Origin of the sequence: Kitasatospora sp. NPDC056531 (genome assembly GCF_042794375.1) — a bacterium.
Classification (GTDB): Bacteria; Actinomycetota; Actinomycetes; order Streptomycetales; family Streptomycetaceae; genus Kitasatospora.
In genome coordinates this window covers 111,344-294,889 of sequence record NZ_JBHTTU010000001.1, presented here as the reverse complement: position 1 = coordinate 294,889, position 183,546 = coordinate 111,344, and the positions used below count along the sequence as shown (strand labels likewise).

The window sequence follows — 183,546 nt, the reverse complement described above, 5'->3', positions numbered from 1 at the left end:
GGGGGAAGGGTGGAGGGGGAGGAGGGGGGGGGGGGGCTGGGAGGGGGGGGGGCGGTGAGCCGTTTTGTGTGTGCACACCTCGCGCTGCTCCCCCCCACGCAGCATTAGGCGTCAGGCGCCGTCAGGATCCGGGCGGGGCTTGTAAAGCGGGGGTCGTCGGTTCGAACCCGACAGGGGGCTCAGCGCGCGTGAAGGGCCGGCTCGATTCCGATCGAGCCGGCCCTTCGGCGTGGGCGGCCGTGAGGGCAGGTTGGTGATGTCTTTAAATTCCCATGGGTTTGTCGTGGTGGTCTGGCAGGATCCAGAGCCGCAGTCAGATCACTTGGGAGGGAACCGTGCGTAGTGCACGCGTTGTAGCTGGTGCTGTTCTTGTCATGTCGGTGGCCGGCGGGTTGCCGCTGGCCTCCTCGGCTTACGCCGAATCCACGATCACGCCGAACCTCGAGGTCACCGTGCCCCAGCCGGGGTACGCCGAAGCGGACCGGCCGCTGCGGGTGAACGCCAGCACCGCCGGTGCTGGCGAGACGACGTTCCCCGTCACCAGGAACACCGTCGACTTCGGCGACGGCACGGTGGTCGACGTGACCGCGAACTCGGCTCGCAACCTGCACGAGTACGCCGCGCCCGGCACGTACACGGTGACCCACACGATCACCGACGAGCAGGGGCGTACCGGCGCGACCTCGCGGTCCATCACCGTCGGCAGCAGCTACGTGACGCTGTACTACCCGACCCGTTTCCTGGACACCCGCAGCGGTGTGGGGGTGCCGGCCAAGCCGGTCGGCCCCGGCGAGGTGGTCACGTTGCAGGTCACCGGGGTCTCCGGGGTGCCGACCGACCGCAAGGTCACCGGCGTCCTGCTCAACCTGACCGCCACCAACGCCACCAGGGCCACCCACATCACCGCGTTCCCCGGCGGGGAGCCGCCGAAGGCGTCGAACGTCAACGTGACGCCCGGTCACGATGTCGCCAACGCCGTTCTCGTGCCGGTCGCGGAGGACGGCACGGTCTCGTTCCGCAACAACGCCGGAAACGTCGACCTGGTCGTCGACATCGCCGGGTACTACACGCCCCAGGCCCGGAGCTGGTCGGTTCGGATGGGTGCGGCGGACAGCAACGCCCGGGTCCTAGACACCCGGAACGGCACCGGCGGCATCAACCACGCGGTGGGGCCGGACCAGATCATCACCGTCCCGGTCCGTGGTCCCGGGATGCTCCCCGACAGGGCCGAGATCGCGGTAGTCAACCTCACCGCGACCGAGGGCACCGAGGACAGCTTCGTCACGGCCACCCCAAGCACGGTGCCCCCGCACACCTCCAGCCTCAACTTCGAGGCCGGCCAGACCGTCGCCAACCAGGTCACCGCCCCGATCAACGCGGACGGCACCATCACGCTCTACAACCACGTCGGGTCCGTCCACCTCGTGGTCGACATCCAGGGCTACTACGCCTCGCCGTACTTCCTCGGCGGCACCAAGGGTGTCCTGACCTCGGCGCCGACCCGGCTCGCGGACACTCGTGAGTCGCACCAGACCCTGGGGGCCGACGGCAGGCTGACGGTCAAGGTCCGGGGCACGGCCGGAGTGCCGGACGGCGTCTCGGCGGTCCTGGTGAACCTGACCGCGACCAACGCGACGCAGAACAGTTGGCTGCGGGTCTACACGCCCGGCGCCGCGTGGACGGACGCCTCGACCGTCAACGTCACCCCGGGGGCGACGGTGCCGAACCTCGCCTTGGTGCCGGTCGACGCCAACGGCGACATCGCGGTCTACAACCACGCCGGTTCGGCCGACGTGATCGTCGACCTCCAGGGCTACATGGCCTGACGCCCTGACGCCCCGACGCCCCGACGCCCCGACCTCCGGCGTCCGCTTTCCCGGCGCCGTCGATCCGCTGCGCGAGCGGCCGGGTCGGCGGCGCCGGGCGTTTCGGTCCGGTCAGTCCGGCGGCAGGACGAGGGTGGCGAGGGCGCCGCCGGCGGGGTGGTTGGTGAAGGTGAGGGTGGCGCCGATGACGCGGGCGTGGCCGGTGGCGATGGTGAGGCCGAGGCCGTGGCCGCGGCCGCGTTCCGGGGCGTTGGTGCGGAAGCGCTGGGGCCCGTGGTGGAGGAGGTCGTCGGGGTAGCCGGGGCCGTGGTCGCGGACGGTGATGCGGCGGCCGTCGACGTGGAGTTCGACCGGGCCGGCGCCGTGGCGGTGGGCGTTGAGGATCAGGTTGCCGAGGATGCGGTCCAGGCGGCGCAGGTCGGTGCGGACCTCACGGTCGGCGGTGATCCCGACGGAGACGTCGAGGCCGGTGAGGTTGACGGTGCGGCGCACCGCGCGTTCCAGCGGGACGGCGGAGAGGTCGGGGGACTCGGCGTCGGCGTCCAGGCGGGAGACCTCCAGGAGGTCCTCGACCAGGCCGCGCAGGGCCTGGACCCGGTTCTGCACCAGCTGGGTGGGGCGGCCGGGCGGCAGCAGTTCGGCGGCGGTGACCAGGCCGGTGAGCGGGGTGCGCAGTTCATGGGCGACGTCGGCGGTGAAGCGCTGCTCGTCCTCCAACCGGCGGTGCAGCGTGCGGGACATCAGGTCCACGGCGGTGGCGAGGTCGGCCACCTCGTCCCGGCCGTCGACGAGTTCGCCGATCCGGGTGTCCGTGCCGCCTGCCGCGATGCCCCGGGCGGCGGTGGCCGCGGTGCGCAGCCGGCGGCTGATCCGGTCCGCGACCAGCACGCCGGCCAGCACAGTGGTGAAGACCGCGGCGACGACGGTGATCAGGATGATCCGGTCGAGGTCGGCGATCGCCTGGCGGTCCCGGGTGAAGTCGACCCGGGCGGAGAGCACCCCGCCCTGGACCGGGGCGGCCGCCCACATCGACTCGCCCTGGCCGCCGGTGGCGAGCAGCGAGCCCTGCCGGCCGCCGGCGGCGAGGTCGCGGAGCCGGGTGGGCAGGGCCGGGTCGTCCAGGGTGACGCCGGGGCCGGCCACCTCGCCGCTGCGGCCGTAGCCGGCCAGGGCCGAGTCGAGCGAGGTGAGCGCGGAGGAGCGGGCCTGGTCGACGTGCTGACGGATCATCGCCTGGTGGACCAGCAGGCCGACGGCCACCGCGACCAGGACGGAGATGGCGGCGACGGCGGTGGCGATCTGGCGACGCAGGGTCATGCCGGGCGCCGCAGCTTGTAGCCGAACCCGCGGACGGTCTCGATCCGGCCGGAGCCGATCTTGGCGCGCAGCCGCTGCACGTGGACGTCCACCACCCGGGTGTCGGCGCCCCACTCGTAGTCCCAGACGCGTTCGAGCAGGGTGGAGCGCTCCAGGACGATGCCGGGCGCGGCGGTGAACTCCAGCAGCAGTCGCAGCTCGGTGGGGGTGAGCGGGACCAGCCGTCCGTCCACCCGCACTTCCATGCTGTCGGTGTCCACCTGCAGGCCGTCGAAGCTGCGGAGCGCGGTGGGGGTGACGGGGACCTCGACGGCGGGGGAGCCGACGGCGGGGCCGTCGACCGGGACGGGGGAGCCGACCGGAGCGGGGGCGTCCTCAGCGGCGGCGGCCGTCGGCGCCACCCGGATCCGGCGCAGCACCGTACGGATCCGGGCGACCAGGACGGCGCTCTCGAAGGGCTTGACCACGTAGTCGTCCGCGCCCGCTTCCAGCCCGGACACCACGTCCACCGGGTCGGTGCGCGCCGACATCATCAGGATCGGCAGCTGGCTCTCCTCGCGGATCCGGCGGCAGAGGCCGACGCCGTCGAGCAGCGGGAGCATGACGTCCAGCAGCAGCAGGTCGGGTCGGACGGCGTGGAAGGCCTCCAGCCCCTCCAGGCCGTCGGCGGCGGTGGTGACCGGGAAGCCGTAGCGCTCCAGGGCCATCCGGGTGGCCTCCCGGATCACCTCGTCGTCCTCGACGAGCAGGATGTGCGGCTGGGCGGGGGTGGCTGCGGGGGTCATCGCTTCGCTTCCGGGAGCACGGCGGGGACGGAGGGCTGGGGGGTCGGTCGGACGGGGCGTGCGGACGGGGCGACCGCGCCCGCGCCGGGGACCGGTTGCGGCCCGGTGGAGGGGTGCTTCGGAACGGGCACGCGTTCGGTGCTGCCGTCGGCCCCGGTGGCGGGTGGCGGGTCGGTGCCCGGGTCGGTGGGCTGGAGCAGGCCGATGCCGTCCACCCGCTTCTCGACCAGGGCGAGCCTGACCCCGTCCCACTGGTAGTGGCTGGTGGTCCGGGTGGTGACGGTGGTCGGCTCGTACAGCCACAGGTCGGAGCCGACCGTCGCGGCGCTGAACTCCTGCTGGACCTGCACCCGCAGGATCGGCAGGACGCGGCCGCCGGCGAGGGTGTAGACGTGCAGCACGACCGGTCCGGGTGTGGTGACGGCGGCGATCAGCTCGGGCAGCCCGTCGCCGGTGAGGTCGCGGAACTCGGGGGCCCGCACCGCGCATTCGGCGCAGGAGTCGAGCGCGTGCCGCTCCTCCCCGCCCACCGCCGGGTCCTTGGCCAGGAGGGTGCGGACGTCGACCGCGGTGAGGTCGTGCCCGGGGACGGTCAGGTCGGGTACGGGCTGGGGCGGTGCCTGGGTGGCGGACCCGCTCGCGGTTGTGGCCGGCGGCGGTGCGGTGGCCAGTCCGGGCCAGAGCGGCCTGGCCGACGCCGACGGGGTGACGGCTGGGTGCGGGCCCTCGTCCCGGAGGCCGCCGGGGTCGGGTCGGCCGAAGGCCAGGGCGGCGAGGGCGGTCAGGACGGCCAGGGCGACGAGGGCGACCGCGGGGGCGGCGCCGGGACGGCGGCGGAGCGGAGTCGGTGGTGCCACGGTCGGTGCTCGTCCTCCTGGTTCGCGGTGTGGTGCCGGGTCGTCGCCCCTCTGGCCGTCCTGCCCCCGTTGCGGTTCTGATTCCGGTTTCCGGTTCCGGTGGTAGGTCGCGCGGACGGTGATCGTCGGTTCCGCCCCGGTACGGCGGACCGGGCTGGGCCGGGACGGCGGGTCGGGTCAGGCCGGGTCCGCCAGGACGATGATGTTGTCCGTCCAGTGACCGTCCGAGCCGATCCGCCCGCCGCAGGTGATCAGCCGGAGCGTGGGCGCGGGGGTGTCGCCGTAGACGTTTTCGGTGGGGAAGTGGTCCTTGGCGGCCTGGAGCAGGGTGCGGACCTTGAAGTCCACGGTGCCGCCGTCAGCGCGCCGGATGCGGATCAGTTCGCCCGGGCGCAGTTCCGGCAGCCGTTGGAAGACCGCCGGGCCGTGCTTGGTGTCCAGGTGCCCGATCAGGACGGCGGGGCCGGTCTCGCCGGGGGTGGGGCCGTTGCGGTACCAGCCGACCTCGTCGGCCCGGTCGGCCGACGGCACCTGGACCGTGCCGTCGGCGTTCAGGCCGAGGTCGGTCACCGGGGCGTCCACGCTGAGGGAGGGGATCAGCAGGCGGGTCGGCGGTGAGGCGGCGAGGGGCTGATCACCGGCGGTCGGCGCGCCGACAGGTGCGGTGGGTGCAGTGGGAGTGGTGGGCGCGGTGGCCGCCGGGTCGTGGCCGGAGGCCTCGATCCGCACCACCGGAGTGTCCCGGCCGGACAGCGCGATCGAGGTGCCGAGCGCCAGGCAGAGCAGGCCGGCCGTGCCGAAGACGGTCCGGCTCAGGAGGCCCGGGCCGGGCCGGGCGGCGCGACGCCGCCCGCGGCCGTCCGTCCTGCTGGTCCCCGCCGCCGGGGGCGCCCCGGCGCCGCTTCCCCGCCCGGCAGGGTGCGGAGGAAGGGCGTCGGGGTGCCCGGCGGACTCGGGACCGGTGTCAGCCGCGCGCACCGGAGCGGCGGCGCAGGAGGGCGAAGCCCAGGGCACCGGCGCCGACGGCGGCCACGCCGCCGCCACCCGCCAGCATCAGGCCGTTGCCGTCGGTCGCGGCGGAGCCGTCCCCGGCCTGAGCGGCGCCCTTCGGCACCTCGCGGACCTGCGGCTGGGCGGGCTTGGCGGGGACGGCGCCGACCGGGGCGGCGCCGGGGGAGCGCTGCGGGGCGGGCGCGGAGGTGACCTCGGCGCTCGGGGCCTTCGGGGTCGGCTTGGCGGGGCCGCCGGCCGGTGCGGCGCCCTGCGGGACCGGCTGGGCGGGCTTGGCCGGGACGGCGCCGACCGGGGCCCCGCCCGCCGCCGCGCCCGCCGGTGCCCCGTTGGCGGGGGCATGGGCGGTGGGGGTCGGCTGCGGGGTCCCGTCGGCCCAGGCCTGCCCGCCGGTGACGGCGGCCATCAGCGCGGCCCCGGTGAGGGCGCAGACCGCCAGCATGCGGCGGGCGGGCGAGCGGTCGATGCGGGTCCTGCTCATACGGTGGTTCTCCTTCGTCTCTCTCGCGGGCGCGGTGTCGCGCGGACGCCCCCGGCCGGTGCGGCCGGTGCGTCGCCAGTGACGGTAGGAGTGCCGTGTCGCGGTCCCCGCCCGGCCGCGTCACGGCCGCCCATCGGCTGGGTAACGGTCTCCGTAACACTCGGAACACGGGCTGATACACGCGCTGACACCCGCCCTGGAGCACGGGGTGAAACACGAGGTGAAGCACCTGGGAAGCACCTCGGAACAGACGTACCCGACTCGCCCTGAGCACCCCCGCCCGCCCGTCCGTATCTCCCGGTGGGGGAGCGACCGAGAGAAAGGTGGCGGCGATGAGCATCCTCGCCAACCTCCTGCCGGCGATGCGGGGTTCGCGCGATGAGCGCGGGAACGACCGCGGGCACGACAGGGAGGACAGGGACTTCCACAACAGGACCGGCCACGGCCGTCGTCGGCGCCGCCGCAACACCAGGCACGGGCGGTACTGACGGCTGACGGACCGGTCATGACCCCGGGCCAGGACGAGCACGAGTGGTCGCTGCGGCGGCTGACGGCCGTGGACACGGGTGACGGCGACGGCCGGACCGATCCGGTCGTCGCCCCGGCCCCGGCCGTGTCGCTGCGGCGGATCTTCGTCCGGTTCTGGCCCTACACCCGCGGGGGACGGCGCTGGCTGGCCCTGCTGCTGGGGTTCGTCCTGCTCGGCCCGGTGGTCGACGCGGCCACGATCTGGCTCTTCAAGGTCGTCGTCGACGAGGTGCTGGTGCCGCGCAGGCTCGGGCTGTTCCTGCCGGTCGCGCTCGGGTACGCCGGGCTGACCCTGTTGGCGGGCGGCTTGGGCTTCGCCGACGAGACGACCTCGGCCTGGGTCAGCGAGCGCTTCCTGCTCGCCCTGCGCACGGACGTGTTCCGACATCTGCAGGGCCTGCCGCTGGGTTTCTTCGAGCGGCGGCGGCTCGGCGACGTACTGTCGCGGCTGACCGGGGATGTCGAGGCGGTCGAGACCTTCCTGCTCTCGGGCGTCCTCGACGCGGTCGCGTACGTCGCGGAGCTGGCCGTCTTCCTCGGGGTGCTGTTCTACCTGCGCTGGGACCTCGCGCTGACCGCGCTGGTGGTCGCGCCGCTGTTCTGGATCACCGCGCGGCGCCTCTCCACGCGGGTGAGGGCGGCGTCCCGGGAACGGCGGCGCCGCAGCGGCTCGGTCTGCGCCCTCGCCGAGGAGACCCTGGGCAACATCGCGCTGGTGCAGGCGTACAACCGGCAGGACTGGGAGCAGGACCGGTTCCGCCGGGAGAACCTCGCGCGGTTCCGGGCGACCATGGCGGCGACCCGGTTGCGCGCCCTGTTCGCACCGATCGGGGACCTGCTGGAGCTGGTCGGCGCGCTGATCGTGCTCGGGCTGGGCGCCTGGGAGTTGGTCCGCGGCCGCCTCACCCTCGGCGAACTCCTCGTCTTCGTCGCCCTGTTGAGCCGCCTCTACAGCCCGATCCAGGGGATCGGGCGGCTCAGCAACGGCGTCTACTCGGCCACGGCCGCCGCCGAGCGGATCATCGAACTGCTCGACCAGCAGCCGCAGGTGGCCGATCCGCCGACACCGCTGCGCCCCGCCCGGGTGCACGGCGCGGTGGCCTTCGACGGGGTGTGGTTCCGCTACCCGGGCACCACCCGGGTGGCGCTGTACGACGTCTCCTTCCGCGCCGAGCCGGGTGAGACGGTGGCGCTGGTCGGGGAGAGCGGGGCGGGCAAGACCACGCTCGCCAAGCTGCTGCTGCGCTTCTACGACCCGGAGCGCGGCGCCCTCCGGCTGGACGGCATCGACCTGCGCGAACTGGCGCTGACCGATCTGCGCGAGCACATCGCGGTGCTGCTGCAGGAGACCCTGGTCGTCCACGGCACCGTCCGGGAGAACATCGCCTACGGCCGGCCCGGGGCGACGGACGCACAGATCACGGCCGCCGCCCGGGCCGCCGACGCGGACGAGTTCATCAGCCGGCTGCCGGAGGGCTACGACACCGTGGTGGGCCAACACGGACGGCTGCTGTCCGGCGGGCAGCGCCAGCGGATCGCGATCGCCCGGGCGATGATCCGGGACGCGCCGGTGCTGCTGCTCGACGAGCCGACCACCGGGCTGGACCCGGAGTCCGGGCGGCGGATCCTGGAGCCGCTGGGGCGGCTGATGAACGGGCGGACCACGATCATCATCTCGCACAACCTGCTCACCGTACGGAACGCGGATCGGATCGTCCTGCTGCGCGACGGCCGCGTCGCCGCCTGCGGCAGCCACGCGGACCTGCTCGCCCACGACGACGGCTACGCCCGGCTCGACCGGGCCGCGACCCTGACCAGGACCGCCCGATGAGCACGGAGGCCGCCCGATGACCGTCCGGGAGCCGTTGCCCGCCGGGACGCCGATCGCCCCCGGCTACCGGGTGCTGGCCCACCTGTGCCGCACCGGCTGGCTGGACGTCTACGACGCCTGGAGCGAGGAGCGGGACTGCCGCTGCGTGGTCAAGGTGCTCCGGCCCGACCGGCGCGGCGACCGCGAACTGCGCGAGCGCCTGCTCCGGGAGGGCCGCTGGCTGACCGAGTTCACCCACCCCCACCTGGTGCGCGGTTACGGCACCGGCGAACGCCCGCAGCCGTACGCGGTGTTGGAGACCCTCACCGGCGAGACCCTCGCCCACCTGCTCGACCGCCGGCCGCGCCGCCCGGCCGCCACCGACCTGACCCTGCTCGGCCTGCACCTCTGCTCGGCGATGCGCTACCTGCACGGCAAGAACCTGCTGCACCTCGACCTCAAGCCCGCCAACATCGTGATCGACTGCCGCCGCGCCAAGGTCCTGGACCTGAGCATCGCCCGCCCGCCGGGGCCGGGCAGCCGGGGCGTGGGAACGGACGGTTACCTCGCCCCGGAGCAGGCCTCCGGCGGGCCGTTCACGGCGGCCACCGACGTCTGGGGCATCGGCACCACCCTCTACGAGGCCGCCACCGGCGAACTTCCCTTCGACGGCGAGCCGCCCCGCTCGTTCACCCCGGTGTCCCGGCGCCGCCGCCTGCCCCGCCCGCTGGCCGAGGCGATCGACGCCAGCCTGCTCCTCGACCCGGCCGCCCGGCCGCCGCTGGCCCGACTGGCGGCCGTGCTGGACGACTTGCTCCCGCAGGGCCGCCGGGCCGTGCCGCCGTCGCCTGGGGAGTGAGCGGGACCGGCCCCGTGCCGCCCCTACCGCCCCGGCCGCAGCTGCCGGAGCGTCCAACCCGTGCCGGGCGGCTCGGTGAGCGTCCGGGTGTGGGCGGTGAAGAGCTCGGCGGCGCGGCGGTAGGAGAGGCGGGCGCGGCCGGTGTGCGGGCAGCGGTCGGCGGCGGGGGTGCCGGCCGGGGCCCGGCGGTCGGTGAGGAAGAGCGGGCCGCCGGTGCGGCCGGCGATCAGCAGCGGGAGCAGCCGGGCGCTGCCGGACTGCCACCGGACGGGGGGCTGGCCCGGCCGGGACCAGCTGCGGCGGCGGGGCAGGTCGAGCTGGTCGGCGTTCAGGGCCAACACGGTCTCGATCGCGGCGCCGGACTCGTGCAGCAGGTGCCAGAGCGCCTGCTCGCGCAGCGGTGCGCGCAGGGCGAACAGGGCGCGCAGCTGCTCCTCGGCCAGCGGGGCGGCGGCCTCGGCCGGTGTGGGCAGCGGCACGGGGCGCAGGTCGGTGGTCGGGTCGCCGTCGATCCAGCCCCGGGCGAGCCACCAGGCCACCGCCGTGCGCAGGGTGGAGAGCTCGCGGTTGAGCGTGCGCGGGTCGGTGGCGGCACCGCGCGCGGTCGCTGCGGCGCGCAGCCGCTCGGCGGCGTCCGGGTGGTCGAGCAGCGCGAGCGGGAGCACGGGCGGCCGGGCGCGCCGCCGCTCGGGGCCGGTGGGGGCGGGCCGGTCGGCGAGCGCCCAGGCCCAGGTGTTCAGCGCGATCCGGTAGATCCGCCGGGATCCCCCGGCGAGTCCGGAGGCGGCCAGATAGCGCTCGACGGCGAGGCCGTACTCGACCGGGGGAAGCTCTGTCACGATCGCCCTCTTCCGCAGTAAATCACTGAATCCGGTGCACCCGAAGGATATCCGGAAGGCGCAGTAAACGGCAGGTGGGAGGCTGTCTAGTGGGCAATTTACTGCGGTAGTCAATGGTGTCGCCAACATTAATGCCAAAAGACTCAAGTTTTTCCCGGTAAACCCTTGATCCGCGCTCCCGGCCGCTCGCAGACTGCTGCCCATGGCAGTGGACACAGAACGGATCCCGGCCCGCCCCCGGCGCCTGGGAGACCGTCTCGCCGTGCTGGGCGAGCGCGAATTCACCCGCTTCTTCATCGGATACACGACCTCCCTCCTCGGCTCCTCGATGGCGCCGGTCGCGGTCGCCTTCTCGGTGCTCGACAGCGGCGGCACCGGCACCGACCTCGGCTGGGTGATGGCCGCTCGGATCCTCCCGGTGGTGCTGGTGCTGCTGGCCGGCGGGGTGATCGCCGACCGGTTCGGCAGCCGCCGCCTGATGCTGGGCTCGGACGTCCTGCGCGGCCTCGTGCAGGCGCTGTTCGCCGGGCTGCTGGCGGCCGGGCACGCGCCGGTCTGGGCGATGGTCGCCCTGGTGGCGGTGTGGGGGATCGGCGAGGGGCTGTTCATGCCCGCCTTCGGCGCGATCCTGCCCGACCTGGTGCGCCGCAAGGAGCTGTTGGCGGACGGCAACACCCTCCTGGGCCTGTCACGTTCGGTGTCCACGGTGGCCGGCCCCGCGCTGGCCGGCCTGGTCACGGCGACCCGGGGCCCGGCGGCGGTGCTGCTGATCGACGCGGTGACGTACGGTGTCGGCGCCCTCGCGTTGGCCGGCCTCCGTCTGCCCGACCGCCCGGGGACGGACGACGGGACCTCGATGCTCCGGGAGCTGCGGGCCGGCTGGTCGGAGTTCGCCGCCCGCCCGTGGCTGTGGATCACCACTGCCCAGATGGGCCTGTTCAACCTGCTGGTCTGGGCGCCGTTCCTGGTGCTCGGCCCGCTCACCGCGCAGCGGGAGCTCGGCGGCGCCCGGGCCTGGGGCCTGGTGATGGGCGTGTACGGCGCCGGCGCGGTGCTGGGCGGTCTCTGGATGCTCGGCCGGCGCCCCGGGCGCCCGCTCGCGGTGGCCACCGTGGCCGGTCTGGCCTGGGCGCTGCCCTCCGCCGCGCTGGCGGCCGGGGCGCCGTTGGTCTGGGTGGTCGCGGGAGCGCTGGTGGCGGGGGTGGGGTCGGCGGTCTGCGGGACGCTGTTCTCCACCACGACGCAGCGCTGGGTCCCGGTGGAGCTGCTCGGCCGGCTGACCTCCTTCGGGTCGCTCGGCGCCTTCGTCCTCGGCCCGCTCGGGCTGGCGGCGGCCGGCCCGCTGGCCGCCCGGCTCGGCACCGGGGAGGTGCTGCTGCTCGGGGCGGTCTGGCAAGTTGCGGCCGGGGTCGTAGTGTTGGGCGTACCGGCCGTACGGAATCGTCGCTGGGAGGAGGGCCCGGACGACTGACTCACCCCTCGGACGGCTCCGGGGCGCACCCCCGGCCACCGGTGCGGCCCACCGCGCACCGTATCCGGCCGGCCCCGGAGCGCAGCCGGTCGCTCCGCCCACGCGTGTGTGCCTCCGCGGCGGGCGGGGTGGCCGGGCCGGCCGTACCGTGGACGGTGGGGGTACGGAGGAGGATGACCATGCCCGGTTCGCTCACCATCAGCCACCACCAAGCCGCGGCCACCCTGGACCACGCGGACGCGCAGCGGCTGGCCACCGTACTGGCCGAGCTGGCGTACCTGCTGGAGATCCCGGGGCCGAACCGGATCAACGAGGCGCAGCTCACCGTCCTGTGCGAGGGCCGCACCCCGGACCGCGCCGAACTGTCGCACTGGGCGCAGGCACTGTCCACCGGGCTGCGGGGGCAGCGCTGACCGGACTCACCGGAGGCCCGCCCCGTCCGCCGTACGATGGCGAACGGGGCGAGCCCGCCCCCCGGTCGCCGGGATGGCCGGCCGCCGGCCCGGTGGAGGGTGGGGGCCCGAGCGTGCCGCAGTCCCGGTCGTTGTCCTGGCTGACCGTGCCGACTCCGCTGCCCAGCGGCCCGATGCACATCGCGGTGACGCCACTCGGCGTGGCGGCGGCCGGCTACGGCGGACGGGACGGTGAGGCGCCGCCCTGCACCGACCCGGTGAAGACCGCCGCCGTCACCGAGCGGATCGGCGCCTACCTGGCCGGCCGCACCCGCGAGTTGGGCCTGCCGATCGACTGGAGCCTCAGCTCCGGGCCGCACCGTGCGGTGCTCCGGACGCTCTGGCGCGAGGTGCCGTACGGCCGGACCATCACCTACGGCGAACTGGCCGCCCGCAGCGGGGTGTTCGAGGACGTCACTGAGCCGGGCCTGGCCGCCCGGACGGTCGGACAGATGATGGCCGCCAACCCCGTCGCCCTGCTGGTGCCCTGCCACCGGGTGGTGGCGGCGGACGGGATCGGCGGCTTCGGCGGCGGCCGGGTCGGGATCGAGGTGAAGCGCTGGCTGCTCACCCTGGAGGGGGTGTTGGAGCCGACGTTGGACTGGAACGGCCCGCTGTAGCCGGCCGATCGGCGCCGCAGGTGGCCGTGGGCGGGAGGTGCCGCATTTCGGCGCGGGCGGGGCGGCCGATGGGGGAAGATGGGGCGCGACCGGTCGACGGGTTCGAATAAACAGTCGAACAAATATCGATCAGGTGATCGAGTCGTACTATTTGTTCGGTTATTCCGAACCACTCGAATGAGTGATTGCGGTCTGCCTCCGAACGGGCCCACCATGAAGTTGCAACATGCATGTGCAAGGCGACACTTCATCGGGTTCGCGAAGGGCTCCCCATATGTCGACCGAAACCAATGCCGGTATTCCTGCGCCCGGCGCGCAGTCGGAGATCCGGCAGCAGCAGTCACTGAGCACGGCGGGCGCGCGGAACCTCGCCACCACCACCAAGTCCGCGCCGCAGATGCAGGGCATCAGCCCGCGCTGGCTGCTCAGGGCGCTGCCCTGGGTGCAGGTGTCCGGCGGTACCTACCGGGTCAACCGCCGCCTGCGCTACAAGGTCGGCCGCGGCCGGGTGAGTTTCGCCAAGACCGGTTCCGAGGTCCGAGTCATCCCGCAGACCCTGGCCGAGGTGCCGGTGCTGCGCGGTTACCAGGACGAGGCCGTGCTGGAGGAGCTGGCCGGGCGCTTCACCCAGCGCCAGTTCGACGCGGGCGACGTCCTGGTCGCCGCCGGTTCGCCGATCAGCGAGGTCTTCCTGATCGCGCACGGCAAGCTGGACCGGCTCGGCACCGGCAAGTACGGCGAGGAGACGGTGGTCGGCACCCTCGCCGACGGCGACCACCTGGGTGACGAAGCGCTCCAGGAGGAGGACGGCACCTGGCCGTACACCGTCCGCGCCGCGACCTCCGGCACGGTGATGGTGCTCTCCTGGCCGTCCTTCCAGGAGCTGCACGACCGCTCCGAGTCGCTCCAGCTGCAGATCATGGAGTACCTGAACGGCTTCCAGCAGGCGCAGAACAAGCACGGTGAGGCCGCGATCGACCTCGCGGCCGGCCGCCAGGGCGAGTACGACCTGCCCGACGCCTTCGTGGACTACGAGCTCAAGCCCCGCGAGTACGAGCTCAGCGTCGCGCAGACCATCCTCAAGGTGCACAGCCGCGTCGCCGACCTCTACAACCAGCCGATGAACCAGACCGAGCACCAGCTCCGGCTGACCATCGAGGCCCTGCGCGAGCGCCAGGAGCACGAGCTCATCAACAACCCCGAATTCGGCCTGCTGGAGAACGCCGAGTACGACCAGCGGATCCAGACCCACTCCGGCCCGCCCACCCCGGACGACATGGACGAGCTGCTCAGCCGCCGCCGCAGCACCAAGATGTTCCTGGCCCACCCCAAGGCCATCGCCGCCTTCGGCCGGGAGTGCAGCAAGCGCGGCCTCAACCCGGGCACCGTCGAGGTCGAGGGCAAGCACGTCAACGCCTGGCGCGGGGTGCCGATCTTCCCGTGCAACAAGATCCCGGTCGTCGGCGGTAGCACCAGCTCGATCATCGCGATGCGTGTCGGCGAGGACAACCAGGGTGTCATCGGCCTGCACCAGACCGGAATTCCGGACGAATACCAGCCGAGCCTTTCGGTGCGGTTCATGGGAATCGACGAGAAGGCCATCATTTCCTACCTGGTGAGCGCCTACTACTCGGCCGCGATCCTGGTGCCGGACGCGATCGGCGTGCTGGAGAACGTGGACATCGCCCAGCGCTGACGTCCGGCTCCCATCCGATATCCGGGCCGATATCCGAACCCGATATCCGAGTCCGATATCTGTGCCGTCCGCGCCGCCCGACCAGGGGGATCCACCCCGGCCGGGCGGCGCGCCGCGGCGCGTACGGCACAGCAGGCCATCCCACGACAGGCGCCCTACAGGGGAGAAACCCATGACGAGCTCCACGCTGGAGCGGGACCACAAAGAGGGCCACGAGGCGGCGGACATCCTCGCCCGGGCCCGCGGGCTGGTCGACCCGGTCCTGCGGGCCGCCGTCGACTCACTGCCCGGCACGATGCGCAAGGTCGCCGGCTACCACTTCGGCTGGTGGGAGGCGGACGGCACGCCCGCCGAGGCCTCCTCCGGCAAGGCGATCCGCCCGGCCCTGGTCCTCGCCGCCACCCAGGCCCTCGGCGGCACCCCCGGCGCGGCCGTCGCCGCGGCCGCCGCGGTGGAGCTGGTCCACAACTTCACCCTGCTCCACGACGACGTCATCGACCGTGACGACACCCGCCGCCACCGGCCCACCGCCTGGCGGGTGTTCGGCACCACCGAGGCCATCCTGGCCGGCGACGCCATGCACTCCCTCGCGCTGCGCCTGCTCGCCGAGGACGCCCACCCGGCCGCCCGGGGCTCGATCCGCCGGCTCGCCGACTGCGTGGTCGAGCTCTGCGAGGGCCAGCAGATCGACTGCGCCTTCGAACAGCGCAACGACGTCTCGCTCACCGAGTGCCTGGCGATGGCCGAGGCCAAGACCGGCGCCCTGCTCGGTGCCGCCTGCGCGATGGGCGCGCTGTACGGCGGCGGGTCCGAGGAGGCCGCGCAGGCGATGGACGGCTTCGGCCGCGAGATCGGCCTGGCCTTCCAGCTGATCGACGACCTGATCGGCATCTGGGGGGACCCCGCGGTCACCGGCAAGCCGGTCGGCGCGGACCTGGTCGCCCGCAAGAAGTCGCTGCCGGTGGTCAGGGCGCTGGGCTCCGGAACCCCCGAAGGCGCCCGGCTCGCCGAGCTGTACACGCTCGAACGCCCCCTGACCCCCGAGGAGTTGGCCCGGTGCGCGGCCGCCGTCGACGAGGCCGGCGGGCGCGGCTGGGCGCAGGGCGAGTCCTGCGAGCGGATGGCCGCGGCGATGGCGCAGCTGGCCGTGGCCGTACCGGAGCCGTCCGCGGCCGACGAACTGCTGGCGCTCGCCGAGCTGGTGACCCGCCGAACCCACTGACCGGTGCGGAGCGGGAAGTCGGCCGGTCCGACCTCCCGCTCCGTCACGTCACCCGAAGGCGGCCAACAGCCGCTGCTCCTTGGCCGGTTCGATGCCCTGCCGGAACGCCGTCCCCGGCACCCACTTGCGCCCCTCGGCGTCGGTGTCGGCCGCCGGCCCGCGCCCGCGCAGCCACGCCCAGGTGTCCCGCGCGGTCTCGGCGAACGGGCGGCAGCGCAGCCCGGCCGCCCGGGCGCGTCCGCTGTCGACCTGCCAGATGTACGTCCACTCCGGCAGATCCGGTGCCCAGAAGGGGAGTTCGAGCCAGGGCTCGACCTTGTCCGGCCCCTCGGCGAGCAGCCGCTCGTCCGCGACCCAGACCAGCTCGGTGTCCGCCGCGCCCGCGACCTCCCGGCAGGTCTCCAGCCACTGCCCGAAGGTGAGCTGCCCGGGCGGCGCCGTGGTGAGGAAGCGGCCCGCCGTCCCGGCCTCCAGCCGGTCGAGCCCGAAGGCGGCGAAGTCCCGGACGTCGATCACCTGCATGGTCCGTCCGGGATCGCCCGGGGCGAGCACCCGCCCGCCGCGCGCCATCCGCTCCAGCCACCAGGGCAGCCGGCCGCCGAGCTCGTGCGGCCCGATCAGCAGGCCGCTGCTGAGGACCAGCGAGCGCTCGGCGCCGAAGCCCTCCAGCACCGCGCGCTCGCAGCCGGCCTTCAGTTCGCGGCCGAACGGCTGGTCGGGCGGGGTGTCGGCAGGGCAGGGGAGGAGCGCGGAGTCCTCGTCGATCACCCGGGCCGCCCAGTCGGCGTAGGCGTGCACCGAGGAGACGACGGTGTAGTGGTCGGCCCGCTCGCGCAGCAGTCGCGCCGTGAGCGCGGCCTGGGCGGGCTGCCGGGCCGAGGTGTCGACGACGGCGTCCCAGCCGCGGCCCTCGACCAGCCCGGCGACGTCCTCGGCGCTGTCGCGGTCGCCCCGGACGGCCTCGACCCCGGGCAGGTCAGCGGCGCTGCGGCCGCGGTTGAAGGTGGTGACCTGGTGGCCGCGGGCGAGGGCCTCGGCGGCATAGGCGCGTCCGAGAAAGGACGAGCCCCCGAGCAGCAGGATCTTCATGACGGCCAGCCTCTCCCGGCCGCGTCGCCCGTACGCCCGGATTCGCGCTGGGCAGAGCGCCGGGCCGAGCGCCGAGCGAAAAACCCGTCGGCCCCGTCGGCCCCGCTGGAGTGGCGGAGCAGCCGACATGCCGCCCCACCCCACCCCACTTAGCATCCCAGGTGTACCGATATGTCCTGATTCGGGACTGGATACGGCACTGGGAGCTCGACAGCATGGTCAACCCGGCACTCGTGGACCCGGCCACCGTCCGCGCCACCGCCACCGAGGCCTGGATCCGCGGCTACCCGATCCTGCGGAACTACCGCACCCTGTACGCCCAGGCCCTGGACGAGGCGGACCCGAGGTACGTCGGCGGCTTCGGCGTCTTCCGCCACCACGCGCGGCCCTTCACCCCCGCCGACACCGACGTCGTCAGCCCCGACAACGACACCCCGCACTCCTGGGCCTGGCTCGACCTGCGCGCCGAACCCTGGGTGCTCTCCGTCCCGGCCGAGGACCGCTACTACGTCCTCCCGGTGCACGAACTCGACACCGTCCACGCCGGGTCCGTCGGCGCCCGGACCACCGGCCGGCAGGCCGGCGACTACCTGGTGGCCGGCCCCGACTGGCAGGGTGAGCCCCCGCCCGGCATCAAGGGCGTCATCCGCACCGCGACCCGGCTGGTCGGCATCGTCGGCCGCACCCACCTCGCCGGGACCACCTCTGCCGACGTCGCCGAGCTGAAGGCCGTCCAGGAGCAGTACCGACTGTGCCCGCTGCACCGCTACGCCGACGCCCCCGCGCCCGCCCCCACCCCGGAGCCGGTCTGGCCCGTCTGGCGCGACGAGGTGATGGACACCGTCGAGTTCCTCTGCTTCCTCGACTTCCTGCTCGGCTTCTTCCCGCTGACCGGCCCGCAGCCGGGCGCCGTCCCGCTCCCGGCCGCCGAGGTCGACCTGCGCGGCCGCCTCGCCGACCTCGGCATCGACGGCCGAGGAGAGTTCGAGCCCGCCACCCTCCCACTGGACGTCCGCGCCGAGGTCGAACGCGGCATCGCCGACGGCAGGGCCCGGCTGGAGCGTGCCGCCGCCGAACTCCACGACACGAACGCCCTGTTCGGCACCCGCGAGCGGATCGGCGCCGACTTCCTGCACCAGGCGCTCGGCGCGAGGCTCGGCCTCTACGGGCTGCCCGCCGAAGAGGCCTGGTCCGGCGGCTGGACCGCCGACGCCGCGGGCCACCGCCCGCCCAACGCCAGCGACCGCGACCACGTGATCCACTTCGGCCCGCACGACCTGCCCCCGGCCCGCTTCTTCTGGTCCGCCACGATGTACGCCCTGCCCGGCCGCCACCTGGTCGACAACACCCTGGACCGCTACTCGATCGGAGACCGCACCCCGGACCTGGTCCGTGACCCGGACGGCGGACTCACCCTCTACGTCCAGCACAAGCGTCCCGCCGACGCCCAGCACTCCGCCAACTGGCTGCCCGCCCCCGACGGCCCGTTCACCGTGGTGATCCGGCTCTACGGCCCCGACCCGTCCGTCCTGGACGGCCGCTGGAAGCTCCCGCCGCTCGACCCGCACTGACCGCCCCGACCTCCGGACCGCCCCGACCTCCCCGGACCGCCCCCGACCGACCGTACGAAGGACCGCCGATGAACCAGCCCGAGCTGGAGGCCCTGGCCGCCGACGCCTACGTCTACGGCTACCCGCTCGTCGCCGCCCTCACCATGGTCGAGCGCTTCGCCAAGGGCGGGCTGGGCACCCTCCCGGCGGAGCAGTTCAACCACTTCAGCCACGCGACCCGGCTGGCCCGCCCGGGCGACCAGTTCGTCTCGGTCAACAACGACACGATCTACTCGATCGCCCAACTCGACCTCTCCGAAGGCCCGTTGGTCCTGCACGTCCCGGACACCGCCGGCGCCTACTACGTGCTGCAGTTCATCGGCGCCTGGACGGACAACGTCGCCTACCTCGGACGCCGCGCCACCGGCACCGACGCCCAGACCTGGCTGATCGTCCCGCCCGACTGGCACGGCACCCCGCCCGACCCGAGCCGGGTGATCGAGCTGCCGACCACCGTCGGCACCGTCGTCGGCCGCTTCGCCTGCGCCGGCCCGAGCGACCTGCCCCGGGTCAAGGCCCTGCAGGCCGGGTTGGTCCTGGAGCCGCTGGAGCCCGGCGGCCTGGTCGCCGGACTGCCCGAGCCCGACCCGGACGTCCCCGAGCGGCTGGCCTTCTACGAACGGCTGCGGGTGTGGATGCAGGCCTTCCCGCCCGCCACCCCCGACATCGAGTACCAGCGCCGCTTCGCCCCGCTCGGCCTGCTGGACGACGGCGCCTCGCCCTACCGCGCGGCCGCCGCCGATTGGACCCTCGCGCTCGCCAAGGGCCTGGCCGCCGGACGCGAACGGGTCGAGGACGCCACCCGCCCGCCCGAGGACCACCCGCCCGGTGAATGGCGCTCCGCGCTCCACCTCTTCGACTACAACCTCGACCACCTGGGCCCCGGCACCCTCCACGACCCCGAGTGGCGCATCCCCGACCGCCGCGCCGCCTACCTCAGCCGGGCCGCCGCCGCCCGCGCCGGTCTCTGGGGCAACCACGCCTACGAGGCCTCGTACGCGACGACCTACGACGACTCCGACGGCCGCCCGCTCACCGGCGCCAACAGCTACACCCTCCACTTCGACCAGCCCCCGCCCGCCGAGGCCTTCTGGTCCGTCACCATGTACTCCGTCCCCGACTACTACCTGGTCGAGAACCCCGTCAACCGCTACTCCATCGGCGACAGGACCCCCGGCCTGGTCTACGGCGACGACGGTTCCCTCACCCTCACCCTCCAGCACGACCAACCCGAGGACCCCACGACCGCCGCCAACTGGCTCCCCACCCCCCACGGCGAGTTCCGCCCGATCATCCGCCTCTACCAGCCCAAACCGACCGTCCTGGACGGCACCTACCAGGTCCCCCCGATCCACCGCACCTGACCCGCGCCCCCTTCAGTGCCCTGACGGCGAAGCCGTCGCCGTGCCGGTCGGGTGCGGGGAGGCACTGCCCGTCGGGGTCGCCGAGGGCGTCGGCGGGCCGGTCGGCGGCCCGGAGTGCGAGGGCTGCGTCGTCGGGGAGCTGGAGCCCGACGGTGCGGGTGCCCCCGTCCGGCTCGGCGACGCCGATGCCGACGCAGATGCCGTGGCCGTGGCCGTTGCCGTTGCGGTGCCCGTGGGCGACGCCGTACCGGCCGGTGTCGACGGCGGCTCCGCCGAGGAGGACGCCGACCCGCCCCGGTTCTGCGGGCCGCCTTCCAGGGTGACCACCGCCTGGGAGGGCGGTAGGCCGATCCGGGCGGTCCAGCGGGTGGTGGGCGCGAGGTCCTCGTCCACGGTGACGATCACGGTGATCCGCTGCCCCGGCGCCAGCGTCCCCGCGTCGCGGCTGAGCCGGAGCCAGGCGGCGTCCGTCACGGCGTGCCAACGGATCTCCGTGGTGCCGGAGTTGGTGAGGGTGAGCACCGTGCGGCTGCCGTACTCGCCGGCCTCGACGGTGAGCAGTCCGGCGGGGGCCGGGCCGGCCGGTCCCGTCCCCGAGGCGGCGGCCTGATCGACCGAGGGGGCCGGGGCGGCGACCAGGGTCGGGCTGCTGAGGGGGGTCGCGTCCCGGCCCGGGACCGGGACCAGCGGGCCCTGGAAGCTGAGCCCCGGAAAACCGGGCAGCAACGTTTCTGCACGACCCGAACCTGCACCACCCGAATTTGAGCTGGCCGAACCACCGGGCCCCACCCCCGCGCCCGCCAGCTCCAGCCCGGGCATCCCCGCTCCCCCGGCCCCGCCGGCCGCCCCCGCCGACCACGGCTGCGGCCGTTGCCCGGCCTCCCGTCCGGCCTCGTCCACCCGCACCGCCGAGACCGAGGCCGCCGACCCCGACCCGCCGCCGCCCCGGTGCCCGGCCCAGAGCGCTACCACCGGCGCCGCCAGCACGGCCGCCAGTACTCCGGTGGTCACCACCCGCCGTCGGACCGCCAGGCCGCGGCCCGCGTCCGGCGCCCGGTGCCGGGGGAAGCCGCCGTGGTCGAACCGCAGCCCGGGCTCGGCGACCACCGGGCCCCGCCGCCCCGCCGCCCCGGCCGCACCCGCCGACGGCAGGTACCCCACCCCGTCCGCCGAGGACGCCGCGGACACCGAGGGGACCGGGGACACCGAGGACACCGACGAACCCGGAACAGGCGCACTCAGCAGCGGCAACCCCGACAACCCGGCCGCGCCCTCCGCCGCCTCCCCGGCCGCCACCCGCTCCGCCGTGCCCCGGCAGGTCGGGCAGTCCACCACGTGCTGCACCAGCTCCCGCCGCAGCGCCGGCCCGAGCACCCAGTCCCGCCAGGACTCCGCCCCGACCCCGCCGAGCCGGTCCAGTTCCGGGCAGCTGCCCACCCCGAGCACCAGCAGCGCCGCCCTGGTCCGGGCGACCTCGGTCTCGGCGGCGGTGAGCAGCTCCCGGGTCCGGTCGAACGGCAGGCCCAGCACCGCCGCGACCTCCAGCGGGGTGAGCCGGTGGCGGACGGACAGCTCCAGCGCCTCGCGCTGCTCCGGGTTCGTTCCGGCCGCCTCCGGCCAGGCGAGCGAGGCCAGCTCGCGGCGCCGCCGGGCGGCCTCGGCCTCGCCGGGCTCCGCCCCGGGCTCCCGGGCGGCCCCGTCGGCGAGCCGCCGCAGGCAGCAGTAGCGGGCGAGCGAGAACAGCCAGGCCCGGACCAGCCCGGGTTCGGCCAGCCGGCCGCCGTGCCGCCGGGCCAGTTCGCCGACCTCGCGCAGGGCGTCGGCGGCCGCGTCGTGCTCGCACAGCACCGAGAGGCAGTAGGTGAACAGGCCGTCCGTCTGCCGGTCGTACGCCGTGAGGACGGCGGCGGCAGCCTGCGACCCGGGTCCGGCCCCAACAGTTCGCGTTGTCACCCGTCCGACGGTAGGGACACCGGACCGCCCGGCCCCGCCATTCGGCGGGTATGTACTTCTTTCGGGTAACGGCATCGCCCATCTGTGTGGGTCCCGCAGCGAGGACCGGCGCTGTCGTACCCAGGCGCTACGGTGGGCCGCATGCCTCCGCGTTCCAAGACCACCGCCAAGCCGCGCCCGGCCTACCGCTGCACCGAGTGCGGCAACCAGCTGCCCAAGTGGGTCGGCCGCTGTCCGGAGTGCAACGCCTGGGGCACGGTCGAGGAGTACGGCGCGGTGCCGATCCGCACCACGGCGGCGGGCCCGGTCAGCGCGCCCGCCCGCCCGATCGCCCAGGTGGACGGTCAGGTCGCGACGGCCCGGTCGACGGGTGTGCCGGAGCTGGACCGGGTGCTCGGCGGCGGCCTGGTCCCCGGCGCGGTGGTCCTGCTGGCCGGCGAGCCCGGCGTCGGCAAGTCCACCCTGCTGCTGGACGTCGCGGCCAAGGCGGCCACCGCCCAGCACCGCACGCTCTACGTCACCGGCGAGGAGTCGGCCGGCCAGGTGCGGCTGCGGGCGGACCGGATCAACGCCCTCTCCGAGCACCTCTACCTCGCCGCCGAGTCCGACCTCGGCGCGGTGCTCGGGCACATCGAGGCGGTCAACCCCGGCCTGCTGATCCTGGACTCGGTGCAGACCATCGCCTCGGCCGAGCTGGACGGCGCCCCCGGCGGCCCGGCCCAGGTCCGTGAGGTGGCGAGCGCGCTGATCCGGGCGTCCAAGGAGCGCGGCATGGCGACCCTGCTGGTCGGCCACGTCACCAAGGACGGCCAGATCGCCGGCCCGCGCCTGCTGGAGCACCTGGTGGACGTGGTGCTGAGCTTCGAGGGCGACCGGCACGCCCGGCTGCGACTGATCCGCGGGGTCAAGAACCGCTACGGCGCCACCGACGAGGTGGGCTGCTTCGAGCTGCACGACGAGGGCATCGTCGGCCTGGCCGACCCCTCCGGCCTCTTCCTGACCAGGCGTGACAAGCCCGTCCCCGGCACCTGCCTCACCGTCACCCTGGAGGGCAAGCGCCCGCTGGTGGCCGAGGTGCAGGCGCTGATGGTGGATTCGCAGATCCCGTCCCCGCGCCGGACGACCTCGGGCCTGGAGTCGCCCCGGATCGCGATGATCCTGGCCGTGGTCGAGCGGCACGGCGGGGTGAAGCTCGGCAAGCAGGACATCTACACCGCGACGGTCGGCGGGGTGAAGCTGACCGAGCCGTCCGCGGACCTCGCGGTCGCGCTCGCGGTGGCCAGCTCCTCCACGGACACCCCGCTGCCCAGCAACCTGGTGGCGATCGGCGAGGTCGGCCTGGCGGGCGAGGTACGGCGGGTGACGGGTGTGCAGCGGCGGCTCGCCGAGGCGCACCGGCTGGGCTTCACCCACGCCCTGGTCCCGCCTGACCCGGGCAAGGTGCCGCCGGGCATGAAGGTGGTCGAGGTGGCCGACATCGGCGAGGCGCTGCGGGCCATCCCGGGCCGCCGCCGGGCCGCCGCCAAGCCGCGCGGCGAGGGGCGTGGTGAAGCCCCGTCGACCCCGCCGGCGCCCCGCGCGGCGAAGGTCCCGGCCTACCCGGAGGAGCTGATGGACGGCTGGGAGCCGCTCGACTCCGACGAACTGCGCTGACCCAAGCCCTGCCGAAGCCGCACGCAGTTAGACTTTCCCCAGTCTCATTGGCCAGAAGGCAGTACCGAAGCGGTACTGAGCGACAGAGCAACAGACCGCGGACCGGCGCACGGCGCGAGGCGCGCGGCACGGGGTCGACCGGAGGAGTCACGTGGCAGCCAGCGACCGGGGGGCGGACAAGGCCTCCCGTGAGGAGGCCCTGCTGCGGGCCTCCCTCACCGCCATCGCGCCCGGTACCGCGCTTCGTGACGGCCTGGAACGGGTCCTGCGGGCCAACACCGGTGGCCTGATCGTGCTGGGTTTCGACAAGACCGTCGAGTCACTGTGCACCGGCGGCTTCGTCCTGGACGTCGAGTTCAGCGCCACCCGGCTGCGCGAGCTGTGCAAGCTCGACGGCGCTGTGGTGCTGGACAAGGACATCACCAAGATCGTCCGGGCCGGCGTGCACCTGATGCCGGACTCGACCATCCCCACCGACGAGACCGGCACCCGCCACCGCACCGCCGAGCGGGTCAACCGGCAGACCGGCTACCCGGTGGTCGCGGTCTCGCACTCGATGCGGCTGATCGCCATGTACGTCAACGGCACCCGCCGGGTGCTGGAGGACTCGACCACCGTCCTGTCCCGCGCCAACCAGGCGCTGGCCACCCTGGAGCGCTACAAGCTACGCCTGGACGAGGTGGCCGGCACGCTCTCCGCGCTGGAGATCGAGGACCTGGTGACGGTCCGGGACGTCACGGCCGTGGCCCAGCGACTGGAGATGGTCCGGCTGATCGCCACCGAGATCGCCGGCTACGTGCTGGAGCTCGGCATCGACGGCCGACTGCTCTCGCTCCAGCTGGACGAGCTGATCGCGGGCGTGGAGCCGGAGCGCGAACTGGTCGCCCGGGACTACTTCCCGGAGCGGGCCGCCAAGAAGGGCCGTACGGTCACCGAGGTGCTGGCCGACCTGGAGGCGCTCACCCACGCCGAGTTGCTGGACCTGCAGACGGTCGCCAAGGCGCTCGGCTACTCCGGCTCGCCGGAGTCCCTGGACGCCGCCGTCTCCCCGCGCGGCTACCGCCTGCTGGCGAAGATCCCGCGCCTGCCCAACACGGTGATAGAGCGCCTGGTCGAGCACTTCGGCGGCCTGCAGAAGCTGCTCGCCGCCAGCATCGACGACCTGCAGACGGTCGAGGGCGTCGGCGAGACCCGCGCCCGCTCGGTCCGTGAGGGCCTGTCCCGCCTTGCCGAATCGTCCATCCTGGAGCGCTACGTCTGACCCCGGCGCGCAATCGGCGAACGGCCCCCGGAGAAACGCGGCGCTTCCCCTGGGGCCGTTCCGCGTTTCCGGGGCCCGGGAACGCCGGAGCCCCGGTCGCGTCTGCGGCCGGGGCTCCGAAGCGGGTTGACTGATCCTCAGCCGTCCAGCCGGATCGACGTCCGCGCCGACACCTTGTCCCCCGAGAGCCCGGTGAGCTCCGCGAGCACCACGTAGGTCCCGTTCGCCGGCGCCGTCTGGTCGGCGGTCGCGCACTGCGGCTTGCTGCGGCTGCGGTCCCAGGTGAAGGTCTCGGTCTGGTTGCTGTTCGCCGGGATCTGCACCCAGATGCTGCCCTTGTCGGGCGGGCAGTCCCCGGAGGACCAGACCCGGTCGTTGTTGTTGCCGCTGACCGTGATGACGGAGGTGGTGCGGCCCAGGTCCACCCGGCAGTTGGCGCCGGAGTTCTTGACCGTCAGGGCCAGCTTCGGCTTGTCCTTGGGCTGGTACGGGTTCTGGCTTGGGCTCAGTTCCAGGGCCACCTGCGAAGAGGTGCAGATCGGGAGTGCCATCACCTCGGGCGTGTTCACCGCCGGAGCCCCGCCGCCCGACCCGCCGGACCCGCTGGACGCCCCGCCGTTTCCGGAGCCGCCGGAGCCGCCGGAACCGCCGGAGCCACCCGCGGCGCCGGAGCCGCCCGCCGGCGGCGGGTTGGCACCGCCGCCGGAGCCGCCGCTGAGGCCGACCTCGCTGCCGCCGCCGCTGGCCGGGCCGCCGGTTCCCCCGGTGCCGCCGCCCGGGCGTGCCGCGGGGCCGCTCGGGGATGCGCCGGGCGTGATCGCCTGCGCGGGGGACTGGCTCTGGGACTGGGGCGGTACGGCCTGTGCGGCCTTGTTCGGTGAGCCGTCGTCACCGCCCCCGCCCTGATCGGTCATCAGCCAGGCGATCAGGGCGACGACCGCCGCGACGGCGGCGAGCACGACGATGCGCCGACGCCAGTAGATCGAGGCCGGCAGCGGTCCCACGGGTTGACGCAGAGATGGCACGATCAAACTCTACGAGACTGTGTGTGGCTAGTGCCCCACCAACACCGCACAGTCGCCCCTTCCTTCACATGATCCGCCGTTTGAGCCGTTCGAGGGAGCCCTCGGATCGGCTTCCCCGGCGATTTCCGGCCCATCCGGAGCTGAATCCTCCACTTCGGTCGCGTTCCGCGGCATGGGAGGATCGAAGGGCCATGACTGCCAACACCACCGCCGCCGTCCCCGCCCCCCGGCTGCCGATGCCCCTGCCGCTGCTGCACTCGACCGTCCTCGACTGGTACGAGGCCAGCAGGCGCGACCTGCCCTGGCGGACCCCCGACGCGACGCCCTGGGCGGTCATGGTGAGCGAGTTCATGCTCCAGCAGACCCCGGTGAAGCGGGTGCTGCCCGCCTGGCAGGCCTGGATGACCCGCTGGCCCACCCCGGCCGACCTCGCCGCCGAGGCGTCCGGCGAGGCGGTCCGGATGTGGGGCCGGCTGGGCTACCCTCGCCGCGCCCTGCGGCTGCACGCGGCCGCCGTGGCGATCACCGAGCAGCACGGTGGCGAGGTCCCGGACGACCACGCCACCCTGCTCTCGCTGCCCGGGGTGGGGGAGTACACCGCCGCCGCGGTCGCCTCCTTCGCCTTCCGCCAGCGGCACGTGGTGCTGGACACCAACGTCCGCCGGGTCTTCGCCCGTGCGGTGACCGGCGTCGAGTACCCGGCCCAGGCCACCACCGCCGCCGAGCGCCGTACCGCGACCGCCCTGCTGCCCGACGACGCCGAGACCGCCGCCACCTGGGCGGTCGGCGTGATGGAGCTGGGCGCGCTGGTCTGCACCGCCCGCGGTCCGGAGTGCGGGGACTGCCCGCTGTTCACCGGCTGCGCCTGGCAGCGGGCCGGCCGCCCCGCGTACGAGGGCCCGGCCCGGCGCGGCCAGTCCTACGAGGGGACGGACCGCCAGGTGCGCGGCAAGCTGCTCGCGGTGCTGCGCGAGGCGCACGGCTCGGTCCCGCAGGCCCGCCTGGACGTCGTCTGGCCGGACGCCGTGCAGCGGGCCCGGGCCCTGGACGGCCTGGTCGCGGACGGCCTGGTCGAGCCGGTCGAACAGGGCGTCTACCGGCTCCCGCAGTAGGGGACGGCGGTAGGGGACAACGGCAGGCAACAGAACGGCGCCCCCGGAAGGAGAACCTCCCGGGGGCGCCGTACGGAGCGGGACCGTCAGACGGCCGCCGCCTCCAGCGAGGACTCGGTCGGCTTCTCGCCCTTGCCGGCACCGCGCAGCGGCACCTCGCGCAGGAACACCGCGGCGGCGATGGCGATCACGGCCACCCCGGTGCCCCACAGGAAGACGGTGTGCAGGCCGTTGGACACCGCGTGGTGGTAGGCGTCCTGGACGGCCTCGGGCAGCTTGCGCAGCGCGGCCGGGCTCATCTGGCCGGGGTCCTTCACGCCGCCGCCCGCCGAGGCGTGCTCGCCGAGCCGCTCCTTCATGGTGTCGGTCACCCGGTTGTTGAACAGCGCGCCGAACAGCGCGACACCGAAGGAACCGCCGATGGTGCGGAACAGGGTGGCGGTGGAGCTGGCCACGCCCATGTCCTTGAGCTCGACGCTGTTCTGCGCGACCAGCATGGTGATCTGCATCAGGAAGCCCATGCCGGCGCCGAGCACGATCATCCAGCAGGCCGAGGTGAAGCTGCTGGTCTCGGTGCCCATGGTGGAGAGCAGGATCAGGCCGCCGGTCATCACGATGGTGCCGATGATCGGGAAGATCCGGTACTTGCCGGTCCTGGTGACGGCCTGACCGACCACCAGCGAGACGACCAGCATGCCGAACATCATCGGCATCAGCAGCAGGCCGGAGTTGGTCGCCGAGGCGCCCTGGACGATCTGCTGGTAGAGCGGCAGGAAGACGGTCGAGCCGAACATCACGAAGCCGACGATGAAGCCGATGATCGAGACCAGGGTGAAGTTCAGGTTCTTGAACAGGCTCAGCGGCAGCATCGGCTCGTCGACCCGCTGCTCGACGTAGCAGAAGGCGATCAGCGAGGCGGCGGAGAGCGCGGCGAGGCCGAGGATCTCCTTGGAGCCCCAGGCGTACTGCTGGCCGCCCCAGGTGGTGATCAGCACGAGCGAGGTGATGCCGGCGGTGAGCAGGATCGCGCCGAGGTAGTCGATCCGGGCGTTGTTGCGGACCTTCGGCAGCTTCAGGGTGACGACGACGACGGCGAGGGCTATCACGCCGAGCGGCAGGTTGATGTAGAAGGTCCAGTGCCAGCTCAGGTGGTCGGTGATGAAGCCGCCGGCCAGCGGGCCGCCGATGGTGGCCAGGGCCATCACCGCGGCGAACATGCCCTGGTACTTGCCGCGGTCGCGCGGCGGGACGAGCGCGCCCATGATCGACATGACGCCGACCATCAGACCGCCGGCGCCGAGGCCCTGCAGGGCGCGGAAGCCGATCAGCTCGTTCATGTTCTGCGACAGGCCGGACAGCGCCGAGCCCACCAGGAAGATCACGATCGAGGTGAGGAAGGTGCCCTTGCGGCCGTAGAGGTCGCCGAGCTTGCCCCAGATCGGGGTGGAGGCGGCGGTGGCCAGGGTGTAGGCGGTGACCACCCAGGACAGGTGCTCGGCGCCGCCGAGGTCACCGACGATGGTCGGCATCGCGGTGCCGACGATCAGGTTGTCGAGCATGGCCAGCAGCATCGTGACGACCAAGCCGACCATCACGAGGCGGATCTCGCGGGGTGACCGCGGCTGCTCCTCCTCGGCCGTCTTGTCCTCCGGTACCGGGCCGGCGGTCTTGGACTGTGACATGGGGTGGGGTCTCCCGGAGGGGTGTTTCGGACGCTCGTCGCGCCGCGCGGCGGGTCACTTACTTGTCGCCCGGCTAGTTTATCGATCGTCGGTACGGTAAGTTGCTTCCTAGCCGGTCGTCAAGCCAGTTTTCCGAGCGGCCATCTGGGCAGGGAGAATGGGCCCGGGGCGGACGCCACCCTGGGGTCCGCAGCAGTCACCGACGCAGTCATGAGGCAGGCCATGGGCACTCCGCACAGCCCCCGCAGCGACACCCGGGCTCGCATCATCGAGGTGTCATTGGAACTCTTCTCCGAGCAGGGCTACGAGCAGACCTCACTGCGCGAGATCGCCGACCGCCTGGGCGTCACCAAGGCCGCGCTCTACTACCACTTCAAGACCAAGGACGACATCGTCCTGGGCATCGTCGAGCGGATGGCCGCGCCGATCGACGAGACCATCGAGTGGGGCCGGAAGCAGACCTGGAGCCCGGAGACGCGCGACGAGCTGATCCGCCGCTTCGCGGACGGGATGGCCGAGCGGGCCCCGCTGCTGCGCTTCTTCCACGAGAACCAGCCCGCGCTGCGGGAGTCCCCGGCCGGGCTGGCCTTCCGGGAGCGGATCATCACCATGATGCAGCTGGTGCACGGGCCGGAGGCGAACTTCCAGGACCGGCTGCGCGCCGCGATGACGCTGTTCACCATCCACTCGTCGATGTTCCTGCTCCAGCAGGACAGCAAGGACAGCAAGGACTGCGCCCACGCCGAGAACGTGTGGGGCGAGAAGGTGCCGGTGGCCGACCTGGACGAGGCGCTGGAGGCCGCCCGCACGGTCGCGCTGGAGATCGGCTCCCGGATCAGCCGCCCCGCCCGGACCGGCGGCTGACCCCGGGTCAGAACGCCGTGACGCCGCGCTCGGAGAGATAGGCGACCGGGTCGACCACCGCGCCGTAGCGGTTGCTGGTGCGGATCTCGAAGTGCAGGTGCGGCCCGGTCGAGTTCCCGGTGTTCCCGGACAGCCCGACCCGCTCGCCCGCCGGCACGTGGTCGCCCGCCGACACCGAGAGCGCGGACAGGTGGGCGTACTGCGCGAAGTGCCCGTCGGTGAGCCGCAGCACGACCTCCTTGCCGTAAGCGCCGTCCCGGGTGGCCGAGACCACGGTCGCGTCGCCGACCGCCAGCACCGGGGTGCCCGGGTCGACGGCGAAGTCCACCCCGGTGTGGTACCCGGCGGCGTACTCGGAGTCGGCCACCCCGTACGGATTGCTGATCGGCGCGTCCGGCGCCGGAGCCGACCAGTCGGGCGCGGGGACCGGTGCGGGCTCCGGCGCCGGCTCCGGGGCGGGAGCGGGGGCCGGGGCCGCGGCCGGCAGCAGATTGGGCGCCACCGCCACGAACGCCTGCGCCGAGACGCCGTCGTCGGGCAGCTTGTACGGGCTGGGGCCGGCCACCTGGACCAGGCCGGGGTCGGGCACCGCCGCCTGCGGAGCCGTGAAGGCGGAGCTGCCCGGCGTGGTCGGTTGCACGGTCTGCGCCGAGGCGCTGCCCGGTGCGGCCAGCAGCACCGAGCCCGCCAGCAGGACCGCGGTCGCCCCGGCGGAGAGCACCGCGTGGTCGCGCTCGGCCCGCTGCCGGCTGCCGGGCAGGGTGGCGTGCCGGGGCGTGGCGAGCGCGTGAAGCGGCGGCGCGGCATGGGTGCGGACGGCACGGCCGATCCGGGACTGCCGGGCGGCCGTACGGGCGACGAGTCGGCGCAGGGCCGGCCCCACGGGCGGGACGGTGGACATCGCCTGACGTACCTCACGATCGTGCGGGTGGCAGCACGAGGCGCCCGGTCGGGCGTGTGCTGAGCGGGGGGCCACTCAGCTTTAACCGTCACCGAGCGGAGTCCCAAACGCGGTGAAGTACTACGGCGTGTAGTCATCGCGGCGCCGGAGATTCAAGCCGGCGGAGTAACGATCACGAGATCGGGTCGTCCACGACCGGCCCGATCCACCCCGGATCCGCCCGGACGGACCGTGCCGCCCGGCTACTAGGCCCGGTCGTACCGGACTCGAGCGCTGTGACCAGTGCCACCCGGCCCCGGGTTTGAACCGGCGCCAGAAGTGCCGGAAGGGCGGCGCAAAGGAAATCCGGCCCGCCCCCGCGCGCTTGTGGGGACGGGCCGGACGTGGAGACCTCAGCGCCGTGTGATCACGGCCTGACCGTCAGGACGATCAGTTGTCGACCGGGCGGACCCGGATCCAGGTCTCCAGGTAGTTCGCGGACTCGTTCTCGACCTCGATGCTGGTGCCGGTCTTCGGGACGTCAACACCGCTGTACGGGTTGTCCTTCGACCACCAGGACTTCAGGTCGTTGAACTCGTCGACGCCCTTGGACTTCGGGGTGACCGTCTCGACGCCGTTCTTGTGCAGTGTCAGAGCCGGGACGCGACGCGAGCCGAAGGTGGAGTCGAAGCCCTGCATGCGCGGACGCATCAGGGTGCCGTCGCTCCACTTCAGCGGGGCCGGGTGCGAGTCGACCGGGAGGATCAGACCCTGGCCCGGGTGGGCGCTGACGTTGTTGTCGGTCTGCGACTCGTCCCAGTACCAGATCAGCAGACCGGGCTGGTACGCGTAGTGCTCGACCCAGCTCGGCTTGTCGGCGCCGAAGCCGAAGTTGTACGGGCCGGTCTTCAGGGTCTGGTCGAACGACACGTACTGCCGGTTCTCCGCGATGTAGTACTGCGCGTAGTCCTTGGTGTACGAGCCGCCGAAGACGGTGAAGCCGTCGGCGGTCCAGCCCTTGTTGCCGTTCTCCACGTCGTCGCTGAAGACGGTGGCGCCGTCGGCGGTCACCGAGATGTCGTCCAGCGTCAGACCGCGGTAGTGCAGGCCGCCGTCGGTGGTGTTGTGGTAGCGGAACTTGATCTGCTTGCCGGCGTAGGCGTCCAGCGGGAAGGACAGGTCGCCCCAGGCGGCGGTCAGACCGCTGAGGGCCGGGCGGCCGTTCTCCCTGGGCAGCGCGGCGCCGTTCCAGGTGCCGTCCACCACGGTCCAGGTCTTGCCGCCGTCGGTGGAGACCTCGCCGAAGGCGTAGTCGAAGTCCTGCTCCAGCTCGTACCAGGCCTTGGCGTTGATGCTGGCCTTGGTCTTGCCGGTCAGGTCGATGTCCCGGGTCAGCGTGACGTTGAGGTTGTCGGCGCTGCCGCTCCACCACTCGTTCTTGCCGCCGAACGGCTTGTTGATGTCGGTGGTGATGCTCTTCTTCGGCAGGTCGACGATCAGCGCCTGCGGGAGCTTGCTGTTGTACTCGACCGGGCCGATGTGGTGGGTCGACTCGGTGCCGGCCTTGGCGTGGTCCGCCTTCAGCCAGCCGAGCTTGTACTTGCTCCAGGCGTCCAGGTCGTCCGGCATGTCGCCGATGCTGTCCTTGCCCTCGCCGAGCCAGGAGCCGGAGGACATCAGCGACCAGAAGCCGACCGAGTTGTCGATGCCCTTGCCCGCGGTGTCGTAGAGGTCCGGCAGACCGAGGTCGTGGCCGTACTCGTGGGCGAAGACGCCGAGGCCGCCGTTCTCCGGCTGCATCGTGTAGTCGCCGATCCAGAAGCCGGAGTCACCGACCTGGACGCCGCCGAGCTTGTTGCCGTCGGGGCCGGCCTGGCCGGTCAGGTTGCCGTAGACGTACGAACGGTGCGCCCACAGGGCCTTGCTGCCCTGCTTGCCGCCACCGGCCGACTTGTCCTCACCGGCGTGCACGATCTGGAAGTGGTCGATGTACCCGTCGGGCTGGTTGAAGTTCCCGTCGTGGTGCGAGCCGTAGCGGTCCCACTGGTCGTAGGAGGCCAGCGTCGCCTTGATCTGCTCCTTGGTCTGACCCTTCGCCAACTGGTCCTTGTACCAGATGTCGACGGCGTCGCGGATCAGGTCCTGGGCGCTGGAGCAGACGTTGGAGCCGCAGTAGTCCGAGCCGTACCGGGCCTCGTTCCACGGCACCCGGACCCAGTCCGAGACCACGCCGTCGACCGAGTAGCGGCCCGAGGACTGCTTCTCGTAGAAGGTCTTCAGCGAGGGCTTGTCCTTGCTGAAGTACAGGTCCTGGTAGTGCTGCTGGTTGTAGTCGGCCTGCCAGGCGGTCGAGTTGTTGGTGGCGCGGTCCGGCTGCGCGATCTCGTTGTGCTTCGGGCCGGGCTCGCCGCCGTACTTGATCTTGCCGTCGGGCGTCTTGGTGGTGTTGTCCACCTGATCGCCGAAGTCGACCAGGATGGTGAAGATCTTGTCGGTGCGCTCGCGGGCGAGCTCGACGTACTTGTCCTTGCCGAGCTTCACGCTGGTGCTGCCGTTGTGCTGCTCGACCTGGGCGGTGCCGTCGAGCAGCTGCTCGGTGGCGGCCTTCTGCTCGGCCTCCACCTTCGCGGTCAGCGGGCCCGGGATGTTGTGCTCGGTGTTGACGGACTGGACGGCGTCAGCGGGATCCTTCGGCACCGGCGCCGAGCCGGCGGCGACGGCGGTGCCCGGGAACAGGCCCGCGCCGAGCGTGACTATGACCGCTGCGGCAGTGGTCACCGCAGCGGTTCTCCTGGTGGTCTTCAACGTTGTGACGTCCTCCCCGGCCGAGCCGACTCTTGGCCAAGGCTCGGTAAACCAATATGAAAGACAGGTGGACGTCATTTGACCGAAGTGGGGGCAGAAAAGATAGATCTTGACCCTGACATGGGCACGGCGCTATGCTCGCCGGCTTCCCGTCGGCCGACGAAGTGTCAACCGCGCGCCGGTTAAACCTTGCTGAGAAATGGGACGCACCCGCACCAACCGGCCGAGGGCCAGCCGTCCCGGCCTGCGGCGGCGACGGGGTCCTCCGCCCCCGAACGCACCGAGCCCCCGGCGCGAACGCCGGGGGCTCGGTGCTGTGAAGTTGTCTGTTAAATGTTGCCCTACTTCGTCAGGTCCGGACCGGACGAGGCAACCGCGGCCGGGGTGTCCGCGACGGCCGACTTCTCCTCGCCGCGGAAGGTGAACTTGGCGTCCTTGCCCTCGCCCTCGACGTCGACGACGACGATGTGGCCGGCCCGCAGCTCGCCGAAGAGGATCTTCTCGGAGAGGTGGTCCTCGATCTCGCGCTGGATGGTGCGGCGCAGCGGACGGGCACCCAGGATCGGGTCGTAGCCGCGCTTGGCCAGCAGCTTCTTGGCCTCGACGCTGAGCTCCAGGCCCATGTCCTTGTCCTTGAGCCGCTCGTCCACCTTGGCGATCATCAGGTCGACGATCTGGATGATGTCGTCCTCGGACAGCTGGTGGAACACCACGATGTCGTCGACGCGGTTCAGGAACTCGGGGCGGAAGTGCTGCTTGAGCTCCTCGCCGACCTTCGCCTTCATCCGCTCGTACCCGGTCTGGGTGTCACCCGTGGCCGCGAAGCCCAGGTTGAAGCCCTTGGAGATGTCCCGGGTGCCGAGGTTGGTCGTCATGATGATGACGGTGTTCTTGAAGTCGACCACGCGGCCCTGGGAGTCGGTCAGTCGACCGTCCTCCAGGATCTGCAGCAGCGAGTTGAAGATGTCCGGGTGGGCCTTCTCGACCTCGTCGAAGAGGACCACCGAGAACGGCTTGCGGCGGACCTTCTCGGTCAGCTGGCCGCCCTCCTCGTAGCCCACGTATCCGGGCGGGGAGCCGAACAGCCGGGAGACGGTGTGCTTCTCGGAGAACTCGGACATGTCGAGCGCGATCAGCGCGTCCTCGTCGCCGAAGAGGAACTCGGCGAGCGTCTTGGACAGTTCGGTCTTACCGACGCCGGACGGGCCGGCGAAGATGAACGAACCGCCGGGGCGCTTCGGGTCCTTGAGGCCCGCACGGGTGCGCCGGATGGCCTGGGAGAGCGCCTTGATGGCGTCCTTCTGGCCGATGACGCGCTTGTGCAGCTCGTCCTCCATGCGCAGCAGGCGGGACGTCTCCTCCTCGGTCAGCTTGAAGACCGGGATGCCGGTGGCGGTGGCCAGGACCTCGGCGATGAGCTCCTCGTTGACCTCCGCGACGACGTCCATGTCGCCGGCCTTCCACTCCTTCTCGCGCTTGGCCTTGGCCTGCAGGAGCTGCTTCTCGTCGTCGCGCAGGGACGCGGCCTTCTCGAAGTCCTGCGCGTCGATCGCGCTCTCCTTCTCGCGGCGCACGTCGGCGATCTTCTCGTCGAACTCGCGCAGGTCCGGCGGCGCGGTCATCCGGCGGATGCGCATCCGGGAGCCGGCCTCGTCGATCAGGTCGATCGCCTTGTCCGGCAGGAAGCGGTCCGAGATGTACCGGTCGGCCAGGGTGGCGGCGGCGACCAGGGCGGCGTCCGTGATGGAGACCCGGTGGTGGGCCTCGTAGCGGTCGCGCAGACCCTTGAGGATCTCGATGGTGTGCGGCAGCGAGGGCTCCGCGACCTGGATCGGCTGGAAGCGGCGCTCCAGCGCGGCGTCCTTCTCCAGGTGCTTGCGGTACTCGTCCAGGGTGGTGGCACCGATGGTCTGCAGCTCGCCACGGGCCAGCATCGGCTTGAGGATGCTGGCGGCGTCGATGGCGCCCTCGGCGGCGCCCGCGCCGACCAGGGTGTGCAGCTCGTCGATGAACAGGATGATGTCGCCGCGGGTGCGGATCTCCTTGAGCACCTTCTTCAGGCGCTCCTCGAAGTCACCGCGGTAGCGCGAGCCGGCCACCAGGGCGCCCAGGTCCAGCGTGTAGAGCTGCTTGTCCTTGAGCGTCTCCGGGACCTCGCCCTTGACGATCGCCTGCGCCAGGCCCTCGACCACGGCGGTCTTGCCGACGCCGGGCTCACCGATCAGGACCGGGTTGTTCTTGGTGCGGCGGGACAGCACCTGCATGACCCGCTCGATCTCCTTCTCGCGCCCGATGACCGGGTCGAGCTTGGCCTCGCGGGCGGCCTGGGTGAGGTTGCGGCCGAACTGGTCCAGGACCAGCGAGGTCGACGGGGTGCCCTCGGCGGGCCCGCCGGCCGTGGCCGACTCCTTGCCGCCGCTGGTCTGGTAACCGGACAGCAGCTGGATGACCTGCTGGCGCACCCGGTTCAGGTCGGCGCCCAGCTTCACCAGGACCTGGGCGGCGACGCCCTCGCCCTCGCGGATCAGGCCGAGCAGGATGTGCTCGGTGCCGATGTAGTTGTGGCCGAGCTGCAGGGCCTCCCGGAGCGACAGCTCCAGGACCTTCTTCGCCCGGGGGGTGAAGGGAATGTGACCGGACGGGGCCTGCTGGCCCTGGCCGATGATCTCCTCGACCTGCTGGCGTACGGCCTCAAGAGAAATCCCGAGGCTCTCCAGGGCCTTGGCGGCGACGCCCTCGCCCTCGTGGATCAGACCCAGGAGGATGTGCTCGGTGCCGATGTAGTTGTGGTTGAGCATCCGGGCTTCTTCCTGAGCCAGGACGACAACCCGCCGCGCGCGGTCGGTGAACCTCTCGAACATCGTTTATCGCTCCTCAGAGCGGTCGGGCAGTTCGGGGTCCGTCCCCGCCCTGTCCTTCCGCATGCTAGTCCCGCTCAGCGGCGCGGCCCACGGATTCACTCCCCGGTAGAGGAGCGAGATGCAGCGCGACCAGCCGACACCAATCCCAACCTGATGCTGGGAATCGGTGTTCCCACAGGTGGGCCGGATGCACCGGAAACCGCTACGCCATCGGCGAACAAGAGCCGCCGGGGCGGAGCCGGACCATCTACGGCCGGTCGCACTTACTGCCCCTGGACGGGTCGAAGAACCCGGCCACCTGCATTCATACCCGGTATCGGGGCGGTTCTCGCGCAGTTTCCGCGGTGGCGGTGTTCGCCTGGCGAGAAGTCCGGCCGCGGTGACGGTGGTTCAACGGCGGTCGGGAGGTCCGGTACGCCGCCCCGGTGGTGTCCGCGTTACCGCTTCGCTCCTACAGCGTTGCACAGCTTGTGATTGTTCCGCCGCCCGAGCCCGAGGCACCGGACAACCCCGGCGCCGGCGGCTCGGCGGCCGTGCGGACGTGCGCCGCGGGGCGCGGAGGAGCCTCCTCCGCGCCCCGCGCGTGTGTCGTCGGCGCCGTGCGCGGCCGCCGGGGCCCCGCACCCGCTCCGGTGGGCCTGCGGCGCCGGGGTCAGGCCGCGTTGGCCTTGTCGTAGGCCTCGCGGACCGTGCTCGGCACCCGGCCGCGGTCGTTGACCTCCATGCCCTGCTCCTTGGCCCACGCGCGGATCTTCGCGGTGTCGGGAGCGCTGCCGGACGGACGCGCCGCGGTGCCGCGGCCCGGACGCCGGGCGCCGGCGAGGCGGCCGCTCTGCTTGCGGCCCTTCTCCACGTAGGGCGCCAGCAGACCGCGCAGCTTGTCCGCGTTGGCGCTCTTCAGGTCGATCTCGTAGGCAACGCCGTCCAGCGCGAACGTCACCGTCTCGTCCGCCGAACCGCCCTCGAGATCGTCTTCAAGAATGACCTGCACCCTCTGTGCCACGGGCTTCCCTTTCCGCTAAACGACCCATTGCCTAAGGAAAGGAAAGCGCCTTTCTCCGAAAAACACAAACCCTTGACCGGCACGGAGCCGCTCAGAGGTGCAGCAGCATGCGCGAGTTGCCCAACGTGTTGGGCTTCACCCGCTCCAGGTCAAGGAACTCCGCGACACCTTCATCGTACGAGCGGAGGAGTTCTTCATAGACATCCGTAGCGATCGCCGCCGGGTCTGTCGTACCATCATCGGTTTCCTGGAGCTCCCCGATCTCGACGAAACCGTGTTTCGCGAAGAACGGAACCTCGAACGTCAAGCAGAAAATCCGACGGACGCCGAGCCAGCGGGCCGTCTGCACCAGCTTCTCCAGCAGCAGATGCCCGATCCCGTGGCCCCGGCAGGACGGATCGACCGCGAGCGTACGGACCTCGGCGAGGTCCTCCCACATCACGTGCAGGGCGCCGCAGGCCACCACCACGCCGTTGTCGTCGCGCTCCGCGACCCAGAACTCCTGGACGGATTCGAACAGTGTGACAGTGGGCTTGTCCAGCAGAATGCCGTCGCGCGAGTAGGCGTCGATGAGCCCGCGTACGGCCCGTACGTCCGTGGTCCGCGCGCGGCGGATGGTGACCTCCATGGCGGGACGTTATCGCGTCGCCCCCGGCGCGGTCTCCCCGGTATCCGGTCCGGCGCTATCCGGCACGTCCTGCGCGGAATCCCCGGTGGGCGGAGCTGCTGCTGGATCGGATGGGAACAACGCTGCCACCCGCAAGGCGTCCCGGAGTGCCTCGCGCTGCTCGGGCGACATCAGGCCGAAGAAGTGCACCAGGGCGGCCGCGGGATTGTCGCTGGTGGCCCATGCGTCGTTCATCAGAGCCGCCGTGTACGCCTCGCGCGAGGAGACCGGCTCATATCGATAGGCCCGGCCGGCCCGCTCGCGGCGCAGCCAGCCCTTTCTGTGCAGCTTGTCCAGGACGGTCATCACCGTGGTGTACGCGATTTCGCGTTCCGACTGCAGATCCAGGAGAACCTCGCGAACCGTCACCGGTCGGTTCCACCGCCACACCCGGGTCATGATGGCGTTCTCAAGTTCGCCGAGTTGCCGGACCATAGTGCCGCCAGGATAGGGAGTGAATGGGGCAAATCTTGTGAAGTGCGCCAAACCGGCGCGCCGCCACCCCCGGGAATCGGGAATGGCGGCGCGTGGGTCGTTCTCGGGCGGCTGACGGCGTCAGTCGCGGGTTCGCTCGCGGGGAAGGCCCCGGGACGCCCCCCGAGGGCCCGGGATGGCCGGGCGGCACCCGGGAGCTCAGTCGATGTCTTCCTTGGCCTTCTGGGCCCCGCCCTGGCTGCGGATGATGGCCCGCACCAGGAAGCCGAAGCCGATCGCCATGACCAGCGGCGGCACGATCGCGCTGACGTAGTCCATCAGGTCACTCCTCCTCGGTCTTCTCCGCCGTCGCGGCGGAAGCCTTGGGCTCCGGCTTCACCAGCGGGAAGAGCACGGTCTCCCGGATGTTCTTGCCGGTCAGCAGCATGATCAGGCGGTCCACGCCGAGGCCGAGGCCACCGGTGGGGGGCATCGCGTACTCCAGGGCGCGCAGGAAGTCCTCGTCCACCTGCATCGCCTCGACGTCGCCGCCGGCCGCCAGCAGGGACTGCGCGGTGAGGCGGGCGCGCTGCTCGACCGGGTCGATCAGCTCGGAGTAGGCGGTGCCGATCTCGGTGCCGAAGATCACCAGGTCCCACTTCTCGGCCACGCCCGCGACGGTGCGGTGCTGGCGGGTCAGCGGGGAGACCTCGGTCGGGTAGTCCTTGATGAAGGTCGGCCGGACGGCGTTCTCCTCCAGCAGGCGCTCGACCATCTCCAGCACGATCTGGCCGTGGCCCCAGCTCTTCTCGAACGGGATGTCGTGGTCGAAGGCCAGCTTGCGCAGCTCCTCGACGCCGGTCTCCGGGGTGACCTCGACGCCCAGGTGGGCGGAGATGCCCGGGTAGACGCTGACCTCGTCCCACGGCTCGGCCAGGTCGATCTCGTGCTCCACGCCGTGCGGGTCCAGGCCCTTGATCACCGTGGTGCCCAGGGCGTCCCGGGCGGCGTTGATGATCGTCTCGCGGATCAGCTCGGCCTGGGTGTTGTAGTCGCCGTAGGCCTCGTACGACTCCAGCGAGGTGAACTCCGGGTTGTGGGTGGAGTCCGCGCCCTCGTTGCGGAAGTTGCGGTTGATCTCGAAGACCTTCTCGGCGCCGCCGACCACCAGCCGCTTGAGGTACAGCTCGGGCGCGATGCGCATGTAGAGGTCGATGTCGTACGCGTTGATGTGGGTCTTGAACGGACGGGCGTTGGCGCCGCCGTGCACCGGCTGCAGCATCGGGGTCTCGACCTCGATGTAGCCGCGGTCCTCGTAGGTGCGGCGGATCGAGCGGACGACCTTGCTGCGCAGGTGCAGGATCTCGCGGGCCTCGGGGTTCACGATCAGGTCGACGTAGCGCTGGCGGACCCGGGCCTCCGGGTCGGTCAGGCCCTTGTGCTTGTCCGGCAGCGGGCGCAGGCACTTGGCGGTGAGCTCCCAGCGGTCCACCATCACCGACAGCTCGCCGCGCTTGGAGGTGATCACCTCGCCCTCGACGCCGACCTGGTCGCCGAGGTCGATGTCGGACTTCCAGGCCGCCAGCCGTTCGGCGCCCAGCTTGTCCAGGGAGAGCATCACCTGGAGGTCGCCGGTGCCGTCGCGCAGGGTGGCGAAGCAGAGCTTGCCGCCGGTGCGGGAGAGGATCACCCGGCCGGTGATGCCGGCGCGCTCGCCGGTCGCGGTGTCGGGCTCCAGGTCGGGGTGCTTGGCCCGGAGGTCCGCGATGGTGCTGGTGCGGGGGAAGCCGACCGGGTACGGGTCGACACCGGCCTCGCGGAGCCGGTCCAGCTTCTCGCGCCGGACGCGCATCTGCTCGGGAAGGTCGTCGGTCGCGGGAATAACGCTCTGATCGCTCACCCCACAAGGGTAGCCAGCCGTACACCGTGCTCCGCGACCGGATAACGCGTGAGGGGAGACCGTGGCGACGGTCTCCCCTCGGGGGCGGGGGCTCAGCCGGTGCCGGTGCGGAGTTCGATCTCCTCCGGGGTCTCGTCGGCCGGTGGGGCGGGGTTTGCCGGCGGCTTGGGCCGGCGGCCGAAGAGCTCGGCCGGGGTGGGCATCCGGTGCGGGCGGGGCGGGTTCTTCGCGGCGGCGGGCTGCTCCGGGCCGGAGTCGGTGCTGCTCATCGTGGTCCGTCCTCCTACAGGGGTGGGGTGACTGCTCGAGGGTGCGGCGGGGTTCGGTACGGCGACCAGGTGGCGCGGCTGCCCGCTGGTGAGGGCGAGCCGTTCGCGGACCGCGGCCTCGGCCAGCGCGTGGCAGCGCCCGGCCAGCCGGGAGCGGCGGGCCCGCTCGCCCTGGCCGCAGGGCTGGCGGGTCAGCCCGCGCAGTGCGGTGAGGTCCTCGGGGCCGGGCAGGTAGCCGTCGGTCACGGCCTCCTCCAGCCGCTCCAGGTAGCCGGGGGCGCTGCCGGGCAGGGCGGAGCGGTAGCGGCCGAGGTCGGCGAGCAGGAAGGCGCGCAGTCGGCCGCCCTCCTGGACGGCCTCGTCGATCGCCTCGGTCAGGCGCAGGGCCTCCTGGACGTCCTCCGCCCACAGTTCGAGGCCCGGCCCGGCGAACGCCGTCCGGTCGGGCCCCTGGTGGTGGATGGGGACGGCAGGGTGCAGGGCTTGGGCGAGGGCTCGGCGCAGCACGCGGACTTCGTCGGCGCTGAAGGCCATGCCGCCGCGCGATCCGTGTGGCGTAGGCATGGGTTGACACTACGTGAGGAATATCCGATTTGTCGGTAACGTCGCGCCGAATTCACCACGTTCGGCCCGCTGAAGAAACCTTTCGTCCGAGGTGTAACGCGCGTGAGGGTGAACCAGGTCATCCAGATGCCAGGGGAGGGCGATGGAGGGGGGCCGGGCGCTGTGAATCCGGACGGCCGGGAGTGGACGGCGCGGGGCCGACGGCGGGACGAGGGCTTCCAGGCCTTCGCGGCCGCCCGGGCCCGGCCGCTCCACCGCTCCGCCTGTCTGCCGCTGGAGGCCGGATCGCCGGTCACCCGGGCCGACCCACCGCTGACGCCGGACCAGCTGGAGAAGGTCGCGACGGACCCGCGCTGGAAGCGGGTGGTGGCGGTGCTGCGGGACAACCCGCCGCAGGCGCCCACCGCTGCCGGGGGTGCGCTGTCCGCCCCGTCGGGGCCCTGACCGACGGTCAGCTCGTCCGGTTGCGCTCCCACACCAGGCGCAGGCCGATCAGGGTCAGCCAGGGCTCGTGCACGTCGATGGTGGCGGCCTCGCCGAGGACCAGGGGCGCGAGGCCGCCGGTGGCGATCACCTGGACGTCGTCCGGGTCCTTGGCCAGCTCCCGGGCCATCCGCTCGACCAGTCCGTCGACCTGCCCGGCGAAGCCGTAGAGGATGCCGGACTGCATGCCTTCGACGGTGTTCTTGCCGATCACGTTGCGCGGGCGGGCCAGCTCGATCTTGCGCAGCTGGGCGCCCCGGACGCCGAGCGCCTCGACCGAGATCTCGATGCCGGGGGCGATCGCCCCGCCGACGTAGTCGCCGCGGGCGTTGACGGCGTCGAAGGTGGTCGCGGTGCCGAAGTCGACCACGATGCACGGGCCGCCGTACAGGTGGTTGGCGGCCAGCGCGTTGACGATCCGGTCCGCGCCGACCTCCTTCGGGTTGTCCATCAGGACGTGCACCCCGGTCTTCACGCCGGGCTCCACGATCACCGCGGGGACGTCGCCGTAGTAGCGGCGGGTCACCTCGCGGAGCTCGTGGAGCACGGCGGGAACGGAGGAGCAGATCGCCAGGCCCTCCACCGCGGCCTCCCGGGCCGCGGTGTGGTTGCCCATCAACCCCTGCAGCAGCACCGCCAGTTCATCGGCCGTGCGGCGCGGATCGGTGGAGATCCGCCAGTGTTCCACCACGTCCTCGCCGTCGAACAGGCCGAGCGTGGTCTGGGTGTTGCCGACGTCGATGGTGAGGAGCATGGGGCGCTTTCTGCGAGTCGGGACAGGGTCGGGGCGGGGGCTGCTCTCGACCCGACGGTCAGGCGCGCAGGTCCAGGCCGATGTCCAGGATCGGCGAGGAGTGGGTCAGCGCGCCCACGGCCAGGTAGTCGACACCAGTCTGGGCGACCTCGCGCGCGCTGGCCAGGGTCAGTCCGCCGGAGGCCTCCAGCTTCGCCCGGCCGGCCACCAGCGTGACGGCCTCCTTCAGCTGCTCGACGGTGAAGTTGTCCAGCAGGATCAGGTCCGCACCGGCCTCCAGCACCGGCGGGATCTGCTCCAGGGCGTCCACCTCGACCTCGACCGGCAGCTCCGGGTACGCGGCCCGGACGGCCCGGAAGGCCTCGGCCACGCCGCCGGCCGCGACCACGTGGTTGTCCTTCACCAGGGCGGCGTCCGAGAGCGCCATCCGGTGGTTGGCGCCGCCGCCGCAGCGCACCGCGAACTTCTCCAGCGCGCGCAGGCCCGGGGTGGTCTTGCGGGTGTCCCGGACGACCGCGCCGGTGCCCTCCAGGGCGTCCGCCCAGGCCCGGGTCGCGGTGGCGATGCCGGACAGGTGACAGAGCAGGTTGAGCGCGCTGCGCTCGGCGGTCAGCAGGTCGCGGGTGCGGGAGCGGACCGACAGCAGCACCTGGCCGGCCTCGACCCGGTCGCCGTCCTGGACGTGCCGCTCGACCTCGAACTCCTCCTCGCAGATCAGCGAGACGACCGCCTCGGCGACCCGCAGACCGGCCACCACGCCGGCCTGGCGGGCGGTGAAGTCGGCGGTCGCGACCGCGTCGGCGGGCACGGTGGCCACCGAGGTGACGTCCTCGCCGCCGGCCAGGTCCTCGGCCAGCGCCAGGGTGGCGATGTCCTCGACCTCGATCGGGTCCAGCCCGGCCTGCTCCAGCAGCTCGGCCAGCTGCGGGTCCAGGCCGGTCTCGTAGCCCTCGCCGTCCCCGCAGGCGCAGCCGTCGCCGCAGCCGCCGGCCTGGTCGGCCAGGGGGAGTTCCTCGTGGGAGTGGGTCATGGTTCTACTGCTCCTCAGGGGTGCTGACGGGGTCGCCGGAGGCGGTCAGGGTGGTGATCAGGTGGCGCCGCCAGTGGGCGTCGTCGCGCTCGGGGAAGTCCTCGCGCCAGTGGCAGCCGCGGGTCTCCTCGCGCTGCGCGGCGGCCGCGACCAGGGCGGTGGCGACCAGCAGCAGGTTGGCGGCCTCCCAGGTCTCCACCCGGGGGTCGGCCGGCTTCTCCTCGGCCATGTGCGCGTGGGCCTGCTCGGCGAGCAGGGCCAGCCCGGCCGCCGAGTCGGCCATCGAGACGGCCGAGCGCAGCACGCCCGCGCCGCGCGACATCAGCCGCTGGATCTCGGCCCGCGCCTCGGAGGGCGGCAGCGGCACCGGCTGCGCGGCCCGCGCGGCGGCGACGTCCACCGTGCGCTCGGGCAGTTCGCCGGCGCGGTGCCGCTCGGCCAGGTCCGCGGCGATCCGCTCGGCGAAGACCAGGCCCTCCAGCAGTGAGTTGGAGGCCAGCCGGTTGGCGCCGTGCACCCCGGTGCAGGCGACCTCGCCGCAGGCGTACAGTCCCGGGACGCTGGTGCGGCCGAGCCGGTCCGTGCGGACGCCGCCGGAGGCGTAGTGCGCGGCCGGGGCGACCGGGATCGGCGCGGTGACCGGGTCGATGCCGTGCGCGCGGCAGGACGCCAGGATGGTCGGGAAGCGGTGCTCCCACATCTCGGCGCCGAAGTGCCGCCCGTCCAGGAACATGTGCTCGGCGCCCTGCTCCTGCATGCGCCGGGTGATCGCCTTGGCGACGATGTCGCGCGGGGCCAGTTCGGCCAGCTCGTGCTGCCCGACCATGAAGCGGACGCCGTCCGCGTCCACCAGGTAGGCGCCCTCGCCGCGGACGGCCTCGGAGACCAGCGGCTGCTGGCCCTCGGCGTCCGGACCGAGCCAGAGCACGGTCGGGTGGAACTGGACGAACTCCAGGTCGGTGACGGCGGCGCCGGCCCGCAGTGCGAGCGCCACGCCGTCGCCGGTGGAGACCGCCGGGTTGGTGGTGGCGGAGAAGACCTGGCCCATGCCGCCGGTGGCGAGCACCACCGCGCGGGCCCGGACGGCGCCGACGCCGTCGCGCTGGCCCTCGCCCATCACGTGCAGGGTCAGCCCGGCCGCGTGGCCCTCGGCGTCGGTCAGCAGATCGAGGACGAGCGCGTGCTCGATCAGCTCGATGCCGGGGTCGTCGCGGACGGCGGCGACCAGGGCGCGCGATATTTCGGCGCCGGTCGCGTCCCCGCCCGCGTGCGCGATCCGGCGGCGGTGGTGGCCGCCCTCGCGGGTCAGCAGGATCTCGCCGTCCTCGTCGCGGTCGAACAGGGCGCCGGTGGCGATCAGTCGGCGGACGGCGTCCGGGCCCTCGGTGACGAGGGTGCGGACGGCCTCCTCGTCGCAGAGCCCGGCGCCGGCCACCAGGGTGTCGTCCAGGTGCTGCTCGGGGGTGTCCCCCTCGCCCAGGGCGGCGGCGATGCCGCCCTGGGCCCAGCGGGTCGAACCCTCGTCCAGCATCGCCTTGGTGACCACCATGGCCCGCAGGCCGGCCTTGCGGACGTTGAGGGCGACGGTGAGACCGGCGACCCCGGAGCCGACCACGACCACGTCGGTGGTGGCGGTCCAACCGGGGGTCGGGGCGGTGAGGCGATGCGTAACGGACATGGCTCAGTGGCTCCTTCAGCGCGTGGCCGCGGTGGCCGCGCCGTCTTCGCCACGGTACGCCTGGTCACCTCGGAGCAGTCCGCTGCCCTCCTGGGCCTCGGCGGGGTCGCCGCCCAGGCCGGTGATCCGGTTCTGCTCGTCCACGAAGACGATCTTCGGCTCGTAGCCCTTGGCCTCGGCCGTGTCCATCTGCCCGTAGGCGATGAGTATGACCAGGTCGCCGGGGTGGACCAGGCGGGCGGCGGCGCCGTTGATGCCGATCACGCCGGTGCCGCGCGGGCCGGCGATGGTGTACGTCTCCAGCCGGGCGCCGTTGTTGATGTCGACGATGTGGACCAGCTCGCCGGGGAGCAGGTCGGCGGCGTCGAGCAGGTCCTCGTCCACCGTGACGGAGCCGACGTAGTGCAGGTCGGCCTGGGTCACGGTGGCCCGGTGGATCTTGGACTTGAGCATGGTGCGGAGCATTGGGGGTCACGCCTCCTGTGAGTGCATGCCTGAAGAGGGTTGCTGCTAGCGAACGATGATGCGGACGTTGTCGATCAGGCGGGTCGAGCCCACCTTCGCGGCGACGGCCAGCACCGCCTCGCCCTGGAAGTCGTCCGCCGCCTCGGTGAAGTCGTGCGGGTCGATCAGGGCGAGGTAGTCAAGGGTGACACCCTCGGCGCCGTCCAGGACGGCCGAGGCGGCCTCGCGCACGGCCTTCGGGCCCTGCGCGGCGACGTCACGGCCGGCGAACAGGGCCTTGGACAGGGCGAGGGCGCGGGTGCGCTCCTCCTCGGAGAGGTAGCGGTTGCGCGAGGACAGCGCCAGGCCGTCCTCCTCGCGGACGGTCGGCACGCCGACGATCTCGACGTCGAAGTCCAGGTCGGCGACCATCCGCTGGATGACCGCGAGCTGCTGGGCGTCCTTCTCGCCGAAGAAGGCGAAGTCCGGGTCGGTGATGTGCAGCAGCTTGGCGACCACGGTCAGCACGCCGTCGAAGTGGCCGGGCCGGGTGGCGCCCTCGAAGCGCTCGCCCATCGGGCCGGCCGCCAGGCGCACCTGCGGCTCGCCGTTCGGGTAGACCTCCTCGACGGAGGGCGCGAAGACCACGTCGGCGCCGTTGTCCTCGGCCAGCCTCACGTCGTCGTCGAGGGTGCGCGGGTAGCGCTCCAGGTCCTCGGACGGGCCGAACTGCAGCGGGTTGACGAAGACCGTCACCGCGACCCGGCCCTCCCGACCGACCTGCTTGCGGGCGGCCCGGATCAGCGCGGCGTGGCCCTCGTGCAGGGCGCCCATGGTCATCACGACGGCGTTGTCCACCGGCTGCTCGTCCGGCCAGAACGCGGCCTCGAAGTCGTCCACGGTGCGGGTGACGACGGCCCGGTGGACCTTCGGCGTCCGCTGGGGCTTGCTTCGCTGGGCCTTGCCCGCCATTCCTGCGCTCCTTCGATCATTCGGCTGCGCGCTGTGCCGCCGTCTTGTAACGCTCCGTCCCGTGCGGTGACGCACCGGGCAGGGCTTGTCCGTCATGAGGCCGCTTCGGCGGCCGAGTGAGAAGCCCCGGCTTAGGCCGGGGAGGAGTCACCAGGCTTCTCCTCGTTGAGAATGTCGAGAAGCGCGGCCGCAGTGTCGGTCGAGAGAGTCCCGTTGGCCACCGCCCGCTGGGCGGTGGCGCGGGCCATTGCACGATACGCCGCCGGGATGTCCGGGGACACCGTACTGAGCTGCGCCAGATGGCGCCGCACGGTGCCCGCGTCGCCCCGGGCGACCGGGCCGGTGAGGGCCGCGTCGCCGGAGCGCAGGCTGTTGTCCAGGGCCGCGCCGAGCAGCGGGCCGAGCATCCGGCCGGGCTCGGCGACGCCGGCCGTGCGCAGCAGGTCCATCGCCTGGGCGACCAGGGTGACCAGGTGGTTCGCGCCGTGCGCGAGGGCGGTGTGGTAGAGCGGGCGGACCTCCTCGGGCACCCACTCGGGCTCCCCGCCCATCTCCACCACCAGCGCCTCGGCGACCGGCCGCAGCTCCTCGGGGGCGGTCACGCCGAACGGGCAGCCGGCCAGCCGGGCCAGGTCGACGGAGGTGCCGGTGAAGGTCATCGCCGGGTGCAGGGCCAGTGGCAGCGCCCCGGCCCGGGTGGCGGGCTCCAGGATGCCGACGCCGTGCGCGCCGGAGGTGTGCACCAGCAGCTGGCCGGGGCGGACGGCGCCGGTGGCGGCGAGGCCGGCCACCAGGTCGGCCAGCGCGTCGTCCGGGACGGTCAGCAGGACCAGGTCGGCGGCGGCCATGACCTGCGGCGGGGTGACGATCCGCACGCCCGGCAGCAGCGCGTCCGCGCGGCGGCGGGAGGCGGCGGAGACCCCGGAGGCGGCGACCACGGTGTGCCCGGCGAGCTGCAGCGCGGCGCCCAGCGCGGGGCCGACCCGGCCGGTGCCGACCACGCCGACGGCCAGGCGGGCCGGGCGGTTGCCGGGGTCGCTCGGGTCGCCGAAGTCGGCGAATTCGGACGAAGTCACGCGCCCACCCTTGTCCTGAATGACCGTTCCAGTCCACCTGCGGGTACCGGACGTACCGCCCCAGTGTACGGGCGGCCCCAGCAGGCGTCCCTAGTCCGCCGCCCCGGCCCGGATCAGTCCGGCCTCGTAGGCCAGCACCACGGCCTGGACCCGGTCGCGCAGCCCGAGCTTGGCCAGGATCCGGCCGACGTGGGTCTTGACGGTGGCCTCGGAGAGCACCAGCCGGGCCGCGATCTCGCCGTTCGACAGGCCCTGGGCGACCAGCAGGAACACCTCCCGCTCGCGCTCGGTCAGCGGGCCGAGGACGTCCGAGCCGGGCGCGCTCTGCGGGGTGGGCAGCACCTCGGCGAAGCGGTCGATCATCCGGCGGGTGGTGGTCGGGGCGACCACCGCGTCGCCGCCGTGCACCGCGCGGATCGCGGCCACCAGCTCGGTCGGCGGGACGTCCTTGAGCAGGAAGCCGCTGGCCCCGGCCTTGAGCGCGGCGAAGGCGTACTCGTCCAGGTCGAAGGTGGTGAGGATGAGCACGTGCGGGGCGTTCGGCAGCGGGCTGCCGTTTTCGGCCAGGCAGATCCGGCGGGTCGCCTGCACCCCGTCCAGGCGCGGCATCCGCACGTCCATCAGGATCACGTCCACCGGCGTGTGCCGCAGCAGCTCCAGGGCCTGCGCGCCGTCGCCGGCCTCGGCTGCGATCTCGATGTCGCCCTGGGACTGGAGGATCATCCGGAAGCCGGTGCGCAGCAGTTCCTGGTCGTCGACGAGCATCACGCGGATGGTCAAGGTGGCTCCTAAAGGGGGCGGGGGGTCAGTGTGCGGCCTTGAGCGGGAGGACGGCGCGGATCCGGAAGCCGCCGCCGGGGCGGGGGCCCACGTCGAGGCTGCCGCTGACCATGCCGACTCGCTCGCGCATGCCGATCAGGCCGTGGCCCAGACCGTCCGCTCCGCCGGTGGCCAGCTGTTCGTCGGTGCTGCCGCGCCCGTCGTCCTCCACCAGGACGGCCAGCTCGCGTTCGCCGAAGTCGACCGCGACGCGGGCGTGCACGTCGGGGCCGCCGTGCTTGCGGACGTTGGTCAGCGCCTCCTGGACGATCCGGTAGACCGTCAGCTCGACACCGCGCGGCAGTTCGCGCGGGTGCCCGGAGGTCGCGTAGTCCACCTGCAGCCCGGCCGTCCGGACCTGCTCCAGCAGCTCCGGCAGCTCCTCGACGCCCGGCTGGGGGACGTACTCCTCGGCGGTGTCGGCGGTGCGCAGCACGCCCAGCAGGCGGCGCATCTCGACCAGCGCCTGCCGTCCGGTGGAGGCGATCGTGCCGAGCGCCTCCTTCGCCTGCTGGGGGGAGTTGTCGAGGACGTACGCGGCGCCGTCGGCCTGGACGATCATCACCGAGACGTTGTGCGCCACCACGTCGTGCAGTTCGCGGGCGATCCGGGCGCGCTCGGCGGCGACCGCCACCTTGGCCTGGGCGTCCCGCTCGCGCTCCAGCCGGGACGCGCGGTCCTCCAGCTCGGTCAGGTAGGCGCGGCGCACCCGGGTCAGCCGGCCCCAGGCCCAGCAGAGGATGAACGGGGTGCTCATCAGCACCATGATCAGCAATGCTTCGCCGAGGTTGTACGGGCGGGAGTGCGCCTCGCCGGCCTGCACCGTCGTCTTCAGCGGGTTCATCTGCCAGAACGTCAGCGGCCCGGCGGCCAGTCCGGCGGCCAGCGCCAGCCTGGAGGTCCACTTCTGGCCGAAGGCGGCGCCGGTGTAGGCGAAGACCAGGTAGGCGATGGCGGAGCCGCCCGGTTCGACGTCGGCGATCACCTGGGCGAGGGCGACGCCGGTGGCGGCGGCGACGGTGACGTCGGGGAAGCGCCGACGGAAGACCATCAGCAGCGGCAGCAGCACCGCGACCAGGATCTCGGAGTCGAGGCGCCAGCCGCTGTCGCCGTAGTCGGAGTTCGGCAGCAGGCCGAGGAAGAGCACGATCGACGCCCAGGCGGCGTCGACCACCATGGGGTGACGGCGGAGCCAGGCGTTGAGTCGATGCACGTCTCAAGCCTAGGCAGTCGCGCGACGTTCCCAGGTCCGCCGGTAGGGCGATCCGTCCTACTCCGTAGGTCGGAGAAGCCCCCGCTCCGGTTGGGAGGGGTTCCCGGAGGCCCGGTAGCGTCCCGCCCCATGACTTGGATGCGGTGGGCGCCCGCCATGGAACAGGCCCTGTACGACCCGGACGGCGGCTTCTACCGCAGGCCGGAGGGCCCGGCCGGGCACTTCCGCACCTCGGTGCACGCCTCGCCGAGATTCGCCCGTGCGGTGGCCCGGCTGCTGCTGGAGGTTGACGAGGCCCTAGGCCGTCCGGAGGAGCTGGCCCTGGTCGACGTCGGGGCCGGGCGGGGGGAACTGCTGGCCGGTGTGCTGGCCGAGCTGCCCGGCGAGGTGCTGGCGCGGCTGCGCCCGTACGGTGTGGAGCTCGCGGAGCGCCCGGCCGGGCTGCCGTCCACAGTCCTGTGGACGGACGCGCTGCCGTGCGGCCTGACCGGGCTGCTGTTCGCCAACGAGTGGCTGGACAACGTGCCGCTGGACGCCGGGGAGGTGGACGAGGACGGCGTGCTGCGCTACCGGGAGGTGGACACCGCCACCGGCGAGGAGCGCCTCGGCGAGCCGGTCTCGGCGGCGGACGCGGCCTGGGCCGAGCGCTGGTGGCCGGTCGCCGAGCCCGGCGCGGTGGTGGAGTTCGGCGGCCCCCGGGACGCCGCCTGGGCGCGGGCCGTGGCCGGGCTGGAGCGGGGACTGGCCGTCGCCGTGGACTACGGGCACACCGCCGGTCGGCGGCCGCCGTTCGGGACGTACACCGGCTTCCGGGACGGCCGGGAGGTCGCCGCGGTGCCGGACGGCTCCTGCGACGTCACCGCGCACGTCGCGCTGGACTCGATCGCGGTGCCCGGCCTCCACAGCCTGTGGACAACCCAGCGCGAGGCCCTGCGCGCGCTCGGGGTGAGCGGCGAACGCCCGTCGCTCGCGCTGGCCTCCACCGACCCGGCGGGCTACCTGCGGGCGCTGAGCGGTGCGGGGGAGGGGGCCGAGCTGACCGACCCGGGCGGGCTGGGTGGCTTCGGGTGGGTCCTGCAGGCCGTCCACATGTCGCCCCCTGACATTTTTGAGAGGGCGGCGAGCTTGGAGCCGGTGCCGGGATGGCAGACTCTGGGTTCATGAGGGAGACCACGGTCGGCATCGGGGCGGGAGCCGAGAACTTCACCGGCGAGGCGGGCACCACCGACATGGTGCTCAACATCGGCCCGCAGCATCCGGCCACGCACGGCGTGCTGCGGCTGCGCCTGCTGCTCGACGGCGAGCGCATCGTCACCGCCGAGCCGGTGATCGGCTACATGCACCGGGGCGCGGAGAAGCTGTTCGAGGCCCGTGACTACCGGCAGATCATCATGCTGGCCAACCGGCACGACTGGCTCTCCGCCTTCTCCAACGAACTCGGCGTCGTCCTCGGCGTCGAGCGGATGCTCGGCATGGAGGTCCCCGAGCGGGCGGTGTGGGTCCGCACCCTGCTGGCCGAGCTCAACCGGGTGCTCAACCACCTGATGTTCCTCGGCTCCTACCCGCTGGAGCTGGGCGGGATCACCCCGATCTTCCACTCCTTCCACGGCCGCGAGGACCTCCAGCACGTGCTGGAGGAGGCCTCCGGCGGTCGGATGCACTACATGTTCAACCGGGTCGGCGGCCTCAAGGAGGACCTCCCGGCCGGCTGGCTCGGCCGGGTCCGCACCGCCGTCGCCACCGTCCGCTCCCAGATGCCGGTCTTCGAGGACCTCGTCCTCGGCAACGAGATCTTCCGCGCCCGCACCGCCGGCGTCGGCGTCCTCTCCCGGGCGCAGGCCGAGGCGTACGGGGTCAGCGGCCCGATCGCCCGGGCCAGCGGCCTCGACTTCGACCTGCGCCGCGACGAGCCCTACCTCGCGTACGGCTCCGAGGAGCTGCGCCGGGTGCTCACCGTGGTCACCCGCGAGGAGGGCGACTGCCTGGCCCGCTTCGAGTGCCTGCTGGAGCAGACCCTCAACGCGCTGGACCTCGCCGACGCCTGCCTCGACAAGCTCGCCACCCTGCCGCCCGGCCCGGTCAACCAGCGACTGCCCAAGGTGCTCAAGGCGCCCGAGGGCAGCACCTACGCGTGGACCGAGAACCCGCTCGGGATCAACGGCTACTACCTGGTCTCGCGCGGCGACAAGACGCCGTGGCGGCTCAAGCTGCGCTCGGCGTCCTTCAACAACATCCAGGCGCTGACCGAGCTGCTGCCCGGGACGCTGGTGGCGGACATGGTGGCGATCCTCGGGTCGATGTTCTTCGTGGTCGGCGACATCGACAAGTAGGGCGGTCGACCGGTAGGGCGGTGTCGGCGGGCGGGTCAGCTCTTCTTGGCCTTCTTGGCGGGGTCGGCCGGGTGCGGGGCCACCTTGCGGTCGCCCTTGGTGGCGATCCGCTCCTCGCACAGCCGGGCCAGCACCTCGTAGCCGGCCGGGCCCATCAGCTCGGTGAGCTCGGGGCGGTAGCTGACGTACACCGGCTCCGCGCCCTGGTGCGCCGCCGGGGCCCCGGTGCACCACCAGTGCAGGTCGTGGCCGCCCGGGCCCCAGCCGCGGCGGTCGTACTCGCCGATCGAGACCTGGAGGTAGCGGGTGTCGTCGGGGCGGTCGATCCAGTCGTAGGTGCGGCGGATCGGCAGCTGCCAGCAGACGTCCGGCTTGGTCTCCAGCGGCTCGCGGCCCTCCTTGAGGGCCAGCGCGTGCAGGGCGCAGCCGGCGCCGCCCGCGAAGTCGGGGCTGTTCACGAAGATGCAGGCGCCGTTGATCCGGCGGGTCTGCCGGTCGCCGTCCTCGTCCAGCATGGTGATGCCGCCGTCGGACCTGATCCGGCCCTTGGCGTCGGTGCCCTCGGCGAAGTTCTCCCACAGCTCGGGGGTCAGCCGCGCCGCGTGCCCCAGGACGCGCTTCTCGTCGTCCTCGTCCGAGTAGTGCGCGCCCAGCGTGCAGCAGCCGTCCGACTCGCCGCGGCCCTCGCGGATGCCGTGGCAGCCCTGGCCGAAGACGCAGGACCAGCGGGAGGTCAGCCAGGTGAGGTCGCAGCGGAAGACCTGCTCCTCGTCGGCGGGGTCGGCGAACTCGACCCAGGCGCGCGGGAAGTCGAGCGGGACCTCGTCGCGCGGGATCTCGCGGCGCAGGGTCGGCATCGCGAGGTCGACGGGGGCGGGGGAGGCCGAGGGCTTCGCCTTGGCCTTCTTCTTGGACGTTTCTGCTGGTGCCACCCGGCAAGGGTAGAGCTTCGCGGGGGCGAACGGGCCGGTGGCCGCGCCCCGGGCCCGCCGCCGGGTCGGACTCCGGGCCGGCCCCGGGCGGCGTGAAGGCGGGGTGAAGAGGTCCGGCGGTCGGTACGGGGCGGACGGGAGCGTGCCTAGGATGGCGGCCGGTCCGCTACGGGGAGGTACGGGGATGGCAGGCGGCAGCACCGGGACGTCCGACGGCGGCAGCGCCGGGTTCGTCATCAAGCCGTGGGAACTGCGCGGTGAGGGGCGGGAGTTCGAGAGGATCGGGCGCGAGCTGGGCAAGGCCGTCGGCGCCCTGGAGAAGGGCCTCGCCGCGCTCGGCACGCCCTGGGGCGCGGACAAGCCGGGCAGCGCCTTCGCCGCCGTGTACGGCCCGGCGCACGGTGAACTCCTCGGCGGGCTCAAGGGGTTGGCCGGCTCGGTGGGCCGGGTCGGGGCCGGACTGCACGCGATGGCCGAGCGGACCACCGACACCGACACCTCGACGGCGGACGGCTTCGGGGCGAAAGCCGACCCCGGGGCGTACCCGTCGGGGTCGGGGGTGTCACCCGCGGTGTACTCGGTTGCCGGGTCGGCAACCCCGGGGGCGGCGCCGGTCGTCCCCAAGGACATGTCGGTCTGAGCGTCCGGCTCGAAGGGGGAGATGCGCGTGTCCCGGAAACTGTCCGAGGAACTGGTCCCGCTGCTGGCCAGGACCGGCCAGCCCTGGCCGCAGGCCGACGAGGAGGCGCTGCGCAAGGCGGCCGCGCTCTGGCGGGAGTTCGGCTCCGAGGCCGACCGGCTCACCCGCCGCTGCGGGGAGTCCGTCCAGCGGGTGACCTCCGACAACTGCGGCCACGCCGTCGAGTCCTTCACCGCGTACTGGCGGACCTTCAGCGGCGGCGGCAAGGGCCACCTGGACGACGCCCACACTGCGGTCGGGCTGGTCGGCACCGCCTTCGACACCGCCGCGCGGGCCGTGGACAGCTGCAAGGCCGAGATCATCGCCACCCTGCAGAACCTGGCCGCCGAACTCAAGCAGGCCCAGGAGCAGGCCGCCGCGGTCCAGCAGACCGCGGCCTCGGTCGCCACGGCGGTGAGGACCGACGCCGGTACCGGGCAGACCGGGGTGTTCGGCGGCCTGCGGAAGGCCGTCACCGGCGTCGCGGACGGTGTGCGAACCGCCGCCACCACCCAGGTCGCCGCAGGCGTCGAGGACGCCGCGGTCGAGGCGGCCGGGCTGAAGATCGCCGGGCTGCTCGCCGAACTCGGCCGCAGCATGCAGGACGCCCTGTCCACCGCGCTCAAGGAGCCCGCCGCCGTCGCCCTGCTGCGACTCGGCACCACGGCGGGGACCGGGATCACCTCCGCCTCCTACCGCACCAAGGGCGGTTTCGACCCGCGCGCCGCCGGACTGCCCACCGCACTCGGCGAGCCCGGCGTCCTCGGGGCGGACGGCACCGGGCTGGTCCTGCTCCCCGGCGGGAACGGCAAGCCCGTGGTCGGCGTGCCCGGGCTCAGCGTCAAGCTCGACGCCCACGGGCAGCCCGTCCTCGGCGCGGACGGCAAGCCCGTCATCCTGCGTTCCGACGGCACCCCGGTCGCCGACGCCGCCGGGCTGCTCGTGGTCACCGGGCCGGACGGCAAACCGGTGGTCGGGGTGGCGGACCTGGCCGTCCAGCGGGACGAGCACGGGAAGCCGGTGCTCACCGACGAGGCGGGCCGGCAACTGCACGGGCTGGCGCTGGCGGACCTGACGGATCCGCGGGCCGTGACGTGGGACCCGAAGACGGATCCCACGGCTGATCCGAAGCTCGATCCGAAGGCCGACCCGAAGGCCTCGGGGCCGGTGACGGTGTCGGCCGTGGTGCCGGGGGTGGATTCGACGGTGGTTCCGTCGGTGGCGTCCTCCGTGTCCGCGGTGTCCTCCGTGGCTCCGTCCGGGGCCGCCGATCCCGTGGTCGCCGCCGCCCCGGCCTCGGGCCCCTCGTACGGCGGGTCCCACCGGGCCGCGGCGGCTGCCGTCTCCTCCGCTTCCCCCGTTTCCCCCTCCGACTGGGCGCCGCCCGCGCGGGACGACGGTCCGGTGGTGCGGTCCGCGCCCTCGCGCCAGGGCGACGGGTCGGTCGCGGCGGGCTGGTCGGACGGGGACTACCCGCTCCAGGCTCCCGCGCACAGCGGCGGTGGGGGTGGCGGTGGCGGCGCTCTGGGGGCGCCATGAACGGACTTGGTGAGCGCACCGCCCGCACCCACCGCCGCGCCGACCGCCCCGCCGTCCGGCGGGGGGCCCGGGTACGGCCCGACGCCGGACTCGCCCGCGCCCGCCAGGCACGGGGTGGTCGGGGTGGCCGGGCAGTTCGGGACGCCGGCGTACGCGGGCGGCTACCCGACGGCCGGCCCGGTCGGGCCCGTCGGGCCCGGGCCGCTCGCGGTCGGCGTCGGGGGATCCCCCGTGCACATGGCGGCCCCCTTCGGCAGCGGCGTCGGGACGGGGGCGCCCGGAGGCGTCGTCGGCGGGGCGCCCGCGGCCGGCGCCCCGGTGGCGGGGGCGCCCGCGGCCGGCTCCCCCGGCATCGTCGAGCCCCGGCCGGGCGCGCCCCGCACTCCGGCGGGGGCCGCGCCGCACCCGGTCACCGCGCCCGGTCCGGTCGCCGCGCCGCCGCCCCCGGCCGAGCCGCCGATCGTCGGCACCACCCCGGTCATCGGCCGGCCCGAACCGCACCACGCCGACGGCCGCCGCCGGGACACCGCCGCGACTCTCGCCGACCCGACCCTGGCCTGGGGCGCCGTCCCCGTCGCCACCGCCCATGCGATGGCGCTCCAACTCGCCCTGCGCGCCCGGCGCGGCCCGCTCGCCGACGACCCCGAGTTCCGGCTGCGCACCATCGCGGACAGCCGCCCGTACGGCCTGCCCGGCGGGCTCGGGCCGGTCGACCCCCAGCACCAGGCCGAACTCGAACGCCGGATCCCCCGTGACGAGGACGACCTGCCCGCCCGGCACCCCGACCCGGCCGTCGGCGGCTGGGCCGAGGCCGTCAACGCCGGCGGCCACCGCGAACCAGGCCGGGCCAACAACAGCCTGGAGACCGCCCTCTCCGCCGTCGACACCTACACCGGCCGCCCCACCTGCGCGGCCCCGCGCATCCCCACCGAGGGCGACGCCGGCGAACGCGGCGGCCGCGACCGCGCCGAACGCGAACTCGGCGCCGCCTTCCGCGACCTCGGCGACGGCGGCCGGGCCTTCACCCGCCTCGCCGACGAACTCCGCCGCGCCGGCCACGGCGCCCAGGCCGTCCTCCTCACCCTCGACGCCTACGGCCGCCCCCACGCCTGGAACGCCGTCAACCACCGGGACACCGTCACCTACCTCGACCACCAACTCGCCCGCCACAGCCCTACCCCCCTCCACCCCGCGACCCAAGGCCTCTGGGCCATCGCCCTCACCCCCGAAGGCCGCCCCCTCGACCTGGCCGCCGCCTGAGTCCTCCCTCACCGCCGCGGCCCGGCCGCGGCGGGCGTCGGCGGGATGTCGTGGGCGCGGGGCTGGATGATGGTGGGATTCGGGTTCGATGACGGGGGTGGCTGGGTGATCTCGCGGGCGCAGGCGGTGGAGGCGGGGCATCGGTGGATCAACGGGGATCTGCCGCAGGGGGCCGGGGTGGTGCGGCGGGTGTGTGCGCACGAGTTCGAACTCGGTTGGGTGGTGTGGGCGGAGCCGGTGCGGGTGGAGGTGGACCCGCGGACGGGGGAGCGGCGGGCGCCGGAGGAGGTGGGGGCCGCGTGTGCCGTGGTGGACCGGGAGAGCGGGCGGTTCACGCTGTGGCCGTCGGTTCCGGTGGACGAAGTGGTGGGGCTCTACCGGGACTTCGTGGGGGCGGGCGGGTGCGACCCGACCCTGCCACCGGCGACCGGTCGGGGCGCCCGGGCCGAGCTGACGTACCGGGACGCCGCCGGCGAGACCCGTTCGCTCGCGCTGCGGTCCGCCGCCGGCCTGCCGCATCCGGCGTTGCGCGGCTGGTGGTGGCTGCGGGAGCAGGGGGTGTCGGCAAAGGACGTGCTGGCGGTGCGGACCGATCTGCGGCTGAGCGCGCTGCCCGGCGGCTACTGGGCGTATGCGCTGGCGGCCGAACTCCCGCACCTGCGGCTTGAGTTCGACCTCCCGTACGGCCCGCGCTCCGACCACCGGGCCGCCGCGGTACGGGAGTTGCCCGCGCCGCCGGAGGGGCCGGCCCGCAACCGGGTGCCGTTCCCGCGTGCCGTCCAGCCGCTGCCGCCGGAGCCGGACCGGGAATTGGCGCGACGGCTCGCCGAACGGTTCGGCCCGGGCGTGCGGCGTTTCGATCCGGCGGACGTGGCGCGGGTCGAGCTGCCCGGGGAGGCCGCCGCGCTGCTGCTGGCGGTGGGGGTGCCGGTGGCCGTCGAGGGCTTCTTCGCGTTGCACCACCCGGGGCTGGAGGCGATCGCGGACGGCTCCCGCCCGGGCAGCGTGCTCCCGCCGCTGACCGCGCACCTGGCGGCGCTCGGCGGCGGCACCCGGGCGGCCGAGCGCGAGCGCCTCGCGTTCGCGGGGCAGCTGGTGCTGGGTTCGGACGGCTGGGCGGTCATCACCCTCGACGCCGAGCGGGGCACCGTCCGGGCGGTCGACCCCGACTACGGGACCGCCCGGCACTGCAACGCCGACCTGCGGTCCTTCGTCCGCTGCCTGGAGCTGTTCGCCGGCTGGTGGCCGGCTCTGCGCGGGCTCGACCCGGCCGCCGCGGGCGAGGCGGTGGACGTCCTGCAGCGGGCGCTGGCGGGACTGGACGGTACGGTCTACGACGATCCGGAGAACTGGTGGGCCGTCGTGGTGGAGCAGTTGTGGGACGGCCTGCTCTGATCAACCGAAGCTGCAGCTGGAGCACCGAGCCGTGACCGCTTCGCCCCGCACCGCCCAGGCGGCCGTCCTCGTCGCCCTCGCCGCCCTCGCGGTCCTGGCCACCGGGTGCGCCGCCGGCGGCCCCGCGCTGCGGGCCCGGTCGGTCGCGGCGGCGCCGGTGTGCGGGTCCCCGGTGGTGATCGGGCACCGGGGTGCGCCGCGCAACGCGCCGGAGAACACCATGGCCTCCTTCGAGGCCGCCCTCGACCAGGGCGCCGACTGGTTGGAGACCGACGTCCAGACCACCCGGGACGGCGTCCCGGTGCTGATGCACGACCCGTCCGTGGACCGCACCACCAATGGCAGGGGCGCCGTCGCGGACCTGACCGCCGCCCAGGTCGCCGCCCTGCGGGTGACCGTCGGCCCCGGCCCGGCCCAGCCCGTCCCGACCCTGGAGGAACTGCTCAGGCGCCTCTCCGGCAGCCGCGCCACGCTGCTGATGGAGATCAAGTGGCAGCGCCCCGAGGACGTCGCCCGGATCGCCCGGCTCGCGGCCGGCAGTGACGCGCACGTCATCCTCTACTCCTTCTCCGCCGAGCACCTGCGCCGGGCCCACGCCGTCGCGCCGGCCCTGCCGGTGGTGCTGATCCAGAGCGGCGGGATCGCCGATGACCCGGGCGACCTCAAGCTGGACGGCATCGCCCTGGACGCGGGCCTCGCCAGCGCCGCCCGGATCGCCGCCGAGCGCAGGGCCGGGCGCGAGGTGTACGTGTGGACGCTGGACGACGAGGAGTCCTGGCAGTTGATGGCCGCTCGGGACGCCGACGGCCTGATCACCGACACCCCGGGCCCGGCCCGCCGCTGGGTGGACACCAACTGCCGTACCGGGCGCCGGGCCGGACCTCGCGGGCACTGAGCCGCACGGACACGGAGTCACGCGGACACCGGGTCACGCGGACACCGAGCCGCACGGACGGCGATCGCACTCGGAACGGTCGAAAACGACCTGGACCAGCGCGGATACCGTCACAACCGATCTCCGGCGGGGCCGGATCGCGTAGCGTGGAGAGTTATGCGACTCGGTGTGCTCGACGTAGGTTCCAACACGGTCCACTTCCTCGTGGTGGACGCCCATCCGGGTGCCGCCCCGCTGCCCGCGTACTCCCACAAGGCGGAGCTGCGCCTGGCCGAGCTACTGGACGAGTCCGGCGCGATAAGCGAGGCCGGGGTCGAGCGGTTGGTCGGTCACATCGCCTCCTCGCTGCGGGTCGCCGAGGACAAGGGCGTCGTCGACATCCTGCCCTTCGCCACCTCCGCCGTCCGCGAGGCCGCCAACGGCGAGCAGGTGCTGCGCCGGATCGCCGCCGAGACCGGGGTCGAGCTTCGGGTGCTGTCCGGACAGGACGAGGCCCGGCTCACCTTCCTGGCCGTCCGCCGCTGGTTCGGCTGGTCCTCGGGTCGGCTGCTCAACCTGGACATCGGCGGCGGCTCGCTGGAGATCGCCTGCGGCCTGGACGAGCAGCCGGACGTCGCCTGCTCCCTGCCGCTGGGCGCCGGACGGCTGACGGCCGGCTGGCTGCCCGGGGAGGTCGCCGACCCGGACAGGCTGCGCGAGCTGAGGAGGCACATCCGGGCCGAGATCGCCAACGTTGTCGGCGAGATCTCCCGGCTCGGGCAGCCGCAGCACGCCGTCGCCACCTCCAAGACCTTCAAGCAGCTGGCCCGGATGACCGGCGCCGCGGCCGCCGACGCCGGCCCGTACGCCGACCGCCGGCTCACCCGCAGCGGGCTGTCCGCCTGGCTGCCGCGGCTGTCCACGATGACCGTCGCCGAGCGCGCGCAGATCCCCGGCGTCTCCGAGGGCCGGGCCAAGCAGCTGCTGGCCGGGGCGCTGGTCGCGGACGCCGCGATGGACCTGTTCGGCCTGGAGGAGCTGGACGTCTGCCCGTGGGCACTGCGCGAGGGCATCATCCTGCGCCAGCTGGACGCCATGGACAGCCCCGCCGACCGCCGCCGCCCCGCGCTCACGCCGTAACGCGGTCACCCCGTGCGCACCCCGTAGCGAGCCCGCCGGGCGAACGTGCCGCCGGTCACTGCGCCGGGCATCCGGTCCCGTTCGGCGCGTGCTCCGCTTACGCTGTCTCCCGTGGTGCAACCAGCGGGCGAGGACGGGACGCGGGAGGGCCGCGCGCCCGGTGACGGGCAGCCGCGGCCGGACGGTCCGCGCCGTCGGCTCGGCAAGCCGGGCGTCGGCAAGGCGGTCAAGGGCGCCACCGCCGCCCAGGCCGCCAAGGCCGTACAGGCGGCCCAGCGCACCGCGAAGAAGGCCGCCACCGCGACCGCAAAGAAGGCCACCGCGAAGAGGGCCGCGGCCAAGAAGACCGTAGCGGCCAGGAGCGCGGCCCAGAAGACCGCGGACGCGAGGACCACGGCGAAGCAGACCGCGCGGCAGCCGGCCGCCACCGTGAAGGAACCGAAGGAACCGCGGGAGACCCGCACCGCCCGGGCCGCCGGCGCCGCCAAGGCCGCCGTCCAGTCGGTGCGCTCGGTCAAGGCCGCCAAGCGCGACGCCGCCCGCCCGCCGCTGCTGCGCACCACCGACCGGCTGGTGCTGCCCCAGCACCCCGCCCTGCACATCCCCGACACCAAGGTGGTCCTGTCCACCGCCTCGGTGTACCCGGCCAGCACCGCCGTGGCCTTCGAGCTGGCCGCCAAGCTCGGCTACGACGGGGTCGAGGTGATGGTCTGGAACGACCCGGTCAGCCAGGACATCGAGGCCCTGCGCCGACTCTCCGACGCCCACCAGCTGCCGATCCTGGCCGTGCACGCGCCCTGCCTGCTGATCACCCAGCGGGTGTGGACCACCGACCCGTGGACCAAGCTGGTCCGGGCCCGGGCGGCGGCCGAGAAGCTCGGCGCGAGCGCCGTGGTCGTCCACCCGCCGTTCCGCTGGCAGCGTCAGTACGCCCGCGAGTTCGTCGAGGGCATCAACCGGATGGCGGGCGAGACCGACGTCCGCTTCGCCGTCGAGAACATGTACCCGTGGCGCTACCGCGACCGCGAGGTGCTCGCGTACGCCCCCGGCTGGGACGTCACCGACGAGGAGTACCGGCACTTCACCATCGACCTCTCGCACGCCGCCACCTCGCGGATCGACGCCTTCGCCATGGTCGAGCGGATGGGCGAGCGCCTCGCCCACGTCCACCTGGCCGACGGCAGCGGCTCCGGCAAGGACGAGCACCTGATCCCCGGCCGGGGCAAGCAGCCCTGCGCCGAGCTGCTGGAGCACCTGGCCCGCACCGGCTTCGACGGCCACGTGGTGCTGGAGGTCAACACCCGGCGCGCCGCGTCCCCCGCCGAACGCGAGGCCGATCTCGCCGAGGCCCTCGCCTTCACCCGCTTGCACCTGGCCACCCCCTCGCGCGTACGCTGAGCCCGGGCCCACGGGGGCGCGAACTTCCCTACCGAGGGAGAGCGGTGACGAACGATCGGCTTTTCAGCGAGCTCGGCAACTTCCGTGAACTGGCCCAGAGCTTCGGCTCGGTGGCCGCCGAGTACGACCGGGCCCGGCCGAGTTACCCGGACGAGCTGTTCGACGAGCTGGAGCGGCTCTGGGGCCGCAGCCTCAAGGGGGCCCGGGTCCTGGACGTCGGCGCCGGCACCGGCATCGCGACCCGGCTGCTGGCCGCCCGCGGCGCGGACGTGATCGCCGTCGAGCCGTACGCCGGGATGGCCGCCCAGTTCCGGGCCGCCTCGCCGCAGCTCCCGCTGGTCCGCGGCAACGGCGACGACCTGCCCTTCCACGACGACTCCGCCGACCTGATCGGCTACGCCCAGGCCTTCCACTGGACCCGCCCCGAGCGCTCCGTCCCGGAGGCGATCCGGGTGCTGCGGCCCGGCGGCGCGCTCGCCGTCTGGTGGAACGTGCCCGACGAGACCGTGCCCTGGGTCCGGGCCCGGGTCGAGCGGCTGATCGCCGCGCTGCCCGGCCGCTACCACGGCTACGGCCGGATCACCGAGCACACCCGCCACTTCGCCCCGGCCGGGCTGGCGGTCGGGCACGCCCGGCTGCACTGGGAGCGGCAGGTCACCGTGGAGCACGTGCTCACCGACCTCACCTCCCGCTCCTTCATGGCCTCGCTCACCCCCGAGGAGCGCGCCCCGATCCTGGCCGTCGAACGGGAGGCCCTGCACGCCGACTTCCCGGACGGCGTCGTGGTCGAACCGTTCATCCTGGACCTCACCGTGGCCGTCAAGCCCGGCTGACGTCGGAGGTCGACCGCGCCTGCCCGTATCCCGGACGGGCTGTCCGGCGGCCGGACGGCGGGCGTAGGCTCGGAAGCCACCAGCGGCCCCCGCACCTCCTCTCCCGCGGGGGGCCGTCGAGAGCCCCGAAGGAGTGGAGCACAGTGCCCGAGCTGAGGTCCCGTACGGTCACCCACGGTCGCAACATGGCAGGCGCCCGGGCGCTTCTCCGGGCGGCCGGCGTAGCCCGCGAGGACTTCGGCAAGCCGATCATCGCGGTCGCCAACTCCTTCACCGAGTTCGTCCCCGGCCACACCCACCTGCAGCCGGTGGGCCGGATCGTCTCCGAGGCGATCAAGCAGGCGGGCGGCATCCCGCGCGAGTTCAACACCATCGCCGTGGACGACGGCATCGCGATGGGCCACAGCGGCATGCTCTACTCGCTGCCCTCGCGCGACCTGATCGCCGACTCGGTCGAGTACATGGTCAACGCGCACTGCGCCGACGCGCTGATCTGCATCTCCAACTGCGACAAGATCACCCCGGGCATGCTGATGGCCGCGCTGCGCCTCAACATCCCGACCGTGTTCGTCTCCGGCGGCCCGATGGAGGCCGGCAAGGCCACCCTGGTCGACGGCACCGTGCGCAAGCTGGACCTGGTCGACGCGATCTCCCAGGCGGTCAACGAGAACGTCTCCGACGAGGACATCGCGATCATCGAGGAGAACGCCTGCCCGACCTGCGGCTCGTGCTCCGGCATGTTCACCGCCAACTCGATGAACTGCCTCACCGAGGCGATCGGCCTCTCGCTGCCCGGCAACGGCTCGGTGCTCGCCACCCACACCGCCCGCCGGGCGCTGTACGAGAAGGCCGGCCGGACGGTCGTCGGGATCGCCGACCGCTACTACGGCCAGGACGACGCCTCGGTGCTGCCGCGCGCGATCGCCACCCGCGCCGCCTTCGAGAACGCCATGGCCCTGGACATCGCCATGGGCGGCTCGACCAACACCATCCTGCACCTGCTCGCCGCCGCCCAGGAGGCCGAACTGGACTTCGACATGCGGGCCATCGACGCGATCTCCCGCAAGGTGCCCTGCCTGTCCAAGGTCGCGCCCAACGGCTCGTACTACATGGAGGACGTGCACCGGGCCGGCGGCATCCCGGCCATCCTCGGCGAGCTGTACCGGGCCGGGCTGCTCAACGAGGACGTCCACACCGTGCACGCCGACTCGCTCGCCGAGTGGCTCAAGACCTGGGACGTTCGCGGCGGCTCGCCCTCCGCCGAGGCCGTCGAGCTGTGGCACGCCGCCCCCGGCTGCGTCCGCTCCGCCGAGGCCTTCTCCCAGTCCGAGCGCTGGGAGTCGCTGGACACCGACGCCGCCAGGGGCTGCATCCGCAGCGCCGAGCACGCCTACTCGGTCGAGGGCGGCCTCGCGGTGCTGTACGGCAACCTCGCCGAGGACGGCTGCATCGTGAAGACGGCCGGCGTGGACGAGTCGATCTGGACCTTCAGCGGCCCGGCCGTCGTGGTCGAGTCCCAGGAGGACGCGGTCGAGGCGATCCTCGCCAAGCGGGTCAAGGAGGGCGACGTCGTCGTCATCCGCTACGAGGGCCCCAAGGGCGGTCCGGGCATGCAGGAGATGCTCTACCCGACCTCCTTCCTCAAGGGCCGCGGTCTGGGCAAGGCCTGCGCGCTGGTCACCGACGGCCGCTTCTCCGGCGGCACCTCGGGCCTGTCCATCGGCCACGCCTCCCCGGAGGCGGCCTCCGGCGGCACCATCGCGCTGGTCGAGGACGGCGACACCATCGCCATCGACATCCCGGGCCGGACGATCTCCCTGGAGGTGCCGGAGGAGGTCCTCGCCGAGCGCCGCCGCGTCCTGGAGGCTGCGGGCGGCTACCGGCCGAAGAACCGCGACCGCCAGGTCAGCCAGGCGCTGCGCGCCTACGCGGCGATGGCCACCTCGGCCGACAAGGGTGCCGTCCGGGACGTCAGCAAGCTCGGCTGATCCCGGCAAACGAACGGAGGAGCCGTCCTGCGGTGGGGACGGCTCCTCCGCCGTCTGTGGGCGTCGGGGATAATCGAGGGCGTGAGCGAGCAGCCCCCCACCCCCGCCCCCAAGCCCGCCGGCGCCCCCGAGCCGGAGCCGATCCGCTTCTTCGGCACCAGCTGGCTGAACCGGGACAACGGCTACTGGCCGCGCCGGGTCGGCGTCTCGGTCGGCGCCCTGGTCGCGACCGCCGCCGCGGTGCTGGTGCTGCGCTTCGGCGTCGAGGGCGTCGCGCTCTCCGACAGCGGCGGCTTCCTCAACGGGCTGCTGACCGCCGCCATCGCGGTCTGCTCGATGATGGCCGTCCGGCGCACCTGGAAGGTGCTCACCGAGGGCAAGGACCAGCTGACCGGCTGGATGGCCGAGGACAAGTCGCTCGGCGCGGTCTGGCTGATCGGCGGGGCCGGCTCGCTGGCCGCCTACTTCGCCCGCAGCCTGGTCGAGGCCCCCGGCGAGGGGGCCAAGCGGGCCGCCTACCAGCGGGCCGTCGAGCGGCACGGGAAGCGTCAGTCGAACCGCAGCGGCCGGCCCGACACCAAGGCGCCGGGCCGGGGCAAGCGCAAGCGCTGACCGCGGTCAGTAGCGGCTGACCGCCCCGCACCCGCCGGGCTCGGTGGACAGGTCCTTGCTGCGGTCGTACGGGTCGGTCTCCGGGCCGGTCGGCCGGGCGTCCGGGCTGTCCGGCAGGGCGGGCGCGAACTGGTCGAACTGCGGGTGGTAGTAGCCGTCGTAGACGTCGCAGGCCGAGTTGGCGGAGTCCGAGGTGGTGCCGTCGGCGATCACCAGCTTCTTCGGGTTGACCTGGTAGCGGCCCGGGTCGTAGAAGCGGAAGTTCACCACCCGGCGTACGACCGTGCGGGTGGTCCAGGTGTCCCCGGACACGTCGTCCACCGGCACCACCAGCCCCACCGGCTTGGCCGTACCGCCGCCCTGGGGCGCGGCCGGCTTCGTCGGCTGCGGCGCACCCGCCGAAGGGGCGGGCGATCCGGCCCGCTTCCCGGCCTCCGGGCCGGGGCGCAGCGGGTACACGAAGCTGAAGTCGGTGTGGACCAGGACGCCCTTGGTCCCGTCGCCCTCGAAGCTGATCCGGCCCTGCACCTTGACCACGTCACCGACCGGGATCGCCTCGCGCGGGTCGAAGCGGCTGAACCAGCTGGTCGCGTCGGTGTCCTTGGACGGGTTCGCCAGTGCGGCGGTCGCGCGGTCCCGCTCGTCCCGGTCCAGCATCGCGAGCGCGGCGTCCGGCCGGCCGCCCGCGATCACCTTCGGGTCCAGGTTGGCGGCGGTCAGGTAGTCCTTGACCAGCTGCAGCTGGGCGGCGACCTGGTCGGCGGAGAAGACGCCGGTGTCCTTGGCGTCGGGGAGCACGAAGGCTTCGGCGCCGTTCGGCCAGCCCTCGGCGGGGGAGCCGGCCCACGGGTGGTCCACGGTCGGCTGCTTCTCGTCGACCTTCGGCGGCGCCGTGGTCGGCCTGGCCGTCTCCGGGGCCACGGTCGGCACCGGGGTGTGCGCGGCCGAGGAGCCGTTCCCGCCGATGTGGTCCGAGTACCAGGTGCGCAGCCCGTCGATGTTCAGGGCGGCGAGCAGCACCGCGACGGTCAGCACGACGAACAGCGGCGTGCGCCACTCCAGCCGGCGGCGGCGCGGCGGGCGCGGGTTGCCCCAGGGGTCGACCACCTGGAGCTTGGGCTTGCGTCCGAAGCGCCGCTTGGCCTGCCCAGGGCCGTCGTTGACGGAGCGGCGGCCGCCCGGGTCGACCGGCGGGGTGTGTTTCCAGCGGGCGGCCAGCATCCGGGTGCGCCCGGACTGCTCCTTCACCGCGGCGGACTTGATGAAGTCCTCGTCCAGGACGAGGTCTGCGAACGGGTCCTTCCCGCCCGCCTCGGACGGGTCGGACCCGCCCGGCTCGCGGCCCTCGGAGGGGCGCGGTTCCGGATCTTCGGCTGTCGGCATCGCGCCAGTATGCCGACGGGGTGTGACGATTCGTCGATCGGGGGCACTCCATGTGGTGAACTCGTGCGCGGAGTGCGGAGGTTTACCCCATTTGCCCAGGTCGGGGAGGTTCGACCAGGGGTTCAGCCCTTGCCGCGGGCCTGCTTCACCGACCCCACCACGCCGGCGATCGCCAGCAGGATGCCGGCCGGGATGAGCGACTCGAAGAACGCGGCGAACAGGCCCGCGTCGCCGAGGAACAGCTGCGCCAACGTGTTCAGCAGCAGTAGTCCGCCGGCCGCCGGGAGTGCCGATTGCCACGGGTGCTCGTTGGCCCACCGCCGCAGCCGCCGGTCGCCGGTGTCGCGCCGCAACTGGCCGCCCAGCGTGCCGACGAGGAAGAAGAAGAACAGGCCCCAGCCGGCCGGTCCGGCCAGCATGCTCAGCGACCAGTGCCCGGTGATCGCGTCGATCCCCAGGGCCGTCGCCCCCACCACCGCACCGACTCCCGCGGCCGTCCGCCACGGGCCCATCGTCGCCGAGGCGACGGCGAGTTGCCGGTTCTCACGTCGGGACATCTCGTCGTGTGCCATAGGTCCACGGTGCGCCCGCGGACGGCCGGAAGCCATAGGGGAAACCCCCGAGTTTCTCCCTAGAGGATCGGCCCGGGGGACCACGGGGCGGACGGTCCCGCCGCCCGGTGCCGAGCGGTGCGAGGATGACCGCAGTACCGAGGCAAGGAGCGGACCATGGGCAGCAGCGCAGCGCACGGACAGAAGATCGCCTTCCTGGGCACCGGCAAGATCGGCGAGGCCCTGCTCTCCGGTCTGCTGCGGGCCGGCAAGGACCCGGCGGACGTCCTGGTGACCGCCCGCCGCCCCGAGCGCGCCGCCGAACTCGCCGCCCGCTACGGCGTGACGGCCGTCTCCAACGCCGAGGCCGCCAAGCTGGCCGACACCCTGATCCTCGCGGTCAAGCCGCAGGACATGGGCACCCTGCTGGAGGAGCTGGCCCCGCACATCAGCCCGGACCGGCTGGTGATCTCGGCCGCGGCCGGGGTGCCGACCGCCTGGTTCGAGGAGCGGCTGGCGGCCGGCACCCCGGTGGTCCGGGTGATGCCCAACACGCCGGTGCTGGTGGACGAGGGGATGAGCGTCATCTCCGGCGGCTCGCACGCGACCGAGGAGCACCTGGTGCGCGCCGAGGAGATCTTCAGCTCGGTCGGCAAGGCGCTGCGGCTGCCCGAGTCCCAGCAGGACGCGGCGACCGCGCTGTCCGGCTCCGGACCGGCCTACTTCTACTTCCTGGTCGAGGCGATGACGGACGCGGGCATCCTGCTCGGCCTGCCCCGGCAGGTGGCGCACGACCTGATCGTGCAGTCCGCGATCGGCGCCTCGGTGATGCTGCGCGACTCCGGCGAGCACCCGGTGAAACTGCGCGAGGCGGTCACCTCCCCGGCCGGCACCACCATCGCGGCCATCCGCGAGCTGGAGAACCACGGCGTGCGGGCCGCGCTGCTGGGCGCCCTGGAGGCGGCCCGGGACCGCTCCCGGGAGCTGGCCTCCGGGGGGAAGTGAGTCGTCACAGAAGTCCCTGCGCGACCCCTCCCGCAACGGCGGCGCACCGCCTACGCTCTCGCCAACATCGTCCTACCGGCCGGTAGCGAGGTCGTCTGGAGGTCCGCATGAGTGCTGAGCCGTCCCCGGTCCCGCCCGGCCTGCGCGTCGGGCGGGCCGCGCTCGCCGTCAGCTTCCTGCTCCAGGGCACCACCTTCGCGCTGCTGGTCACCTGCATCCCGGAGATCCAGCACCGGTACGGGCTGAGCGACGGGCTGCTGCCGGTCTTCCTGGCCGCGGTGCCGATCCTGGCCGGGGCGGGCTCGATCCTCTCCGAGCAGTTGGTGAAGCGCACCGGCGCCCGGGCCGTGCTGCGGGTGGTCCAGCCGGCCGTCTGCCTGAGCCTCGCGGGAGCCGGGCTCGGCGACTCGCTGTGGCAACTCGCCCTCGCGCTGGGCGCGTTCGGGCTGCTGGTGGGTGCGCTGGACGCCAGTATGAACATGCTCGGGGTGGGCCTGCAGCACCGCTACGGCCGCTCGATCATGATCGGCTTCCATGCCGCCTTCAGCCTCGGCGGCATCCTGGGCGCGGCGGTCGCGGGGCTCGGCTCGCACGAGGACCTCGGGCTGCCGGTGCTGTTCGGCACGGCCGCCGCGGTGATCGCCCCGCTCGCGGTGCTGACCGGCACCCGGTTCGCCGGCCCGGCCGAACTGGGCGACGCCGTCCGGGAGGCCGCCGAGGCCGCCGCCCGGTCAGTCCCCTGGCGGCCGCTGCTGCCGCTGTGCCTGGCGATGGCCTTCGCCTACATCGCGGACGCCTCGGTCTCCAACTACAGCGTCAAGTACCTCACCGACGGCCTGGGCAGCCGCGAGGACCTCGCCAAGCTCTCCTACCTCGGCTACATGGTGGCGATGCTGGTCGGCCGAGCCCTGGGTGACCGCGCGGTGCAGCGCTTCGGCGCCGTCCCGGTGGTGCGTGCGGGCGCCGCGGTGGCCGCGCTCGGCTTCGGTCTGGCCGCCGTCGCGCCGGCCCCCTGGGCGGGCATCGCCGCCTTCACCGTGCTCGGCTTCGGCATCTGCGCGATCATCCCGCAGGTGTTCGCGGCCGGCGGGCGGCTCTTCCCGGCCGACTCGGACGCCGCCGTGGCCCGGCTCAACCTCTTCAACTACGTGGGCTTCCTGATCGGTTCGCCGCTGGTCGGGGCGATCGCGGACGCGAGCTCGTACCGCTGGGCGCTGCTCGCCCCGATGCTGCTGGTGCTCGCCGTCCTGCCGCTGGCCGAGCGCTTCGCCCCGGCACCGGTGGCGGCCCCCGTCGTCGCGTGACGGCAGGGGCCGGAGAGGGCGCGGAGGCGTGAAGGTGGCGTCCGGACCGCCTCGACTCCTCCGCCGCACCGCCCGCGAGCGACGGCTCGGCGCGCCCTGGCGGTCGCCCGGCCACCCCCACCCGCTACGGTGGAGGCCATGCCCGAAGCCGAGCGTGACACCCCCTGCGGCCTGCACCTCTTCTGGGACGAGGCCGTCACCGCCTACGACTTCGGCCCCGGCCACCCGATGGACCCGACCCGGCTGGCGCTCACCATGCGCCTCGTCGAGGCCCTCGGGCTGAGCGCCGGGCCCGGCGTGGTCGTCCGGTCCGCGCCGCCCGCCGGGGACTCCACCCTGCGGCTGGTGCACACCGGGGAGTACGTCGAGGCGGTCAAGCACGCCGCCGCGCACCCCGAGCAGCCGGACCCCCGGCACGGGCTCGGCACCGACGACAACTGGTCCTTCCCGGCGGTCCATTCGGCCTCCGCGCTGATCGCCGGCCAGTCCGTGGCCGCCGCCGAGGCGGTCTGGCGCGGCGAGACCCCGCACGCCGTCAACTTCGCCGGCGGGCTGCACCACGCGATGCCCGACAAGGCCTCCGGCTTCTGCGTCTACAACGACCCGGCCCTCGCCATCGCCCGGCTGCTGGAACTCGGCGCCGAGCGGGTCGCCTACGTCGACGTGGACGTCCACCACGGCGACGGCGTCCAGCAGGCCTTCTGGAACGACCCCAGGGTGCTGACGATCTCGCTGCACGAGCACCCCGCCACGCTCTTCCCGCAGACCGGCTGGCCCACCGAGACCGGCGGCCCGGACGCCCCCGGCACCGCCGCCAACCTGCCGCTGCCGGCCGGCACCGGCGACTCCGGCTGGCTGCGCGCCTTCCACGCCCTGGTGCCCGAGCTGCTCAGCGCCTTCCGGCCGCAGATCCTGGTCACCCAGCACGGCGCGGACACCCACCTGGAGGACCCGCTCGCCCACCTCGCCGTCACCGTGGACGCCCAGCGGCTGATCGCCGAGGAACTGCACGACCTCGCCCACCAGCTGACCGGCGGCCGCTGGGTGGCCACCGGCGGGGGCGGCTACGCCGTGGTGGACGTCGTCCCGCGCACCTGGACCCACCTGGTCGCCACCGCCGCCGGCCGGCCCGTCGACCCGGCCACCGAGACCCCCGAGCCCTGGCGCGCCGAGGTCTACCGCCGCACCCGCCGCCCGGCCCCGCTGCGGATGACCGACGGCGCCCGCCCGTCCTGGCGCGACTTCGAATCGGGTTACGATCCGGCCGACCGGCTCGATCAGGCCATCCTCGCCAGCCGCCGCGCGGTGTTCCCCCACCACGGCCTGCTGGCCTGAATCCGCCGCCCCGGTCGCGCGCCGACCGGGTCGTGCGTACCCCCGTTCGTGCGAACCGCCGAGCGGCTACGTACTGCAACAGTCCTATCTCTCACCGTACGAGGACTGCACTTCCCCTCTTCCCACTGGTACCACCCATAACTACTCTGGGGATACACGTGTGCCGGTGGAGTCACCGGAGGGGAAGCCGGTGCCTTGCACACGGGTAAGGGTCGGGTGATGGTCATGAGTTCCGGCGAACGCCCCCTGCAGGAAGTCGTCTTCCTGACCGTGGCGGAGGTTGCCGCGGTCATGCGGGTGTCCAAGATGACCGTGTACCGGTTGGTGCACAGCGGAGAGCTGCCGGCCATCCGGGTCGGGCGGTCCTTCCGGGTGCCCCAGCAGGCGGTGCACGAGTACCTCAAGGAGTCCTACGTGCGGCTTGAGAGCGCGTAGCCCCAGGTCGGGCGGGGGCGGGTCCGCGACCGCGGATCCGTCCCCGTTCGCCCGGGATTTCCCGCGAGTTTCCCGGTTGCCGGGAGCGCGATTTACAGCCCCGGCCGGGCGGACGGTAGGCTAGGCCCTCACGTCAGTCGTATGGACTCCGTCTCTCACGGACGAGAGTCTCAGTGAGCGAGGGTTGTTCCGTGGGCTCTGTCATCAAGAAGCGTCGCAAGCGTATGGCCAAGAAGAAGCACCGCAAGCTTCTGAAGAGGACCCGCGTTCAGCGTCGCAACAAGAAGTAAGCGCCCCCGGCCGCGCCCAGCGCGCCCAGCGCTTCCACCGCCCGCCCAGGCCTCGTGCCCGGGCGGGCGGTGTCGTTTCACGGCCCGGCGCGGCGGCGCGGTACGGTGCACGCAGGCCGCTCGGGTCAGGGAAATGGGGTGCAGCACCGTGGGCGTCGTCGTGCTCGTCACCGGCGTGGCACGCCATCTCGGTGCCCGCTTCGCCGCAGAGGTCCGCCGCCGCCCCGGCGTGGACCGGGTCGTCGGCGTGGACGTGCTGCCGCCTGTGCTGCCGGTCGAGGAGCCGGACGGGCCGGCCGCCCCGTACACCTTCCACCAGCTCGACCTGCGCCGCCCCGCGGTCTCCCGGGTGATCGCCGAGCACCGGGTGGACACCGTGGTGCACCTCAGCGTCAGCGCCACCGGCCTGGGCTCCACCAACCGTTCCGCGGTGAAGGAGTCCAACGTCATCGGCACCATGCAGCTGCTCGGCGCCTGTCAGAAGGCCCCCGGGGTGCGCCGGCTGGTGGTGAAGTCCACCACCGGCGTCTACGGCTCCGCGCCCCGCGACCCGGCGGTGTTCAGCGAGCGGCTCCAGCCCAAGGACCCGCCCGGCGGCGGCTTCGCCAAGGACGCGGCCGAGGTCGAGGGCTACGTACGCGGCTTCGCCCGCCGCCGCCCGGACGTCGCGGTGACGGTGCTGCGCTTCGCCAACATCGTCGGCCCGCACGCCGACACCCCGCTCAGCGAGTACTTCGCGCTGCCGGTGCTGCCGACCGTGCTCGGCTACGACCCCCGGTTGCAGTTCGTGCACGAGGACGACGCGGTCGCGGTGCTCTGCCGGGCCGCCGACGAGCCCGCGCCGGGCACTGTCAACACCGGGACCTTCAACGTGGCCGGGGAGGGCGTCCTGCTGCTCTCCCAGTGCGCCCGCCGGCTCGGCCGCCCCACTCTGCCGCTGCTGCTGCCCGCGGTCAGCTGGATGGCCGTGCTGGCCCGGCAGACCCGGCTGGTGGACGTCTCGCCCGAGCAGCTGCGGCTGCTCACCCACGGCCGGGTGGTGGACACCACGCGGCTGCGGGAGACCTTCGGCTACCGCCCGGCGTTCAGCACGCCGGAGGCCTTCGCCGACTTCGCCGCCGCCCGGGGCCCCGGTCTGCTGCCGCCCGACCGGCTGGCCGCCGTCGCCGACCGGCTGACCGCCCTGCTCGGCCCGGAGGAGCCCGCCCCCGCCGCGCCGAACGTCGTACCGAACCGTCCCCGCCGTCCGAGGAGCTGAAGCCGCGATGAGTGCCGCCGCCGACAACGCACCGGGCGAGGCCAAGGTCATCCCGATCGAGACCGCCCCCAGTTGGACGTCCCCCGAGGGCCCCGGGCTGGCCGACCGGCTCGCCGGGGCCGTCGGCGGGGCGCTGTCCGGGCAGCTCGGCCCGGCAGCCACCCGGCTGTTCGGCAAGGGCTGGGAGGGCCGGGCCACCGAGGGACTGGCCTTCCTGCGCCGCCGGATCACCGGCGACTACGAGGTGGACGAGTTCGGCTTCGACCGGGAGCTCACCGAGGGGGTGCTGCTCTCGCTGCTGCGCCCGCTGGCCGAGAAGTACTTCCGGATCGAGGTGCAGGGGATCGAGAACATCCCGGCCGAGGGCGGCGCGCTGATCGTCGCCAACCACTCCGGGACGATCCCGCTGGACGCCCTGATGACCCAGGTGGTCATCCACGACCACCACCCGCACCGCCGGCACCTGCGGATGCTCGCCGCCGACCTGGTCTTCGTCCTGCCGGGCATCAACGAGCTGGCCCGCAAGGCCGGCCACACCCTGGCCTGCAACGAGGACGCCCAGGCGCTGCTGGAGCGCGGTGAGGTCGTCGGCGTCTGGCCGGAGGGCTTCAAGGGCATCGGCAAGCCGTTCGCCGAGCGCTACAAGCTCCAGCGCTTCGGCCGCGGCGGCTTCGTCTCCTCGGCGCTGCGGGCGAGGGTGCCGATCGTGCCGTGCTCGATCGTCGGGGCGGAGGAGACCTACCCGATGATCGGCAACGTGAAGACGCTGGCCCGGCTGCTGGGCCTGCCGTACGTCCCGATCACGCCGACCTTCCCGTGGCTGGGGCCGCTCGGGATGCTGCCGCTGCCGACCAAGTGGACGATCCGCTTCGGCGAGCCGATCGCCACCGACGGCTACCCGGCGGAGGCGGCGGACGACCCGATGCTGGTCTTCGACCTGGCCGACGAGGTGCGCGAGACCATCCAGCACAGCCTGTACCAGCTGCTGGTGCAGCGGCGCTCGGTGTTCTTCTGACGGTTCGTCCTTCTGGCGGTCCGTTCTTCTGGCGGTCCGCACCGCGAAGGGCCCCGACGGGGAAGCGCCGCGCCGGGGCCCTTCAGGTGTCCCGGTCAGCTGCCGCCGAGGATCCGCAGGCCGGGCAGCAGGCCCGGGACCAGCGGGGGCACGTCCACGCCCTGCTGCGGGGTGCCGGGCACGGCGCTGGGCGTGCCGGACGGCTGCGGCACCTGTGGCGGGGCCGCGTCGGCGCTCGGCGAGGGCTTGCCGGCACCGCCGGCGAGCCCGCTGGTGAGGTCGCCGACCAGCCCGTTGACGGCGTCCGGGGCGCTGGTGGGCAGGGTGCCCAGCCCGCCGCCCTTGGCGCCGTTGCCGGTGGCGGAGCCGGCGCCTGGGTTGCCCGGGGCGTGCCCGGTGCTGCCGGGGCGGTTGACGCCGTTGCCCGTGTCGGTGCCGCCCTGGGACTGGTCGGAGCCCGGCGCGGCGCCGGCGCCGTTGGCGGGGGAGCCCGCCGGGGAGCCGCCGGTCGAGGAGGACGAGTCGTCGCCCGCTCCGTTGCCGGCCGGGCCACCGCTCTTGGCGGGTGGCTGGACCAGGCGCAGGGGCGCGACGTCCTCGCTTATGTCGTCGAAGAGCTGGTTCACCAGGTGCGCCTGCTCGGTGAGTTGGACCGGCAGCCGGCCCTGCAGCTCGCTCCAGCGGCCGTCCTCGTCGTGGGCGAATCCGGCCAGTGCGCGCATCGGGTCGAGCGAGCCGTTGCTGCGGTAGACCGAACGCAGCAGCTCACGGCCCTTGAGGGCGTCGGCGTGCATGTCGTCCAGCGCCCGGCGGACCCGGTCGACGGTGGACTGGCTGAGCGCTCCGGCCGGATCGCCGTGGCCGACCAGGGTGTTGGCCTCGCCGAGCCGGGTGGCGGCGTTGTCGAGCAGTAGCTCGCCGCGCTCGGAGTCGGAGCCGGCGAGGTCGAGCCGCAGTCCTTCGAGGCCGCGCTTCATGCCGTACAGCGTGTCGCCGGGGAGGGCGTTGGAGCTCGCGGCGGCGGCACCGGCCAGGCTGCCGACGGCGAGCCCGGCGACGAGCCCGCCGATCGCGAAGCGGCGGCTCCACCGGCCGCGCGACGCCGTCCGGGCCACCCGGTGCCGGCGCTGCCGGGGCACCGTGGCGCCCGGTCCGCCCGCGAAGGCCTGCTCGAACGCGGCCATCAGTTGGGCGCGTTGGACCGTCCGGACCTCCTGGGCCAGCGTCGGCCTGGCCACCGCTCCCAGCGCGTCGGCCAGGCCGACCAGTTCCGCCACCGCGGCCGAACCGGCTTCGGTGCCAGCGGTGTTGGCCGATTCGGCGTTGGCCGCGCGGCGTTGCTCCGCCTGGTGGGCCTCCAGCGCCTCGGCGAAGGCCTTCGCCCGCCGGTGCTCCAGCACGTTTGCCGTCACGGGCCACACCTCCCTTCGTCGTTGTCGACACCCCGGCCAGCCGGACGGTTGCCTCGGCGGGCCAAAGCCACTCCATCGGGTGACAGGTCGCAATTCGGCTTGACCGTGCGCCTGGTGGGGGCTTGCATGCTGGCCAACGAGCGGTGCGGGCAGTCGGTTACGCAACGCCGATCATCGGATCGACCGTTCACCCGGACGTGTCGATCGGGGACCTGTGGTGACGGCCGGTCGGGCCGTCGCCGGGCTATCGCCCCGTCGGTCACCGCCGCCTCACCGCGCGTCGGGCGGGAGGAGCCGGGCCAGGGTGCGGACGGCGCGGTACTGGAGGGTCTTGATCGCACCCTCGTTCTTGCCCATGATCCGCGCCGTCTCGGCCACCGAGAGGCCCTGCAGGAAGCGCAGCGTCACACACTCCTGCTGCTGCGGGTTGAGCCGGCGCACCGCGTCCAGCAGGGCGGCGTTGGAGAGCGACTCCAGCACCGACTCCTCCGGGCTGCGCTCGCACTCGTTGGAGTCGAGCATCTCGCCGGTGGTGACCTCGAGCCGGAACCGGCTGGACTTGAAGTGGTCGGCGACCAGGTTGCGGGCGATGGTGACCAGCCAGGCGCCGAAGTCCCGGCCCTGCCAGGTGAAGGTGCCGATCCGGCGCAGCGCGCGCAGGAACGTCTCGCTGGTGAGGTCCTCGGCGGTGGCCCGGCTGCCGACCCGGTAGTAGATGTAGCGGTAGACGGTGTCCGCGTAGTGGTCGTAGAGCCGGCCGAAGGCCTCGCTCTCGCCGGCCTGGGCCCGCTCGACCAGCTCCATGATCGGGTTGTGCTCGGTCTCGTAACCGGGGCTGGGAGCCGTGCGGGTGCGGCTGCGGCCGACGCCGGCGCTGCCGGTGCGGCCGCGCGAGCCGGTGCCGGTCGAGCCGGCGGCGGTGGTGCGCAGCGCCACCCCGGGGCCGTGCGGGTGGCCGAACGGCGCACCGGCGGGCACGAGTTGGGGCGAGGCGGCGAGCTGGCTGCGGAGCAGATTGCGCAGCAGGTCCAGGCCGGTGGAGATCTGCCGCTCGGCGGTCGGCCGGCCGCGCAGGCCGGTGAGGGGGCGCAGGGGCGCGGACGACGGGCGGGAGGGTGCAGGCGCGTCGTTCCGGACGGGTGGGTACACGGGACTCCCAGAGGCAGAACTGTGGACGGATCACCTCCGCCTGCGCGGAGAGCACGCCCCCTGGCGTTCGTTCGAGCGGGACGCGTGGGTGACGTGCATCCAGGAGAGAATAACGCTTTGTGCAATGACAGCTACACCGTGTGGTCGAAGTGGTCGTTTGAGATCCATTTGTTGTGCATATTCGGCTGATGCTGACCGGAGATGTCATCGTTCATCCAGCTCAACGTGATCGTTCGGGCGCTCAGGGTGACCAATTCAATGGTTCTGTGGGCGGTTTCCCAGCCTTCGGGCTCGGCAACCCCTGACTTTCCCGGTCTGGCGAACGATCAGAACCGGTCACCGGGTGGCAGGTTCGTACTGCGGCCCGGACGGCCTTGTGGGAAGCGGGAGTTCGCTCGTACGAGGGGCCAGGTCAGAGGCCTGGTTGACGTCCGGTCACCCGCCCGGGGGAGGGCCCGCGCAGGGGTGTCCGCGGCCGCGCGGAGGGGAGTTCAGCCGCGCCGGCGACGGCGCCGCAACGCCACCCCGGCCGCCGTCGCGCCGGCCAGCACCCCGACCGCGGCCGCCGCCGGCAGCCCCACCCGGGCCGCCTTGCGCCCGGTCCGGAAGTCCCGCACCCGCCAGCCCTGCGCCCGGGCGTGCCGCCGCAGCGCGCCGTCCGGGTTCACCACGTACGGGTGGCCGACCAGCGAGAGCATCGGGATGTCGTTGGCCGAGTCGCTGTAAGCGGCGCAGCGGTCGAGGTCGAGCCGCTCGTGCCGGGCCAGCGCGCGCACCGCGGCCGCCTTGGCCGGGCCGTGCAGCAGGTCGCCGACCAGCCGGCCGGTGTAGGCGCCGTCCCGGGCCTCGGCGACGGTGCCGAGTGCGCCGGTCATGCCGAGCCGCCGGGCGATGATCCGGGCCACCTCCAGCGGGGCGGCGGTGACCAGCCAGACCCGCTGGCCGGCGTCCAGGTGCATCTGGACCAGGGCGCGGGTGCCGGGCCAGATCTTGTCGGCCACGACCTGCTCGAAGATCTCCTCGCAGATCGTCTCCAGGTCGGCGGTGGGCTTGCCGGCGACGATCCCGAGGGCGGTGTTCCGGGCGTCCGAGATGTGGTCCGGGTCCTCCGTGCCGTGCAGCCGGAACAGCGCCTGCTGCCAGGCGAAGCGGGCGATGTCGCGGCGGGTGAGGAAGCCGCGGCGGTAGAGGCCGACCCCGAGGTAGAAGATCGCGGCGCCGCGCAGGATGGTGTTGTCGCAGTCGAAGAAGGCGGCGGCGCGGGGGTCGTCCGGGTCGGGGGTGTGGTTCTCGACCGGGGCCTTGGGCGCCTTCCCGGGCCGGCCCGGCGCCGGGGCGTCGGCCGCCGGGACGTCGACGGGGACGGGCGCGGGCCGGGGCTCGGCGCGAAGCGCGGCCTCGGCCGCCTCGGCGGCGGCCTCGCCGGCCTCGGCCACGGCCTCGCCCGCCGGGGCGCTCCGCTCGGTGGTGGAGCGCCTCGCCTGGGTGAGCCTTCGGAGCACGGCCATGTCACCGAGCATAGCCAGCCGGGCGGGGAGTGGCCGTGACGGAGCCGTGCCCACCCGGTGAACAGCTGCCCCGGCCCCGCCCCGGGCGCGTCCCGGAGGCGGGCGGACGGGTGGCGGACAATGGGCCGGTGAGCCCACTGCTGCGACGTAAGAGCCCCCAGCCGGCCGACCGTACCGTGACCCTGGTCGGCAAGCCCGGCTGCCACCTGTGCGACGAGGCCCGGGAGGTGATCGTCCGGGTGGCGGCGGAGCTGGGCGCGACCTTCGAGGAGAAGGACATCACCCAGGACGAGGAGCTGTACCGCCGCTACTGGGAGCAGATCCCGGTCACCCTGATCGACGGCCGCCAGCACGACTTCTGGCGGGTCGACGAACGCCGCCTGCGCACCGCCCTCGGCGCCTGATCAAGCGTCCGTCCGTACACCGCCGCCCCCGCCGACCGGCGGGGGCGGTTCGCCGAATCGTTGCCAAAGACACTCCGTTTCGGCTTGGGGCGGGGCACCGCGGTCGGCTTACGATCGAACGCGTTTGCGCCCATGGGGGGCTGAGCACACGAGGAGTGCCGCCATGCTTCCCCGCCCGACCCCAGGGATGCCCGAAGCCCCGCAGGGCGACCGGGGCTTCGCCGTGGTGGACGTGGAGGCGACCGGCCGCAGCCCGTGGCGGCACCGGGTGGTCGAGGTCGCGGTGGTGCTGCTGGACGAGCGGCTCCGCCCCGAGGGCGAGTTCGCCACCCTGCTGGACCCGCTGGGCCCGGTCGGCCCGACCCACGTGCACCGGATACGCCAGGCCGACGTCGTGGGCGCCCCGCGCTTCAGGGAGATCGCCCCGAGGCTGCTGGAGCTGCTGGCCGGCCGGGTGCTGGTCGGCCATCACGTCAGTTGCGACCACGCCTTCCTGGACCGCGAGTTCGCCCGGATCGGGGTGCCGCTGCCGCCCGTCCCGCTGCTGTGCACCATGCGACTGGCCCGTGAGCACCTGCCGCAGGCCCGCAGCCACGGCCTGGCGGCCTGCGTGGAGGCGGCCGGCCTCGGCTGGTACCCGGCGCACACCGCGCTGGGCGACGCCCGGGTGACCGCCGAGCTGTTGCTGCACTGCCTGGGCGCCCCGTCCTGCCCGCCGGACGACTGGGCCGGCCCGCTGCGCGAGGCCGCCCGGGTGCCCTGGCCGCGGCTGGGCCGGGCCCGCTCCCGGCCGTCCGGGACCGCCGTCCCGCTGCTGCGCCGGGAGGCGTCGTACGGCCCCTGGCTGCCCGGTTCCCAGGCCCCGGAAGTGGTCCTGACCAAGGCCGGTGCTATGAGCTCGACGGCGTGATGCGTGTCACTGTGCGTGGACAAAACGGACACCATCTTTGTGCACACGTTCACAAACGCATAGCCTGGCTGTCAAAGCCCAGCTTCACCCACAGGAGCACCGTGGCAATCGGCCGATCACCACAGAGCAGTTCGCAGACGCCCGACCAGGGCGCCGCGCGCCGACCCTCGCGTGCCCGGGGCATCCCGGAGGCGACCGTCGCCCGCCTGCCCCTCTACCTGCGGGCCCTCACCGCGCTCTCCGAGCGCTCGGTGCCGACCGTCTCCTCCGAGGAACTGGCCGCCGCGGCCGGCGTGAACTCGGCCAAGCTGCGCAAGGACTTCTCCTACCTCGGCTCCTACGGCACCCGCGGCGTCGGCTACGACGTCGAGTACCTCGTCTACCAGATCTCCCGCGAGCTCGGCCTGACCCAGGACTGGCCGGTCGTCATCGTCGGCATCGGGAACCTCGGGCACGCCCTCGCCAACTACGGCGGCTTCGCCTCCCGCGGATTCCGGGTCGCCGCCCTGTTGGACGCCGACCCCAACGTGGTCGGTTCCACCGCGGCCGGACTCCCGGTGCGCCACATGGACGAGCTGGAGTCGATCGTCGAGAGCCAGCACGTCTCCATCGGCGTGATCACCACCCCGCCCGGCGCCGCCCAGCAGGTCTGCGACCGGCTGGTCGAGGCCGGCGTCACCAGCATCCTCAACTTCGCCCCGACCGTGCTGACCGTCCCGGACGGCGTGGACGTGCGCAAGGTGGACCTCTCCATCGAGCTGCAGATCCTCGCCTTCCACGAGCAGCGCAAGGCCGGTGAGGAGCCGGACCGCACCGAGTCGGTGCTGGACCGCGCCCCCGGTCCGGTCCGGGCGGCGGCCGCCAAGCTGCGCCGCGCGGCCGGCGGCGGCAACGGCAAGGGCCGCTCCGGCGAGCCGGCGACCAAGGACCAGGCCGAGCAGTCGGCCAAGGGCAAGTCCGCCAAGGGCGGCGAGGGCGAGCTGTCTGCGGTGATGCCCGCATGAACACGGAGAGCTGTGGGGGGCGGGCATGAGTCTTCTCGTCGTCGGACTGAGCCACCGGACGGCACCGGTCGGCGTACTGGAGCGCGCCGCGCTGACCGGTGAGGTCCCGACCCGGCTGCTGCACGACGCGGCCGCCACCTCGACCGTCGCCGAGGCCGCGCTGCTCAACACCTGCAACCGGATCGAGCTGTACGCGGACGTGGACAAGTTCCACGCCGGCGTCGCCGAGCTGTCGCTGCTGCTGGCCCACCACAGCGGGGTGGACCTGGAGGAGCTGACCTCCCACCTGTACGTCCACTACGAGGACCGCGCCGTCCACCACCTGTTCTCGGTGGCCTGCGGCCTGGACTCGATGGTGGTCGGCGAGGGCCAGATCCTCGGCCAGCTGCGCGACGCGCTGGCCAAGGCCCAGGACGAGCACACCGCCGGGCGCGGCCTGAACGAGCTGTTCCAGCAGGCCCTGCGGGTCGGCAAGCGGGCGCACAGCGAGACCGGCATCGACAAGGCCGGCCAGTCGCTGGTCACCTTCGGCCTGGAGCAGGTCGCGGCGGGCGCGGGCGAGATCGCCGGCAAGCGCGCGCTGGTGGTCGGCGCCGGCTCGATGAGCTCGCTGGCCGCCGCCACCCTGGTCCGCTCCGGCGTCACCGACCTGCTGATCGCCAACCGGACCCCGGCCCGCGCCGAGCGCCTGGTCGAGATCCTCGGCCCGGACGTGGCCCGCACCCTCGACCTCGCGAAGGTGCCGCAGGCGCTGGCCGACGTCGACCTGGTGATCTCCTGCACCGGCGCGGCCGGCGTGGTGATCAAGGCCGAGGACGTGGCCGCCGCCGTCGCCCTCCGCACTGGTGCGCGAGCCGAAGGGCGCGCCGGTGCCGAAAGCGACGAGCGACAAGCGAGCGCAGCGAGTGCCGGAGCGAGGAGTGTCGGCGCCGGGTCTGAGCGCCCGGAGGCGAGTCGCGCGGTCACTGAACCGCTCGCCCTGCTCGACCTCGCCATGCCGCGCGACGTCGACCACGCGGTGCACGAGCTGGACGGCGCCCTGCTGGTCGACCTGGAGAGCCTCTCCCACGCGCACGCCGCCAGCCCCGGCGCCGGCGACGTCGACCAGGTCACCCGGATCGTCGCCGACGAGGTGACCGCCTTCGGCGCCGCCCAGCGGGCCGCCCGGATCGCGCCGACCGTGGTCGCGCTGCGGGCGATGGCCTCCGACGTGGTCGCCGCCGAGCTGGGCCGGCTGGACTCCCGGCTGCCCGACCTGGACGAGCGCTCCCGCGCCGAGATCACCCAGACCGTCCGTCGCGTCGTCGACAAGCTGCTGCACGCCCCGACAGTCCGGGTGAAGCAGTTGGCCGCCGAGCCCGGCGGCGCCTCCTACGCGGACGCCCTCCGCGAGCTGTTCGACCTCGACCCGGCGGCCGTGCACGCCGTGTCGGGCACGCCCGTCGGCGGCCGGCCCCAGCCCTCGGGCGGGGGCACCAGATGAACCGTCAGCCATCCCACGAGTACCACCGGGACGATCACGTCATGAATGGTCAACCGCTCACCGAGCAGGCCCCGGGAGCCCCCGCCCTGCGGCTCGGCACCCGGCGCAGCGCGCTCGCCATGGCCCAGTCGGGCATGGTCGCCCGCGAGGTGACCAGGCTCACCGGGCGCCCCGTCGAGCTGGTCGAGATCACCACCTACGGCGACACCTCCCGGGAGGCGCTCGCGCAGATCGGCGGCACCGGCGTGTTCGTCTCCGCGCTGCGGGACGCGCTGCTGGAGGGCCGGATCGATTTCGCCGTGCACTCGCTCAAGGACCTGCCCACCGCCTCCCCCGAGGGCCTGGTGCTGGCCGCCGTGCCCGAGCGCGAGGACGTTCGGGACGCCCTGGTCGCGGCCGAGGGCCTGAACCTGGACGAGCTGGTGGAGAAGCTCGCCGGCGCCGGCCGCCCGGCCCGGATCGGCACCGGCTCGCCGCGCCGGATGGCCCAGCTGAACGCCTGGGCGGTCGCCCGCGGCGCCCAGCTGGAGACCGTCGCGATCCGCGGCAACGTGGACACCCGGATCGGCTACGTGACCGGCGGTGAGCTGGACGCGGTCGTGCTGGCCACGGCCGGCCTCAACCGGCTCGGCCGCAGCGCCGAGATCTCCCAGCACCTCGACCCCGAGCTGATGATCCCGGCCCCCGGCCAGGGTGCGCTCGCGATCGAGTGCACCGCCGCCGACACCGATCTGGCCGCCGCGCTCGCCCTGCTGGACCACGCCCCCACCAGGGTCGCCGTGGCCGCCGAGCGCGCCCTGCTGGCCACCCTGGAGGCCGGCTGCTCGGCCCCGGTGGCCGCACTGGCCACCTGGGGCCGGGAGAACGAACTGCGGCTGGACGGTGTGGTCGGCAACCCCGACGGCACCGCCCTGCTGAAGATGTCCGCCAACGGTCCGATCGTCCTCGACGAGACCGCCGAGCAGCAGGCGCGGGCCCTCGGCCACGCCCTGGCCGCCCGGCTGCTCGACGCGGGCGCGGCCGCCCTGATGGGGGAGCGAGCCCGATGAGCCCCACCGCCGCCACCGACGCCCTGTTCCCGGCCGGCCAGCCGACCGGACGGTGCACCTTCCTGGGCGCGGGCCCCGGGGACCCGGGTCTGCTGACCCTGCGCGCGGTCGAGGTGCTGTCCTCGGCCGACATCCTGGTGGCCGACCCGCTGACCGCGGCGGCCGTGCGCACCCACTGTCCCGCCGGTGTGCAGGTGCACACCCCGGCCGCCGAGGGCACCGACTTCGACCTGGCCAAGCTGGTCGCCGAGGCCGTCCGCTCCGGCAAGCACGTGGTCCGTACCGTCGACGGCGACCCGGGCCTGGACGGCTGCGCCGCCGAGGAGATGCTCAGCTGCGCGGGCGACGGGATCCCCTTCGAGGTGATCCCGGGCGTCGCCCAGTCGGTCGGAGTCCCGGCCTACGCGGGTGTCCCGCTGCGCGGCGCGGCCGGCGCCGACGTCCGCTTCGTGGACGGCGCCCAGCTGCTGTCCGGCGGCCCGGTCGACCTGGGCGCGCCGGAGACCACCCTGGTGGTCCGCACCACCCTGGGCCAGCTGCCGGCCACCGCCAACGCGCTGGTCTCCAACGGCCGCAAGCCGGATTCGGCGCTGAGCGCCACGCTCTCCGGCACCACCACGCGCCAGCGCACCTTCACCTCCACGCTGTCCGCCATCGCGGCCGACCTGAAGGCCGCCCGGGTGCTGCCCTCGCCGGTCTCCGCCCCGGTGGACCCGGCGACCTCGGTAATAGCCGTGGTGGGCGAGCAGGTCGCCCACCGGGCCTCGCACTCGTGGTTCGAGACCAAGCCGCTGTTCGGCTGGAACGTCCTCGTGCCGCGCACCAAGGAGCAGGCCCACGGCCTGTCCGAGCAGTTGCGCTCGTACGGCGCGGTGCCGCAGGAGGTGCCGACCATCGCGGTCGAGCCGCCGCGCACCCCGCAGCAGATGGAGCGGGCCATCAAGGGCCTGGTCACCGGCCGCTACGAGTGGATCGCCTTCACCTCGGTGAACGCCGTCCGCGCCGTCCGGGAGAAGTTCGAGGAGTACGGCCTGGACGCCCGCGCGTTCGCCGGCATCAAGGTCGCGGCGGTCGGCGAGACCACCGCGCAGGCCCTGGTGGACTTCGGCGTGAAGCCGGACCTGGTGCCCTCCGGCGAGCAGTCCGCGGCCGGGCTGCTGGAGGACTGGCCGCCGTACGACCCGGTCTTCGACCCGATCGACCGGGTACTGCTGCCGCGCGCCGACATCGCCACCGAGACCCTGGTGGCCGGCCTGGTCGAGCTCGGCTGGGAGGTCGACGACGTGACGGCGTACCGGACGGTGCGCGCCTCGCCGCCGCCGGCCGAGACCCGCGAGGCGATCAAGGGCGGCGGCTTCGACGCGGTGCTGTTCACCTCGTCCTCGACCGTCCGGAACCTGGTCGGCATCGCCGGCAAGCCGCACAACGTCACGGTCATCGCCTGCATCGGCCCGGCCACCGCCAAGACCGCCGAGGAGCACGGCCTGCGGGTCGACGTGATGGCTCCGGCGCCGTCGGCGGGGGCGCTGGCCCAGGCGCTGGCAGACTTCGGGGCCAAGCGCCGCGACACCGCGACGGCCGCGGGCGAGCCGGTCTACCGGCCCAGCGAGCGCCGTCCGGGCTCGCGCCGCAAGGCCCGCTGAGGGTCCCAACCAGTGTGCCGGGGGCGGCGGTTCACCGCCCCCGGCACGGCACAACCGTTCGGAGAGAGAAGCCGTGTCCGCTGAATTCCCGTACGTTCGCCCCCGCCGGCTGCGCCAGAGCCCGGCGATGCGCCGCCTGGTCGCCGAGACCCGGCTGCACCCGGCGGAGCTGATCCTGCCCGCCTTCGTCAGCGAAGGCATCACCGAGCCGAAGCCGATCACCTCGATGCCCGGCGTGGTCCAGCACACCCGGGACTCCCTGCGGAAGGCCGCGGTGGAGGCCGCCGAGGCCGGTGTGGGCGGCATCATGCTGTTCGGCCTGCCCGAGGTGAAGGACGCCGTCGGTTCCGAGGGGACCAATCCGGACGGGATCCTGCAGCAGGCCATCCGTGACGTGGTCGCGGAGGTCGGCGACCAGCTGGTGGTCATGTCGGACCTCTGCCTGGACGAGTTCACCGACCACGGCCACTGCGGCGTGCTGGCCGAGGACGGCAGTGTGGACAACGACGCGACCCTGGCGCGCTACGCCGAGATGGCCGTGGTCCAGGCCGAGGCCGGTGTCCACATGGTCGGCCCGTCCGGCATGATGGACGGTCAGATCGCCGTCATCCGCAGGGCGTTGGACGATGCCGGTCACCAGGACGTCAGCGTCCTCGCCTACACCGCCAAGTACGCCTCCGCGCTGTACGGCCCGTTCCGTGAGGCCGTCAACTCCTCGCTCAAGGGTGACCGCAAGACCTACCAGCAGGACCCGGCCAACGCCCGCGAGGCCCTGCGCGAGCTGGAGCTGGACCTCGCCGAGGGTGCGGACCTGGTGATGGTCAAGCCGGCCATGCTGTACCTGGACGTCCTGCGGCAGGTCGCCGACGTCTCGCCGGTGCCGGTGGCCGCGTACCAGATCTCCGGCGAGTACTCGATGGTGGAGGCCGCTGCCGCCAACGGCTGGATCGAGCGGGAGCGCACCATCCTGGAGACGCTCACCTCGATCCGCCGGGCCGGCGCCGAGCAGATCCTGACGTACTGGGCGGTCGAGGCCGCCGCGATGCTCAAGTAGTAGGGGCGCAGACGGAAGGCCGGGCCGTTCCCCGTGGGGAGCGACCCGGCCTTCCGGCGTACTACTTCCAGCCGTTGATGTGCGCGAAGCCCTTGCCGCCGCCGGCCAGGTCGGTGGCGGTGGCCGCGCCGCCGCCCTTGCCGCCGGCGATGACGTCGGAGGTGTGGGCGACGCCCCAGCCCCCGCCGGCCACGAACGGCTCGTCGGCCGAGGCGACGATGCCCCCGCCGCCCTCGAGGCCGACGTGCGCGAACGCCGGGGTGGCGGCACCGGCGAGCGCCAGCGCGGCGGTGGCGGTCAGGGCGGCCTTGGCCAGCTTGCTCTTCATGGATCTGCCCTCTCTGTGGGAGCGCCCCCGCGGGCGCTCTGCCTCTGACTCGTGATCACATCCCGCCCGTCCGGCCCGGCGCCCCACGCGCCGGGCCGGACGGACGCTCACCCGGCCGAGCCGTCGGCCCGGTCGGATTCCTCGTCCCGCAAGCCCGGAGGGCCCGGGGAGACCTTCCTCCCCGGACCCTCCGTCCGTGCCATGCCCCTTGATCAGCCGATCAGGTGCGAGACACCCGCGTCGCCCGAGGACTGGGTGTTCTGGCCGACGTTGCAGATCTGCTTCGGGGTGCTGTTCAGGATCGGCACCTCGATCGGCACCGCGGCGCCGGCGGCGGTGAGCGCGATGTTGTGGATCTCCGGCAGGCAGATGTTCGGGTTGTCCAGGGTGTGGAAGTTCGGGCTGCCGTTGCCGTGGGTGCCGGTCTGGTTGGTGCCGCCGTTGCCCTGGACCGTGGTGGCGGCGCCGTCAGAGTCGGCGATGGCGGAGGCCGAGCCGGCGGACATCGCGAGGGCGGCGGCAGCCAGTCCGGCGGCGGCGAGGGACTTCTTGATCATTTCTGGTTTTCCTCTCAAAGGTGAACCGGGGAGCGATTCGAGGGTGGTTCGGGGGTGGTTCGGGGGAGAGTCGCGAGGGGGACCGGTCAGCCGACCAGGTGGGACACGCCCGCGTCGCCGTGGCTCTGGGTGCCCTGGCCCTGGGTGCAGTACTGCCTGCCACCGCTGTTGGCGATCGGGACCTCGACCGGGATGGCCAGACCGACCCCGCTCACGGCGATGTTGTGGATCTCGGGGAGGCAGACGTTCGCGTTGTCCAGGAAATGGAAGTTCGGGCTGTTGTTCCCGACCGTCCCGGTGAAGTTGGTGCCGCCGTTGCCCTCGATCGAGGCGGCGGCACCGTCCGCGTCACCGATGGCGGCGGCCGGCGCGGCGGCGGCGGCCAGCGCGGCGACGGCCAGGCCGGCGGCGGCGAAGGACTTCTGGATCATGGGGAGATCCCTCTCTGAAATGCTTTCGGTTTCCGTGCGGTACAACGCGTAGAACGCTCAGACCCGATCTGCAGTCACTGACGTCCAGATCAAAGAATGACGGCACGGAAGGTTACGGGGATTTTTGAAAAGATTCCGGGAGGCGCGTCGAAGGGGGGGTTTCGGTCGGATTATTAGGCCGAACCGGTTAATGCCCGCAATCCGAACTCGCGGCCATTCGTTGAGGCAGATTGCTTTCCGGCTGCGGCCCCGCAGCCCTCCCTCATAGATCTCCAGTACGCCTTCAGTACGGACAGGCAGAACGGTGAAAAGCATGAAGTTCTCCAAGCGGGCCGGCGCGATGCTGCTGGCGGTCGGTGCGGGCGTGCTCGCCTCCCAGGGAGCGGCCTGCGCCGCCCCGGTAAGCCCCGACCAGCTCGGAGCCCTGGAGGACAAGCTGGCCACCCAGCAGGTGCCGGCGGACGTACCGCTCGCCCCGCTGGGCAGCCACGTCCACTCCGACATCCCGACCTCGCTGCTCATGCCGCCGGTGTCCGGCCGGACCACCGACAACGGGCTGCTCCCGGACCACCTGGTGCCCCAGCTGGCCACCGGCAAGGTCGGCCCGAGCGCCAAGGCCCAGCTGCCGCTGCCGCTGGTCGACCAGGGTGCCGACCTCGGTGAGGTGCTGCTGGAGGCCCCGGCCGCCCCGTTGAACGCCAAGACCCCCGGCCTGGACGTCGGCAAGCCGCTGGCGCTGGTCCACGACGGCACCGGCCAGCTGGCGGACGGCCGGCTCAAGGTGGACGAAGTGGACCCGCGCCTGGTGCCCGGCGCCGTGCAGACCGTGCCCGGGGCCACGGCCAGCCTCGGCGGCGATCGGAGCCGGCTCTCCGTCACCGATGAGGTCAACGACCTGGCCGACACCACCACCGCGACGGCCACCGGCGTCCTGCAGCGGACGGACCTGGCCGACACCACCACCGCGACCGCCACCGGCGTGGTCCAGCAGAGCGGGCTGGCCGGTCTGACCAAGCTCTGAGTCGACGCGCCCCGGGCGCGGTGGAGCCCGGCACCCCTGATGCGAGGAGGGGTGCCGGGCTCCGTCGCGCCCGGCCTCAGCCCGGCAGGGTGCCGGTCAGTCCGCCGACCAGCGGAAGGTCCTTGACGCCCCCGCCCGCGCTCAGCGGGCCGGTCAGCGTGCCGGTGCCCACCGGGGCCAGGCCCTGGTCCGGCTGGACGGTCGCGCCGTTGTTGAGCACGTCGGCCGAGGAGTTGGCCCACGGGTCCAGACGCAGGCTCTTGATCGGCGCGACGCCGTAGCCGAGGCCGGCCGTTGTCCCGTTCAGCGCCTGCCCGACGTCGGTCTTGGCCAGCGAGGCCGGGCCGGCCGCGGGCGCTTGCCCGGACGGGGTGGCGGCCTGGGCCGAACCGGCGCCGAGCAGCACCACGGCACCCACGGCGGCGGCCAGGCCCGCCCCGCTCTTCATCGAAACCATGCGGTTCACCCTTCGGTGGATCGGGTTTTCCCAGGCGGCCCGCCCGGGAATGCCGAACTGCCCCCCGGCCGGCTGGTCGGGGGGCAGTTCGGCCGGAACACGTGCCGATCGGGGATCAGCAGTCGTCCTCGTGCTTCGGGTGCACCTCCACGTTGGCGCAGCTGTTGCCGAAGGCCGGGTTCAGCAGGCCTCCGGCGCCGAGGGTGTTGCCGCACAGGTTGATCGGGATGTCCAGCGGCACCTGGAGCTGGTTGCCGGAGACGAAACCGGGGGAGCCGGCGGCCACGCCCTGGGCGCCCGAGTTGGCGGCGGCGGAACCCGCCGCGCCCAGCACCAGGCCGGCAGCGGCGGCGGAGAGGACAGCGACCTTCTTCACGTTCTGCATGGGGGTTGATCTCCTCGATCACACACGGGTGGAGCGTGCCGTGCCGCGGGGCGCGGCACGGCTCGGTGAATCAGCTGTCGCCGGTGCGGCGACCGCCGGTTCAGCCGATGTTGGCGCACTTGTTGCCGAAGGCCGGGTTCAGGATGCCGGTGGCGCCGAGGGTGTTGCCGCACAGGTTGAGCGGGATGTGGATCGGCACCTGGATCTGGTTGCCGGAAAGCACACCGGGGGAGCCGGCGGCCACGCCCTCGGCACCCGAGCTGGCGAACGCGCCACCGGCGGCACCGAGCACCAGGCCGGTGGTGGCCAGCGACAGGGCGGCGGCCTTCTTGAGGTTGCGCATGATTTTCCTCCGAGTTTCTGCCCGACGAAACGGAAATTTCGGGAGCCGGGCGAGCAGGAATGCCGGCCCGATGGCTTCAGGGATTGCCGTGATTGTCACTCCGGCGGCGCACATCGGCGTGTTCCGCCCATGGCTCGGGCGTCGACGCAGCCACCGCGTTGTTCCAGCGCCAGGCGAACAATTCCCGCACGGCCGGGAACGGTTCGGGTAAAGGCGCGACCAGGAATTCCCGGTCAGGCGTTCAGGCAGTGTCGCCGAACGCCGGGTTCTGGGGGGCCCGCCACGCCGACCGACTTGCCGGTGGCCTCGGTGCCGACGAGACCGTGGGCGAGCTGCGCATGGGCGGTACTCGATTCATGAGTAGGGCCGGTTGGACCGTCTTCGCCAGGGAGAACGAGGCGGTGCGCGGGGGGAAACGGCTCGACCCGTCGATCACCCGAATGCCGGTCAGCGGCCCCATTGCTCCAGGCGGGTGACTGTGCGCGCACCGTCGCAACCGGTCCGGACGGGTGTCGTTCTAGATGTCGCACTCCCCGTGCATCTCTGTTGAACAGTCAGGAGGCTCGCATGAGCATCAAGAAGACCGCCGCCGTCGGCGCGGCCGTGGTGGGCATCGTGGCCGTCGGCGCCGGCACCGCCGTGGCCAGCTCTGGCGCCGAGGGCGTCGCCGCCGGTTCCCCCGGTGTCATCTCGGGCAACCAGATCCAGGTCCCGGTGCACATCCCGATCAACCTGTGCGGCAACACCGTCGACGCCGCCGGCCTGCTGAACCCGGCGTTCGGCAACCACTGCGCCAACGTGGGCTGATTCCACCCCCGGTTCGGCCGGTGAGAGCCGCCGTTCCGCGCTTCCCTCCTGGGGCGCGGAACGGCGGCTCTTTTCGTGCGCCCGCCGCTGCCGCCGCGTCAATGCGCGGTCGTGTCACAAGCCTTGTTGCACTACTTGTCAGTACCTAGAATGTGAGACCTGCTCACCTTTCCTGCTCCTCTCTTGCTCCGCGCCGCTCGGCGCCCCCGGCCGGGCGGCTCCCCCCACCCCCCTCGCAAGGAGTCGCGTGTGATCAGGTTCCGCATCCCAGCGGGGCGGCGAACGCGAACGGGCGCATCCCGGTCCGCGGCGCTGCTCGCCACCGGCGTCCTCGTCGCCGCCCTAGGCCTGGCCGGCGCCCCCGCCGCCCTCGCCGACACCGCCCCGACCCCGGCGCCCGACGCCACCCGCCCGGCCGCGATCGTCGCCCTCGGCGACAGCGCCATCTCCGGGGAGGGCGCCGGCACCGACACCAACGACGGTTACTTCCCGGAGACCGACAGCCCCACCAACTACTGCCACCGCCATCCCAAGTCGGAGATCTTCACCACCGACATCCCCGGGGTCACCCCGATCGACCTCGCCTGCTCCGGCGCCCAGACCGGCGACCTGGTGAGCGACCCCGAGCTGGCCAAGATCACCGGATCGGGCAGCGGTGACTACGGCGAGCCCAAGCAGGACGTCAAACTCGCGGACGTGGCGGGCAAGTACGACGTCAAGCTGGTCGTCGTCACGATCGGCGCCAACGACGACTTCGACTTCAGCGGCATCATGATGCACTGCCTCGCGCAGTACTTCCCGATCCCCAAGGACCAGGGCTGCCGGGACACCATCGGCAGCGACGAGATCCGCCAGCGCGCCAAGCGGGTCCAGCCCAAGGTCGTGGCCGCGCTGCAGAACATCCGGCAGACCATGCGCAAGGCCGGGTACGCCGACTCCTCGTACCAGCTGGTCTACCAGTCGTACTTCAACCCGATCACCCCGGACATCCGGCGCAACGACTACCTGGGCAAGATCGCCGACGGCTGCCCGGCCTTCCCGGAGGACCTCGCCTGGGGCCACAACTGGGTCGTGCCGACGTTCAGCGACGCGCTCCGCGGGGCGGCCGAACAGGTGCCCGGCGTGCGGTACTTGGACCAGCGGCGGGTCGCCTTCGGACACGAGGTGTGCGCGGAGTGGACCAGTTCGCCGTACGAGTACAGCAACGGGGACGTCATCAACCTCTCCGAGTGGGCGCGCAACGGCTGCGACTCGCAGATCGGCATCCCCGGACTGTGCATGAACATGGTCCGCCAGTCGTACCACCTGCGGGTGGCCGGCTACCGCGGTGAGGGCGTCTGCCTCGGCCAGTTCTTCGCCAAGCCCGACCAGCCGGAGGCGTACTGCACCCTCAACCAGCAGAACACCACGTCCATTCAGCCGCTCACCCCCGGCAAGCCCTTCGGCGACGTCCCCGAGGACGGCTCCTGGTACCAGCTCACCAACGCGGCCACCGGCAACGCCCTCGACCTCACCGGCGGCGGTACGTACGGCGACTCCACCAACGGCCGGGCCGCCATCAGCTACCCGGCCGGCGGCTCGCTGAACCAGTCCTTCGTCCTGGAGGCCAAGGCCGGCGGCAGCTACGAGCTGGACTTCAGCGGCAACCGCGGCATGTGCCTGGACGCCAACGCCGCCGCCACCGCCGTCGGCACCCGGATCCAGCAGTGGGGCTGCAACGGGGGAGCCAACCAGCACTGGATCTTCAAGCCGGCCGGCAACGGCAACTACGAGATCGCCGACTCCGCCGACCCCACCAAGGTCCTCGCCGCCGGCGCCGACCTCGACGCCAAGGGCAACCCCTACGTCGAACTCGCCCAGGACACCGGAGCCCCGGCCCAGCTCTGGCAGCTCACCAAGCTCGGCATCGTCTACCTGCACAGCTGACGCGGGCCCGGGAGTGCCTCAGGCCGTCGCCGCCCCCAGCCGGGCGGCGACGGCCGCGCTCATCGGGTACGGCCCCTCGACCGGCAGCAGCGCCGGATCGCGCTCCCGCCGCATCCGGTCGGCCAGCGCGGTGACGTCCGTGATCCGTCGGATCCACTCGTCCGCGTAGCGCCGCACCGCCTCGCCGCGCAGCCCGACCTGGATCGCACGCCACTCCAGCGCCCCCAGGTTCGGGCCGCGCTCCGGGTCCCACTGCACCCGCACCGGGCTCTGCCGCAGCTCCCGCTTCCACTCCGCCTGCGAGGTGTGCACCCGACCGGAGTAGGCGCTCAGCACCGCCCGTTCCAGCGCCCAGTCGAAGCCCTCCCGGCTGATCTCCACCGCCAGCACCCGCTCCTGGCCCGCACTTCGGGCCCAGTCGCTGCGGTACATCATCCAGAGGAACGAGGGCTTGATCCAGGTCATCCGGTCGCGCTTGAACGCCTCCGGGAACCGCCCCTCGGCCGCCGCCGGTTCGGCGATGTGCGGCGGGAAGGCTTGGTAGACGGTGATCGTGTCGGCGGTGTGGAGGGCCCGGATCTGGTGCTTCGGCGGCTGGGACGGCATGGGCGGAATCGTCGCGGGCGCCGCGCTCCGGGCGCCAGGGGTTTTCCGGGCGGCGGGGGAGGGCGGCGGGGGAGGGTGGAGCCGGTGGGGGCGTGCCGTAGGCTCACGGGAAAATCGTTGCGCCGGAGCCGCGCGCACCTTGAGCGGGGCGGGGAGTACCCAGACCAGATGAGCACGGCATCGAGCACCGAGTCGTCCAGTACCGAGCCCGAGTCGCCGGTGGCGCCGGCCGAGGAGCGGTCCGAGGAGCGGGCGGGCCGGGTGCCCGGTCGGTTCGGCGCGCTGGTGGACCGCTTCGCGCCCGCGCTGAGCGCGTACGCGGTGGTCAAGGCGATCGGCCTGACCGTCTTCCTGGTGCTGCTGGAGCACACCGGGGACTACCTGAAGAAGCAGGTCGGCCGCGGCGGCGGCGCCCACGCGTGGGACGTGCTGGGCACCTGGGACGGCGTCTGGTACCAGCGGATCGCCGAGAACGGCTACGACCCGCAGCTGATCCCGCTGCACGGCTGGCCGCTGGCCACCTACTACGAGAACTCGGCCGCCTTCTTCCCGCTCTACCCCTGGCTGATGCGGCTGGTGGGCGCGGTCACCGGGCTCGGCCCGTACGGCTCCGGGATCGTGGTCTCGGTGGTCGCCTCACTGGTCGCCGCGGCCGGGATCTTCGCGATCGCCGAGCGGCTCGGCGGCTTCCGGGCGGGCGTGATCGCCGCGGTGATCTGGGGCCTGTTCCCGGGCTCGGGCGTGGAGTGGGCGATCTACTCGGACTCGCTGTTCGTGGCGCTGTCCGCCTGGGCCTGCTACTGCGTGATGACCCGCCGCTGGCTGGCCGCCGGCCTGCTCGCACTGGTGGCGGGCCTGAACCGGCCGACCGCCGCGGCGCTGATCGCGGCGGTGTCGATCGCCGCGCTGGTCGCGCTGATCCGCCGTACCGACGGGGTGGCCCGCCCGCTGACCGCGATGCTGATCACCCCGTGGGGCCTGATCGGCTACGTGGCCTGGGTCGGCTGGCGGATGGGCGACTGGGGCGGCTACTTCAAGCTCCAGCGCGGCGCCTGGAACCGCTACTTCGACTTCGGCTCCTCCACCCTCCGCACGATCATGGACGTGATCACCGGCCACTGGGACTTCTGGCAGTCCAACCCCGTCCCGGACCTGATCGCGATCGCCCTGCTGATCGCCCTGCCCGGCCTGCTGGTGTTGCTCTGGCGGGTCCGCCCGCCGCTGGTCCTGTGGGTGTACACCGCGCTGACCATCTTCACCGCGCTGAGCAGCAACCAGATCTTCGGCAACATCTCCCGCTACCTGCTGCCCGCCTTCCCGCTGTTCATCGGCCTGGCGGTGGCGCTGCGCCGGGTGCGGACCTCCTCGCTGATCGGCCTGTTCGCGATGCCGGCCATCGCGGCGGGCTGGTACGCGGGGTATGCGCTGTTCGAGTTGGGTATCCCGTAACCAGGGTGTTGGTTGGCAACGGGATCATCCGGCAGCAGACGGGCCGTTGCTAACCTCGGACGTATGACGACGATCCCGCCCGTGCGCCAGATTCGCGACATCTCCGGCCTGATGGACCACGCGAGCCACGTGCTGGCGACCCGGATGGCGGCCGCCTTCACCGAGCTCGGCATCACCCCCCGCGCGTACTGCGTGCTGTTCCACGCGCAGGAGGCCGAGCGCACCCAGATCCAGCTGGCCGAGCTCTCGGACCTGGACAAGACCACCATGGTGGTCACCGTCGACGAGCTGGAGAAGGCGGGCCTGGCCGAGCGCCGCCCGTCCGCCACCGACCGCCGGGCCCGGATCATCTCGGTCACCGAGGAGGGCGCCCGCGCCGTGGTGAAGGGCACCGAGATCGCCGACCGGGTGCACCGCGAACTCCTGGAGTCGCTGCCGCAGCCCGAACAGGACGCCTTCGTCTCCGCCCTCACCCGCCTGGTGGACGGGCACCTCGCGGAGCCGGTCGAGAGCGACCGCACCGTCCGCCGCGCCCGCCGCCCCAGGGGCTGACGCGGCGGCGGATCCACGCCCGCACGGCTAGGCACCGGTGTAGATGAACCGGACGTACCGGCGGCGGGTCACCGCGCGGCGGTGCTCCTCGGCCGCTTGGCGGGCGGCCGTGAGGCGGTGCTGGTTGATGAGCCCGGACCGGAGGGCGGCAGCCTCCCGGTCGAGATCCAGCCGCGCTCGTTTCAGCTCCTCGGCCCGCTTCTGGTGCTCCAGGAGCAGACTCTGCCGTTCGCCGGCGATCTTCCTGGCCGCTTCGTCCTTCAGCCGTTGGGTCGCGCTGGTCAGATCGTGGAGAGCCTTGGTGATCCTTCCGCGCTCGATCGCGTAGCGGGCGGCGATCTCGCCGCGACGCTGCTGGTCGAGAGCCGTCGGGGCCTGGCCGAGGGCTGCGGCCTCGCAACGCCCGCGCCAGGCTTCGAGGGTCTGTGCCTTCTGGGGGCCGATGCCGCGAACCTTCACACGTTGTCCGTTCGGGCGGACGATGTAGGCGGTGATCGACCCGTAACTGCCGGTGGAGACGAGCTTGATTTCGGTGAAGTCGGCGGCGGTCGCGATTCCGTACGCCGCGAGCTCCCCCACCGTCTTGGGGCCGAACTGGTGCAGCTGTGCCGCGCTGATCCTCTTCTTGCGCAGGCGCTCGTGCACCACCTGCGCGCGCAGGGCATTCAGCGCCCGTTGAACCTCGGCCTGTTCCGCGCCCGAGAGCTGTGCCGACTGCTGCTCAAGCGTCCTGCGCCGCCCTGCCGCGTCGGCTTCGAAACCGGCGTGCTGCTGTTGGAGCGTCTTGTCCAGGCGCTGCTGTCCGGCCTGGCGCGCGGCCGGGAGCGCCGCCTCGTCCCGGTCGAGGTCGGTCCGACTCTGGTCGATGCGGGCCAGGATCCCCGTCTGGTGCTCCGCTTCTGCTTCCAGCTGGTCGAGCGCCCGGCGCAGCTCTACGGCTGCACGGAACTCCGGGCGGGCGCGGCGGGCCTGTCGGACGAACAGGGCGGACACCAGGGCGCAGACGATGCCGACCGGAAACAGGGCCGGGGTGAGGAACAACACCGCCGGGGCGATGATGGCGAGCGGCAGGAGCACGGACGCCAGGACGTCCATGCGGCGGTGCCGGGCGAAGCCCGTTGCCGTGACCGGCCCCTGCGGGCCGCCCGGCGCGGTCTGCGCCGGGGCGGGCGGTGGGGTCGTGGTTGCGGCCGCAGGCGCGACATGGCCTTCCATCCACTGCGGCAGGAGACCCCTGGGGGAGGGCACCTGAGGTGGAGGGCCGACGGCGCTCGCGGGCTGGGCCAGGGCGCTGAGGTTCGGTAGCGTCGCGAGCGGCCGGCCGACCAGGTCCTGGACGCGTTCGGCGAGTTCGCGGACGGAACGGTCGCCGTGGTGGACCAGAGCCGGGAAGCGGCTGGAGGCGGCCGGGTTCTTGAAGTCGTCCTCGGACAGCAGCAGGTACTCGCCGCCGTCCTCGTGGAGTTGGTGCCAGAGGGCGGGCTCTACGGACAGTGCGATCAGCGACAGGTAGATCACCCACGCGGAGAAGCGGTCCATGCCGGGCCCGAAGTCACCGGCCGAGCGATTGGGGGGCTGGTAGTTGCGGTGACCGTTCTCGGTGCCCGGAAGGCCCCCGAGGGTCGGGACGAACATGCCGTCGTAGTCGACCAGCCGAAAGGTGCCGTCCTTGGCGACGAGGAGGTTGCCGTGCTGGAGGTCCCCGTGGGCGATCCCAGCGGCGGCGAGATCGGCGACCAGGTCGGCGAACCTGGCCGCGAGCGCGCCCACGGCCGACCGGTCGGCGAAATGGGTTTCGAGCCAGGCGGAGAGAGTGATGCCCTCCACCCACTGCATCTTGAGGATGGGATACCGCTCGTTGTTGACCAGGATGCCGTCGGGCAGGTACTCGAACCCCATCTTCCACGGCTGGGACAGCGAGGCGTCGGCGATCCGGCCGAGCTCGTTGCTGATCGCGTGGAAACGGCTCTCCTGGTCACCGACCTCACGGGTGAAGCACTTCAGCGCGTACCGGTGGCCGATCGCCGAGGTGACGGAGAAGACGCTCGCGAAGTTCCCGGAATTGGCCCGAGGCAGGCCGAGCTTGGTCAGCGCAGGCGTCGAGCCTGCCAGCTCGGGATCCCGGAAGCACAGACGGGGGTTCTGCAGTGCGGTCGCGTAGTCGCCACCGGTGGGAAACGTCCGCGTCGGTCCGGTGGCATGAGATCTCGCCACGCTCAACTCACCCTCTACGCCACGTCGATGTGGATCAGGGCGACGTCATCGTTGTGGAGTCGCCCGGCCATCCGCAACGAGGTGACCCATTCCTCGAAACCCTTGAGATCGTTCGGTCGGGTGCGGTCGGTCAACTCGGCTAGCTCTGCGCTGAGTTCTTCACCCAGGCCGAGGATCCAGGCCGCCATGGCATCCGTCGCCAGGAAGAGGTCGTCGCCCTCCTGGAGGGTGCCCGTGGCGAACCGCGTTCGAGCGGTGATCAGTTCGGAGTCACGGTTCCGGCTGCCGAACAGGTTGGGCGTGGTGCCGAAGTCCTGCTGGTCGGTGAGCGGGAAGCTGGTGAGCAGTTGCCCGTCCCTGATCTGGATGAGGCAGCTGTCGCCCAGTGCGGCGGCCTGCCAGCGGTACCCGTCGTCGGCCGCGCGCTCCACCTGGACGGCCAGGAGAGTGGCGAAGGCGCCCCGCTCGAACTTGGGCTCCTCATACCACTGCACGGGTCTGCCGTCCCGGGCGCGACCCGCGACGTACTCCTCCAGGTAGGAGTCCCAGCCGCGTACCAGGTCCGCGGCAAGGGCGGCGAACGTCTCCCGGGATCCGGCCAGGACGGACGGGTCGATGCGGGCCCGGTCGACGAGCTCCCGGACCAGCGTCTTCGACCAGTCCTTTGCCAGTGCGCTCTCTGATGCGCCGTCTGACACCGCGGCGATCAGCCGGTCGCCGGCCACCGCCTCCTCGGCGGCCGTGGCCGGCCAGACCGCGAGCGCGTCTTCGCACTCGTCTTCGCTGTTGCCCAGCTTGGGTGTCCGCAGGCTCGTGACGAAGATCGGCCGATGCGTCACCGGAGCTCGGTCGCCCGGGTGCCGATGTCGAGGAACTGGACGACGGAGGTGATGTCCGCGTTGTAGACGAAGCCCCGGGTCGACTCGCTGACCTGGTAGCCCTGGGACGCCGCGTACGACCGCATGTGGCTGGGGAGCACGCTGGACATCGTGAACAGGAGTCGGGAGTGCTGGTCGGGAAGGGCGGCGTCGGTGTCCGGGAAGGTGACGGGCTGTCCACCCGCGCCTGAGACGTGGAGGTTGAAGAGGAGCGCGGCGCCGTCCGCGGTGGCCTGTGAGGCGATGCCGATCGCTGTCGAGGTGGGGTCCCCGTCGGTGGACTCCCCGTCGGAGAGGTTGAGCACGATCGGGGGGAAGCTGCCCGGGTGCTCCTCCACCCATCGGGCGACCAGCTGGTCGGCGTACTGCAGCGCCCGGTTCATCGGCGTTCCGCCGTTGGCGACGGGAGCCATCCATACGGGGAACTTGGTTTCGGTCTCCACCAGCCCGCCGGCGCCGTCCGGCACCTTCCTGGTGCGCGACTCGACGCGGAACGGATTGTCCGCGACCTGGCTCAGTGGCACCAGATCCCGGCCGGACAGATCGCCGTTGAAGGCGGAACCCACAGACGTGTGCCCGTATCCGATGACCGCGACATGGAAGTAGTCGCGAACCCCCTCCTCCTTGGCGCACTTGATGGAGAGCTCGGTGAGCAGGCGGTTGATGGCGTCCGACACCACCTCGGCCTTGCTCTTGGGCACCTCGCCGCCGATCGGATCGCTCATGGAAGCGGACTGGTCCACCAGGAAGATGATGGCCGTGGGATTGGTGCGGCTGATCTCGGCCGTGTACGACATGCGACTGCTCCAGGGCGTGGAGGGGCGGTCAGACGGGTGGGGGAAGTGCGTCGAACGTTCGTCGTCGGACCAGAGGGTATCGAAGCGCGTCACATGTCGTATGGGAGAGAGGGATTTTGCTCGTTCGCGGAGACGTGCACGAGGATTTGCTCCCTAGATAGATAGTCCCGAACAAAACAATCTGATAGCGTCCTTCCCGGTACTCGACGAACCGGGAGACCTGCCATGACCACGCACGCCCCGGCCGCGCCCGACGCGGCGGCCGCGATCCCCGTCCGCTCCCGCGCACTGGCCCTCGCGGTGCTCTGCGCGGGGATGCTGATGATCATCCTGGACGGCTCGATCGTCACCGTCGCGCTGCCCGCCATCCAGGACGACCTGCACTTCTCGCCCGCCGACCTCACCTGGACGGTCAACGCCTACCTGATCGCCTTCGGCGGGCTGCTCCTGCTGGCCGGCCGGCTCGGCGACCTGATCGGCCGCAAGCGGGTCTTCGTCGCCGGACTCGCCCTCTTCACCGCGGCCTCGCTGCTCTGCGCCCTCGCCACCGGGCAGGGGATGCTGATCGCCGCCCGCTTCCTGCAGGGCATCGGTGGCGCGATGGCCTCCTCGGTCAGCCTCGGAATGATCGTCACGCTCTTCCCCGAGCCGGGCGAACGGGGCCGCGCGATCGGCGCGTTCAGCTTCGTCGGCGCGGCCGGCGCCTCGATCGGCCAGGTCCTCGGCGGCGTGCTCACCCAGGCCCTCAGCTGGCACTGGATCTTCCTGATCAACCTGCCGCTCGGCCTCGCGGCCGCCCTGCTCGCCGTCCGGGTGCTGGAATCCGAGCGCGGCCCGGGTCTGCGAGCCGGCGCCGACGCGCTGGGCGCCGCGCTGATCACCGCCGCCCTGATGCTCGGCATCTACACCATCGTCGGCACCGGTGCCCACGGCTGGGCCTCCGCCCGCACCCTGGGGCTCGGCGCGCTCTCGCTGGTCCTGCTGGCCGCCTTCCTGCTCCGCCAGGCCCGGGCCGCCCAGCCCCTGCTCCCGCTGCGGATGTTCCGCTCCCGCAGCGTCTCCGGGGCCAACGCCGTGCAGATCCTGACCATCTCCGGGATGTTCGCCTTCCAGATCCTGGTCGCCCTCTACATGCAGCAGGTCCTCGGCTACGGCGCGGCCGCCACCGGTCTCGCCATGCTGCCGGCCGCGGTCGCCATCGGCGCGGTGTCGCTGCTGCTCTCGGCCCGGCTGAGCGCCCGGTTCGGTGAGCGCGCGGTGCTGCTGGCGGGCCTGGCCGTGCTGGTGGTCGCGCTCGGCCTGCTGGCCCGGCTGCCGTCCGACGCCGACTACGTCGCCCACCTGCTGCCGACCATGCTGCTGATCGGCGGCGGCGGGCTGGTGCTCTCGGCGCTCGCCGTGCTCGGCATGTCGGGCGCGGGCCCGGAGGACGCGGGGACCGCCTCCGGCCTGTTCAACACGAGCCAGCAGGTCGGCGGCGCGCTCGGGGTCGCGGTGCTGACCACCCTTGCCGACGGCCGTACCGGCGCCCTGCTCGCCGCCGGGCACTGCGCGCCGGACGCGCTCACCGGCGGCTTCCGGCTCGCCTTCGCGGTGGCCGCCGGGCTGCTCGCGGTGGCGCTGGTGCTGGCGGCGGTGGTGCTCCGACCGGCCGCCAGGAACTGACGATCGGGTAAGTGAGTGAGTGATTCCTGGCTCGTCGTCGGCCGATCGGGCCCCGGTCCGCGTTCAGCGGGTCGGGGCCCGGCGCTACGGCCAGACCAGGCAGTAGAGCTGGTGCCCGGCGTCGTGCAGCCGGTTGGCGAAGTCCTGCCACTCGTGCAGCATGCTGTAGATCACGAAGGCGTCGCGCGGCCCGCGCCGGTCCGGGACGGTGGACCAGATGAAGGCGGCCGCGCCGAGCTCGGTGACGTCGGCCTTGCGGAGCGGTTCGACCACGTTGTGCGGGAGCTGGACGACGGCGTAGTCGGGGTGCAGCACGACGAGTTCCAGCGGCGGGACCTGGTGCAGCGGGACGCCCTGGATGCCGGTGAGGACCATGGCGCTCATGGTCTCCGGCTTGATCTTGGTGGAGAGGTGGCCGGTGGGGGAGCCGCTGGTCTCCATCAGGTCGCCGAGCCGCCCCAGCGCGCCGAGTTCGCCGGCGTCCAGGCCGAGGCCGCCCGGGCCGAGGGCGGTGGGGACTCTGGCGGCGGTGGCGCGGTCCGGTGCGCCGAAGTACTTGTACGTCACCCCCACGCGTCCCTCACCCCGCCTCTCGCCGCCGCGGCGACCACGACCCGTACCCGCTCCCGTACCCCCGCGTGCGGCTTCGGCGGGCCTGCGGGAGCCCCCCGCGGCCTCGTCGTAGCCGTCCTGCGCCTCGGACACTCGGACCATCCTCACCGGAATTCGCCGGAATCGACAGACCCCCGCACGCCCGGCGTCCCTCCGGACGTGCTCCTTACCCGTCATGCGCCGTCGTACCCACTCGCGGGCCCTACCCACTCGCGGCCGACAGCAGTCCTCTCCACACCCCTGCACACAACCGGAGCGCTCGCGCACTCTGTGTACACAGTCTGACTGGTCCGTGCTCCGGGGCAGCCAGCGGCCCCGTCCGTACGGACAACCCGTCACGGACAACCGTCACGGACAACCGTACAGACAACAGTGCCCGGATCATCGTTCCAGATGATCGGGTCGGGCATGCAGAGCTCAAGGACACGATTTGAGACCATGTCTCCCGTGAGCTACCCCTACGAAGCCCCCCAGTCCCAGTCGCTCTTCGATCGCGCCTCCGTGGTCACGCCCGGCGGCGTCAACTCCCCGGTGCGCGCCTTCCGCGCGGTCGGCGGCACGCCGCGCTTCATGGTGTCCGGCACCGGCCCCTACCTCACCGACGCCGACGGCCGTGAGTACGTCGACCTGGTGTGCTCGTGGGGTCCGATGATCCTCGGCCACGCGAACCCCGCCGTGATCGACGCCGTCCAGCGGGCCGTCGCCAACGGCACCTCCTTCGGCACGCCCGGCCAGGGCGAGGTGGAGCTGGCCGAGGAGATCGTCTCCCGGGTCGCCCCGGTCGAGCAGGTCCGGTTGGTCTCCTCCGGCACCGAGGCCACCATGTCCGCGATCCGGCTCGCCCGCGGCTTCACCGGCCGCGCGAAGGTGGTCAAGTTCGCCGGCTGCTACCACGGTCACGTGGACGCGCTGCTGGCCGCCGCCGGTTCCGGTGTGGCCACCTTCGGCCTGCCGGACACCCCGGGTGTCACCGGTGCCCAGGCCGGCGACACCATCGTGCTGCCGTACAACGACCTGGCCGCCGTCGAGCAGGCCTTCACCGCCCACCCGGGCGAGATCGCCTGTGTGATCACCGAGGCCTCGCCCGGCAACATGGGCGTCGTCCCGCCGCTGCCCGGCTTCAACGCGGGCCTGGCCCGGCTCTGCCGGGACAACGGCGCGCTGTTCATCTCCGACGAGGTGATGACCGGCTTCCGCGTCTCCAAGGCCGGCTGGTACGGCCTGGAGGCGGCGAACGAGGGCTGGGCGCCGGACCTGCTGACCTTCGGCAAGGTCATGGGCGGCGGCTTCCCGGCCGCGGCCTTCGGCGGTCGCGCCGACGTGATGGCGCACCTGGCCCCGGCCGGCCCGGTCTACCAGGCGGGCACCCTGTCCGGGAACCCGGTCGCCACCGCGGCGGGCCTGGCCCAGCTGCGCGGCTGCACCGACGAGGTGTACGCGACGGTGGACGAGGTCGCCGCCGAGGTCTCCGGCCTGGTCTCCGAGGCGCTCACCAAGGAGGGCGTGGCGCACCGCCTGCAGACCGCCGGGAACATGTTCTCGGTGTTCTTCACCGAGGCCCCGGTCACCAACTACGACGAGGCCCGGACCCAGGAGGCGTACCGTTTCACCGCCTTCTTCCACGCGATGCTGGCCGAGGGCGTCTACCTGCCGCCGTCCGCCTTCGAGTCCTGGTTCGTCTCGGCGACCCACGACGCGCGGGCGATCGAGCGGATCGCCGCCGCCCTGCCGGCCGCCGCGCGCGCCGCTGCCGCCGCCACGGTCTAGCCGCCACGGCCCAGTCCACCCCGAGCCCCAGGAGCAGTTGAGAAGTGAGCGCCAAAGAGATCACCGTCGTCCACCTGATGCGCCACGGCGAGGTGCACAACCCGGAGGGCGTCCTGTACGGGCGGCTGCCCGGCTACCACCTGTCCGAGCTGGGCCGGGAGATGGCCGAGCGGGTCGCCGAGGACCTGGCCGGCCGGGACATCACCCACGTGGTGGCCTCCCCGCTGGAGCGCGCCCAGGAGACCGCCGCGCCGATCGCCAAGTCGCACGGCCTGGACATCGCGGTGGACGAGCGGCTGATCGAGGCGGAGAACGTCTTCGAGGGCAAGACCTTCGGTGTCGGCGACGGCTCGCTGCGCAACCCCGGCTACTGGAAGTACCTCACCAACCCGTTCAAGCCCTCCTGGGGCGAGCCGTACCTCGACCAGGTGGTGCGGATGATGGGCGCGCTCGGCGCGGCCCGGGACGCCGCCCGCGGGCACGAGGCGGTCTGCGTCAGCCACCAGCTGCCGGTCTGGATCGTCCGCTCCTTCGTGGAGCGCCGCCGGCTCTGGCACGACCCGCGCCGTCGGCAGTGCTCGCTGGCCTCGCTGACCAGCTTCACGTTCGAGGGCGACCGGATCGTCTCGGTCGGCTATCGCGAGCCGGCCCGCGACCTGCTGCCGGCACACCTGGTCGGCAAGGGCGGCAAGGGCAAGCCGGTGGGCAAGAGCTTCGGAGCCTGAGCCTGCGCCGGCTCCGGAGCCGGCGCCCGCGGCACCGCGCGTACGAGCATCCGCGACCGCGCGTAAGCCCTGGGTAAGTATGACTTCGGGCCACCCGGCAACCGCCGGGTGGCCCGGTTCCGTTGCAGGTCAGAGGGGGTGTGGCGCGCAAGGCAGGACCCCGGCGAACCTGCCCGGAACTCCATGCGAAACTTTTCACATGTCTGCCATGACGCGCCCCCGTCCCCGTGTCGCCGCAGCCGCTGCCACCGTCGCCGCCGCTGCGCTCGTCCTCACCGGCTGTTCCTCCTCGGGCTCGTCGAGCAGCGGCGAAGGCCAGGTGGGCTTCGTCACCGTCAAGGGCACCAACCTGTCGAAGGCGGACGTCGGCAAGCGCGGGGACGCGCCGGACATCACCGGGGAGACCCTGGAGGGCAACCAGGCCAAGCTCTCCGACTACCGCGGCAAGGTCGTGGTGCTGAACGTCTGGGGTTCCTGGTGCGGGCCGTGCCGGGCCGAGGCGAAGAGCCTGCAGACCGTCTCGGAGAAGTACAAGGACCAGGGCGTCCAGTTCCTCGGCATCAACACCCGGGACACCGACACGCGCAACGCCGTCCGCTTCGAGCAGGAGCAGGGCGTCACCTTCCCGAGCATCTTCGACCCGGCCGGGACCCAGCTGCTCAAGTTCCCCAAGGGCAGCCTCAACCCGCAGTCCATCCCGACCACCCTGATCGTCGACCGCGACGGCAAGCTGGCCGCCCGCGCCGTCGGCGGTACGACCGAGGACGCGCTGGAGTCGATCCTCCAGCCGGTGGTCGCGGAGCAGAAGCAGTGAGTGCGCCACTCCAGCTCGCCGACAACACCGCGACCCTGCAGAGCGGGGCGCTGCTGGTGGCCGCCCCGATCGCGGTGGCGGCGGGCCTGGTCTCGTTCTTCTCGCCCTGTGTGCTGCCGCTCGTCCCCGGCTATCTCTCGTACGTCACGGGCTTCTCCGCCGCCGACCTCGCCGACGCGCGCGGGGCCCGGCGGGGGCGGATGCTGCTCGGGGCCGTGCTGTTCATCCTCGGCTTCACCGCGGTCTTCGTCTCCAGCGGGGCGCTGTTCGGCCAGTTCGGCGGCACGCTCAAGGAGCACCAGCGGGTCATCTCGATGGTGCTCGGCGCGGTGACGATCGTCATGGGGCTGGCCTTCATGGGCCTGGTGCCCGGGCTGAGCATGCGCGAGGTGCGCACCCACCGCCGTCCGGTGATAGGCCTGCTCGGCGCGCCGCTGCTCGGCGTGGTGTTCGGGGTCGGCTGGACGCCGTGCATGGGTCCGACCCTGGCAACCGTTTCGAACCTGGCGCTCAACCAGGCCGACGCCCAGCGCGGCGCCCTGCTGATGACCTTCTACTGCCTGGGCCTCGGCGTACCGTTCATCCTGGCCGCCGTCGCCTTCCGCCGGGCGCTGGGTGCGTTCGGGTGGGTCAAGCGGCACTACCCGCTCGTCATGCGGATCGGTGGCGGCATGCTCGTCGCGGTCGGTCTGCTGCTCGTCACCGGGATCTGGGATTCCTGGATGAGCGAACTGCAGTCCTGGACCGCCGACTCCTCGATCGGAATCTGACCGTGAGCAAGACCACGACCGAGACCGAGCTGCCCCCGGCGCCGGACGACGCCGCCGCCGAGCGGCTCAGCACCGCGCCGGTCGAGTCCGAGGGCCCGACCGGCATAGGGCCGTTCGGCTGGGCGCGCTGGATGTGGCGCCAGCTGACCTCGATGCGGGTCGCCCTGATCCTGCTGTTCCTGCTGTCGCTGGCCGCCATCCCGGGCTCGCTGATCCCGCAGAACGGCCAGAACCAGTTCAAGGTGCAGACCTGGAAGGCGCAGCACACCACGGTCGCGCCGATCTACGAGAAGCTCCAGCTGTTCGACGTCTACAGCTCGGTCTGGTTCTCCGCGATCTACATCCTGCTGTTCATCTCGCTGGCCGGCTGCATCATCCCGCGCACCTGGCAGTTCGTCGGCGTGCTGGGGTCCCAGCCGCCGGCCGCGCCGCGCAACCTGACCCGGATGCCGGTCCACGCGGCCTGGCGCACCGAGGCGGACGCCGAGAAGGTGAACGCCGCCGCCCACCGGCTGCTGCGCAAGCGCGGTTTCCGGGCCAACCTGTCCGGCGGCGCGGTGGCGGCCGAGAAGGGCTACCTGCGCGAGGTCGGCAACCTGCTGTTCCACCTGTCGCTGTTCGCGCTGCTCGGCGGCTTCGCGTGGGCGAGCCTGGCCTCCGGCACCGGCGGCAAGCTGATGGTCGAGGGCCAGGGCTACTCCAACACCATCACCCAGCTCGACGACTTCACCGGCACGCGGTTCTACAACAACCAGGACCTCGACCCCTTCTACCTGAAGCTCGACGACTTCACCTCGAAGTTCCAGAACCAGGGCGACCAGATCGGCGCCGCCCGGCAGTTCACCGCGAACGTGGAGTACTACCAGGGCGGCGACGAGTCGAAGCTCAAGAAGGGCACGATCGAGGTCAACCACCCGCTGGAGATCGGCGGCAGCAAGGTCTACCTGATCGGCCACGGCTACGCCCCGGTCATCACCGTCCGCAACGGCAAGGGCGACGTGGTCTACCACGACGTCGTGCCGTTCCTGCCGCAGGACGCGAACCTGACCTCGACCGGCGTCGTGAAGGTCTCCGACTACGGCATCGGCCCGGACGGCAACAAGACCCAGCTGGGCTTCTCCGGCTTCTTCCTTCCGACGGCGCCGGTGAGCTTCGCGGGGACCGGCCCGGTCTCGCTGTTCCCCGGCGACGCCGAGCCCGAGCTGGTGCTGAACGCCTTCTCCGGCGACCTCGGCACCGACTCCGGCCTGCCGCAGAACATCTACCAGCTGAACACCCGCAAGCTCACCCAGATGAAGGTGGACGACCAGCCCGCCAAGGCCCGGCTCAAGCCCGGCCAGGGCTGGACCCTGCCGGACGGCTACGGCAGCGTCACCTTCGAGGGCTACAAGCAGTGGGCGAGTTTCAACGTCTCGCACCGCCCGGGCAACGCGATCGCGCTGACCGGCGCCGTCCTGGCGATCCTCGGCCTGATCGGCTCGCTGTTCATCCAGCGCCGCCGGATCTGGGTGCGGGCGGTGGCCCTGCCGGGCGGCGGCACCCAGGTGGAGCTCGCCGGTCTGGGCCGCAGCGAGTCGGCGAAGATCGCCGAGGAGCTGGCCGAACTGGCGGTTGACCTCCAGGACGACGCCCCGGCATCCGAGGACGACGCCCCGGCGGCCGAGGAGGAGACCCCGGCGGCCGAGGACGGGAACGGATCCGCACCCGGGGAAGACGACCGGGCACCAGAAGATCACGCAGCAGAAGACCCCACAGCCCCTGCCGACCAGAACTCCAAGGAGTAGACGGTGCATCTCGCCTCGGGGGTCGACCCACAGCTGGCCGACCTCTCCAACAAGCTGATCTATTCGGCGATGGCGGTCTACACGATCGCCATGTTCGCCCACATGTTCGAGTGGACGTTCGGTAGCAAGGGCGCGGTCGCCGTCCGCTCCAAGGAACAGTCGGGCAACCTGGCCGAGACCGTCGCCGCCGCGGAGCCCAAGGCCGCCAAGCAGGTCACCGTCACCGTGGCCGGGGCGAAGGGCGGCACCACCACGCTCACCCGCACCGTCCTGGCGGGCGAGGGCGCGACCGTCGTCACCGGCGGTCGCGGCGAGGACGACGTGGACGGTCCGGGCGCGGCGGGCACCAGCGAGAAGGCCGACCTGGCCGGCCGCATCGCGGTCTCGCTGACCGTCCTGGCGCTGCTGCTGCACGGCGGCGGCATCGTCGCCCGCGGCCTGTCGGTGTCCCGCTGGCCGTGGGGCAACATGTACGAGTTCTCCTGCGCCTTCGCCTTCGCGATGACGGCCGCGTACCTGGTGCTGCTGGCCGCGAAGAAGAACGTCCGCTGGCTCGGCCTGCCGGTCACCGTCGCGGTGCTGCTGACGCTCGGCATCGCGACGCAGGTGCTGTACACCGACTCCGAGCAGCTCGTCCCGGCGCTGCACTCGTACTGGCTGGCGATCCACGTCTCCACCGCGATCATCTGCGGCGGCGCCTTCTACGCGGCGTTCATCGCCACGCTGCTGTACCTCGGCAAGGACTCCTTCGACAGGCGCATGGCGGCCGGCCTGACCACCGGCCCGCTGGGCACCTCGGCCTCGATCTGGCGCCGGCTGCCCGCCGCCTCGACCTTCGACAAGCTGTCCTACCGGATCAACGCCCTGGTCTTCCCGCTCTGGACGTTCACCATCATCGCGGGCGCGATCTGGGCCGAGGCGGCCTGGGGCAAGTACTGGGAGTGGGACCCGAAGGAGACCTGGTCGTTCATCACGTGGGTCGCCTACGCCTGCTACCTGCACGCCCGTGCGACGGCCGGCTGGAAGGGCCGCAAGGCCGCGTACCTGGCCCTGGCGGCCTTCGCCTGCTGGCTCTTCAACTACTACGGCGTGAACATCTTCGTCACCGGCAAGCACTCCTACGCGGGGATCTGACCGGGGGGCACCCACCCACCGGCCCGGCTTTCCGCAGGAGGTGGCCGGGCCGAGGTGCAACAGGGGTAGTTCGTGCCGGCCGTCCGTGCCGGTGCGGGGAGGAACGAGGAGGAAATCGCGCAATGGAGTGCGACGAGGTCATGCTGACCGTCCGAATCACCGCCGCCGAGCAACTGCTGCTCCGCCGGCTCGCCCAGGGACACCGAAGCGACGTTTCCGAAGTGGTGGCCGACGCTCTGCTGGACATCATCCCCACGCTCAGCGCGCCGGGGGACGCCTACCGGCTGCTGAGCGCCCTCGCCACGCCCGCGCCGTGCGCCCTGACGGTCTGGCTGCCGACCGCCCTGGCCGACCTGCTGGTGCCCGGCGCGGCCCGGATCGCCCAGATCACCGACGTCCGGATCGAGTCGGCCAGCGCGGCACTGGGCGCGGCGCTGCGGCTCTGGCTGGCCCAGGATCCGGTCCGGCTGGCAGCCAACCTCAGCGTGATGCACGCCGGGCGGCGGCCGGCCGCGCTGGTGGCGGCGTAACGGGGGAGGGTCCGCCCCTCGGGTCTCGGCGGACCCGGCAAGGACCCGAGGGGCGAGCCCTGATCAACTCGCCAGCGGCAGCCGGGTGCTGCCGAGGCCCGGGGTGGCGGGGCGGCCGTCGAAGGCGTCCCGCCGGACCGGCACCCGCGGGCCGTCGACCGGTTCGGTGAGCAGCCGGCACTCGGCCGCCGTCCGCCCGTCCTGGACCAGCCGGACCAGTACGGGCGTGCGCCGGCCGTCCGGCGACTGCTCGCGCACCGCCCGGACGAAGCAGGGCCGGTCCAGCTCGATGTAGTGGTCGAAGGAGGTCACCAGCTCGACCGGTACCACCGGCTCGGGGTGGTGCAGCCGTTGGGCGGCCTGCCGGGCGGCCTCCAGCACCAGCATTCCGGGGACGTGGTCCAGCTCGTGGTCGAACAGCACCGGGTGCCCGGCGTCGGCCCGCAGCAGCCAGGTGTCCGGCCGTAGGGTCGGACTGAGCACCACGTCCGCGGGCTGTGCCCGGCCGACGAGTTCGGGCGCGGCGGGCTCCGGCGGCCGCGGCGGGACGACGGCCTGCCGCCCGGGCCCGCGCAGCCGCTCGTACGAGGCGGGGGTGATCACCCGCAGCTGTCCGGAGCCGTGGCCGATCCGCCGGCCGTCCCGGGTGATCTCGGCGTGCACCCGCATCGAGGCCAGCCGGCCGTGCCGCATCCGGACGTCCTCGCAGCCGACGGTCAGCATCAGCGAGGCCGGCCCGGCGGTGACGGCGAGGCCCGCCAGGCCCGCCTCGCCGAGCGAGTAGCCCAGGTCCTCCAGGACGAAGTGGTGTCCGCGAGGCACCCCGAAGCCGGCGTGGCCGATCAGCAGTCCGGCCTGCCGGACGGTCTCGGCCACCAGCACCGGGTCGTGGTAGCGGTCCCCGGGCAGCCGGTAGAAGCCGTGCAGTCGGGGCCACTGGGCGCCGAGCAGGAAGTCGTACGGGCCGGTGGCCTGCCAGCCGGTGAGGAAGACCTCGGACACCGAGGCGCGGTGCACCAGGTGCCGGGAGACGGTCCGGTCGTGGAAGTCGTAGCCCTGGTTGGGGAGGGTGGCGGAGCCGGGGTGGGCGTACGGGCCGTCGGCGTCCGGCTCTACGATCAATGGCATGACTGGCCCCGCTCCAGGGTGTCGGTCGAGCGGCCGCTACGGACGCCCCACAGCAAAAGATATATACCCCCCGGTTTGTGTTCTGCGGTCGGGGTCGCCCCGGCCGCAACGCCCGGCCCGACCACGCTACCCGGCCGCTGGGCTGCGGGAATGCCCGAAACGGGGAGGGCAGACCTTGGGCGGGGTGCGGTCCCCGCTGGACGGCGGGGTCGACAAGGGCGCTAGAATACATACCAACTATGCGGTTTTGGCTGAGGTCGTCCGCATGTGAGGCGACGCCCCCCACCGAGGGCGCGCCGACAGCAGCCGGACGGGGCGGGGAACGCGTCCGGCCGAGTCCGGAGGGGCCAGTGGTCAAGCAGGAACGCGCGGGGCGAACCAGGCAGGCCGTCCTGCTCGCCGCGGCGGACGCCTTCGCCCGAGTCGGCTACGAGGCCGCCAGCCTCGTCGACATCAGCCGCCGGGCCGGGGTGAGCAAGGGCGCCCTCTACTTCCACTTCGTCTCCAAACAGGCCCTGGCCGACGGCGTACGGGCCGCCGCCGGGCGGGAGATCGGCTCGGCCGCGCTGCGCGCCCTGCGCGCGGACGGCCCGGCCGTCCAGGGGCTGATCGACCTCTCGCAGGAGCTGGCCCGACTGCTGCGCGAGGACGTCGTGGTCCGGGCGGGCGTCCGGCTCGGCCGCCCGGGCCCGCGCCCGGCCGGCGCCCCGGACGCCCAGCCCGCTGACGCCACCTGGCGCAGCCTCACCGCCGTCGTCCACCGGCTGTTGGACCGCGCCGCCGAGGCCGGCGAACTGCGCCCGGGGGTGGACCGGTGGGCCTGCGCCGAACTGCTCAGCTCGGTGGTGGCGGGCCAGGTGCTGCTGGCCGCCGAGGGGCTCGGCCGGCCCGCCCCGGAGGCCGTCCGCCGGCTCTGGACGGCCGCGTTGCCCGCCCTGGTGGCGGCGGAGCGCTGCCCGGCTTACCGGGTCTGATCCGCCGCACTCAGGCGCGCTCGGCCATGCTCGGCCGGGCTCGGCGACGCTCAGGCGCGCTCGGCCACTCAGCCGCTCCCGGCCACGCTCAGGCGCGCACGGCTCGCGCACGGCCCGGGTACGCCCGACGGCCGGCCACCCGGGTGGGGTGACCGGCCGTCGGAAGGACTCCGGACCGTCAGGCGGCCTGCTGCCAGCTGACCGGCGAGTAGTAGGCCGGGCGGCGCTCCAGCCGCTGCCAGCTGGCGATCGGCTCGATCGGCACGATGGCGGCGCCCTGCTGCGCGGTGGCCGCGCGGGCCATCAGCACTGCGGTGAGGGCGGCGAGTTCCTCGTCGGAGAGGCTGCCGCGGACGATGTGGACGAGGGGTTCGGCGGAAGCGGTCATGTCCTGGTTTCTCCCCCGGTGAAAAGTGGTTTGTGGTGTCGCTCGGAAGGCCTGCTGCGTGCTGCGTCGTACGGGTGGTACGTCGTGCGGGTGCTACATCGGCGGGTTGCCGTGCTTGCGGCTCGGCAGGTCGGCGTGCTTGGTGCGGAGCATCGCGAGGGCGGCGGCGATCACCTGGCGGGTCTCGGCCGGGTCGATGACGTCGTCCACGAGGCCGCGCTCGGCCGCGTAGTACGGGTGCATCAGCTCGTTCTTGTATTCCTTGATCTTCTGGGCGCGCATGGCGTCCGGGTCCTCGGCGCCGTTGATCTCGCGGCGGAAGATGACGTTGGCGGCGCCCTCGGCACCCATCACCGCGATCTCGTTGGTCGGCCAGGCGTAGGACAGGTCCGCACCGATGGAGCGGGAGTCCATGACGATGTAGGCGCCGCCGTAGGCCTTGCGCAGGATCAGCGAGATGCGCGGCACGGTGGCGTTGCAGTACGCGTACAGCAGCTTGGCGCCGTGCCGGATGATGCCACCGTGCTCCTGGTCGACACCGGGCAGGAAGCCCGGCACGTCCAGCAGGGTGAGCAGCGGGATGTTGAAGGCGTCGCACATCTGGACGAAGCGCGCGGCCTTCTCACTGGCGTTGATGTCCAGCACACCGGCCAGCGACTGCGGCTGGTTGGCGATGATGCCGGTCACGTGGCCGTCGACCCGGGCCAGCACGCACAGCACGTTGGTCGCCCAGCGCTCGTGGATCTCCAGGTACTCGCCGTGGTCGACGATCTCCTCGATCACCTTGCGCATGTCGTACGGGCGGTTGCCGTCGGCGGGCACCAGGTCCAGCAGGCTGTCGTTGCGCCGCTCGACCGGGTCCTCGGTCGCGACGGACGGCGGCATCTCGCGGTTGTTCTGCGGCAGCAGCGACAGGAGGTAGCGGACCTCCTCGATGCAGGACTGCTCGTCGTCGTAGACGAAGTGCGAGACGCCCGAGACCCCGGCGTGCACGTCCGCGCCGCCCAGGCCGTTCTGGCTGATCTTCTCGCCGGTCACCGCCTGGACCACGTCCGGGCCGGTGATGAACATCTGCGAGGTCTCGCGGACCATGAAGACGAAGTCGGTCAGCGCCGGCGAGTACGCGGCGCCACCGGCGCAAGGGCCGAGCATCACCGAGATCTGCGGGATGACGCCCGACGCCTTGGTGTTGCGCTGGAAGATGCCGCCGTACCCGGCCAGGGCGGTGACGCCCTCCTGGATGCGGGCGCCGGCGCCGTCGTTCAGCGACACCAGCGGCGCACCGGCCGCGATGGCCATGTCCATGATCTTGTGGATCTTCTGCGCGTGGGCCTCGCCCAGCGCGCCGCCGAAGATCCGGAAGTCGTGCGCGTAGGTGAACACGGTGCGCCCGTGCACGGTGCCCCAGCCGACGATCACACCGTCGGTGTGCGGCTTCTTGGCCTCCAGGCCGAAGCCCTGGGCACGGTGCCGGCGCAGCGGCTCGACCTCGCGGAAGGAGCCCTCGTCCAGCAGCAGCTCGATGCGCTCGCGGGCGGTCAGCTTGCCCTTCGCGTGCTGGGCCTCGGTGGCCTTCTCGCTGGGGCCGCGCCGTACCTTCTCGCGGAGCTCGTGCAGCTCGGCGACTCGCCCGCGGGCGTCGGCCGGGACCGCGGGGACCTCGCCGCCGACCGGCGCCTCATGCACAACCGTCATCTCGAACCACTCCAAGGGTGAGGGAACTGTCCGACAGCCAACGTCTGCTGTGCCCCCAGCTGCGAATCACTTTCTTCACTTATGACTGTACGAGGGGCCGTGCGCTGGTTTCGGCGTCGATTCCGTACAAGGTCGAGTTCGTTTAGCTGTCAGGGCTGTACAGAAGCGGTCGGGCCAAGGTCTCAGCGCTCGGTATCTGTTCGAATACTGGGAGTTGCCGGGCAGATGATGGTCCGATGATCTGAGCATGAAGAAAAGTGCAGGTCAGGGCTGTCTCTCAACAATGTAGGCGGCACATCTTGGGCGCCGGTCAAGTGCCGCTTAAGTCCGGCGTCCCGGTGGGGCCGACTCGTGCTAGAGGGCCCGCAGTCGTAGGGAAGCGCCAAAAACACCGAAGCCCACCCGAGAGGCCCCGGGTGGGCTGTCCGAGCGAACGGTCCAACCGCTCCGATCAGCTCTTTCGTCCGTCCTCCGGCTCGTCCTTGCCGCGCAGCTCCTCCTCGCGGCGGCGCAGATCGGCCTCCCACTGCTTGAGCATGTCCTCGTGCTCCTTGTCGCTCCTCTTCAAGGAGTCGTCCTTCGGGGTGCCGCCGGTCTCCGCGTCGCCGGCCTTCACCGGGTCGCCCTTCAGGGAGGCGAGGAACTCCGGGTCGTCGTCCGGTGCCAGCGGACGCCCGCGGCGCGCGGCGCCGGGCGGCTGCCCCGGGTGGCCGCCGGGCGCGCCGGCCCGCAGGAACCCGCGCTGCTTGCCGGCCACCAGCCAGGCGATCGGGCCCAGCGGCGGGAAGAGCAGCACGATGATCAGCCAGATCGGCTTCGGCAGGTGCTTCACCTCGCCCTCGGGCGCGACCAGGCAGTCGATGAACGCCCCCACCCACAGCGCGAGCGGAAGGACGATGGTCAGAAGAATCCTCAGCACGGCTGCGATCTCCCCCCGGCGACGGCGGTAGCGGCGGGCGCCTTCGCGGGGCCCTTGACGCAAGCCAGGCTATCGGGTGGCGGATACTGACAGGCATGGCATACGACGATCTCCGCTCGTTTCTCCGGGCCCTCGACCGCGAGGGCGATCTCAAGCGCATCAAGGCGGAGGTGGACCCCCACCTGGAGATCGGCGAGATCGTCGATCGCGTGCAGAAGGCCAAGGGCCCGGCGCTGTTGTTCGAGAACGTCAAGGGTTCGTCGATGCCGCTGGCGATGAACGTCTTCGGCACCGAACGCCGACTGGCCAAGGCGCTCGGCCTCAAGGGCCCGGACGACATCTCCGAGAAGATCGCCGGCCTGCTCAAGCCCGAGCTGCCGCAGGGCTTCACCGGCTTCCGGGACGCCTTCGGCAAGCTCGCCTCGATGGCGCACGTCCCGCCCCGGCACGTGAAGTCCGGTGACGCCCCGGTCCAGGAGGTCGTGCTCACCGGCGACGACGTCAACCTGGACGAGCTGCCCGCCCTCTTCACCTGGCCGCTGGACGGCGGCTCCTTCTTCAACCTGGGCCTCACCCACACCAAGGACCCGGACTCCGGCATCCGCAACCTCGGCCTCTACCGGCTCCAGCGGCACGACCGCCGGACCATCGGGATGCACTGGCAGATCCACAAGGACAGCCGCAACCACGCCGCCGTGGCGGCCAAACGAGGTGAGCGCCTCCCGGTCGCGATCGCCTTCGGCTGCCCGCCCGCCGTCACCTACGCGGCCACCGCCCCGCTGCCCGGGGACATCGACGAGTACCTCTTCGCCGGCTTCGTCGCGGGCGAGCGGGTGCGGATGGTCGACTGCAAGACCGTCCCGCTCCAGGTCCCGGCCGACGCCGAAGTGGTGCTGGAGGGTTGGCTGGAGCCCGGGGAGATGCTCCCCGAGGGCCCGTTCGGCGACCACACCGGCTTCTACACCCCGCAGGAGCCCTTCCCGGCACTCAAGATCGACTGTGTGACGATGCGCCGCCGTCCGATCCTGCAGTCGATCGTGGTCGGCCGGCCGCCTACGGAGGACGGCCCGCTCGGCAAGTTCACCGAGCGCTTCTTCCTGCCGCTGCTGAAGATCATCATTCCGGACATCGTCGACTACGACCTGCCCGAGGCCGGCGGCTTCCACAACTGCGTGATCGTCTCGATCGACAAGAAGTACCCCAAGCACGCCCAGAAGACGATGCACGCCATCTGGGGCGCCCACATGATGTCGCTGACCAAGCTGATCATCGTGGTGGACGCCGACTGCGACGTGCACGACTACCAGGAAGTCGCCTGGCGGGCCTTCGGCAACGTCGACTACAGCCGGGACCTCACCGTCGTCGAGGGCCCGGTCGACCACCTCGACCACGCCTCCTACCAGCAGTTCTGGGGCGGCAAGGCGGGCATCGACGCGACGAGGAAGCTGCCGGAGGAGGGCTACACCCGGGACGGCGGCTGGCCGGAGATGGTCTCCTCGGACCCGGCGACGGCCGCGCTGGTTTCGCGCCGTTGGAAGGAGTACGGGCTGTGAGCACGGCCGCAGTTGAGACCCCGGGGCGCACGAAGGCGTTCCTCCGCCTGGTGATGATCGAGCACTCGGTCTTCGCCCTGCCCTTCGCCTACATCGCCGCACTGACGGCGATGTTCCAGGCGGACCAGCGGGTGCACTGGGGGCAGTTGTTCATCGTCACGGTGTGCATGGTCGGGCTTCGTACCTTCGCCATGGCCGCCAACCGGATCATCGACCGCGAGATCGACGCCCGGAACCCGCGCACGGCGGGGCGTGAACTCGTCACCGGCGCGGTCTCGTTGAAGACTGCGTACGTCGGGTCGGCCGTCGCCCTGGTGGTCTTCCTCGGTGCGGCGGCGATGCTCAACCCGCTGTGCCTGGCGCTCGCGCCGGTCGCCGTGGTGCCGATGGTGGTCTACCCGTACGGCAAGCGGTTCACCGACTTCCCGCAGGCGATCCTGGGCGTCGCCCAGGCGATGGGCCCGGTGGGCGCCTGGCTCGCGGTGACGGGCAGTTGGTCCTGGGAGGCCGTGGTCCTGGGCGTGGCGGTCGGCATCTGGATCGGCGGCTTCGACCTCATCTACGCCTGCCAGGACGTCGAGTCCGACCGCCACGGCAAGGTGCGCTCGGTGCCGGCTCGCTTCGGCATCCCGGCGGCGATCTGGGGCGCGCGCGTGTGCCACGTCCTGACAACGCTTCTGTTGGGCTGGTTCGCGTTCTTGACGGATGCCGGAGCGGCGTTCTGGATCGGCCTCGTGGTCGTCGCGGGCGCGTTCGCGTACGAGCACACCATCGTGAAGCCGAACGACCTGTCGAAGCTCAACCGGGCGTTCTTCCAGACCAACGGGTTCGTGGGCATTTCGCTGTTCTGCTTCGCGCTGATGGATCTGATCATTCGCGGCCTCGGAATCTGATCCCTACAAGGTCACTGTTTGTGTCGACTCCGTCGCCATGGGTGCTTATCGTCGATCCCGACAACGGTCTCGTTGAAGGGGAGTGGCACCCATGGCGAAGGCTCTCGGCCCGACGGACGCGCCGCGCCGGTTCTACGGCGAGGAGCTGAAGAGGCTCCGCGAGGCGGCCGGGCTGACCCAGGAGGCGCTGGGAAAGCTGGTGTTCTGCTCGGGCGCGTACATCGGGCAGATCGAGGCGGCCATCCGCAATCCGCAGAAGGACATGTCGGAGTACCTGGACAGGGTGCTCAAGACGGACGGACACTTCCAGCGCATCTACGAGATGGTGCGTAAGGCGTCGCGCTACGAGGACTACTTCATCGATGCCGCCGAACTCCAGTCGTCGGCGGTGACGATCAGCGAGTTCTCGCCGCTCCTCGTTCCGGGTCTGATGCAGACGCCCGGCTACGCGCGTGCTGTGTTCGAGGCATCTCACCCGCTCCGGAAGCCGGTGGAGATCGAGCCGATGGTCGCACTCCGAGTGAGCCGATCCGAACTGCTCGACAACAGTGCGCTGCAGTACTGGGCAGTCCTGGACGAAGCGATCCTGCGGCGTCCGGTCGGAGGTGCGCCCGTGATGTCCGGCCAGTTGACGTATCTGGCCGAGTTGATCCGCAGCCGTAGGGCGATCATTCAGGTGGTCCCGCTCGCGGCGGGTGCGCACGCGCTGATGGACGGGTCCCTCTGCCTGATGACCTTCGACGACGCGCCGCCGATGGCCTACGTCGAAGGCCCGAAGTGGGGCGGCCTGATGGACGATCCGGCGCTGGTCGCCAGGTGCTCCCTGGCCTACGATCTCGTCAGGGCCGCCGCGTTGTCGCCGGAGGCGTCCCTGGCCCTGATCGAATCGGCGGCGGAGGACCACGCGAATGCACCGAGAGCAGTGGCGTAAGAGCAGTTACAGCGGCGGAGACAACAACAACTGCATCGAAGTTGACGACGCCCGCCCCGGTTCGGTCCGCGACTCCAAGGACCCCGAGGGCCCGCGCCTCCGCTTCACCCCGGCCGCCTGGCAGTCCTTCGTCACCGCCGTCCGCGACGGCGAGTTCGGTTCGTGACAGCCGGCTGGCGAGCCGACCGCATCGGCACGGCACTGCGCGGTGAGAACCCCACCGTGCTACGGCAGTTGGATGCCGGCTTCGCCGTCATCGGAGACGTTCAGTTCCTGCCCGGCTACTCGGTTCTGCTCACCGACACGCCGGGCGTGGAACGGCTCACCGACCTGCCCCGCCCGCGCCGCCTCGCGTACCTCTCCGACCTCGACCGCCTCGGCGAGGCCGTCGAACGGGCCTGCCGTGCCGCCGATCCGGCCTTCCGCCGGGTGAACATCGAGATCCTCGGCAACAAGGACCCGTTCCTGCACACCCACATCTGGCCCCGCTACGACTGGGAGCCCGAGCACTTGGTGCAGAAGCCCGTCTGGCTCTACCCGCCCACCCACTGGGGGGATCCGCAGCACGACCTCGGCCCCACCCACGACGCGCTTCGCGCCGCCATCACCGCCGAACTCGATTCGTCGGTCCAGCCGTTCACCGCCGCGAAGGTGGACCGGTAGATCGCGGCGACCTCAGTGGATGTCGACGCCGGCCGCCCGCACCTTCTGCTCGATGAGCGTGGTCAGCCGGGTCCAGCCCGGCCGCTGGTCCTCGCCGTGGTGGGTGAGGAGTTCCTTGCGGGTGTCGCCGTCCTCCCGCTCCTGGAGGCCGGAGAGGGTGGGCATCAGGGAGGGGTCGGCGATGAAGTGCTCGGCGACCTCGGTGGCGAGTTCCTCGATCCGCGGGTCTTCCGGGTCCCAATTCCCGGCGGCCCAGGTCATCTTGACGATGGCGACGTGCTTGGGGTCGTCGAGGCCGTGCTCGATCTGGGCGAGGTACTCGTCGAAACCCTCGGGCATCAGGGCCCGTACCAGGATCAGGGCCTCGCGGGCGGTCGTGATGTCGTCGGCGGAGAATCCGAGCCCGGGCATCCGGTCCAGCAGGGCCAGGGCGCGCTTCGGCAACAGGACCTTGTCCCCGTGGGCGAGTTGGCGCAGGGTCTCGCGTCGGGCGATCAGCTCGTCGATCTTGCTGCTGAGGGTCTCCTCGACCTCGACGAGGGAGGCCGCGAACTCGTCCGGGTCGGCGTCCAGGATCGGGCCGACCTCGGCCAGCGGCACCCCCGCCCCGGCCAGGGTCCGCACCTGCACCAGCCGCAGCAGTTCAGCCGTTCCGTAGCGGCGGTAGCCGGACAGGTCGCGCTCGGGCTCCTCGACCAGGCCGTTCTTGTGGTAGTGCCGGATGGTCTTCACCGTGACGCCGGCGAAGGCCGCGGCCTGGCTGATGGTCACACCGTCTGTCATACGGTCAGTTGACCGCACCGCCCGTCATGGCGGCAACCTCGCGGACGGCGGTGGCGATGGCGCGGAAGTCCTTGCGGACGATGGTGGTGTGCTTGCTCGGGACGGTGGCGCTGATCTGGACGTTGGGGTTGCGGGCGAGGATCGGGTCGAGCGTTGCGCGCATCGCGGCCAGGCCCTCGGCGGTGCCGCCGAGGCTGGCGCCGGTGGCGACGACGTAGCGCATCGGGAAGGAGACGAGGTCGAAGGCGGGGTCGCCGGCGGCGACGATCTCGTTCAGCTCGATGTTGATCTCGGCGTGCTCGGCGGCCGACATCCGGGCGGCCATGCCCAGTGGGCGCACCAGCGGCATCAGCGGGCCGAAGCGCTTGAACAGGGTGCGGATCTGCTCCTTGCCGGCCTCCCGGCCGCCCTCGACGGTGGCCAGGTAGTCCCACGGGTAGCCGCCGTCGACCATCACCGCACCGGCGACGCGGTCGGGGTTGCGGGTGGAGTAGTGCAGGGCGAGGGCCGCGCCGTAGGACCAGCCGACGATGATCGGCTTCTGCGCGCCGGTCGCGCCGAGGACGGCGTCGATGTCGCGCAGGCAGGCCTCGAAGGAGTAGTCGGCCGAGCGCTTCGACTTGCCGCGGGCGCGCTCGTCGAAGGTGATGTGCCGGTAGCCGCCGCCGAGTTGGGCGATCACGTGCCGCCATTCCTTCTGGGTGCAGTAGGAGCCGTTGAGGTAGATGAGGGGCCGGCCGGTGCCGCCGGTGTCGGTGACGGCCAGAGCCGTGTCCTCCACCTGGATCATGCCGGTCCAGCGGGAGTTGGGGTTCTGCTTCGCGTTGGTGTTCGTCGTCATGGGTATGAGCGTGAGGCTTGACCTTGGGTCAAGGTCAAGCCGGGTTCACCGGAATCTCGCCGACACCCACCGCGTCCGGCGTGTTACGTTCCGTCGTGCAATCGGGAAAGAGAGCGCCCCGGCGGTGCCAGCAGCGCCCGGGGGCCCGGCATCAGGAGCGGCAACTCTCCATGCAGATTCATCGCAGCGCCCACGCGGGCCCTTCCTCCGCGCTTCCGAATGATCTTCTTCGGGATCGTCGGCTGAGCTACACCGCCCTAGGCATCCTCCTGGATCTCCTCTCCCGCCCTGACGGCTGGTGCGAGGATGAGCAGGACCTGATCAACTCCAGCCCGCGGGAGCGCGCTGAGATCCGCAGGGCCATCAAGGAGCTGACGAAGGCCGGGTACTACCGGGTCGAGGAGGTTCGGCTGCCCGACGGCACGGTCCGCTCCGATGTGCACGTGTACGACAGCCCCCAGCGTTCGGCGTCGTCGAGTGCTCCCCGTCCAGCCAGCGATGCCTTTGGGCGCCCTCTCGGCTGACGGGGGCGCACGGCAACTGCCGCGCGCCCCCAGGTGCTTCGGGCGCTGACTGTCCGTCAATCCTGTTAACACTCGCTGCTATCAGCGTGTTACGGTCCGTCGCGCAAGCAGAAAAGAGACGACCCCGGCGGTGCTAGGAACACCCCGGGGTCCGGCATCAGGAGCAGCAACTCTCAATGCTGATTCATCGTAGCGTCCACAGGCGCTTTTTCTCCGTCCTTCCGAACGGTCTGCTCCAGGACCGCCGCCTGAGCTACACCGCCAAAGGCCTCCTCACGGACCTGCTCTCCCGCCCCGACGGCTGGCGCGAGGACGCGCGGGAGATGGCCGACACCAGCCCGCAGGGGCGCGGCGCGATCCGCCGGGCGCTCAATGAGCTCAAGGTCGCCGGGTACTACCGGGTCGAGACGATCCGGCTGCCCGACGGCAGGGTCATCTCCGTCGCGAACGTCTACGACAGGCCCCAGCCTGCCAAACGGACACCGGGTGTCCCCCGTCCGGACGCCGGTGAGCCCGATGCCGGTCCCCCTGACGTCCCTGAAGTAAAGAACCCGGAAGAAGTAACCCCCCTCCCCGGCGAGTTGACCGAGCTGCCGGACGAGCCGGACGAGCCGGACGAGCCGGACGAGCCGGATGAGCCGGACGAGCCGGACGAGCAGATCCGGGAGGCGGTCGCCACGCTCTACCAGGTGCTCCGCCGAGAACCCCGACTGCGCCTCGGCGAGGCCGAGGCGCAGGCCCTCGCACCCCTGGTCGCGGAGTGGCTGGCCCGGGGCCACTCGGAGGCCGACCTGGCCGAGGCCTTGCTCCACGGCCTGCCGCAGCCCGTGCACTCCCCGGTCGGCATCCTCCGCAACCGCCTCAAGCGCAAACTCCCGCCGCCCCGCACGCCTGCCGCCGGCCCGCCTGCGCGAGCCGAATGCCCGGAGTGCCGCGACCCCGTACCCCGGCCCGGTATCTGCCGCCCCTGCGCCGGTCTCGTCCCTCGAACGCCGCCCACTCCGAGCCCGGCTGTCGCCCGCACCGGCGCCGCCCGAGCCCGCGCCGCCCTCCTCGGCGCTCTGGCCCCCGCTACCTGACCCGGCCTGCGCGTGGCTACTGGGTGAGCCGAGGGGCCTCCGGGTGGTACGTCCGCTGGCGTTCGACGCGCGCTGATTCGAAGTCCCCGTTGCCGTTGAGGACTTCGCCGGTGCCGACCCGAACCCCATGGGCACGGCCGTACCCCTTGAGGACGCCGCCGCGACCGTCCGGGTCGGGGTGGCTGAACGGCCGCCCGGCGGCGAGGTCGACCGCGCGGGCGGAGATCGGGCCGAGGATCTGTGCGCCGTCGCCGAGGTGGCAACTACCGGTCAGCTCGGCGCCGTTGGTGATCCTGACCTCGCTCCCGATCTCGACGAGATCGTCGGTCGCCGCCTTGATCCGGGTGCCGCCCTCGCCGAGCAGGCAGCCGCGACCGATCACGATGCGAGCGCCGTCGGCGGCGGTGACGTGTGCGCCGCCGTACAGGACGATGTCCGGACCGAAGGTGATGCTGCTCCACTCGTCGCACTCGACGACCGCGCCGGGGTACAGGACCGTCCCCGCCCGCAGGGTCACCCGCCGGGAGACGAGCGCTGAGAACGGGTCGAGCACCGCTACGCCGTGGTCGGCGAGGACCATCAGCTCGCCGGGCGTGAGGAGGCCGTGTTCGCGCCGTACGCGGTCCAGGCGGTGCCAGAGCTGCTCATCACTCATGATCACCGGATCATACGGACTACCCCGGCGTGCCCGCCTGGAGCAGGGCCGCGTACTGGCCCCGCCGATGGGCTGGTGATCTGTCGGGAGGAGCCTGCTACACATCCCGCCCTTCGCCGCGACCGCCACCCGAACGGACGAGCGCCCGCGTCAGTTGTGCAGGAAGCCCTCCATCGCGGACGCCAGGGACACCGGCGTCTCGTACATCGGGTAGTGCCCGCTGCCGCCGAGCTCCTCCAGTTCGGCGTTGGGGTAGTGGCTGAGCCAGGTGCCCCGCATGACGTCGGCGGTCAGGGCGAGGTCGTGCTCGCCGACGATCACCTTGACCGGGACGGGGTTCCCGCTGATCCGTTCCGACAGGTCGGCCGTCGTCCAGTCCCGGACGTAGCCGTCGAAGGCCTCGGTGGTCGACAGCCGCAGGGACTGGTCGACCATCCGGTCGAGCCAGACCCGCCCGGCCCGCTGGCCGGTGACCAGGTCGAGGATCGCGTAGCGCTTCTCCCGGTCCTCGGCGGCGCCGTAGAACAGCGACTCGCCGGCCTCGTCCAGCGGGTACGACCCGGCCGGCACCGGGGCCAGGCCGACGAGCTTGCGCACCCGCAGCGGCGCCTCGGCGAGCACCTGCTGGGCGGCCTTGCCGCCCATCGAGTGGCCGAGCAAGGAGAAGCGCTCCCAGCCGAGTTGGTCGGCGAGGGCGAGCGCGTCGGAGGCGATCTCGGCGAGCGTGTACGCGCCGGGGACGTCCTTGCGCTCGCCGTAGCCGCGGTAGTCCAGGAAGGCGTAGCTGAAGGTCCTGCCGTCGAGGTAGTCGAGGAAGGGGCCCCAGCCCGCGCTGGTGCCGAACCAGTCGTGCAGGACCAGGACGTGGTGGTCGCCGGTACCGGTCATGCGGTGAGGGATCGTCATGCCATCGGTCGTTCCCCGGAAGCCGCCCGTCCGAACGGCCGGTTCGTGGTCGGTCGCCCGCCCCTTGGTGGCCGGCCCCTCGGGTGGCCCGCCCCTCAAGCGGCCGGCCGCCGGGCGAAGTCCGGCGCGTGCTCCGGCCGCGGTCCGAGCGCGATCAGCCGGGAGACGCCCAGCCGCACGGCCGGGACGTAGCGGGCGAGCAGCGCGAACTGGACGGGCGGGCCGACCCGGCGCCCGCTGAGCACCGGGGTGAACATCAGGCCGTGCAGCATCCGCTGCATCCGCTGCAGGATCACGGTCGGGCGTTGGCGCCGTCGCTGCACCCGGGCCAGCGCCGCGACGGTCGGCCGGCCGCGCCGCAGCGGCTCGGCGAGCAGGGTGGCGGCGGCGACGGCGTCCTGGATGGCGAGGTTGATGCCCACCCCGCCGGCCGGGGACATCGCGTGGGCGGCGTCGCCGATCAGCAGCAGTCCGTCGGTGTACCAGCGGTCCAACCGGTTGAGCTTGACGTCGAGCAGGTGGACGTCGTCCAGGCTCGCCAACTGGTCGACCCGGTCGGCGTACTGGGGCATCAGGCGGGCGATCCGGTCGCGGAAGCGCTCGATGCCCTCGGCGCGGCGCTGTGCGTCGGCCCCCTTGGGCAGGAAGTAGGCGATCTGGAAGTAGTCGTCGCGGGTCAGGCTGAGCGCCATCTCGCCGTGTCCGAAGCCGGGGGCGAGGTTGGGCGGCACGGCCTGCTCGTGGGCGTGTCGGGGCAGCCGGAACCACCAGACGTCGAAGGGCACCGGGTACTCCTGGGGCACCAGCCCGGCCTCCCGGCGCAGGGTGGAGTGCCGGCCGTCGGCGGCGACGGTGAGCGCGGCCCGGATCTCGCCCTCCTCGCCGTCCCGGGTGCGGTAGCGCACGCCGGCCACCCGGCCGCCCTCCCGGATCAGCCCGGTCGCCTCGGTGTTCATCCGGACGGTGAAGGTGGGTTCCCGTTCGGCCTGCGCCACCAGGAAGTTGAGCAGGTCCCACTGCGGGATCATCGCGATGTAGTTGTACGGCGCGGGCAGCTTGTCGAAGGCGCTCAGCGCGACCTGTCCGACGCCGGGCACCGGCACCACCATGTTGCCGAGCCGGCTCTGGGGCAGTGCGGCGAACTCCCGGCCCAGGCCGAGTTCGTCCATCAGCCGCACGGTGGATGCGTGGACGGTGTCGCCGCGGAAGTCGCGCAGGAAGTCGCCGTGCTTCTCCAGCACGGTCACTTCGACGCCGGCCCGGGCCAGCATCAGGCCCAGCACCATTCCGGCCGGCCCGCCCCCGGAGATGACGACGCTCATGGCTCTCTCCCCTCGATCCGTGAATCCCTGGTCCCCTTGCGACCTCTGCTTGGAACTCGCATATACAGACTCTCTGGAACCGTCTCAGGTGTCAAGTAGTACGATGCTCCACATGAAGGATCTGGTGTCGGCCGCGCTCACGGCGGCGAAGGAGCGGGGCCAGGACGTCGCGGACGTCCCGCTGACGGCGATCGCGGCGGCGGCCGGCGTCTCGCGCAGCACCCTGCTGCGCCGGCTCGGCGGCTCCCGGGCGCCCCTGGACGAGGCGGTCCGGCAGACCGGCGTCGACCCGGGCGGACGGCCGCCGGTGCGGGAGCGCGCGATCGCGGCGGCGGCCCACCTGGTGGCCGAACGCGGCCTCGGCGGGGTCACCCTGGACGCGGTCGCGGACCGCGCCGAGTGCTCGCTGCCCAGCCTGCACACCGTCTTCGAGGGCCGGGACGGCCTGCTCGCCGCCGTCTTCCTGCAGTACGGCCCGCTGCCGGACCTCCAGGCACTGGCGGCCGACCCGCCCGAGCGGCTGGAGGACACCGTCCGGGCGCTCCACCGCACCTTCCTCGCCGCCTTCACCGGCGAGCCGCGGATCATCCCGGCGGTCTTCGCCGACCTGTTCGGCCGCCCGGACGGGCCCGCCGCCCGGATGATGTCCGCCAACATGCCGCAGATCATCGACGGCCTCGGCCGCCTGCTGCTGCCGCACGTCGAGGCCGGGCGGATCCGGCCGCTGCCGCTCCCGGTGCTGGTGCAGCTGCTGCTCGGCCCGCTGCTCAGCCACGTCCTGGTGCGGCCGGTGCTCGAACCCGTCCTCGGCGACGGGCTGCCCTCGCTGGACGAGTCCTTCGAGCTCTTCGCCGACGCCTACCTGCGGGCGGTCACCCCGTCCGGACCGGACGCGGAAGCACTCTGAGGAGAACCGTGATCGGCAAACTGCAGTGCCTGGTGCTCGACTGCCCGGACCCGGCCGTACTCGCCCGCTTCTACGCCGCCCTGCTCGGCGGTGAGGTCGACCGCCCGGACCCGCGCTGGTCGCTCGGCGCCGGCTGGTCCACCCTGCACCTCGACGACGGCACGGTGCTCTGCTTCCAGGCGGTCGCCGACCACCGCCCGCCGCGCTGGCCCGACCCCGGGCACCCGCAGCAGGCGCACCTGGACATCGACGTCCCGGACCTGGACGCCGCCGAATCCCAGGTGCTCGCCCTCGGCGCCGTCCGCCTGCGCGACGTCGGCGGATGGCGCGTCTACGCGGACCCGGCCGGCCACCCCTTCTGCCTGATCCGCGGCTGAACGGCTCGAGGCAGCCGCCGCCCGCTCAGTCCAGCACCAGCCGGTCGCCCAGTCGCAGCCGCCCCGGGGCGGCCACCTCGGCGAGCGTGTCGAGGCGGCCGTCGTGGGCGTGCACGATCGCCTTGAGGATCTCGGGGGCGTGCGGCAGCCCGGGCTGCGGGGCGGCGGTCATCGCGCAGCGCTCGCTGGAGGTGACGAAGGCGAGCCGGGCGCTGTCCGGGGCCTCGCCGCGGGCCTGGCGGCCGAACCAGTCGTCCTCGACGAACGGCGGGGTGCCGGGCGGGGTGCGCAGCACGATGTTGGGGCGGAACCGGCGTTCGTCCACCACGGCGAAGGGGACGGCCTCGCGGACCCAGTCCAGGGTGGCGGTGGTGAGCACGCTGACCGGTAGCCGGTCGAAGTGCGGGACGGCGTCCTCGCGGGCGAGTCCGACGTCCTCGCGCTGGAGGTAGGCGCGCAGGAACGCGGTGGGGTGGTCGACCGGGCGGCCGAGCGGGTCGAACAGCTCGGGGCCGTCGATCCGGTGGCCGAGGCGGGCGGAGAGTCGCAGCAGGCCGTCCATCCGGCGGAAGCGGCGGGTGGTCTTGCCCGAGCCGAGCTTGCCGGAGGAGTCGCGGACGGCGTAGAGGCGGTCGCCGGCCAGGCCGCGCACGTCCACCTCGACGGAGTCAAGCCGCTCGCCGCCGGTGGATTTCACGGGGTAGCGCCAGAGTCGCTCGATCACTCCGATGATCTCAGCCATGGCCGGACAGCGTACTGGCGCCACCGGGGGATGGTCTAGACCAAGTCCCGGGCCGGGGCGGGCCGATGGGCTCAGCCCAGTCGGGCCACCGCCCGGACCGGGGCGCCGTCCGCCGCCACCAACCGCAGCGGGAACAGCGAGACCTCCACCGGCCGACCGGCCTCCTGCGCCTCCAGCAGCGCCCGCAGGTCGGTCAGGTTCTCGGCGATCACCCCGCCGCCGCTCGCCCCCAGCAGCACCCGGTGGGCGGCCAGCGTCGGCTCCTCGGCGGGCTGGTCGTGCTCGTCGGTGAGGTCGGCGAGCAGCGCGGCCACCGCCGGGTCGCCCGGGCCCGGGTCGGGGGTGGGGTCGACGCTCAGCGCGTCCACCCCGACCGTGCGCACCCCGGCGGCGACGATCGCCTCGGCCGCCTCGGCGGTCAGGCCGGGGTGGGCGAGGTAGGCGTCGGTGCCCCAGTGCCGGGCCCAGCCGGTGGCCAGCAGCAGGACGGAACCCTCCCCGCAGCGCTCCAGCGCGGGCGCCAGCAGCTCGGGGGTGACGGCCGCCCGGGGCTCCAGCCCCCGCAGGTCGGCCACCACGGCGGGCCCGGTGAACCGCTCCAGCGGCAGCCCGTCCAGCGTCGGCCAGGTGACGTCCACGTGGTACGGCGCGTCCACGTGGGTCCCGGACTGCGAGCCGAGGTGCAGGGCCAGCACGTTCACCCCGGCCGTCGCGGTGGTGAGCGCGGGCTCCAACAGCACGGTCGGATCGCCGGGGTAGACCGGCATCGCGGTGGTCACCTGATGGGTGAGGTCGACGAGGGTCGCTGCCATGCCCCCCATCCTCCCAGGGGGCGCGCGCTCCCGGACCCGTTCCGTCCGACCGGGCGGCGGCCTCCGGGGCACTCCCCGGCCGAGGCCCCGGGTGAAGCCGGGATAGAAATGCCCCATGGGAATCACGAAGCGTCAGCCGTGGGTGGTCGGGGTCTCGGGAGCGTCGGGGACGCCGTACGCGGCCTCGGTGATCCGGGCGCTGCTGGCCGCCGGTGAGGCGGTGGACCTGATCGTCAGCCGGGCCGCCCGGCTCACCATCCTGGACGAGACCGGCATCTCCTTCCGGGACGCCCACTGGCGCACCGACCTCGCCGCCTGGCTGGGCACCGACCAGGACCTGGAGGACGTCCGCTACTGGCCCGCCGGGGACTTCGCGGCCGGCCCGTCCAGCGGCTCGTACCCCGCCAAGGGCATGCTGGTGGTGCCCGCGACCACCGGCGCGGTGGCCGGGATCGCGCTCGGCCTGAGCAAGGACCTGCTGCAGCGGGTCGCCAGTGTCACCCTGAAGGAGCGCCGACCACTCGTCGTCTGCGTGCGCGAGACACCACTCAACGGGGTGACGTTGAAGCACCTGGTGGAACTCGACGCGCAGGGCGCGGTGGTCCTGCCCGCGTCGCCCGGTTTCTACGCCGGCGGCTCCACCGTGCGCGAACTCGTGGATTTCGTGGCCGGCCGGGTGCTGGACGCCGTGGGCGTGCCGCATTCCCTGTACCTGCGCTGGGAAGGGGAGTTGGGGGCGGCGGCCCGCCGGAGCGGGAGCGGCGGGGGCGCTGCGGCTGAGGGGGAGTAAGGAGAGCGAGGGCGGGAGAGTATCTTCTCTGCGATATCCGGGTCGGTCAGCGCATGGCGCCTTTGAATCCGGATAATGATCTGTGGGTCTGGTGAGGTTCGGAAGGACGCGGACGGTATATGGACACGGTGGACAGACAGCTCATCCAGGCGCTCCGGGAGAACGGCCGTGCGTCCTACGCCGAGCTGGGCCGGCTGGTCGGCCTCTCCGGCCCGAGCGTCACGGACCGCATCAACCGCTTGGAGCAGGCCGGGGTCATCACCGGCTACCGCGCGACGGTCAACCCGGCCTCGCTCGGCTTCGGCGTCACGGCCCTGATCGGCCTTCAGCTCACCGACGCGGCCGACCACGAGGACGTCGCGTTCCGGCTGAAGGACCTCAACGAGGTCGAGGACTGCTGGTTCATCGCGGGTGACGACTCCTACATGCTCAAGGTCCGGGTGGCCGACGTGGCCGGCCTGGAGTCGGTGGTGAAGCGGATCTCGGGCACTAAAGGCGTGGCCCGGACCCGCACCACCGTCGTACTCTCCACGAAGTGGGAGAACCGGGTGAGTGAGCTTCCTCCTGTAGGAGAGTGACGTATGGCACTGGTCGGTCTGGAGGAGCTGCGCGCCGCTCGGCAGCGGATCGCGGGGGTCGCCGTGCGCACCCCGCTGGTTCCCGCCCCCTGGGCGGCCGAGGGGGAGCGGCGGCTCTGGCTCAAGCCCGAGAACCTCCAGCCGACCGGGGCCTTCAAGACCCGCGGCGCCTACAACCGGCTGGCCGCGCTCACCGCGGAGGAACGCTCCCGCGGCGTGGTCGCCCAGTCCAGCGGCAACCACGCGCAGGCGGTGGCGTACGCGGCACAGCTGCTCGGCATCAAAGCCGTGATCGTGATGCCGGATACCTCGCCCGCGGTGAAGGTGGAGGCCACCCGCTCGTACGGCGCCGAGGTGATCCTGGTGTCGCCGGGGGAGCGGGACACCCTGCCCGGCGAGCTGGCCGAAAGGCACGGCTACGTCTGGGTGCCCCCGTACGACGACCCGTTCATCATCGCGGGCCAGGGCACGGTCGGGCTGGAGATCGCCGAGGACGCCCCGGCCGAGCTGGACACCGTCCTGGTGCCGGTCAGCGGCGGCGGCCTGATCGGCGGGACGGCGGCCGCGCTCAAGCTCACCCGCCCGGGCATCCGGGTGATCGGCGTGGAACCGGAGCTGGCGGCCGACGCGCAGGCCAGCCTGCGCTCCGGGCGCCGGGTGGAGTGGCCGGTCGCCGACACCTACCGGACCATCGCGGACGGGCTGCGCACCCCCTCGGTCGGCCTGTTGCCCTACGAGCACATCACCACCTACGTGGACGACATCGTCACCGTCACCGAGGACGAGATCCGCGCCACCGTCGCCCTGCTGGCCCGCCGCGGCCGGCTGGTCGCCGAGCCCTCCGGTGCCGTGGCCCCGGCCGCGTACTTCCACCGCGCCGCCGAGACCGGGGGCCAGACGGTCGCGGCCGTGGTCAGCGGTGGCAACATCGACCCGGCACTGCTCGCGGAGCTGCTCTCCGCATAGGCGTACGCTCAGTCCGGCAAGGAATCGAATGTCGGAGGAGGCGGGGCACCGCATGGACGCAGGGCTCAAGCGCGAGCTGGAGGCGAAGGTCTACGCGGGTGAGCGGCTGACCCGCGAGGACGGGATCGCGCTCTACGAGAGCGACGACCTGGCCTGGCTGGGCGGGCTGGCCCACCACGTGCGGACGCGGAAGAACGGCGACGTCGTCCACTTCAACGTCAACCGCCACCTCAACATGACCAACGTGTGCAGCGCGTCCTGCGCGTACTGCTCGTTCCAGCGCAAGCCGGGCGAGAAGGACGCGTACACGATGCGCATCGAGGAGGCCGTCCGCCTCGCCAAGGCGATGGAGAGCGAGTCCCTCACCGAGCTGCACATCGTCAACGGCCTGCACCCGACCCTGCCGTGGCGCTACTACCCGCGCTCGCTGCGGGAACTGAAGGCGGCCCTGCCGAACGTCTCGCTGAAGGCCTTCACCGCGACCGAGATCCACTGGTTCGAGAAGATCAGCGGCCTGTCCGCCGACGAGATCCTGGACGAGCTGATCGACGCCGGCCTGGAGTCGCTGACCGGCGGCGGCGCGGAGATCTTCGACTGGGAGGTCCGCCAGCACATCGTCGACCACGACACCCACTGGGAGGACTGGTCGCGGATCCACCGCCTCGCGCACAGCAAGGGCCTCAAGACGCCCTGCACCATGCTGTACGGCCACATCGAGGAGCCCCGCCACCGGGTGGACCACGTGCTGCGGCTGCGCGAGCTGCAGGACGAGACCGGCGGCTTCCAGGTCTTCATCCCGCTGCGCTACCAGCACGACTTCCACGACTCCAAGGACGGCGTCGTGCGCAACAAGCTGATGGCCCGTACCGAGATGGCCACCGGCGCCGAGGCGCTGAAGACCTTCGCCGTCTCCCGGCTGCTGTTCGACAACGTCCCGCACGTCAAGGTCTTCTGGGTGATGCACGGCGTCACCACCGCGCAGCTGGCGCTCAGCCACGGCGCGGACGACATGGACGGCTCGGTGGTCGAGTACAAGATCACCCACGACGCGGACAACTTCGGCACGCCGAACAAGCTCGGCCGCGAGGACCTGCTCGGTCTGATCCGCGACGCCGGCTTCCGTCCGGTCGAGCGCAACACCCGCTACGAGGTCATCCGCGAGTACGAGGGCCCGGACCCGATGCGCCGCGAGGCCCCGCAGGCGATGCGCCTCTGACCTGCGAACTCCCCGCCGTCCGGGCCGTACTCGGGCCCGGACGGCGGCGTCTTCACGGCTCCCGCACGCGACCCGGGTTTACCAACGGGTGCGGCGTTTGGCAGGATCGACGGCATGTCCGGTTCTCATCGCGCCACCGAGTACCCGCCGTACGAGCCGATGCAGGAGCCGGTGTACGGGGTGCCGCCGCAGTCGCACGACGCGCCGTACGACGCGTACGAGTCGTACCGGCAGCCGGTCCAGCAGGACCACTACGGCGAGTACCAGCAGGCCCCGCAGGTCGCTGAGGGGTACTTCGAGGCGTACGAGCAGCCGTTCCAGCCGTACCCGGCGGAGCCTGAGCCGGTGTACGAGCAGCCGGTGTACGAGCAGCCGGTGTACGAGCAGCCGGTCCACGAGGAGCCCGCACCGGTCGATCCCCTCGATCCCCTCGCGCCCCTCGCCCCCGTCGTCCCCGCCGCGGCCGCCGTGCCGGGTGGCAGGGCCGCCGCCCGGGGCCGGCGGCGCAAGGCGAAGCAGAAACGTCACGGCAAGGCCGTGATGGCCGGCACCGCCCTGCTGGTCGCGGCCGCCGCCGGCTGGTACACCGTCGGCCAGGACGACGCCAAGCCCGGCATCACCGCCGCCGACGGCCCCGGCCCCGAAGGCGTCAGCAAGCCCGACCAGCCCGCGCCCGACCACGCCGCCGTCCAGGCCGCCGCCGACCGGCAGTCCGCGCCCCCGGCCGCCGGTCGCAGCGAGACCCGCCCGGACGGCTCGCTGGCCGCGATACCCGGCCTCGGCGCCGCCTTCACCGCGAAGATCCCCGCCGAGACCACCCAGGTCGTGGTCGCCTCCGGCGCCGACAAGAACACCGACAAGAACACCGTCGTCCTCTGGACCCGCACCCCCGAGGGCCGCTGGCTGGCCGGCGAGACGTGGAACGGCCACAACGGCAAGAACGGCTGGACCGCCGACCACAACGAGGGCGACCTGCGCAGCCCGATCGGCGTCTTCTCGCTCACCGACGCGGGCGGCCGCAACGCCGACCCGGGCAGCAAGCTCCCGTACGACAAGGACCCGAGCTTCGTGGTCTCCGGCACCGGCTTCTTCGGCGACCAGTTGGCCGGCTCCTTCGACTACGTGGTCGCGATCAACTACAACCGGGTCCCCGGCAACTCCCCGCTCGACTCGCGCCGCCCGATGGGCGCCAAGAAGGGCGGAGGCATCTGGCTCCACGTGGACCATGACGGGCCCACCCACGGCTGCGTGTCGATCCCCGAGGACAAGATGGCCCAGCTGATCCGCACCCTGGATCCGAGCGCCCACCCGGTCATCGTGATGGGCGACGCCACCACCCTGGCGGCCTGACCTCGGCATGCGCCGAACCCAGGCGCCCCAACAGCCCTTGTCGATCTCCTACAGATCACAGGTTCGGATCCTGTAGCCGGTCATGCCCGGCTGACCAGCGAGTAACCCGGTTCCATGGCACCATGAGCGGTTCGCGCATTGTGGCACTCGGCCACTACCAGCCCCCCAAGGTCCTCAGCAACGACGACCTGGCGGCGCTCGTCGACACCGACGACGAGTGGATCCGCACCCGGGTGGGCATCCGCACCCGGCACATCGCCGAGGGCGAGACCCTGGTCGACCTCGCCACCGAGGCCGCGCAGAAGGCGCTGGCCAACAGCGGCCGGACGCCCGAGGACATCGACCTGGTCGTGGTCGCCACCTGCACCGCGATCGAGCGCAGCCCCAACACCGCCGCCGCCGTGGCCGCCCGGCTGGGCGTGCGCTCGCCCGCCGCGTACGACATCAACACGGTCTGCTCGGGCTTCTCCTACGCGCTGGCCACCGCCGACCACGCGATCCGGGCCGGCGCGGCCCGCCGCGCGCTGGTGATCGGCGCCGAGCGGATGTCCGACACCCTCGACTGGACCGACCGCTCCACCTGTGTGATCTTCGGCGACGGCGCGGGCGCCGCGGTGGTCGAGGCGCAGGAGGAGGGCGCCGAGCCCGGCATCGGGCCGGTGGTCTGGGGCTCCGAGCCGGAGAAGGGTGACGCCGTGGTGATCACGGGCTGGGACCCGGTGATCAGCCAGCAGGGCCAGTCGGTGTTCCGCTGGGCCACCACCCAGCTCGCCCCGCTCGCCCGCGAGGCCTGTGAGCGGGCCGGGATCGACCCCTCGGAGCTCAAGGGCTTCGTCCCGCACCAGGCCAACCTGCGGATCATCGACGCGATCGCCAAGAAGCTGGGCCTCGGCGACGCCGTGGTGGCCCGGGACGTGGTCGACTCCGGTAACACCTCGGCCGCCTCGATCCCGCTCGCCTTCTCCAAGCTGGTCGAACGCGGCGAGCTCTCCCCGGGCGACCCGGTGCTGCTCTTCGGCTTCGGCGGCGGCCTCGCCTACGCCGGCCAGGTCGTCCGCTGCCCGTGACTCGCACACTGCCCCGCCCCGAGCCGAAGGGGCGCGCCGGTGCCGAAAGGGAGAAGCGACCAGCGAGGTACGAGCGCCGGAGCGCCGACCGTCGGCACCGGGTCCGAGCGACCCGGAGGCGAGCGGGCGAGTCACGGTCGAGCGGGTGAACAACAGAATGCCGGTGGGCGGGCACCCTGTGTGAGGGGTGCTCGCCCACCGGCATGTCTGGCGCGCCTGCGGTACGTCGGCGGACCTCCCCCGAGGACACGGCCGCCGTCCGTCGTACCCCGGACAGGAGGCCGGGGCTGCGCGCGGAGCGGATGATGGATCGAACGGATGGTCTTACTTGGGCGCCTTCTTCCCGGTGACGCCCAGGTACACCAGGGGAGCGAGGTTGGGCTTGAGGTCCTTGACCTTGACGCCCCAGGAGGTGAAGGCCTTCTGGTGCTCGGCCGCCGATGCGAGCAGCGAGACCAGGGCCCCGGAGACGGCGTTCGGATCAAGCGACTTGTCGGCCTGACCCTTCGCCTGGAGTTCCTTGACGGCCTCCGCGAGCGGCTTGGCGACCGAGTTGAGGACGGTCATGCGGATCTTGAAGAACCGCTTGTCCCCTTCCGCGGCACCGAGCGTGACCACTCGCAGAATGGCGTCGTTCTTGCGCCAGAAGGCAAGGAATCCGTCGACCAGTTCTTCCGAAGTGGTCGGTCCGGACTTCCCTACCCAGGACTTTCCGGCCACCAGCTCTTTGAGGGTGTCGGAGTCCTTGGCCATTTCCTCGGCGATTTCGAGGACTGCGCCCTCGACATCCGGGAAGTACTGATAGAAGGTCGCGGGGGAGGTACCCGCCATACGGGCGACGTCGATGACCTTGACGTCCCGATAGGGCGACGTGCTGAGCATCTCGCGGAGGCAGTCGAGCAGCTTCTGCCGCGTCTCCTGTCCGCGTCGCCCGGCGACGCGACCGTCGACGGTGCGAACTTGTCCTGTCATGCCGTCAGCTTACCGTGGCACGATCTTGGCGCGATTCGGTGATGCGACTATTACTCCGCACGGGGGCTGGTATAGCGGCATGAACCGCTTCGGACGGATATTCACGGGGCTCAGGAGGCGCCGTTGAAGCCCCCCCGTGTGCTTTTGACCCCATAGCGTGACGGCGAGTCCGCTGAGGGGTGGTCGTGTGACAGAGCGTGACCGCCCACGAGTGGGCAAACCGACGGTCCGGGTCGGCTGACGCAAGCCGCAGCCGGAGCGGGCGTCAGAATCCGGCCGTTCCGTCATCGCTGACCAGGCCGCTGTCCGGCGGGCCCCTCCGGGCGGGGGAGGTTGGAGATGCGCCGGGCGGCATTGGAGAATCGGGACCGGCACCACGCGGCGGGTGCGGAAACGGGGAGGTGGCAGCGGAGTGGACCAGCTGACGGCGCACGATCCGAGGCGGATCGGGCCCTTCGAGGTGCTGGGGCGACTCGGCGCGGGTGGGATGGGGCTGGTCTACCTGGCGCGCTCCGCGTCCGGGCGCCGGGTGGCCATCAAGACCGTCCGGGGGGAACTGGCCGAGGACGAGCTGTTCCGGGTCCGCTTCGCGCGGGAGATCGCGGCCGCCAAGACGGTCGGCGGCTTCTATACCGCGGCCGTGGTGGACGCCGACGCGGACGCCCGGGTGCCCTGGCTGGCCACCGCGTACATCCCGGCGCCCTCCCTGGAGGACCTGGTCGAGGAGTGCGGCCCGCTGCCGGTGGAGGCCACCCGCTGGCTGGTCGCGGGCATCGCCGAGGCGCTGCAGTCCATCCACGGGGCCGGGCTGATCCACCGCGACCTCAAGCCCTCCAACGTCCTGGTGGTCGAGGACGGCCCCAAGGTGATCGACTTCGGCATCGCGTCCGGGGTCTCCAGCACCCGGCTCACCATGACCAACGTCGCGGTCGGCACCCCGGCCTACATGTCGCCCGAGCAGGCCCGGGACAGCCGGACCGTCCGGGGCGCCAGCGACGTCTTCTCGCTCGGCTCGCTGATGGTCTTCTGCGCCACCGGGCACCCGCCGTACCGCGGCTCCAACCCGGTCGAGACGGTGTTCCAGCTGCTGCGCGAGGAGCCGGACCTGTCCGGCATGCCGCCCGAGCTGATGGACCTGGTCCGGGCCTGCATGCAGCAGGCGGCCGAGCACCGGCCGACCCCGGCGCAGATCCAGGCCGAGCTGGCCCCGCACCTGTTCTCCCGGGACGACGCCTCCGGCGAGGCCGGTGACTGGCTGCCCGCCAACGCGCTGGAGCTGATCGAGCGCAAGCGCGGGCGCCGCCCGAGCGCGCCGCCGCCCCGCCCGTACGCCGGCCCGGTCGAGCCGCAGCCGTCGCACCCGCAGCCGTCGCACCCGCCGGCCCCGCAGCCGCAGATCCCGCCGCAGAACCCCGGTCTGGACGACCCGCGCACCCATCCGGGCGCCCGGCACGCGCCGCCGCCGGCCGGGCCGGTGCACAGCGTGCCGCGCCCCGGGCCGGGCTCGGACGCCGAGATCCCGACCGCGAAGATCCCCTCCAAGAACAAGCACCGCGCGCCCACCGGCGGGGTCAGTGTCGAGGTGCAGCTGTCCGGCGCCTCGGTGCGGATAGGCCCGGGGCCGCGGGCCGAGCACGAGCAGCCCGGACCGACCACCGCCCCGGCCGAGACCGACTGGGTCCGCCGGACGGCGCCGACCCCGGCGCCGCCGGCACCCCCGGCGCCGACCCCGACCCCCGCCCCGGCCGCCCGCTGGCGCCCCTGGCGGTTCCGGATGTCCAACGACGTCTGGGGCACCCCGGTGGTCGCCGACGGCACGCTCTTCGTCTCCAGCTTCGAGGTGCACGCGCTGGACATCGCCTCCGGCGAGCGCCGCTACAAGACCAGGGACGTCGCCTGGGCGCTCGCGGTGGACGCCGGCCGGGTGCACGCCGCGGACGGCCCGCACCTGTACACCGTGGACGTCGCGGACGGCACCGAGCGCTGGCGCACCTCGCTGGACGGCTGGGTCTACTCGCTCTCCGCCGCCGACGGCGTGCTCTGCTGCGGCGTCCGGGGCGGAGGTGTCCAGCTGCGCGCGGCCGCCACCGGCGCCGAGCTGTGGCGCGCGGACGACGCCCAGCAGGACTACGAGAACCCGCAGTCCGGCCCGGTCCTGGTGGCCGGCGCCGCCTACTACTACGGCGCCGGGCGGCTGCGCTGCGTGGACCCGCGCGGAGCGGGCCTGCGCTGGTCCTTCCCGGTCGGCGAGGACGTGCCCTCGCACCCGGTCGAGCGCGGCGGCGTGCTGTACGTGACGGCCGGCACCCGGGTGTACGCGCTGGACGCGGCCAGCGGGGTCGAGCGCTGGCGCTTCGAGGCCCCGGTGGTGCTGTTCACCCCGCCCGCCCTGGACGCCGACGCGGTCTACGTGGCCGACTACCTGGGCACGGTCTACGCGCTGGACGCGGCCACCGGCCTGGACCGCTGGCGCGGGGTCACCGGCAGCCGCCAGGGCGCGGAGCCGGTGGTGGTCGGGGACGGCATGGTGCTGGTGGGCAGCGGCGAGGTGCTGTACGCCTTCGAGGCGGCGACCGGCCGGGAGCGCTGGCGCTACACCGCGCGCGGCGAGATCGTCGGCTCCCCGGCGGTGGCCGACGGCCTGGTGCACCTGGGCAGCCGGGACCACTCGCTGCACACGCTGGACCTGGCGACCGGTCAGCTGCGCTGGGAGCTCGGCACCAAGGGCGAGCTCACCGGCTCCCCGGTGGCGGTCGGCGGGCGGGTCTTCGTCGGTTCCAAGGACCGCTGCGTGTACGCGCTGGACGCCTACTACGGCACGGCGGTGCCCGCCCGCTGAGCGGGGCGGACACCGCCGGTCCGGTGGTGGCCGAGGGCCACGGCCCGGGCGGTCAGGCCCGGGCGATCAGGCCTCAGGCCTTGCGGGCCTCGGGGTGGCGGCTGCACCAGCCCTCCCACGCGGAGGAGACCATCTCCGCCACGTCGTGGCTCGCGCTCCAGCCCAGCTCGCGCTGGATCAGGTCGGCGGAGGCCACCACCCGGGCCGGGTCGCCGGGGCGGCGCGGGGCCATCTCGGGGGTGGTGTCGTAACCGGTGACCTTGCCGATCACCTCGATCATCTCCTTGACGCTGACGCCCTCGCCGCGGCCGATGTTGAGCACCAGCGAGGTCGCGCCGGCCGGGTCGGCGGCCAGCCGCTTGGCGGCCGCCACGTGGGCCGAGGCGATGTCGGAGACGTGGATGAAGTCGCGGACGCAGGTGCCGTCCGGGGTCCGGTAGTCGTCGCCGAAGACCAGCGGCGCCTTGCCGGCGGTGAGCCGCTCGAAGACCATCGGGATCAGGTTGAACACACCGGCGTCGGAGAGCTCGGGCGAGGCGGCGCCGGCCACGTTGAAGTAGCGCAGGGCCACGGTGGACATCCCGTGGGCCTTGCCCGCGGCGGCGACCAGCCACTCGCCGGCCAGCTTGGTCTCGCCGTACGGGCTCATCGGGGCGCACGGGGTGGACTCGGTGACCAGGTCGACGTCCGGCATGCCGTAGACGGCGGCGGAGGAGGAGAACAGGAAGCGCTTGACACCGCCCTCGGCCGCGGCCTCCAGGACCGTCTGCAGGCCGATCATGTTCTCGCGGTAGTAGAGGAACGGCTGCTCGACCGACTCGCCGACCTGCTTCTTGGCGGCGAAGTGCAGGATGCCCTCGACGCCGTGGTCGCGGATCGCGGCGTCCAGGGCGGCGCGGTCCAGGGTGGAGCCCTGGATCAGCGGGACGCCAGCCGGCACCCGGGAGGCGTCGCCGGTGCTGAGGTCGTCCAGGACGGCGACGCGCTCGCCGGCGTCGAGCAGCTGACGGACGACGTGCCCGCCGATGTATCCGGCACCGCCGGTGATCAACCAAGTCATGCGGCAATCCTAGGCGTTCGCGTGCGGGTCACCCCGGGCGGGCGAGTCCAGCCAGCAAGTCGGACAAATCGGTGAAATGCTGACAAGGATTTCCGTGCTCCCACACCCGCGCCCGTCAGCGTGGTGACGAATCGGAGGCAGCCAGGTGAGCCGCAAGAAGGAACACAACCGCCCGCTGCCGGCCAGCCCCGGGCCGACCGGGCCCAAGGCGGTTCAGCGTCGGCTGCTCGCCCCGGGCGCGGTCGCGGCGCTGACGGCGCTGGCGCTGGCCGGCTGCAGCAGCTCGTCCTCCTCCTCGTCCTCCTCGGCCTCCTCCGCTTCCTCCCCGGCGTCGGCCGGCTCCCCTTCCGGCGCCACCAAGTCGGCCACCTCCGCCCCCTCCAGCCAACCGGGCGGCGGCAACCAGCTCCAGGACGCCTACCAGAAGGTGATCGCCGACGTACTGCCCTCGGTGGTGCAGATCACCACCGGGGAGAGCCTCGGCTCCGGGATCGTCTACGACGACAAGGGCGACATCGTCACCAACGCCCACGTGGTCGGCTCCTCGACCACCTTCACCGTCACCCTCGCCAACACCACCAAGTCGCTGGACGCCACCCTGGTCGCCAGCTACCCCGACTCCGACCTCGCGGTGATCAAGCTCAGCAGCCCGCCGAGCGGCCTCAAACCGGCCGCCTTCGGCGATTCGAGCAAGGTCGAGCTCGGCCAGATCACCCTCGCCATGGGCAGCCCGCTCGGGCTCTCCAGCAGCGTCACCCAGGGCATCGTCTCGGCCACCGGGCGGACCGTCACCGAACCCCGGGGCGTCGGTTCGCCGGGCGCCACCATCGGCAACATGGTGCAGACCTCGGCCGCGATCAACCCGGGCAACAGCGGCGGCGCGCTGGTCAACCTGGACAGCCAGGTGATCGGCATCAACACCCTCGCCGCGACCGAGCCGCAGACCAACGGCGTGTCCGCCCCCGGCATCGGCTTCGCCATCCCGGCGTCCACCATCACCAGCATCACCGACCAGCTGATCAAGCAGGGCAAGGTCACCAACTCGGGCCGGGCCGCCCTCGGCATCACCGCCCGGACCAGCTTCAACCAGCAGTTCCAGCCAGCCGGTGCGGTCATCGTCGCGGTCGGCGCGGGCGGCGCGGCCGCCGCGGCGGGGCTGCAGCCGGGCGACGTCATCACCAAGATCGACGACACCCCGGTCGACTCGCTGAACGCGCTCACCACCGCGCTCGCCTCGCTCACCCCGGGCAGCAAGGTCACCGTCACCTACACCCGGGACGGCAAGAGCCAGACCGCCGACGTCACGCTGGGCACGCTGGCGACCGGATCGTAGGCGTGACCCGAGCTCCGGTGGGTCGTCGGCCCGCACACCGCGCAAGGGTTCCGCGGGCCGGGCGCCGCACCGGACCGGTGCCGGGACCCGGTCCACTGCCGCGACCGGGTCCCGGCGCCTTTCGCCGTCTCCGGGCGCTCAGCGGCGGGCGGTGCGGGTGCGCCAGGGCAGCTCGATGGTGACCGCGGTCGGGCCGCCCGCCGGGCTGTCCACCAGGAACACCCCGTCCACCGCCCGGATCCGCTCGGCCAGCCCGGCCAGGCCGCTGCCCGGGTACGGGGCCGCCCCGCCCTTGCCGTCGTCCTGGACCAGCACCATCAGCTGGTCGTCCGAGCGCCAGACCTCGACCGAGGCGGTGCGGGCGCCCGCGTGCTTGGAGACATTGGTCAGCAGCTCGCTGACGGTGAAGTAGGCGATGCCCTCGACCGCAGAGTCCGGGCGCTCGGGCTCGCCGTCCGACCCCGCCAGGTCCACGTTCACCTTCACCCCGCCCGGGACGGTGCAGCGGGCCGCGACCGCGGACAGCGCCGCGTCCAGGCCGCGGTCGGTGAGCACCGCCGGGTGGATGCCGCGGGCCAGGTCGCGCAGCTCCTGCAGGGCCAGCTTCACTTCGCCGTGAGCGTTGTCGACCATCCGGGTGGCGGCCGCCATGTCATCCTCGGACTCCACCTCGCGCAGCCGCTCCTTGGCCATGCCGAGGTCCATCGCCAGCGCGACCAGCCGGGCCTGGGCGCCGTCGTGCAGGTCGCGCTCGATCCGGCGCAGGTCGGCGGCGGCGGTGTCGACCACGGTGCCGCGGTCGTCCTCCAGCTCGCGCACCCGCTCGGCCAGGGCGCCGGGGAAGAGCAGCGACTCGATCAGGATCCGGTCGACCGCCGCCATCGCGCGCACCACCCAGGGCAGCACCGGCCACAGCACCACGACCGAGACCAGGGACAGCGTGAAGCTGAGGATGCCCCAGGGCAGCATCAGCACGTTGTAGAGCGCCGACCGCCAGTTCAGCAGGTCGGTGAGGTGGGCGATGGTGTAGCCGACCAGCCCCGGGCGGCGCAGCCGAACCGGCTCCGGGTCGTCGATCGCGGAGCCGTACGCCGAGCGCGCCCGGCGGCGGCCCAGCCCGCCCAGGGAGCGGGAGGCGGCCAGCCCGCCGGCCAGCAGCGGCAGACCGATCACCGTGATCGACAGGCCCAGGCCGACCGAGAGCGTGGTGACCGCCAGGACGAAGCCGGCGATGCCGAGCGGCAGGTTGAGCATCAGCTGACCGACCTGCCGCCACATCCGTGCGCCGTACAGCGGCGGGCGTTCCATCCGAGCGTCCTGCTCCTTGACGGCGTCCACGGCTCGGCGGTGCAGCGGCTTCATCGGATCATCCGTTCCTGTCGGTCGAGCTGGTGGACTGGTGGACTGGTGGACTGGTGGACTGGTGGACTGGTGGACCAAGCTTCCCGAACCGGGGACGGGAGGTGCCATGGGGGTGATGCGTCTTCCCGGTCGGGGGTTATCCCCACCCCCCTGCCCCGGCCCCGGGCACGTGCCCGGCTGTCCACGAGCTGTCTTGCTGATCGGGCACGGTTCGGGTGGAGCGGAGTCGTCCCTTTAGACTCACGCATTGGCCATTGTTAAGAGCGTGCGAGGAAACGTCGTAGAACTGTCTTGTAGGGACGGATTCACGGCCGAGGTGGAGGCGAAGCATGAAGGGGCAGCAGGCGGCTGCCGTCGTGGCCGACCCGGCGGTCGGCAGCGGCTACTTCGACGCGTACGCCGCGATGGGCCTGCTGGCCGTCGTCGGGGTGCTCTTCGTCACCGTGGCGTTCACCGCGAACCGCCTTCTGCGGCCGGTGGTCTACTCGCCCGAGAAGCTCCTCGCCTACGAGTGCGGCGTGGACCCGGTGGGCGAGGACTGGGCGCACACCCAGATCCGCTACTACGTGTACGCGTTCCTGTACGTGATCTTCGCGGTCGACGCGATCTACCTGTTCCCGTGGGCGACGGTCTTCGCCAGCGCCGGGTACGGGGCCGGAACGCTGATCGAGATGTTCCTCTTCATCGGCTTCCTCGCGGTCGGGCTGCTCTACGCCTGGAAGAAGGGCGTTCTGGAATGGACGTGACGCACACCCACTCGCACGGCACGCAGGGCGGTCCCGTCCAGCTCGGCCTGCCGAACCCGTCCCGCCCCGGCGCCGTCGAGCGCCGCGGCATCGGCCCGCTCGCGCGGCTCGCGCCCGACCCGGTCAAGGTCGTGCTCAACTGGGGCCGTCGCTACAGCCTCTGGTGCTTCAACTTCGGCCTGGCCTGCTGCGCGATCGAGTTCATCGCCGCGTCCATGGCCAAGCACGACTTCATCCGGATGGGTGTCATCCCCTTCGCGCCCGGGCCCCGTCAGGCGGACCTGATGATCGTCTCCGGCACGGTCACCGACAAGATGGCGCCCGCCGTCAAGCGCCTCTACGAGCAGATGCCCGAGCCGAAGTACGTCATCTCCTTCGGCGCCTGCTCCAACTCCGGCGGTCCGTACTGGGACTCCTACTCGGTGACCAAGGGCGTGGACCAGATCATCCCGGTCGACGTCTACGTGCCCGGCTGTCCGCCCCGGCCCGAGGCGCTGCTCCAGGGCATCCTCAAGCTGCAGGAGAAGATCGCCGCCGAGTCCCTGCCCGGCCGCTACACCGCGCCCGCGGCGGCGCTGCGCCGTCCGCTGGTGGCGGGGCCTTCCGCCGGTTCGTCCGCCGGTTCGTCGGCCGGTTCCTCTGAGGGAGGGGTCTCGTGACCACGCCTGAGCAGTGTGCGGCGTCGGTCGGGGAGTGGGCGACCGGCGCCGAGGCGTACGGACTGATCACCGTCGACGTCCCGGCCGAGCGCTGGATCGAGGCGCTCACCAACGCCCGGGACGTGCTGGGCCTGGCGTTCTTCGACTGGCTGAGCGCGGTCGACGAGCTCGCCGAGGGCTTCTCCGTGGTCGCGCACCTGGCCGCCGTCGAGGCGCCGGGCGTGCGTCACCTCGCGCTGCGCACCCGGGTGCCGCGCGACCAGGCCGCGCTGCCGAGCGCCGTCGCGGTGTACGCGGGCGCCGCCTGGCACGAGCGCGAGACCCACGAGATGTTCGGCATCGACTTCCCCGGGCACCCCTACCTGGCCACCCTGCTGCTGCCGGAGGGCTTCGAGGGGCACCCGCTGCGCAAGGAGTTCGTGCTCGCGGCACGGGTCGCCAAGGCCTGGCCGGGCGCCAAGGAGCCGGGCGAGTCGGACCACGGCGACGGGCCGGCCCGTCGCAAGATGCAGCCGGCCGGTGTGCCGGACCCGAACGAGTGGGGGCCGCTCAAGGGCACCCTGCCGCCGGTAGCCGAGCGGCCCGCGCGCGGTGCGCGGGCGGCGGGCGCGGCGGGGCGGACGCCCCGGGCGGCTGCGGCCGGTGCCGCCGCCGGTGTCGGTGCCGAGGGTGCGCCCGCGGTGCGGGCGGACCGGCCGCGGCGGACCCGGTCGGTGTCGGAGGGGTCGGCGAGCCAGACGGGTGCCGAGGCTCCGGCGGCCGCTGAGGCTCCGGCCACTGCGGCCACTCCGGTTGCTCCCGCCGCTCCGGCCGAGGGTGCGCCCGCGGTGCGGGCGGACCGGCCGCGGCGGACCCGGTCGGTCTCCGAGGGGTCGGTCAGCCAGGCCGCCGACGAACCGGCCGCCGAGCCCAAGGCCCCCGCCCGGCCCCGGTCCTCCGACGCGCCCTGGCACAACCCGGTGCCCGCCCACGACGAGAAGCCGGCGGGTGAGCAGCCGGGCGAGCCGGGCGGGCAGCAGGACGAGAACCCGGCCGGCGCGGCCGACCAGGACGGAGACGGCACGTGAACCTGCTCGACACGGTGCTCCGCTGCGTCGCCACCCTCGTGGTCTTCCTGCTCCTCCCGCTGGTCATCGGCCAGACCGAGCACAAGGTCATGGCGCATATGCAGGGCCGGCTCGGCCCGATGTACGCGGGCGGCTTCCACGGCTGGGCGCAGCTCGTCGCGGACGGCGTGAAGTTCGCGCAGAAGGAGGACATCGTCCCGGCCGGGGCGGACCGCCGGATCTTCCAGCTGGCCCCCGCCGTCTCGCTGCTGCCGTACCTGTTCGTGCTGCTGGCCATCCCGGTGGGCCCGAACGGCTTCGTCGGCCAGGCGATCGACGCCGGCCTGTTCTTCGTGCTGGCCGTGATGGGCGTCGGCGTGATCGGCAAGCTGATGGCCGGATGGGCCTCGGCGAACAAGTTCTCGCTGCTCGGCGGTCTGCGCACGGCCGCGCAGCTGATGTCGTACGAGCTGCCGATGGTGCTGGCGGCGGCCTCGGTGGCGATGGCCGCCGGCACGCTGTCGCTGCCCGGGATCCTGGACGCCTGGCAGTGGTACTGGCTGCCCTGGCAGATCATCGGCGCCTTCGTCTTCTTCACGGCCGGTCTGGCCGAGCTCCAGCGGCCGCCGTTCGACATGCCGGTCGCCGACTCGGAGATCATCTTCGGCGCGTACACCGAGTACACCGGCCTGCGCTTCGCGCTGTTCCTGCTGTCCGAGTACGCGGGCATCCTGGTGGTGTCCGCGCTGACGGCGGTGCTCTACCTGGGCGGCTGGCACGGGCCGATGTCGGACCAGCTCGGCTGGCTCTGGATGCTCCTCAAGACCTTCGCGCTGGCCTTCGTGGTCATCTGGCTGCGGGTCACCTACCCGCGGCTGCGCGAGGACCAGCTGATGCGCTTCGCGTGGGTGGTGCTGATCCCGCTCGCGCTCGTCCAGCTGGCCCTCACCGGCATCATCAAGGTGGCGATCTCATGAGTTTTCCCGGTGTCGGCCTCGCCAAGGGGCTTGCCGTGACGCTGCGGACGATGACGAAGAAGAGCGTCACCGCGCAGTACCCCGACGTGCAGCCGGTGCTGCCGCCGCGTTCGCGCGGCGTCATCGCGCTGCTGGAGGAGAACTGCACGGTGTGCATGCTCTGTGCGCGTGAGTGCCCGGACTGGTGCATCTACATCGACTCCCACAAGGAGACGCTGCCGGCCACCGAGCCGAACGCGCGGGCCCGCACCCGCAATGTGCTGGACCGCTTCGCCATCGACTTCTCGCTCTGCATGTACTGCGGGATCTGCATCGAGGTGTGCCCCTTCGACGCGCTGTTCTGGTCGCCGGAGTTCGAGTACGCGGAGACGGACATCCACGAGCTGACCCATGAGCGGGAGAAGCTCCGGGAGTGGATGTGGACCGTCCCGGCGCCGCCGGCCCTGGACCCGGCGGCCGAGGAGCCCAAGGAGATCGCCACCGCGCGCAAGGCGGCGGACAAGCTGGCGGCCGCGGCCGCTCTTGAGGAGAAGGCTGCTTCCCATGAGGAGGGGGGCGACGCATGACCGCCGCTGCCACGCTTCTCGCGGCGACCGGTTCGTTGGAGCCGGCCGCCCGTTCGTTCCTGTCCCCGACCGGTCAGGAGATCGTCTTCCTGCTGGTCGGCATCGCGGTGCTCGGCTCGGCGATCGTCGCCGTGACCACCAAGCAGCTGGTGCACGCCGCGCTCTGGCTGGTGGTCGCGCTCGGCGGGCTGGCGGTGGAGTTCCTGCTGCTCACGGCCGAGTTCATCGCCTGGGTGCAGGTGCTGATCTACCTGGGTTCGGTGGTCGTCCTGGTGCTGTTCGGACTGATGCTCACCAAGGCGCCGATCGGGCGCTCGCCGGACGCCGACTCCAAGAACCGCTGGGTCGCCCTGGTCGTGGCGCTGGCCTCGGCCGGGACGCTGGTGACGCTGGTGGTCGACGCCTTCCGGACCTCCTGGATCGACCTCGGCGCGGGCGGCGGTTCGGCCTCCGTCACCGGGGCCAGCCTGTTCCGGCACTGGGTGCTGCCCTTCGAGGCGCTGTCCGTGCTGCTGCTGGCGGCGCTGGTCGGCGCGATCGTGCTGTCGCGCGGGTCCGAGCGGCGGGTGCCGGCGCCCCGGGCGGGCAAGCTGCGCGCCGGGCGGCCGGTCGGGTCCAACGGGACGGTCGCCGCGACCGCGCCCAAGCCCTCTACACCTGCGTCGTCCGCACCTGCGTCGTCCGCGTCGGAGGAGAGCTGATGCACCTCGCCTACCCCGTCGTCCTCGCCGCGCTGCTGTTCAGCGTCGGCGTGTACGGCGTGCTCGCCCGGCGCAACGCCGTCCTGGTGCTGATGTCCGTCGAGCTGATGCTCAACGCCGTCAACCTCAACCTGGTCGCCTTCGACGCCTGGCTGCGCGACTCGCTGCACGCCGGGCAGGCGCTCACCCTGTTCACCATCACCGTCGCCGCCGCCGAGATCGGGCTGGGGCTCGCCATCGTCCTGCTGCTGTTCCGGGCCCGGGGCACCGCGGACATCGACCGGGCCACCGCGCTCGGCGACCCGGCCGAGACGCTCCCCGTCGAGGAGGCGCCGAACGGAGCCGAGGCGCTGAAGGGCCAGGCCGTCGCATGAACCTCGCCCTGCCCGCCCTCGTCCCGGCGCTGCCGGCGCTCGGCGCCGCCGCGACCGTCGCCGTCGGCAAGAAGGCGCCCGGACTGGCCCGGCCGCTGGCGATCGTCCCGGTCGCCGTCTCGGCCGTGCTCGCGCTGGTGGTCGCCCTCCAGCTCGACACCGGCCAGGCCCTGGACGCCGCCACCCGGCTCACCCCGACCGGCGGCCCGGACATCGCGCTCGCCATCCACCTGGACGGCTTCAGCTCGCTGATCTCCGTGCTGGTCGGTGTGGTCGCCACCTGCGTCCAGGTCTACTCGACCGCGTACCTGAAGTCCGACCCCCGCTACCCCTCGTACGCGGCGCTGGTCTCGCTGTTCACCGCCGCGATGTTCCTGGTGGTCTACTCGGGCGACCTGATCGTGCTGCTGGTCGGCTGGGAGGTCATGGGCGTCTGCTCGTACTTCCTGATCGGCCACCACTGGGAGACCGCGGACGCCCGCTCGGCCTCGCTCAAGGCCTTCCTGGTCACCAAGCTCGGCGACGTGCCGTTCCTGTTCGGGATCTTCCTGCTCGGCGCGGACGCCGGCAGCTTCCGGATCCCGGACGTGCTGGCGGCCGCGGGTGAGGGCAAGCTCGGCCACCCGACGCTGACCGCCCTGCTGCTGCTCGCCGGCGTGGCCGGCAAGAGCGCGCAGTTCCCGCTGCACACCTGGCTCCCGGACGCGATGGCCGGTCCGACGCCGGTCTCCGCGCTGATCCACGCGGCCACCATGGTCGCGGCGGGCATCTACCTGGTCGCCAGGTTGCTGCCGGTGTTCCTGCTGTCGGGTGCGGCGCTGGTCGTGCTCGCGGTGATGGCCGCCGTGACGATGATCGGCTCGGCGCTCTGCGCGCTCGCCCAGGACGACCTGAAACGGGTGCTCGCCTACTCCACCGTCGGCCAGCTCGGCTACATGGCCGGTGCGCTGGCCAGCGGTGACCGCGAGGCGTCCGTCTTCCACCTGGTCAGCCACGGCGCGTTCAAGGCGCTGCTGTTCCTGGCCGCCGGTGTGGTGATCCACGCCGCGCACACCAACTCGCTCTCCGCGATGTCCCGGATCCCGGGGCTGCGCCGGCGGGTGCCGGACGCGTACTGGACGATGGGCATCGCCCTGTTCGCCCTGGCCGGCCTGCCGCCGTTCTCCGGCTTCTTCAGCAAGGAGGCGGTGCTGACCGCCGCCGAGCACGCCGCCAAGGGCGAGGCGCTGACCAACGGGCTCGGCCCGGCCTCGGCGGTGCCGCAGGCGGCCGGGTGGATCGTGCTGATCTCGGCGGCGCTCACCGCGCTGCTCACCGGCGCCTACGCGACCCGGCTGTTCCTGCTCGCCTTCCACAGCCCGGCCGAGGCCGCGGCGGTGGCACCCGAGGTGCTGCCCGCCGCCGGCCTGGCCACCGCGGCGGCCGACCACGAGGCCGACGCGCCGTACTCGCCCGAGCTGGACGAGGCCGACCCGGCCACCGCCGAGCCGCCCGCGATGCGCTGGCCGCTCTGGGTGCTGGCCGTCCCGACCATGGCCTTCGGCATCGCCGGGCTGCGCTCGGACTGGCTGCCCGCGCTGCTGGACGGCGGCTCGCTGCGCCCCACCGGCGTCACCGCCGTGACCGGCACCGGGCTCGCCGTGGTCGGTGTGCTCGCCGCTTACGGCGCCTGGCGCTCGGCGACCGCGCGGGTGGCCACCGGACGTCCGGCCCCGGCCGCTGCCGACCGGGTGCCCGAGCGGGCCGGAGCCCCGGCCGCCGAGGTGATCGTCGCCGACCCCGGGCGCACCCTGCTCGGCCCGCTGTTCGGCCCGGCCCGGCACGGCTTCGGCGTGGACCGGCTGTACCACGCGCTGTTCGTCCGGCCGGTGGCCGCCGCCGCCCAGCTGGTCCGCTTCCTCGACCGCGAGGTCGTCGAGGGCTACGTCCAGGGCAGCGGGATCGGTGCCAACCTGCTCGGCCGGGCCGTCCGGCTCGCGCAGACCGGCAACGCGCAGACCTACCTCAGCGCCCTGCTCGCCGCGGTCGTCCTGTTGGCCGTCCTGGTGGCGGTGTAGCCGGTGCCGTTCTCCTCCATCCCCGTCCTCTCCACCGCCGCCCCTAGGAGCCCCCGATGAACGCAGTCCTCATCGCCCTCCTGGTGCTGCCACTGCTCGGAGCCGTGCTCACCCTGGCGCCGGTGTTCGGGCCGGACCGGGCCGTCGCCGACCGGCGGGCCCTGCGGCTGAACTCCGTCGTCACCGGCGCGGTGTTCCTGCTCACCGTCGCCCTGGCGGCCGGGTTCGACCACGACCACCCCGCCCGGATGCAGGCCACCACCGACGTGTCCTGGATCCCGGCCCTGCACGTGCGCTTCCACCTCGGCGTGGACGGCGTCTCGCTGCCGCTGATCGTGCTGACCGCGCTGCTCACCTTCCTCTGCGCGCTCTACTCGGAGAAGCGCCTGCCGGGCGGGGAAGCCCGGGGCGGAGCCCCTGATGAGCGGAGTCCGTCGGCGCAGGCCTTCGTCGGGCTGTTCCTCCTCCTCGAAGTCGGCATGCTCGCCACTTTCGCGGTGCTGGACCTCCTGCTCTTCTTCGCGGCCTTCGAGATCGTGCTGATCCCGATGTACTTCCTGATCGCCCGCTGGGGGAGCGGCGCGAAGGCCCCGGCCGCCAACCGGTTCATCCTCTACACGCTGCTCGGCTCGGCCGTGATGCTGCTCGGCTTCCTGCTGATCGGCAGCAAGGCCGGCACCTTCGACATGCAGGCGCTGGCCGCCGGGCACGGCAACGGCCTGAGCCACACCACCCAGGTGATCGCCGCACTGGCGATCATGGTCGGGCTCGCGGTCAAGGCCCCCGCCTGGCCGCTGCACAGCTGGCTCCCCGACGCGCACACCGCCGCCCCCACGGTGGGCTCGGTGCTGCTCGCCGGCGTGCTGCTGAAGATGGGGACGTACGGCCTGGTCCGCGTCCTGCTGCCGATCGTGCCGGGCGGCACCGCGACGCTCGCCCCCTACCTGGGCGCCTTCGCCGCCGTCGGCATCGTCTACGGCTCGCTGGCCTGCCTGGCGCTCGCCCGCCCCGGATCCAAGGGCGACCTCAAGCGCCTGATCGCGTACTCCTCCGTCGGCCACATGGGCTTCGTGCTGCTCGGCATCGCCTCCCTCACCCCGGTGGGCGTCAACGGCGCCCTGTTCGCCAACATCGCCCACGGTCTGATCACCGGTCTGCTGTTCTTCCTGGTCGGTGCCATCAAGGACCGCTACGGCACGGCGGACCTCGACACCCTCTCCGGTGCCACCGGCGCCGCCCTGTACGGCCGGGCGCCCCGGATCGGCGCACTGCTCGCCTTCGCCGCCGTCGCCAGCCTCGGCCTGCCCGGCCTGGCCGGCTTCTGGGGCGAGGTGCTCGCCATGTTCGGCGCCTTCCACCCGGCCGACGGCCTGTCGCGCCCCGCCTTCGTCACCTACATGGTCCTGGCCGGCCTCGGCACCCTCCTCACCGCCGGGTACCTGCTGATCGTGGTCAGGCGCGTCTGCATGGGCGACCCCGAGCAGCCCGCGCCGGTGGCCGAGCCGGCCGACCTGCGCCCGTACGAGGCCGTCAGCTGGACGCCGCTGGCCGCGCTCACCCTGGTCGCCGGCCTCTGGCCCGCGCTCCTGCTCGGCCTCTCCGACCCCGCCGTCAAGCACCTCCTCGGGGGTGGCTGACCGTGCTCGCAGCCCACATCGCCGCACTCGGACCTCACTCCACGGGGCAGCACACTGTGACCTCCCTCGCCGTAGCCAACCCGGGCAGCCTGATCCAGTCCGTGGACTGGGTGGCGATCGCGCCCCCGCTGATCGCCGCGGTGGCCGCCCTCGCCGTCCTGGTCACCGACCTGTTCCTGCCCGAGCGGCACAAGAAGTGGCTCGGCCGCCTCACCGCGGCCGGACTCGCCCTCGCCCTCATCGCACTCCTTCCCCTCACCGGCGGGTCACCCCGAGCGACCTTCTGTGCGCAGAACGTAGCAGGGGTCACTGACACCCCGTCGATCAGCGGCTCTGCCGCGGGAGGCTGCTCGTACGTAGCCGACCACTTCGCCCTGGTGTTCCAGCTGCTCGCCCTCGGCGGCGCGCTGATCGCCGCGCTGCTGTCGATGCACACGGTGGACCAGGAGGAGCTGCCGCGCGGCGAGTACTGGTTCCTGCTGCTCTCCAGCGCCACCGGCGCCGCCCTGCTGCCCGCCTCCCGCGACCTCGCCACCATGGTGATCGCCCTGGAGGTCGCCTCGCTGCCCGCCTTCGCCCTGGTCGCGCTGCGCCGGGACGGGCGGGGCGCGGAGGCCTCGCTCAAGTTCTTCGTCTCCTCGGTGACGGCGACCGCCGTGATGCTGCTCGGCATCAGCTTCGTCTACGCGGCCGGCGGCAGCCTGCACCTCGGAGCCGTCGCCCAGGGCTTGGAGCACGCGCCCGGCCAGCTCAAGCCGCTGGCCGAGGCGGGGGCCGTGCTGACCCTGATCGGCTTCGCCTTCAAGGTCGCCGCCGTCCCGTTCCACTTCTGGGTGCCCGACACCTACACCGGCGCCCCGCTGCCGGTGGCCGGCTACCTCTCGGTGGTCGGCAAGGCGGCCGGCCTGTCCGGCCTCGCGCTCGCCACCACCATCGCCTTCCGCCCGTACGCCCACACCTGGGGCCTGGCGCTCGCCGTACTGGCCGCCCTCACCATGACGGTCGGCAACGTCGGCGCGCTGCGCCAGCGCTTCGACACCCGGTACAGCGCGGTGCGGCTGCTCGCGTGGTCCTCGGTCGGCCAGGCCGGGTACCTGCTGGTGCCGCTGGCCGCGGCCGGCTACGCGCCCACCGGGGTCGACCCGCTCGGCGCGACCGCCGCCTACGCGCTGATCTACGGCGTGGTGAACCTCGGCGCCTTCGGGGTGGTCGCCGCCGTCGGCCGCCGGGCCGGGACCAGCGTGGACGACTTCCGCGGCCTGTTCGCCCGCAACCGCTGGACGGCGCTGGCGCTGGCCTTCTTCCTGCTCTGCCTGGCCGGGCTGCCGCCGGGCGTGGTCGGCCTGTTCGGCAAGGTCGTGGTGTTCCGCGCCGCGGTGGACGCCGGGCTGGGCTGGCTGGCCGTGGTGATGGCGGTCAACGTGGTCATCGCCCTGTACTACTACCTGCTCTGGACGGCCCGGCTGTTCGCCCCGGCGGAGGCCGGGGCGGCGGTCGAGGGCGGCGGCGAGCGGCGGCTGCCGGTCAGTCTGACCGCCACGCTGGGGCTGACCGCCACTGCGGCGGTGGTGCTCTCGGCCGCGCCGCAGCTGGTCCTCCAGGTGGCGGGCGGCAGCCTGTTCTGAGCCGTCGGGCGGGGTGGGGACGAGGCCCGGCCGGGGTGCGGGCGACGCCCGGGCGGGCGTCGCATCGGTCAAAAGGGAACAAGGCCCCGGGCCCCACCCGTTGACCGGGCAAGAGGGACGAGGCAGAAAGGGCTTCCCCACCGCACCACTGGAGGGCCTGACGTGCACAGCCGGCACAACGGACTGAGGACCGCCGTTCTGATCGGGGGCCTCTCGGCGTTGATCCTGGTCATCGGCAGTTTCTTCGGCCGGACCGGCTTCGTGATCGCCCTGCTGGTCGCGCTCGGGACCAACGCCTACGCCTACTGGAACAGCGACAAGATCGCGCTGCGGGCCATGCGGGCCCGGCCGGTCAGCGAGTTCGAGGCACCCGGGCTGTACCGGATCGTGCGCGAGCTCTCCACCTCGGCCCGCCAGCCGATGCCCCGCCTCTACATCTCCCCGACCCCCGCCCCGAACGCCTTCGCCACCGGCCGTAACCCGCGCAACGCGGCGGTCTGCTGCACCGAGGGCATCCTGCAGATCCTGGACGAGCGCGAGCTGCGGGGCGTGCTCGGGCACGAGCTGAGCCACGTGTACAACCGGGACATCCTGATCTCCTCGGTCGCCGGGGCGCTGGCCTCGGTGGTGATGTTCCTGGTGAACTTCGCCTGGCTGATCCCGTTCGGCCGGGACGAGGACGACGACGGCCCGGGCCTGTTCGGGATGCTCGCGATCATGATCCTCGGCCCGATCGCCGCCGGACTGATCCAGATGGCGGTCAGCCGCTCCCGCGAGTACCAGGCCGACGCCGACGGCGCCCGGATCACCGGCGACCCGCTCGCCCTCGCCAGCGCCCTGCGCAAGCTCGACGCCGGCACCCGTCAGCTCCCCCTCCCGCCCGAGCCCCAGCTGCAGACCGCCAGCCACATGATGATCGCCAGCCCCTTCCGCCCCGGCGAGGCGGGTACCCGGCTGTTCTCGACCCACCCGCCGATGGCCGAGCGGATCGCCCGCCTGGAACGGATGGCCGGATACCGGCAGTAGCGGCCGGGAGGACCGCCCCTCCCTTCCTCCTCAGCCCGCCAGCTCCTCGTACGCCACCCGCAGCCGGTGGATCCCCTCCGCCACCGCCGCCGGGCTGTCCGCGGCGGCGTAGCTGAGGCGCAGGTGCGGGGCCGGGGGTTCGGCGGGGTGGTAGGGGCGGCCCGGGGTGACCTGGACGCCGGTGCGCAGGGCGGCGGCGGCGAGGGCGGTGTCGTCGATGCCGTCCGGGAAGCGCAGCCAGAGGTGGTAGCCGCCGGGGCGGTAGGTGCCGAGGACGCCGGGGAGCTCGCGGTGCAGGGCGGCGACGGCGGCGGTGCGGCGGTCGCGCAGTTCGGCACCGAGGGTGCGCAGGTGCCGGGCCCAGGCGGGGTCGGAGACCAGTTCGAGGGTGGCCTCCTGGAGCGGCCGGGGCACGAAGAAGCTGTCCACCACCTGGGTGGCCCGCAGCCGGGCGAGCGCCGGGCCGCGTGCGGTGAGGGCGCCGACCCGCAGGTTGGGGGAGGCGGCCTTGGTCAGTGAGCGCAGGTGCACCACGACCCCGTCCTGGTCGTCGGCGGCGAGCGGGCGCGGCAGCGCCGGGGCGTCCGCGTGGACCAGGAGCCGGGCGAAGTCGTCCTCGACCACGAAGGCGCCGGCCGCCCGGGCGATCCGCAGCACCTCCGCCCGTCGGGTGGGCGACAGCACGGCGCCGGTGGGGTTCTGGAACAGCGGCTGACAGACGAACACCCGCGCCCGGGTGGCCTCGAAGGCCTCGGCCAGCAGGTCCGTCCGGACGCCGTCCGCGTCGATCGGGACGGGCACCGGCCGCAGCCCGGCCGCCCGGACGACCGCGAGGATGCCCGAGTACGTCGGCGACTCGACCAGCACCGGCGAGCCCGGCGCGGCCAGCGACCGCATCGCGACCGTCAGTCCGCCCTGCCCGCCGGAGGTGATCAGGACGTCCCCGGCGCCGATCGGCCCGGCGTGGCCGCCGATGTCGCGGGCGAACCAGCCGCGCAGCTCGGTGAGGCCGTCGGTGGGCGGGCGGTCCCAGGCGCCCGGGCGGCGTCCGGCCCGGGCGAGGGCGCCGCCGAGCAGGCGCTCGGGCAGCAGCGAGGCGTGCGGGTAGCCGCTGTTGAGGTCGATGACGTCCGGCGGCGGCACCCGGAGGGTGGCGAAGACCGGGGCCGCCAGCAGGTCGCGCGGGCCGTGATCGGCGCTGAGCGCGATCTCCTGCCAGGAGAGGTCGCCGGGCCGGGCGGCCGGTGCGGCCGGGGAGGCCGGGGCCGCGGCGAAGGCCGCCGTCCGGAACACGCCCGCGCCGGGCCGGGAGACCACCAGCCCCTCGGCCACCAGCACCGCGATGGCCCGGGAGACCGTCACCGGGCTGACCTGGTGGCGTTCCATCAGCGCCCGGCTGGAGGGGAGCTTTCGCCCCTCCGGGTAGCGCTTCACCTCCCGCCGCAGACTGTCGGCGAGTTCGGCCACGCTGCTACGCTCGTTCATGACGGCACAAGATAGCGCTACCTTGCCCACGGCGGTAGCACCTCGGCACAGCCCCGCCCCCGGCACCGCCCTCGCCGCCCTCGGGGTGGCCTCCTTCTCGCTCAGCTTCCCCGCCACCGCGTGGTCCCTGACCGGTTTCGGCCCGTGGACCTCGACCGGGCTGCGCGGCGCCCTGGCCGGGGTGCTGGCCGCGCTCTACCTGCTGGCCGCCGCCGCCCCGCTGCCGAAGCGCCGGCAGTGGCCCGGCCTGCTGGCGGTCTCAGCCGGCTGCGTCCTGGGCTTCCCGCTACTGACCACGCTCGCCCTGCGGACCTCCTCGACCGCCCACTCGGCGGTGGTCATCGGCGTCCTGCCGCTGGCCACCGCGGTGGTCGCGGCGCTGCGCACCGGCCGCCGTCCGTCCCGGGCGTTCTGGGCGGCGGCGCTGGCCGGGGCGGCGGCCGTGCTCGCCTTCACCCTGCTGCAGAGCCACGGCCGGCCGACCCTCGCCGACCTCTACCTCTTCGTCGGCGTGGTGATCTGCGCGGCCGGCTACGCAGAGGGCGGACGGCTGTCCCGGGACATGCCGGGCGCTCAGGTGATCGCCTGGGCGGTGGTGGCCGCGCTGCCCGTGACGGTGCTGACCGCCGCGTTCGGACTGGCCACCGAGCCGGTGCGGCTGGGGGCGAAGGCACTGGCCGGGCTGGCGTACATCGCCGCGGTCTCGCAGTTCGGCGGGTTCGTGCTCTGGTACCGGGGAATGGCCGGGATCGGGGTGCCGAGGGCCAGCCAGCTGCAGCTCGCGCAGCCGCTGCTGACCCTGGTGTGGTCGGTGCTGCTGCTGGGCGAGCACCTGCCGGCGGCCGCGCCGGTGACGGCGGTGGTCGTGCTGGTCTGCATCGCGGTGACCCAACGGGTCCGGGCCTGAGGCCTGTCTGACCACCTGCGGGCCCGCGCGCAGCCAGTTCCTCCGTCCCCGAACCCTCGTCCGGAGCCGTCCGGAGCAGCCTCCCGCTCGTTAGGATGATCCCGCGCCCCGTCGGTCCGGGCGCGGCATCCGGAGGGAGTGGGCCGTCATGGCAGACGAGAGGCACGCCCCGGCGTCCGGGGACGCGCCGGCCCGACGACGCGGTCAGGGCGAGCTGGAGGCGCAGGTGCTGGCGGTGCTCCAGCAGGCGCCCGGCCCGGCCAGCGCGGGGTGGGTCCAGGAACGCCTGGAGGGCGACCTGGCGTACACCACGGTGATGACCATCCTGTCCCGGCTGCACGCGAAGAACGCCGTCTCGCGGAGCCGCTCCGGCCGCTCCTACCTGTGGCAGGCCTCCGCCGACGCCGCCGGGCTGGCCGCGCTGCGGATGCGCCGGATGCTGGACGGCGAGGCGGACCGGGACGCCGTCCTGGCCAGTTTCGTCAGCGCGCTGCTGCCGCACGACGAGGAGCTGCTGCGGGCGCTGTTGGACGCCGCGTCCGCGGAGCCGGCAGCGGCCGACCGTGAGAGCTGACCCGTGGGCTTCTTCGTCTTCCTCCCGCTCATCCTGCCGCTGACCGCGGTGCCGATCGCGCGCCTGACCGAGCAGCACCTGCACCCGCGCGGCGCGGCCCGGCTGATGACCGCGATCAGCGCGGTGATGGCGGTGTGCAGCGTGCTCTGCCTCGGGCTGATCGGCGTGGTGGGCACCGCGCAGATCCCCGGCAACCCGCTGCCGGACAGCTGGTCCGACCCGGAGGTGCGCCACGCGCTGCCGTACCACGAGACGGTCGGCACGGCCGCGATGTGGCTGCTGGTGCTGGTCGGCTTCGCCTGCACCCGGACGGTCGTGCGGCACCTGCGGGTCCGCGCCCGGGCCCGGCGGGCGCTGGCCGGTCTGCCGGAGGGGCCGGCCGGGGCCGGCGACCTCGCGGTGCTGCCGGACCGCAGCCCGTACGCCTACGCGCTGCCCGGCTCGCCCGGGAGGGTGGTGGTCTCCACCGGGATGCTGGACGGGCTGGCCGAGGACGAGCGCGGGGCGCTGCTCGCGCACGAGCGGGCGCACCTGCGCCACCGGCACCACCGCTACCTGCTGACCACCCAGCTCGCCGCCTGCGTCAACCCCTTCCTGCGGCCGTTGCAGGACGCGGTGGCGTTCAGCGCCGAGCGCTGGGCGGACGAGGAGTCGGCCCAGGCGGTGGGGGACCGACGGATCACCGCGCGGGCGGTGGCCCGGGCGGCCCTGGTCTCGCACGCCGCCCCGGCGCCCGGCTTCGCGGCCTTCGCCGCCCCGGCCGCCGCGCCCGGCCCGGTGCCGCGCCGGGTGGCCGCCCTGCTCGGCCCGGTGCCGACGGCCCGCAACTGGCCGCCGGCCAAGACTCCGGCGGGCCTGGCGGCGATGGTCGCCGCGGTCGGTACGGCGGCCTCGGCGCTGTGCGCGCTGAACGCCGCGGTGGCCCTGCTGGTGGTGCTGAAGGCCGTCACCCCGCTGTAGGGCGTGTCCTGCGCGGGGTCCTCAGCCGCCGATCCGGACGATCATCTTGCCGGTGTTGGCGCCGCGCAGCATGCCGAGGAAGGCGTCCACCACGTGGTCGAAGCCGTCCACGACGGTCTCGTCCGGGACGACGGCGCCGGAGCGCAGGTGCGGGACGAGGAAGTCGTAGAGCTCGGGGCGGGCGTCCAGGTGGTCGCGGACCAGGAAGCCCTCCAGCCGCAGGTTCTTGCCGACCACGTCGTAGAGGTTGCGCGGCGCCGCCGGCGGGTCCAGCGGGTTGTTGTACTGGGCGACGGCGCCGCACCAGGCGATCCGGCCGCGGTCGCGCATCGCGCTGATGGCGCCCTCCAGGTGGTCGCCGCCGACGTTGTCCAGGTAGACGTGCAGCCCGTCCGGGGCGGCCTCGCGCAGACGGTCGGCGATCGGGCCGTCGTGGTAGTCGAAGGCGGCGTCGAAGCCGAGCTGCCCGGTGAGGTGGGCGACCTTGGCGGCGGAGCCGGCACTGCCGATGATCCGTCCGGCGCCGAGCAGCCGGGCGATCCGGCCGGCGGCGGTGCCGACGCCCCCGGCCGCGGCCGAGACGAACAGGGTCTCGCCGGGCTGGAGCCGGGCGATCCGGGTCAGACCGACCCAGGCGGACAGGCCGGTGCCGCCGAGGATCGAGAGGTGGGCGCTGAGCGGGACGCCGGCGAAGTCGGGCAGCGGCTGGGCGCGCTCGGCGGTCACCACCGAGTGGGTGCGCCAGGCCTGGCGGTGGAAGACCAGCGTGCCGACCGGCAGCGCGTCGGCCCGGGACTCCACCACCCGGCCGAGGGTGCGGCCCTCCAACGGGGCGTGCAGCTCCCAGCCGCCCTCGTCCATCTCCTCGCGCATGTACGGGTCGACGGACTGGTAGAGGTTCTCGACGAGGGCCTCGCCCGCGGCGAGCACCGGGACCGTCTCGTCGACGAAGGCGAAGTTCTCGGCGCTCGGCGCGCCGGTGGGGCGGGAGACCAGGTGGACGGCGCGGACGGTGGGGCGGGACATCGGCGGTGCTCCGTACGGGTGGGGATCGGGCGGGACGTGATCACCGTAGGGAGCGGGGGAGCGGCCGCCCAGGGGTCCGTGTCGATGGATCGGCGCCTTCCATGAACGGTGTCGATGGATACCGGCGGCTGCCGATAGATTCGCCCGCATGACCGATCTCGCCCCGCAGGAGCTGCGCGTTCTGGTCGCCGTCGAGGAGGAGCAGAGCTTCACGGCGGCCGCCGCGCGCCTGGACACCACCCAGTCCGCCGTCTCGCACGCCGTGCGCGTCTGCGAACGGAAGCTCGGCGCGGTGCTCTTCGAGCGCGGGCGCCACGGCGCACGACCCACCGAGGCCGGCGCGCGGGCGGTGGCGTACGCCCGTCGGATCCTACGGCTGCTGGCCGCGATGGGCCCGGAGGTGCGCGGCGCGGGCGCGGACGGCGGCCCGGTCACCGGTGAGTTGCGGATCGCCGCCTTCCGCAGCGCCGCCGCCCAGCTGCTGCCGCCCGTCCTGGCCGCGCTGGCGGCCCGGTACCCCGGGCTCACCCCGCGGGTGCGGATCGTCCGGGAGCTCGGCCGCGGCACCGCCGGGGAGGTCGCCGACGGTCGGGCCGACCTCGGGCTGGCCACCCTGGACGCGGGCGGCCCGCCGCCCGTGCCGGACCTGGTCGCGGTGCGCCTGTACCGGGAGTCGTACGCGCTGGTGCACCCCCAGGACCACCCGGCGCCGCGCGGGCTGCCGCTGGTGGACTGGGCGGAGAACTGCGACTCCTACACCAAGGACTGGTGGCAGCGGCAGGACTGGCTGCCGCCCGCGACCGTCGACGCGGAGGACGACACGGTCGCCCTGTCGCTGGTCGCCCAGGGCCTCGGCATGGCGATCATGCCCCGGACGGCGCTGCTCGGCGCCCCGCCCGGGCTGGCCGTCACCGAGCTCGGCCCGAACCCGCCCAGCCGCTTCGTGGGGTACGTCACCACGCCCGAGCTGGCCGGGACGGCCGCCGTCCGGGCGCTGATCCGCGAGCTGCGCGAGCTGCCGCTGCCGACCGGGCTGACCGCCGCCCAATAGAGCACTCGTAAGAGAGCGCTCGTGGTTTCACCTGACGGCACCTGGGCTTGTGGTGTCGTTCGTGGACAACGGTGGTCTGGTGGCGGGCGCTGTGGGCGCTGTGGGCGCCCGCCAGCTTTCAGTTCCCCGGCGAGCGGTACGCCGGCTGCGCAGCCACCGCAGCCCGAAGACCACCACGGCCGCGTACGTCCAGCCGGCGAAGACGTCCACGATGAAGTGCTCGGCGCCGTAGACCAGGGTGAAGGCCATCGCGAGCGGATAGGCGACCAGCAGCGCGCGCAGCCGGGGCCCGGCGGTCGGCCAGAAGAGGAACAGCAGCATCGCCGGGTAGGCGGAGTGCAGCGAGGGCATCGCGGCGACGTCGTTGGCGAACTGGCTGCCGTTCTCCAGCAGGGAGTCTGCCTGGGGCAGCCCCATGGTGGAGATCGTCTCCCAGACCACCCGGTGCAGTGGCGGCAGGTTGCCCTGCTGGGCGACCAGCCACGGCGGGTCGGCCGGGTAGAGCAGGTAGGTCGCGAAGCCGGCGAAGGTCAGCGTGAAGTAGCAGGCGAGCAGCTGCCGGAAGTGGTGGTGGGCGCGTCGCCAGAGCACCGCGAGCAGCACGAAGACCACGAGGAAGTGCGAGAGGTAGACGGCCGTCGCCGCGTAGTCGTACCAGTGCGGCGAGCCGGGGGTGTAGAGCGCGTGCTGGATCCGTACGGTCCAGGTCTCGCCGAGGCCCAGCACGTCGTCGGCGCGCAGCTGCGGCAGCCAGTGCGGGGCCCACGGGGTGTGGGCGCCGTAGCCGCGCAGCAGCGAGTACACCCAGACCACGGCCATCACCGGGATCCAGTCGCGCAGGACCAGCAGGAAGCCGCGCGGGCCGTGCCCGCTGTGCACGGCGGCGGTCAGCAGGGCTCCGATCAGCCAGAGGAACACCACGTCGTTGGCGAAGGCCATGCCCTGGGTGCTCAGAAACCAGACGAAGGCGGACAGGTAGGCCGGCCAGGCCAGCAGCCGCAGTCTCGACAGGCCGGTTCGGCGGTTGTGGGCGGTCACGGGGCGCAGTCGTCCGGCCCGCACCGGGGGCGGTGGGGCCGGACTGAGCAGCTTCGTCATGCTCACGGAAAATAGCAACGCAAGCTTGGAGGACTCTGGGTGAACCATGACCGACTCGTAAGAAAATCGCACGGTTGGGTCAAACCTCACCGGGCGAAGGTCCCGAACGTCGGTCGACGGGGCCGGTGGGGTCGACGGGTCAGGCCACGATGCCGAGTTCGTGCGGGGTGTTGTTGAAGCGGCGGCCGCCGGTCGCGGTGACGGTGACGATGTCCTCGATCCGTACCCCGAAACTCCCGGGCAGGTAGATCCCGGGCTCGATCGAGAAGCACATCCCGGGTATCAGCGGCCGCTCCTCGCCCTCGACCAGGTACGGCGGCTCGTGGGTGGTGATGCCGATGCCGTGGCCGGTGCGGTGGATGAAGTACTCGCCGTAGCCGGCCTCGGTGATCACCCGGCGGGCGGTCCGGTCGATCTCCTGGCAGCTCACCCCGGGCCGGACCGCTTCGAACGCGGTCTGCTGGGCCAGCCGGACCAGCTCGTGCACCTTCCGCACCTCGGCCGGGACGTCCGCGCCGACGTGCACCGTGCGGGTGGTGTCGGAGCCGTAGCCGTCCTTGAGGCCGCCGAAGTCCAGCACCACGGTGTCGCCGGGCCGGATGATCCGCTCCCCGGCCTCGTGGTGCGGGTTGGCGCCGTTGGGACCGGAGCCGACCACGGTGAAGTCGACCTGGCTGTGCCCGTACTGGATGAGCAGCGCGCCGAGGTCGGCGGCCACGTCGGTCTCCCGGCGGCCGGCGAAGGCGACCTCCAGGATGCCCCGGTAGGCGGCGTCCGCGGCCCCGCCGGCCGCGGCGAGGCGCTCCAGCTCCTCGGGGTCCTTGACCGCGCGCAGCATCGGCAGGGTCTCGGTGAGCGGGGTGAAGGCGACGCGGGGCAGCGCGGCCTGGAAGCCGAGCAGGTGCATCGCCCAGGCGTTGTCGGAGACGCCGTACCGCCCGGCCGGGTCGAACAGCGGGTGAATGGCGGCGTACGGGTCCTCGCCGTCGGACCAGTCGAGCAGTTCGACGGCCGGGGCGCCGGGCGCCTTCTCGGCGTCCGGGCGCTCCAGCTTGGGTACGACCACGGCGGGTTCGCGCCCGGCGGTGAGGACGAGGGCGGTCAGCCGCTCGGTGATCGCGGTGGGCTGGTAGCCGCACAGGTAGGTCAGGTCGGGGCCGGGGGCGACCACCAGACCGGCCAGCCCGGCGGCGGTCGCGTCGGCGGTGGCCCGGGCCATCCGGGCGGTGTAGTCCTCGGTGGTGAACGGACGGGGCACGGTTCTTCCTCCTCGGGTCCGGGCGGACGTCCTCCAACTCCAGCACGTTCAGCGCGTGTTGGCGAAGTGTCGGAGGAACAGCGCCTCCACGTGGGCCATGTCCCGGATCTCTCCCGGGTCGACGCTCTCGTTCGGCGCGTGGATCAGGCAGCGTGGCTCCTCGACGCCCATCAGGATCAGTTCCGCCTCGGGGAAGGCGGTGGCGAGGACGTTGCAGAGCGGGATCGAGCCGCCCTGGCCGAGGAAGGTCATCGGCTTGCCGTACACCTCCCGCATCGCCCTGTCCAGCGCGGCGTACGCGGGCCCGCCGGTGTCGGCGCGGAACGGCGAGCCGGCGCTCTCCCGCTCGACCTCCGTCCGCACGCCCCAGGGCGCGGCCGCCTCCAGGTGCGCGACCAGCGCGTCCTGGGCGGCGCGGGCGTCGGTGCCGGGCGGCACCCGCAGGCTCACCCGGGCCCGGGCGACGGCCGGGACGGCGGCGGCCGAGCCGACCACGGGCGGGCAGTCGATGCCGAGCACGGTGACGGCCGGGCGGGCCCAGAGCCGGTCGGCGACGGTGCCGGAGCCGGTCAGCCGGACGCCGTCCAGCACTCCGGCGTCGGAGCGGAACCGCGCCTCGTCGTACCCGGCCCCGCTCCAGGTGCCGGCGCAGTCCAAGCCGTCGATCCGGGTTCCGCCGTCGGCGTCGCGCAGCGAGTCGAGCATCCGGATCAGCGCGGCCAGGGCGTCCGGGGCGGGGCCGCCGAACGCGCCGGAGTGCATGTCGCCCTTGAGCGCCCGGACGGTGACCACCACGGTGACGACCCCGCGCAGCGAGGTGGTGGCGGTGGGGACGCCGACGGCGGCGTTGCCGGTGTCGCAGATCAGCAGCGCGTCCGCGTGCAGCTCCCCGGCCCGCGGGGGCACGTACTCCTCCAGGCCGCCGGTGCCCTGCTCCTCGGAGCCCTCGACCACCAGCTTGAGGCCGACCGGGACGTCGTCGCCGAGCGCCCGCAGCGCGGTGAGGTGCATGACGATGTTGCCCTTGCAGTCGGCGGCGCCGCGCCCGAACCAGCGGCCGTCGCGGTCGGTGAGCTCGAACGGCGGGGAGGTCCAGGCGGCCTCGTCGAGCGGGGGCTGGACGTCGTAGTGGCAGTAGAGCAGCACGGTCGGGGCGCCCGGCGGGGGCGGGCGGTGGCCGATCACGGCGTGGCTGCCGTCCGGGGTCTCCTCCAGGTGGACGTCGCGCAGGCCCACCTCCGTGAAGGCGGCGGCGACCCACTCGGCGGCCTCCCGGCACTTCTCCGGCGGGTACTGCCGGGGGTCGGCGACGGACGGGATGGCCACCAGCTCGGCCAGATCGGCCTGCGCGCGGGGCATCAACCCGGCTATTCGAAGGGCGAGTTCGTCGGTCATTCGGCGCTCCTGGAGGCTGCTTGCGGGCGGTGCCGCGGCTACCTGCGGACGGTGCCGCGGATGGTCGGCGCGGAGCGCGGGCCGGCCACCGAACCGGTGGTCATCGGCGCGGGCGTGAGCCAGGACATCCGCGGGGCGCTCGCCACCCGGCCGGCCACCGACCCGGTCCGCTCCCGGGCGGCGGAGCCGGCGGCCGGGCCGTGCGGGTTCTCCCGGCCGGGTGAGGGCGCGTCCGTGGAACTCATCGGTTCTCCTCCGGTACGGCCCCGGTCGGCTGGGCGGGGTGGCCGCCGGGAAGAAGCCGGGGGCGGGCCGTACCCGGCCAGTTCACCCGGTTGCCGAGGCCCCCGCATGCGGCGTACGCCCGTGCGGGTGATGCCCGGTCGGCCGCGGTCATGCCCGCGGTCAGCCCGCTCGGCGGCCCGCGCTCAGCCCTGCTCGGCGCCCGGGGCGGCGGCGGGCCAGACGGCGCGGCGCAGCGTGCGGCTCGCGGTGGCGGGCAGCAGGGCGGCGGCGAGCACACCGGCGATCGCGGCCAGCGCGACGGCGGGGGAGAAGTGGTCCAGCAGCAGGCCGGCGGCGAAAGCCCCGGCGGGCATCCCGGCGGTGAGCAGCGTGATGGTCGCGGCGATCACCCGGCCGCGGAGCCGGTCCGGCACCTGCCGGAACACCAGCAGGTCGAGCATCACCCGCAGGGCGGGGGTGCCCGCGCCGACGGTGAACAGCGCGACGAAGACGGTGACCGCCCCGCCGGGCAGCAGCGGCGCCAGCGGCACCGGCACGGCGGCCCAGGCCACTGCCAGCAGCAGGACGCCGGGGCCGGCCAGCCGGTGCAGCCGGGAGACCAGGGCCGTCCCGGCCAGCGCCCCGACCGCCTCGCCGGCCAGGGCCAGGCCGATCCCGCCGCTGCTGGTGCCGTGGTCGCGCAGCAGCACCATGACGGGCAGCAGCAGTGCGGCTCCGGTCAGGTTGATCACCAGCAGGACGGCCAGGGCGGGCCGCAGCAGCGGGGAGGCGGCGAGGGCGCGGAAGCCGGCCAGCGCGCCGCCCTCGGCCTTCTGTTCCGGCTCGGCCGGGCTGGGGAAGCGCACCACCAGCGCGGAGGTCAGCGAGAACAGCGAGGCGAGTGCGGCGCCGAGGAAGGGCACCGAGCGGCCGAGCCCGAACAGGAACCCGGCCAACGGCGGGCCGGCCAGCGCGGCGCCGCTCATCCGGGCCTCGTCCTGGGCCAGCGCCTGCGGCAGCTGCTCCGGCGCGACCACCGAGCGCAGCGCCAGCAGCCGGATCGGGCCGGTGTAGGCGATGGTCGCGCCGATCACGGCGGCGACCAGCAGCTGGAGAAGGCCGGGCTGATCCTGGTGGCCGGCACCCGGCTGGTCTCCGGCATCGTGGAGAGCCGTTACCGGGCCGCCCAGGACTCGATCCGGCTCGCCCCGGCGATGTTCACCGCGGACTCCCCGGCCCGCTCCGAGGCGTACGACGCCATGCTGGCCGCGATCGACCGGCTGCGCGGCGACTTCCGCGCCCACGTGGCCGACGGCCGACTGGACTTCAGCGCCGCGAAGGACGGTTCGCCCGGGTCGCCCGGCCTGTTCGCGAACTTCACCCTGCGGCTCGACCCGGACCGGCTGACCCGGCTGCGATCCCGACTGGGCGAAATCCTCGACGAGCTGAGCGAGGAAGGGCCGAGTACGTCCGAGGATGCGGTGGACGTGACCCTCTTCACCCTGCTCTACGGTCTCCGAGCGGGCACGGAATCATAAATTTCGGGCCGACTGTCAGTGCGGTGGGACACCATGTGCGGCATGTCCTATGAACTCCAGGCGCTGATAGGCACGTTGGAACTGCTGACGCTGGCGGCGGCGGAGGTCCCGGCGGCCCGGGTGGTGCCGCTGGCCCAGGGGCTCGCCCTGATCCCGGTCACCTCCGCCGTGTTGGCGGCGCTGCAAGGCGACGGCGCGGTGCCCAAGGTCGGTGGCGGAGCCGGTTTCGGGTGGCACTCGGACGGCTTCGAACTGCGGCTCGCCGCCTGGTCCAAGGCCGGGCCGATCGCCTGCGTCGAGGCCGAGTACTTCGGCGGCAGCGGGACCCAGCGCGCCGCCGTCTGGGAGGACGGACGGGTGGTCCTCGGGCCGCTCGCCAGTGGGGAGTTCGAGCCGGTCCCCGAAGGCACCCCGATCTCCCGGGCGCTACGCCGGCTCGGCGCGTCCGTCCCCCCGGGGCGGGTGGACGAGTTCGACGCGGTCGGGCTGGCCGCGCACCGCAGCACCGGTGGCTGGGCGGCGGCCTGAAGGTGCGCCGCCGACCGGCCTCACCCGCCGACGCGAACGACCCCGCCCCCGAACCGGGAGCGGGGCCGTGCCGTGGTCCGACCGGACCGGCGTCAGCGGTAGTTCACGAACTGGATCGCGAAGTCCAGGTCCTTGCCCTTGAGCAGGGCCTGGACGGTCTGGAGGTCGTCGCGGCTCTTCGAGCTGACGCGCAGCTCGTCGCCCTGGACCTGGGCCTTGACGCCCTTGGGGCCCTCGTCCCGGATGATCTTCGCGACCTTCTTGGCATCCTCCGTGGTGATGCCCTCCTTCACGTTCGCGAAGATCTTGTACTCCTTGCCGGACAGCTGCGGCTCGGCGGCGTCCAGGGCCTTCAGCGACAGGCCGCGCTTGACGAACTTCGTCTGCAGCACGTCGAGGATGGCCCGAACGCGCTCCTCGCCGTTGGCCTTCATCTCGATCTTCTCGCCGGAGCGGCTGATCTCGCCGCCCACGCCCTTGAAGTCGAAACGGGTGGCGATCTCACGGGAGGTCTGGTTGATCGCGTTGTCGACCTCCTGCCACTCGACCTTCGAGACGATGTCGAAACTGGAGTCGGCCATGGGTGTTGGTCTCCTTGATGCTCTGGCTTCACTGGCACGGCCCGCCCCATTGGGCGTCCGCCGCCCCAGCCTATCCAGCGCCACCCCGGCCCCGCCCGTGACAGCGGTGCGACGCTTCTTGATCGTCGCGTGATCTATCGAGTGGCGGAGCACCCCCCGGGATCAGGTATGGTTTACCAAGTCGAACGGGGCATCGCCCCGGGAAGCGAAAATCCTGGCTGGTTGCCCGAGCGGCCAAAGGGAGCAGACTGTAAATCTGTCGCGCAAGCTACGCAGGTTCGAACCCTGCACCAGCCACAGGATAGAAAACAGCCCCTGATCTGCGGAAACGCAGATCAGGGGCTGTTTCGTTGTGTTCGAACACCGGTCACGCCGGATGGTCGTTTTGGGTGGTTTGTCTCACCTCGTTTCGCCCGGATCCCAGTCCTGACCAGCGGTTCCGGACCAGGGGCGGACCAGGATCAGGGGCGGCCGGGCGTTGTTCGCCGAGATGCTCTACCGGCGGGTTTTCGACCGATTGAGCGCTGGCCGGAGGGGTCTGGCCAAGGACAGTGGAATGATCTATGTCCGGGATCATCAATCAAGGGGGGCAATGGGATGAGGAACAAACGCTTGGCCATCCTGGGCGTGGCCGCCGGAACCGCGCTGCTCGCGGGGTGCGGGTCGTCCGGAACCGCGAACACCGGCGGGGACGCAAAATCCCAGACCGCAGAGGGCGCGCAGGGCACCGCTGTGCGCTATCAGCAGGCGGTCACCGCCCGGGACTGGGCAACCGTGTGCAAGCTGAGGACCGTCGCCTACCAGGGCGGCAGCCTCCAGCGGTGCACCGCAGACCACGTCGAGAGCACCCCGGAAGCGACCAGCCCAGGCAAGCCGAGCGCAAGCCCTTCCGAGCCGGCGGGCATCTACGCAGACGGCTCAACCGTCCCTCCGATGGCCACCCCGAGCCCGGCCGACACCCGACCTGCGACGATCGGTCCAGTAACCGCTGAGCGGACCGAACAGGTTCCTGCGCTCAGCCAGCACCCGGCCGGCACCGGTGTGATGGTCGTCTTCCAGGTCACCCAGCCAGACGGCGCCAGCAGCACTGACCGGCGCGCGATCCGACTCGTCCAGGACGGCGCCGGCTGGAAGGTCGACCAGGCCGGCGACGTCCACGACTCCGACATGACCCTGAGCGACCCGCTACGAGCGGCGTTGGCCGTTGCCCCCTGACGACACGGGTCAGGTGCGGCTCAGGGGTCCTCGGTTGTTGGCGTGGACGTCGTCCGCCGCTGAAGTCGCTCGGTGATGAGCCGGTTGGCGTGGTCCTCGTCGCCGTGGATGCACTTGGCGTAGACCCGGAGCAGGACGGCGATGCTGTGCCCCGCGCGACGGGCGCACTCGGCCACCGGCACACCGGAGGCCAGCCAGAGCGAGATCCCGGCGTGCCGGGCGTCGTACGGGCGCTTGGCGAGCGGGGTGGCCTGCTCCTCCTCGGTGAACACGTCGGCCCGTGCGGCGGCCCAGACGACGCCGTACCCGCTCTCCTGCACCATGCCGTTCCGGAAGGTCCGGAACAGGCGGCCGTCGGGCGCGGTGCCGTGCAGCTCGATGTGCTCCCGCAGCAGCTTCACCAGCTCGGGCGGGATCGGGACCGGGCGGGTGGCCTTCTCCGGCCGGTGCTTCAAGCCCCGGGGATCGTGGGATGCGCCGCTGTCGGTCCAGGACGACCCGACGCGGGGGCTGTTCCCGTTGAGGTTGAGCTTTCCCCAACCCTCCGCCGGCAGGACGCACCGGTCCCTGCGGAGGTGGACCACCTCACCCGGACGCATGCCCGCGTAGTACATGCACCCGAAGAACGCCACCAGCCGCGGCCCGCGCCTCCCCTGCCGGCCGACGGCCTCCAGCATCGCGGCGGCCTGCTCGGGGCTCATGACGTACTCGGGGTCGACCTCCTCCTCGGCTCGGGGTGGCTGCCACTGCACCGACGGCAGCGGGTTGGCGGTCAGAAGGCCGTCCTCGACGGCACGGCCCAGGACGTGGTTCAGGATCCGGCGCTTCCGGAGCGTGGTGGAGGCGGCGGCCTTGGTGCCGTCCAGCTTCACCGAGAGGGCGGCGAGCAGGCGGCGGACCATCTTCGGGTCCGCCAGCTCGGACACGTCCACCGAGTTCCGAGCGACCCAAGCCAACGCCTTGGCGACCTCGACCGGCGGCTCATCGGTCCATCGGTTCACGTTGAAGGCCCAGCCGTACAGCGCGCGCCGCACGAGCAGCTTGTCGGGCATCCCGGTCTTGCTCTTGACCAGCTCGAACGTGACGCTCGCCAAGGCGTCGGCCCACGTCGTCCGCGTCTTGGCCGGGGCGCCGTCCCACCGGGCCTCGACGTAGTTCCGGCCGTGCTGGTACCAGGTAACGGAGTTCTGCTCCTCCTGGCGCTTGCGAAGCTCGGCGAGCGGGAGGCCCGTCTCGGTGTCGAAGGGCTGGTGGGAGGCCGCTGCGACGAGCAGTTCGGCCTTCCGGCCGTCCGCCTGGGTCTTCGTGAGGTAGGACTCGGAGAACTCCCGGCCATTCACCGTCCACCGGACCATCCACGGCTTGCGGCGGTCGGGACGGTGGCGGTGGTCCCAGAACGTGACCTTGTAGGAGGTGGGCATCAGGCGGCCACCTCGCAGGAGTCGAGCCACGCGTTCAGGTCGGCCCGGTCGACTCGGACCTGACCGTTCGGGAGCTTGATGAGGCGCGGGCCCTTGCCCCGGGCGCGCATCCGGTAGAAGGCGGCACGGGACATCCCGAGTTCGGCGAGCACGACGGCGAGCTTGAGCAGTTCGCGCTTGGGCATGGCGAAGTCTCCTGCTGTGGGTGTGGATGATGCTTGCGGAGTGTTGCGAGCCCTCTCGCGGGCGGATGCGGAGGGTGGAAAGCGTCAGGGATGTCAGGGGAACTCGCTGACCTGCAGATATCGCCCCTGTCGGGGCGTCAGGGGTTGTCAGGGCTGTCAGGGGATCTCGGTTATCCCTGAATGCCCTGACGGTCCCTGACAGGCCGCCTGGTGGCGATTGGGCTGGTCAGGGCTTTGTCCTGACATCCCTGACGATTACGCGGTCGTGTCCGGGACCGTGAGGGTGCTCACGGTCGGGTGGACGCGGTAGGTGACGGCCTGGGGGCGGCCGCGCTGGCCGCTGGCGGTGGGCTGGTCGGTGCGAAGCCAGCCGTGCTGTTCCAGCAGGTGCAGGGCGGGTTCGACGTCGGCGACCTTCTTGAACCGCCGGGACGACGCGACGGCGTCGTGGGCCTTGATGTGGGTGCGGTGGGTGCCGTCCTTCTTCGGTCGCTGGAGCCACTGGAGGAGCGCGTGGGCGTCCTCGGTGGCGGGGTCGGCGGCGATGAGGTCGAAGACCGCGAGGGTGTGGGCGGTGTAGTAGTCCGCGATCTCGGCGGCGCGGTCGACGGTGGCGGCCTCCAGGCCGGCACGCCAGGCGTTGCTGTCCCGGTCGGAGGCGATGTGGTCGGCGAGGTGGAGCAGGACGGCGATTCGCGCGATGTGGCCGACCAACTTGCCGGCCCAGTCCTTGATGTGGGAGAGCGGCTGGTCGGGCCGGAGCTGCACCTCGACGCGCTCCTGGAGGCGCTCGATCGCGAGGTCGGCGGCCTGGTCCATGAGCACGGCCACGGGTTCGGTGAGGTCGGTCATGGCGCGGAGCAGGCGGGTCAGGTTGCGGTCGTAGGCGTTCGCCACCTTGTCGGGGATGGGGGCGGTGCGGACCTTGCGGTAGCCCAGGTTGGAGGGCGGCAGGGAGTAGAGGAAGCGGGCGAGCAGGCCCCGGTCGCGGGCTCCGGGGGCGGTGCCGAGTTCCTGGAGGACGGCGGGCTGCGGGGTCACGCCGATGGTGAGGGCGGGCTTGTCGACCGTGGGCTGCTCGCGGGTGATCCGGTCGGACTGGAGCCGCTCGCCCTTGTGGGCCTGCAGGAACACCCCCAGGTTCGGCTTGCTGCTGTAGCGGCCGACCATGCTGTCGAACAGGTCGCCCTCCGGGGAGAGCGCGGCCAGGCACCGGTGGACGGCGAGCTGGCTGGTAACGGTCTCCGGGGTGATGTCCCCGGACAGCGTCAGCCGCGGGCTCGGCGGGACGGTGATCTCCTCGGCGAGCATCTTCGCGGCGGAGATCTCCGCGATGAGCCGGGTGCGGTCGAGGTCGGGGTTCTTGCGGGCCTTGGCCATCAGGGCGTCGACCTCCGCCAGCGCGGCGTCCTTGGCGGTCTCGGCCTCGATGATCACCGTCCTGGCGCCGGCCTGGAGCTCCGCCTCGACCTTGTAGACCGGGCCCATCGTGAACGCGAACACGTCGGACTTGCGGCTGGCCGGGGGCATCGCGCAGGTCAGGTAGAGGTTCGACTGCTCGCGCCAGCCGGGCCGGATCTCCACGTTCACCCGGCCGCCGGCAGCGGTCGAGAGCGCGGCGAGCGCCATGGTGGCGGCCGCGTCGGGCGGGGTCTGGGTGAACTCGGCGACCGCCTCGACGTAGGCGCCGACCCACCCGGGCAGGGCCTGGACGGGGAAGATGGGCAAGGCGCCGTGGGAGCCGAGCGGGACGGGATCGAGCCAGGTGTCTCCGGCAGCGAGGTCCGCGAGCATGGAGAGGGCAGCAGTCCGGACGGCGTCCAGGTCGGCCTGGTCCTCGCCGGCCATGGCCATGTGGGCCAGGCGGCTGGTGGCAGTGCCGATGCGGCGGCGCTCGGCGGCGTGGCGCACGATCTCGGCGTAGTAGTCGCCGTTGGCGGCGGTGGGGGTCGCCTCGATGCAGGTGTGCAGGTAGCTGGGCCCGCCGATGCGGCCCAGGTCGCCTTGGGCGCGCAGGACACCGGCCAGCAGCATCGGGTCGACCGGCCGCTCACCGCTGGCCATGCGGGTGATGGCGCGCCAGATCGTCTCGTGCGCGGGGTGGTAGAACGCGCTCGGGTCGCCGAGCTGGGCGGCCAACGCCGGGATCTGGGCGGGGTCGAGCAGGGCAGCGCCGATGACGGCCTGCTCGGCGGCCTTCACCTCGACGGGCTCCGGCCGGAACGGGATCACGTTCAGGGAGTTCTCGGTCACCGCTCCTCCTCGTTGGGGAGCTGGTGGTGGTCGAGCCAGGCGAACGCGGAGGTGGTCTGGGCGCGCTTGTAAACCTCGATGGCCGCGCCGGGGACGCTGCCGGGGTGGACCCGGGGGTCGATGAGGCTGGCGTACAGGCGGATGCCGTGGTGCACGCAGGCCTTGGCGGCGTCGCCGTGCCGGTCGAGGACGGTCACGGCGTCACGCGGGCCCTCGCAGGGGCTGGCGTCGCCGAGGTGGGCGGCCTCGCAGCGGGGCTGCGGCGCGGTGGTGTTTCCGGGCATGCTGGAGTCCTCTGGTCTCTGAGAGGGATCGGATTGGTCCCGCAGCAACCGGCTGTCACCCGGCAAGGTCGGCGGTTGCTGCGGGGCTTTGTGCTGTGTCGGTCAGTCGCCTTCGGGGCCACAGAGGCAGTTCTCGGGGGTGGCGCCCTGGCCGATCTGGCAGGCGCAGTAGATGAGCCCGAGCGGGGTGTCGACGGGCTCACCGCCGGTGCAGTGGTCGCACTCGCCCGGCGCCCAGTCGGCGGCGTCGTACTCGTCGTAGTCGTCGTACACAGTGGTGCCTTTCATCGGGAAGCCCGGCGGGGCGGCCGTCGCGGGGCCGCGCCGCCGGGCCTGTGAGGGGGTGTCAGGGGCCGCCGTTGCGGGGCGGCTTTCGTGGTGATCCACATCCCCTTCCGGGGAGGGGCTAGATCTGGGGCTAGACGTAGTCGCTAGATGGCTGACCTGCGCGTCTAGTGCGTCTAGGCGGTCTGCCGAGTGGCGAGGGAGGGGCTCTGGAAGGGGGCGTCCTCCCCCGCGATCGAGGGCTCGTCGTGGGTCAGGTCGGGGACCAGGTGGGCGGGTAGCCGCGGGGAGTGGCCGAGCGCCTTGGTGAGTTGGTCGCACCGGACGCCGAGCTGGTTGTCGCCCTTGATGCTGATCCCGGTGACGGGCAGACCCGCGTCGCGGAGCTTGGCGGGGAAGCTCGACTTCGTGAAGCCGAGGTAGCGGCCGGACTCCTGGAGGCCGTTGAGGAGGTCCACGACGTGGACGCCTGCGCGGCCCTGGAGGTCGGCGTGGGCGACGGCGTGCTCGACGTAGAGGCGGAGCTCGTCGCGCCACTCCCCGGAGTCGACCGGTACTGGCGCCGACTCCGGTTCCTCTCCCGGCTTCACCACGTTGGCGGACGCGATCGGCAGCACGAGCGGCGTCGCGGCGACCAGTTCGGCCGGCACCGCGCGGACGACGAGGTTGAACGGCTTGTCCCCGCGTGCCAGGCAGGCGCCGACTCCCCCGAGCACGCTGAACAGGAACACGTTGCCGCTGACTATCCATGAGGCGGTCAGCATCCCGGCGACCGGTGACGCGAGTATCGCGCACCGCCAGGTGGCGATCCGGTGGCGTCGGTGCTTCACGTGGCCCGGGTCGAGTACCGGCACGGTGAACTCGCCCAACGCGTTTAGCGCGGCGTCGTGGCGCCGGGCCTCGAAGTCGGCGGTGGCCAGCGCGGTCATCTGGGCCGGGACCAGGCCGCCGTTCTCGTCGGCGGACCGGCGGAGCCGGGTGGCCTGCTTGTGGGCGGTCTTTGCCTGGCGGCTGGCCTCGGCCACGGCGGTGGCGTGGGCCTCCTGGCGGGCCTTGACGATGCGCCGGATGATCTCCTCTTCCGACACGGTGTGGCCACCGGCCCAGTGGGCGAGGAACAGCGCGATGTGCTGGGCACCGCGCTGGGTGCGGACGATGGTGGGCCCGGCCATCAGCCGATCACCTGCTCGCCGATCCAGGAGACCAGCGGGACGCCGAGCATCGCGGCCCAGCCGCCGATGGAGGAGGCGATGCCCCAGGTGGCGCCGGTCAGGGCGCCGGAGAGGGCCAGGGCCCGTTCCTTCCAGCTCTTGGCGAAGTAGATGAACAGGCCGACGCCGACGACCAGGACCAGGACGATCCAGGAGCCGGAGTAGCCCAGGACCTCGCCGGCGGAGACGTCGACGGCGCCGGCGCCGTCCTGGCCGATGCCGACGTGGCCGACCGCCTGCCCGGCCTTGTTCCCGGTGCCGGTGAAGCCCCCGGAGATCTTGCCGACCAGGCCGCCGGTCACGGAGCTGGCCAGGACCATGGTGGCGGCGGGTCCGGCCCAGGGCAGCCAGGTGGTGCGGCGCTTCAGCACGGCCAGGGTCCGGCCGTTGGAGTAGTAGAGCGTCATGCCGGTCACGGCCATGGTGGCGAAGCCCATAGCGGCCCCGGCGCGGGTGACGACGTGGGTGAAGTCGATCAGGTCCATCGATCAGCTCTCCATGATCCAGGCGACGATGAGGTCGCGGACGGGGGCGGCGTAGAGGGTGCCGCTGATCGCGGTCACCAGGGCGACGGCGGCCAGGCGCCGCACGATGGGGCGGATACGGCCATTGGTCATGACCACCGAGGCGTACACGCCGGTCATGAAGGTCAGGCCGATGGCGGCGCGGGGGCCGTAGAGGCCGATCAGGGGCATCGCGGCGAAGCTGGTCCACCAGGGGCCGAGGACGGCGCCGGTGCACAGGGTCGCGGCGGTGCGGACCGGGTGCTGCAGACGGGTCGCGCGCTTGACGCGGTCCCAGTCGACGGCCTTGTGGTGGTCGGCGGGCAGTTGGGGGATCTGGTCGTAGCTCACCGGTTCTCCTCCCGGCGGAGGAGCCACACGGCGACGCCGGCACCGACCGCGAGGATCGGGTAGAGCAGGCTCAGGAGCCAGTCCATGGTCAGTTCTCCAGGTAGGGGCCCGGCCGGGGAGGCCGGGCCCGGGGAAGGTCAGGAGGAGCGCCGGGAGGCGTCCGGGGTGTGCCGCCAGTTCGTGATGGAGCGGCTGGTGGGGAGCGCATCGATCGCGGCGTTTCCGGCACGGTCGGCCTTGCGTACGGCCTTCGCCCTGCGCTGCTGGCGGGACTTGGGCTGGGACTCGGTGGGCTGCTTCTTGCCGATGCCGAACATCAGGCGCCCTCCCCGATCCGGCCGACGAGAACGAACGGCTCGCCGTCCAGCTCGCAGATCGCGCGGAACTGGGCGGGACGCCGTCCGTCGCTGGAGGCGTCGGAAACCTCCAGGCGGCGACACCACTGCTGGCGGGCCAGGCCGCAGACGTCGTCGGTCGTCACGGGCTCGGCCAGGCGGTAGGCGAGGCCGCCGCCGTCGAGGCGGGCGATGCCGAGGCCGGGCACCTCCTTGTGCGTGTTCATCGGGCACCGCCCTTCGCACCGACGAGACGGGTGAGCAGGCGAGCGGCGGCGCCGGCGGCGTGGGCGCGGTCCTCGTTGGTGATGGGCGGGATGGGGAGCGGGGTTCTGGTCAGGGTCATGACACTGCCCTCCGTGTGCAGGGTTAGGGGAAGCCGAACCGGCAGGGGGTGCTGTGGAGATGGGCAGCTTCAGTTCAGGGGGCTGGGGTTGGTGTGCATCGGGTCGTCGGCGCAGTCCTCGGCCCAGCACTGGTGGGCCCAGCAGGTGCGGCGGTCGTCGCCGTGCATGCCAGCCTCCTCCAGCCGGTTGTCGCGCTCGATGGCGTCGGCGAGCTTCTTGCCCATGGAGGCCTCCTGTGCTGGTCAGATGGTCAGCGCGGCGGGGTTGTAGCCGGAGGCGAGCAGTTCGGCGGCCTCGGCCCGGCGCCCGGAGGAGGTGGCGAGGGAGACACCGAGCGCTTCGGCGATGGTCTGGAGATCGACGGCGTCCGGGTTGCCGGCGCCATCGGCGAGGATCATCCGGGCGACCTTGCGAGTGGCCCGGGCGGAGGGCGTCAGCTTCGCCTCGTCCTCCATTTCAACCGCGCGCAGCTCGACTTCAGCCGCGCGCTGGTGGGCTTCAGCGGCACGCAACCGGGCCGCCTCGGCAGCCTCTTCGGTGTCGGCCTGGGTGCGCTTGGCGGTGGCCGCGTCGCGCTCGGCTTCGGCCGCGCGGCGGCCCGCTTCAGCGGCAGCCTCCTCCGTTTCAGCCGCAGCCTTCGTCGTTTCAGCCGCGCTCAGACGGGCGGACTGAGTGGCCTCCTCATCCTCGGCCCGGGCCCGCTCGACAGCCGCCGCCTCGCGGTCCGTTTCAGCGGCACGGCGCCGGGTTTCAGCGGCGGCCTGCTCCGTTTCAGCGGCAGTCCGGTCGGTTTCAGCGGCGCGTTGGCGGGCCTCGGCGGCCTCCTGCTCGGCGGCGGCGGCCTTCAGCTCCTCCTCGGCCTGGTCGAGCCGTTCGGCGGCTTCCGCCTCCCGGCCGGCGGCCAGCGACCGGGCCTGGGCCTGGGCACGCGCGGCGGCGGTCTCGGCGCCGACCTCGTACCCGGCCGCCTCGACCCGACCCGCCGTGCGCAGGCTGGAGATCTGGGCGTCGGCGGCCCGGGCCTCGGCGCGGGCCTCGATCTCGGCCTCGAACGCGGCCTGTCGTTCGGCCCGCAGCCGGGCACGTTCCTCGGCCTCCATCGGCAGGGCCAGGGCCTCGTCCACGCTCAGCCCGAAGCGCTCCATGGTGAGCGGAAGGCGCTGGTCAGCGGGGGCCTTGCGCCAGTCCCCGTCATGCTCGCGCTCCAGCATCACCCGGTAGACGAGCCGCTCCCGCTCCAGCGCGACCGCCCGCTCGTAGGAGGCGATGCCGTTCAGGCGCATCCGCCGGTACATCTTGAAGGACGGCCATGGGGCGAGGAGCCACCGGTTCAGCGGCACCCCGTCGCTCTGGTGGCCGGCCTCGATCCGGGTGATCCGGATGGCCAGGCGTCGCCCGGCCTCGACCACCGCGACGAACATGATCGGGATGACCGCGTGCATCGCCGTGCCGGTCGGGTTCTTCAGCAGCGGCCCGGCGGAAGCGGCGTTGAAGTAGATCGTCGCGGCGGTGAAACCGTGGGCCAGCAACCTGAGCATCGGCCACGGGGTGCCCTTGCGGATCAGGTGTAGATCCATCGCGAGCAGGGCCACGATCCCGGCGTCCACACCGACCGGGAACGCGTAGCTGAAGTCCCCGAAGCCGTGCCTGAAACCCAGGTCCCGCAGCGCGGCGTAGGAGCCGCAGAACCCGATCCCCGCGAGTGCCGTGCCACCGACCGCAGCCAGGATCGTCAGCCCCAGCATCAGCGCGCCGGGGGTCGTCGCCGACGCGGTTGAAGCGGCGGGCCGTGTGGTTGAAGCGGCGGCGGGCGGGGCTGAAACGGCCGCCGGCGCGGCCATGGTCGTCACGCGGCCACCCGCTCGACGCTCGCCATGCGGCGAACGACCGCCGGGAACCGCAGCGGCACCGGCGCCATCTTCAGCAGCCGCTCGGCGTAGGCGGCCAGCTCCGGGTCCTCCCGGCGCAGGTCCGCCAGCACCGCGTACGCCACGTCCAACCGGGCCTGGCGCTCGACCGCCGACTCGCCGGGCACGCCGGCGAACAGCTCCTCGTCCACGCCCAACGCCAGCTCCGCGAACTCCTTGGAGTCCAAGGCATGTTGACCTGCAACAATCGACTTCACGGGTCTACCTCTTCCAGTGGGAGGTGGGCCCCAGGGGCTGCCGCGCGCCCGGCCAAGGAAAGCGCGGCGGCCCCGAATTCAGGGCCAGCTACTCGTCACGTCACGAGCAGCCATGACCCCCGACCCGCCTCAGGCGGCACGGATCGGGGACCAAAGACACTCGTTCGTTGAGGCCGCGCCGGTCCGGCGCCGAGGAGTTCAGCGGCGAGCTGGCGGGGGGGGTGCGTCTTTCAGGGCAGACGCGGACCTTTCGGCCCATGCCATCCGCATGCCAAGGCGCGGTCGACCTCGGCCCGATCTGTCCCGGGCCTCTTCGCCTATCCCCATAGGCGCATTTGTGCAGCTCAGAGCAGCCCAAAGAAGGCCCCTCCGTGTCGCCCCTGTCTCACTCGGTGCGGCACTCACAACATAGACAACCTGCTTAGGCAGGTCAAGGGAGTTGGGTTTCTCGCGCCTGTTGGGCACCTCCCCTAGCATTGGCCCATGGCCCTAGACCCGGATGACTCTCGCCCCCCGTATCAGCAGGTCGGTAGCTCTCTGCGGGCCTCGATCCTCACGAAGAAGCCGGGCTTCGAGACCGGCGACAAGCTCCCCTCTGGCCCCGAGCTGGCGAAGCACTTCGGCGTGGCGCGCGGCACGGTGGACAAGGCGCTCGACCTGCTCCGCACCGAGGGGCTGATCGTGACCCGGCAGGGGAGCGGCTCGTTCGTGCGGGAGCGCACCTCTCGGCCGGTCGGGCTGCGGCCGCACCTGGAGGCGGCCTTCGAGCAGCAGCAGGTGACCCTCGACTTCGCCGGGTTCTCCAGCGAGACCCTTCACAACGCGCTGCAGGAGCCGCTCGACAAGGTCCGCTCCGGCCGGCTGGCGCCGGAATCCATCACGGTCCGCCTGCTACTGCCGGACACCACGGCGCCCATGGCGGTTCCGGTCCTGGTAGACGGGCTCCAGGACGAGGCCGCCCTCCGGCAGCGCGCGCGCAACATCGCCCTGACGAACGCCGGCGGGATCGCGCACTCGGTGGAGATGCTCGCTGAGCTGGGGCTCGTCCAGAAGGCGAGCGTTCAGGTCAAGGTGCACCGGGCGTCCAGCCTGTTCAAGCTGTACATCCTGAACCGGTCGGAGGCGTTCTTCGGGTTCTACCCGCTCCGCGAGCGCACCGTGTCGATCGACGACACGACCCACACCTTCTACGACGTGACCGGCAAGGACACCACCCTGTTCCACCACGCCGCCGGCCCGGACGACGCCTCGCTCGGATCGCAGTATGTCCAGCAAGCCCAGATGTGGTTCGACAGCGTGTGGAGCACGATCGCCTACGAGCGGCAGCCATGACCACCACCCCTCAGCAACTCGCCGACGTGCTGCGGCCGGTGAAGCACGTACTCCTCGACTTCGACGGTCCGGTGTGCTCGGTCTTCGCCGGCCTCCCTGCCCCGGAGGTCGCGCGCCGCCTCCGTGAGGGCCTGCTCGCTGCCGGCGAGCAGGCCCCGGCCGGGGCGGAGGAGGAGACCGACCCGCTCGCCCTGCTCCGGCTGGTCTCGGATGCCCGGCCCGATCTCACGGAGAGCGCGGACGCCGCGCTGGCCGCGCTGGAGACCGACGCTGTTCGGGTAGCCCGCCCGACCCCAGGCGGAGAATCGGTTCTGTGTGCTGCTGCCCGCTCCGGTCGGCTGGTCTCGGTGGTCAGCAACAACGCGGGCGAGGCAATCGAGGCCTACCTTGCCGAGCATGGCCTCAGCGACTACGTGGCCGGCGTCTTCGGGCGCGCCCCAGGCGACCCCTCGTCCATGAAGCCGAACCCGCGCCTCCTGTTCGAGGCTATGGAAGCCGCGGGCACCAGGCCGGAGCACTGCATCTTCATCGGGGACGCGGCCCGCGACGTCGAGGCCGGGGAGGCTGCCGGCGTCCCGACGATTGGCTACGCCAACAAACCGGGGAAGGGTGCCAAGCTGGCCGCCGCCGGCGCCGTGGTGATCGTGGACTCCATGCGGCTCATTGCTGGCGCCTTGAGCTGACACGCTGGGCTGTCGCGCGAAGGTCGGGGTCGGCAGCGCATCACCGGACCCCGTCCTTTCGCGCTTGGGATCGTCGCCAGCAGATCGTCCTTGACGGCTTCCTCTCCGGCACCGGCCTCTCCCTCGACCTGCCGCCGCCATCACCTCGAAGCGCCGAGGTCAGTATCCGAAAGCGCCAACTTGAAGACCGGCACGGGGCTACCTTGGCCCGGTGACGACATCTGACCAGGTGCCATCGGCCCAACTTGGCTTGCTTGATCTGTCAGTTGACCTTTCCGTGCCCGAGGTCTACTCGGGCACAGACTTCACGGTCTACCTCCATATCAAGAACCCGTTCGCCCTGCCCGCCTGGATCGACTCGGTGGAGTTGAGCCTTCCTACGCAGCTTCTGTGGCGCCCAAATCTCCCCGAGGAACCAGACAAACAGGGGCGGGAGCGGCGCCAGGAAAGGAAGGTTATCAAGCAGATCCTAAAGCGAGATAAAGAGATACGGAATCTCCGGGAGAAGTTGGCGGATCTGGGGGAGTCTGCTACCTCCGAGCGTCGGCGCATCGAGGATCAGGTTAGTGACCTGGAAGCGCAGAACAGGTTGTCGTGGGCGAAGATTGAATCTCAGGTTGAAATCGACTCCCGCGACGGCACCGTCAACCTGGAGGGATTTCTCAGAAATGTCCGTGTCAACTCCATGGATAGCACGGTAAATATCAAGATGCGAGACGCGAGCGAGCGCGTAAAGCTGATCGGCTCGCTCCCCGACGGCGCAGCCCTTGAACCTGGCTGCACGGATGTATGGACCATCCGTCTGGGAACCAACAAGGGCCCCTTCTTCATCCCGGCGAAGTATCACCTGCAACTGACAGTCATTTACGCTCTAGAGCCCTCGGTCGCGGGCTCCGAGGGCCCTACCGCCCCAGCTGCTGCGGGGAGCGATCAGGAGCGCCCACGCCGACGGATATTCTCCAACACCACGTCGTTCACGGTGCCGGTGAAATCTGCGCTTCGGAACGTCATGCTCGGTGGCGTCGCGGGAGGGGCGGTCGGGAGCGCCGCGCGCTCGCTGCAGAACGCGGGAACCTTGGACGCCATGGCGTCAGCCCGACTTGGCATCTCCGTGGCATCGCTGCTCCTCTCAGTAATCCTGAGCTGGGCCGCCATTATCTTCTCCGCACGTAAGTCCGAGGCCCAATCCTTCGTAACTGTCGAGGACTTCTGGGGCGGACTGCTCATCGGATTCCTCATCGGCTACTCAGGAACAGCCGCCTTCACCAACATCACAGGAGTGAAGGCATAGCGCATCACCACCAAATCGGCTAGTAAACGACGTTCACCCTTCGCCCTCGGCTCCGGTCACAGCCGGGAAGCCTCTGTAGCGATTTCGCTGTGTTGGGCGTTGTTCTTCCCAGGGGTGGTCGCACTCGGTAGGTTTTGGGTGGTGATTACTCAGATCGTCACGCTGGTGGGCGTCCTGTTGGGTGCGCTCACCTCGTTCGTGGCCACCGGGTGGGCGGAGCGGACCAAGCATCGGCGGCTGATGGCCGCGCGGTGGGACGAGCGGAAGCTCGACACCTACGTGCAGTACGCGACCTGCGTGAAGGAGATCGACGCGGTCGCCAAGCGGGCCAGACAGGCTGAGGCGGGCTCGACGGTGCGGGCGGAGTTCCTGGCGACGATGGAGCAGGCGGAGATCCAGCGATCGGCGCTCTTCGAGACGCTCGTGCTGCTCGCGAGTCCGGCCGCCGTGGAGGCGGCGAAGGCGGTGAACATCGTGCTATGGGAGTCCGAGATTGCCGCCCGCGAGCACACTGCGGTGTCGACCACCCCTGTCCTGGTCGAGTTGCTCAACGCCTATCACACTCAGGCCCGGCTGGACCTCGGCGTCGGCGGTCCGGCCGGCGGGGCGTGAGCTGAGACACAGAAGGGCCGCGTCGGGCAGCGAAGATCGCTGCCCGACGCGGCCCTTCAGGTGCTCGCGGAGGTGAGGTGGCAGGGGGCCGTCGAGACCATGATCCGGACCAGGCGCGGACCAGATCCGGCCTAGGATCGGGAGTTGCCTGGTCAGCGCCCGCCTGGTCAGCGGCCTGTAAATCTGTCGCGCAAGCTACGCAGGTTCGAACCCTGCACCAGCCACAGGATAGAAAACAGCCCCTGATCTGCGGAAACGCAGATCAGGGGCTGTTTCGTTTACCCCGGCGCCGAGCGGCAGCAGTTATTGCACATTGCTTGCAATTGCCCAGGGTAGGCAGCAGAGTGGGAGGCCGGGGGTGGGAGTCCTTCGACTGAGCTGATCGTCTTCCCAACCGGCGCCCGCCGGGACAACGGCTCGCCCACCCCCGCCAACCGCCCCTCCCGCCGCGACGGCAACCGCGTCAAGAGCGCGTCAAAGGCGCTCGTGGCGGCGTCAGGAACGCGTAGGGGCCGGGGGAGCGTCGGGCGCGCGGACCGCAGGATTCGGAGCAACTACCGACTGCGGAGGTCCCGTCCGATGTCCAGCGCCGTCTCCACCCCGGCCGTGACGGCCGACGAACCGCCCGATACCGGCGCGGGTGACGAGCGCCACCGGCTCAGCGCGCTCGGCGGACTGGCGGCGCTCTCGTTGGACGCCATGGCCTCGGTCGCGTACGGCCCCGAATCGATCGTGCTGGTGCTGGCCGCCGCCGGTTCGTACGGGCTGGGCTTCACCCTCCCGGTCACGGTGGCGATCGCCGTGCTGCTCGCGGTGCTGGTCGCCTCCTACCGGCAGGTGATCGCGGCCTTCCCGGACGGCGGCGGCTCCTACGCGGTCGCCAAGGCGCACCTGGGCCGCCGGACGGCGCTGACCGCGGCCGCTTCGCTGGTGATCGACTACATCCTGAACGTCGCGGTCTCGGTCACCGCCGGCGTCGCCGCACTCACCTCCGCGGTCCCCGGCCTGTACGACGACCGGGTCTGGCTCTGCCTGGGCGTGCTCGCCCTGGTCACTGCGGTGAACCTGCGCGGCATCGCCGAGTCGGCGCGCTGGTTCATGATCCCGACCGCCGTCTTCGTCCTCGCCATCCTGGCGATCATCGTGGCCGGCCTGTTCCGGGACGCCCCGGCCAGCACCGAGGCCGCCGCCGGCCACGCCTCCGTGCTCGCCGAGAACGCCACCGCGGTCGGCGCGCTGCTGCTGCTCAAGGCCTTCGCGGCCGGCTGCTCGGCGCTGACCGGTGTCGAGGCGGTGGCGAACGCCGTCCCCTCCTTCCGCACCCCGCGGGTGAAGCGGGCGCAGCACACCGAGGTCGCGCTCGGCGCCCTGCTCGGCGTGATGCTGATCGGCCTGGCCGTGCTGATCGGCCGCTTCCACCTCCAGCCGGTCGAGGGCGTCACCGTGCTCGCCCAGCTCGCCGACGCCTCGCTCGGCCACGGCGCCGGCTTCTACGTCGTCCAGTTCGCCACCGTGGTCCTGCTCGGCCTGGCCGCCAACACCTCCTTCGGCGGTCTGCCGGTGCTGATGGACCTGCTGGCTCGGGACAACCACCTCCCGCACGTGTTCGCGCTGCGCGCCGACCGCCAGGTGTACCGGTACGGAGTGCTGTTCCTCGCCGCGGTGTCGGCCGCGCTGCTGGTCGGCTCCGGGGGTGACGTCAACAGCCTGGTGCCGCTCTTCTCGATCGGCGTCTTCGTCGGCTTCACCATCTGCCAGGTCGGCATGGTCCGGCACTGGCTCCTGAACCGCCCGGCCGGGTGGCAGTGGAAGGCCGCGCTGAACGGCTTCGGCGCGCTGCTGACGGGCGTCGCCACCCTCGTGGTGACCGGCACCAAGTTCACCGAGGGCGCCTGGGGCATCGTGGTGGCCCTGCCGCTGCTGGTGGTGCTGTTCGAGGCGATCCACCGCAGCTACGAGCGGATCGGCGAGCGCCTGGAGCTCGGCCGGGTGCCGGGCGCGGTGACCCGCCAGCGCAGCCTGGTAGTGGTCCCGGTGACGGCGATCACCCGGCTCACCCGGGACGGCCTGTCGGCGGCGCTGTCGCTGGGCGACGAGGTGCTCGCGGTCACCGTGGTGCACGAGTCGGCCGACGCCGAGGCGCTGCGCCGGGACTGGGAGCTGTGGCAGCCCGGCGTGCCCCTGCTGGAGATACCGGAGGACCACCGGCGCCTAGGCCTGCCGATCGCCGAGTTCGTCAACAGGCTCGGCGAGGAGCACGCCTACGACCGGCTCACCGTGCTGATCCCCGAGGTCGAGCCCGCCCACTGGTTCCAGCGGGCGCTGCAGAACCGGCGCGGCGCCGTGATCGACCGCGCCCTGCGCCGGCACACCGACGCGGTGGTCTGCCGGCTGCGGATGCGGATGTGACCGGGATCGGGAGGGTTCGCGGCTGCTCCGAGGCGTGCACGGACCCGCTGTGAACACGCCCGACGCGTTCCCAGGCCAGGCCGTGGATATCGGCCCGATTACGACGGTCTCGGCCCGGTGAAGCAAGCGTCAAGGTCGCGTCAACGACCAGCTTTCACCCGTATGGAGGGCGTCAGGGCCCCCTAACGCGCCCTGGACGGCTGGTTTGCTGCATCTGCCGGTCGTCCGCCGGTGCCGCGCGAGGCCTCCGGCCCGCTTGCGGCATCTCCCGAACCACGCTGGTGGAGCCCATGTCCGATCTCATCTACGTCGGTGTCACGGTCGCCGTGTTCGCCGTGATCGCCCTGATCGCGCGGGGGGTGGAGAAGCTGTGAACGAGCGCAGCGAGCGAACCATCAACAGGGGCGTGTTGCGCGAAGCGCCCGCCGAGCGCAGCGAGGTGGGCGCATGAGCGTCGAGAACATCGCTGGTCTGGTCGTGGCCGTCGCTCTCGTCGGCTACCTCGTCGTGGCGCTGATCTTCCCGGAGAAGTTCTGACATGGGATCCACTCTCGCGGGCTGGATGCAGGCCCTCGCCCTCGTCGGCGCGCTGGCCCTGTGCTACCGCCCCCTCGGCGACTACATCGCCAAGCTCCTCACCACCGCCAAGCACCTCAGAGTCGAGCGCGGCATCTACAAGCTGATCGGCGTCGACGGTGACGCCGATCAGCGCTGGCCGGTGTACCTGCGCTCGGTGCTGGCCTTCTCGGCCGTCTCCGTGCTCTTCCTGTACGGCCTGATCCGCCTCCAGACCTTCCTGCTGCTGAACCTGGGCGTTCCGCAGATGGACGGCCACCAGGCCTGGAACACCGCGATCTCGTTCGTCACCAACACCAACTGGCAGTCCTACAGCGGCGAGTCCGCGATGGGCCACCTGGTGCAGATGGCGGGCCTGGCGGTGCAGAACTTCGTCTCCGCGGCCGTCGGCATCGCCGTCGTCGCCGCGCTGGTCCGGGGCTTCACCCGGAACAGGACCGACCGGGTCGGCAACTTCTGGGTGGACCTGGTCCGGATCAACCTGCGGCTCCTGCTGCCGCTCGCGTTCGTGTTCGCGCTGGTCCTGGTGGCCAACGGCGTGATCCAGAACTTCCACGGCTTCCACGAGATCACCGGCCTGGCCGGCGACGTGCAGAAGATCCCGGGCGGCCCGGTGGCCTCCCAGGAGGTCATCAAGGAACTGGGCACCAACGGCGGCGGCTTCTTCAACGCCAACTCGGCGCATCCGTTCGAGAACCCGACCGGCTTCACCAACTGGCTGGAGATCTTCCTGCTGCTGGTGATCCCGTTCGCGCTGCCGCGGACCTTCGGCAAGATGGTCGGCGACAACCGCCAGGGCTACGCGATCGTCGCTGTGATGGGTCTGTTCTGGGTCGCCTCGGTGGCTCTGCTGACCTTCGCCGAGTCGCAGCACCACGGCACCGCCCTGCAGGCCGCGGGCGCGGCGATGGAGGGCAAGGAACAGCGCTTCGGCATCGCCGGGTCGACCCTGTTCGCCGCCTCGACCACGCTGACGTCGACCGGTGCGGTGAACTCCTTCCACGACTCGTTCACGCCGCTCGGCGGTGGCATCACGATCTTCAACATGATGCTGGGTGAGATCGCGCCCGGCGGTACCGGCTCCGGCCTGTACGGCATGCTGATCCTGGCCATCGTCGCGGTGTTCGTCGCCGGCCTGATGGTCGGCCGCACCCCCGAGTACCTGGGCAAGAAGCTTGGCGGCCGCGAGATGAAGTTCGCCTCGCTGTACATCCTCACCACCCCGACCATCGTGCTGGTCGGTACCGGTGTGGCGATGGCCCTGCCGGGTGAGCGGGCCGGGATGCTCAACTCGGGCGCCCACGGCTTCTCCGAGGTGCTGTACGCCTTCACCTCGGCCGCCAACAACAACGGCTCGGCCTTCGGCGGTCTGACCGTCAACACCGACTGGTACGACACGGCGCTCGGCCTGTGCATGGTGTTCGGGCGCTTCCTGCCGATCGTCTTCGTCCTGGCGCTGGCGGGTTCGCTCGCCCAGCAGCAGCCGGTCCCGGCCACTCCGGGCACCCTGCCCACCCACAAGCCGCTGTTCGTGGGCCTGCTGTCGGGCGTCGTCCTGATCGTCGTCGGCCTCACCTACTTCCCGGCCCTGGCCCTCGGGCCGCTCGCGGAAGGTCTCTCCTGATGTCCACCCCTACGCTCAACCCCGTACCGGCCGACAAGGCCGAGCCCACCGCGCCGCACAGAGTGGCGAGCGGCCTCCTCGATCCGAAGCTGATCGTCGCGTCCCTGCCGGACGCGGTGAAGAAGCTCGACCCCCGGGTGATGGTCAAGAACCCGGTGATGTTCGTGGTCGAGGTCGGCTCGGTGGTCACCACCGTCTCCGCGATCGCCAGCCCGTCCGTGTTCGCCTGGGCCATCACCGTGTGGCTCTGGCTCACCACGATCTTCGCCAACCTGGCGGAGGCCGTCGCCGAGGGCCGCGGCAAGGCCCAGGCCGACACCCTGCGCAAGACCAAGACCGAGAGCGTCGCCCGCCGGCTCACCGACTGGCCCGCCACCCGGGCCGAGGAGGAGGTCCCGGGGACCTCCCTGCGGCTCGGCGACCACGTGGTGGTCGAGGCCGGGCAGATCATCCCCGGTGACGGCGACGTCGTCGAGGGTGTCGCCTCAGTGGACGAGTCGGCGATCACCGGTGAGTCCGCGCCGGTCATCCGCGAGTCCGGCGGCGACCGCAGCGCCGTCACCGGCGGCACCAAGGTGCTGTCCGACCGGATCGTGGTGAAGATCGCCTCGGAGCCCGGCAAGTCGTTCATCGACCGGATGATCGCCCTGGTCGAGGGCGCCGCCCGGCAGAAGACGCCGAACGAGATCGCGCTCAACATCCTGCTGGCCTCGCTGACCATCGTCTTCCTGGTCGCGGTCGTCACGCTCCAGCCGATGGCCACCTACGCGGGCGCCCCGCAGTCGATGATCGTCCTGGTCGCCCTGATCGTGGCGCTCATCCCGACCACCATCGGCGCGCTGCTCTCCGCGATCGGCATCGCCGGTATGGACCGCCTGGTCCAGCGCAACGTGCTGGCGATGTCCGGCCGCGCCGTCGAGGCCGCCGGCGACGTCAACACCCTGCTGCTCGACAAGACCGGCACCATCACCCTGGGCAACCGCCAGGCCGCCGAGTTCCTGCCCGCCCCGGGCGTGGGCACCGACGAACTGGCCAGCGCCGCCCAGCTCTCCTCCCTCGCGGACGAGACGCCCGAGGGCCGCTCGATCGTGGTCCTGGCCAAGACCGAGTACGGTCTGCGGGCCCGCGCCCAGGGCGAGCTGACCCACGCCACCTGGGTCCCGTTCACCGCCCAGACCCGCATGTCGGGTGTGGACCTGGACGAGTCCGACGGTGTCCACCAGGTCCGCAAGGGCGCCGCCGGCGCCGTCACCAACTGGGTGACCGAGAACGGCGGTTCGGTCGGCGACGAGGTCTCCACCCTGGTCGACGGGATCTCCGCGGCCGGTGGCACCCCGCTGGTCGTGGCCACCAGGATCGGGGCCGAGCCGGCCCGCGTCCTCGGGGTGATCCACCTCAAGGACGTGGTCAAGGAGGGCATGCGGGAGCGCTTCGACGAGCTCCGCCGGATGGGCATCAAGACCATCATGATCACGGGCGACAACCCGCTGACCGCCAAGGCGATCGCGGAGGAGGCCGGCGTGGACGACTTCCTCGCCGAGGCCACGCCCGAGGACAAGATGGCCCTGATCAAGAAGGAGCAGGAGGGCGGCAAGCTGGTCGCGATGACCGGCGACGGCACCAACGACGCCCCCGCGCTCGCCCAGGCCGACGTCGGCGTCGCGATGAACACCGGGACCATGGCGGCCAAGGAGGCCGGCAACATGGTCGACCTGGACTCCAACCCGACCAAGCTGATCGAGATCGTGGAGATCGGCAAGCAGCTGCTGATCACCCGCGGTGCGCTGACCACCTTCTCGATCGCCAACGACGTGGCCAAGTACTTCGCGATCATCCCCGCGATGTTCGCCGGGGTCTACCCGGGCCTGAGCCACCTCAACATCATGGGCCTGCACA

General features: G+C 72.5%; 178 protein-coding genes and 1 tRNA gene (1 of these 179 running past the window's edge). 100 read left to right on the top strand and 79 right to left on the bottom strand.

The genetic code is table 11. The features are described 5' to 3' along the window. Positions 1-374 precede the first annotated feature (374 nt). Positions 375-1,826 carry a PKD domain-containing protein gene (locus ACFQ87_RS01485; protein ID WP_380608488.1) on the top strand — a complete coding sequence of 484 codons (1,452 nt, stop codon included), beginning with the start codon at positions 375-377 and terminating at the stop codon, positions 1,824-1,826. A gap of 111 nt (positions 1,827-1,937) precedes the next feature. On the opposite strand, the gene ACFQ87_RS01480 is transcribed toward ACFQ87_RS01485, so the two are convergent. The 5 genes from ACFQ87_RS01480 to ACFQ87_RS01460 all read right to left on the bottom strand — a co-directional run bounded on the left by ACFQ87_RS01480 (position 1,938) and on the right by ACFQ87_RS01460 (position 6,277). After that, positions 1,938-3,143 (bottom strand): sensor histidine kinase, encoded by a 1,206-nt coding sequence (locus ACFQ87_RS01480; protein WP_380608487.1) that lies wholly within the window; start codon positions 3,141-3,143, stop codon positions 1,938-1,940. After that, positions 3,140-3,928, bottom strand: a complete 789-nt coding sequence (locus tag ACFQ87_RS01475) for a response regulator (protein ID WP_380608486.1) — start codon at positions 3,926-3,928, stop codon at positions 3,140-3,142. The genes ACFQ87_RS01480 and ACFQ87_RS01475 overlap by 4 nt, the downstream gene beginning before the upstream one ends. Continuing rightward, complete coding sequence (locus tag ACFQ87_RS01470) at positions 3,925-4,785, bottom strand: hypothetical protein (protein WP_380608485.1); 861 nt, start codon at positions 4,783-4,785, stop codon at positions 3,925-3,927. Before ACFQ87_RS01470 ends, ACFQ87_RS01475 begins: the two co-directional genes overlap by 4 nt. A gap of 177 nt (positions 4,786-4,962) precedes the next feature. Next, positions 4,963-5,763 carry a class F sortase gene (locus ACFQ87_RS01465; protein WP_380608483.1) on the bottom strand — a complete coding sequence of 267 codons (801 nt, stop codon included), beginning with the start codon at positions 5,761-5,763 and terminating at the stop codon, positions 4,963-4,965. Further along, on the bottom strand, positions 5,750-6,277 hold the full coding sequence (locus ACFQ87_RS01460) for a hypothetical protein (RefSeq protein ID WP_380608482.1): 528 nt from the start codon (positions 6,275-6,277) through the stop codon (positions 5,750-5,752). Before ACFQ87_RS01460 ends, ACFQ87_RS01465 begins: the two co-directional genes overlap by 14 nt. 332 nt (positions 6,278-6,609) lie before the next feature. Between ACFQ87_RS01460 and ACFQ87_RS01455 the strand changes: the two genes are divergently transcribed. Genes ACFQ87_RS01455 through ACFQ87_RS01445 form a run of 3 tightly spaced genes read left to right on the top strand, consistent with a single transcriptional unit; the run spans position 6,610 to position 9,474 of the window. Beyond that, positions 6,610-6,765 (top strand): hypothetical protein, encoded by a 156-nt coding sequence (locus tag ACFQ87_RS01455; RefSeq protein WP_380608481.1) that lies wholly within the window; start codon positions 6,610-6,612, stop codon positions 6,763-6,765. 17 nt (positions 6,766-6,782) lie between these two features. Continuing rightward, positions 6,783-8,636, top strand: a complete 1,854-nt coding sequence (locus tag ACFQ87_RS01450) for an ABC transporter ATP-binding protein (RefSeq protein WP_380608480.1) — start codon at positions 6,783-6,785, stop codon at positions 8,634-8,636. Between the two features lie 16 nt (positions 8,637-8,652). Beyond that, entirely contained in the window at positions 8,653-9,474 is an 822-nt protein-coding gene (locus ACFQ87_RS01445; RefSeq protein ID WP_380608479.1) for a serine/threonine-protein kinase, read from the top strand. Between the two features lie 23 nt (positions 9,475-9,497). On the opposite strand, the gene ACFQ87_RS01440 is transcribed toward ACFQ87_RS01445, so the two are convergent. Beyond that, positions 9,498-10,313, bottom strand: a complete 816-nt coding sequence (locus ACFQ87_RS01440) for a hypothetical protein (protein ID WP_380608478.1) — start codon at positions 10,311-10,313, stop codon at positions 9,498-9,500. Positions 10,314-10,515: 202 nt separating this feature from the next. Here ACFQ87_RS01440 and ACFQ87_RS01435 point away from each other — a divergent pair, with 202 nt between their 5' ends. The 5 genes from ACFQ87_RS01435 (at position 10,516) to ACFQ87_RS01415 (ending at position 15,774) form a co-directional block, all read left to right on the top strand. Then, entirely contained in the window at positions 10,516-11,784 is a 1,269-nt protein-coding gene (locus ACFQ87_RS01435) for an MFS transporter (protein WP_380608477.1), read from the top strand. Positions 11,785-11,963: 179 nt separating this feature from the next. Continuing rightward, positions 11,964-12,197, top strand: coding sequence for a hypothetical protein (locus ACFQ87_RS01430; protein WP_380608476.1), 234 nt, complete (start codon positions 11,964-11,966; stop codon positions 12,195-12,197). Between the two features lie 113 nt (positions 12,198-12,310). Further along, positions 12,311-12,856: a methylated-DNA--[protein]-cysteine S-methyltransferase gene (locus tag ACFQ87_RS01425; RefSeq protein WP_380608475.1), complete on the top strand. Its 546-nt coding sequence runs from the start codon at positions 12,311-12,313 to the stop codon at positions 12,854-12,856. Between the two features lie 274 nt (positions 12,857-13,130). Further along, positions 13,131-14,552, top strand: coding sequence for a family 2B encapsulin nanocompartment shell protein (locus ACFQ87_RS01420; protein WP_380608474.1), 1,422 nt, complete (start codon positions 13,131-13,133; stop codon positions 14,550-14,552). A 172-nt stretch (positions 14,553-14,724) separates the two neighbouring features. After that, positions 14,725-15,774, top strand: coding sequence for a family 2 encapsulin nanocompartment cargo protein polyprenyl transferase (locus ACFQ87_RS01415; protein WP_380608473.1), 1,050 nt, complete (start codon positions 14,725-14,727; stop codon positions 15,772-15,774). A gap of 48 nt (positions 15,775-15,822) precedes the next feature. Here ACFQ87_RS01415 and ACFQ87_RS01410 read toward each other — a convergent pair whose 3' ends face one another. Next, positions 15,823-16,863 (bottom strand): NAD-dependent epimerase/dehydratase family protein, encoded by a 1,041-nt coding sequence (locus ACFQ87_RS01410; protein ID WP_380608472.1) that lies wholly within the window; start codon positions 16,861-16,863, stop codon positions 15,823-15,825. Between the two features lie 215 nt (positions 16,864-17,078). Between ACFQ87_RS01410 and ACFQ87_RS01405 the strand changes: the two genes are divergently transcribed. Together ACFQ87_RS01405 and ACFQ87_RS01400 are read left to right on the top strand one after the other, a co-directional pair. After that, positions 17,079-18,434: a DUF1254 domain-containing protein gene (locus ACFQ87_RS01405; RefSeq protein ID WP_380608470.1), complete on the top strand. Its 1,356-nt coding sequence runs from the start codon at positions 17,079-17,081 to the stop codon at positions 18,432-18,434. Between the two features lie 68 nt (positions 18,435-18,502). Beyond that, positions 18,503-19,837, top strand: coding sequence for a DUF1254 domain-containing protein (locus ACFQ87_RS01400; protein ID WP_380608468.1), 1,335 nt, complete (start codon positions 18,503-18,505; stop codon positions 19,835-19,837). 12 nt (positions 19,838-19,849) lie between these two features. Here the strand turns inward: ACFQ87_RS01400 and ACFQ87_RS01395 are convergent, their stop codons facing one another. Continuing rightward, positions 19,850-21,790 (bottom strand): sigma-70 family RNA polymerase sigma factor, encoded by a 1,941-nt coding sequence (locus ACFQ87_RS01395; protein ID WP_380608467.1) that lies wholly within the window; start codon positions 21,788-21,790, stop codon positions 19,850-19,852. Positions 21,791-21,931: 141 nt separating this feature from the next. Here ACFQ87_RS01395 and radA point away from each other — a divergent pair, with 141 nt between their 5' ends. Next, a complete protein-coding gene (gene radA / locus ACFQ87_RS01390; protein WP_380608466.1) occupies positions 21,932-23,443 on the top strand; it encodes a DNA repair protein RadA in 1,512 nt (503 codons plus the stop codon). A 202-nt stretch (positions 23,444-23,645) separates the two neighbouring features. After that, positions 23,646-24,704 carry a DNA integrity scanning diadenylate cyclase DisA gene (gene disA / locus ACFQ87_RS01385; RefSeq protein ID WP_270151163.1) on the top strand — a complete coding sequence of 353 codons (1,059 nt, stop codon included), beginning with the start codon at positions 23,646-23,648 and terminating at the stop codon, positions 24,702-24,704. A gap of 137 nt (positions 24,705-24,841) precedes the next feature. On the opposite strand, the gene ACFQ87_RS01380 is transcribed toward disA, so the two are convergent. Continuing rightward, positions 24,842-25,729, bottom strand: coding sequence for a hypothetical protein (locus ACFQ87_RS01380; RefSeq protein WP_380608465.1), 888 nt, complete (start codon positions 25,727-25,729; stop codon positions 24,842-24,844). Between the two features lie 191 nt (positions 25,730-25,920). On the opposite strand from ACFQ87_RS01380, the gene ACFQ87_RS01375 reads away from it, so the two are divergent. Further along, positions 25,921-26,841: an A/G-specific adenine glycosylase gene (locus ACFQ87_RS01375; RefSeq protein WP_380608464.1), complete on the top strand. Its 921-nt coding sequence runs from the start codon at positions 25,921-25,923 to the stop codon at positions 26,839-26,841. 86 nt (positions 26,842-26,927) lie between these two features. Here ACFQ87_RS01375 and ACFQ87_RS01370 read toward each other — a convergent pair whose 3' ends face one another. Continuing rightward, the gene (locus tag ACFQ87_RS01370) at positions 26,928-28,523 is read right to left on the bottom strand and encodes an MDR family MFS transporter (protein WP_380608463.1); all 1,596 of its coding nucleotides are present in this window, start codon (positions 28,521-28,523) and stop codon (positions 26,928-26,930) included. A gap of 222 nt (positions 28,524-28,745) precedes the next feature. Here ACFQ87_RS01370 and ACFQ87_RS01365 point away from each other — a divergent pair, with 222 nt between their 5' ends. Then, the gene (locus ACFQ87_RS01365) at positions 28,746-29,387 is read left to right on the top strand and encodes a TetR/AcrR family transcriptional regulator (RefSeq protein WP_380608462.1); all 642 of its coding nucleotides are present in this window, start codon (positions 28,746-28,748) and stop codon (positions 29,385-29,387) included. 7 nt (positions 29,388-29,394) lie between these two features. Here the strand turns inward: ACFQ87_RS01365 and ACFQ87_RS01360 are convergent, their stop codons facing one another. The 8 genes from ACFQ87_RS01360 to ACFQ87_RS01325 all read right to left on the bottom strand — a co-directional run bounded on the left by ACFQ87_RS01360 (position 29,395) and on the right by ACFQ87_RS01325 (position 40,750). Further along, entirely contained in the window at positions 29,395-30,288 is an 894-nt protein-coding gene (locus tag ACFQ87_RS01360; RefSeq protein WP_380608461.1) for a M23 family metallopeptidase, read from the bottom strand. Between the two features lie 429 nt (positions 30,289-30,717). After that, complete coding sequence (locus ACFQ87_RS01355) at positions 30,718-33,045, bottom strand: immune inhibitor A domain-containing protein (protein WP_380608460.1); 2,328 nt, start codon at positions 33,043-33,045, stop codon at positions 30,718-30,720. Positions 33,046-33,413: 368 nt separating this feature from the next. Then, positions 33,414-35,933 (bottom strand): ATP-dependent Clp protease ATP-binding subunit, encoded by a 2,520-nt coding sequence (locus tag ACFQ87_RS01350; protein WP_270146220.1) that lies wholly within the window; start codon positions 35,931-35,933, stop codon positions 33,414-33,416. A gap of 652 nt (positions 35,934-36,585) precedes the next feature. Continuing rightward, a complete protein-coding gene (locus ACFQ87_RS01345; protein WP_380608459.1) occupies positions 36,586-36,936 on the bottom strand; it encodes an Lsr2 family protein in 351 nt (116 codons plus the stop codon). 91 nt (positions 36,937-37,027) lie between these two features. Then, positions 37,028-37,564, bottom strand: coding sequence for an amino-acid N-acetyltransferase (locus tag ACFQ87_RS01340; RefSeq protein WP_380608458.1), 537 nt, complete (start codon positions 37,562-37,564; stop codon positions 37,028-37,030). 9 nt (positions 37,565-37,573) lie between these two features. After that, positions 37,574-38,038, bottom strand: a complete 465-nt coding sequence (locus ACFQ87_RS01335; RefSeq protein ID WP_380608457.1) for a BlaI/MecI/CopY family transcriptional regulator — start codon at positions 38,036-38,038, stop codon at positions 37,574-37,576. 322 nt (positions 38,039-38,360) lie between these two features. Then, positions 38,361-39,917 (bottom strand): bifunctional lysylphosphatidylglycerol synthetase/lysine--tRNA ligase LysX, encoded by a 1,557-nt coding sequence (gene lysX / locus ACFQ87_RS01330; protein ID WP_380608456.1) that lies wholly within the window; start codon positions 39,915-39,917, stop codon positions 38,361-38,363. Between the two features lie 92 nt (positions 39,918-40,009). Continuing rightward, positions 40,010-40,750, bottom strand: coding sequence for a hypothetical protein (locus ACFQ87_RS01325; protein ID WP_380608455.1), 741 nt, complete (start codon positions 40,748-40,750; stop codon positions 40,010-40,012). Positions 40,751-40,852: 102 nt separating this feature from the next. Here ACFQ87_RS01325 and ACFQ87_RS01320 point away from each other — a divergent pair, with 102 nt between their 5' ends. Then, on the top strand, positions 40,853-41,194 hold the full coding sequence (locus ACFQ87_RS01320) for a hypothetical protein (protein ID WP_380608454.1): 342 nt from the start codon (positions 40,853-40,855) through the stop codon (positions 41,192-41,194). A 7-nt stretch (positions 41,195-41,201) separates the two neighbouring features. Here ACFQ87_RS01320 and ACFQ87_RS01315 read toward each other — a convergent pair whose 3' ends face one another. The 8 genes from ACFQ87_RS01315 to ACFQ87_RS01280 all read right to left on the bottom strand — a co-directional run bounded on the left by ACFQ87_RS01315 (position 41,202) and on the right by ACFQ87_RS01280 (position 49,219). Further along, on the bottom strand, positions 41,202-41,987 hold the full coding sequence (locus ACFQ87_RS01315) for a type III pantothenate kinase (RefSeq protein WP_380608453.1): 786 nt from the start codon (positions 41,985-41,987) through the stop codon (positions 41,202-41,204). 58 nt (positions 41,988-42,045) lie between these two features. After that, positions 42,046-43,017, bottom strand: coding sequence for a carboxylating nicotinate-nucleotide diphosphorylase (gene nadC / locus ACFQ87_RS01310; RefSeq protein WP_380608452.1), 972 nt, complete (start codon positions 43,015-43,017; stop codon positions 42,046-42,048). Between the two features lie 4 nt (positions 43,018-43,021). Then, entirely contained in the window at positions 43,022-44,695 is a 1,674-nt protein-coding gene (locus ACFQ87_RS01305; RefSeq protein WP_380608451.1) for an L-aspartate oxidase, read from the bottom strand. A 15-nt stretch (positions 44,696-44,710) separates the two neighbouring features. Then, positions 44,711-45,160 carry an aspartate 1-decarboxylase gene (gene panD, locus ACFQ87_RS01300; protein ID WP_380608450.1) on the bottom strand — a complete coding sequence of 150 codons (450 nt, stop codon included), beginning with the start codon at positions 45,158-45,160 and terminating at the stop codon, positions 44,711-44,713. A 45-nt stretch (positions 45,161-45,205) separates the two neighbouring features. Further along, positions 45,206-46,111 (bottom strand): pantoate--beta-alanine ligase, encoded by a 906-nt coding sequence (gene panC / locus ACFQ87_RS01295; protein ID WP_380608449.1) that lies wholly within the window; start codon positions 46,109-46,111, stop codon positions 45,206-45,208. A gap of 131 nt (positions 46,112-46,242) precedes the next feature. Next, positions 46,243-47,187, bottom strand: a complete 945-nt coding sequence (locus ACFQ87_RS01290) for a Rossmann-like and DUF2520 domain-containing protein (protein WP_380608448.1) — start codon at positions 47,185-47,187, stop codon at positions 46,243-46,245. Between the two features lie 90 nt (positions 47,188-47,277). Next, entirely contained in the window at positions 47,278-47,967 is a 690-nt protein-coding gene (locus tag ACFQ87_RS01285) for a response regulator (protein WP_380608447.1), read from the bottom strand. A 25-nt stretch (positions 47,968-47,992) separates the two neighbouring features. After that, complete coding sequence (locus ACFQ87_RS01280) at positions 47,993-49,219, bottom strand: sensor histidine kinase (RefSeq protein WP_380608446.1); 1,227 nt, start codon at positions 49,217-49,219, stop codon at positions 47,993-47,995. 129 nt (positions 49,220-49,348) lie between these two features. Between ACFQ87_RS01280 and ACFQ87_RS01275 the strand changes: the two genes are divergently transcribed. After that, positions 49,349-50,383, top strand: a complete 1,035-nt coding sequence (locus ACFQ87_RS01275) for an SAM-dependent methyltransferase (RefSeq protein ID WP_380608445.1) — start codon at positions 49,349-49,351, stop codon at positions 50,381-50,383. After that, positions 50,380-51,549, top strand: a complete 1,170-nt coding sequence (locus ACFQ87_RS01270) for an NADH-quinone oxidoreductase subunit D (RefSeq protein WP_380608444.1) — start codon at positions 50,380-50,382, stop codon at positions 51,547-51,549. The genes ACFQ87_RS01275 and ACFQ87_RS01270 overlap by 4 nt, the downstream gene beginning before the upstream one ends. A 35-nt stretch (positions 51,550-51,584) precedes the next feature. Here ACFQ87_RS01270 and ACFQ87_RS01265 read toward each other — a convergent pair whose 3' ends face one another. Beyond that, entirely contained in the window at positions 51,585-52,406 is an 822-nt protein-coding gene (locus tag ACFQ87_RS01265) for a hypothetical protein (RefSeq protein ID WP_380608727.1), read from the bottom strand. A 259-nt stretch (positions 52,407-52,665) separates the two neighbouring features. On the opposite strand from ACFQ87_RS01265, the gene ACFQ87_RS01260 reads away from it, so the two are divergent. The 10 genes from ACFQ87_RS01260 to ACFQ87_RS01215 all read left to right on the top strand — a co-directional run bounded on the left by ACFQ87_RS01260 (position 52,666) and on the right by ACFQ87_RS01215 (position 64,199). Beyond that, a complete protein-coding gene (locus ACFQ87_RS01260) occupies positions 52,666-53,121 on the top strand; it encodes a hypothetical protein (RefSeq protein ID WP_380608443.1) in 456 nt (151 codons plus the stop codon). A 27-nt stretch (positions 53,122-53,148) separates the two neighbouring features. Beyond that, positions 53,149-54,699 (top strand): hypothetical protein, encoded by a 1,551-nt coding sequence (locus ACFQ87_RS01255; protein ID WP_380608739.1) that lies wholly within the window; start codon positions 53,149-53,151, stop codon positions 54,697-54,699. Positions 54,700-54,708: 9 nt separating this feature from the next. Further along, entirely contained in the window at positions 54,709-55,959 is a 1,251-nt protein-coding gene (locus ACFQ87_RS01250) for a toxin glutamine deamidase domain-containing protein (protein ID WP_380608442.1), read from the top strand. Between the two features lie 105 nt (positions 55,960-56,064). Next, positions 56,065-57,354: an SUKH-4 family immunity protein gene (locus tag ACFQ87_RS01245; RefSeq protein WP_380608441.1), complete on the top strand. Its 1,290-nt coding sequence runs from the start codon at positions 56,065-56,067 to the stop codon at positions 57,352-57,354. Between the two features lie 31 nt (positions 57,355-57,385). Then, a complete protein-coding gene (locus tag ACFQ87_RS01240; protein ID WP_380608440.1) occupies positions 57,386-58,249 on the top strand; it encodes a glycerophosphodiester phosphodiesterase in 864 nt (287 codons plus the stop codon). A 156-nt stretch (positions 58,250-58,405) separates the two neighbouring features. Next, positions 58,406-59,368: a Ppx/GppA family phosphatase gene (locus ACFQ87_RS01235; RefSeq protein WP_380608439.1), complete on the top strand. Its 963-nt coding sequence runs from the start codon at positions 58,406-58,408 to the stop codon at positions 59,366-59,368. A gap of 594 nt (positions 59,369-59,962) precedes the next feature. Then, on the top strand, positions 59,963-60,766 hold the full coding sequence (locus tag ACFQ87_RS01230; RefSeq protein ID WP_380608726.1) for a sugar phosphate isomerase/epimerase family protein: 804 nt from the start codon (positions 59,963-59,965) through the stop codon (positions 60,764-60,766). 44 nt (positions 60,767-60,810) lie between these two features. After that, entirely contained in the window at positions 60,811-61,599 is a 789-nt protein-coding gene (locus tag ACFQ87_RS01225; protein WP_380608438.1) for a class I SAM-dependent methyltransferase, read from the top strand. A gap of 143 nt (positions 61,600-61,742) precedes the next feature. After that, the gene (ilvD, locus tag ACFQ87_RS01220; protein WP_380608437.1) at positions 61,743-63,587 is read left to right on the top strand and encodes a dihydroxy-acid dehydratase; all 1,845 of its coding nucleotides are present in this window, start codon (positions 61,743-61,745) and stop codon (positions 63,585-63,587) included. A gap of 81 nt (positions 63,588-63,668) precedes the next feature. Further along, positions 63,669-64,199: a hypothetical protein gene (locus tag ACFQ87_RS01215; protein WP_380608436.1), complete on the top strand. Its 531-nt coding sequence runs from the start codon at positions 63,669-63,671 to the stop codon at positions 64,197-64,199. 6 nt (positions 64,200-64,205) lie between these two features. Here the strand turns inward: ACFQ87_RS01215 and ACFQ87_RS01210 are convergent, their stop codons facing one another. After that, complete coding sequence (locus ACFQ87_RS01210) at positions 64,206-65,582, bottom strand: hypothetical protein (protein WP_380608435.1); 1,377 nt, start codon at positions 65,580-65,582, stop codon at positions 64,206-64,208. A gap of 122 nt (positions 65,583-65,704) precedes the next feature. After that, entirely contained in the window at positions 65,705-66,154 is a 450-nt protein-coding gene (locus tag ACFQ87_RS01205; protein ID WP_380608434.1) for a hypothetical protein, read from the bottom strand. Between the two features lie 156 nt (positions 66,155-66,310). Here ACFQ87_RS01205 and proC point away from each other — a divergent pair, with 156 nt between their 5' ends. The 7 genes from proC (at position 66,311) to ACFQ87_RS01170 (ending at position 72,775) form a co-directional block, all read left to right on the top strand. Continuing rightward, entirely contained in the window at positions 66,311-67,138 is an 828-nt protein-coding gene (gene proC / locus ACFQ87_RS01200; protein WP_380608433.1) for a pyrroline-5-carboxylate reductase, read from the top strand. A gap of 107 nt (positions 67,139-67,245) precedes the next feature. Continuing rightward, positions 67,246-68,442, top strand: a complete 1,197-nt coding sequence (locus tag ACFQ87_RS01195; protein ID WP_380608432.1) for an MFS transporter — start codon at positions 67,246-67,248, stop codon at positions 68,440-68,442. 138 nt (positions 68,443-68,580) lie between these two features. Further along, the gene (locus tag ACFQ87_RS01190) at positions 68,581-69,777 is read left to right on the top strand and encodes an acetoin utilization protein AcuC (RefSeq protein WP_380608431.1); all 1,197 of its coding nucleotides are present in this window, start codon (positions 68,581-68,583) and stop codon (positions 69,775-69,777) included. 225 nt (positions 69,778-70,002) lie between these two features. Then, positions 70,003-70,212 (top strand): helix-turn-helix domain-containing protein, encoded by a 210-nt coding sequence (locus tag ACFQ87_RS01185; protein ID WP_148644250.1) that lies wholly within the window; start codon positions 70,003-70,005, stop codon positions 70,210-70,212. 191 nt (positions 70,213-70,403) lie between these two features. After that, positions 70,404-70,502, top strand: coding sequence for a 30S ribosomal protein bS22 (locus ACFQ87_RS01180; protein WP_003948845.1), 99 nt, complete (start codon positions 70,404-70,406; stop codon positions 70,500-70,502). A gap of 148 nt (positions 70,503-70,650) precedes the next feature. Next, positions 70,651-71,760, top strand: coding sequence for an NAD-dependent epimerase/dehydratase family protein (locus tag ACFQ87_RS01175; protein ID WP_380608725.1), 1,110 nt, complete (start codon positions 70,651-70,653; stop codon positions 71,758-71,760). A gap of 7 nt (positions 71,761-71,767) precedes the next feature. Next, the gene (locus ACFQ87_RS01170) at positions 71,768-72,775 is read left to right on the top strand and encodes a lysophospholipid acyltransferase family protein (protein WP_380608430.1); all 1,008 of its coding nucleotides are present in this window, start codon (positions 71,768-71,770) and stop codon (positions 72,773-72,775) included. A 95-nt stretch (positions 72,776-72,870) separates the two neighbouring features. On the opposite strand, the gene ACFQ87_RS01165 is transcribed toward ACFQ87_RS01170, so the two are convergent. From ACFQ87_RS01165 to ACFQ87_RS01155, 3 genes are all read right to left on the bottom strand, one after another. Beyond that, a complete protein-coding gene (locus ACFQ87_RS01165; RefSeq protein ID WP_380608429.1) occupies positions 72,871-74,187 on the bottom strand; it encodes a DUF5667 domain-containing protein in 1,317 nt (438 codons plus the stop codon). Positions 74,188-74,457: 270 nt separating this feature from the next. Further along, a complete protein-coding gene (locus ACFQ87_RS01160; protein WP_380608724.1) occupies positions 74,458-75,279 on the bottom strand; it encodes an ECF subfamily RNA polymerase sigma factor, BldN family in 822 nt (273 codons plus the stop codon). Between the two features lie 548 nt (positions 75,280-75,827). After that, positions 75,828-76,844 carry an HAD family hydrolase gene (locus ACFQ87_RS01155; protein WP_380608428.1) on the bottom strand — a complete coding sequence of 339 codons (1,017 nt, stop codon included), beginning with the start codon at positions 76,842-76,844 and terminating at the stop codon, positions 75,828-75,830. Positions 76,845-76,972: 128 nt separating this feature from the next. Here ACFQ87_RS01155 and ACFQ87_RS01150 point away from each other — a divergent pair, with 128 nt between their 5' ends. The 7 genes from ACFQ87_RS01150 to hemB all read left to right on the top strand — a co-directional run bounded on the left by ACFQ87_RS01150 (position 76,973) and on the right by hemB (position 84,391). Further along, positions 76,973-77,248, top strand: a complete 276-nt coding sequence (locus ACFQ87_RS01150; RefSeq protein WP_380608426.1) for a glutaredoxin family protein — start codon at positions 76,973-76,975, stop codon at positions 77,246-77,248. 163 nt (positions 77,249-77,411) lie between these two features. Next, complete coding sequence (locus ACFQ87_RS01145) at positions 77,412-78,158, top strand: exonuclease domain-containing protein (RefSeq protein WP_380608425.1); 747 nt, start codon at positions 77,412-77,414, stop codon at positions 78,156-78,158. 101 nt (positions 78,159-78,259) lie between these two features. Next, positions 78,260-79,162, top strand: a complete 903-nt coding sequence (locus ACFQ87_RS01140) for a redox-sensing transcriptional repressor Rex (RefSeq protein ID WP_380608424.1) — start codon at positions 78,260-78,262, stop codon at positions 79,160-79,162. 25 nt (positions 79,163-79,187) lie between these two features. Beyond that, positions 79,188-80,645, top strand: a complete 1,458-nt coding sequence (locus tag ACFQ87_RS01135; protein WP_380608423.1) for a glutamyl-tRNA reductase — start codon at positions 79,188-79,190, stop codon at positions 80,643-80,645. 41 nt (positions 80,646-80,686) lie between these two features. Continuing rightward, the gene (gene hemC, locus ACFQ87_RS01130) at positions 80,687-81,694 is read left to right on the top strand and encodes a hydroxymethylbilane synthase (protein WP_380608422.1); all 1,008 of its coding nucleotides are present in this window, start codon (positions 80,687-80,689) and stop codon (positions 81,692-81,694) included. After that, positions 81,691-83,337, top strand: a complete 1,647-nt coding sequence (locus ACFQ87_RS01125; protein WP_380608421.1) for a uroporphyrinogen-III synthase — start codon at positions 81,691-81,693, stop codon at positions 83,335-83,337. The genes hemC and ACFQ87_RS01125 overlap by 4 nt, the downstream gene beginning before the upstream one ends. Positions 83,338-83,410: 73 nt before the next feature. Then, entirely contained in the window at positions 83,411-84,391 is a 981-nt protein-coding gene (gene hemB / locus ACFQ87_RS01120; RefSeq protein WP_380608420.1) for a porphobilinogen synthase, read from the top strand. A 61-nt stretch (positions 84,392-84,452) separates the two neighbouring features. Here the strand turns inward: hemB and ACFQ87_RS01115 are convergent, their stop codons facing one another. The 3 genes from ACFQ87_RS01115 to ACFQ87_RS01105 form a co-directional block, all read right to left on the bottom strand. Beyond that, positions 84,453-84,719 carry a hypothetical protein gene (locus tag ACFQ87_RS01115; protein WP_380608418.1) on the bottom strand — a complete coding sequence of 89 codons (267 nt, stop codon included), beginning with the start codon at positions 84,717-84,719 and terminating at the stop codon, positions 84,453-84,455. Positions 84,720-84,931: 212 nt separating this feature from the next. Further along, the gene (locus ACFQ87_RS01110; protein WP_380608417.1) at positions 84,932-85,276 is read right to left on the bottom strand and encodes a rodlet layer protein; all 345 of its coding nucleotides are present in this window, start codon (positions 85,274-85,276) and stop codon (positions 84,932-84,934) included. A gap of 86 nt (positions 85,277-85,362) precedes the next feature. Continuing rightward, entirely contained in the window at positions 85,363-85,707 is a 345-nt protein-coding gene (locus tag ACFQ87_RS01105) for a rodlet layer protein (RefSeq protein ID WP_380608416.1), read from the bottom strand. A gap of 313 nt (positions 85,708-86,020) precedes the next feature. On the opposite strand from ACFQ87_RS01105, the gene ACFQ87_RS01100 reads away from it, so the two are divergent. Next, on the top strand, positions 86,021-86,728 hold the full coding sequence (locus ACFQ87_RS01100; RefSeq protein ID WP_380608415.1) for a hypothetical protein: 708 nt from the start codon (positions 86,021-86,023) through the stop codon (positions 86,726-86,728). Positions 86,729-86,804: 76 nt separating this feature from the next. On the opposite strand, the gene ACFQ87_RS01095 is transcribed toward ACFQ87_RS01100, so the two are convergent. The 3 genes from ACFQ87_RS01095 to ACFQ87_RS01085 form a co-directional block, all read right to left on the bottom strand. Beyond that, a complete protein-coding gene (locus ACFQ87_RS01095) occupies positions 86,805-87,185 on the bottom strand; it encodes a hypothetical protein (protein WP_380608414.1) in 381 nt (126 codons plus the stop codon). Between the two features lie 115 nt (positions 87,186-87,300). After that, positions 87,301-87,570, bottom strand: a complete 270-nt coding sequence (locus ACFQ87_RS01090; protein WP_380608413.1) for a chaplin — start codon at positions 87,568-87,570, stop codon at positions 87,301-87,303. A 100-nt stretch (positions 87,571-87,670) separates the two neighbouring features. Further along, entirely contained in the window at positions 87,671-87,913 is a 243-nt protein-coding gene (locus ACFQ87_RS01085; RefSeq protein WP_380608412.1) for a chaplin, read from the bottom strand. 567 nt (positions 87,914-88,480) lie between these two features. Here ACFQ87_RS01085 and ACFQ87_RS01080 point away from each other — a divergent pair. Further along, positions 88,481-88,720: a chaplin gene (locus ACFQ87_RS01080; protein WP_380608411.1), complete on the top strand. Its 240-nt coding sequence runs from the start codon at positions 88,481-88,483 to the stop codon at positions 88,718-88,720. Between the two features lie 249 nt (positions 88,721-88,969). Further along, on the top strand, positions 88,970-90,646 hold the full coding sequence (locus ACFQ87_RS01075; protein WP_380608410.1) for an RICIN domain-containing protein: 1,677 nt from the start codon (positions 88,970-88,972) through the stop codon (positions 90,644-90,646). Between the two features lie 18 nt (positions 90,647-90,664). Here ACFQ87_RS01075 and ACFQ87_RS01070 read toward each other — a convergent pair whose 3' ends face one another. Next, a complete protein-coding gene (locus ACFQ87_RS01070; RefSeq protein ID WP_380608409.1) occupies positions 90,665-91,252 on the bottom strand; it encodes a DUF4291 domain-containing protein in 588 nt (195 codons plus the stop codon). Positions 91,253-91,420: 168 nt separating this feature from the next. Between ACFQ87_RS01070 and ACFQ87_RS01065 the strand changes: the two genes are divergently transcribed. Together ACFQ87_RS01065 and ACFQ87_RS01060 are read left to right on the top strand one after the other, a co-directional pair. Then, positions 91,421-92,701 carry a glycosyltransferase family 39 protein gene (locus ACFQ87_RS01065; RefSeq protein WP_380608408.1) on the top strand — a complete coding sequence of 427 codons (1,281 nt, stop codon included), beginning with the start codon at positions 91,421-91,423 and terminating at the stop codon, positions 92,699-92,701. Between the two features lie 63 nt (positions 92,702-92,764). Beyond that, complete coding sequence (locus ACFQ87_RS01060; RefSeq protein WP_380608406.1) at positions 92,765-93,253, top strand: MarR family winged helix-turn-helix transcriptional regulator; 489 nt, start codon at positions 92,765-92,767, stop codon at positions 93,251-93,253. Between the two features lie 27 nt (positions 93,254-93,280). Here ACFQ87_RS01060 and ACFQ87_RS01055 read toward each other — a convergent pair whose 3' ends face one another. From ACFQ87_RS01055 to ACFQ87_RS01045, 3 genes are read right to left on the bottom strand one after another with little or no spacing between them, the layout of a single operon-like run. Continuing rightward, a complete protein-coding gene (locus tag ACFQ87_RS01055) occupies positions 93,281-95,467 on the bottom strand; it encodes a hypothetical protein (protein WP_380608405.1) in 2,187 nt (728 codons plus the stop codon). Between the two features lie 14 nt (positions 95,468-95,481). Next, complete coding sequence (locus tag ACFQ87_RS01050) at positions 95,482-96,306, bottom strand: protein phosphatase 2C domain-containing protein (protein ID WP_380608404.1); 825 nt, start codon at positions 96,304-96,306, stop codon at positions 95,482-95,484. Further along, the gene (locus ACFQ87_RS01045) at positions 96,303-97,142 is read right to left on the bottom strand and encodes a vWA domain-containing protein (RefSeq protein WP_380608403.1); all 840 of its coding nucleotides are present in this window, start codon (positions 97,140-97,142) and stop codon (positions 96,303-96,305) included. The genes ACFQ87_RS01050 and ACFQ87_RS01045 overlap by 4 nt, the downstream gene beginning before the upstream one ends. A gap of 225 nt (positions 97,143-97,367) precedes the next feature. Between ACFQ87_RS01045 and ACFQ87_RS01040 the strand changes: the two genes are divergently transcribed. Then, complete coding sequence (locus ACFQ87_RS01040; protein ID WP_380608402.1) at positions 97,368-98,807, top strand: MFS transporter; 1,440 nt, start codon at positions 97,368-97,370, stop codon at positions 98,805-98,807. An 84-nt stretch (positions 98,808-98,891) separates the two neighbouring features. Here the strand turns inward: ACFQ87_RS01040 and ACFQ87_RS01035 are convergent, their stop codons facing one another. Beyond that, the gene (locus ACFQ87_RS01035; protein ID WP_380608401.1) at positions 98,892-99,374 is read right to left on the bottom strand and encodes a hypothetical protein; all 483 of its coding nucleotides are present in this window, start codon (positions 99,372-99,374) and stop codon (positions 98,892-98,894) included. A 483-nt stretch (positions 99,375-99,857) separates the two neighbouring features. Here ACFQ87_RS01035 and hemL point away from each other — a divergent pair, with 483 nt between their 5' ends. From hemL to ACFQ87_RS01000, 7 genes are all read left to right on the top strand, one after another. Continuing rightward, positions 99,858-101,186, top strand: coding sequence for a glutamate-1-semialdehyde 2,1-aminomutase (gene hemL, locus ACFQ87_RS01030; RefSeq protein WP_380608400.1), 1,329 nt, complete (start codon positions 99,858-99,860; stop codon positions 101,184-101,186). Between the two features lie 77 nt (positions 101,187-101,263). Then, positions 101,264-101,911, top strand: a complete 648-nt coding sequence (locus tag ACFQ87_RS01025; RefSeq protein ID WP_380608723.1) for a histidine phosphatase family protein — start codon at positions 101,264-101,266, stop codon at positions 101,909-101,911. 199 nt (positions 101,912-102,110) lie between these two features. Then, positions 102,111-102,725 (top strand): TlpA family protein disulfide reductase, encoded by a 615-nt coding sequence (locus tag ACFQ87_RS01020; protein WP_380608399.1) that lies wholly within the window; start codon positions 102,111-102,113, stop codon positions 102,723-102,725. After that, positions 102,722-103,495, top strand: a complete 774-nt coding sequence (locus ACFQ87_RS01015) for a cytochrome c biogenesis CcdA family protein (protein ID WP_380608398.1) — start codon at positions 102,722-102,724, stop codon at positions 103,493-103,495. The genes ACFQ87_RS01020 and ACFQ87_RS01015 overlap by 4 nt, the downstream gene beginning before the upstream one ends. Further along, positions 103,492-105,279: a cytochrome c biogenesis protein ResB gene (locus ACFQ87_RS01010; protein WP_380608722.1), complete on the top strand. Its 1,788-nt coding sequence runs from the start codon at positions 103,492-103,494 to the stop codon at positions 105,277-105,279. The genes ACFQ87_RS01015 and ACFQ87_RS01010 overlap by 4 nt, the downstream gene beginning before the upstream one ends. 3 nt (positions 105,280-105,282) lie before the next feature. Next, positions 105,283-106,413 carry a c-type cytochrome biogenesis protein CcsB gene (ccsB, locus tag ACFQ87_RS01005; RefSeq protein ID WP_380608397.1) on the top strand — a complete coding sequence of 377 codons (1,131 nt, stop codon included), beginning with the start codon at positions 105,283-105,285 and terminating at the stop codon, positions 106,411-106,413. A gap of 122 nt (positions 106,414-106,535) precedes the next feature. Further along, positions 106,536-106,943 (top strand): hypothetical protein, encoded by a 408-nt coding sequence (locus ACFQ87_RS01000; RefSeq protein WP_380608396.1) that lies wholly within the window; start codon positions 106,536-106,538, stop codon positions 106,941-106,943. Between the two features lie 63 nt (positions 106,944-107,006). Here the strand turns inward: ACFQ87_RS01000 and ACFQ87_RS00995 are convergent, their stop codons facing one another. Then, positions 107,007-108,071 carry a ScbA/BarX family gamma-butyrolactone biosynthesis protein gene (locus ACFQ87_RS00995; protein WP_380608395.1) on the bottom strand — a complete coding sequence of 355 codons (1,065 nt, stop codon included), beginning with the start codon at positions 108,069-108,071 and terminating at the stop codon, positions 107,007-107,009. Positions 108,072-108,421: 350 nt separating this feature from the next. Between ACFQ87_RS00995 and ACFQ87_RS00990 the strand changes: the two genes are divergently transcribed. After that, positions 108,422-109,045 (top strand): ScbR family autoregulator-binding transcription factor, encoded by a 624-nt coding sequence (locus ACFQ87_RS00990; RefSeq protein WP_380608394.1) that lies wholly within the window; start codon positions 108,422-108,424, stop codon positions 109,043-109,045. Between the two features lie 178 nt (positions 109,046-109,223). On the opposite strand, the gene ACFQ87_RS00985 is transcribed toward ACFQ87_RS00990, so the two are convergent. The 3 genes from ACFQ87_RS00985 to ACFQ87_RS00975 form a co-directional block, all read right to left on the bottom strand. Next, positions 109,224-109,433 carry an acyl-CoA carboxylase subunit epsilon gene (locus ACFQ87_RS00985; RefSeq protein WP_380608393.1) on the bottom strand — a complete coding sequence of 70 codons (210 nt, stop codon included), beginning with the start codon at positions 109,431-109,433 and terminating at the stop codon, positions 109,224-109,226. Positions 109,434-109,526: 93 nt separating this feature from the next. Then, positions 109,527-111,128: an acyl-CoA carboxylase subunit beta gene (locus ACFQ87_RS00980; RefSeq protein ID WP_380608392.1), complete on the bottom strand. Its 1,602-nt coding sequence runs from the start codon at positions 111,126-111,128 to the stop codon at positions 109,527-109,529. Positions 111,129-111,579: 451 nt separating this feature from the next. Continuing rightward, positions 111,580-112,047, bottom strand: a complete 468-nt coding sequence (locus ACFQ87_RS00975) for a PLD nuclease N-terminal domain-containing protein (RefSeq protein ID WP_380608391.1) — start codon at positions 112,045-112,047, stop codon at positions 111,580-111,582. Positions 112,048-112,142: 95 nt separating this feature from the next. On the opposite strand from ACFQ87_RS00975, the gene ACFQ87_RS00970 reads away from it, so the two are divergent. From ACFQ87_RS00970 to ACFQ87_RS00950, 5 genes are all read left to right on the top strand, one after another. Further along, positions 112,143-113,600, top strand: a complete 1,458-nt coding sequence (locus ACFQ87_RS00970; protein WP_380608390.1) for a menaquinone biosynthesis decarboxylase — start codon at positions 112,143-112,145, stop codon at positions 113,598-113,600. Then, positions 113,597-114,493, top strand: a complete 897-nt coding sequence (gene mqnP, locus ACFQ87_RS00965) for a menaquinone biosynthesis prenyltransferase MqnP (protein WP_380608389.1) — start codon at positions 113,597-113,599, stop codon at positions 114,491-114,493. The genes ACFQ87_RS00970 and mqnP overlap by 4 nt, the downstream gene beginning before the upstream one ends. Before the next feature lie 91 nt (positions 114,494-114,584). Next, positions 114,585-115,424: a Scr1 family TA system antitoxin-like transcriptional regulator gene (locus ACFQ87_RS00960; RefSeq protein ID WP_380608388.1), complete on the top strand. Its 840-nt coding sequence runs from the start codon at positions 114,585-114,587 to the stop codon at positions 115,422-115,424. Beyond that, entirely contained in the window at positions 115,402-115,590 is a 189-nt protein-coding gene (locus ACFQ87_RS00955; RefSeq protein ID WP_380608387.1) for a DUF397 domain-containing protein, read from the top strand. Before ACFQ87_RS00960 ends, ACFQ87_RS00955 begins: the two co-directional genes overlap by 23 nt. Continuing rightward, positions 115,587-116,087 (top strand): HIT family protein, encoded by a 501-nt coding sequence (locus ACFQ87_RS00950; RefSeq protein ID WP_380608386.1) that lies wholly within the window; start codon positions 115,587-115,589, stop codon positions 116,085-116,087. The genes ACFQ87_RS00955 and ACFQ87_RS00950 overlap by 4 nt, the downstream gene beginning before the upstream one ends. Positions 116,088-116,099: 12 nt before the next feature. Here the strand turns inward: ACFQ87_RS00950 and ACFQ87_RS00945 are convergent, their stop codons facing one another. Both ACFQ87_RS00945 and ACFQ87_RS00940 read right to left on the bottom strand, forming a co-directional pair. After that, positions 116,100-116,858, bottom strand: coding sequence for a MerR family transcriptional regulator (locus ACFQ87_RS00945; protein WP_380608385.1), 759 nt, complete (start codon positions 116,856-116,858; stop codon positions 116,100-116,102). Between the two features lie 16 nt (positions 116,859-116,874). Beyond that, positions 116,875-117,711: an alpha/beta fold hydrolase gene (locus tag ACFQ87_RS00940; RefSeq protein WP_380608384.1), complete on the bottom strand. Its 837-nt coding sequence runs from the start codon at positions 117,709-117,711 to the stop codon at positions 116,875-116,877. 170 nt (positions 117,712-117,881) lie between these two features. On the opposite strand from ACFQ87_RS00940, the gene ACFQ87_RS00935 reads away from it, so the two are divergent. Continuing rightward, positions 117,882-118,235: a hypothetical protein gene (locus ACFQ87_RS00935; RefSeq protein ID WP_380608383.1), complete on the top strand. Its 354-nt coding sequence runs from the start codon at positions 117,882-117,884 to the stop codon at positions 118,233-118,235. Positions 118,236-118,411: 176 nt separating this feature from the next. Continuing rightward, positions 118,412-119,314 (top strand): hypothetical protein, encoded by a 903-nt coding sequence (locus tag ACFQ87_RS00930; RefSeq protein ID WP_380608382.1) that lies wholly within the window; start codon positions 118,412-118,414, stop codon positions 119,312-119,314. Positions 119,315-119,330: 16 nt separating this feature from the next. Here ACFQ87_RS00930 and ACFQ87_RS00925 read toward each other — a convergent pair whose 3' ends face one another. From ACFQ87_RS00925 to ACFQ87_RS00915, 3 genes are all read right to left on the bottom strand, one after another. Further along, entirely contained in the window at positions 119,331-119,969 is a 639-nt protein-coding gene (locus ACFQ87_RS00925; RefSeq protein WP_380608380.1) for a hypothetical protein, read from the bottom strand. Between the two features lie 150 nt (positions 119,970-120,119). Beyond that, entirely contained in the window at positions 120,120-120,875 is a 756-nt protein-coding gene (locus ACFQ87_RS00920) for an alpha/beta fold hydrolase (protein ID WP_380608379.1), read from the bottom strand. 95 nt (positions 120,876-120,970) lie between these two features. Continuing rightward, complete coding sequence (locus ACFQ87_RS00915) at positions 120,971-122,197, bottom strand: FAD-dependent oxidoreductase (RefSeq protein ID WP_380608378.1); 1,227 nt, start codon at positions 122,195-122,197, stop codon at positions 120,971-120,973. A gap of 112 nt (positions 122,198-122,309) precedes the next feature. Between ACFQ87_RS00915 and ACFQ87_RS00910 the strand changes: the two genes are divergently transcribed. Both ACFQ87_RS00910 and ACFQ87_RS00905 read left to right on the top strand, forming a co-directional pair. Then, positions 122,310-123,104 (top strand): TetR/AcrR family transcriptional regulator, encoded by a 795-nt coding sequence (locus ACFQ87_RS00910; protein ID WP_380608377.1) that lies wholly within the window; start codon positions 122,310-122,312, stop codon positions 123,102-123,104. A gap of 8 nt (positions 123,105-123,112) precedes the next feature. Then, the gene (locus ACFQ87_RS00905; protein WP_380608376.1) at positions 123,113-123,481 is read left to right on the top strand and encodes a VOC family protein; all 369 of its coding nucleotides are present in this window, start codon (positions 123,113-123,115) and stop codon (positions 123,479-123,481) included. A 25-nt stretch (positions 123,482-123,506) separates the two neighbouring features. Here the strand turns inward: ACFQ87_RS00905 and ACFQ87_RS00900 are convergent, their stop codons facing one another. Then, complete coding sequence (locus ACFQ87_RS00900) at positions 123,507-124,223, bottom strand: MOSC domain-containing protein (RefSeq protein ID WP_380608375.1); 717 nt, start codon at positions 124,221-124,223, stop codon at positions 123,507-123,509. Positions 124,224-124,294: 71 nt separating this feature from the next. Continuing rightward, complete coding sequence (locus ACFQ87_RS00895; protein WP_380608374.1) at positions 124,295-125,035, bottom strand: cyclase family protein; 741 nt, start codon at positions 125,033-125,035, stop codon at positions 124,295-124,297. A 115-nt stretch (positions 125,036-125,150) separates the two neighbouring features. Here ACFQ87_RS00895 and ACFQ87_RS00890 point away from each other — a divergent pair, with 115 nt between their 5' ends. From ACFQ87_RS00890 to ACFQ87_RS00865, 6 genes are all read left to right on the top strand, one after another. Then, positions 125,151-125,825, top strand: a complete 675-nt coding sequence (locus ACFQ87_RS00890) for a UbiX family flavin prenyltransferase (RefSeq protein ID WP_380608373.1) — start codon at positions 125,151-125,153, stop codon at positions 125,823-125,825. A 119-nt stretch (positions 125,826-125,944) separates the two neighbouring features. Then, positions 125,945-126,403, top strand: coding sequence for an Lrp/AsnC family transcriptional regulator (locus ACFQ87_RS00885; protein ID WP_030055719.1), 459 nt, complete (start codon positions 125,945-125,947; stop codon positions 126,401-126,403). A gap of 3 nt (positions 126,404-126,406) precedes the next feature. After that, positions 126,407-127,369, top strand: coding sequence for a threonine/serine dehydratase (locus ACFQ87_RS00880; protein ID WP_380608372.1), 963 nt, complete (start codon positions 126,407-126,409; stop codon positions 127,367-127,369). 52 nt (positions 127,370-127,421) lie between these two features. Continuing rightward, the gene (mqnE, locus tag ACFQ87_RS00875) at positions 127,422-128,585 is read left to right on the top strand and encodes an aminofutalosine synthase MqnE (RefSeq protein WP_380608370.1); all 1,164 of its coding nucleotides are present in this window, start codon (positions 127,422-127,424) and stop codon (positions 128,583-128,585) included. 114 nt (positions 128,586-128,699) lie between these two features. Beyond that, on the top strand, positions 128,700-129,935 hold the full coding sequence (locus tag ACFQ87_RS00870; protein WP_380608369.1) for a L,D-transpeptidase family protein: 1,236 nt from the start codon (positions 128,700-128,702) through the stop codon (positions 129,933-129,935). A 122-nt stretch (positions 129,936-130,057) separates the two neighbouring features. Continuing rightward, positions 130,058-131,002, top strand: a complete 945-nt coding sequence (locus ACFQ87_RS00865; RefSeq protein ID WP_380608368.1) for a beta-ketoacyl-ACP synthase III — start codon at positions 130,058-130,060, stop codon at positions 131,000-131,002. Between the two features lie 324 nt (positions 131,003-131,326). On the opposite strand, the gene ACFQ87_RS00860 is transcribed toward ACFQ87_RS00865, so the two are convergent. Continuing rightward, a complete protein-coding gene (locus tag ACFQ87_RS00860; RefSeq protein ID WP_380608367.1) occupies positions 131,327-131,974 on the bottom strand; it encodes a TetR family transcriptional regulator in 648 nt (215 codons plus the stop codon). Between the two features lie 412 nt (positions 131,975-132,386). Between ACFQ87_RS00860 and ACFQ87_RS00855 the strand changes: the two genes are divergently transcribed. Then, complete coding sequence (locus ACFQ87_RS00855; protein ID WP_380608366.1) at positions 132,387-134,813, top strand: PQQ-binding-like beta-propeller repeat protein; 2,427 nt, start codon at positions 132,387-132,389, stop codon at positions 134,811-134,813. Between the two features lie 73 nt (positions 134,814-134,886). Here the strand turns inward: ACFQ87_RS00855 and galE are convergent, their stop codons facing one another. Then, positions 134,887-135,873: a UDP-glucose 4-epimerase GalE gene (gene galE / locus ACFQ87_RS00850; RefSeq protein WP_380608365.1), complete on the bottom strand. Its 987-nt coding sequence runs from the start codon at positions 135,871-135,873 to the stop codon at positions 134,887-134,889. 175 nt (positions 135,874-136,048) lie between these two features. Here galE and ACFQ87_RS00845 point away from each other — a divergent pair, with 175 nt between their 5' ends. Then, a complete protein-coding gene (locus ACFQ87_RS00845) occupies positions 136,049-137,206 on the top strand; it encodes a S1C family serine protease (protein ID WP_380608721.1) in 1,158 nt (385 codons plus the stop codon). Positions 137,207-137,344: 138 nt separating this feature from the next. Here ACFQ87_RS00845 and ACFQ87_RS00840 read toward each other — a convergent pair whose 3' ends face one another. Further along, positions 137,345-138,514 carry a sensor histidine kinase gene (locus ACFQ87_RS00840; RefSeq protein WP_380608720.1) on the bottom strand — a complete coding sequence of 390 codons (1,170 nt, stop codon included), beginning with the start codon at positions 138,512-138,514 and terminating at the stop codon, positions 137,345-137,347. 383 nt (positions 138,515-138,897) lie between these two features. On the opposite strand from ACFQ87_RS00840, the gene ACFQ87_RS00835 reads away from it, so the two are divergent. The 11 genes from ACFQ87_RS00835 (at position 138,898) to htpX (ending at position 149,982) form a co-directional block, all read left to right on the top strand. Beyond that, entirely contained in the window at positions 138,898-139,314 is a 417-nt protein-coding gene (locus ACFQ87_RS00835) for an NADH-quinone oxidoreductase subunit A (RefSeq protein ID WP_380608364.1), read from the top strand. Further along, positions 139,305-139,973 carry an NADH-quinone oxidoreductase subunit B gene (locus tag ACFQ87_RS00830; protein WP_380608363.1) on the top strand — a complete coding sequence of 223 codons (669 nt, stop codon included), beginning with the start codon at positions 139,305-139,307 and terminating at the stop codon, positions 139,971-139,973. The genes ACFQ87_RS00835 and ACFQ87_RS00830 overlap by 10 nt, the downstream gene beginning before the upstream one ends. Next, positions 139,970-141,040, top strand: a complete 1,071-nt coding sequence (locus ACFQ87_RS00825) for an NADH-quinone oxidoreductase subunit C (protein WP_380608362.1) — start codon at positions 139,970-139,972, stop codon at positions 141,038-141,040. The genes ACFQ87_RS00830 and ACFQ87_RS00825 overlap by 4 nt, the downstream gene beginning before the upstream one ends. Beyond that, positions 141,037-141,996 (top strand): NADH-quinone oxidoreductase subunit NuoH, encoded by a 960-nt coding sequence (gene nuoH, locus ACFQ87_RS00820; RefSeq protein WP_380608361.1) that lies wholly within the window; start codon positions 141,037-141,039, stop codon positions 141,994-141,996. The genes ACFQ87_RS00825 and nuoH overlap by 4 nt, the downstream gene beginning before the upstream one ends. After that, a complete protein-coding gene (locus ACFQ87_RS00815; RefSeq protein WP_380608360.1) occupies positions 141,993-142,562 on the top strand; it encodes a NuoI/complex I 23 kDa subunit family protein in 570 nt (189 codons plus the stop codon). The genes nuoH and ACFQ87_RS00815 overlap by 4 nt, the downstream gene beginning before the upstream one ends. Next, positions 142,559-143,263, top strand: a complete 705-nt coding sequence (locus ACFQ87_RS00810; RefSeq protein ID WP_380608359.1) for an NADH-quinone oxidoreductase subunit J — start codon at positions 142,559-142,561, stop codon at positions 143,261-143,263. Before ACFQ87_RS00815 ends, ACFQ87_RS00810 begins: the two co-directional genes overlap by 4 nt. After that, a complete protein-coding gene (gene nuoK / locus ACFQ87_RS00805) occupies positions 143,263-143,637 on the top strand; it encodes an NADH-quinone oxidoreductase subunit NuoK (protein ID WP_380608358.1) in 375 nt (124 codons plus the stop codon). Before ACFQ87_RS00810 ends, nuoK begins: the two co-directional genes overlap by 1 nt. Further along, positions 143,634-145,694 carry an NADH-quinone oxidoreductase subunit L gene (locus ACFQ87_RS00800; RefSeq protein ID WP_380608357.1) on the top strand — a complete coding sequence of 687 codons (2,061 nt, stop codon included), beginning with the start codon at positions 143,634-143,636 and terminating at the stop codon, positions 145,692-145,694. Before nuoK ends, ACFQ87_RS00800 begins: the two co-directional genes overlap by 4 nt. Before the next feature lie 56 nt (positions 145,695-145,750). Further along, positions 145,751-147,331 (top strand): NuoM family protein, encoded by a 1,581-nt coding sequence (locus tag ACFQ87_RS00795; protein ID WP_380608356.1) that lies wholly within the window; start codon positions 145,751-145,753, stop codon positions 147,329-147,331. 56 nt (positions 147,332-147,387) lie between these two features. Further along, positions 147,388-148,956 (top strand): NADH-quinone oxidoreductase subunit N, encoded by a 1,569-nt coding sequence (locus ACFQ87_RS00790; protein ID WP_380608719.1) that lies wholly within the window; start codon positions 147,388-147,390, stop codon positions 148,954-148,956. Between the two features lie 162 nt (positions 148,957-149,118). Further along, complete coding sequence (gene htpX, locus ACFQ87_RS00785) at positions 149,119-149,982, top strand: zinc metalloprotease HtpX (RefSeq protein WP_380608355.1); 864 nt, start codon at positions 149,119-149,121, stop codon at positions 149,980-149,982. A 30-nt stretch (positions 149,983-150,012) separates the two neighbouring features. On the opposite strand, the gene ACFQ87_RS00780 is transcribed toward htpX, so the two are convergent. After that, positions 150,013-151,467: a PLP-dependent aminotransferase family protein gene (locus tag ACFQ87_RS00780; RefSeq protein WP_380608354.1), complete on the bottom strand. Its 1,455-nt coding sequence runs from the start codon at positions 151,465-151,467 to the stop codon at positions 150,013-150,015. Here ACFQ87_RS00780 and ACFQ87_RS00775 point away from each other — a divergent pair. The 3 genes from ACFQ87_RS00775 (at position 151,466) to ACFQ87_RS00765 (ending at position 153,908) form a co-directional block, all read left to right on the top strand. After that, on the top strand, positions 151,466-152,374 hold the full coding sequence (locus tag ACFQ87_RS00775; RefSeq protein WP_380608353.1) for a DMT family transporter: 909 nt from the start codon (positions 151,466-151,468) through the stop codon (positions 152,372-152,374). The two genes, ACFQ87_RS00780 and ACFQ87_RS00775, sit on opposite strands and share 2 nt — an antisense overlap. Positions 152,375-152,522: 148 nt before the next feature. Next, positions 152,523-152,948: a BlaI/MecI/CopY family transcriptional regulator gene (locus tag ACFQ87_RS00770; protein WP_380608352.1), complete on the top strand. Its 426-nt coding sequence runs from the start codon at positions 152,523-152,525 to the stop codon at positions 152,946-152,948. Between the two features lie 3 nt (positions 152,949-152,951). Further along, the gene (locus tag ACFQ87_RS00765; protein WP_380608351.1) at positions 152,952-153,908 is read left to right on the top strand and encodes a M48 family metalloprotease; all 957 of its coding nucleotides are present in this window, start codon (positions 152,952-152,954) and stop codon (positions 153,906-153,908) included. Between the two features lie 21 nt (positions 153,909-153,929). Here the strand turns inward: ACFQ87_RS00765 and ACFQ87_RS00760 are convergent, their stop codons facing one another. Next, a complete protein-coding gene (locus ACFQ87_RS00760; protein ID WP_380608350.1) occupies positions 153,930-154,934 on the bottom strand; it encodes an NADP-dependent oxidoreductase in 1,005 nt (334 codons plus the stop codon). A gap of 148 nt (positions 154,935-155,082) precedes the next feature. On the opposite strand from ACFQ87_RS00760, the gene ACFQ87_RS00755 reads away from it, so the two are divergent. Then, positions 155,083-155,985, top strand: coding sequence for a LysR family transcriptional regulator (locus ACFQ87_RS00755; RefSeq protein WP_380608349.1), 903 nt, complete (start codon positions 155,083-155,085; stop codon positions 155,983-155,985). A gap of 27 nt (positions 155,986-156,012) precedes the next feature. On the opposite strand, the gene ACFQ87_RS00750 is transcribed toward ACFQ87_RS00755, so the two are convergent. The 5 genes from ACFQ87_RS00750 to ACFQ87_RS00730 form a co-directional block, all read right to left on the bottom strand. Further along, a complete protein-coding gene (locus ACFQ87_RS00750) occupies positions 156,013-157,083 on the bottom strand; it encodes a phosphatase PAP2 family protein (RefSeq protein WP_380608348.1) in 1,071 nt (356 codons plus the stop codon). A 139-nt stretch (positions 157,084-157,222) separates the two neighbouring features. Next, on the bottom strand, positions 157,223-158,302 hold the full coding sequence (locus ACFQ87_RS00745; protein ID WP_380608718.1) for a M24 family metallopeptidase: 1,080 nt from the start codon (positions 158,300-158,302) through the stop codon (positions 157,223-157,225). Between the two features lie 87 nt (positions 158,303-158,389). Next, complete coding sequence (locus ACFQ87_RS00740; RefSeq protein WP_380608347.1) at positions 158,390-159,736, bottom strand: dipeptidase; 1,347 nt, start codon at positions 159,734-159,736, stop codon at positions 158,390-158,392. 38 nt (positions 159,737-159,774) lie between these two features. Beyond that, entirely contained in the window at positions 159,775-159,981 is a 207-nt protein-coding gene (locus ACFQ87_RS00735) for a hypothetical protein (protein WP_380608346.1), read from the bottom strand. Between the two features lie 183 nt (positions 159,982-160,164). Beyond that, complete coding sequence (locus ACFQ87_RS00730; protein WP_380608717.1) at positions 160,165-161,067, bottom strand: MFS transporter; 903 nt, start codon at positions 161,065-161,067, stop codon at positions 160,165-160,167. 27 nt (positions 161,068-161,094) lie between these two features. Here ACFQ87_RS00730 and ACFQ87_RS00725 point away from each other — a divergent pair, with 27 nt between their 5' ends. Continuing rightward, positions 161,095-161,499, top strand: coding sequence for a hypothetical protein (locus ACFQ87_RS00725; protein ID WP_380608737.1), 405 nt, complete (start codon positions 161,095-161,097; stop codon positions 161,497-161,499). Positions 161,500-161,541: 42 nt separating this feature from the next. Then, a complete protein-coding gene (locus ACFQ87_RS00720; protein ID WP_380608345.1) occupies positions 161,542-162,027 on the top strand; it encodes a hypothetical protein in 486 nt (161 codons plus the stop codon). A gap of 92 nt (positions 162,028-162,119) precedes the next feature. Here ACFQ87_RS00720 and ACFQ87_RS00715 read toward each other — a convergent pair whose 3' ends face one another. Next, positions 162,120-162,608 carry a YajQ family cyclic di-GMP-binding protein gene (locus ACFQ87_RS00715; protein ID WP_380608344.1) on the bottom strand — a complete coding sequence of 163 codons (489 nt, stop codon included), beginning with the start codon at positions 162,606-162,608 and terminating at the stop codon, positions 162,120-162,122. Between the two features lie 216 nt (positions 162,609-162,824). On the opposite strand from ACFQ87_RS00715, the gene ACFQ87_RS00710 reads away from it, so the two are divergent. Beyond that, positions 162,825-162,905: transfer RNA gene (locus tag ACFQ87_RS00710), tRNA-Tyr, on the top strand. A gap of 300 nt (positions 162,906-163,205) precedes the next feature. Continuing rightward, on the top strand, positions 163,206-163,823 hold the full coding sequence (locus ACFQ87_RS00705) for a hypothetical protein (protein WP_380608343.1): 618 nt from the start codon (positions 163,206-163,208) through the stop codon (positions 163,821-163,823). Positions 163,824-163,843: 20 nt separating this feature from the next. Here the strand turns inward: ACFQ87_RS00705 and ACFQ87_RS00700 are convergent, their stop codons facing one another. From ACFQ87_RS00700 to ACFQ87_RS00635, 14 genes are all read right to left on the bottom strand, one after another. Further along, positions 163,844-165,244 (bottom strand): tyrosine-type recombinase/integrase, encoded by a 1,401-nt coding sequence (locus ACFQ87_RS00700; protein ID WP_380608342.1) that lies wholly within the window; start codon positions 165,242-165,244, stop codon positions 163,844-163,846. After that, complete coding sequence (locus tag ACFQ87_RS00695) at positions 165,244-165,429, bottom strand: helix-turn-helix transcriptional regulator (protein ID WP_380608340.1); 186 nt, start codon at positions 165,427-165,429, stop codon at positions 165,244-165,246. The genes ACFQ87_RS00700 and ACFQ87_RS00695 overlap by 1 nt, the downstream gene beginning before the upstream one ends. Before the next feature lie 255 nt (positions 165,430-165,684). Beyond that, positions 165,685-167,682 carry a DUF3987 domain-containing protein gene (locus tag ACFQ87_RS00690; RefSeq protein ID WP_380608338.1) on the bottom strand — a complete coding sequence of 666 codons (1,998 nt, stop codon included), beginning with the start codon at positions 167,680-167,682 and terminating at the stop codon, positions 165,685-165,687. Next, complete coding sequence (locus ACFQ87_RS00685) at positions 167,679-167,966, bottom strand: hypothetical protein (RefSeq protein ID WP_380608336.1); 288 nt, start codon at positions 167,964-167,966, stop codon at positions 167,679-167,681. Before ACFQ87_RS00685 ends, ACFQ87_RS00690 begins: the two co-directional genes overlap by 4 nt. Before the next feature lie 102 nt (positions 167,967-168,068). Continuing rightward, positions 168,069-168,254 (bottom strand): hypothetical protein, encoded by a 186-nt coding sequence (locus ACFQ87_RS00680; RefSeq protein ID WP_380608335.1) that lies wholly within the window; start codon positions 168,252-168,254, stop codon positions 168,069-168,071. Positions 168,255-168,427: 173 nt separating this feature from the next. Further along, complete coding sequence (locus ACFQ87_RS00675; protein ID WP_380608334.1) at positions 168,428-169,423, bottom strand: hypothetical protein; 996 nt, start codon at positions 169,421-169,423, stop codon at positions 168,428-168,430. Next, positions 169,423-169,947, bottom strand: a complete 525-nt coding sequence (locus ACFQ87_RS00670) for a hypothetical protein (RefSeq protein ID WP_380608333.1) — start codon at positions 169,945-169,947, stop codon at positions 169,423-169,425. Before ACFQ87_RS00670 ends, ACFQ87_RS00675 begins: the two co-directional genes overlap by 1 nt. A 3-nt stretch (positions 169,948-169,950) precedes the next feature. Next, positions 169,951-170,316, bottom strand: coding sequence for a hypothetical protein (locus ACFQ87_RS00665; protein WP_380608332.1), 366 nt, complete (start codon positions 170,314-170,316; stop codon positions 169,951-169,953). A gap of 137 nt (positions 170,317-170,453) precedes the next feature. After that, on the bottom strand, positions 170,454-170,633 hold the full coding sequence (locus ACFQ87_RS00660) for a hypothetical protein (RefSeq protein WP_380608331.1): 180 nt from the start codon (positions 170,631-170,633) through the stop codon (positions 170,454-170,456). Then, positions 170,633-170,878, bottom strand: a complete 246-nt coding sequence (locus ACFQ87_RS00655; RefSeq protein ID WP_380608330.1) for a hypothetical protein — start codon at positions 170,876-170,878, stop codon at positions 170,633-170,635. The genes ACFQ87_RS00660 and ACFQ87_RS00655 overlap by 1 nt, the downstream gene beginning before the upstream one ends. Then, a complete protein-coding gene (locus tag ACFQ87_RS00650) occupies positions 170,875-170,997 on the bottom strand; it encodes a hypothetical protein (RefSeq protein WP_380608329.1) in 123 nt (40 codons plus the stop codon). The genes ACFQ87_RS00655 and ACFQ87_RS00650 overlap by 4 nt, the downstream gene beginning before the upstream one ends. Before the next feature lie 69 nt (positions 170,998-171,066). Further along, positions 171,067-171,222, bottom strand: coding sequence for a hypothetical protein (locus ACFQ87_RS00645; RefSeq protein WP_380608328.1), 156 nt, complete (start codon positions 171,220-171,222; stop codon positions 171,067-171,069). Between the two features lie 18 nt (positions 171,223-171,240). Then, positions 171,241-172,743 carry a DUF2637 domain-containing protein gene (locus ACFQ87_RS00640; protein ID WP_380608327.1) on the bottom strand — a complete coding sequence of 501 codons (1,503 nt, stop codon included), beginning with the start codon at positions 172,741-172,743 and terminating at the stop codon, positions 171,241-171,243. 101 nt (positions 172,744-172,844) lie between these two features. Next, positions 172,845-173,093, bottom strand: a complete 249-nt coding sequence (locus ACFQ87_RS00635; RefSeq protein ID WP_380608326.1) for a hypothetical protein — start codon at positions 173,091-173,093, stop codon at positions 172,845-172,847. Between the two features lie 513 nt (positions 173,094-173,606). Between ACFQ87_RS00635 and ACFQ87_RS00630 the strand changes: the two genes are divergently transcribed. The 8 genes from ACFQ87_RS00630 to kdpB form a co-directional block, all read left to right on the top strand. Further along, on the top strand, positions 173,607-174,455 hold the full coding sequence (locus ACFQ87_RS00630) for a GntR family transcriptional regulator (protein WP_380608325.1): 849 nt from the start codon (positions 173,607-173,609) through the stop codon (positions 174,453-174,455). Continuing rightward, positions 174,452-175,138: an HAD family hydrolase gene (locus tag ACFQ87_RS00625; protein ID WP_380608323.1), complete on the top strand. Its 687-nt coding sequence runs from the start codon at positions 174,452-174,454 to the stop codon at positions 175,136-175,138. The genes ACFQ87_RS00630 and ACFQ87_RS00625 overlap by 4 nt, the downstream gene beginning before the upstream one ends. A 211-nt stretch (positions 175,139-175,349) precedes the next feature. Then, the gene (locus tag ACFQ87_RS00620) at positions 175,350-176,429 is read left to right on the top strand and encodes a hypothetical protein (RefSeq protein ID WP_380608322.1); all 1,080 of its coding nucleotides are present in this window, start codon (positions 175,350-175,352) and stop codon (positions 176,427-176,429) included. 141 nt (positions 176,430-176,570) lie between these two features. Further along, complete coding sequence (locus tag ACFQ87_RS00615) at positions 176,571-177,041, top strand: hypothetical protein (RefSeq protein ID WP_380608321.1); 471 nt, start codon at positions 176,571-176,573, stop codon at positions 177,039-177,041. A 579-nt stretch (positions 177,042-177,620) separates the two neighbouring features. Continuing rightward, positions 177,621-179,450: an APC family permease gene (locus ACFQ87_RS00610; protein ID WP_380608320.1), complete on the top strand. Its 1,830-nt coding sequence runs from the start codon at positions 177,621-177,623 to the stop codon at positions 179,448-179,450. A gap of 447 nt (positions 179,451-179,897) precedes the next feature. Beyond that, on the top strand, positions 179,898-179,987 hold the full coding sequence (kdpF, locus tag ACFQ87_RS00605; protein WP_380608319.1) for a K(+)-transporting ATPase subunit F: 90 nt from the start codon (positions 179,898-179,900) through the stop codon (positions 179,985-179,987). A gap of 1 nt (position 179,988) precedes the next feature. Next, positions 179,989-181,650 carry a potassium-transporting ATPase subunit KdpA gene (kdpA, locus tag ACFQ87_RS00600; protein WP_380608318.1) on the top strand — a complete coding sequence of 554 codons (1,662 nt, stop codon included), beginning with the start codon at positions 179,989-179,991 and terminating at the stop codon, positions 181,648-181,650. Further along, positions 181,650-183,546: the 5' portion of a potassium-transporting ATPase subunit KdpB gene (kdpB, locus tag ACFQ87_RS00595; protein ID WP_380608317.1), read on the top strand. The gene runs 218 nt beyond the window's last position; only the first 1,897 of its 2,115 coding nucleotides appear in the window; its start codon is at positions 181,650-181,652; its stop codon lies off the right edge, out of view. The genes kdpA and kdpB overlap by 1 nt, the downstream gene beginning before the upstream one ends.

Bases quoted from the DNA above. Each gene is read 5' to 3' on its own strand.
- ACFQ87_RS01485 (WP_380608488.1), top strand. From the start codon at position 375: ATGTCGGTGGCCGGCGGGTTGCCGCTGGCCTCCTCGGCTTACGCCGAA.
- ACFQ87_RS01480 (WP_380608487.1), bottom strand. From the start codon at position 3,143: ATGACCCTGCGTCGCCAGATCGCCACCGCCGTCGCCGCCATCTCCGTC.
- ACFQ87_RS01475 (WP_380608486.1), bottom strand. From the start codon at position 3,928: ATGACCCCCGCAGCCACCCCCGCCCAGCCGCACATCCTGCTCGTCGAG.
- ACFQ87_RS01460 (WP_380608482.1), bottom strand. From the start codon at position 6,277: ATGAGCAGGACCCGCATCGACCGCTCGCCCGCCCGCCGCATGCTGGCG.
- ACFQ87_RS01455 (WP_380608481.1), top strand. From the start codon at position 6,610: ATGAGCATCCTCGCCAACCTCCTGCCGGCGATGCGGGGTTCGCGCGAT.
- ACFQ87_RS01450 (WP_380608480.1), top strand. From the start codon at position 6,783: ATGACCCCGGGCCAGGACGAGCACGAGTGGTCGCTGCGGCGGCTGACG.
- ACFQ87_RS01445 (WP_380608479.1), top strand. From the start codon at position 8,653: ATGACCGTCCGGGAGCCGTTGCCCGCCGGGACGCCGATCGCCCCCGGC.
- ACFQ87_RS01435 (WP_380608477.1), top strand. From the start codon at position 10,516: ATGGCAGTGGACACAGAACGGATCCCGGCCCGCCCCCGGCGCCTGGGA.
- ACFQ87_RS01430 (WP_380608476.1), top strand. From the start codon at position 11,964: ATGCCCGGTTCGCTCACCATCAGCCACCACCAAGCCGCGGCCACCCTG.
- ACFQ87_RS01420 (WP_380608474.1), top strand. From the start codon at position 13,131: ATGTCGACCGAAACCAATGCCGGTATTCCTGCGCCCGGCGCGCAGTCG.
- ACFQ87_RS01415 (WP_380608473.1), top strand. From the start codon at position 14,725: ATGACGAGCTCCACGCTGGAGCGGGACCACAAAGAGGGCCACGAGGCG.
- ACFQ87_RS01410 (WP_380608472.1), bottom strand. From the start codon at position 16,863: ATGAAGATCCTGCTGCTCGGGGGCTCGTCCTTTCTCGGACGCGCCTAT.
- ACFQ87_RS01405 (WP_380608470.1), top strand. From the start codon at position 17,079: ATGGTCAACCCGGCACTCGTGGACCCGGCCACCGTCCGCGCCACCGCC.
- ACFQ87_RS01400 (WP_380608468.1), top strand. From the start codon at position 18,503: ATGAACCAGCCCGAGCTGGAGGCCCTGGCCGCCGACGCCTACGTCTAC.
- radA (WP_380608466.1), top strand. From the start codon at position 21,932: ATGCCTCCGCGTTCCAAGACCACCGCCAAGCCGCGCCCGGCCTACCGC.
- ACFQ87_RS01375 (WP_380608464.1), top strand. From the start codon at position 25,921: ATGACTGCCAACACCACCGCCGCCGTCCCCGCCCCCCGGCTGCCGATG.
- ACFQ87_RS01370 (WP_380608463.1), bottom strand. From the start codon at position 28,523: ATGTCACAGTCCAAGACCGCCGGCCCGGTACCGGAGGACAAGACGGCC.
- ACFQ87_RS01365 (WP_380608462.1), top strand. From the start codon at position 28,746: ATGGGCACTCCGCACAGCCCCCGCAGCGACACCCGGGCTCGCATCATC.
- ACFQ87_RS01360 (WP_380608461.1), bottom strand. From the start codon at position 30,288: ATGTCCACCGTCCCGCCCGTGGGGCCGGCCCTGCGCCGACTCGTCGCC.
- ACFQ87_RS01350 (WP_270146220.1), bottom strand. From the start codon at position 35,933: ATGTTCGAGAGGTTCACCGACCGCGCGCGGCGGGTTGTCGTCCTGGCT.
- ACFQ87_RS01340 (WP_380608458.1), bottom strand. From the start codon at position 37,564: ATGGAGGTCACCATCCGCCGCGCGCGGACCACGGACGTACGGGCCGTA.
- ACFQ87_RS01335 (WP_380608457.1), bottom strand. From the start codon at position 38,038: ATGGTCCGGCAACTCGGCGAACTTGAGAACGCCATCATGACCCGGGTG.
- ACFQ87_RS01325 (WP_380608455.1), bottom strand. From the start codon at position 40,750: ATGCCTACGCCACACGGATCGCGCGGCGGCATGGCCTTCAGCGCCGAC.
- ACFQ87_RS01315 (WP_380608453.1), bottom strand. From the start codon at position 41,987: ATGCTCCTCACCATCGACGTCGGCAACACCCAGACCACGCTCGGCCTG.
- nadC (WP_380608452.1), bottom strand. From the start codon at position 43,017: ATGACCCACTCCCACGAGGAACTCCCCCTGGCCGACCAGGCCGGCGGC.
- ACFQ87_RS01305 (WP_380608451.1), bottom strand. From the start codon at position 44,695: ATGTCCGTTACGCATCGCCTCACCGCCCCGACCCCCGGTTGGACCGCC.
- panD (WP_380608450.1), bottom strand. From the start codon at position 45,160: ATGCTCCGCACCATGCTCAAGTCCAAGATCCACCGGGCCACCGTGACC.
- panC (WP_380608449.1), bottom strand. From the start codon at position 46,111: ATGGCGGGCAAGGCCCAGCGAAGCAAGCCCCAGCGGACGCCGAAGGTC.
- ACFQ87_RS01275 (WP_380608445.1), top strand. From the start codon at position 49,349: ATGACTTGGATGCGGTGGGCGCCCGCCATGGAACAGGCCCTGTACGAC.
- ACFQ87_RS01270 (WP_380608444.1), top strand. From the start codon at position 50,380: ATGAGGGAGACCACGGTCGGCATCGGGGCGGGAGCCGAGAACTTCACC.
- ACFQ87_RS01265 (WP_380608727.1), bottom strand. From the start codon at position 52,406: ATGCCGACCCTGCGCCGCGAGATCCCGCGCGACGAGGTCCCGCTCGAC.
- ACFQ87_RS01260 (WP_380608443.1), top strand. From the start codon at position 52,666: ATGGCAGGCGGCAGCACCGGGACGTCCGACGGCGGCAGCGCCGGGTTC.
- ACFQ87_RS01235 (WP_380608439.1), top strand. From the start codon at position 58,406: ATGCGACTCGGTGTGCTCGACGTAGGTTCCAACACGGTCCACTTCCTC.
- ACFQ87_RS01210 (WP_380608435.1), bottom strand. From the start codon at position 65,582: ATGCCGACAGCCGAAGATCCGGAACCGCGCCCCTCCGAGGGCCGCGAG.
- ACFQ87_RS01205 (WP_380608434.1), bottom strand. From the start codon at position 66,154: ATGGCACACGACGAGATGTCCCGACGTGAGAACCGGCAACTCGCCGTC.
- proC (WP_380608433.1), top strand. From the start codon at position 66,311: ATGGGCAGCAGCGCAGCGCACGGACAGAAGATCGCCTTCCTGGGCACC.
- ACFQ87_RS01195 (WP_380608432.1), top strand. From the start codon at position 67,246: ATGAGTGCTGAGCCGTCCCCGGTCCCGCCCGGCCTGCGCGTCGGGCGG.
- ACFQ87_RS01190 (WP_380608431.1), top strand. From the start codon at position 68,581: ATGCCCGAAGCCGAGCGTGACACCCCCTGCGGCCTGCACCTCTTCTGG.
- ACFQ87_RS01185 (WP_148644250.1), top strand. From the start codon at position 70,003: ATGAGTTCCGGCGAACGCCCCCTGCAGGAAGTCGTCTTCCTGACCGTG.
- ACFQ87_RS01170 (WP_380608430.1), top strand. From the start codon at position 71,768: ATGAGTGCCGCCGCCGACAACGCACCGGGCGAGGCCAAGGTCATCCCG.
- ACFQ87_RS01155 (WP_380608428.1), bottom strand. From the start codon at position 76,844: ATGGCCGTGCTCCGAAGGCTCACCCAGGCGAGGCGCTCCACCACCGAG.
- ACFQ87_RS01145 (WP_380608425.1), top strand. From the start codon at position 77,412: ATGCTTCCCCGCCCGACCCCAGGGATGCCCGAAGCCCCGCAGGGCGAC.
- ACFQ87_RS01135 (WP_380608423.1), top strand. From the start codon at position 79,188: ATGAGTCTTCTCGTCGTCGGACTGAGCCACCGGACGGCACCGGTCGGC.
- hemC (WP_380608422.1), top strand. From the start codon at position 80,687: ATGAATGGTCAACCGCTCACCGAGCAGGCCCCGGGAGCCCCCGCCCTG.
- ACFQ87_RS01125 (WP_380608421.1), top strand. From the start codon at position 81,691: ATGAGCCCCACCGCCGCCACCGACGCCCTGTTCCCGGCCGGCCAGCCG.
- ACFQ87_RS01115 (WP_380608418.1), bottom strand. From the start codon at position 84,719: ATGAAGAGCAAGCTGGCCAAGGCCGCCCTGACCGCCACCGCCGCGCTG.
- ACFQ87_RS01110 (WP_380608417.1), bottom strand. From the start codon at position 85,276: ATGATCAAGAAGTCCCTCGCCGCCGCCGGACTGGCTGCCGCCGCCCTC.
- ACFQ87_RS01105 (WP_380608416.1), bottom strand. From the start codon at position 85,707: ATGATCCAGAAGTCCTTCGCCGCCGCCGGCCTGGCCGTCGCCGCGCTG.
- ACFQ87_RS01100 (WP_380608415.1), top strand. From the start codon at position 86,021: ATGAAGTTCTCCAAGCGGGCCGGCGCGATGCTGCTGGCGGTCGGTGCG.
- ACFQ87_RS01095 (WP_380608414.1), bottom strand. From the start codon at position 87,185: ATGGTTTCGATGAAGAGCGGGGCGGGCCTGGCCGCCGCCGTGGGTGCC.
- ACFQ87_RS01090 (WP_380608413.1), bottom strand. From the start codon at position 87,570: ATGCAGAACGTGAAGAAGGTCGCTGTCCTCTCCGCCGCCGCTGCCGGC.
- ACFQ87_RS01085 (WP_380608412.1), bottom strand. From the start codon at position 87,913: ATGCGCAACCTCAAGAAGGCCGCCGCCCTGTCGCTGGCCACCACCGGC.
- ACFQ87_RS01080 (WP_380608411.1), top strand. From the start codon at position 88,481: ATGAGCATCAAGAAGACCGCCGCCGTCGGCGCGGCCGTGGTGGGCATC.
- ACFQ87_RS01070 (WP_380608409.1), bottom strand. From the start codon at position 91,252: ATGCCGTCCCAGCCGCCGAAGCACCAGATCCGGGCCCTCCACACCGCC.
- ACFQ87_RS01065 (WP_380608408.1), top strand. From the start codon at position 91,421: ATGAGCACGGCATCGAGCACCGAGTCGTCCAGTACCGAGCCCGAGTCG.
- ACFQ87_RS01060 (WP_380608406.1), top strand. From the start codon at position 92,765: ATGACGACGATCCCGCCCGTGCGCCAGATTCGCGACATCTCCGGCCTG.
- ACFQ87_RS01045 (WP_380608403.1), bottom strand. From the start codon at position 97,142: ATGTCGTACACGGCCGAGATCAGCCGCACCAATCCCACGGCCATCATC.
- ACFQ87_RS01040 (WP_380608402.1), top strand. From the start codon at position 97,368: ATGACCACGCACGCCCCGGCCGCGCCCGACGCGGCGGCCGCGATCCCC.
- hemL (WP_380608400.1), top strand. From the start codon at position 99,858: ATGTCTCCCGTGAGCTACCCCTACGAAGCCCCCCAGTCCCAGTCGCTC.
- ACFQ87_RS01025 (WP_380608723.1), top strand. From the start codon at position 101,264: ATGCGCCACGGCGAGGTGCACAACCCGGAGGGCGTCCTGTACGGGCGG.
- ACFQ87_RS01020 (WP_380608399.1), top strand. From the start codon at position 102,111: ATGTCTGCCATGACGCGCCCCCGTCCCCGTGTCGCCGCAGCCGCTGCC.
- ACFQ87_RS01000 (WP_380608396.1), top strand. From the start codon at position 106,536: ATGGAGTGCGACGAGGTCATGCTGACCGTCCGAATCACCGCCGCCGAG.
- ACFQ87_RS00995 (WP_380608395.1), bottom strand. From the start codon at position 108,071: ATGCCATTGATCGTAGAGCCGGACGCCGACGGCCCGTACGCCCACCCC.
- ACFQ87_RS00985 (WP_380608393.1), bottom strand. From the start codon at position 109,433: ATGACCGCTTCCGCCGAACCCCTCGTCCACATCGTCCGCGGCAGCCTC.
- ACFQ87_RS00980 (WP_380608392.1), bottom strand. From the start codon at position 111,128: ATGACGGTTGTGCATGAGGCGCCGGTCGGCGGCGAGGTCCCCGCGGTC.
- ACFQ87_RS00970 (WP_380608390.1), top strand. From the start codon at position 112,143: ATGGCATACGACGATCTCCGCTCGTTTCTCCGGGCCCTCGACCGCGAG.
- ACFQ87_RS00960 (WP_380608388.1), top strand. From the start codon at position 114,585: ATGGCGAAGGCTCTCGGCCCGACGGACGCGCCGCGCCGGTTCTACGGC.
- ACFQ87_RS00955 (WP_380608387.1), top strand. From the start codon at position 115,402: ATGCACCGAGAGCAGTGGCGTAAGAGCAGTTACAGCGGCGGAGACAAC.
- ACFQ87_RS00940 (WP_380608384.1), bottom strand. From the start codon at position 117,711: ATGACGACGAACACCAACGCGAAGCAGAACCCCAACTCCCGCTGGACC.
- ACFQ87_RS00935 (WP_380608383.1), top strand. From the start codon at position 117,882: ATGCAGATTCATCGCAGCGCCCACGCGGGCCCTTCCTCCGCGCTTCCG.
- ACFQ87_RS00930 (WP_380608382.1), top strand. From the start codon at position 118,412: ATGCTGATTCATCGTAGCGTCCACAGGCGCTTTTTCTCCGTCCTTCCG.
- ACFQ87_RS00925 (WP_380608380.1), bottom strand. From the start codon at position 119,969: ATGAGTGATGAGCAGCTCTGGCACCGCCTGGACCGCGTACGGCGCGAA.
- ACFQ87_RS00920 (WP_380608379.1), bottom strand. From the start codon at position 120,875: ATGACGATCCCTCACCGCATGACCGGTACCGGCGACCACCACGTCCTG.
- ACFQ87_RS00915 (WP_380608378.1), bottom strand. From the start codon at position 122,197: ATGAGCGTCGTCATCTCCGGGGGCGGGCCGGCCGGAATGGTGCTGGGC.
- ACFQ87_RS00910 (WP_380608377.1), top strand. From the start codon at position 122,310: ATGAAGGATCTGGTGTCGGCCGCGCTCACGGCGGCGAAGGAGCGGGGC.
- ACFQ87_RS00900 (WP_380608375.1), bottom strand. From the start codon at position 124,223: ATGGCTGAGATCATCGGAGTGATCGAGCGACTCTGGCGCTACCCCGTG.
- ACFQ87_RS00895 (WP_380608374.1), bottom strand. From the start codon at position 125,035: ATGGCAGCGACCCTCGTCGACCTCACCCATCAGGTGACCACCGCGATG.
- ACFQ87_RS00890 (WP_380608373.1), top strand. From the start codon at position 125,151: ATGGGAATCACGAAGCGTCAGCCGTGGGTGGTCGGGGTCTCGGGAGCG.
- ACFQ87_RS00885 (WP_030055719.1), top strand. From the start codon at position 125,945: ATGGACACGGTGGACAGACAGCTCATCCAGGCGCTCCGGGAGAACGGC.
- ACFQ87_RS00880 (WP_380608372.1), top strand. From the start codon at position 126,407: ATGGCACTGGTCGGTCTGGAGGAGCTGCGCGCCGCTCGGCAGCGGATC.
- mqnE (WP_380608370.1), top strand. From the start codon at position 127,422: ATGGACGCAGGGCTCAAGCGCGAGCTGGAGGCGAAGGTCTACGCGGGT.
- ACFQ87_RS00870 (WP_380608369.1), top strand. From the start codon at position 128,700: ATGTCCGGTTCTCATCGCGCCACCGAGTACCCGCCGTACGAGCCGATG.
- ACFQ87_RS00865 (WP_380608368.1), top strand. From the start codon at position 130,058: ATGAGCGGTTCGCGCATTGTGGCACTCGGCCACTACCAGCCCCCCAAG.
- ACFQ87_RS00860 (WP_380608367.1), bottom strand. From the start codon at position 131,974: ATGACAGGACAAGTTCGCACCGTCGACGGTCGCGTCGCCGGGCGACGC.
- galE (WP_380608365.1), bottom strand. From the start codon at position 135,873: ATGACTTGGTTGATCACCGGCGGTGCCGGATACATCGGCGGGCACGTC.
- ACFQ87_RS00840 (WP_380608720.1), bottom strand. From the start codon at position 138,514: ATGGAACGCCCGCCGCTGTACGGCGCACGGATGTGGCGGCAGGTCGGT.
- ACFQ87_RS00835 (WP_380608364.1), top strand. From the start codon at position 138,898: ATGAAGGGGCAGCAGGCGGCTGCCGTCGTGGCCGACCCGGCGGTCGGC.
- ACFQ87_RS00830 (WP_380608363.1), top strand. From the start codon at position 139,305: ATGGACGTGACGCACACCCACTCGCACGGCACGCAGGGCGGTCCCGTC.
- ACFQ87_RS00815 (WP_380608360.1), top strand. From the start codon at position 141,993: ATGAGTTTTCCCGGTGTCGGCCTCGCCAAGGGGCTTGCCGTGACGCTG.
- ACFQ87_RS00810 (WP_380608359.1), top strand. From the start codon at position 142,559: ATGACCGCCGCTGCCACGCTTCTCGCGGCGACCGGTTCGTTGGAGCCG.
- nuoK (WP_380608358.1), top strand. From the start codon at position 143,263: ATGCACCTCGCCTACCCCGTCGTCCTCGCCGCGCTGCTGTTCAGCGTC.
- ACFQ87_RS00800 (WP_380608357.1), top strand. From the start codon at position 143,634: ATGAACCTCGCCCTGCCCGCCCTCGTCCCGGCGCTGCCGGCGCTCGGC.
- ACFQ87_RS00795 (WP_380608356.1), top strand. From the start codon at position 145,751: ATGAACGCAGTCCTCATCGCCCTCCTGGTGCTGCCACTGCTCGGAGCC.
- ACFQ87_RS00775 (WP_380608353.1), top strand. From the start codon at position 151,466: ATGACGGCACAAGATAGCGCTACCTTGCCCACGGCGGTAGCACCTCGG.
- ACFQ87_RS00780 (WP_380608354.1), bottom strand. From the start codon at position 151,467: ATGAACGAGCGTAGCAGCGTGGCCGAACTCGCCGACAGTCTGCGGCGG.
- ACFQ87_RS00770 (WP_380608352.1), top strand. From the start codon at position 152,523: ATGGCAGACGAGAGGCACGCCCCGGCGTCCGGGGACGCGCCGGCCCGA.
- ACFQ87_RS00760 (WP_380608350.1), bottom strand. From the start codon at position 154,934: ATGTCCCGCCCCACCGTCCGCGCCGTCCACCTGGTCTCCCGCCCCACC.
- ACFQ87_RS00755 (WP_380608349.1), top strand. From the start codon at position 155,083: ATGACCGATCTCGCCCCGCAGGAGCTGCGCGTTCTGGTCGCCGTCGAG.
- ACFQ87_RS00750 (WP_380608348.1), bottom strand. From the start codon at position 157,083: ATGACGAAGCTGCTCAGTCCGGCCCCACCGCCCCCGGTGCGGGCCGGA.
- ACFQ87_RS00745 (WP_380608718.1), bottom strand. From the start codon at position 158,302: ATGGCCCGGGCCACCGCCGACGCGACCGCCGCCGGGCTGGCCGGTCTG.
- ACFQ87_RS00740 (WP_380608347.1), bottom strand. From the start codon at position 159,736: ATGACCGACGAACTCGCCCTTCGAATAGCCGGGTTGATGCCCCGCGCG.
- ACFQ87_RS00735 (WP_380608346.1), bottom strand. From the start codon at position 159,981: ATGAGTTCCACGGACGCGCCCTCACCCGGCCGGGAGAACCCGCACGGC.
- ACFQ87_RS00720 (WP_380608345.1), top strand. From the start codon at position 161,542: ATGTCCTATGAACTCCAGGCGCTGATAGGCACGTTGGAACTGCTGACG.
- ACFQ87_RS00715 (WP_380608344.1), bottom strand. From the start codon at position 162,608: ATGGCCGACTCCAGTTTCGACATCGTCTCGAAGGTCGAGTGGCAGGAG.
- ACFQ87_RS00705 (WP_380608343.1), top strand. From the start codon at position 163,206: ATGAGGAACAAACGCTTGGCCATCCTGGGCGTGGCCGCCGGAACCGCG.
- ACFQ87_RS00700 (WP_380608342.1), bottom strand. From the start codon at position 165,244: ATGCCCACCTCCTACAAGGTCACGTTCTGGGACCACCGCCACCGTCCC.
- ACFQ87_RS00695 (WP_380608340.1), bottom strand. From the start codon at position 165,429: ATGCCCAAGCGCGAACTGCTCAAGCTCGCCGTCGTGCTCGCCGAACTC.
- ACFQ87_RS00685 (WP_380608336.1), bottom strand. From the start codon at position 167,966: ATGCCCGGAAACACCACCGCGCCGCAGCCCCGCTGCGAGGCCGCCCAC.
- ACFQ87_RS00680 (WP_380608335.1), bottom strand. From the start codon at position 168,254: ATGAAAGGCACCACTGTGTACGACGACTACGACGAGTACGACGCCGCC.
- ACFQ87_RS00675 (WP_380608334.1), bottom strand. From the start codon at position 169,423: ATGGCCGGGCCCACCATCGTCCGCACCCAGCGCGGTGCCCAGCACATC.
- ACFQ87_RS00670 (WP_380608333.1), bottom strand. From the start codon at position 169,947: ATGGACCTGATCGACTTCACCCACGTCGTCACCCGCGCCGGGGCCGCT.
- ACFQ87_RS00660 (WP_380608331.1), bottom strand. From the start codon at position 170,633: ATGTTCGGCATCGGCAAGAAGCAGCCCACCGAGTCCCAGCCCAAGTCC.
- ACFQ87_RS00655 (WP_380608330.1), bottom strand. From the start codon at position 170,878: ATGAACACGCACAAGGAGGTGCCCGGCCTCGGCATCGCCCGCCTCGAC.
- ACFQ87_RS00650 (WP_380608329.1), bottom strand. From the start codon at position 170,997: ATGACCCTGACCAGAACCCCGCTCCCCATCCCGCCCATCACCAACGAG.
- ACFQ87_RS00645 (WP_380608328.1), bottom strand. From the start codon at position 171,222: ATGGGCAAGAAGCTCGCCGACGCCATCGAGCGCGACAACCGGCTGGAG.
- ACFQ87_RS00640 (WP_380608327.1), bottom strand. From the start codon at position 172,743: ATGCTGGGGCTGACGATCCTGGCTGCGGTCGGTGGCACGGCACTCGCG.
- ACFQ87_RS00630 (WP_380608325.1), top strand. From the start codon at position 173,607: ATGGCCCTAGACCCGGATGACTCTCGCCCCCCGTATCAGCAGGTCGGT.
- ACFQ87_RS00625 (WP_380608323.1), top strand. From the start codon at position 174,452: ATGACCACCACCCCTCAGCAACTCGCCGACGTGCTGCGGCCGGTGAAG.
- ACFQ87_RS00610 (WP_380608320.1), top strand. From the start codon at position 177,621: ATGTCCAGCGCCGTCTCCACCCCGGCCGTGACGGCCGACGAACCGCCC.
- kdpF (WP_380608319.1), top strand. From the start codon at position 179,898: ATGAGCGTCGAGAACATCGCTGGTCTGGTCGTGGCCGTCGCTCTCGTC.
- kdpA (WP_380608318.1), top strand. From the start codon at position 179,989: ATGGGATCCACTCTCGCGGGCTGGATGCAGGCCCTCGCCCTCGTCGGC.